This window comes from Bradyrhizobium sp. Bra64, assembly GCF_024519875.1.
In the GTDB taxonomy this organism is placed as follows: Bacteria; Pseudomonadota; Alphaproteobacteria; order Rhizobiales; family Xanthobacteraceae; genus Bradyrhizobium; species Bradyrhizobium japonicum_G.
Map to the genome: position 1 here is coordinate 1 of NZ_JALJRD010000013.1, position 174,337 is coordinate 174,337.

Here is a 174,337-nt window from a genome sequence, read left to right on the forward strand (position 1 = left end):
CACGGCGACGCGAATCTACTGCGAATCAACGATTGCGAACTTGTGACTCAGGACACTAGCGCGCCGTCAGCGCCAGCCTGTGCTTCAGCCGATCCAGGTGCCGCGCGAATTGGGCGTGGCCGGCCTTGGTCTCCTCGACGAACTGCGCGAGCCGCTGTTGCCCCGCCGCGCGCAGCCGCTCGCGGGTGCCGTCGGTGCGGAGACTGACGATCGCATCCGCCAGCGAGCGCGGATCGTCGTAGTCGAACAGCAGCGCGGCGTCGCCCGCCTGCACCTTGAAGGCCTCGGGGTAGATCACGGGGGTGCCGACCGCCCAGGCTTCCATCGGCGGCAGATTGGTCGGGCCGAAATAGCTCGGCATCACCAGCGCGGCGGCGCCGCGGTAGAGCGCGCCGAGTTCGGCGGACTCGACGAAGCCGATGATGGAGATCTGCTCCGACAATTCGTAGGTGCGGATCGCCGCGTCGATCTTGTCGCGGCCACCGCGATCCGAGCCGCATAGCACGAGCCGTTCGGTGATGCCCCGCTCGCGCAACAGCGCGAGCGCCGCGAGCAGCGTCATGTGGTTCTTGTGCGGCCAGAACTGCGCCGGGTAGAACAGATAGCCGGGCTGGAGACGGTATTTTGCCAGGACCGCTGCGTCCGCTGCAGCATCCGGCTCGGACTGGCTGACATAGGCCGAGGGCGAGAACGGGATGCAGACCGCGCGATCCCGCTCCATGGCGTAGCGGCGGGATAGATCGTCGATCAGCGAAGGCGCGTTGACGATCACCACCGCCGCCTTGGTACTGGCGAGACCGAACAGGATCTCGCGGCGCTCGAACTCGCCGAAGCTCCGCACTTCCGGAAACTCCGGGGCGTCGCGATGGCAGCCGTCGAAGATCGTGATGATGAAGGGCAGCTCGTAGAGCAGCAGATGCCGCTTCGAGGTGGAGGTGAAGTGCACGACGTCGATGCCGTCGCGGATCAAGGCGCGCTCGAACGGCGATTTCAGCTTCAGCGCGATCTGGACGAGATCGAACGGCCCGCAATATTTCAGGAAAAGGAAGAGATAGTCGAGCGCGCCGAATTTGCGCAGCCGGCCCGTGACGCCGAACTCCTTCAGGATTTCAAGCGTCTTCGGATAGGGCGAGTAGACCACGATCTCGTTGCCGGACTTGGCTGCCCAGTCGCGCAGCCAGAGCAGGTCATTGAGCGGCTGTTGGAAGCCGCCGCCGACCTCGAGCGCCTGCTCCAGCATCACGGCGAGCCGCAGCGGTCTCACGGCGTGCCGCTCTTTCTGGCGACGGCATAGGCCGCCCAGCTCTTCGAATTCGGCGCGTCCTGCGTCAGCCATGCGGCGTGTGCGGCCGGCTGGAAGCCGCTCGCCGCGAGCGCCGCATCGATCTCGAACGGAAACCAGTAGCGCATGTGGTGCGCTTCGTCGACGCGCCGGATCGTGGCGCGATCCGTGTCCTCGCAGAACAGCGTGTAGTTCACGGTGACGGTCGCGGTGTGTTCGTCATGATCGGATTGCGCGATGCGGGTGAGGCGCAGCGGCTTCTGCTCGATCACCTTGACCCGCGTCTCGACGCCCTGTGCGAGCACGGCGCCGCCATACCAATAGTCGAAGAAGAACGTGCCGCCCGGCTTCAGCGCTGCGTGCGCGGTGCGGAACATCGCCGCCAGCGCATCGCGGCTGGTCTGGTAGCTCGCGACGTGGAACAGCGATACCACCGCATCGAAATCGCGTTCGGGGCCGGTCTCGCAGGCGTTGCCCTGCCGGAACGGTATGGAGAGCCCGGCCTGCTCGGCGCGCGCCCTGGCGCTCGCGATCATCTCGTGGCTGAGATCGATGCCGGCAACGCGCCAGCCGCTGCGCGCGAAGGCCAGCGCATGCAGGCCGGTGCCGCAGCCGAGATCGAGCAGCTTGCCGGAGGAGGTGCCGTGGTCGCGCAGGCGCGCCTCGACGAACGCCGTCTCGGCCGCGTAATCCTTGTCCTGATAGAGGAGGTCGTACCAGGGCGCGTATTCGGCGAACACCGTCACGCCAAAATCTCCTTCAGCGCCTCGGCCGAGCGGGCGATTTCGTCGTCGGTCAAGGCAAGTCCGCTCGGCAAATAAAAACCGCGGCGGGCAACGTATTCCGCGTTCGGATGGGATTCGTCGCGCATCAGGCCCATCCGGCGCAGCACCGGCTGTTCGTGCATGCACCAGAAGAACGGCCGCGTTCCGATGCCCTTTTCGCCGAGGCGGCGCATTGCCTCCTTGGCATCGAACGGGACCTCGTCGTTCAGCACGATGCCGTAGACCCAGTAGATGTTGTCGGCATAGGCGGTGCCGGCGACCGGGCGGCGGATGCGGTTGAGGCCCGAGAGATGTTCGTCGTAGAGCCGGCCGATCCGGCGCTTGAGCTCGACCGTGCGCGGCAGGCGCTCGACCTGGGCGACGCCGAGCGCGGCCTGGAGGTTGGTCATGCGCGCGTTCCAGCCGAGTTCCTCGTGGACGAAGCGCTGCTGCGGCTGAAAGCAGAGATTGCGCAGGCTCTGCAGCCGGTCGGCGAGCGCGTCGTCGTCGGTAAGGATCATGCCGCCTTCACCGGTCGTGACGTGCTTGTTGGGATAAAAGCTGAAGGTCGAGACGTCGCCGAAGCCGCCGCAGGGCGCGCCGCGATAGGTCTGGCCATGCATCTCGGCGGCGTCCTCGATCACCTTCAGGTCGTGCTTGCGTGCGAGCGCCATGATCGGATCGAGATCGACCGGCAGGCCGTAGATGTGAACCAGCATGATCGCGCGCGTGCGCGGCGTGATCGCGGCTTCGACGCCGTCGGCCGTCATGTTCCAGGTTGCGGCATCGCAGTCGACCCCGACGGGGACGAGGCCCGCCCGCACCAGGGCGGCGGCGCAGCTGATGATCGTGAAGGTCGGGATGATGACTTCCGAGCCTTGCTCGAGCCCGAGTGCCTGAACGGCGATGTCGAGTGCGACCGAGCCGTTGGTCACGGCGATGCCATGACGCCGCCCTGCGGTCTCGGCCATCGCCTGCTCGAAGCGCTTGATGAACGGTCCCTCGGAGGAGATCCATCCGGTGCGGATGCATTCGGCGAGGTAGTCGGCCTCGTTGCCGTCGAGCAGCGGCGTGTTGACGGGAATGAACGGTGCGGTCACTGGCCCGGACCCTTGACCCGGATTTCGGATGCCGCGACTTCGGCGAACCGGGTCTTGTCGTTCTCACCGGAATAAGGACCTTGCTTGACCTCGATCATCTCGAGCGGCTCGAGCACGTGGAAGCCGTGGGCACCGCTGCAGAGCAGGATGATGTCGCCGGCACCGAGCACGCGGCTTTCGAGATATTCTTCCTCGACCGTGTAGAAATCGACCTGGAGCTTGCCCTTCTGGATCAGGAGAACCTCCTGGGTGTAGTGCACCTCGCGCGTCACCTTGTTGTGGCGATGCGGCTCGATGCGCTTGCCCTTCGGATGGCTCATATAGGCGAGCTGCTGCGACAGTTCCGGCGTCGAAAAGAAATGGATGCCGGGCTCGCGGAACGAGGCGCGCACGATGATGGCGTAGAGCTGGTCGCCGAATCGAACATGTTCGACGTTTTCCATCCTAAGCCTCGACAAAAACCGCTGTGATTGGAGTAAGTTAGCTATCTCGCCGTGCACTTTGGCCATTTTGGCCGGGACCGTCAAGGGTCGACCGGATATGACATTTGCTGTGCCGCCGACGAAAGATTCAGCTGATGTGAGCGAGTATCTCCTCGACACGCCGGCGGAAGGTGTGGGTGGCAAATGTCCTGGCCTGTCCCGCCTTCGTAATGGACAGGCGCGCAGCGTCGTCGCCGAGATAGCGCTCGATCTGCGCAAGGCAATCCTCGACGGTGCGCCAGGCCGCGACCTCGCGCCCGGGCGCGAACAGCGTGTCCAGATTGTCCTTGAAGTCGGTGAGCAGGAATGCGCCGACGCCGGTCGCTTCGAACAGCCGCGCATTGCCGGCCTCGCGACCGGCCATGTCGATATGCGAATTGAGCGTGACGCGCGAGGCGCGCAGCGCCTGGTACATTTCCACGCCCCACACCTCGCCCTGGTAGCAGCGGTGCAGCGGCGAGGAGGCGGGAAGCGACTGCAAGCCGCTGCCGAACAGTTTGAGATCGTAGCGCCGCGCCACCGCCTCGAGCTGCGCGACGCGGAGCTGGTGATCCGCCGACACCGCGCCGACGAAGGTAACGTCGAAATCCTGCGGCGGTGGTGGAGGCAGGGTGTCGAGGATTCCCGGCTCGAAGGCGAGATGCACCACCTCGGCGCGAGCGCCATGGGCACGGAAGAAATCCACCACGGCCGCCATCTGCGAAATCATGAGGTCGTAGACCGACCAGTCCTCGCCGCGGGAGGGCGAGATGCCGACCTGGCCGACCAGGATCGGTCTGCCGATCTGCTTGATCCGGCGGGCCAGCCGCGTGTCGACGTGAAACAGATCCTGGTTCAGGACGAGATCCGGCTTGAAGTCCTCGATCTGCGCCAGCAGGATCGCTTCCGCTTCCGCGTCGAGGCGCGGGCTGAGGCCGACCTTGCGCGCGAGCGGGCGCAGGACCGGCTTGAACGGCGCGACCGCGCGTTGCAGCCAGCCGGGAACGGCATCGCGCGCAGCAGGTGCGCCGGGCGGCTGCGGCTCGGTGACGGCAAGGCCGTGCTCGCGCGCCCAGGCCGCCCGCATCCAGGGATTGTTGACGTGGATGTCGGCGGCGACGTGCCCGAGGCCGGCGAAATTGCGCGAGTAGAAATCGGCGACGCCGAACAGGCTCGCGTTCCGCGCCGCCATCTGTGCCGCGTAAGGCTCCGTCTCGAGACCCGGCCGGCGCCGGTACAGCCAGGAAAGAAAGCGCGGATAGTCGGCGTTGAGGATCAGGATGCGCACGGCGTCACGTCTTCGGTTCGAACAGGCTGCGAGGCATCACGTACCAGAGCAGGAACAGGATGGCGGTGCCGTGGGTCAGCATGGCGACCGAAAGCGGCACGTTGAGCAGAACGTGCGGCAGCACGCCGGTGGACATCAGGACGAAGCGAGGCGGAAGCCCCGCCGACGTGCGGTTGCCGAGCGCCAGCACGAAGCCGGATGCAAGCGCCGCCAAAGGCGCGAGATAGAGGCCGACGGATGCGATCCCCTCGGTCGCAAACAGCGATGCATTCAGATTGCCGAGGTCGTAGGCCTCTTGCATCACGACCGCCAGCGGCGCCTGGTAGGGACAATGCATCAGCGGCTTGAGGACGGAGATCTGGCAGAACCAGGTCAGCGGGTGGCTCGAGAAGAAATTGTTGTAGATGTCGAGGGCGCTGGATGCGGTCGCCATCATCCGGATGTTGACGAGGTCGAAATATCTACCGGGGATGCTGTTGAGGGGCGCGCCTGTCAGAACGATCAAGACGAGGCCAAGGAGCATCGGAACGAAGATCGATGCGATGGCCGAAGTCCTCGCTTCCAGGAAGCGCGAGAGCACCGCCAGGGCGATCAGCCAGGCAGGTGTGAAGAAAGCGAATTTCGTCAGCGTGATGGGGTAGAATAACAGGAGCAGGCCCAGCACGAGGCCGGCACGCCAGCGATGGCCGAGCAGCCAGTAGCAAGCGAAGGCGAACGGCAACAATGTGCTGGAGACCCAGCCGGTGAGATATCGCACCGCTGGCGGAAATTCGAGCGTGTCGCGATAGTCGTAGATGCGCGCGACCGAGACCAGCCTGAAATTGTAGGTCGAGGCCACGGCGATGGTGACCACCGAGATCACCAGGATCAGCGTCAGCAGATGCTCGAAATGAGCATTCGACAACTTAACGAGTTGCCGCAGCGGCGCCTTGACGAACAGCGCGGGCAACAGGAAGAGCACCAGCGCCAGCGCCGCCGAGATGCCTGCGGGCAATTGCGGGTAGCTGTAATACGAGAACACGTCGATCCACAGGAAGCCGAGGATCATCGTGTAGAAATAGAACCCGACGAAATAACCGAAGCTGAAGCGGGCGATGACGAACAGCAGCGAAACGACGGAGAAGCCGAGTGCAACGATGACCGCGATCCAGACGCGCTCCCCGCTGAAGCTGATATAGTACTGGAAGGTCGCGACCTTGATCAGCGACAGGCAGGTGACGGCGCTGTGCAGCAGCACCAGGCTCGTCAGCACGGCTTTCGAGTCCAGGCGGCTCCGCAGATCGGTGAAAATGCCTGGCGGAGCGCTCATTGCGGAAGCTCGCTGCGGACGACGGGCGTTGCGGGCGCGATCAGGCCAGTTCAAGCGTACGCTTGAAATAGGCGATCGTTTCCTTCAGTCCGTCCTCGAGCGCGACCTTCGGCTCCCAGTCCAGCGCGGCCTTGGCCTTGGCGAGGTCGGGCTGGCGCTGGCGCGGATCGTCCTGCGGCAGCGGCTGGAAGACCAGTCGCGAACGCGAGCCGGTGAGCTCGATCACCTTCTCGGCGAGCTCGCGGATGGTGAACTCGGAATTGTTGCCGATGTTGATCGGTCCGGTGACGTCCTCGCCGGTCGCCATCAGCCGCATGATGGCCTCGACGAGATCGTCGACATAGCAGAACGAGCGGGTCTGCCCGCCGTCGCCGAACACGGTGATCGGCTCGCCCTTGAGCGCCTGGACAATGAAGGACGACACCACGCGGCCGTCATTGGGCTGCATGCGCGGGCCGTAGGTGTTGAAGATGCGCGCGACCTTGATCGGCAGGCCATGCTGGCGCCAATAGTCGAAGAACAGCGTTTCGGCGCAGCGCTTGCCCTCGTCGTAGCAGGAGCGGACCCCGATCGGGTTGACATTGCCCCAATAATCCTCGGTCTGCGGATGGATCAGCGGGTCGCCATAGACCTCGCTGGTCGAGGCCTGGAAGATCCGCGCCTTGAGCCGCTTGGCGAGGCCGAGCATGTTGATGGCGCCATGCACCGAGGTCTTGGTGGTCTGCACGGGATCGCGCTGGTAATGGATCGGCGAGGCCGGACAGGCCAGGTTGAAGATCGCATCGACCTCGATGTAGAGCGGGAAGGTGATGTCGTGCCGGACCGCCTCGAACAGCGGATTTGCGATCAGATGGGCGATGTTGCGCCGGCTGCCGGTGAAGTAGTTGTCGGCGGACACCACCTCGGCTCCTGCGTCGAGCAGGCGCTCGCACAGATGCGATCCGATGAAGCCGGCGCCTCCGGTCACGAGGATGCGGCTGGTCTTGTAGCTTTCAAACGGCATGATCGGTTCCAGACTGTCCGCGGTCGGAGCGGCCGGCTGAGTGGTATCGGCAACGGCCGGGCTCGCCAATAGCCAAATGACCCGATACGGCGAGGTATTTTGATACCCCTACTGTGCATGGGGTTGTTTTCGATATTTTTGTGGAAAGGGCCGGACGGCTAAAATTCCCGCCGCTTCAACCAGGCCCGCGCCCCCCAATGGGCAAAGCACCAGGCCGATCTGATCAGGGAGAGGCGTTCGACATTGCGGTAGATCTGCCAGACCCATTTGGCCGAGCGTAGCGGGCGGCTGGAGACCGACGAGCCCCTGACGCGGTAGCGCGCAAGGTCCTCGTTGAGGCCGTATGCGGTATGGCCGCGCTTGAGGATCGAGAGCCACAGGCAGAAATCGTCATAGCCCTCGTTCTTCATCGCGATGGGGCCGGCGATCTCGCGGTCGACCATGGCGGTCAGCGTCGCGATCGCGGTGTTCTCCAGGAGCTGGCCATAGGTGAGCGAGGCCGGCACCTCGATCAGCCGTCCGGTGACCGTGTTGGCCTCGTTGATGCGGCGGAACGCGGTGTAGCTGAGGGCGGCCTGCTTCTCCCGGGCGAAGGCGAGCTGCCGCTCCAGCTTCTCGGGCAGCCACAGATCGTCGCTGTCCAGGAAGGCGAGATAGCGGCCCTGCGCGGCGTCAATCGACGCCTGGCGGGCGAGCGCCGGGCCGCCATTTTTGGCTTGCCGGATCAGCTTGACGCGGGGATCGCGCTCGCCGATCGCGGCGATGATCGCCGGCGTCCGGTCGGTCGAGCAGTCATCGGCGATCAACAGCTCCCAATCGGCGAATGTCTGGCCCTGCACCGAGCGGACCGTCTCCTCGATCAGGCCTTCGACGTTCCAGGACGGTGTGATGATCGAGACGAGCGGCATGATGGATCCGTTCAGTTCACACGGGCCGGCTCGGCGATTGCGGCGCGCAAGGAGGCCGCAAACGTGTCGAGCAGCTTGGGATCGCTGATATAGAGCTCGCCCGGATAAGACCGGCGCCAGGCCGACTCGAAATAGGGCGCGCCCCTGGCCGGATCGAAAGGTCCGGCGCGCAAGGCCTCGCGCAGCCGCGCCGGCACGTCGGCCAAACGGTCGACCGCATAGACCAGCGGGCAGGAGCGGTAAAACGCATCGCCCATCACCACGACCGGCTTGCCGAGCAGCAGCGCTTCGGCACCCGACTTGCTGTTGACGGAGATGACGGCGTCGGCGCGGCTGAGTACGGTGTAATTGTTGGTCTGCGGCGGCAGCAGCACGAAATTATCGAACCGGCGCGCGAGCTCGAACAGGCGCGAGGCCGCGATCGCGCCGATCTGGGCGGGATGTTCCTTGACCACCAGCACATGCGAATCCGGGATCGTGCGCAGCAGGAAGTCGACGGTCGCGACCTGGTCGAGATAGTCCGGCGAGCGCAGCGTCAGCGCCATGTCGGCCGGAACGTGGAAGGGATAGTAGACGAAGGGCGTTTCGGAGAGCGGACGATAGAGCTTGCGCAGCCGGCTCGCGTTGAGTGCCATCGCGGCGTGCACCTGGGCATGGCGCAGATTGTGTCCGAACTCCTGGTGCTTGCCGAGCGCAAACTGATCCCAGAGTTTTTCTGCGAGACGGTGAGCGTTGCGCACGTTCACGACCTTCTTGAAGGCCGCCGAATAATGATGCTGGTCCTTCCTGGGAATGACGATCGCACGCTGCGTCAGCGTGTCGTCCAGATAGGCGCGCACCTCGGGCGACACTGCGTCCGCCGGCGCCGGCATCACGTCGGGCGCCGCGAGGCTGTCGGGCGTAAAGTACATCCGGCCGCGAAAAAACGACGGCTCGATGAACCAGTTGCGGATGCCTCGGCGCCTGGCGGCGTAGAAGCTCGCGATGACGGACAAAAAGCCGCCGAGCTCCTGCACCAGCTCGGCAGGCCGCTGCTGCGCGTCCAGCCGGTCGAGCAGCCCCTCCATGGCGTTCGCATAGATCATGAAGCGCCGGCGCAGCGCGGCCGTATCCCTGATGCCGAACGTGAAACGCTCGTGGCTGAACAGGAAATTGGTCCCGTCGAGCCCGTAGGCGGCGACGCGCGCGTCGAACGCCTTGCGGTCGTCCGGGGCAGGGCCGGTCTTGAGGCCCTCGCGGTACATGTTCGTGACCGGCACGCCTTCGGCAGCCGACATCTCGGCGCTGCGATCGTCGAAGGCGAGGAGCTCGACGTCATGGCCTGCCGCGCGCAAGCGCTGTGCGACCGGAATCCAGAACCGGGTCTGGTACTCGGCAAGCGTGGTGATGAGAATGGTCTTTGCAGATGTGGTCATGGCTCTAATGGACCTGTTCGATCGCAATGCTCGCGAGCGGCAAGCCCGTCGTCGCGCAATGCGCGCGTCTCGCGGCGAATTGCGACGGGCTGGCGCCATCGTGCGCGGCGATCCGCCCCAGCAGGGTGTTGACGAAGGCCGGCTCGATCCGCTTGTCGCGCCGGGCTGGATTGAACCGGCTACGCAGCCGCTCGGTGACGGCGGAGCCGAGGGCCGCGCTCGCCGCGCCCTTGACGACCTGACCGAGGCTCGGCTTGGCGCGCGTGCCCTTCACGGTCGCAAGCAGCGAGACGTAGGGCCGGCGCGAAACGGCTGTGCCGATCAGGACATCGGCAACCCGTTCGGCAGCCTGTCCGTCGTTGAGATGGAAGAAAGCCTCGATGTCGGCGGCGTGGACGGCGGCGAAATCGAACGTCCCGGTCTCGCGCTCGACGTGGTCGATCGCGCCGAGCAATTCGTCGAATGACGTCACTTGCCGGCTCACGCGCGCGGGCAGCGCGGCGTGGCCCGCTGTGGTCGGTGTGTTCAAATATTCGAGCTGGAGCGGCAGCTTTCCGAGCAGCACCGATTCGACGGCCGTCCCGCAGTTCAGATGAACCACCGCGGCCGCATTGCGGATGCGGTCGAGCACGCTGCCGGTGCCGTCGATCACGACGTTGGCGTGGCGCGCGAGCGCGTTGCGATAGACGTCCTCGCTCTCGAAGGGATGCGGACGGACGAGAATGCGCCGGTCGGGCCGTGCTGCGGCGAGGCGCTCGATCTCGGCGAGATAGTTTGCAAAGACCTGCTTCAGGTCCGCGATGAAGCGATCGACATAGGTGCCGTCCCAGCCCGCCCGCACCATCGCCTCGCGCTCGCCGCCCGGCTTGCCGGTGAAGCGCGAATTGACCAGCGGGAAGTTGGCGTTGACGAGCAGATAGCCGCGCGGTTCGCCGTCGAGCAGCGCGCGCCAGCGAGGGGCTGCGAAATCGAAACGCGGGCACCCGGTGAGGTGAAGCTGCTCCGGCCGCATGGTTCCAGCCGCCAGGAAGGCATCGTGCAGCCGGCTGCCCCAGAAGAAATAGCCCGACAGGATGTCGGCGTAGCCGCTGCCCTTGATGTGCGCGGCCATCGCCGGCGGCGAGTTGCCGCCCTTCTCGGCGAGCACGCCGCCTTCGGTATCGAGCACGTACAACGCGACGCCGGCCCTGGCAAAGCTGCGCATCAGGTCGAGATTGACGGGACGTGCGTAGTTGACGACCAGGGCGTCCAGCCCGAGCCGCGGGACATCGACCGCCTGCTCGTACATCGGCACCAGCACGACGGAGACGCCGCGCCGCGCGAGTTGATAACCGAGCATGACTGCGCCCGGCAGGTCACGCTTGGGGTGATCGACCACCAGGCCTATGCGCAACGATTCAGCTCCCGGCTGGTCCGCGTCAGAGCCGCATCACGGTGCGCTCGAGGTCCGTCAGTGCACCCGCCGCGCGGAAACGCGCCGGCGGTTCGGGATAGATGCGCGGCTGCTGGATGTAGGTTGCCGTATACAGCAGGCGATTGTGATCGGACTGGATCCGGCTCCCCATGTGCAGGCAGCGCGCGGTATTGACGATGAAGGACGACAGGCGGGGTGCGATCATTTCCTTGACCGCGTCGGGACCGGTCTTGGCGAACACCTGCGCGTCGCTCATGTGGCTCTTGAGCGTGTTGCGGAACGGTTTAGACGGGCCGGCCGGAATGAAGGTGAAAGGACCGTCGGCGGTGTCCTGCACATCGGTCAGGTAGATGAAGAGCTTGCAGACGCGCTTGTCGTCGTGATCGAGATGCCACAACTGCGAGTAGCTCAGCGCCTGGTTCGGAGTCGGTTGCGACAACGTCAGCAGCACGTCCGACAATTGCGGCAGGTCGTGCATGAAGTCGCCGATGATGCGCAGCGCGGCCGGCTGCAGGGCGTAGCGCACGAAGGGATGGTCGGTCGCAAAGGCGCCGTTGACGAGATCCTCGTCCAGCAGGCTGACCCAGAAGGATTTGTGCCCTTGCTTCTGCTGGCCGACGAGTTCGTTGAGGCGGTTCACCTTGCCGTCGGCGAACGAAGCGACGGCTTCCGCCAGGCTGCGATCGACGATCGAGGAGACGTCGACATAACCCTGCTCGTCGAGCTTGCGGCTCGCCTCGGCCCATTCGGGCTTCGTTGGAAGCTGTTTCAGCAGCGCGGCGCGCTTGGCGCGGGCCGGCAATTGCAGGCTGGTCAGGGCGGCCTTGAGCACCCATCCGAGATCGGTGCGGTTGACGTGCCACAGCAGGCGGCGGAACTGGCTGATCTTCTGCTTTTTCGGGGCCGGCCGATCAGCGGTCGTGTCGATGGTTGTCATGTGGGCTCCCAGCAATACAAAAAACCATCATTGTGGATCGTCGGCGCGAAGGGCATCCGCTCGCGTGCCAAGATGCGGACGCGGCCCTGTCGCTCGTAGTCGTCGAGTGTCGAGAACAGCTGCGTCTGGTAGTCAACCGAACGGATGTAAAGGAAGCTCACGATGTCGCGCGGGCTCGATAAATTCAGCAGCTCCGTCGTTGGCTCGATGTTGATGACGCGCTTCGGCCTTGCCGCGATGATGTTGTCCACCACCTTGCGTACGTCGTAGGGAATCTGCTCGATGCAGAAGTAAGTGAAGGCGACCTGGTCCCGGATCGCGGCGTAGCTCGGGTCGGCACCGTCGGTCAGATCGATCCTGTCGAGCGAAATCCGGTCGGACAGGCCGAAATGTGCGGCGATCTCGCGGCCCGCGGCGATGCCGTTCGGCGCGATGTCGAAACCGCGCAGCTTCCAGTCGGGATGATTGAGGTGAAGCGACAGCAGATTGATGCCGCAACCCGCGCCGAGCTCGACGATCTCCGTGGCGCTGCCGGCGTGCCGTGCGAGCAGTTCGCCGAGGGCTCCGATCCGATAACGGTAATAGTCGTCGGCCGCGACCCTGCAGATATGATTGTCGACCTTGCGAAGATCCCGCGCGGGATTCTTCGGGATCAGGAATGCGTCGATGCTGGCGGCCGTCTTCCAGCTCTTTTGCGACAGCATTCGCTGCCAATGCGATAGATTGTATTCGGAATCAACCACGTCGGCAGTGCGCTTGACACGGCGCATCGCGAGGCGGCCGATGCTCTTGGCCCCATCGAGCGCATACGTCGCCGCCTTGTCCGACAACGACGCCGGAGCGAAACCTGTGATGACGGCTTTCGTGTCTGTCGCGTGGATGTTCATTCAACTGCTTTTGGATGTCAGTCCCATCAGTTGTCCGACTGCGGGAAATACAGTCCGATGCCGCTTCTCGAGCACCAGAAAGTATTGAAGCGCCCAGGTAATCAGGCAGAAAACCATGGAACCCAGCGCGAGCTTTAGCACGCTGTCGAACTGAATGTAACCTGCAATTATTGCTAGAGAAATGCTTGCCAGGACAAGGATTGCGCACTGGGTTCCGATAGCCTTCGCGAAACGATTCCGGTCAATGTCGAGTGCACTGCGCAACTCCCCAATCTGCCAGGGGAGGACGACGATACAGCCGACGACCTGCCCGAGGATCAGGGCGCGTTCCGCGAACAGATGCAATGATGCGACCGAGACGGCAGCCCAGATCAGAAGCTGGACCGCCATCAGCCGATTGAGCCGGGCCTGCACCTCGGGCCGCGTCAGGAAGATCAGGCTGCCGATCGCCACGTATTGGGCGCAGATCGGAACGAGGAAGCTCAGACCCATCCAGAACGCATAGGGAGCAAGAAGAGGACCGATCCAGATGTTCATGATCTCGGGCGAGAGGATCGCGGTCGCGGCAAGCGGCGGCACCACAAACATCGGCATCATGACGAGGCCGAGGTCGCCGAGGCGCTGGAACGAAGTCGCGCTGCCGCGCTCATCGAGACGGCTGGCAACGGGAAGCAAGGCAGATGTCAGAAGGCTGACAACGATTTTGGAGACCCGCGACAATCGCACCAGTGCATCGTAGGTGCCGACGGCCTTGGGGCCGAACAGCAACCCGATCAGGAACGGCTGGAACGGTCCGGAAATACCGCCCATCAGTTTGCCCTGCAGGAGCAGCAGGCAACGATGCAGAATATCCTGCCGGATGTCCGGGGTCCACGGCAGCAGTCGCACATGCTTGTGCCGCAGGGCGACGAACGCGGCAATCCCGATGACGACGGCGCGTGCCACCAGCGTGGCGAGATAGATGTAAGCGACCACTTCAAAGCCTGCCGCCGCCCAGGAGGCGGCGAATGTCAGGCCGACATAGGCGGCCGTTGACGTGACCTCCGCGAAGCGAAGCAAATTATAGCGCTCGAAGCCCTTGACGATACCTTCCCAAACCAGCGCCGGAACGAAGATCAGGTTCGCGAATGCCGTGTAGTGCATGATCCGGGTGAACGTCTCCAGATGCGCGGCGTCAATCTTCATCACGATGACGAGCAGCGGCGTCGCAAGCCAGATGGCGGCGCTCAGGATCAAGGTGAGCGCGATGGAGACGACTCCCAAAAAAGAGATCTGGCGGCTCGCCTGCGTCCAATTGCGGTGCTCGCGCGCGCGCGCGACGATCTGGGTGGCGACCTCGGACAGACCGAGATCAAGCACCGCCATCATGCCGCTCGGCAACAGCAGTCGCGAGATCACGATGAGGCCGAACTCGGTCACCCCCCAGGTTCGGATGATCAGTGGAATGACCGCCAGGCCCAGCAAAGCGGCCACGCCAAAGGCGATCGCCGAAATCACCGTGTTCTGGACCAGGCGCTTGATCATTGGTGTTTTGCTACCACGCGCTCAGTCCGCCATCGACGGCGATGTTCTGGCCGGTCACGTAGGATGCTGCATCCGATACCAGGAACAGCATCGTCCCCACCATCTCGTCGGCACGGGCCATCCGGCCGAGCGGAATGCGAGCGCCGTAGCGCGCCTTGAAGGTTTCGTTCTGTCCGCTCTCGACGCCGCCCGGAGTAAGCGTGTTGACGCGAACGCCCTTCGCCGCCCAGTAGGTCGCAAGGTGCTTGGTCAGACCGATGACACCGGCCTTGGACGCCGTGTAGACCGCGGGCGTGTTGATGGCGCGTCCGAGATATTCGGAGCCCTCGTAGATGCGCTGGTCGGGTGCCATCAGGCCGTAGATCGATGCGGTCTGCACGATGGCGCCGTAGCCGCGCTCGGCCATTCGGCCGCCGAACACCTGCGCGATGTTGAACATGCCGTCGAGATTGACCGCCATGATCTCCCGCCAGGTATCCAGCGAGAATTTCTCGACGGGCGCAAAGAAGGCGTCGACATCGCGGGTCTTGCTCGCGGCGTTGTTGAGCAGGATCGAGACCGGTCCGAGCTCCGCTTCGATCGCATCGGCCGTATTGCGGACGGAATCGGGCTGGGTGATGTCGCAGCCATAACCCCTGGCGCGGGCGGCATGGCGCGACGTCAGGTCGGCTGCCGCAGCATCGGCCGCGGCCTGGTCGAGATCGACAATCGCGACATTGGCGCCGAACTCGGCGAGGCCCTCTGCGAAGCGGCGTCCGAGGATGCCGCCCCCGCCGGTGACAACGGCCGTGCGGTCGGTGAGATCGAACAGGGCCTTGAAGCTCGTGGTCATCGCTTCAATCTCCTCAGGCCGCTTGTCGCTGGCGAAGCAGAAGTTCCACCAGCGTAAAATCGAGATCGGAATCAATGTCGATCGAGCGCTCTTCCGGCATCTCGAACAGACGCGTATCCGGATAGAACACCGCGGGCTGCTCCAGAAATGGCGCGACGCGCCAGACATAGATCGACGCGTTCATGTCGAAGCAGCGCGGCGCATCCTGCCTGCGGGTGATCGGAGGGTTGGCGGATTTCGAAAGGCCGACGCTGCCGTCGGTGCGCTGCTCGACCAGGTTGAAATAGGGCGAGCGGCGTGCCGGCGCGCCGGTGATGACGTTGCGCGCGCCGCTCTCGCGCAGCATTGCCACCGCGCCGGTGATGTCGGAGGCAAGCCTGAGCGGCGAGGTGACGTCGAGATCGACGAAGATCTCGGGCGTCTTGCCCGTTTGCGCCATGGTTCGTTCGAGACAATGGCGGATCGCCGGCAGCTTCGGCGCGGTGTCGGTCGCCATCTCGTCCGGACGCTTCACCGCGATGTCGGCGCCAGCCTTCAGCGCCGCGTCGAGCAGGGCGTCAGAATCGCTGCTGAAGGCGATCGCGTCGAACAGGCCGGTCTCGCGCGCCTGCTCGATGCTCCACGCGAGCACCGGCTTGCCGAGGAGATCGCGCGCATTTTTGCCCACGACCCCCTTCGAGCCGCCCCGCGCGCAGATCGTGCAGACCAGACTCATGGCGATATCCAGGTCTTGGTGCGCAGAGCGCGCTCGCTGGCGTCGATCAGGTGAACGACGCCGAGCGCCTCGGGCAGCGAGCAGACCGGGCTTGCGCCTCGCATCGCCGCGACATGCATGTCGCGGTAGGTCTGGTCGCGCTCGCTGGGGATTTCGGTCGCCTTGCCGTTGACGGCAAGACGGCTGCCGACGAGATCCGCCTCGATGGTGTCGTCCTCGACGTTGACACGAATGCGACGGATGCCCTGGCGGTCGAGATAGTCCATGTGGACGTGAACCGATGGTGCGCGCTGCATGTCGAGCAGCAGATCGAGATGGTCGTCGACGTCGATATCGCGCGCGCCGGACGCGCCGCCGAGCGCTGCTACGCGATACCACGGCCCGAACAGCCACAACAGATAGTCCAGTTCGTGGCTGAGATCCCGCAACACGCCGCCCCCGGCGTCAGCGGTGGCGGATGCGGTGGCACGATGATCGCGGCCGGGCCGCCAGTCCCTGATGTCCTGGCCGACATAGGCGGCGACCGTGATCACGTCGCGTCCGCGCAGCCTTTCGGCGAGCGCCGTCATCACGGGGTGAAAGCGCAGATTGTATCCGACGCTGACGTGGGCAAACGGATATTTCGGTGGCGGTGCCGGTGTTGCGAATAGCGGTTTTTCGACGAGGACCTTGCCCTGGAAACCGGCCTGCGCGAGCTCCTGCAGATTGTCCGCGTGGCGCGCAGTCTCGGTGGCGATCACCACATAGTCCGGATGCGCGCCCGCCACGGCCTGCGTGATCGACCCATAGTCGCCGCCTTCGCGGCGGCTGACGGTTGCGACTCGAAGGCCGAGTTCGCGCAGGACGCGCACATGTCTTGTGCCGATCGAGCCGAGGCCAACCACGACCGCGCTTGTCGATGTCACGGGAAGACCTCGTGAAACTCCGCATGCGCCTGCTCGAAATCCTCCAGACGGCCGATGTCGAGCCAGTATTCGCGGATCGGATAGACCGCGACGCGCCCCTGGCCGGCGATCACGCGCTCCAGCACGGTCGGCATGTCGATCGGGACGCCGGGTGCGACGTGGCGAAAGACGGAGCTGCCGATCACATAGATGCCGGCACTGACGAACCAGCTCTCGGTCGGCTTCTCGCGGATGGCGTCGAGGAAGCCCTCCGACGTGGAAACCACGCCATACGGTACGTGCACCTTGTGCTCGCGCACGGCCATCGTGGCTTCCGCCGGTGTTCCATTGTGGAAGTCGAGAAGAGCCCCGTAATTGATCGTGGTGAGAATGTCGCCGTTGGTGACGATCATCGGCACAGCCGGGGGCGTCGGGAAGAGTCCGAGCGCGCCAGCGGTCCCCAGACGTTCCGCTTCGTGCACGTACTGGATACTGGCGCCGAAGGCGGCGCCGTCGGCAAAATAGTCCTTGATGGTCTCGGCCTTGTAATTGACCGAGATGAAGATGTTGCCGAAACCCTGCTGCACGACATTGCGGACGATCGTCTCGAGCAGCGGTCGGCCGCCGACATTGAGCATCGGCTTCGGCACCTCGCGCGTCAGCGCGCCCAGGCGTTCGCCGAGGCCGCCCGCCATGATCAGGACCGGGTTGGGATAGTGGCGCGGTTCGAGCAACTCATCGAGCGTCTCGACCAGGATCAGATGGCCGCCCTCGTCGACGAGCGGGAGCTGCTTGATCGACTTCTGCCGCATCAGCTGCAGGCGATCCTCGCGCGGCAACGTCGCAGGAGCCGACACCGGCGCACGGTTCATGATGTCGGTCGCGAGTCCGGCAAGCGGGATGCCGCGCAACAGTCCGCGCCTCACGTCACCGTCGGTGACCACGCCCAGAAGGCGATTCTGGTCGTCGAGCACGAGCGCAATCTGAATGCTTCCGCTCTCGATGGCGGCAATGGCCTCGCCCACGGTCGCCTGCGTTCCAACGACGGCCTTACGCCAGGATTTCATGGCAATCTGCCTCGTATCCGCCGGATGTCGGGGGGCCGCCCACGGCTTGAGTGTGCTATATCGCGGCTGCGAGACGCGGCGTCAACCCCAACGGGGTTTCCTCGGGCCGCCCGTTAACCTCAGCTTTTTGCGGTCCGAATCGACGGTTTGAAGACCCGCCGTTCGGCCGTTAAGGTTGTCCCGCGCAGGGGGAATCGGCATGGATGATCTCATCATCATAGGCGGCGGCGAGCACGCCTTCATGGTCTACGAGGCGGCGCTGTTGTCCGGCCGGTTCAAGGTCGTGGGCTTCCTCGATCGCCAGCCTGCAACACTGGGCGACATCAGCTATCTTGGAACCGACGACGCTGCGCCGACCTATCCGGATGCCGCCTTCGTGTTGGGGATAGGAACGATGCAGGCGGGGCCCGCCCGCCGCCAGATGATTGGCCGCTTGCAGGTCAAGCGCTGGGCGTCCGTGATTCACCCGCGCGCGATCGTCTCGCCGTCGGCAACGGTCGGCGCGGGCAGCGTCGTCATGCCGGGGGCGATCGTCAATGCGCGCAGCATGATCGGCAATCATTGCATCATCAATTCCGGTGCCATCGTCGAGCACGACGTTCGCATTGGTCACTGCACGCATCTGTCGCCTGGAACCGTGGTCGGCGGAGGCGCCGAGATCGGCGACAATTGTTTTGTCGGTCTCGGTAGCCGCGTGCGCGATCACATCTCCATCGGCAACGATACTCTGATCGCGATGGGATCGGTCGTGACCGGCTCATGGCCGCAAGGGTCGGTGCTGCGCGGGGTGCCGGCGAAGCCGCGTCGCTAGACCGGATCGTCCGGCTCGAGCGCGCGCGGCGCTGCCGTTCCGATCAGCGACCAGTAGTCGATCGGCGGCCGGCCCGCGCCAGGACGCTTGGCGGTGATGTCGGTCGGGCCGATCGTCTCGCCGGCCTTCAGCGCACGCGCCGCCACGATGCTCTTGCGCGCGACCGGCACGTTCCTGATCTCGGACTCTTTCGGCGCCTTCACGCCGTCGCCGAGTGCACGCTCAACATTGCGGATGGCCGCAACCATTTGCTTGAAGTCGCCCGGCTCCAGCGAGGCTGCGTGGTCTGGGCCCGGGGCGTTGCGATCGAGCGTCAGGTGCTTTTCGATCGTGGTGGCGCCGAGCGCGACCGCGGCGATTGAAACCTCGAAGCCGTCGGTGTGATCGGAATAACCGACCGGGAGCTGGAATGCGGAGCGCATCGTCGCCATCGCGGCGAGGTTCACATCCGCGATGGGGCAGGGATATTCGGTCGTGCAATGGAGCAGGCTGACGTGCCGCGCCAGCGCGGTGCGTGCCGCCGGATCGCGCCACGCCGCGCGAAAGGAGGCGCTGCCGGGCGGATCGTCGCGCTGGCCGTAGCCATGAGCCAGCACGCCGAGCGCGTCCTCGATCTCGCCGAGCGTCGCCATGCCGGTCGACAGGATCAGCACCGCGCCAGCCTTCGCGGCCGCATGCAGCAGCGGCGCATTGGTGAGATCGCCCGATCCGATCTTGATGCGCGGCAACTTGAGCGACAGCAGGAAAGCGAGCGAAGCGTCGTCGAACGGTGTCGACAGGAATTCGATGCCGCGCTCCCTGGCGCGCGCGATCAGGGTGTGGTGTGCGGCTTGCGGCAGTTCGAGCCGTTCCAGCATGGCAAGCTGGCTCTCGGCGGCGTTCGTGGTGCGCTGCTGATAGTCGGCCTTCTTTGCCGCACCGCCCGCCAATGCCTTCGCATTGAAGGTCTGGAACTTGACGACGTCCGCGCCGGCGTCGGCGGCGGCGTCGACCAGCGCCAGCGCCTTCTCCAGGCTGCCGTCATGATTGACGCCGGCTTCCGCGATGATCAGCGTGTGCGTCATGGCCGCGCTCCACTTGCCGGAAGATCGTAAAAGCCCTTCGCCAGAAGCTGCCTGAAATCGGGGATGGCGGCGACGATGTCGGCAAATCGCCGGCTGGATTCGCCGTCGCCGTAAGGGTTGGCGGTGGCTTGGAGGCCGCGCTGCAGTCCCGCCGACATGGCGGCGGCGATCGCGTTGCGCTCGGGCGCCGCGTGAAATACCGAGGCCGCGCGTTCGCGTCCCTTCTGACGGTCGCCGATATCGACCGTGGGAACGCCGAAGGAGGGTGCTTCGAGCAGGCCGCTCGAGGAATTGCCGATCACCAGGTCTACCTGGCTCATCAGGCTGAGATAGCGGAGCTGCCCAAGCGAGGCGACCGCGATCGTGTTCGGCCGGCCAGCTGCAAAAGCCTCGATCCGGGTGTTCAATGCGCGGCCCTCGGCATCGGCGTTGGCGAGGGTGAACACGAGACGAAAAGCGGGATCGAGCATCGATAGTGCCGCGAACAGCTCATTCAGCTCGGCCACCGAGCGCCCGGCCTCGATCGTGACGGGATGGAACGTGACGAGCGCATTGCGTTCGCCGAGCGGTATCCCGACCGCGCGGCCGATGCCGTCGCGGTCCATCAGGGCGAGATGCTTGATGGCGTCGATGCCGACCGAGCCGATGGTGTGAATGCGCGACGGATGCTCGCCGAGCTGAATCAGCCGCTGGGTCGAGCCCCGATTGCTGGTGAAATGCAGATGCGACATCTTGCTGATGGCGTGACGAATGGACTCGTCGACCGCGCCCTCGGTGACATCGCCGCCGAACAGATGCGCCATCGGCAGCCGCATGAACATCGCCGCCTGCGCGGCCGCGAACATCTCGAAACGGTCGCCGAGCACGACCACGAGATCCGGCCGTAGCCGGGTGAAAGCATCGGCAAAGCCGATCACGCCGAGCCCCACCGATTTCGCGACGCCGGCACCGGTGTCGCTGCTGAGCAGCGTCTCGACCCGCTCGTCGACCTCGAACCCCTCGTCGCGGATAGCGTTGAAGGTATAGCCGAACTCCGGCGCCAGATGCATGCCGGTGGCGACCAGCTGAAGCGTCAAGCCGGGCGTCTCGCGGATTGCGCGCATCGGCCAGACCAGCAGCCCGAAATCGGCGCGGCTACCGGTGACGAAGCAGATTTTTCGCGCGCCGCTATTCATCGCGGACCCTGATGCTGGCGCTGCTGGGCAGGTTGATCAACCGCCGTTCGATGGATTCGGCGGTCGAAAGATCGCCGCGCGGATTTTGCGCGAACATCGGCAATTTGTGCATCAAGGTCCAGGCCGGTCGCGCGCCGAAGCCGGCGTCGTTGAGCGCGGCGAGCAGGTCGTCGCGCCGATCGGCATTATTCTCGTCGAGCAGGATCGCGTTCAGCCAGTAATTGCTCGTGGTGTCCTTTGGCTCGCGCGAGAAGCGGATGCCGGGAATATCCGAGAAGGCACGTTCATAGGCCAAGGCAAGCTTGCGCTTGCTCGCCAGAAAACCGTCGAGCTGCTCGAGCTGGGCGCAGCCGAGCGCGGCATTCAGGTTGGGCAGCCGGTAATTGAAGCCGATTTCGTCATGCACGAAGGCCCATTTGTGCGGCAGCTTCGCGGTGGTGGTGAGATGCTTGGCGCGGCGCCCCAGTTCCTCATCATTGGTGAGGATGGCGCCGCCGCCGCCGGTGGTGACGATCTTGTTGCCGTTGAAGCTCAGCGCCGCGAGCCGCGCCTGCGATCCGACGGCGCGACCCTTGTAGGTCGAGCCCAGCGATTCCGCGGCGTCCTCCACCAGCGCAATGCCCCAGTCGCGGGCGATAGCGCTGATCTCGTCGAGCTCGACCGGATGCCCGAACGTGTGCATCGGCGTGATCGCGGCGATGCGGCGTCCGGTCTCGCGGTTGATCGCCCCCTTGGCGGTCCGCTCGCCGATGGCATCAAGCCGCGCGGCGAGTGCGCGCGCATCCATGCCGAGCGTGACGAGCGAGCTGTCGACGAAATGCGGCGTTGCGCCGCAATAGGCAATCGCATTGGTCGTCGCGATGAAGGTCAGGGCCGGCGAGATGACCTCGTCGCCGGGCTCGACGCCGGCGAGGCGGAAGCAGGCATGCAGCGCGGCGGTACCGTTGACGACGGCCACCGCACGCCTGGCGCCGGTGGTTTCCTCGAGCATGCGCTCGAACCGGTCGACGAACGGCCCGACCGAGGACACAAAGGTGCTCTTGATGCACTCTTCGAGATAGGCGATTTCGTTGCCGGCGAACACCGGCTCGTGCAGGCCGAGGATTCCGTTGGGCGTTCCCACGGCACGCCGTACGGCGTCGACGATCGCCTTTGGCTCGAAATCCGACCTGGTCAGGGGACTGTCCACCATCGCCTCAGACGTTGTAGACGTCAGCCTTGTAGCGGCTGAGATTAGCGGGATTGGTGAACCAGTCGACCGTCTTGACCATGCCGCGGCGCATGCCGTCGACGCCGCCGAATTCAGGGCTCCAGCCGAGTTGCTGGCGTGCCCTGGAATTGTCGGCCCAGAGCCGTTCGACCTCGCTGTTGGCCGGACGCAGGCGCGCCTCGTCGGTCTCGATTTCGATGCTCGCCCCCATGACGTCGGCGATCATCTGCGCGGTCGCGCCGACCGAGATCTCGAAGCCGCTGCCGAGATTGATGGTCTGGCCGACGACTTGCTCGGCAGGCGCCGTAAGGCCCGCGATCAGGCCGCGCGCTGTGTCGGTGACGAACGAGAAATCGCGCGTCGGGGTGACGGCGCCGAGGCGGATGGTCCGCTTGCCGGTGGCGATCTGGCTGATGATTGTCGGGATTACCGCGCGCGCCGATTGTCGCGGGCCAAAGGTGTTGAACGGGCGGATCACCACGACAGGCATGTCGAATGAAGCCTGGAACGACAGCGCCATCTGGTCGGAGGCGATCTTCGAGGCCGAATAGGGAGACTGTCCGACCAGCGGATGGCTCTCCTTGATCGGAACGGTCTGGGCCGTGCCGTAGACCTCGCTGGTCGAGGTCTGCACGAAGCGGCGCGCGCCGGCCATGCGCGCGGCCTGGAGCACGTTCACGGTGCCACGCACATTGGTTTCGACATAGGAGTCGGGCGCGACATAGGAGAAGGGGATCGCGATCAGCGCCGCCAGATGCAGCACGTCGGTGCAGCCGCTCGCAGCCCCGATCATGAAGTGCGGATCGCGGATGTCGCCGGACACGACCTCCACCGACGTCATGATGTCGGCCGCTACGGTGTCGAGCCAGCCCCAGGAGTTGAAGGAGTTGTAGTAGACGACCGCTTTGACGCGGGCCCCGGCTTTCACCAGCTCTTCGACGACATGCGAACCGATGAAGCCGTCGCTGCCGGTAACGAGGACGCGGGCGTCCCTCAGATCTGCCATGCCGGACCCCAAAAGGCGATTAAGCCAGCGTTCGCAACAAGATGGCGCTATAGCACACTGGCGCTCGCGTGCAACAGAACACCGCCGGACATCCGCCAAATGCCGGGGGATGCAGCGCTTTTGGGCGCGCCTCTAGACGTTCCCGGTCGGAGCCAGTCGCTGCTTCACGAACACTTCCAGATTTCCGCCCTCGAACAGATGGCCCGCAAGGCCTGCGGCCCGCGCCGCTTCCATGTCGCTGTCCTTGTCTCCGATCACCATGCTGCGCGTCATGTCCACCGGGAAACGCTGCGCGAGATCGGTGATCATGCCGGGCGCCGGCTTACGCCGGTCGCTGGTGCGGCAATAGTGCGCGACGGTGCCGTCGGGGTGATCGGGGCAATACTCGAACGCGTCGATATGGGCGCCGACCAGCGCCATCTGGTCTGCCATCCAGCGGTGCAGGGCGACGACGTGATGCTCCTCGTAGTAGCCGCGTGCGACGCCGGATTGATTGGTGATGACGAAGGCGAAGTAGCCGGCGTCGTTGACGGCCTTCACGGCCTCGCGTGCGCCCTCGATCCATTCGAGCTTATGGGTCTCGAAGGTGTATCCAGAATCGTGGTTGAGCACCCCGTCGCGATCGAAGAATACGGCGGGGCGCCGTAGCTTCTCGCTCAGCTCGCGGTCGGCGCGCGCGAAATCATCGGGTATGCCGATGTCGATGAAATAGCCACGATAGGCCGTGCCGCGCAACTGGCCGGACTTGACGAGACCGGGGAATACGTCCTGCTCGAGCGAGGCCGGAAGCGTCGCAATGTCGGTGAGAATGGACCTGTCCACGACGTAGATGCCGGCATTGACCGGCCCCGTGGCGCCTGCACCCGGGGCGATGAAGTCACGCACCACGTCGCCGTCGAGAACGACCCGGCCGTACCGATCTCCGACGACGCCGTCGCGCAGTGCCATGTGAATGCGCCCATCCTGCGCGCGCGCGATCAGATCGAGCAGGTTGAAGTCAAACAGCGAGTCGCCATTGAGCAGCAGGAATCGTTGATGCAGCAGGTCGCGTGCATGCACGAGCGCGCCGCCGGTGCCGAGCGGCTCGGTCTCGCGCGACACGATGATTCGCGTCCGTCCCCTGGCGGCCGCGGCGTAGTGCGTCTCGACGATCTCCGACTTGTGGCCTGCAAGCAGGAGAATTTCATCGAACACGCCATAGCGTACGAGCTCGTCGATCAGCGCGTCGAGAAACGGGCGTCCGCCGATCTCGAGCATCGGCTTCGGAACCAGCCTGGTACGTTCGCCCAGCCGTGTGCCCAGCCCGCCGACGAGGATGACGGCCTGCCTCAGCATGGAGGGGTTGTTTTGCGACATCGGTTAAGCCGTCGGACGAGCAAGTTTCATTCCCAACGTCCATACCGTGCCGCCGATCTCGGCGCCAGATGCGCTTTCATCGCGACGGAGAATGCCGAAGGTCAGCGCTCGCACGGAATGCGAACAACCGCGGTCTGCCGGTTGGCGAACAGCGCCTGAAACGGGCCGGCGCGAAGCGACGTGACGAACCCGGAAGCCAGCGGCTCCGTTGGCGGAAAATAGGGGAGGCGCTGGCCGGCATCGAGACGGGTCCATTCGATCGTACGCGGGTTGATCACGGCGACGAGCTGCCAGGTGTCTTGGCCTGTCCCCAGCATGTCCTGGACCGCGCTTCGGTCCGCTTCCTCCGTCTCATTCGGGACCTGCGTATTCGTCGGCCGTGGCGCGGTCGTCGCTGGCGCTTCCGTGGTGCGGACGGGCCGCAAAATTCCGCCCATAGCGTCGGCCCTGCCCATCTGAAAATACGTCTCCTGATTGATATCCTGCAAGAGCGGCCGGATGGTCGTGCAGGCCTCGGCAAGCCGCCGCGCTCCGTCGCCCGGTTCGACGATCGCCGAAACGACGGTGCGCATCCGCTTCGCGACGGCCTCGTTCACGGTATCAAGATTCGAAAACATGTAGGCAGCCGGGGAACCGGTCAGGGATTGGATCACCCCGAGCGTGTAGGGATCGGACAGCAGGATGCCCTTTTTCAAATTGTCGTGCAGCCAGCGCGCCGCGTCCAGGTCGCTGGCATTGTAGTGCGTGATGGCCGTGGCGCCGCTCGGAAGAGCTCCGTAGCTGTAACTCTTCGACATGCCGGCCAGCCCGGCGCGGTCGAGAGCGACGCCCAACCCGACGATGGCCGCAAGCGCGCAGACATGAATCCATCTCGACCGCATGAACGTCGCCGGCACGAGCGCGAGAAGGAGAGCCGCTCCCGCTATCTCGGTCGGCCGGAGGAAATCCTGGTATCGCGAGGACGACAGGTCCGGCCGCCAATTGAAGGTATAGCCGGCCAGCACGAGGCCGACAGCGATCAGAGTAACCGCGATTGCCGCGGAAGCTCGCCGCCGGACGGGAGCGGGAGAGGGGTCGATGAGCAGCTGGCAGAACGCTTCTGTTGCGGTGACCGTGAGCAGGGCCAGCACGATCATGATGATCCGGTACAGAAACGGAAAGCCTGACAGCACGGCGACGGCGAGGCCGCAGCCGATCGTCCAGGACCACAGCAGCTTCGCCGTGCGCGCGGTTTGAGCAGGGCTGGAAGCGGTGTCCAAGCGCGGGTTGAAGCGATCAATCCAGCACCAGGCCATGGCCATCGCGATGCAGACGGCAAACAGCGGGCCGATGGCCCGGCCCAGCTCGATCACCGCGATCTCGGGGCCGGCGCCAAGGAACAGTTCGTCGCCGCTTTGAATTGCTCTTCCCAGCACCAGCCCGGTGATGTGGGAGAACATCACGTTGGCATTTGCCGATGGCAGATAGCCGAGGCGCATCATCACGATGCAGGAGACGATTCCGGCTATGATCAACGGCAGTACGATGGACAGGGCCCGCAAAAGTCCGAGGCTCCGCGCCGGCCGGCGTGAGGTCTCGTGCAGGATCAGCAGGTAGCCCAGCCAGGCGGCAAACACCGCTGGGATAAACAGATAGGAGCCGCGGTGCGCCAGCAGCAGCGTCGCGGGCCATACGCAGCCGACCAGAAGAACGCCTTCGTGTCGATTGGCATTACCCAGAATCCTGAGCAGGAGTAGCGCGCCTGCCACCAGTGCAAGCAGCAGCGCGTTGTTGTTGAGCACGAAGGCAATGAGGAGCGAGGTCGCCGCAGTCAGGATCAGCAACGCGACCGAGCCCGCCCGCAGATCCTCCTTCGCGCCTTGCCTGGTCTTGCCGAGAAGGACGCCGAGAAAGGCCACGCTCCCCGCAAGCGCCAGGCTGCCATTGGTCAGCAGCCCGATGGCGTTTCCGGTCGCGGCGAAGAAAAAAGCGATCCATTTCCGCGGTTGTTCGGAATAGACGCCCTCCGCGAAGGTGTAGATGGCGACGAGGAAAAACAGGATCGAGACGTAGCGATAGGTCCATCCGAAATGCAGGAGATCGAGTCCCAAAACGCCAGCCAATGCGCCCGCCAGCGCAGCACGAAGGTCGACGTAGGATTGCGACGCGTAAGGATTGATGACGCCGCTATCGGCATATTCCTGCGCCGTCTTCATCCAGTGAACGTCGGCGCCGATATCCGAGTAGGGAAACTGGGAATACGCGCCGAACGTCCACCACCACGTCATGAGCGCGATTGGTAGCGACAGCAGACACCACAGGCCGATCGTTCCGGCGTCGCCCCTGCGCGGGCGCCAAACCGGCCAGGTCCACGCCAGTCCGAAGCCGGACAGCGCGATCATGATTGCCAGATGAAGCCGGATGTCGCCGATCAGAACGGAGCAGAACCCAAGAAGAATGCCCACGGCGGATGCGCCGATCGCATATCCGAGTACGACGAACTGGACCTTCGTCAGCCGGCTCGTCTTGATCAGCTCCAGCGGCGCGATCGCCAGGATTGAGAGGCCGGTGCCGAGCTGGATCAGGAAGAATACGAACGTCAAAAGCAATGTATTCATCCACATCGCAGTATCTCTAGAGTTCTTCCGGCTGAGCCAGGAAGATGCATGAGACAGGCCCGCTCGGGCGGGACGAATGGCCGCCGGTTATTTCGGGGCGCTGCGTTGCGCGCGCATCTGCGTAGGCGCGGCGCGGTTCCATTCACAATTGGCTCCACATCGGCTGAGCGGATTCGTCCATGCAGCGTGTTTAGCACGCCGGCGAGAGAATATCCGGCGGCAATCTTCGATCCGTTGGCCGATCCGTCCCGATTGTTGCCTTCTGGCCGCAAATCAGCTCTGCGATTGTGCCGCGGCTACCACACGCTCCGACCGCCATCCATGACGAGATTCTGTCCGGTCATGTAGCTCGAGGCGTCCGAGCAGAGAAACTGCACCGCGGCCCGGTATTCGTCGACATCCGCCATGCGCCCCATCGGGATCAGACGCGTCAGCCGTTCGACGAAGGCGGGATCCTGGTTGTTGAACACGCCGCCGGGTGAGATCGCATTGACGCGGACGCCGTGGTCGGCCCAGTAGGTCGCGAGATATTTTGTCAGCCCGATCAGCCCGTGCTTGATCACGGAATAGGTCACGGGCTTGACCGGTTGCTCCTCCTCGCGCGTGACGCTCGGCTGGCGGTAGAGCCGCTGGTCCGGCGCGATCACACCGAGATCGGAGGCGATGTTGAGGATCGCGCCGCGCCCGCGTTTGGCCATCTCGCCGCCGAACACCTGCGCGCACAGCATCGCGCCGGTGAGGCCCACGGCGATCTCGGTCTGCCATTGCGGCACGGGAAAGGCTTCGAAGCGCGAGGAGTGCATTACGCCGGGCGCGGATGTGACCTTGGGATCGATCGCCGCGTTGTTGACGAGGATGTCGATGGTGACGCCGCGGCCGGCAAGCTGCTCGTTTGCCGCCCGCACCGAATCAAGCGAGGTGACGTTGATCTCGAGCGCGATCAGGTCGGCCGATGGCGCGCTCTGCTTCAGCGTCGTGACGGCGGCTTCGGCCTGCGCCAGTCCGACATCGGTGACGACCACGCGCGCGCCGGCTTCGGTGAGCGCTGCAACGTGCTGCTTGCCGAGCAGGCCGCCCGCACCGGTCACGAGCGCTGTTCGTCCGGTCAGGTCGTAGCGGGAAGAGGGAGTTGCCATCGAAGGCTCCTGTTCAGCTTCTGAGCTGGCCGCCGTCGGCCACCATCACACTGCCGGTAATAAAGGCCGCGCGCGGCGAAACGAGGAAGGCGACGACGTCGGCGATCTCCTCGGGAGTGCCGAGCCGGCGCAGCGCCACCTCACGCTGGAGCATCTCGTCGACCGCGTGCTTGTTTTCGGCGATCTTGCGCGCCCAGGTTCCGTCCGGGCTCAAGATGTTTCCGGGGGCAACGGCATTGATGCGGATGCCTTCCAGCGCCAGCGGCCGTGCCAGGCCGCGGACGGTCGCGTTCAGCGCCGCTTTTGCGGCGTAGTAGGTGACGGGCGCGCCCAGTGCGGCCATGCCTGCGATCGAGGACACGCAGACGATGGCCCGCTCGCCGCTGCCGCGCGCCATCAACGGCCGGGCGGCCTCGATCATGTTGGTCGTGGCGAAGAGATTGAGGTCCATCACCCGCGACCACTCCGGCGCGGTCTCCTTCCCGGGGGGAACGGACGCGCCACTGCCGACGTTGCAGACGAGAATGTCGAGCCGCCCCCACTGCTTCTCGACGTCCTGGATGAGGCTCGCGGCGCTGGCGGGATCGGTGACGTCGGCAACATGAATCGAGCTCCGCCCGCCGACAGCTGCACGCGCGGCGCTCAGCGCGTCGGCGCCGCGCGCCGCGAGCGCGACCTTGGCGCCTTCCGCCGCGAGCGTCGTCGCGATCGCAAGCCCGATCCCGCGGCTGGCGCCGGTGACGAGAGCGACGCGATCGTCCAGCTCGAGCTTCATCGCGCGGCGTCCTCGATCCAGCCGATGGTCATGTCGCGGTATTTCGCCAGCGCGCCGGCGTGGTCGCCGTCGGCAGCGCGCGCGGTTTGCAGGATATACTGGCCCTTGTAGCCGGACCGCTCGATTAGCCGGATCGTTTTGGCAAGGTCTGCATTGCCGGTGCCGAGAGGCACGGTGGTGCCACTGCGAATGCGGTCCTTGACGTGCACGTTGAGGATGCGCGGTGCGTAGGCGCCGATCTCCTCGTCGCTGTCATAACCGAGCGAAGCACTGTTGCCGCTGTCATAGTTGATGCCGAAGACGTCGGCAGGAAAAGCTTCCATGAACCGCGCGAGCTCGCGCGGCGGCAGATCGGATTCGAAGACGATCTTGACGTTCCGCCGCGCAAGCTGTTCGTGGCGGGCGAGCAGTACGCGTTTCAACGTGTCGCTTTCGCTCTGGCGCTCGATCTTGCCATTGTCGACCAGCGGAATCACAACGAATTCGATGCCGATATGGCTGCAGGCGGCGATCAGCAGATCGAGGTCGGCGACGAGCGCGTCGCGCACAACGGCATCGACCTTCCAGAACGGCGCCTGCATGAAGCAGTCGCCGGTCAGGCTCGGGATCCGCACGCCGGTCTCGCGCGACAGCGCCAGAATGTCCTGCTGCCCCGGGTCGGTCGTGAGCGGATTCTCGCGCAGCCGTTCCTGATCGATGGTCCATTCCATCCGCGTCAGGCCGAGGGCCTTCGCACGTGGAAACTCGTCTCGCCACTCATCCCAGGGGAATGCCTGGATCTTGCCGTCGACGAGAGCCGACAGTCGTCCTTGCATGAAGCCGATGCGTTGCAGCGTTGTGGTCACGATTTGCTATCCGAGCTGATGGCGAGGCCCTTGGTGGTCCAGCCGCCGTCGACGAAGAGCTCCTGGCCAGTCACATAGGCGGAGGCTTCCGACGCCAGGAACACGGCGGCTCCCACCATGTCCGCGGGCTGTCCCCAGCGGCCGAGCATGGTGTGGCGGCGCCTCGCCTCGTGCATGGCGGGATCGGCGAAACTCGTCGCGGTCATCTCGGTCGCGACATAGCCCGGCGCGAGCGCGTTGACGCGGATGCCGTCGGGCGCATAGTCGGTGGCCAGCGCTCGCGTCAGTCCGGCAAGGCCGGCCTTCGCCGCCACGTAGCCGGGATTGCCGGGAAAGCCGCGGACCGAATTGATGCTGGTAACGTTGACGATCGCAGCCGAGCCCGCGTTCTTCAGGAGCGGATGGGCGGCAAGGATGGTGGCGTAGATTCCGGTGAGGTCGGTTGCGACCGTGGCTCGGAAGCGCGCGAGCTCGCTCTCGGCGCTTTGGGCGGGCAGGCTGATGCCGGCCGCGTTGACCAGCGCGTCAATGCGTCCGCCTTGTGCTGCCACGGTGTGGAATGCGCTCTCGATGGCCGCATCGTCGGAGAGATCGCAGGCAATCGCACTCACGCCCTGTGGCGCGGTCCCGGAACGGCTGAGGCCGAACACAATGGCCCCCGCATCTTGCAGGCCGGCTGCAATCGCCGCGCCAATGCCGCGCGAGGCGCCGGTGACGACCGCGATCTTGCCGGCGAGAGAGAAGGCGCTGAGGTCAGGCATAACCGTAACTACGCATGATGGCGGCGCAGAGCTTGACGTCCTCGGGACGGTCGATCTGGAACATCTTGTGACGCTCCATCACGTGAAAGCCGATCTTGCCGCCGAGACGATTGCTCTGCTCGCGCAGGAGCGAAGGGATGAAGACGTAGAACGAGCCGTTCTCCAGGTAGCGCTTCTCGATCTGCTGCCGCATGCGGCGGTTGCGATAATCGTAGTTGATAGGCTCCGGTCCGCTCGTGCCGATGTGCCAGTTGAAATAGTCCTCGACCTCGCAGACCGACAGCAGGCTGTCGAGATGATCGCGATCGAAGGTCGCGAGCGCGCTTTCGATGTCGCCGGGCTCGCGGATCGGCGACGTCGCCTGGAGCGCGACGACGCGCTCGAACCGTCCCATCTGCTCGTCGGTCGCATCGAGCGCGTGCAGCCAGGCGGATTCGGAGGAGGCGAGGTCACCTGAAATGCCTTCGGGGCGCCGCACGCCGACGGCGCCGGCAGCTTCGGCCGCGGCGAGGATATTGTCGCTGTCGGAAGAGACCGCCACCACGTCGACACCGCGCGCGGCGCGTGCCTGTTCGACCGTCCACGCAATCAGCGGCTTGCCGCAGAGATCGAGCAGGTTCTTGTGCGGGATGCCCTTGGAGCCGCCGCGCGCGGCGATCACGGCCAGCGTCTTGCGCGCCATCAGATGTGTCCCTCGAGACGCTCGAGCGCGGTCCAGAAGCCTTCGCCCATGTTCTTGTGGCCTTGCCATATTTCGGGAATGAACGATGCCGTCGGAGCATGCTGGCGCAACACCCGTCCGATCTCGTCGAAATCGATCTCGCCTTCGCCGATCTGGAGGCCTTCGCCGTCGAGCCCCCTGGCGTCGCCGAAATGCAGATGCGCGGTGTGCGGACCGAGCTGGGCGAGACCTTGCGCGAAGTCGAAGCCGAAATGGTTGGCGGCGAGCTTGGTGTGGGAGATGTCGACGCACATGCGCAGATCGTGCTTGGCGCAGAACGCAGCCGACTCCTCCGGGAAGATGAAGATGTTCTGGTGACGCTGGCCGCCGAAATGCCAGGGGAAAGGCGCCATGGTCTGGGGCGTGAGCTCGACGCCGTCCATGTCGAGTTCCTTCAGGCTCTGCGCAAAGATGCGGTAGCGCTCGGCCTTCTCCTCCGGCGGCAATGGCTCGTCCATGGTAAAGCCGCCGATATTCGCGACGATGGGCGGGCGCCTGGTCTTGGGAAAGAATTTCTTCAGGCCGCGGGTGATGTCGATCACCGCCTGGGTCTGCTCCAGCGAATAGCGCCGCAGCGCCTCGTCGGGTGTTGCGAGGTCCATCAGCTTGGAGCCGGCAAAGAGCTCCGGCGCATGCACCACGAAGCCGAGCTCATAGGTACCGGAGAGATAGGCCGCGGGATCACGCTCCATGTCGCTGTAGCTGAGATGGAACTCGATGATGTCGGGCTCGCAGATTTCCAGGAAGCGCCCGGTGTCGTGATAGCGTACCGGCACACCCCATGGCCGGTCGAAGCGATAGCGCCGGGCTTTTGCCGTCCCTTCGTCGAGGTCGCTCTGGAAGAAATAGTCGTCGGTCGCCATCGTCCGCGTCAGCCTGCGGCCGAGCAGGGCCGGCATCTTCAGCGGCGACAGGCCCTGTCCCGGGCTCTTCACGGCGATGTCGCTGTCGGAGATCACGGTGCCGGCCGGAAGATCACGTGCGGCCACCAGGCTCTTGGCGAGGCTTTCGCGGTTGATCAGCTCGCCCTGGCTCAGCGCTCGCTCGGCCAGCTTCTCGCCGCGCGCCGCCTCAACCTCGCGGATGCCCGAGACCAGCGCCTTGAATTCCTCCGGCTCCAGGCTCGCGGCATGGTCCGGACCTTCCATCTCGCGGTCGAGCGTGATGTGCCGTTCGATGACGACGGCGCCGAGCGCCACTGCGGCCGTCGAAACGGCAACGCCGCGCTCGTGGCCCGAATAGCCGACGACCGGATGGATCTCGCGCAGCGTTTCCATGAAACGCAGATGGATGTTGTGGAGCGCGGCCGGATAGGTGCTCTGGCAGTGCAGCAGCACGTAGCTCGCATCGCGATCGTCGAGGAATTTCGCCGCGGTCTTGATCTCGTCCGTCGTGCTCATTCCGGTCGAGACGATCAGCGTCTTGCCGGTGGCGGCAAGGCACGCGAGCAGCGGCAGGTTGGTGAGGTCGGCGGAGGCAACCTTGTAGGCTTGCACGCCGAAGCCTTCGAGCGCGGCGACGCTCTTCGCGTCCCAGGGCGTGCAGAGATACTGGATACCCTTTGCGGCGCAGTACTCGGCGATCTTCTTCTGCTGTGGGGTCGGCAGTTCGAAACGGCGCAGCAGATCGAGCGTATATTCGACGGCGAGGTCGTCGTCCTTTCCGGACAGGCTCGAAGCGCGATAGACCTCGTCGAGCTTACGCATCTGGAATTTGGCGCAATCGGCGCCGGCCGCGACCGCGGCATCGACCAGCGCAATGGCGCGATCGAAGTCGCCATTGTGGTTGTTGCCGATTTCGGCGATGACGTAGCAGGGTTCACCATCACCCAGAAGACGGTTGCCGATGCGGATTGGGGCAGGCTGTTTGGGCGATGTCATCAACATTCTCGTCTCATATCGTCAGGCGAATCGCGCGGGAAAGCGCGACTTCCATGTCCGCAGCCCGTTCTCTTCGAACATGATGCGCGAACAACTGTGCCCCTGCTGTTCCAGTGCGGCAATGAGCTGATAGCGCTCGAACGGACGCACGAAGAACATGAAGTAGCCGCCGCCGCCGGCGCCCAGCAGCTTGCCGCCGACGGCGCCGTTCTGCTTGGCGAAATCGTAGATCGCGTCGATCGCGTCCGACGAGATCTTCGAGCTCAGCTTGCGCTTGGCGTGCCAGGCGTCGTCGATCAGCCGGCCGCATTCCAAGAGCTGGCCGCGCAGAAGATGCCGCCGGATGTCGCGCGTCACTTCCTTCTGCTTGGCGGCCGCGGCGACGGCATCGCTGGTCTCGTGCTGTGCCTTCTGGTCGCGGTGGATGGCGCCGGAATCGCGGCCCGAGCCGGTGTAGCAGAGCACCAGACTCTCCTCGAGCTCGGCGATGATGTTGGGATCGAGCCGAAGCGGCACGATGGTGTTCTGGTCCGAGAAGAACTCCATGTGATTGAAGCCGCCGAACACGGTGGCGTACTGATCCTGCCAGCCGCCGGGAATGTTGAGCATCAGCCGCTCGGCCTGGAACGCCATCTCGGCGATCTCGTGACGGTCCCACTGGTCGCCGCGGAATTCGTTGAAGCAGCCGATGATGGCCGATGAGACCACCGCCGAGCCGCCGAGGCCGGAACCGACCGGGAAATCGGCGGACACTTCGAGCTCGAATCCGTAAGTCGGCTTGATCAGGCGCACGACCGACTTGATCAGCGCCAGATCGCCGTCCGTTCCTAGCTCTGCGAGGCTGCCGGCCTCGACCGTGCGGCGAAAATCGTGCGAATAGATCCGGATGCTGGGATCGTTCCTTCGCCGCAGTGTCGCGTGGGCGTACATCTTGATCGTGGCGCTGATGACCGCACCGCCGTCATTCGCCACGAAATAATGCGTGAGGTCGGTGCCACCCCCGGAGAAGCTGATCCGCACCGGCGAGCGGGCGCGCGCGAACACCTCGCTCTCTTCCGACAGGTTGAACAACTCGCGGCTGAACACGTCGACCAGTCGCCCTTCGCCATCGAGGATCGGCACCACGTGCACGCGCTGGTCGAGCAGCTTGAGGATCTGTTCGCGCGGCCCGCCGCTCCGCGCCCAGACGAAGTTGCGATTGACGCAGGTCGCAACCCGGTCCTGGATCGTGGTGCCGGCCAGCATGCGTCTGCGGATGTCGCCGTCTGTCACCGCGCCGACGATTCGTCCGCTCGCGTCCTGAGCGAACAGGATACCGAGCATGTTCGCATTCAGGCGCCGGAAGGCTTCCTCAATGGTCTCGGTCTCGGCGATGGTGACGAGTGTTCGTTCAAGCACGTTTTGGGGTCCAGGAAGGGCCAATTCCAGGCCATTTCGTAGCAGGGTTGGTAATACGGGAGCGACAGGGACGATGCAAGGTTCCTGCGCCCCGGTGCATCGCGCCAAAATGGCTGCCCTCAAGCGCTTCGGCCGGGCGCAGCCGATTTACATTGGCCGCGGTTTCTATAGAAGGCTCCCGAGGGGTCTACGCGACATGTATGTGATCGGAATCAGCTCGGGGATCAAGCACGGGCACCATGACGGCGCGGCGGTGTTGCTGCGCGACGGCGAGTTGGTCGCAGCCGCCGAGGAGGAGCGTTTCACGCTGGCGAAACATGCGCGTGGCGAGCTGCCGCGCGGTGCGATCGGCTTCTGCCTGAAGCAGGCCGGCATCACCATGCGTGACGTCGACTGGATCTGCTCGCCGCTGAAGACCTACACGAACTACACGCAGCGCCTGACCGAATATTTCAAGTATCAGTTCGGCCACAGCCCGAAGATCGAGCTGTACGACCATCATCTTTGTCATGCCGCAAGCTCGTTCTACGGCTCCGGCTTCTCGGAGGCGACGGTGGCCTGTTTCGACTTCTCGGGGGATTCCAGCTCCGGCCTCGTCGCCCATGCGCGCGGCAACGACTTCCGTGTGCTGACGCGGTTCGCGCGCAACAACAGTCTCGGGCTCTATTACGGGATGCTGACCCAGTATCTCGGCTATCAGATGACCAATGACGAGTACAAGGTCATGGGCCTGTCGTCCTATGGCAGCCCGGACTATCTCGACAAATTCGCCAAGCTGCTTCGTCCGAACGGCATCAACTACGAGCTCGATCCCGAGCTCGACAAGCGCCGGCGCGACGCCGACATCTTCACCAGCGATTTCTCCACGCGGCAGGAACGCATCTTCACCGAGAAGATGGAGGAGATTTTGGGACCGCGCCGCCTGCGCGGCCAGCCGCTCGACCAGCGGCTGACCAACATCGCAGCCAGCGGCCAGAAGCAACTCGAGATCGTAGCCACCGAGGTGATCCGTTCCGCGATCGCCGAGACCGGCTGCGGCGATGTCTGCATCGCCGGCGGCGTCGGGCTGAACTGCAAGATGAACATGGAGATCGCGGCCGAGCCGTCCGTGAAGCGTCTCTACGTTCCGCCGGTGCCGCACGATGCCGGCGTGGCGCTGGGGGCCGCGATGATGAAATGCGCGGAGGCGGGCCACGCGATCGCGCCGCTGACCCACGCCTACTGGGGCCCGGAATATTCCAACGACACGATCCGGGAGACGCTGGACAAGATCGGCGCCCGATTCGAGCCGCTCGATGATCCCGTGGCGCGCTGCGTCACCGACCTGACGGATCAGAAGACGGTGGGCTGGTTCCAGGGGCGGATGGAGTACGGTCCGCGTGCGCTCGGCAACCGCTCGATCCTGGCCGATCCGCGCCATGCGGGCATGAAGGACCGCATCAACCTCACCATCAAATATCGCGAGGAATTCCGTCCGTTCTGCCCGTCGGTGCTATACGAGCGCCAGGCCGAGTATTTCGAGGACACGTTCGATGCGCCGTTCATGGTGGTGACGTTCCCGGTCAACGAGAAGGTCGCCGAGACCATGCCCGCCGTGGTTCACGTCGACAACACCGCGCGTATCCAGAGCGTCCATGCGGACAGCAACCCGCTCTACAGCCACCTGATCGGCGAGTTCGCGAAAGCGACCTCGCTGCCGGTCCTGATCAATACCAGCCTCAACATCAACGAGCAGCCGACGGTGAACGCGCCGCTGGAGGCGCTGCACACCTATTTCTGCTCGGGGCTCGATGTGCTGTATCTCGGCAATTACCGGCTGTCGAAGGCGGGCTGAGGCTACCGCTCGTCCGCGATGATCTTGCCGTCGTTCGGCAGTGCGCCGGGGCTGACCAGTTCTACGCTTCCGCCGAGCTTCGTCACCGCGCGCAAGCTGGCCGCGATCTCCTCGCGCAACGTGTCGCTCGCCGCAGCCGTTTCCGCTTTCAGCGTCATTGCATCGCTCTCGCCCTGGCGGCTGACGACGAGGCGCAGTCTTCCGAGCGGGGAATGGCGCTTGCCGATCTCGGCGACCTGCTCGGGCCGGACGAACATGCCCTTGACCTTGGTGGTCTGGTCGGCGCGGCCCATCCAGCCCTTGATGCGCATGTTGGTGCGCCCGCACGGGCTCGGGCCCGGCAGCGCCGCGGTGAGGTCGCCGAGCGCCAGGCGGATCCAGGGATGGTGCGGGTCGAGCGAGGTCACCACGATCTCGCCCACGTCGCCCGGAGTCACGGGATCGCCGGTGCCGGGCTTGACGATCTCCATGACCAGGTCCTCGTTCACGACCATGCCGTCGCGCGCTTCGGTCTCGAAGGCAATGAGGCCGAGATCGGCGGTGCCGAAAGCCTGGTAGGCGTCGATGCCGCGGGCCTTGATCTCGGACTGGAGCGAGGGCGGGAATGCCGCCCCTGAGACCAGCGCACGCTTGATCGAGGAGACGTCGCGGCCCGAGCTTGCGGCAGCATCGAGCAAGATCTTCAGGAAGTCCGGCGTGCCGCTATAGCCAACCGGCCGGTAGGCCTCGATCAGCTCGAATTGCTGCTCGGTGTTGCCGGGCCCGGCCGGGATCACCGCGCAGCCAAGCGCGCGGGCAGAGGAATCGAAGATGAAGCCGCCGGGGGTGAGGTGGTAGCTGAAGGTGTTGAGCACGATGTCGTCAGGGCGGAACCCGGCCGCGAACAGCGCCCGCGCGCCACGCCAGGGATCGGCCTGCCGGCCCTCCGGCTCGAAGATCGGGCCGGGAGAGGTGAACAGGCGGGCGAACGATCCCGGCGCCGCCGCCACGAAGCCGCCGAACGGCGCTGAGGCCTTGTGCAGGGCGGGCAGTTCCGACTTGCGCAGCACCGGCAGGGCCGCCAGCGCCGCCCTGGAGGTCACGGTAGCCGGATCAACGCCTTTCAGCCGCTCGGCATAGGCGGGTGCGGCCAGCGCGCTGCGCAGCACGTCCGGCAGGCGGCCGAACAGCTCAGCCTCGCGCGCGGCCTGTTCGCGCGTCTCGCGGGCGTCGTAATGGGCGGTCATGGCTGGACTTTCAGGGTTGGCATCCGTTGCACGCCGCCGCCAGCATGGGTATCAGACGGCCATTGGCGGGGCTTGAAGAGGACGCGATGGCGGACGAAGGAATCATTGCGGCGGACGGGGCGGCCGACGTCGTCGCGCGCCTGAAGCGCCGCATGATCGACGAAGCGCTGCCGCTGTGGTCGACGGTCGGCTGGGACCGTGGCGCGGGTGGTTTCATCGATCGGCTGCACCGTGACGGCACCGCGGACGTGGCCGCGCCCCGGCGCGTGTTCGTGCAGGCCCGGCAGATCTATTGCTACGCCAAGGCTGCGCAGATGGGCTGGTACCCCGAGGGGCGTGCCATTGCACTCAAGGGGCTGGAGCATCTGCTGGCATGCGCGAAGGCACCCGACGGCCGGCCCGGCTACGTGCACCGGCTGACGCCGGAGGGCACGGTGCTCGATGCGAGGCGCGATGCCTACGATCACGCCTTCATCCTGTTTGCGCTCGCAACCGTGTACGCACTGGACAAGGACGCACAAATTCGCGCCGAGATTGACGCGTTGCTTGCCTTCCTCGACGGTCATCTGCGCTCGCCGCATGGCGGCGTCCACGAAGGGCTGCCGGTCTCGCTGCCGCGCCGGCAGAACCCGCACATGCATCTGTTCGAGGCGATGATCGCTTGCTTCGACGCGACCCACGATCTGTCGTTCCAGAACCGCGCCGGCGAGTTCTTCGCGCTGTTCCTCGCCAATCTCTACGACAAGCAGAAGCGCGCGCTCGGCGAATATTTCGAGGAGGATTGGTCGAAGATCGCGCCGGTCAGCGTCGAGCCTGGCCATCAGGCAGAGTGGGTCTGGCTGCTGAAGGGGTTTGAACGCATCACGGGCTGCCCGACCGGACAGCGGCGCGCCGAGTTGCTCGCTACCGCGCTGCGCTATCGCGACGCGGCCACGGGCTGTCTCGTCGACGAGGGCGATGACACCGGCAATATCCGTCGCAGCACGCGCCGGCTGTGGCCGCAGACCGAGATGGCGAAGGCGTGGATCGCGCAGGCCGAGTCCGGCGAGGCTGGCGCGGCGGACGAAGCGCGCGCGGCGCTGGTGCGGCTCGAACGGCATTATCTCAGCCATCCCGTGAAGGGCGGCTGGTACGATCAGTTCGACCGCGACGGCAAATCGCTGATCGACACCATCCCTGCGTCGTCGTTCTATCATGTTCTCTGCGCAGTCACGGAAGCGGAGCAGGTGCTGGGTTAAAGCCAGCGCTTGCGTCGCTTGAAGCTCTTGAGGTTCTTGAAGCTCTTGCGCTGGTCGCCGGCGCCGCCGAGATAGAACTCCTTGACGTCCTCGTTGTCGCGCAATTCGTCCGCTGTGCCGTCGAGCACGACCTTGCCCTGCTCCATGATGTAGCCGTGGCTCGCCACCGACAGCGCGGCGCGCGCGTTCTGCTCGACCAGGAGGATGGTGACGCCGAGGTCGCGGTTGATCTTCTGGATGATGGAAAACACCTCCTTCACCAGCAGCGGCGACAGGCCCATCGAGGGCTCATCCATCAAAATCATCTTCGGGCGTGCCATCAGCGCACGGCCGATCGCGAGCATCTGCTGCTCGCCGCCGGAGAGATAGCCGGCAAGGCCGGTGCGCTCCTTCAGGCGCGGGAAATAGTTGAAGACCATGTCGAGGTCGGCATCGACCTCGCGATCGCGGCGGGTGAAGGCGCCGAGCTTCAGATTCTCCAGCGAGGTCATGTCGGCGATGATGCGGCGGCCCTCCATCACCTGGAAGATGCCGCGGCGGACGATCTTGTCGGGGTCGATGCCATTAATCCGCTCGCCTTCGAACAAGATTTCGCCGCGCGTGACCTCGCCGTCCTCGGTCTTGAGCAACCCCGAGATCGCCTTCAGCGTCGTCGACTTGCCGGCGCCGTTGGCACCGAGCAGCGCCACGATCGCGCCTTTGGGCACGTCGAGGCTGAGGCCGCGCAGCACCAGGATGACGTCGTCATAGACGACCTCGATGTTGCGCACGGCAAGGAGAGCTGGCGCGGGGACAATACTTGGAGCGGTGCGAGCAGCTTCTGCGATCTGGGTCATGCTTCATGGCTTTCCGCTGTCGCCGCCCGGCCTGTGCGCAATGGCGCACAAGCCGGGGATGACAGTTGCGTGTATGGGAACGGTGAGGGTCACCACCCCAGCAATTCCGGCTTGCGCGGCAACTCGACGGTCTTGACCTTCTCGAGCTTGATCGCGCCCTTGGCCATGAGGTCGTTGAGGTCACCGTCAGTCGCGCCTGATATCTTGGTGCGATAGAGGTCGACCTTCAGCGTGCCGCGGTGGTCCTTGTCGGTCCAGGTCGAGGGATTGCAGACGCCTTCCATGCCCGCCGGCACCCAATCCTTCTTCTGGTAAAAGCCCTTGGCCACGTTATCGCCGGTGGCGCCGCCGTTCTTGGCGGCCCATTCGAGCGCCTCCTTCATGTAGAGCGCCGAGCAGACGGCCGCGATGTAGTGCACCGGGCGATAGACCTTGCCGGTCGGGTCGGACATCTTCGAGATGTCCATTACCGTCTTCATGCCGGGCGCATCGCCGCCCCAGCTCACGGCGGTGCGCAGCGGGAAGATCACGCCGTTGGCTGCATCGCCCGCGGTCTTGGCGGCGTTCTCGTCCATGCCCCAGACATTGCCGAGGAACTGGATCTCGACGCCGGCGGTCTTGCAGGCCTTCATCACCGAGATGTTGGAGGCCGCGGTGTTGCCGAGATAGGCGTAGTTGGCGCCCGAGGATTTCAGGCTCAGGCACTGCGCGCTGTAGTCACCCGGCGCGAGCGCGAACACCAGCGGCGGCAGCACCTCGAAGCCGAGTTCCTGCGCCATGGCTTCGCCCGCGGCCTTCGGCGCGTTCGGATAGGGGTGGTTGGCGCCCATATGCACGAATTTCGGCTTGCCGGACTTGCCCTTGGCCTTCCAGTCCTCGGCTGCCCACATCAGCATCGCCCGCAGCGAGTCCGAATAGCTCGGGCCGTAGAAGAAATTATAGGGCGCGGGCTTGGCCTTGCCGCTGACCCCTTCGGGATCGGTGAGGGCAGCTGCGTAGGAGCCGGACATGTCGGGGATCTTGTCCTGCGCGAGGAAGCCGGTCAGCGCCTCGGTGTCCGCGGTGCCCCAGCCCATGATCGCGGCGACCTTGGAGTCCGGGGCCGACCATTTCTTGTAGAGTGCGATCGCGCGCGGCACCTGGTAGCCGTAATCGTTGGTGTCGACGTTGAGCTGCTTGCCGCCGACGCCGCCGTTCTTGTTGACCCAGGCGAAGGTGTCGGCGACGGCCTGGCCGTAGGGCGTGCCGACGTCGGACGTGCCGCCGGAATAATCGGCGAGATGCCCGATCGCGATCTGCGCCTGCGCGCTCGCCGAAAATGCTGCGATCGCCAGCGCGAGCGATGCGGTGCTCAAAAGGGATTTTGTCTTCATTGGTTGCCTCCTCCTGTTTATTGGTTGGTTAGAGAGTAGCCCGCGCTCAATGCGAGAACGGGTAGAGTTTCCAGTAGGCCTTGATCTGCCGCCAGCGATGCGCGAGCCCGTCCGGCTCGAACATCAGGAACGCGATGATGATCACCCCGATCGCGATTTCGCGCAGGAAGGTGATGTTGTTGTTGAGCGACAACGCCTTGTCGATCGCGCCGCCCTTCAGATAGATGCTGAGGAATTCCATCGTCTCAGGCAGCAGCACCACGAAGGCGGTGCCCATCAGCGTGCCCATGATCGAGCCGGTGCCGCCGATGATGATCATGGCGAGGAACAGGATCGAGCGCTCGATGCCGAAGCCTTCCTGCGACACCACGAGCTGGTAGTGCGCATAGAGCGCGCCGGCGATGCCGGCGAAGAAGGCGGCGAGGCCGAACGACAGCGTGCGGTACTTGGTGAGATTGATGCCCATGATCTCCGCGGAGAGGTAGTGGTCGCGGATCGCCACCAGCGCGCGGCCGTCGCGGGTGCGCATCAGATTGGTGACGAGGACGTAGCTTGCGATCACATAGGCAAGCACGACGTAGAAATATTGCCTGTCGCCTCGCAGGGTAAAGCCGAAGATCGAGAATGGATTGGCGCTGGCCGGCACCGAGCCGCCGGTGAACCACTCAGCGCGGGAGAAGAAATCGAGCAGGATGTATTGCGCCGCCAGCGTCGCGATGACGAGGTAGAGTCCCTTCAGCCGCGCAGCCGGGATGCCGAAGATCAGCCCGACCAGCGCGGTGACGATGCCGGCGAGCGGGATCGCGAAGAACACCGGGATCGGTGCGTTGTTGGAGATGTAGGCCGACGTGAACGCACCGAGCAGGAAGAAGGCCGCGTGCCCGATCGAGATCTGGCCGGTAAAGCCGACCAGGATGTTCAGTCCGAGGGCCGCGATCGAGAAGATGCCGATCTGGATCAGGATGCTGAGCCAGTAGCCGCCAAGGAATTGCGGCACGAGGCACAGCGCCAGCACGCCGGCGATCGCAAAGTTGCGGCTTGTCGTGGTTGGAAAGATCGTGGTGTCCGCCGCGTAGGAAGTGCGGAAATCGCCAGCAGGGATGAGGGCAGGGCCGGCCATGGGTCAAATCCGCTCGATGTCGTGGGTGCCGAACAGGCCGTAGGGCTTGATCATCAGCACGATGATGAGGACGTAGAACGGTGCGATCTCGTAGAGATTGCCCCAGTGCAGATACTCGCTGTCGACATATTGCGCGATGTTCTCGAGCAGCCCGATGATGATGCCGCCGAGCACGGCGCCGCCGACGGAATCGAGTCCGCCGAGGATCGCCGCCGGAAACACCTTGATGCCGTAGGCGGCGAGCCCGGAGGATACGCCGTTCACCACGGCGACCACCACGCCCGCAACCGCCGAGACGGTGGCCGAGATCGCCCAGGCCATCGCGAACACGCTCTTCACGGAAATGCCGAGCGATTGCGCCACCTGCTGGTTGAACGCGGTGGCGCGCATGGCAAGGCCGTACTTCGAGGCGCGGAAGAACCAGGCCATGCCGATCATCATCGCGACCGACACCACGAGGCTCATGATGTAGACTGTCTGGATCTGGAGCCCGAACAGGCTGACCGACTGGCTCTCGAACACGCGCGGGAACGGCTGCGGGTTGACGCCGAACATCCATTTCAGCGTCGCCTGCAGCACGGTGGAGAGGCCGATCGTCACCATGATCACGGAGATGATGGGCTCGCCGATCATCGGCCGCAGGATCAGGACCTGGATGGCGATGCCGAAAACGAACATGAACACCAGCGTCATCGGCATGCCGATCCAGAACGGTACCTGGTACTTCGCGAGCAGCGTCCAGCACACCCAGGCGCCGACCAGCAGCAACTCGCCTTGCGCGAAATTGACCACCTGCGTCGCCTTGTAGATCAGCACGAACGACATCGCGACGACGCCATAGAGCGTGCCGACCACGAGGCCGTTGACCAGGAGCTGGATGAGGAAAGCGGTGTTCATGTGATATGCTGTCCTTCGCCTCTCCCCGCGTGAGGCAGGGCTATCGCATAGGGTGTGCACGATGCGGCGGCATTGGCAGTCGGCTCTCTCTCCTGCTTGCGGGAGAGGGCTGGGGTGGGGGCTGTCTCCGTACTGGGATTGCTGAGAATTGCGGAGGTTGTCCCCGAGTGGTGAGAACCCTCACCCGCCGCGCTCTGCGAGCGCGTCGGCCTCTCCCGCAAGCGGGAGAAGCGGGGCAAGCCCGCGGTCCTCGTGAAATCCATATGCGATGGCACTGCCGCAGACGGGGAGAGGCGAAGGGCAGCAGCGTGCTGAGTGACAGACTTCCTCACTCCGCAGCCTCCGCCAAATGCCCGTGCCCGCCGAGATCCACCACGCGCAACGTCGTACGTACCCGCTGCGTGGTGCCGTCCTGGAAGCGGATCATTGTGTCGACGGGGATGTCGGCATCGCCGCGGTAGATCGCATCGATGATGCCTTCGTATTTCTCGTTGATGACGCTGCGGCGCACTTTCCGGGTGCGGGTGAGCTCGCCGTCGTCGGCGTCGAGCTCCTTGTAGAGCAGCAGGAAGCGCGAGATGCGCTGTGCCGGTGGCAGAGTGGCGTTGACGGTCTCGACTTCCTTGCGCAGCACCGCATAGACCTCGGGCCGCGAGGCGAGATCGCTATAGGTCGTGAACGACAGGCGGTTCTTCTCGGCCCATTTCGAGATGATGGAGTAGCGGATGCAGATCATCGCGGCGAGCGCGTCGCGGCCGGCGCCCAGCACAACGGCTTCAGCGATATAGGGCGAGAATTTCAGCTTGTTCTCGATGAACTGCGGCGAGAAGCGCTCGCCGCGCGAAGTTTCCGCAAGGTCCTTGATGCGGTCGATGACGACGAGCTGCTTGTCGTCGTTGAAATAGCCGGCGTCGCCCGACAGCATCCAGCCGTCCTTGATGTCGGCAACGCTCGCCTCGGGATTCTTGTAATAGCCGAGGAACATGTTGGGATGCCGCACCACGATCTCGCCGACGCCGTGGACGTCGGCGTTGTCGATGCGGATTTCGACGCTGTCGGCCATTGGTACGCCGGTGGTGTCCGGATCGACCTTGCCTTCGGGATGCAGCGTGTAAGCACCCAACAGCTCGGTCTGGCCGTAGAGCGTACGCAGTGGCACGCCCATGGCCTGGAAGAACTTGAAGGTCTCAGGCCCGAGCGCGGCACCGCCGGTCGCGGCCGAGCGCAGGCGGGTGAAGCCGAGGCGGTCGCGCAAGGCGCGGAACAGGATTGTATCCGCAAAACCGGAGCGCTTGTCCTGTTCGAGCGCGGCGAGGCCTGACTTCATGCCGATATCGAACAGGCGTTGCTTGAAGGGTGTGGCGTCCATCACCCTGGCCCGCACGTCGGCCGCGATCGATTCCCAGACGCGCGGGGCAAAGAGCACGAATGTCGGCGCGATCTCGCGCAGATCGTTCATCATCGTCTCGGGCTCTTCGACGAAGTTGATCTTCATGCGGCAGAGCAGGCCTTTGCCGAGCACATAGACCTGCTCCATGATCCAGGGCAGCGGCAGCACCGAGACGTATTCGTCCTCCGGTCCCTTCGGATCGAAGGCGAGATAGGTCGCGCAGTGGCCGAGCACCCGGCCGGCGGCGAGCATCGCGAGTTTTGGATGCGAGGTGGTGCCCGACGTGGTGCAGAGGATCGCGACATCCTCGCCCTTGGTCGCATCCACCAGCCGATCGTAAAGCTCAGGCTCGCGCGCAGCGCGGGCACGGCCGAGCTCGGCGAATTTTTCCGCCGACAGCAGCCGCGGATCGTCATATTTCCGCATGCCGCGCGGATCGGAATAGATGATGTGCTTCAGCTTGGGCACGCGGTCGGCGAGGGTGAGCAGCTTGTCGACCTGCTCCTCGTCTTCGGCGAATACGAGCTGCGCCTCGCCATAGTTGAGGAGATAGGAGGCCTCTTCGTCCAGAACGTCGCGATAGAGCCCGAGGCTGAGGCCACCAATCGCATGCGTCGCCACTTCCGCCGCGACCCAGTCCGGCCGGTTGTCGCCGATGATGCCGATGACGTCGCCGCTCGCCAGGCCGAGTTCGATGAGACCGAGCGCGAAATCGCGCACGCGCGTCTGGTAATCGTTCCAGGTGAACGGGCGCCAGAGGCCGAGATCCTTTTCGCGCAGCGCGATCTCGTTGCCGTGCTCCCTGGCATTGAGCCGGAGCATCTTCGGATAGGTATCGGCCTGCGCGACGCGGCCCGCATAGTCCATCATGCCGCGCTCTCCTGCGCCGGCGGGGCATCGTCGGGGTCGACCAGCACCTCGTCCTCCTCGCCGAGATAGGCGCGCCTGACATGGGGATCGGCGAGCACGGCGGCCGGATCGCCTTCGGCGATCTTGCGGCCGAAATCCAGCACCATGACGCGGTGGGAGATGTCCATCACCACGCCCATGTCGTGCTCGATCATCACCACCGTCATCCCGAACTCCTCGTTGAGGTCGACGATGTAGCGGGCCATGTCCTCCTTCTCCTCGAAGTTCATGCCGGCCATCGGCTCGTCGAGGAGAATGAGGCGGGGCTCCAGCGCCATGGCGCGGGCAAGCTCCACGCGCTTGCGCAGGCCGTAGGAGAGGGTGCCGGCCTGCGCTTTTCGCACCGATTGAAGGTCGAGGAAGTCGATGATCTCCTCGACCTTGCGGCGATGCGCGAGCTCTTCCTTGCGTGCGCCGGTGAGCCAATACAGCGAGCCGGTGAGGAAATTGTTCTTCAACAGGTGATGGCGGCCGACCATGATGTTGTCGAGCACGCTCATGTGGTGGAATAGGGCCAGGTTCTGGAAGGTGCGGCCGATGCCGAGCGAAGCGCGCGCGTTGGGCGTCAGGCCGGTAATGTCGCGGCCCTGGTAGAACAGCTGGCCTTCGGTCGGCTTGTAGCGGCCGGAAATGCAGTTCACGATCGAGGTCTTGCCGGCGCCGTTGGGGCCGATGATCGAGAACAGCTCGCCTTCCCTGATGGCGAAGCCGACGTCGGTCAGCGCACGGACGCCACCGAATCGCAAGGACACGCCGCGCACTTCGAGACTGGTAGCCACCAAACGAATCCCTCCCGGTGATGGCGCATTCAGTGGCGCTCTTCGTCCGTTTCTCTCGGGCGATCCTAGTACGGCGGTGCCGGTGAGGCCATGCAGCAGATGGTCCCGACCGGTGCCTCGCCACTTTCGTTCCCGTTTGGGATCAAAAGCCGCAGCGCCCGAGGTGGTCCTCAATAGGGGAAAGCGCTATTTTGAAATGTCTCCTGACTGACAATTCTGCGACAAAGTTTTTCGGGCGGCAGCGGCCTTCATCTTTCGTTGGATGATGGTCGAGATAGCTATGTTGCAATGCAGCAGAAGAGCGGAGTGACGAGAACAGTGCGGCTGGCTTCGGGATCATGATTTCAGAGGATCAACTGAAGCGCGTCGCCGCCTGGTCGCGCGAGCTCACGGATGCCGAGATCGAGGTCGCTCGCGCCGGGATCACGGAGCGGTCCTACGGCACCGGCGAGAGCGTGTTCATGCGCGGTGACACGTTCGACTATTGGGCCGGCATGGTCTTCGGCCTCGCCCGGATGGGCGGGGTCTCGCGCGACGGCAAGGAGGCGAGTCTGGCCGGGCTGACGGCGGGGGCCTGGTTCGGCGAGGGCAGCGTGCTCAAGAACGAGCCGCGGCGTTATGACGTGGTCGCGCTGCGCAACAGCCGCGTCGCGCTGATGGAGCGCAGCGCCTTCATGTGGCTGTTCGAGAACAGCGTCGGCTTCAACCGCTTCCTGGTGCGCCAGCTCAACGAGCGGCTCGGCCAGTTCATCGGCATGCTCGAGGTCAACCGCACGCTGGATACGACCGCGCGTCTCGCCCGCGGCATCGCCTCACTGTTCAACCCGATCCTCTATCCGGAATCGACCGCGCATCTGGAGATCACCCAGGAGGAGATCGGCGCGCTCTCCGGCATGTCCCGCCAGAATGCCAACCGTGCTCTGAACCGGCTGGAGAAGGAGGGGCTGCTGCGGCTCGAATACGGCGGCGTCACCATCCTCGATGTCGAGAAGTTGCGCGGGTACGGGGACTAGGTCCCCGTCATCGCGCATTGGCCGGCGCATGCACCGGCCAGAGATCCGCGCGCCAGCGCACCGCGATCGCCAGCATCGCGATGAACCCCGCGGCGGCATAGAGCGAGCCCGTCGCGGAATAGCCGATGATGTCGATCAGGCTGCCGGCCGCGAGCAAGCCGAGCGGCAGGCCGTAGATCACCATCATGCGCACGCCCATCACACGGCCCCGGAGATGCGCGCTGGCCGTCCGCATCAGGATCACGGCCGCCGAGATCATCGACATGCTCTGGGCGATGCCGGCGAGAACGAGGCAAGCCATCGCCACCGGCATGGTCCTGATCTCGACGAACACCAGCAGCATGGCGTACCAGGCCAGCGTTGCGCCGATCAGGAGCCGGGCAATGCGCCGTCCGCCGACCAGGCTAAGCGTGATGGAGCCGATCAGCGAGCCGACGGCGAAGCTCGCCGAGAGATAACCGAGACCGGTCTGGTCGGTATGAAAGATTTCGCGCGCGATGTAGGGCAGCAATCCCCCGGTGAAGGGAAATGCGGTGAGATTGGCGAGGAAGGCGACGCACAGCGCTGCCCCCATTCCCGGGCCATTCCAGGCGTAGACGATCCCTTCCTTGAGGTCGCCCAACAAGCGCGAGACGGCGTGGCTGTTCGCCGGAAGATCACTCGTGGCGACGGACCTTTCCGGCCGGGTCAGGCAGAGCATCAGAAGCGCGGCCGTGAAGTAGAGACAGGCGATCATTACATAGACGAGGCCGATGCCGAGGACGGCGAACAGCCCGGCGCCCGTCAATGCTCCGGCGATGCGCGCGCTGTCCTGGGTCGTGCGTGCAGCGCTGATGGCGCCGACCAATTGCTCGGCCGGCATGATCTCGGCCAGCAGCGCGCCCCGGACGCCGAGATCCGAGGGGCGGATCATCCCCATGATCGTCACGATGATCATGACGCTGAACGGCGTCAGGTGACCGGTCAGCGCCAGAACCATGATGGTCGACGAGAGCGTTGTATAGGCAAGGCGCATCGCGACCAGGAGATCGCGATGACCCATGCGGTCGCCGATCATGCCGAACACCGGCGCAACCAGTGTCCCGACGAATTGCAGCGACCCGAGCACGGTGAGCAGCAGTACCGAGCCGGTCTCGACCATGATGTACCAGCCGAGCACCAGCGTCTCGACTTCGAACGCCCAGGAGGTGAGCAGGTCGGACGGCCACTGGAAGCGATAGTTGCGGATGCGGAATGGCGCGAGCGCCGACGGCCGTGCGGCTGCGCTCACAGCGCGATGACTCGTATCACGGCGATTCCCTTGCCCTTGTTGTTTCTTATGTCCGTCGGCAACGTATCGCCGGTGATGGTCGTGTCAATTGGAACTGCCGCAGGCCGCCCTTGCGCTTCGCTCTTACCTCGCCGTGGTTCTCGGCTTCCGCTCCGCCAGCGCCGCTGCCATGGCCGAGATCAGCGGACGCATGAAATAGGCGTCGTCCGCCGGCGAGACGTCGGTGCGAAGGCCGTGTCCGGCGAGTTCGCCCGAGACTGCCGGCCCCACCGAGGCAATCAGCGTCCGTTCGAGGCCGGCACGCAGGCGCGCCTCGCTGCCATGTGTCTTGGCGGCTTCGATCAGGCGGCGGACCTGGCCGAGATTGGTCAGCGCGATGCAATCGATCCGTCCCTCCGCCATGTCGTCGATGGCGGTGATGATGTTGGCATCCGCTGCCTTGGAATCGTAGGTGTAAGGCAGCACGGTATCGAGCTCGGCGCCTTGCGCGGCAAGCGCGCCGGTCAACGCGCTGTGGTCCTTGTCGGGATAAAGCTGGACGCCAAGGCGACGTCCCCTCAGCTCGAGCTTGCCCAACATCTCGATCACGCCTTCGGTGGTCGGTTTCTCCGTAGTCTGCTGAGTCTCGAGCCCATTCTCGCGCAGCGCCTTGCCGGGCTTCGGCCCGCGGCTGAATTTACGCGTTTTGGCAAGCGCCGCCACGAGCGCCTGGTCGAGCCCGCGGGCGACGGCGAGCTTCATGATCCGCCGCAGGCCTTCGCCGGTCATCAGCACGAGGTCGTCAAGGGGCCTGTCGATGGCACGGCGAATCCAGGCCTCGACCGGGGCGGGGTCCGGCGCATCCTGGATGGTGAACATCGGGCATTGCACGACCTCTGCGCCTTGCTCGGCCAGCAGCTTGGAAAATTGCGCCTCCTCGCGCGTTTCCAGGATCAGGATGCGGGTGCCGTTCAAGCGGTCGGCCATGGGCGTGCTCCGGTCGGTAAATCGCAATGGTACGTTCATCCTGACTCTACGGTCGGGATTGGCGCAAGGGCGGGGTCGGTGATAGAGCAGGCCGCAAATCGCGGCTCGTTCCGCGGCCCAGTGCACAAACCTTCATCAAGAGCCATTTCTTCAACAGCCATGCCCGATCATCAATATGTCCTGACCCTGTCCTGTCCGGATCGCCCCGGCATCGTCTCGGCGGTGTCCACCTTCCTGGCCCATAACGGACAGAACATTCTCGACGCGCAGCAGTTCGACGACGTCGAGACCAAAAAGTTCTTCATGCGCGTGGTGTTCACCGCGGCCGATCTCGCCGTGGAGCTGTCGGCGCTCCAGACCGGCTTTGCCGCGATTGCCGAGCGCTTCGGCATGGAGTGGCAGATGCGCGACCGCGCCGCGCATCGCAAGGTGATGCTGCTGGTGTCGAAATCCGACCACTGCCTGGTCGACATCCTCTATCGCTGGCGCACCGGTGAGCTGCCGATGACGCTGGCCGCGATCGTTTCCAACCATCCGCGCGAAGTCTATGCCGGGCTCGATTTCGGCGGGGTCCCGTTCCACCATCTGCCTGTTACCAAGGAAACCAAGCGCGAGCAGGAGACGCAGATCCTCGATCTCGTCGCCAAGACCGGGACCGATCTCGTCGTGCTCGCCCGCTACATGCAGATCCTGTCGGACGATCTGTCGGGGAAACTCTCGGGGCGCTGCATCAACATCCACCACTCGTTCCTGCCGGGCTTCAAGGGCGCAAAGCCCTATCACCAGGCCCATGAGCGCGGCGTCAAGCTGATCGGCGCCACCGCGCATTACGTCACGCGTGACCTCGACGAGGGCCCGATCATCGACCAGGACGTCGAGCGCATCAGCCATCGCGACACGCCTGAGGATCTCGTCCGCAAGGGTCGCGACATCGAGCGCCGCGTGCTGGCCCGAGCGATCCGCTACCATCTCGATGACCGCGTCATTCCCAATGGCCGGAAGACCGTGGTGTTTATGGATTAGCGAATGGCGAGAGGCGAATAGAAGGGCCTTTGTTCGCCACGCCCCATCCGCCTCTTCAGCGCACCGCGCTCCCCGACGTCGACCCAGCCGCGGCCTTCTGCGCCTGCTCTTCCTTCTCGCGATCGGCGGCCGGCAGCAGCCGTTTGCGCTCTCGCTCCTTCATGTAGGCGTCGTATTGCGGCGTGCCGGCGCGCGGCGGGGCGTCGGCCGGCAGACCGCCGGCCCATTGCGGGACGTAGTCGCCCATGCCGGCCGAAAGCTTTTCGTTGACGGTGCCGCAGCCGGATAGCCCCGCGGCGAGCACAGCGAGGGTAAGGACGGAGCGGAAAGGTTTGAGCATTTTGGCGCGCGCGGGTTCGGTCGTTGGACGCCAGCTCAGGCTGGCGCCGGGAGACTAGCCTTCAACAGGTAAAATAGACTTATTCGAGGTGGGTATTTTGTTACCTATAAAGGGGAGGAGATAGCCTCGCCGAGTCCGAATTCTGCAAAAGAAAGACGAAATTCTCCATCCACGCGGCCAGCTGCTTTTCTAGACTGCGGCCTGACCGCTCGCGACAAATTGGCTTGGTCGCGGGAGAGGCTTTCTCGTTGACAGGTCCATTATATTTGTACAATCGTACAAATTGGCGTGCGAGGTCGCGGTGTTCGGGTTACCCGGATGTAACCGCGATAGCGCCGCTGAATGTCTGCAGTCGGAACGCTCGGCTTGCGCCGAATGGTCGCCAAACGTCCGATTGACAAGAAGGGCGCGAAAGACGCCATGTGGCGCGCGATATCACTCGCGCGTGAGCGAAGTTTAAGGCAAGGACCGGGCGCTCGATCCGCCGCACAAAAGGTCAGGAATGAAGGGGAGGGACATCTGATGTTCGAACGCAAACAGCTTTCTTGGGCTGCCGCAGCAGCCGCCATCGCGGGCCTCGCGGCCGTCGCGCCTGCCAAGGCCGAGGACACCGTCAAGGTCGGCCTGATCCTGCCGATGACCGGCGGTCAGGCTTCGACCGGCAAGCAGATCGAGAATGCGATCAAGCTCTACATGCAGCAGAAGGGCGACACCGTCGCCGGCAAGAAGATCGAGATCATCCTCAAGGACGACGCTGCGATTCCCGACAAGACCAAGACCGCCGCGCAGGAGCTGATCGTCAACGACAAGGTCAACTTCATCGCAGGCTTTGGCGTGACGCCGGCGGCGCTCGCCGCCGCACCGCTCGCGACGCAGGCCAAGATTCCGGAAGTCGTGATGGCGGCCGGCACCTCCATCATCACTGAGCGCTCGCCCTATATTGTGCGTACCAGCTTCACGCTGGCGCAGTCCTCGACCATCATTGCCGACTGGGCGGTGAAGAACGGCATCAAGAAGGTGGCGACGCTCACCTCGGACTACGCGCCGGGCAACGACGCGCTCAACTTCTTCAAGCAGAATTTCACCGCTGGCGGCGGTGAGGTGGTCGAGGAGGTCAAGACGCCGCTCGCCAACCCGGACTTCGCTCCGTTCCTCCAGCGCATGAAGGACGCCAAGCCCGACGCGATCTTCGTGTTCGTGCCGGCCGGCCAGGGCGGCAACTTCATGAAGCAGTATGCGGAGCGCGGCCTGGACAAGGCCGGTATCAAGGTGATTGGACCCGGCGACGTCACCGACGACGATCTGCTCAACAATATGGGCGACGCCGTGCTCGGCACGGTCACCGCGCATCTTTATTCTGCGGCGCACCCTTCGCAGATGAACAAGGACTTCGTCGCGGCCTACAAGAAGGCCTACGGCAACCGTCCGGGCTTCATGGCAGTGAGCGGCTATGACGGCATCCACCTCATCTACGAAGCCCTGAAGAAGACCAATGGCGACACCGACGGCACCAAGCTGGTCGAGGCCATGAAGGGTCAGAAGTGGGAAAGCCCGCGCGGCCCGATCTCGATCGATCCGGAGACCCGCGACATCGTGCAGAACATCTACATCCGCAAGGTCGAGAAGGTCGACGGCGAGCTCTACAACGTAGAGTTCCAGACTTTCGAAGCCGTCAAGGACCTCGGCAAGACCAAGAAGTGACGCGCGAAAGCGCGTTATCCCCGAGCGCGCTTAGCGCGCATCAGGGATCTCGCCCCCCGCTCTCGTCATGCCCGGGCTTGACTCGGGCATCCACGCGAGAGCCGAAACAAGAACGTGGATGGCCGGGACAAGCCCGGCCATGACGACAACACCAAGCTGAGACGATGACCTCTATCCTCACCAATTTGTTCGATGGCGTCGCCTACGGCATGCTGCTGTTTGTGCTCGCCTGCGGGCTTGCGGTCACGCTTGGCCTGATGAACTTCGTCAATCTCGCCCACGGCGCCTTCGCGATGGCGGGCGGCTATGTCTGCATGGTGCTGGTCAACCGGATGGGCTGGCCTTTCTTTGCCGCGCTGCCACTCGCCTTCGTCTCCTCTGCGGCGATCGGAATCGCGCTCGAGCGCACGCTTTACCGCCATCTCTATGCGCGCAGCCATCTCGACCAGGTGCTGTTCACGATCGGGCTCACGTTCATGTCGGTCGCGGCCGTCGATTACATCCAGGGCTCATCGCGCGTCTTCATCAACCTGCCGGCTGCGCTCCAGGGCCAGTTCGACGTGTTCGGCGTCGGCATCGGCCGCTACCGGCTGATGATCATCGCGATCTGCGGCCTGCTCACCATCGCTCTCCAGATGGTGCTGGCAAAGACGCGCTTCGGCAGCCGGCTGCGCGCCGCGGTCGATGATCCCCGTGCCGCGAGCGGCCTCGGCATCAACGTGCCGCAAGTGTTTGCCTTCACCTTCGCGTTTGGCTGTGGTCTCGCCGGCCTCGGTGGCGCGCTCAGCGCCGAAATCCTCGGCCTCGACCCGTATTTCCCGCTGAAATTCATGATCTACTTCCTGATCGTGGTCACCGTCGGCGGCTCGTCTTCGATCACCGGGCCGTTCCTGGCCTCGCTGCTGCTCGGCATCGGCGACGTCGCCGGCAAATATTACGTGCCGAAGATGGGCCCCTTCGTGATCTACACCATGATGATCGTGATCCTGATCTGGCGCCCGAACGGCCTGTTCGGCCGCACGGCCGCGCGTTGAGTTCGCCGATGAACGCCGCTTCCGACGTCGGTTTTCACGCCCAGCGCCAGGCGCGCTGGCACTACGGCGAAGTCGCCTTCTGGCTCATCGTGCTGGCCTGCGGCTTCGTATTTCCCACGCGCTATCTGATCATGACCGACATCCTGCGGCTGGCGCTGTTCGCCATGTCGCTCGATCTGATCCTCGGTTATGCCGGCATCGTCTCGCTCGGCCATGCCGCTTTCTTCGGTGTCGGTGCCTATGCCGCGGGGCTGCTTGCCTTGCACGGCATCATCAACGAGCCCGTGCTCGCGCTGATCGTCGCAGGCCTGGCCGCGATGGTGCTGGGCTTTGCCACCAGCTTCCTGGTGATCCGCGGCGTCGACCTGACCCGATTGATGGTGACGCTCGGTATCGCGCTGTTGCTGGAGGCGCTGGCCGAACGCTTTTCCAATATCACCGGCGGCACCGACGGCCTGCAGGGCATCGAGATGCAGCCGATCTTCGGCGAGATATCGTTCGATATGTTCGGCAAGACCGGCTTTTTCTATTCGCTTGCCGTGCTTTTCGTCCTGTTCCTGTTCGCCCGCCGCGTCGTGCACTCGCCGTTCGGGCTGTCATTGCGCGCGATCAAGAACAATCCGCTGCGCGCGGCCGCCATCGGCATTCCCGTCAACCGCCGGCTGATCGCGATCTACACGCTCGCGGCATTCTATGCCGGCATTGCAGGGGCGCTGTTCACCCAGACCACCGCGATCGCCTCTCTCGACGTGTTCGCCTTCGACCGCTCGGCCGATCTGATGCTGGTGCTCGTCATTGGCGGCACCGGCTATCTCTACGGTGGGCTGATCGGCGCGGTGATTTTCCGCATGCTACAGGAAGTGTTCGCCACCATCACGCCGCAATACTGGCAGTTCTGGATCGGCCTCGTGCTGGTCGTGATCGTGCTGGTCGGCCGCCAGCGCCTGCACCGCTGGGTGCTGTATGTGCCGAACCTCGTGATCAAGCAGTTTGCCGGACGCAAGGCCGTCGTCGCCGTGCCGGAGAGCGACGCATGACCATCGCGCTCGAAACCCAGAATCTCGAAAAGCAGTTCGGCGGCCTGCGCGTCACCCGCGATCTGTCCTTGAAGATCGAGCAGGGCGCCCGCCACGCGCTGATCGGCCCGAACGGCGCCGGCAAGACCACGGTCATCAACCAGCTCACCGGCGTGCTCAAGCCGAATTCAGGCCGAATTTTGCTCGAGGGCCAGGACATCACCGACCTTGCCGTGCACAAGCGCGTGCTGCGCGGCCTGTCGCGCACCTTCCAGATCAACCAGCTCTATCCCGACCTGACCCCGCTGGAGACCATCGGCCTTGCCGTCTCCGAGCGCCTCGGTCATGGCGGCGACTGGTGGCGGCGGATGGGCACGCGCAGCGACGTCAACGGCGAGATCGCCGATCTGCTCACGCGATTCCACCTGCTCGACGTCATGAACGAACAGACCGTGACGCTGCCTTACGGAAAGCAGCGCCTGCTCGAGATTGCGGTCGCGATCGCAGCCAAGCCGCGCGTGCTGCTCTTGGACGAGCCCGCCGCCGGCGTGCCCGAGAGCGAGCGCCACGACATTCTCGCGGTCGTAGGCAGCTTGCCGCGCGACGTCACGGTGCTGCTGATCGAGCACGACATGGACCTCGTCTTCTCCTTCGCCGACCGCATCTCGGTGCTGGTCTCCGGCGCGCTGCTCACCGAAGGCCCGCCCGATCAGGTCGCGCGCGACCCGCAGGTCAAGGCGGTCTATCTCGGCGAGGAGGCAGTCAATGTCTGACCTGCTCGCGATCGACTCGCTTCGCGCCGGCTACGGCGAGGCGGTGGTGCTGCCGAACATGTCCCTGCGTCTCGCCGAAGGGCAGGTGCTGGCGCTGCTCGGGCGCAACGGCACCGGCAAGACCACGCTGATCAACTCCATCGTCGGCGTCACCCGCCGTTTCTCCGGCACCGTCGCGCTCGCCGGGACCGACGTCACGGCCTTGCGGCCCGACCAGCGAGCACGGGCCGGCATCGGCTGGGTACCGCAGGAGCGCAACATCTTCCGCTCGCTGACGGTGGAAGAGAACATGACCGCAGTGGCGCAGCCGGGGCCCTGGACCGTCGAGAGGGTCTACGAGATGTTCCCGCGGCTGAAGGAGCGGCGGAGCAATTTCGGCAACCAGCTTTCCGGCGGCGAACAGCAGATGCTGGCGATCGGGCGCGCGCTGACCCTCAACCCGAAGGTTCTGCTGCTGGACGAGCCGACCGAGGGCCTTGCCCCGATCATCGTCGAGGAGCTGCTCAAGGCGATCGGGACCATCACCCGGGCCGGCGGCATCTGCTCGATCATCGTCGAACAGAATGCGCAAAAGATTCTGGGGCTGGCCGACCGTGTTGTGATATTGGAGCGCGGAACGATCGTCCACGACGCTCCGAGCGCCGCGCTGAAGGCCGACCCCTCGGTCCTCGAGCGCCACCTCGGCGTCGCAGGGGCGGCGGCCCACTAAGATATTCCGGGAGTCGACAATGCAGCGAACCAAAGCCCCCTTCCGCGCCGACGAGGTCGGCAGCCTCCTGCGTCCGGCCAAGATCAAGGAAGCCCGCGCCAGGCTGGAGAAGGGTGAGATCTCGGCCGACGATCTGCGCAAGATCGAGGACATGGAGATCGAGAAGGTCGTTCACAAGCAGGCCTCGGTCGGCCTGAAGCTCGCAACCGACGGCGAATTCCGCCGCTCCTGGTGGCATTTCGACTTCCTGGCCAAGCTCACCGGCTGCGAGCTGTTCCATCCCGACTCCGGCATCCAGTTCGCAGGAGTGCAGACCCGTCACGACGCGGTGCGCGTGATCGGCAAGCTCGACTTCCCCGACGACCACCCGATGCTGGATCACTTCCGCTTCCTGAAGAAGTACACTGACCAGGCTCACGTCACCGCCAAGATGACGATCCCCTCGCCGGCGGTGCTGCACTTCCGCGGCGGCCGCAAGGCGATCTCGAAGGACGTGTACCCCGATCTCGACGCTTTTTACGAGGATCTCGGCAAGACCTACCGCAAAGCCGTGAAAGCGTTCTACGACGCCGGCTGCCGCTATCTCCAGTTCGACGACACCGTGTGGGCCTATCTCTGCTCGCCGGACGAGCTGCAGAAGGCGCGGGAGCGCGGCGACAATCCGGACGGCCTCCAGCAAATCTATGCGCGCGTCATCAACTACGCGCTGGCCGAGAAGCCGGCCGACATGGTTGTGACGACGCATGTCTGTCGCGGCAATTTCCGCTCGACCTGGATTTCCTCGGGCGGTTACGAGCCGGTGGCCGAGACCATGCTCGCCGGCACCAATTACGACGGCTATTTCCTCGAATACGACAGCGACCGTGCCGGCGGCTTCGAGCCGCTGCGCTTCCTGCCCAAGGGCAACAAGGTCGTCGTGGTCGGCGTCATCACCTCGAAGTTCGGCGAGCTCGAGAAGAAGGACGACATCAAGCGTCGTCTCGAAGAGGCCTCCAAGTTTGCGCCGCTGGAGCAGCTCGCGCTCTCCCCGCAATGCGGCTTCGCATCGACGGAAGAGGGCAACATCCTCTCCGAAGAGGAGCAGTGGGCCAAGCTGAGCCTGGCGGTCGAGATCGCGAAGGAAGTGTGGGGCAACTAGGCCCGACGCATCCCGTCACGTGAGTGACGGATAGACCTCGCCACACTCCCAGTGTCGTCCCGGCCTTCGCCGGGCCGACGCCGAATTTTGGCGTCGTCAACGCATTGCGTCGCCAGCCTCCTCACTTCTCCGCCAGATAGACCTCGCCCAGCAGCGACGAGTTCGACCACGGCACCTGCTTGCTCTTCGTGGACGAGACCACCTCGGCCCGCACCCGCGTCAGCATCTGCTGCACTTCGAGCCCGGGCGTGCCGAGATGGCGTGACAGCGCGGCGGAGAAGGGCGAGTTGGCGCCTTCGCCGTCGAGCGCGACCTGGCCCGGTGCGGTGGCGAAGGCGATCAGCGTGCCCGCGCCGAGCGTCGCGCCGGCCCCCAGGCTCGTTGGCGCTGCGAGGCCCGAGGCACCCTCGATGGCGCGGTTGTTGCCGGCGGCCGCGACCTGCTGCGCCATCGGATTGTTGCGGCAGGCATCGAAGATCAGAATATTGGTGCGGACCTGGTCGTCGAGGCCGGCCATGATCGTGTCCATGTCGATCATCGCATCCGTCATGCCCGTGCCCGGCTTGAGCTCGACGTCGACGGGTATGAGATAGTTGCGGCCGTCGACCTGAACGCCGTGGCCGGCATAGTAGACCAATGCGACCTGTGCCCGCGCCGCCTCCCGCAGAAAATCGCGCGTCATCTTCTGCATCGTCGCGTGATCGAGATCGACGCCTTCTGATACCGTGAAGCCGATGTCGCGCAGGCTCCTGGCGACGGCGCGCGCGTCGTTCGGCGGATTGGGCAGCGCCTTGACATGCGCATAGGCGCCGTTGCCGATGATCAGCGCCATGCGTGTGCCGCGAGCGGCCGGAGCAGGCGAGGGCATTGGCGCCGCGCCGGTCTGCTGCGGAGCATGGGCCGCGCTCGGCTGCGTCGTCGGTGCCGGCGCATCGCGCGGGATCGGCGCGCCCGCATCCGTCACCAGCGACAGTCGCACCTTTGCGGTGGCCTGGTTGGCCTTGCTGCCGGCATCGGAAGCCACGATCGCCAGCGTCGCCTTGTAATCGTCTTGCGCGTGCGCGTAGTCGCCTTTGGCTTCATAGGCCAGCGCGCGATGGGTGTAGCCCGAGATCAGCACGCTGTTCGGGGGCGTCATGATGTTGACGGGCGGCTTCTCCTTTGCGAGCCGGATCGCCTCGCTGCCGTCGGCGATCGCGCGATCGAAATCGCCTCTGGCACGCCAGATCGCGGTGCGGTTGATCAGCGGTTGCGGCAGCGTCGGGTCGAGCCGGATCGCCTGGTTGATGTCGGCCAGCGCCCCGTCGAGATCGCCGAGGGCCTCCTTGGCGATGCCGCGGTTCTGGAACGAAAACGCCGACCCGGCGTCGGCCTTGATCGACATATCGTAATCGGCGATTGCCTTGGCGTAGTCGCCCTTGCCTCGCCAGGCGTTGCCGCGATTGTGGAAGATGATGCCGCTTGGCGGGCCGAGCTTCAGCGCATCGTCGAAATCGGTGATCGCGATCTCGTGCTCGCCCCTGTCGTAGTAGGCCGATCCCCTGAGATTGTAGGCCGCCTGGCTCGGCTGGAGCCGGATCGCTTCGGTGGCGTCAGTGATAACCTTTGCGTAATCGCCCTTCTTGTTCCAGCCCACCGCGCGCCAGAAGTAGACCGTCGCGAGCTGCTCGCCCTTGAACACCTTCAGCGCGATGATCCTGGTGCAGGCGTCGATCATCTTGTCCGCAGGCGTCGTGTCGGTGGTGCAGAGCGGCCCGAGCTGGCTGCGCGCCTGCGCGAGACAAGGTGCGGCCCACAGAGGCGCGGCGAGCAGGCAGAGCGCGATGAGCAGGCGGCGCATGGCGGAAACCCCGTAACAGGAGAAGCGCTTGTTTGTTGCCCGGCGGCGCGTCGGGGTTCACGCTCCCGTCATTGGACGTGGGGTAAAGCGATTGTGGGTATTCCCCCGGTGGGCAGAACTTGCTAATGGTCTGGTCCCAACCCACCTGCCCACCGTATTCCCACTGATGAAGAACGACGAAATCCTGAGCCAGATCACCGAGTTCTGCCGCAAGGCGGACATGGCTGAATCGACATTTGGCCGGCGTGCGGTGAACGATGGGAAGCTGGTGCACCGGCTGCGCGAGGGAAAGCGCATCACCGTCGATACCCTGGAGCGGATCCAGGCCTATATCGCCGCATCGACGACCGGTGGCCTGCCGCCGCCGCGGGGGCTTCAGGTGCCGCCGGAAAAGCGCGATCCGCGCGGCAATTTCCGCTTTTTCGAGAATCGGCAGAAATACCTGCTGTTCGTCCACACCTGCAGCGAGAAGCGGGTGGTTGCCGAGCGCGTGGCGCTGGAACTCGCCAGCATCCATCCGCGCCCGCCGGCTCTGCGCATATTCGACGCCGGCGTCGGCGACGGCACGGTGCTGGCGCGGGTGCTGCGCGCAACGCACCAGCGCTATCCGCACATGCCGTTCTACGTCGCCGGCAAGGAGCTCAGTCTCGAAGATTTGCGCCTGACGCTGGAGAAGGTGCCGGATCGCATTTTCGAGCATCCGGCGTCGGTGTTCGTCTTCACCAACATGTTCTACTCGGAGGCGCCCTGGCTGACGCCGGCATCGCCGGCGGCGGCGGCGGCCACCGTCTGGCACGAAGTCCCGCTCCGGGGCGCATCGTCAGGCGAGTTCGAGCAGCAGATCGCCGAGCTGAGGCCGTTCCTGGAGCAGAACTGGCGCGCCGCGATCAGCCCACGCACGGCCATGCCGCTCTACGAGCGGCCCGTCGTGCTCGTGCTCTACCGCGAGGATCACAGGTTCCTGCTGGATTCGACCATTCCGAGGCCAGGCCAGACCGAGGCCAATTTCGACCTCGTCATCGCATCCCAGCCCTACCGTGCGCTGTCCTCGGTCAATTTTCGGGCAAAACGGATCATTGCACCGCTGGCGCGGGCGCTTCGGCCCGGGGGGCGGCTGATTGGAATCCACTCCCACGGCCAGGATCCGGGCATGGAAATGATCCAGGCGATCTGGCCGGGAGAAAATCCTTTCTCGGTCAGCCGTCATGAGCTATTGCGCGCCGTGAAGTATGAACTCGGATCGTTGGGCCGCGACCTAAATTTTAATGCTTATGCGGATAACCGCTCGATCTTCAGGTATGATATGGAAGCGCTGCCCAACGAGGTGACGGGTACCATCGGAACCTCGACGGCCTTTGCAGCGTGGAATGCGGCGGTGTATGTCGCTCAGATCGAGGACGATCGATTGACAGAAATGACTCAAAACGGCCGCACTCTGGATGCCGCCAGGGATGTGCTGCGAAAGTACAACGGGCTCTGGTTTCTCGACGAATCCTACGTCATCTCGCGACGTCGTGATTGACATATCCAAGGCTAAACATCGCAAACGCCCGCCGGCTTAGCGGCGGAACAAGGGGTTACTGATGCGCGCGTCCTATCTCTTCACCAGCGAGTCCGTGTCCGAGGGCCATCCCGACAAGGTCTGCGACCGGATCTCCGATGAAATCGTCGACCTGTTCTACCGCGAAGGGCCGAAAGCCGGCATCGATCCCTGGCAGATTCGTGCGGCCTGCGAGACGCTCGCGACCACCAACAAGGTGGTGATCGCCGGTGAAACCCGCGGCCCCGCATCCGTCACCAACGAGCAGATCGAAGGCGTCGTCCGCGACGCGATCAAGGACATCGGCTACGAGCAGGACGGCTTCCATTGGAAGACCTGCGACATCGAGATCCTTCTGCACCCCCAGTCGGCCGACATCGCGCAGGGCGTCGATGCGCTGCAGCCGGGCGAGGTCAAGGAAGAGGGCGCGGGCGACCAGGGCATCATGTTCGGCTACGCCACCAACGAGACGCCCGACCTGATGCCGGCGCCGATCTTCTACGCCCACAAGATCCTGCGCCTCATCTCCGAAGCGCGCCACTCGGGCCGCGAGAAGGTGCTGGGTCCGGACTCCAAGAGCCAGGTCACCGTGCAGTACGAGAACGGCAAGCCGGTCGGCGTGCGCGAGATCGTCGTATCGCACCAGCATCTGGTCGAGGACATCTCGTCCAAGCAGATCCGCGACATCGTCGAGCCCTATGTGCGCGAGGCGCTGCCGAAGGACTGGATCACGCCGAAGACGATCTGGCACATCAACCCGACCGGCAAGTTCTACATCGGCGGTCCCGATGGCGACACCGGTCTGACCGGCCGCAAGATCATCGTCGACACCTACGGCGGCGCGGCTCCGCATGGCGGCGGCGCGTTCTCCGGCAAGGATCCGACCAAGGTCGATCGCTCGGCGGCCTACGCTGCCCGCTACGTCGCCAAGAACATCGTCGCGGCCGGTCTTGCCGACCGCTGCACGCTCCAGCTCGCTTACGCCATCGGCGTGGCGCGTCCGCTGTCGATCTACATCGACACCCACGGCACCGGTAAGGTGTCGGAGGACCAGCTCGAGAAGGCGGCGGCGCAGGCGATGGATCTCACGCCCCGTGGCATCCGCAGCCATCTCGATCTCAACCGCCCGATCTACGCACGTACTTCGGCCTACGGCCATTTCGGCCGCACACCCGATAACGAGGGCGGCTTCTCCTGGGAGAAGACCGATCTCGTCGAAGCCCTCAAGCGCGCAGTCTGATCACCGACGTCATTCCCGGGCGCCGCGACGCGGCGAACCCGGGATCCTTATCCATCATGTCGAGATTCCGGGTTCGCCGCGTCGCGGCACCCGGAATGACCAATTCAACAACAGGACCTCCGCTATGAATGCGAAGCCCGGCTTCTCCGACTACATCGTCAAGGACATTTCGCTCGCCGATTTCGGCCGCAAGGAGCTCTCGCTGGCCGAGACCGAGATGCCCGGCCTGATGGCCACCCGCGAAGAGTATGGCCCGAAGCAGCCGCTGAAGGGCGCGCGCATCGCCGGCTCGCTGCACATGACGATCCAGACCGGCGTGCTGATCGAGACGCTGGCCGCGCTCGGCGCCGACATTCGCTGGGTCTCCTGCAACATCTATTCGACGCAGGACCACGCCGCGGCGGCGATCGCGGCCGCCGGCATTCCCGTCTTTGCCGTCAAGGGCGAGACGCTGGCCGAATACTGGGACTACACCGCCAAGCTGTTCGATTGGCACGGCGGCGGTCACCCGAACATGATCCTCGACGACGGCGGCGATGCCACCATGTACGTCCATCTCGGCCTGCGCGCCGAGAACGGCGACACCGCCTTCCTGGACAAGCCGGGTTCGGAAGAAGAGGAGGTCTTCTTCGCGCTTCTGAAGAAGCAGCTCAAGGAAAAGCCGAAGGGCTACTTCGCCGAGATCGCCAAGAGCATCAAGGGCGTTTCCGAAGAGACCACCACGGGCGTGCATCGTCTCTACGACATGCAGAAGGCCGGCACGCTGCTGTGGCCCGCCATCAACGTCAACGACAGCGTCACCAAGTCGAAGTTCGACAACCTCTATGGCTGCCGTGAATCGCTGGTCGACGGCATCCGCCGCGGCACCGACGTGATGATGTCGGGCAAAGTCGCGATGGTCGCCGGCTTCGGCGACGTCGGCAAGGGTTCGGCCGCCTCGCTGCGCCAGGCCGGCTGCCGCGTCATGGTTTCCGAAATCGATCCGATCTGCGCACTGCAGGCGGCGATGGAAGGCTACGAAGTCGTGACCATGGAAGACGCCGCGCCGCGCGCCGACATTTTCGTCACGGCGACCGGCAACAAGGACATCATCACGATCGAACACATGCGCGCGATGAAGGATCGCGCCATCGTCTGCAACATCGGTCACTTCGACAACGAGATCCAGATCGCGGGTCTGCGTAACCTGAAGTGGACCAATATCAAGCCGCAGGTCGACGAGATCGAATTCCCCGACAAGCACCGCATCATCATGCTGTCGGAAGGCCGCCTCGTGAACCTCGGCAATGCGATGGGCCATCCCTCCTTCGTGATGTCGGCCTCGTTCACCAACCAGACGCTGGCGCAGATCGAGCTTTTCGCCAACAACAAGGACGGCAAGTACAAGAAGGAAGTCTACGTGCTGCCGAAGTCGCTGGACGAGAAGGTGGCCCGGCTGCATCTCGCCAAGATCGGCGTCAAGCTCACCGAGTTGCGCAAGGACCAGGCCGACTACATCGGCGTCAAGCAGGAAGGCCCGTTCAAGTCGGACCATTACCGCTACTGAGACGCAGCGCACCTCAGGAACGGACGAAGCCCCGGAGCAATCCGGGGCTTCGTTGTTTCTGGACCCCAGGGGTGCGCTACGGGCGCCTCAGTCGCCGACATTACGGGGCGACGACCTTGACCGTAGTCCTGAAGACGTCCTTGTTGGGGTTGACGACGACGATGGCGAGATCGCCGACGCTGAGGACGTCTTCGTTGAGCAGGGTGATCTTGCCCTCCGTTGCGCTGGACCTTTTGAAAGCCCTGTCCTTGCCGTTGATGGTCGCCTTGGTGTCCGTCTGGAAGCCGCTGCCGGTGACGGTCAACTCTTCCAGCTTTCCTTGCGTGAGCTTGGCCGGGGCAACCTTGAGATCGGTCTCTCTCGCGTTGAGGGGGTTGTCGCGGTCCACCGGTTTCCTCATAGCAAAGACGGCGTCGAACACGGCGGCAAGCTTGTCGGTTGCCTGCTTGGAAAACATCCCCGCCAACGCTGCGAAAGCGGCCATGCCGTAGGGGTTCAGCTGCAGGGTCGAATTGGTTGGCACCTGCGTTCCCGCGGGCGGAGTCGAAAGAGTCGGGAGCAGAAGGCCTCCCCGGACGATGAAGTAGAACAGCACGGCGAGCGTCATTCCGATCGGCACGCGCAAGATCATGAACCACAGCCAGTTGGTGCTGAGCTGACGGTTGCCGACGTAATCCCCGAACGACGTCATGGTGTGCGTGAGGCCGCCGAGTGCTCCGGCGACAATTACGGTGAACAGCATCTGCTTGTCCGGCTCCCAGGAATGCCGCGAGAAGAAGATGTGGAAGTCCTTGAACGCACCGCCACCCGTTTCAAGGACAGGCCAGGTCGCTATGAGCAGGTAGAAGAACAGCACGGTTATGAACAGGTAGAGCCCACCCATCAGGTTGATCGCGTGGATGGAGGGAGGCGTGATCAGTTCAGTCTCGCCGTCGCCATGGTCGGGCGAGCCATCAGCGCTGTGATCTGTCATCAGAACCCCAATAGGAATGAATTGAAAGAGCAGCCTGAAATAATTCGCGTTATAGTAGATTTTAAGTTCTGATGCAATCGCGGGCCCATTGCAGCGCCCAACGGACGCTCTGGCACTCCGTTGTCGCGCCGCACCCAACGGACGAGTCCGCGGCTTATCGATTGACTGGCTGAGAAGCAGGCCAGACAATCCGCACGGCGGAGGAAACCATGGCCCAGGAACATTTTGACGTGCTGATCGTCGGAGCCGGCTTGTCCGGCATCGGCGCGGGCTATCATCTTCAGACCAAGTGCCCGGGCAAGAGCTACGTCATCCTGGAGGGGCGCGACTGCATCGGCGGCACCTGGGATCTGTTTCGCTATCCCGGCATCCGCTCTGACAGCGACATGTTCACGCTCGGCTATTCCTTCAAGCCGTGGACTGATCCGAAGGCGATCGCGGACGGGCCGCAGATCCTGAACTATGTGCGCGAGACCGCGGCCGAGAACGGCATCGAGACCCACATCCGCTTCCGCCATCGTGTCAAGCGTGCGGCATGGTCGACGGCTGACGCACGCTGGACGGTCGAGGCCGAGCGCATCGCAGGCGAGGGTGCGACCGAACTCGTGCGTTTCACCTGCGATTTCCTGTTCATGTGCTCGGGCTATTACAAATACGAGGCAGGCTACACGCCGGAGTTTTCGGGTGCGGCGGATTTCGCCGGCCGCATCGTGCATCCGCAGAAATGGACCGAAGACATCGACTATGAGGGCAAGCGCGTCGTCGTGATCGGCTCGGGCGCGACCGCGGTGACGCTGGTGCCGGAGCTAGCCAAGAAGGCGGCGCAGGTCACCATGCTGCAGCGCTCGCCGACTTATGTTGTGTCGCGCCCGGCGCAGGATCCCGTCGCCAACAAATTGCGCCGCAATCTTCCGGCGCGGCTCGCCTATCATCTGATCCGCTGGCGCAACGTGATGTGGGGGATGTTCTTCTTCCAGCTCAGCCGGCGCCGCCCCGCCAAGGTGAAGGAGCTGGTCCTCAAGGGCGTGCAGATGGCGCTGGGGCCGGACTACGATGTCGCGACCCATTTTACGCCGCGCTACAATCCCTGGGATCAACGGCTATGCCTCGTTCCAGACGGTGACCTGTTCAAGGCGATCCGTGAGCAGCGCGCCTCCGTGGTCACCAACGAGATCGACACTTTTACGCGCGACGGCATCCGCCTGAAGGACGGCAGCAAGCTTGACGCCGACATCATCGTCACGGCGACAGGGCTGGTGCTCCAGGTCGTCGGTGGCCTCGAGGTCAGCGTCGACGGCCGCGCCGTCGATTTTGCCAACACGCTGACCTACAAGGGCATGATGTATGCCGACGTGCCGAACATGGCGTCGGCGTTCGGCTACACCAACGCGTCCTGGACGCTGAAATGTGATCTCACCTGCGAATATGTCTGCCGGCTGATCAACTACATGGACCGGCACAATTTCCGCCAGTGCATGCCGCACAATGACGATCCGACCATCACCGCGCAGCCCTCGCTCGATTTCACCTCCGGTTACGTGCAGCGCTCGGTCGCAAAGATGCCGAAGCAGGGCTCGAAGCAGCCGTGGCGGCTGTACCAGAATTACGCTCTCGACATCGTCACCTTGCGGTTCGGTCGCATCGACGACGGCGTGATGCGATATTCCTGATCACGCCGCCGTCTGCGGTTATGCCTTGCGCGTCGTGAGCGCCAGCCCGAGATCGATCGCAAGTGCAAGCACAACGGCGCCGCCGCCGAGCCCAAACAGGACCAGATAGTCGCCGCCGGTCTGCGCGTAGATCCAGGAGAAGCCGTAAGCGGCGGCCGCCTGGAACAGCGCAAAGCTCGTGGTGGCGTGGCTCCATGTCGCGCGCTGCTGCTCGGTCGAGTGCGGGACGAGCTCGTGGATGCGTCCGAGCACCAGCGGCACGATGCCGGGCGTGAAGCCGCCGACCACGACGCTCGACACGATCAGCGAGACCGGCGCGGTGCTGACGGTCGGCAGCAGCACGGCCGCCGCCTCGATCAGAAAGGCTGCCCGCAGGGCCGGGCCGAAGCCCGAGCGGTCGCCGAGATGGCCGGTGACGAGCGGGCCCACGACCGCGCCGAGGCCGTACAGCACCCAGTAGCGCGATCCCGCGGCAATACCCTGGCCGAGGCCACGCGCGACGAAATCGACGATGAAGACCATGTGCGGCACCAGCGCCACCGCGTTGAGGCCGTACTGGACCAGCAGCGCGCGGGCCGCCGTCGATGCATGCTGGTGCTTCGCGTGATGCAAAGGCGCAGCATCAGCCTTGGCTTCCGCAGGCCAGTTCCACCAGCTCGCAAGAGTGAGCAGGGCAGACAGGGCGCCGAGACCATACCAGCTCTGCTGCAAGCCTTGTTGCAGGAGCAGCGGCACCAGCGTGCCCGAGGCGGCGACGCCAAGGCCGACGCCCGCAAAGATCACGCCGCCAGCGATGCCGCGTCTCGCGGCCGAAATGTGCGGCAGGATGACGGAGGCCGCCAGCACCATGATGATGCCGCCGGCGAGACCCGACAGGAAGCGCCAGGCGAAGAACCAGGCGAACGACACCGGGGTTGAACTGGCGAAGAAAGAGAGCGTGGCGAGCAGCATCATCGCACGCAACGCGCGCACCGCGCCAATGCGGGCGGCCACAGCGCGTGCCGCGAGTGCGCCGGCAAGGTAACCGGCAAGATTCGCCGCACCGAGATAGACGACATCCGACGCGCTGAACCACTTTGCCGCGATCAGCGCCGGGATCAGCGGCGTGTAGGAGAAGCGGGCAAGGCCCAGTCCGACCAGCGATGCGGACAAGCCAGCCGCGGCGTATCGCCAGCTCATTTGTGAAGTCTGTTGTGAAGCCGGTCCCGGCCGCTGATGCGGCCGGGCCTTAACGTGTTGCTTCGTACCTGTGTTGGTCATTTCATCCTCCTGCGCGCTCGGTCGCGCGCGGATCATCCTGTCCGGGCGGCGCGGCGGCGCCGGAATTCCGGCACGGGCAGGCCGCCCCAGCCCCAATTGTCGGTGTCGACTTCCTCGATCACGACGAAGGTGGAATCGAGCGGCTTGCCGAGCACGTCGAGCAACAGCCGGCTCGACCCCTCGATCAGCGCGGCCTTCTCTTCCGCCGTGAGCGACGCCGCGCCCGGCGTCGTTCCCTCGCGGGTCACTTGAATGGTGACGATCGGCATGGTGTCTCTCCTCTTGCGCTCAGTGGCCGGCGCTCTGGCCGCCGTCGACATGCAGGATCTCGCCGGTGACGAAGCTCGCCTGCTCGAGATAGAGCACGGCATCGACGATGTCGGACATCTCGCCCATGTGGCCGACCGGGTGCAGCGCGCCGAGCTGCGCATGCGTCGTGACGGGGTGCATCGGCGACTTGATGACGCCGGGCGCCACTGCGTTCACGCGGATGCCGCGCCTGGCGTATTCGATCGCGAGCGACTTCGTCGCGGCGTTGAGGCCGCCCTTGCTCAGCGAGGCCAGCACCGAGGGCACGTTCGAGTTGGCCTGATCCACCAGTGTCGTCGTGATCTGTACGACATGACCCGAGCCTTGCTTCTCCATCTCGGCGATGGCGAGCTGCGTGATGTTGAAGAAGCCCGCGACGTTGGTGCCCATCACCGCTGCATAGTCCTCCGCGGTGTACCGGGTGAAAGGCTTTGCGACGAAGATGCCGGCATTGTTGACCAGCGTGTCGACGCGGCCGAAGCGGGCGACGGCTTGCGACACCACGCGCTCGGCGGTGCTCCGGTCGGCTATGTCGCCGGGGACGGCGAGGACATCATCGTCGCCCGACGGCTTGATGGAGCGCGCCGTTGCGACGACGCGATAGTTGCGGTCACGAAAACCCTGGACCAGGGCGGCGCCAATGCCCTGCGATGCACCGGTGATGACGGCAACCTTCTGCTCGATACCCATGACGGGCTCCTGTTGTTGGCTTGAAAACCTGGGCCAGCAGCGGCCGGCTTGGAGGTTGAGCTACGCTCCAGCAGCCCGGCTGCGAATACACGTTGTCCGGCAGACACTGTTACGTGGCGCGAACGAATGCCGGACCGGCCGTTGGCGGCGGTTGTCGCGGCCGGGGCGAACGCTTAGCTTGTCACAGGAATTTGACGGGTGGCGGAAGCGCATGGATCGTCTGGACGCGATGAAGGTGTTCGTCCTTGCGGTGGACGAGGGAAGCTTGGCGGCCGCAGGCCGCAAGCTCGGCCGCTCGCCGGCGGCGGTCAGCCGCGCCATTGCCTTCCTGGAGGAGCGAGTCGGTACCGAACTGCTGCACCGGACGACGCGGTCGATCAAGCTGAGCGAGGAGGGCGAGCGCTATGTCGCGATCTGCCGTCGCGTGTTGATCGAGCTGGAGGAGGCCGACGACATCGCGGCCGGGCCGCGTACGGCGCCGCGCGGCGTGCTCACGATCACCGCTCCGGTGGTGTCGGGCGAGATGGTGCTGCGGCCGATCCTCGATGCGTTTCTGGACGCCTATCCGACCGTATCGGCAAAGCTCCTGCTGTTTGACCGCGCGGTCAACCTGATCGAGGAGGGCGTCGACATCGCGCTTCGCATTGGCCATCTCGCGGATTCGGCGATGGTGGCGATGCGGATCGGCGAGATCAGTCGCGTCGTGGTGGCAGCTCCCCGCTATCTGAAGCAGCATCCGCGCATCACCGAGCCCGGCGATCTCGCCAAGCATCAGATCGTGGCGATGGCGCATCTGCCCAATTCCTGGACCTTTGCTCCACAGGCCGGCTCGTCGGCAGCCCGCACGGTCCAGTTCACCCCGCGCCTCGTCGTCAACAGCACCCATGCGGCCGTGGCGTCCACGGTCGCCGGGCGCGGCGTGGCGCGGATGTATTCGTACCAGGTGGCCGAGCCCGTCGGGCGCGGCGAGCTCGAGATCGTGCTGGCCGCCGACGAGGATCCGGAGATGCCCGCGCATTTGATCTGCCCACAGGGGCGGCTCTCGGTGCCAAAGGTGAGGGCGTTCACCGACTTTGCCGTGCCCAGGCTGAAGAAGCAGTTCGCGCTGCTGAAGAAGAGCATCAATGCGCGTTGAGCGGCCGTGCCCCCGGCAATGCGTTGTTTTGCGTATACGGGCGCCGGGGTGAATCGGCGATGCTGGCCGAACGGTTAACGCCGATTTAACGGATGAGTCCTAGCCTGTCTCGGCCGGGGTTACTCGCAAGGCCGAGGTGAGCCCAATGGAAGCCCAGAAAATCGCGGTCGACGCCGTCGTCGCGCTGACCGATTGCGACCGCGACGCCGTCATCGCCTTCATCCGCCGGCTCTATCTTGCCGGCGTCACCGACCCCAAGCGCCTGACCTTCAAGGGTCTCCAGGCGTTGTCCCGGGTTTGACCGGCACCCACGCAATCGAATTTACTGGACGGTCGGATCGCTGATCCGGATCGAGGTAACGCAGTCCTCCCGCACCTCGAATGAGAAAGGCCAGGGCCCATAGGTCCAGAGTTCGGTCTTCTCGAGTCCGCTCGGCCCGACATGGAACGGGCTTCCGAGCTGCGCCAGGAGTTTTTCCGTGCTGTCGCCGAGATTGATCTGATTGAACCCGTAGGCGGCGACCGGTGCCGGCCCGCTGATTTGAAGTGCGAAGACGCCGTTCGCCTTCACGGCCGCGGCGAGACGCGGATATTCCAAGCAGAAACAGAGTGAGCGTACAGCCCGCCAACGACCGCGGTGTCTCCAAGATGCACCCCGACTTCCCAATCCCTGGAACCAGGATAATAGGTCGGAAACCGCCCGCAACGCCGGGATTGACGGGGAGGCGGCCGCGATTTGTAATCGTGCGCGGTACGGCAGGGGCCGGCCCGATCACGACCTGCGGAACAGCCTCAGGCTGCACCGCCAATATCTTGCCGCTGGGGCCGGCTCAGAGTAGATCACGTCCCCGGCTGGGTTACTCGGGTTTGGGGAAATGCTGAAACAGCTTTTTGCGCCGCAACTTGTCATTCTCTATGTGCTTGCGGCTTCGACGATTTACGTTCACTTCCGTGGCAAGCAGCGGCTGCGCTTTGCGCGCCAGCTCGGCGATCATTCGACCTATCTCGCGCCCTACAACGTGCTGATGTATGCGGGCTCGGCGGTACCGAACAAGCCGGTGATCTCGGTCGAGCAGTTTCCCGAGCTCAAGCCGCTCAGCGAGAACTGGGAGACCATTCGCGACGAAGCGGTGCGCCTGTTCGACGAGGGCTTCATCCGCGCGGCCGCGAAGAACAACGATTGGGGCTTCTACTCATTCTTCAAGAGCGGCTGGAAGCGATTTTATCTGAAATGGTACGACGACTTCCTGCCCTCGGCGCGTACGCTGTGCCCGAAGACGGTGGAGCTGCTCAACTCGATCCCGAGCGTGCACGGGGCGATGTTCGCGATGCTGCCGCCCGGTGGCAAGCTCGGGGCGCACCGCGATCCCTTCGCGGGCTCGCTGCGCTATCACCTCGGCCTCGTCACGCCGAACTCGAACAAGTGCCGTATCCTGGTCGACGGCGTCGAATGCGTCTGGCGCGACGGTGAGGCCTTCATGTTCGACGAGACGTTCATCCACAGCGCGGAGAATGCGACCGACGTCAACCGCATCATCCTGTTCTGCGACGTCGAGCGCCCGATGAGGTTCGGCTTCATGACCGCGATCAACCGTTGGGTCAGCCATCATATCGTCAAGGCTTCGGCGACTCAGAACGTCGACGGCGAGAGCGTCGGCGTGCTCAACAAGGTGTTCGGCAAGCTCTATGAGATCCATCTCGGCAGCCGCAAGGTCAAGGAGTGGAATCGCAACGTGTACTACACGCTGAAATACTCGCTGACGGCGCTGATCCTCGGCCTCATCGTGCTGTCGGCGTTACGGTAAGTGCGTAGGTGGACAAGTCGCTAGTCCGCCCTGCAGTTCTCGGTTTTGATCCGGCGGCGAAGACGACGAGCCGCCAGTCTTGCTGGACAGTTCGGGCCATGGCAACAAGGATTGCCGTGATTGAGTTGCCGAATATGGAGCAGGCAATGGCCTCCTTGCCGACCGCGAATACAGAGACAACGCAGTTCTTCCGTCAGTGGCTGGAAACCTTCGCCGGCTATGTCCGCGAGGTCGACTACGCTTCGGCGAGGCCGCTCTTTCATCCCGAGGTGCTTGCCTTCGGCACGCATAACGACGTCATCCCCGGCCTCGATCAATGGGTCTCAACGCAATGGGACAACGTCTGGCCGAAGACGAGCGACTTCCGTTTTGTGCCCGAGCAGATCTCGATCCTCGCGTCTCCCGACGGCACGATGGCGACCGTGGTCGCGCCGTGGACGAGCACGGGCTATCATCCCGATGGCAGCGCGTTTCCACGTCCGGGCCGAGCGACGATGGTGTTCTCGAGGAGCGCCGATGGCTGGCTGTGCGTGCATTCGCACATGTCGCTCAACCGCGGCGTCCCGCAGGTGAGTCACGCCAATCGAACGGTGAAGGCCTGGTAGAGGCGATCTGAATAGAAAAGGCCCCGGACATGTCCGGGGCCTTTCGATGTCGAGATGTCGTGCAGCCTATTCCGGCTGGCCGATCGAGACCTTCAGCGTGCCGACGCCGTCGACGCCGCATTCGAGCTTGTCGCCCGGCTGGAGCTGCGACACGCCGGCGGGCGTGCCCGTCATGATGATGTCGCCGGCGGCGAGCTTCACCTGCTGCGAGAGCTGCCAGATGATCTCGGGCACGTTCCAGATCAGTTCGGTTAGATCGCCCTTCTGGGCCTCCTTGCCGTTGACCGTGAGCCAGATCTTGCCATTGGCGGGATGGCCGATCTTCGAGGCCGGCTGCACCGCTGAGCACGGAGCGGAGCCGTCGAACGACTTGCCGATCTCCCACGGGCGCTCCTTCTTGCGCGAGGCGATCTGGAGGTCGCGGCGGGTGAGATCGATGCCGACGGCGTAGCCGTAGACATGGTCGAGCGCCTTTTCGGCCGGGATGTTGAGGCCGCCGCTCTTCATCGCGACGATCAGCTCGACCTCGTGATGCAGATCCTTGGTCAGCGGCGGATAGGGGATGGTGGCGCCGTCGGGCACCAGCATGTCGGCGTGCTTGGCGAAGAAGAACGGCGGGGCGCGCTCGTCGTTGCCCATCTCGCGGATGTGTTCGAGATAGTTGCGGCCGACGCACCAGATGCGGCGCACCGGATAGCGGCCGCTTTCCCCGACGACGGGAAGAGACGGCTGGGCTGGAAGCGGGATGACGTAGGAGGCGGCGTTCATGTATCGGTCTCGCTGCTCGTGAGGTGAAACGAACTCTATGCGGTTGCGCTGATCGGCGCCAGAGCGCCGGCGTCGCGATGTTGCAGGCGGAAGAACGAGGCGTAGCGGCCGGAGCGCCGCAGCAATTCGTCATGCCGGCCCTGCTCGACGATCTCGCCGCCCTCGACCACCAGGATCGCGTCGGCGTGCATGATCGTGTGCAGGCGGTGCGCGATCACGATGGTGGTGCGGTTCTGGCAGAGATGCTCGATCGCCTCCTGCACCTGTTTCTCGGACTCCGAATCGAGCGCGGCGGTGGCTTCGTCCAGCAGGATGATCGGGGCGTTCTTGAGCAGCGCGCGCGCGACCGCGATGCGCTGGCGCTGGCCGCCCGACACCTGGGTGCCGTGCTCGCCGACCGGCGTGTCGTAGCCCAGCGGGAAGCCCATGATGAAATCATGAGCGCAGGCCGCCTTGGCGGCATCGATGATGTCGTTCTCGGTTGCGCCCGGCTTGCCGAAGGCGATGTTGTTGCGGATGGTGTCGCGGAACAGATAGACGTCCTGGCCGACATAGGCGGTCTGCGCCCGCAGCGATTTTCGCGAGATCGCGCCGATCGACTGGCCGTCGATCACGATGTCGCCTTGCGTCACCTCGTAGAAGCGCAGCAGCAGCGCCAGCACGGTCGACTTGCCGCCGCCGGACGGGCCGACCAGCGCGGTGACCTTGCCGGGCTCGGCGACAAAACTCATGCGGTTGAGCACGGTCTCGCCAGTCCGGTAACAGAAGCTGACGTCGCGCAGCTCGATCCGCGCGTCGGACAGTTTCAGCGCCGGCTTGTCGTCGTCGGAGTGCTCGGTGGCCGGGCTGTCGACGACTTCGAGCAGCATGCGCGCGCCGACGAGCTGGCTGTTCAGATCGATGTTGAGCCGCGCCAGCCGCTTGGCCGGCTCGGTCGCCATCAGGAACGCAGTCATGAAGGAGAAGAACGCGCCGGGCGTGGCGTTGAGCGCGACCACGCTGTAGCCGCCGTAAAGCAAACAGCCGGCGACCGCGAAGCCGCCGAGCATCTCCATGAGCGGATTGGAGCGGTTGGCGACGCGGGCCATCTTGTTGGCGTTGCGCTCGACGATCGCGATGTTCTCGTCGATGCGCCTCTGCATCGTGTCTTCGAGCGTGAACGCTTTCACCGTGCGGATGCCCTGCAGCGATTCCTGCATGGTCTCCATGATGTCGGCGGTGCCGGTGAATTGGTTGAAAGCGAGGCCCTTGATGCGCTTGACCAGCTTGCGCAGCACCAGCATCGCCGGCGGCACCACGACGAGGCCGATGAACGACATCACCGGGTCCTGCCACACCATCACGCCGATCATGGCGAGCAGCATCATGAGGTCGCGTCCGACCGCGTTGACCAGCATGTTGAGGACGTCGGTGATCGATTTTGCGCCGGCCGTCAGCCGTGCCAGAAATTCAGACGAATGCCGTTCTGAGAAGAAGCCGACGCTCTCGCGCATCAGCTTGGCGAACAGTTGCCGCTGGTTGGTGGCGAGGATGGCGTTGGAGATCTTGGTCAGGATCACCATGTGGCCGTAGGTCGCCACACCCTTGATGAAGAGCAGGATCACCGTGATGCCCGAGAACATCGCGATGCCCGGGATGTTCTTGTCGACATAGGCCTGGTTGATGACCTGGCCGAGCACGTAGGTCGCGCCCGCGGTCGACCCGGCGGCAAGCGCCATCAGCGCGAAGGCGACGAGGTAGCGCCGCCAGTAGATGATCCCCTGTTCCGTGACCAGGCGGCGAATCAGGACCGCTGCCGCATAGGGATCGTCGGTGATTTTCTTTGGAAACTGCGCCATCCGTAGTCCATTGACGGCGCAGGAAAAGCCTGCCTGCGCGTCAGGGGATCGAACGGCCTCTGTGCCCGCTAAAGCGGCGCTTTTCAAGCCCCATTAAGGACTTGCGCCGGGATGGAATCTAGGCCGAGGCGGCCTGGCGGAGCTCGCCGTGGCGCTCGCGGAACAGCTTGTCCTCCCAGGCCAAAGCGTGGGCGGCGATGGTCTCGAGGTCGTCGTATTGCGGCTTCCAGTCGAGCAGGCCACGGATGCGGCTGGTGTCGGCCACCATGGTCATGATGTCGCCGGGCCGGCGCGGGGCGTATTGCACGGCGAAGCTGCGCCCCGAAACCCGGCGCACCGCGTCGATGGTTTCCAGCACCGAATAGCCGCGGCCATAGCCGCAATTGAGCGTCGTCGAGGCGCCGCCATTGCGCAGGTAGGCCAGCGCCGAGCGATGCGCCTGCGACAGGTCCGTGACGTGGATGAAGTCGCGGATGCAGCTGCCGTCCTGGGTCGGATAGTCGGTGCCGAAGACGTCGATCTTGGCACGCTGGCCGGTCGCGGCTTCCACCGCGATCTTGAGCAGATGCGTGGCGCCGACGGTGGCAAGCCCGATGCGGGCCTGCGGATCGGCGCCGGCGACGTTGAAATAGCGCAGGGTCACGTACTGCATGCCGTAGGCGGCGGCGACGTCGTGCAGCATGATCTCGGTCATCAGCTTCGACGAGCCGTAGGGCGATAGCGGCCGCGTCGGCGCGTGCTCGGGCACCGGCACCTGGTCCGGATCGCCATAGACCGCGGCGGTCGAGGAGAAGATGAAGCGGCCAATGCCGCGCTTGACCGCGACGTTGAGCAGATTGCGTGCGGTCGTGAAATTGTTGCGGTAATAGCCGAGCGGATCGCGCATCGATTCCGGCACCACCACCGAGCCGGCGAAATGGATGATGCTCTCGATGTTGTGTTGGGAGATCACGCCTTCGAGCAGGTTCTCGTCGCCGGCATCGCCAATGAACAGCGGCACGCCTTCGGGCAGATATGCGGAGAAGCCGGTGGAGAGATCGTCGATCACGACCACGTCCTCGCCGGCTTCCGCCAGCGCCAGGACCGTATGACTTCCGATATAGCCGGCGCCGCCGGTGACTAGCACAGTCATGATCTCACCCGTCTTCGATCAACGCTGCAAGCTAACGTTTACGTGGTGAAGAGGGGGTATCGGCGCGGCTGAACTGGTCACTATGCTTAATGTTGCGTATAGGGGGCCTGCTAAACGGAGTGTGACGTGGCGAATCCCCCGAGCGATCTGCAAGTGATCGTGCCAAATCTGCACAGGCGCTATTCCGGGGTCACCGCGACCAACCGGATGGTCGCGCCGCGGCTGGCAAAGCTCTATCGCGCGGCATGGTTCGGCTCGGACGCTCCGGAAGGCATTGCGCGGCTGAGCGGTGCCGATTTCCTGAAACTGTGGCGCCGCAAGGCGCCGCTGATCTGGCATGCGCGGCGCAACAACGAGATGATCGCGGGCGTCGCCCTGCGCGCGCTCGGCTGGCCGCTCAAGCTGGTCTTCACCTCGGCGGCGCAGCGGCATCACAGCTGGATCACGCGCTGGCTGATCCGGCAGATGGATGCGATCATCGCGACGTCGGATCTCTCGGCCTCGTTCCTGAAGGTGAAGGCGACGGTGATCCCGCACGGCGTCGACACCGACATCTACGCGCCGCCGGCCGATCGCGCCGCTGCCTTCGCGGAAGCCGCGCTGCCGGGCCGTTATGCGATAGGCTGCTTCGGTCGCGTCCGTGCGCAGAAGGGCACCGATGTGTTCGTCGATGCGATGTGCCGGCTGCTGCCGCGCTATCCCGATTTCACCGCCGTCATCGTTGGCCAAGTCACGCCGGAGCAGGCGCCCTTCGCGAACGACCTGAAGAAACGGATCGAGGCTGCCGGGCTGCAATCGCGCATCGTCATCACCGGCGAACTGCCGATCGAAGAGGTGCAGCGCTGGTATCAGCGGCTGACGATCTACGCCTTCACCTCCCGCAACGAGGGCTTTGGCCTGACGCTGATCGAGGCGATGGCGGCGGGCAGCGCACTCGTCGCCGCGCGTGCGGGTGCGGCTGGGCTCGTGGTCGAGGATGGGGTCACCGGCGTCCTGATCCCGACGGGCGATGCCGAGGCGCTCGCCGCGGCGCTGGAGCCGTTGATGCGTGACGTGCAAGCTGCGACCGCGATGGGCGAGCGCGGTCGGGCGCGGGTGCTTGCGAAGTTCAGCCTCGATGCGGAAGCGGCGCGGATCGGCGAGGTCTATCGGTCGCTGCTCTGAGCAGCGCTTTCAGGCGCCGAAAACAAGAAAACGCGAAAACAACCCCATGCACAGTAGCTGGGGATAACGGAATCAATGGCTTGGCGGCCGGTGCTGTCTCTTGCGGATTTTACGAATTCGATTTGACCCGTCGGGCAAAACAGTGCTAGACAGGTATCGTCCCGAAATGCCCGATCACCCGCGGCTGCGGGCCCGTAGTCCGCGCGCTGTGGCGCATGGACCACTCCCCGTTTGATCAGACCGGCGTCTCGCCGCGCGGCTTCGTCGGAGCGTGCCGCTGAACTGTCCGCTCCTGAAGGCAATCCGGAAATGGCAAGGCAGCCGCCCAATCGACGCTTTTGACCCAAATCGGATATTGGCCTGGACAAAAGACAGGCCTGTGGCAACTGAGTAACAGCAATCCGCCGCTCAGCTGTTAGTTTCGCGGAGTTTCAGGCGCACTTTTATTGGGGACCCAATGAAGAAATTCGCTATAGCGCTGAGCGCGCCGGCGTTGGGGATATCGGCGGCTTCGGCCGCAGACTTGCCAGCCCGCACTCACACCAAGGCTCCGCCGCCTTCCTTAGTTGCTGTTTACGACTGGTCCGGTTTCTACATTGGCGTCAATGGTGGCGGCGGCGGCGGCCAGAATTGCTGGAACTTTGTATCTGCAGGGTTCGACGCTGGCTGTCACAACGTACGCGGCGGCGTAGTGGGCGGCCAGATTGGCTACAATTGGCAAGCAAGCAATTTTGTAGTTGGCGTGGAGCTTTCCGGCGATTGGGCGAACCTGAGGGGGAGCAACGTGCCCGTGTTGGCTACCTCGGGTACCGACAATTCTCACGTCTCAAGTATCTTCATGGCGACAGCGCGCGCTGGCTACGCTTGGGACAGAGCTTTGCTCTACGTCAAAGGCGGCGCCGCTTGGGTGCACCAAGATTACTTCCGTACCTGCAATGGGATCACCGCGACCGGCGCCTGCCTGCCCGTTGGCTTCACACCGACCACCGGAAGTGAAACGCGTGTCGGCGGCGTGGTTGGCACCGGCTTTGAATATGCAGTGACCAACAACGTGATTCTGGGTATCGAGGGAGATTTTTTGCCGTTAGGCACGAGAGACAACACCTTCAATGCTCGCCCGACCTATAGCTGCGGCGCGGGCCCTGGGCAGCCTTGCACCATCGCCGTCAAAGAAAATCTTTGGACGGTGACTGGACGGCTTGGCTGGAAATTTGGCGGCCCGGTGGTCGCGAGGTACTGATCGCTTCCTCCGACTTCCGAAATTGGCCCATCGCGCCATCCAGCTGCGTTTCAGAATTGGGCGCAATCGGTGCATAGCGCACTTTGGCGAGGCGCTTGCTGCCGGATTTAAGAGTTCAACTTTGGCGCTCGTGCGCCCCCGCCTCACCCAGCACCCGCTGCGCGATCGCCACGACCTCCGTAGCGGCGATATCGCGCATGCAGCGGTGGTCGTTCATCTTGCAGATCGTGCTCTGGCAGGGCTGGCAGGCGAGCACGCTCTTGTCCTGGACCACGGTTGCGGCGAGGCCGTTGAGGGGGGCCCAGAGATAGGGGCTGGTCGGGCCGAAGATGCCCATGGTCGGCGTGCCCAGCGCGGCTGCGATGTGCATCAGGCCTGAGTCGTTGGAGATGGCAACGCCCGCCGCGGCCATGGCCAGCACACCGTTGCGCAGATCGTTTCCGGTGAGATCCCGCACCGCCGGGCCGCCCGCTGCGACGATCTGCTGGGCGAGGCCCTTTTCCGCGGGGCCGCCGACCACCCAGACCTCCAGGCCGCGCTCGACCAGCAAGCGGGCGGCTTCCGGATAATAGGTCCAGCGTTTCGAGGCGCCGACCGAGCCGGGGGCGAGCGCCACCGCGGCGCCTGCGCTGAGGCCATTGGCCTGCCGCCAGCGGACGATCTCCTCGGCCGGCACGCGAAGCTGCGGCACCGGCCATTCCGGCGGCAGGGGGGCGCCGTCGGGCTGGGCGAGGACGGCGTTCTTGTCGATGAAACGGGGCAGCTTTTTCTCGCCCCAGCGCCAGCGGTTGAGCAGGCCGAACCGGAACTCGCCGACGAAGCCGACCCGTTCAGGGATGCCCGCCAGCGCCGGCGCGATGGCCGCCTTCCAGGTCCGGGGCAGCACCAGGGCGGTGCCGTAGTTGCGCTCGCGCAGCAGCTTTGCGAGGCCCAGCTGGCGCCGTATGGCCAGCCGGCTGCGAGGCAGGTCCCAGGCGATGCCAGCGCGCACGCCGGGCATGTAGTCCACCAGCGGGGCGCACAGGGAGGTGGTCAGGAGATCTACCGGCCGGTTCGGCCAGCGCTCCTTCAGGACCCGGATCACGGTGTGACCCCGGACGAAATCGCCGATCCACATGTAGGGAACGATCAGGATCGGGCGGGTGTCGCTCCGATCCGTATATCCACTATATTGCGAATCTTGGTTCATTCGTTAAACAAAGCCGGGGGCGATCGGATCCGGTGGTTCGGTTAGCCGCTCCGGGCCGGCAGGTAAAGCCGCCAGAAGCGCCAATCCCAAAACCGCTTACACTTTGGCGGATCATGCGCTACGGCAGGACCGGGCCGCAAAACATCGGGCAGGGATTTCAAAATGTTGCTGGTGACCGGCGGGGCCGGTTTTATCGGATCGAATGTCGTGGCTGCCCTCAATGAATCGGGCCGCGGCGACGTCGCGGTCTGTGACTTCCTTGGCAGTGACGGCAAGTGGCGCAACCTCGCCAAGCGCCAGCTTGTGGATATCGTCCCCCCGGGCGAGTTGCTCGACTGGATGAAGGGCCGCAAGCTGGATGCCGTGATCCATCTCGGGGCGATTTCCGCGACCACAGCGACCGACGGCGATCTCGTGTTCGAGACCAATTTCCGCACGTCGATGCGTCTGCTGGACTGGTGCACGGCGGGCGCCGTGCCGTTCATCTACGCCTCCTCGGCGGCGACCTATGGCGACGGCACGGAGGGCTTCGACGACGACGCCTCGGTCCCTGCGCTGAAGAAGCTGCGGCCGATGAATCTCTACGGCTGGAGCAAGCATCTGTTTGATCTTGCCGTTGCCGAGCGAGTCGCGAACGGCGATCGGCTGCCGCCACAATGGGCGGGCCTGAAATTCTTCAACGTGTTCGGCCCTAACGAATACCACAAGGGCTCGATGATGAGCGTGCTGGCGCGGCGCTTCGACGACGTCAAAGCGGGCCGCGCCGTGCAATTGTTCAAGTCGCATCGCGAGGGCATCGCCGACGGCGATCAGCGCCGCGATTTCATCTATGTCGACGACGTCGTGCGCGTCGTCATGTGGCTGCTGGCGACGCCATCGGTGTCCGGCCTCTTCAACGTCGGAACCGGGAAGGCCCGCAGCTTCAAGGACCTGATGCTCGCGGCCTATGCCGCGCTCGGCGCCAGGCCCAACATCGAATACATCGACATGCCCGAGCAGATTCGCGACAGCTACCAGTACTTCACCCAGAGCGAGGTCGATCGCCTCCAGCGCGCCGGCTACAATGGCGGCTTCAAGACGCTCGAGGATGCGGTGAAGGCCTATGTCGGGGATTATCTCGACCGGCCCGACCGCTTCCGCTGAGGCTCCTTGACCATGGCGACGCCCATTCTCGATTTCGATGCCCTTGCACAAGCCATCTCGGGTCGCACGGTGCTGTGCATCGGCGACATCATGCTGGACGAGTTCGTCTACGGCGAGGTGTCGCGGATCTCGCCGGAAGCGCCGGCGCCGGTCATCGCCGCCCAGCGCAGCGAGATCCATATCGGCGGTGCCGGCAATGTCGCGCGCAATGTCGCGTCCCTCGGCGCGCGCTGCATCTTCGTCGGCCTCGTCGGCGAGGATGCCGCGGGCAAGCAACTCGCCGCGGCGCTTGCGGAGCAGGGTGGGATCGAAAGCGTGCTGGTGTGCGATCGGTCGCGGCCGACAACGCGCAAGGTTCGCTTCGTCTCCGAGCATTTTTCCACGCACATGCTGCGTGCGGATTGGGAGCAGGCGGTTGCTGCATCCGATGACGTCGAGGCCAGTCTGATCGATGCGATCCTGCCCCAGATCGCGCGCGCCGACATCGTATTGCTCTCCGACTACGCCAAGGGCGTGCTGACCGCGCGCGTGATCCGGCACACGATCGACGCCGCGCGAAAACTCGGCAAGCCGGTGATCGTCGATCCCAAGAGCCTGAACTGGGCGATCTATCGCGGCGCGACGCTGCTCACGCCCAATCGCAAGGAGTTTGCGGAGGCCACGAGAAGCCGCGCCGACACGCCGCAGAGCATCGTCGATGCCAGCGAGGACGTGATGCGGCTCGCCGATTGCGAGGCGATTCTCGTCACGCAAGGCGAGCACGGCATGACGCTGGTGCCGCGAAACGGTGAGGCCGTTCACGTTCCGGCCGTTCCGGTGAAGGTGCGCGACGTCTCCGGCGCCGGCGATACCGTCGCCGCCGCGCTCGCGGTGTCGCTCGCCACGGGCGCGGACTGGGATACGGCGCTGCGCATGGCCGCTGCCGCAGCCGCCGTCGCCGTCGGCAAGCAGGGCACCGCCAGCGTGACTGCGGCCGAACTGAAGCGAAAGATCCTGCCGCATGCCTCCCTCGCCGCCGAGGAGAAGATCGTGCTCGAGCCGGGCGCGCTCGAGGCGCAGCTTGCGGAATGGAAGCGGCAGGGCCAGCGCGTCGGCTTCACCAATGGCTGCTTCGACATCCTGCATCCCGGCCACGTCAAGGTGCTGACCGCGGCGCGCGCCGCCTGCGACCGCCTGATCGTGGGCCTCAACAGCGATGCCTCGGTGCGGCGGCTGAAGGGCGCCGATCGCCCCGTTCAGGACGAGCGGGCGCGTGCGGAAGTGCTGGCGGCGCTCGAAGCCGTCGATCTCGTCGTCATCTTCGAGGAGGATACGCCGATCGACCTGATCACCCGGATCAAGCCGAGCGCGCTGGTGAAGGGGGGCGATTACACCCGCGAGCAGGTGGTCGGCCACGAGGTCGTCGAGGCGGCGGGCGGGACGGTCGTGCTGGTCGACGTTCTCCAGGGCTTCAGCACGACGGCGCTGGTTCATCGCGCGCGGGGAGGGGGCAAGTGACGGCGCTGGCCGGGGAGACGACCGGCCGGATGCTGTGGCGGCGCCTGCGCAGTCCGGCGGCCTGGGGCGAGACGGTCGACCTGTTCGCGATCCTGACCGCGGCCTCGCTGCCATGGTCGACCTCGCTTGCGGGGATATTCAACGCCCTGATGCTGCTCTGCATGGTGCCTTTCCTCGACGTTCGCGAGTTCCTGCAATCGCTCAAGCGTCCGATCTGCGCCGCGCCGATCGCGCTGGTCCTGCTCGCGCTGGTGGGGACATTGTGGTCGGACGCGGCCTGGGGGGCGCGTTTCTACGCGGTCAATCCCACCGTCAAGCTGCTGGTGCTGCCGGTTCTGCTCTTTCACTTCGCGCGCTCGCCGCGCGGGCACTGGGTGTTCGTCGCCTTCCTGGTGTCCTGCGCGCTGTTGTCGGTGATGTCGTGGCTGGTCGCCTTCTACCCGAACCTCGCGCTCAAGACCGATCCCGCCGAACGCGGCATCTTCGTCAAGAACTACATCGACCAGAGCCAGGAGTTCACGCTCTGCGCGGTCGCGCTCGCTTATCCGATCGTGCTGCTGCTGCGCGAGAAGCGCTACTGGATCGCCGGCCTGCTCACGGCGCTGGCGTTCAGCTTCTTCGTCAACATGGCTTTCGTGGTGGTATCGCGCACCGCGCTCGTCACCATTCCGATCCTGTTCGGCGTGTTCGCGCTGCTGCACCTGAGATGGCGCAGCATCGCGATCATTGCCATCGCTTTGCTCGCCGGTGCGGTTCTCGCCTGGCAGGCCTCGCCGCAATTGCGCAAGACCGCCGAGACCTTCGCCAGCGACTACACGCGCTATGTGGAAAAAGGCGAGCCGACCTCGCTTGGCCTGCGGCTCGAGTTCTGGCGGAAATCCCTCGGCTTCTTCGCGGAGGCGCCGGTCGTGGGGCACGGCACCGGCTCGACGCGCGGTTTGTTCGAGCGTGTCGCAACACCCAGTGGTCGGTACCAGGCGTCCGCCGAGGTGATCGGCAACCCGCATAACCAGACCTTGAACGTTGCCGTACAATGGGGCGTCATCGGCATCGCCGTGCTCTATTCGATCTGGATCCTGCACCTGCTGTTCTTTCGCGGCGACGGGTTTGCCAACTGGGTCGGCCTCCTCGTTGTGGTCCAGAACGTCTTCACCTCGCTGTTCAACTCCCACCTGTTCGACTTCCACGAGGGCTGGATGTACGTCATCGGCGTCGGCGTCGCCGGCGGCATGGTGCTCCGGGCGCAGCAGGTCGAGGTGAAGATGGGGGAAGCCGGTTCCTGAACGGCCGCGCGGCTGGCAAGCCTTGTACTGGCAGCCTTGTACTGGCAAGTCCGGTCGAGATGGGCTATCAGCGCGGTCAGGTTGCACCCAACGGGATTTTCATCGGTCCGCGGATGACGCGTCTTTCGCATCTCACCTTGCGCAATTTCCTGATCGCGCTCCACGACCTGCTGGCGACCACGGCGGCGCTGTTCGCTGCCTTCTATCTGCGCTTCGAGGGCGGCGACGGCTTCTACGATCGCCTGCCGCTGCTGTTCGAGATCCTGCCCTATTTCCTCGCCTTCAGCGTGGTCGTGTTCTTCATCTTCAACCTGACCACGACGAAATGGCGCTTCATCTCGCTGCCCGACGCGATGAACATCATCCGCGTCGCAACCGTGCTGACGGTTGCCCTGCTCGTGCTCGATTACATCTTCGTCGCCCCCAACGTCCGCGGCACCTTCTTTCTCGGCAAGGTGACGATCGTTCTGTACTGGTTCCTCGAGGTCTCCTTCCTCAGCGCATTGCGCATGGCCTATCGCTATTTCCGATACACGCGGGTGCGGCGTCACGCCCGCACCGATGATGCCGCGCCGACGCTGCTGATCGGCCGCGCCGCGGATGCCGAGGTGCTGCTCCGCGGCATCGAGAGCGGGGCGATCAAACGCATCTGGCCGGTCGGCGTGCTGTCGCCGTCGAGTTCCGATCGCGGCCAGTCCATCCGCAACGTGCCGGTTCTGGGCGGCGTCGAGGACATCGAGGACGTCGTCGCCGACTTCGCCAAGCGCAGCAAGGCGATCGCGCGCATCGTGATGACGCCGACCGCGTTCGATCCGGAGTCTCATCCCGAACAGATACTCATGCGGGCGCGCAAGCTGGGGGTGATCGTGAACCGCATGCCCTCGCTGGAAAGCGGCGATACGCCGCGGCTCACGGCCGTCGCGGTCGAGGATCTGCTGCTGCGGCCGAGCGAGACGATCGACTATGCGCGGCTCGAAGCCCTGATCGAGGGCAAGGCCGTGATCGTCACCGGCGGCGGCGGCTCAATCGGTTCCGAGATCTGCGAGCGCGTCGTCGCGTTCGGCGCCGCGCGCCTCCTGATCGTGGAAAATTCCGAGCCGGCGCTCTACGCGATCACCGAAGCGCTCGCGGCGCAGGGCACGGCTGCTGCGGTCGAAGGGCGGATCGCCGACATTCGCGACCGCGAGCGCATCATGCGCCTGATGGCCGAGTTCAAGCCGGACATCGTGTTCCATGCCGCCGCGCTCAAGCACGTGCCGATCCTCGAGCGGGACTGGAGCGAGGGCGTCAAGACCAACATCTTCGGCTCGATCAACGTCGCCGATGCCGCGCTCAGCGCCGGCGCCGAAGCCATGGTGATGATCTCGACCGACAAGGCGATCGAGCCGGTGTCGATGCTCGGCCTCACCAAGCGCTTCGCCGAGATGTACTGCCAGGCGCTCGACCACGATCTTGCGGCAGGGAGCGGCGGCGCCAGGCGGCCGATGCGGCTGATCTCGGTCCGGTTCGGCAACGTGCTGGCGTCGAACGGCTCGGTGGTGCCGAAGTTCAAGGCCCAGATCGAGGCCGGCGGCCCCGTGACGGTGACGCATCCCGACATGGTCCGCTACTTCATGACCATTCGCGAGGCCTGCGATCTCGTCATCACGGCGGCAACGCATGCGCTCGGCACGCAGCGTTCGGACGTCTCGGTCTACGTGCTCAACATGGGCCAGCCGGTGAAGATCGTCGATCTCGCCGAGCGCATGATCCGTCTGTCGGGCCTGCAACCCGGCTACGACATCGAGATCGTGTTCACGGGCATGCGGCCCGGCGAACGCCTGCACGAGATCCTGTTCGCCTCCGAGGAGCCGACCCGCGAGATCGGCGTCGCCGGCATCATGGCGGCGCAGCCGAACGAGCCGCCGATGCAGACGTTGCGCAAATGGATCGCTGCGCTGGAGCAGGCGATCGCACGCGACGATCGGGCCACCATCAGGACGATCCTGAAGGACGCGGTTCCGGAATTCGGGTCGACCGCGGCCTGACCATGCAATCTGGAGGCAAGATCGTCGTCGCGAGCCAGCATTATCCGCCGGATCCGAGCACGACGGCGGCGATCATGGCGGAGATCGCCTGCCGTCTCGCCGTCGGCCACGAGGTCGTCGTGCTGTCGGGCTCGCCCGGCGCACTGCCGGCGTCGCAGAGCGGTCCGGGCAAGCCGCGCGTTGTCGCTGTCAAGAACCGGATGGCAGGCAAGGCGGCGCTGGTACGGCGCGGCGCCTCCGAGCTGCTGTTCGCGGCGCGCACATTCTTAGCGCTGCTGCGTGAGCTCAGGCGAGGCGATGTCGTGCTCACCGTCACCGCACCGTTCATGCTGCCCTATGCGGTCGCGGCCGCCGCGCGGTTCAAGGGCGCGCGCTCGGCGCTGATCATGCACGATCTCTTCCCCGAGGTGCTGGTGATGGCGGGTCTGCTGAAGCCCGGCTCGCTCGTGACGCAGACGATGCGCTTCGCCAACGGCCTGATGTTCCGCGCGCTCAACGCCGTCATCACCATCGGCCGCGATGCGGAGCGGCCGCTGCTGAGCTATTCCGGCATGAGGAGGAACAAGATCCGCTTCATCCCGAACTGGGCGACGCTCGTGCCCGGGCCGCGACCGCTCGCAACGGACAGTCCTTTCCGCAAGGCAATTTCTGCGCGTTTCATCGTCGGCCTGTCGGGCAATCTCGGCTTCACCCATGATCCGGACATCGTGTTCGAGGCGGCCCGCCTCCTGAAGGACGAGCCGGACATCCACTTCCTGCTGTCCGGCTGGGGCATCGGCTTCGCGCGGTTGCAGCAGTTGCAGGCCGCAGCGAACCTCTCCAACGTCTCCTTCGTGGCGCGGGTCGAGGACGCCGAGCTCGAGGCGTTCCTGGCGGCTGCCAATCTCTGGATCATTCCGTACCGGAAGGACGTAGCGGGCGTGTCGGTGCCGAGCCGGTTCTACAACCTGCTGGCGGTCGGCCGTCCCGTGGTGCTGGTCTCGGAGCCCGAGGCCGAGGCCGCCTTGACGGTGGTCGAGAACGGGCTCGGCTGGGTCGTGACGCCGGGGCGCGCCGATCAGCTCGCCGAGGCGATCCGTACGGCGTCGCGCGCCGACGACGGCGCCATGGCGGAGCGCGCGGTGAAAACGGCTTCGAAGTTCGACCGTACTGTCGCGATGAACGCCTATGCCGCCGTGATCGACGAATTGTTGCGCAACCCGGACCTTTCGGAGCAACGATGAGTGAACACAAGCCAGTCGTGCTGGTGACGGGAGCGAGCGGCTTCGTCGGCCGCCATGTCGCGCCTGCGCTGGCGCGCGAGGGATGGTCCGTCCGCCGCGCGGTGCGCATCCCGGAAGGCGTGGGCGATGAGGTCGTCGTCGAGACGATCGGCCCCGAGACCGATTGGCAGGCGGCGCTCGAAGGCGTCGACGCCGTGGTCCATCTCGCCGCGCGCGTGCATCACAAGCACGAGGAGCATGCGGTCCAGCTCTACCGCAACGTCAACATCGCCGGCACGCTGCACCTGGCGCGCGGTGCGGCGGCAGCCGGCGTACGCCAGTTCATCTTCGTCAGCACCGTTCTCGTGCACGGGCGCAGCAATGAGGGCCGCGCGCCGTTCAGCGAGGACGACATTCTCACGCCGCGCGGGCTCTACGGCATGTCCAAGGCCGCGGCCGAGGCGGGCCTGAAGACGCTGGCGCGCGACACCGACATGAACATCTCGGTGATCAGGCCGCCGCTGGTCTACGGCGCGGGCGCCAAGGGCAATTTCGCGCTGCTGACGCGTGCGGTGAATCTGGGGATGCCGCTGCCCTTTGCCGCGATCCACAATCAGCGCGCGTTTCTCGCCGTGCAGAACCTGTCGTCGTTCATCCTGCGCCGGCTCGCTCATCCCGATCCCGCCAGCAATTTCGAGATATTCCTGGTGGCCGACAGGGAACAGGTCTCGACGCCCGAATTCATCGAGCGGCTGGCGAAGGCTGCGGGCAAGAACTCGCGGCTGTTCGGGATGCCGTCGAGCCTGCTCAGCACGCTGCTCAGCGTGATGGGCCGGCAGGATACGCATGACAGCCTGATCGGCTCGCTGGAGCTCAACCTCTCCAAGGCGATGGCAACCGGCTGGCAACCGGAGATCTCGCTCGACGAGGGCTTGCGGCTGGCGCTGTCGGCTCAGGACGCCTGAGGGCGGGAGAAGCGCCGCAGCACGAATCCGACCGCGATCGCGCCGGCGAGCAGGCATGCGGTCGTGATCGCCATCGAGCCGGCGCGAACGGTGACGATGGCAAGCAGTGCCAGCACGAGGTTGAGCGCGAACACCTCGCCGGTCACGCGGGAGACGGTGAAGCCGTTGTCGGTCGCACGCTGGTAGAAGTGCGTGCGATGCGCCGACCAGAATTGTTCGCGGCGGCCGATGCGGCGAAGCAGCGTGATGGTGGAATCCGAAAGGTAATAGGCCGGCAGCAGCAGCGCCGCGGCGGGCTGCCCGCGCCAGGCAAGCTCGAGCAGGCACCAGCCGAGCAGGAGGCCGATCGGCAGGCTGCCGACATCGCCGAGAAACACCTTCGCGATCGGTTTGTTGAACGGTGCAAAGCCGAGCATGGCGCCGCACAAGGCCGCGGCGATCAGCGCGGCCGGCCAGGAGAGATCACCGAACCATCCGAGCAGCAGCAGCGCCGCGGTGACCGGCACCACTTCCGCCACCGTCATCAGGTCGAGCCCGTCCATGAAATTGACGAGGTTCACGAACCAGACGCCCGCCAGCAGGATGAGGCCGCGCTCGAGCGGAAGCGGCAGCGCCGGAGCGATGCGCGCGGTCTCGGGCGCGGTGAACACGACGGCTCCGACGCAGACTGCCTGCAGCACGAGCCGCGCAAGCACCGGCAGCGACACGATGTCGTCGGCAAATCCGACCAGGGCGATCAAGACGGTCGCACCGATCAGCGCCGGCGCGATCGCGATGTCCGTCCAGGCTGCCCAGGCGGACGCGACCAGCAGCGTCGCCGATATGACCGCGATGCCCGCACCCTGCGGGGTCGGGATGCGATGCGAGGACCGCGCGTTCGGCCGCGCCAGCGCGTAGCGCTGGAGCAGGGGACGGCTGCCCCAGGTGATGACGGCCGACACCAGCGCGGCGATCGCAACGGCCAGCAGCGAAGGTACGGCGAGCGCGTCGGCGGCCGGGTTCACTCCGGCACTCCGATCGGCGCCGATCCTTGCGCGGCTTTCTCCGCGCTGAGAATCCAGACCAGTCCGCCGACGGCGCCGACGATGAAGTAGACGGTGCCGAACAGCAGCGAGATGTTGACGCCCTCGTTGGCGGCAAGTCCCGCAAAGCCGAATGCCAGGCCCATGGTGGCCTCGCGCACGCCCCAGCCGGCGATCGAGATCGGCATCATCGTGATCAGCATCACCGGCGGCACGAGCAGGAAGACGTCGCTGAAGCCGACCGGGGCCGCAATCGACTGCACGACGCACCAGGCGATGACGACGGTCAGCACATGCACCGCGACCGACAGGATCGTGACGATCGGTCCGCGCGAGCGGCTGAAGATCACGCGATTGGCGATCACGGCACAGGCGTGAACGTGATGCGTCACCCACCAGGTCTTCAGCCACCGCCAGTTCAGCGCGCCGAAAATCAGGAAGCCGAGGCCGCCTGCGAGCGCCGCAAGGTCGACGAGCAGCAGCGCCGAGCGGCCGTGCGGATCGGAGATGAGGGAATAGCTCCAGGGCAGGCTCGCGACGATGAGGATCGCCACCGCGATCAATCCGATCGCGCGGTCGACGAAGATCGAGTAGGTCGCGGCGCGCCAGCCTGCGCCGGCGCGCGCGACGAGCCACAGCCGGACCGCATCGCCGCCAATGGCCGATGGCAGGGTCTGGTTGAAGAATGCGCCGATCACGTTGTAGCGCATCGCGCGGGCGAGCCCGAGCGGCGCGCCGCATTCGGCGCTGATCTCGCGCCAGCGCAGCACGCCGACGAAGATTTGCAGGAACGTGATCGCGATCGCCAGGCCGATCCAGAACAGGCTGGACACGGTGAAGCGCGAAAACAGTTCGGACAGATTGACCTTGCGCAGCGCCAGATAGAGCAGCGCCGCGGAAATCAGGATTTTGGCCGTCGACAGCAGGATTCGGCGCATCTCGCCCGCATGAACAGGGGTTTTTGAAGCAACCCGACGCACGGCGCCGAATTCGGCCGCTTTGGTATGGTTTTGGCGCCGATCTTGCAATAGCTGTTCTGAAGTCGTTCTGAAGCTGTGTTCCGGGCCGTTCCGAATGGCCCTCGTGCAGGGGCAGGGCTATTGCGAGCCCCTCGACAGGATGGCTAAAGAAGCGCTGCGGACGCAAGACTGAGCGAAGACCGGACGAACGATTGGCGAAGGATTCCTCGGGAACAGGATGACGGATCAGGCGATTTTGGTCACGGGTGCCGCCGGCTTCATCGGCTTTCACGTCGCCCGCCAGCTTTTGGGCGAAGACCGGCCCGTCGTCGGGCTCGACAATCTCAACAGCTATTACGATCCGGCGCTCAAACAGGCGCGCCTTGCGCTTTTGCGCGGCGATTCCCGCTTCTCCTTCGTCGAGGCCGATCTCGCCGACCGCGAGACGATCGCAGCGCTGTTTGCGCGACATCGATTTGCCAAAGTCGTGCATCTCGCGGCCCAGGCCGGCGTGCGCTATTCGATCGAGCAGCCGCAGGCTTATGTCGATTCCAATCTCCAGGGCTTTCTCAACGTGCTGGAGGGCTGCCGCAACAATGCCTGTCGTCATCTCGTCTACGCCTCGTCATCCTCCGTTTATGGCGCCAACACTAAACTGCCCTTTGCCGTGCAGGACCGCACCGACCATCCCGTGAGCTTCTATGCTGCGACCAAGAAGGCGAACGAATTGATGGCGCAGTCCTACAGCCATCTCTACCGGCTGCCGGTCACGGGCCTGCGCTTCTTCACCATTTACGGGCCGTGGGGGCGGCCCGACATGGCGTTGTTTCTGTTCGTGAACGCCATCATGGCCGGTCGGCCGATCCGGCTCTTTAACCATGGCAAAATGCGCCGCGACTTCACCTATATTGACGACGTCACCCGTGTAGTGTCCAAGCTGATCGATCTTGTGCCCACGGATGACCCGGCCGCCGCAAATGCGCCGTCTAAGGTCTACAATGTCGGCAATCACCACCCGGAAGAGCTGATGCATGTCGTCGGGCTTCTGGAGCGGGAGCTGGGTCGGACGGCGATCAAAGAATTGCTGCCGATGCAGCCCGGAGACGTCTTGGAAACGTTCGCGGATGTCGAGGATCTGATGCGCGATACCGGCTTTGCACCGTCAACGCCGATCGCGCACGGGGTCCGTAATTTTGTCACCTGGTATCGGGACTACTTCAAGGTTTGAATGACGATGGACAAACGCATTATTCCCCTGATCATGTGCGGCGGCGCCGGCACGCGGTTGTGGCCGGCTTCGCGCGAGGTGCGCCCCAAGCAGTTCCTGCCGCTGTTCGGCACGCGCTCGACCTTCCAGGACACGCTGCTGCGCGTCTCGGATGCCTCGCTGTTCGAACGTCCGATCGTCATCACCAATGCGTCCTACCGCTTCATGGTGCTGGAGCAGCTCGCCGAGATCGGCATCGAGGCCGACGTGATCCTCGAGCCGATGCGGCGCGATTCCGGCCCCGCGATCGCCGCCGGCGCGGTGTTCGCGCAGAACCGCGCCAGTGAAGCCATCGTGCTGGCGCTCGCCGCCGACCACGTGGTGCAGGACAAGGCCGCCTTCGTCGCCGCATGCCGCGAAGGGCTCACTGCCGCGAGCACCGGGCGCATCGTCACCTTCGGCGTCAAGCCGGAGCGGCCGGCGACCGAATACGGCTATATCAGCCCGGGCGAGGCGATCTCCGGCACGGTGCACGCGGTTGCGCGCTTCGTCGAGAAGCCCGACGCGGTGAAGGCCGCCGACTACGTCGAGTCCGGCTATCTCTGGAACAGCGGCAACTTCATGTTCCCGGCCAGCGTGCTGCTCGACGAATATCGCAAGGTCGACGCGGCGAGCGTGGAGGCGGTGTCCAACGCGGTCGCCAATGCCGGCCGCGATCTCGGCTTCGTGACGCTGGAGCCGGAGGCGTTCGGCGCCGCCAAGGCGATCTCGATCGACTATGCCGTGATGGAGAAGACCGCGCGCGCGGCCGTTGTGCCGGTGTCCTGCGGCTGGTCCGACGTCGGCTCCTGGCACGCGGTGTGGGAGCTGTCGGCGAAGGACGCGCAAGGCAATGCCGCGCACGGCGCCGCCGTGTTCGAAGACTCGCGCAACTGCAACGTCACCACCGATGCCGCGCTGGTCGCGCTCGAGGGCGTCGACGATCTTGTCGTGGTGGCGACTGCGGATGCCGTGCTGGTGTCGCGCCAGAAGGACGCCAACGGCCTGAAGCGGCTCGTGACCAAGCTCAAGGCGGTCGCTCCGAAGGTCACCGAGGAGCATCTCAAGGTGCACCGGCCCTGGGGCAGCTACCAGTCGGTCGACAATGGCGAGCGCCACCAGGTCAAGCGCATCGTAGTGAAGCCGGGCGGGCGGCTGTCGCTGCAGAAGCACCATCATCGCGCCGAGCACTGGATCGTGGTCCGGGGCGCTGCCCGCGTCACCGTCAACGAGACCGTCAAGACGGTGCACGAGAACGAGTCGATCTACATCCCGATGGGCGCCGTGCACCGGATGGAGAACCCCGGCAAGATCATGCTGGAACTGATCGAGGTCCAGACTGGAAGTTATCTCGGGGAAGACGACATCATCCGGATTGAAGACGACTATCAAAGGTCGTAACCAGCACACTCCGAATCACGTGATCCGGGCCGAAAGAGCGGTATCTTTCAGCCACTTAAGGCCCGGGGAACGTGTAACTTTTTGAATCAAATCGTGTCCGGTCAGTCAGGCCGGCATTCGCCACAAATGTGGCGTCCGTGCTAGAAGCAGCCCGGGGATTTGCGCTGAATCGGGGTTTGCTCACATGAGTTCCAAGGGATCTGCACCGGCAAAGGCCGGTCTGCGCGTCGGCGTCATTGGCGCGGGCGTGATGGGCAGCAACCACGCGCGCGTGCTCAGCGGTCTGCCGGGCGTCAGTCTCGTCGGCGTCGTCGATCCTTCGGCGGCCCATCGCACGCGCGCCATGGAACTTGCCAATTGCGCGAGCTTCGAGACGCTCGACCAGCTCCTGGCCGAAGGCGTCGACGCCGTCACCATCGCGGCGCCCACCCATCTGCATCACGAGGTCGCGCTCGCCTGCATCGCCAAGAACATCCACGTGCTGGTCGAGAAGCCGATCGCCTCCACGGTTGCGGAAGGCCGCGAGATCGTTGCCGCCGCGCAGAAGGCCGGCGTGACGCTGATGGTCGGCCATGTCGAGCGCTTCAATCCGGCGGTCGCCGCCGTCAAGCAGGCGATCGCGGGCGAGGACATCCTCTCGATCGCGATCACGCGCGTCGGTCCGTTCCCGCCGCGCATGTCCAATGTCGGCGTCGTCATCGACCTTGCCGTGCACGACATCGACCTGATCCGCTGGTTCACCGAATCCGACATCGTCGAGGTGCAGCCGCAATTGTCGAGCGCGGTCGCCGAGCGCGAGGACATCGCGCTGCTGCAATTCCGTACCGCCAACGGCGTGCTCGCCCACATCAACACCAACTGGCTGACGCCGTTCAAGGCGCGCAGCGTCACGGTCGCGACCCGCGGCAAATACGTGATGGGCGATCTGCTCACGCGCCAGGTTACCGAATGCTTCGGCTTCAAGCCGGATGGCAGCTACTCGATGCGGCATTTGCCGGTCGGCCATGACGAGCCGCTCCGTGCCGAGCTGATCGCGTTCCTCAAGGCCGTGCGCAACGGCGAGATTCCGGCGGTCACCGGCGACGAAGGCGTCGCCAGTCTCGAGATCGCCACGCAGTGCCTGGAAACGCCGTCGCGGCCCGCAGCCAAGGCACCCGCCCGTACAGGCCCGCGGCGCGTCGCCGGCTGAACCCTTTCCATGTCGACCATTCAAGAAGGCGCCATGAACCAGCATCTTCGTTCCGAACCCATTCCCTTCATCGATGTCGCTTCGCAGCGTCGCCGGCTCGGCGCCTCGCTCGATGCCGCGGTGAAGCGCGTTCTCGACCATTGCCAGTTCGTCAACGGTCCTGAAGTCGCCGAGCTCGAGAAGCAGCTTGCGGCCTATTGCGGTGCCAAGCACGTCATCGGCTGCGCCAGCGGCACCGACGCGCTTCTCATGGTGTTGATGGCGAAGAATGTCGGTCCCGGCGATGCCGTGCTGTGCCCGTCGTTCACCTTCATTGCGACCGCGTCGCCGGCGGCACGGATGGGCGCCACCCCGGTCTATGTCGATGTGGATGAAACGACCTTCAACATGAGCCCGGAGTCGCTGAAGCGGGGCATTGCGGCCGCTCGCAAGGCTGGTCTCAAGCCCGTTGCGGTCATTCCAGTCGACCTGTTCGGCCAGCCTGCAGACCACGATGCCATTGCCGAGATCGCCAGGGCCGAAGGCCTGTTTGTGATCGACGACGCCGCGCAAGGCTTCGGCGCAAGCTATCATGGCCGCAAGCTCGGCACCTTCGGGCTCGCAACCACGACCAGCTTCTTCCCCGCAAAACCGCTCGGCTGCTTCGGCGACGGCGGCGCGATCTTCACCGATGACGACGAGCTCGCAGCCACGCTGCGCAGCATCCGCGTGCACGGGCAGGGCGTCGATAAATACGATAACGTCCGCCTCGGCCTGACCGGCCGGCTCGACACCATGCAGGCCGCGATCCTGATCGAGAAGCTGAAGATCTTCGACGACGAGATCGCTGCCCGCAACAAGGTCGCTGAGCGCTACGCGCGAGGCCTGTCGAATGTCGTCACCGTGCCGCGCCTTGCGCCCGGCAACACCTCGGTCTGGGCGCAGTACACCATCCGCCTCCCCAAAGGCACCGATCGCGATGGCTTTGCTGCCGCGCTGAAGGCTCAGGGCGTGCCGACCGCGATCTATTACGGCAAGTCGATGCACCAGCAGACCGCCTACAAGCAGTATCCGGTCGCCGACGGCGGCCTGCCTGCTTGCGAGAGCCTGTCGCAAGACGTCATCAGCCTGCCGATGCACGCCTATTTGACCGAAGCCGACCAGGAGCGAATCATCGCAGCCGTGCGCGGCGCGGTTTCGGGCTGATCTTCCTGTCACCTCTCCCGCTTGCGGGAGAGGTCGCCGCGAAGCGGCGGGTGAGGACTCTCTCCTCTTGGGGATTCTCGCTTGCGGAAACACCCTCTCCCGCAAGCGGGGGAGGAGGCGGACCTTCCTCGCGGTTTGCACCTAGACCTGATCTCGCCATGCACTAAAACAGACGCATGCTCGGACGCATCTTCACGGTTGGCGGATATACGCTGCTCTCGCGGCTGACGGGATTTGCCCGCGACATCATGCTCGCGGCGATCCTGGGCGCCGGCCCCGTGGCCGACGCCTTTTTCGTGGCGCTGCGGCTGCCCAATCATTTCCGCGCGATCTTCGCCGAGGGTGCCTTCAACGCCGCCTGGGTGCCGGCCTATGCCCATGTCCATGGCGAGAAGGGGGAGGGCGCGGCAAGACTGTTCGCCGACCGCATCTTCACGCTGCTGCTGGCCTCGCAAGTGGTGCTGCTGATCGTCGCCTGGCTGTTCATGCCGCAGGCCATGAGCATCCTGGCGCCGGGCTTCAGTGAAGACGCCGAGCAGCGCAAACTCGCGATCGAGCTGACCCGGATCACCTTTCCTTATCTCTTGCTGATCACGCTGGTGACGCTCTATGGCGGCATGCTCAACGTGATGCAGCGCTTCGCCAGCGCCGCCGCGGCGTCGATCTTCCTCAACATTTCGATGATGATGACGCTGGCGCTGGCCGCCTGGTTTCCCAGTGCGGGCCACGCCGCCGCCTGGGGCGTCCTGATCTCGGGCTTTTTGCAGTATTTCCTGCTCGCAGGCGATCTCGCGCGCCACGGCGGCCTGCCGCGCTTTGCGCCGCTCAAGCTCGATGAAGACGTTCGCGGATTCTTCAAGGCGCTCGGGCCGGCGACGCTGGGCTCGATGGGCACGCAAGTCGCGCTGTTCGCCGACACCATCATCGCGACCTTCCTGCCCGCGGGCGCGCTGTCGGCGCTCTATTACGCCGATCGCCTCAACCAGCTGCCGATCGGCGTGATCGGCATCGCCATCGGCACGGTGCTGCTGCCGGAGATGTCGCGGCGAATCACGGCCAACGACCATGACGGCGCGATGAAGGCGCAGCGCCGCGCCTTCGACTTCACGCTGCTGTTCTCGATTCCGTTCGTGGCCGCCTTCCTCACCGTGCCCGACGAGATCATGCGCGCGCTGTTCGCCCGCGGCGCGTTCTCCAAGGCCGATGCGGCCGCCGCAGGCGCCACGCTAGCGGCCTACGCCATCGGCCTCATTCCCTTCGTGCTGATCCGGAGCGCGGTCGCGACCTTCTATGCGCGCAAGGACACCGCGACACCGGTGCGGGCGTCGCTGACCGGCATCGCCGTCAACGTTGCCCTGAAGGTCGCCCTGATGGGATCGCTCGCCCAGATCGGCCTCGCACTGGCCACCGCCGTCGGTGTCTGGACCAATCTGCTGATGGTGCTGTTCTTTGCGGTGCGGCGAGGCTTTCTCGTGCCGGACCGCGCCTGGCTGTTGTCCCTCGCCAAATTCCTGCTGACCGGGTTGATCCTGGCCGCAAGCTTCTGGCTGATCGCGCGCTTTAGCACGACCGCGCTTGCCGCGCTGCCGGCCTTCCGGGACGAAGCAACGCTGGGGGTGTTGGCGGTGGGTGGAACGATCGTTTACACGCTCGCAATCCTCGTGCTGTTCGGCCGCACTTGGCTGGTCTCGCTGGTGCGCGGCTAGGCGCGTATCGATAGGTTCGTCATATCCGCTCGACCCGCGAGAAGCGGATCGCTGGGCCGCAACTAACATCATGCGGCCCAGAAGTCGCCCTTGATCAGATCGATGTCACGCTGCTTTCACCAGCACGTCAGTCAACCAATCCGGCTCGCCGATCATGACTGAGTGGCCAGATGTCGTGTTTTCGAGGACAGTCCAGGAATTGTCGGACTTGCACTCCGCTGCCGCTTTGTCCAAGGCGGCTAACTGGAATTTGGGTAAACGGATGTAGGTCTTCTTCGCGACCTTTTCGCGTGCGCCGGAGAGCTTCGCCGGTTGCAGCCACGTCCCAATCGGTTGTGGTGTTACTTTTGATAGAACCCAAGCGACGTCTTTGGGATCGCTAAAGGCCGTCGGAGGGAGCGCTTTGGGGGCCGGACGGCTGATCGCGCCCTCCTCGATCGGGAAGGGCACCAGGTCTCGAAATGACTGGCCGTCGGCGGGCTTTATTGCATCAACCCAAACGATAGATGATACGCGGTTTCCGATACGTTCAAGAGCACCCGACGCGGGACATCCGGCATACGAATGGGCAACGAGGCAAATGTCCGTGAGGTCTTCCCATTCGACCAGATTTGCGATGTCACTAATGTGCGTGTCGAGATTTATGTCTTTGCTGAGGAGGTGCGAGCGTTCAGCCAATCCCGAGAGCGTAAACGCATAGACTTTATGGCCCTGTTTTTCGAGCCTCTCGGTGACACGATGCCAACACCACGCGCCGTAAAAGGCGCCACCAATCAGAACAAAAGTCTTTGGCGCGGATTGAGCGCGCGCACTGCCGATGCCTGATGAAGTTACCGAGACTGCACTTATTCCGGCCGCGACGCCGCCGATCAATCTGCGGCGGGTGACATTTTGCAAAGTCATGAAATCCCTCCCGTGCAAGAATATGAGTTCAATATCAGTGCGACTATCTAATCGCCAAAATTGGATAGGGGGAAGACGAGTGCCGCCGGCTTGGAAGGAATTTTTTGTCCCGTCGGAGACTTCCGAATGGGGTATTTGCGGCCGACATGGACAATCCTCTCCATGTCCGATTTATCCACGATAGCGACCGGCAGACGTGCCCGGACTTCGGTAGCTGAGCAGTCCGCTGATGTTCAGATGCCGGGAAATGCCCAAACATTTATGGTAGCGGCACCCTCGCGCAGCTTCTTGATGGGCACATAGTCTGGAGAATTCCAGAAGGCACGGATAGCCTCCATCGCGGGAAACTCGAACATCACGACTGGTCGCGTGTCGTGCTCGCCTTCGAGTACTTCCACCTTTGCGCCTCTCGCGACAAGTTTGCCGCCAAAGGAAGCGATGAATGGAACGACCGCCTCGCGGTACTTCTGATATTTGGGTTCGTCGGCAATGGTCGCTTGAACAACAAGATATGCAGGCATAATCGACCTCCATTTTTCATTTGCGCCGGGAAAATCGAATGGTCCAAGCGTAGTCACTCTCCGGGCCGCCGTCCATGATGCCAATGCGTGCTTGGCAGCAAAATCCGCTGCTGGTGCTGTCCTTCGCCGTGCGGCGAGGCTTCCTCGTGCGGGACCGCGCCTGGCTGTTGTCCCTCGACAAATTCCCGCTCACCGGACTTATCCTGGCCGCCGACTTCTGGCTGATCGCACGCGTCAGTGGTGTCTATTTTGCTTCGATGCCTCTCCGGGATGAATTGACGCTCGCGCTATTGGCCGTCGGCGGCACGATCGTCTATGCCCTCGTGATCCTCGCGCTGTTCGGCCGCCGCTGGTTGGTCTCGCTGGTGCGGGGCGAGGCGAGCTTCAATAGACGGACGCGCGGGAGCGGACGCTCGCGCCCAGAGTGTAAGCAACATCCGCACATCTCTTGATTTTACACGATTGCCGTGGTACTGGCATCTCATGATCAAATCGTCGCGCAAACTCAACTGCAACCACATGACCCGCTTCCGCCGGGCCGTGGGAGGAGTCGTGCGCTAGAATTCGACGACGACATCTTTTCCACCAGGCCCCGCCGGCATCGGACGGGGCCTTTTGTTTGGCCACGCTCCCTGCCGGCACAACAGCAGGAGCGTCCGATGCCACCTCAATTGACGAGCAGCACATCCGCGACGGAGGGCGATGCCGCGAGGCTCCGCCTCGACCTCTCCACCGTCTTGAGCCTGCTCAAGCGATACTGGTTTGCGTTTCAGGCGCGGCGCCGAGGCCAGCGAGTTACCTTGCAGGACCTGAGCGACAGGGAGCTGATGGATATCGGCCTAACGCGTTCCGAGATCGACCACATCACGCCTGAACGGGCTATCGACAGGCTGAGAGATCGCGTCGCGGATCCATGGAGTCGAGGCGTGATGTGAATGATCAAACGGCCGGAAGGGGACATGCGCTTTGCGAACGAGCGGCGGGCAGCACGCTGCCTGTTCTGCATTGCGAGACGAGTTCGGCAACTATCGTGCCATCAACCGGACCGGTCCTCACAGGGAAATGAGCGGGCTGCGACCTTTCCGTCATGACGGGCGTGGGTGCTGGGCGATCCATGCGCCTAAACTCGTTTGCCTTGCCAGTTTTTCCACGGCAATATGCCGGCAAAACAACCATAGGACGGGACAAGAAAATGGCGGCTCCCATCAAGTTCGGCGTTGGCCAAAGCGTGCTGCGCAAGGAGGATGACGCGCTCATCCGCGGCAAGGGCCGCTATACTGATGATTACGCGCCGCAGGCCGCGCTCCGTTGCCTGATGCTGCGCTCGCCGCACGCGCATGCCAAATTCACCATCGATGCGAGCCGCGCCCGCGGCTTGCCGGGCGTTGCCTTGATTCTGACCGCTGCCGACGTCGCCGATCTCGGCGATCTGCCCTGCCTGTTCAATCTCGAGACCGACCCGTTCAAGGGGCCTCCCTATCCGATCCTTGCCAAGGATGAAGTGCGCCATGTCGGCGATTCCGTCGCCTTCGTCGTCGCCGAGACCATCGACCAGGCCCGCGACGCGATCGAGGCGATCGACGTCAAATGGAGCCCGCTGCCGGCGGTGACCGGCGTCGTCAATGCCGTCAAGAAGGGTGCGCCGCAGGTCTGGCCGGACAAGGCCGGCAACGTGCTGTTCGACGTCTCGATCGGTGACAAGAAAGCGACCGAAGCCGCGTTCGCCAAGTCGCATGCGGTCGCCGAGATCTCCATCGTCAATCCGCGCGTGGTCGCAAGCTTCATGGAGGCGCGCGCGGCCGTCTGCGAATACGACGCCAAGCGCGACCATCTGACGCTGACCGTGGGCAGCCAGGGCAGCCACCGCCTGCGCGACATCCTGTGCCAGAACGTGCTCAACATCCCGACCGAGAAGATGCGGGTGATCTGCCCCGATGTCGGCGGTGGGTTCGGCACGAAACTGTTCCCTTATCGCGAATACGCCTTGCTGGCTGTGGCGGCCAAAAAACTGAAGAAGACGGTGAAGTGGGCGGCGGACCGCACTGAGCACTTCATGGGCGATGCGCAGGGCCGCGACAATGTGACCACCGCCAAGATGGCGCTGGCCGAGGACGGCAAGTTCCTCGCGATGGATTGCGACCTGATGGGCGACATGGGCGCCTATCTGTCGACCTTCGGGCCCTACATCCCGCATGGCGGTGCCGGCATGCTGCCGGGCCTCTACGACATCCAGGCGTTCCACTGCCGGGTGCGCACCATCTTCACCAACAGCGTGCCGGTGGATGCCTATCGCGGTGCGGGCCGGCCCGAGGCCGCTTACGTCATCGAGCGCCTCGTGGATGCCTGCGCGCGAAAGCTCGACATGACGGTGGATGCCATCCGCCGCAAGAACTTCATCCAGCCGAAGGCGTTGCCGTACAAGACGGCCACGGGCAAGGTCTATGATTCCGGCGACTTCGCCGCGCATCTCAAGCGCGCAATGGAGATCGCCGAGTGGAAGGAATTTCCCAAGCGCGCCAAGCTGGCCAAAAAGCACGGCCTGATCCGCGGCATCGGGCTTGCGAGCTATGTCGAGGTCTGCGGCACCATGGGCGAGGAGACCGCCAATGTGCGGATGGATCCGAACGGCGATATCACCGTCCTGATCGGTACGCAGTCGAGCGGGCAGGGCCACCAGACCGCCTATGCGCAAATCGTCGCCGAGCAGTTCGGCGTTGCGCCCGAGCGCGTGCACATCCATCAAGGCGACACCGACGAGATCGCGACCGGTCTCGGCACCGGCGGTTCGGCTTCGATCCCGTCGGGCGGCGTCAGCGTCGAACGCGCCACGCGCGAGCTTGGGCAGAAGCTGAAGGAGATCGCGGCGCAGGCGCTGGAAGCCAGTGCCGGCGACCTCGAGATTACCGACGGCGTTGTGCGCATCGCAGGTACCGACCGTTCGATCTCGTTCGCCGATATCGCCAAGCGTCCCGGCGCCGATCCGTCGAAGCTCAATGCGAGCGCGACCTTTGCCAGCGCCGACGGCACCTATCCCAACGGCACCCATGTCGCGGAAGTCGAGATCGACCCTGCCACCGGCATCATCAAGATCGTCAACTACGTGATCGTCGACGATTTCGGCAAGACGCTCAATCCGCTGCTTTTGGCCGGACAGGTGCATGGCGGCGCCATGCAGGGCATCGGCCAGGCGCTGATGGAGCAGGTGGTCTACGGCGCGGGCGACGGCCAGCTGATCACCGCGACCTTCATGGACTACGCGCTGCCGCGCGCGGCGGACGGGCCCGACTTCGTGTTCGAGACCGCCAACGTTCCCTGCACGACCAATCCTCTGGGGGTGAAGGGGGCGGGCGAGGCCGGTGCGATCGGCTCCTGCCCCGCCGTCGTCAACGCCATCGTCGACGGCCTCTGGCGCGAATACAAGATCGACCACATCGACATGCCGGCGACGCCGGAGCGGGTCTGGGTCGCCATCAACGAGCACCATCGCCGTCACAGCCTCTAAGCTGCGACCTTCGGCGGCGGGAATAAACGCCTGCCGCCGGGTTCTATCCATGATGGCCCCCAACCTCTGCGACCCGGAGAAACATTCCGATGAAACGGACCATGATTGTCGTGAGCATCCTCTTGCTGGGTGCGGGCGCCGTGATGGCGCAGCAGGAGATTGCCGTGCAGCAGGACAACCTGATGCGTTCGATCGCCAAGAACCAGTATGGCGTCATCCTGAAGATGACGAAGGGCGATATCCCCTACGACCAGAAGGCCGTCGATCAGGCCATCGCAAGCATCGAGGCCGACGTCGCCAAAATCGCAAAAACCTTCGAGGTCAATCCCAAACAGGACGTGGTGAACGCCACCTACGGTGCATCATCAAAAGTCTGGCAGAACAAGGCCGATTTCGACTCCAAGATTCCGCCGGTGCAGAAGGCGATCACCGAGGTCAAGGGCAAGATCAGCGATGTGGCGAGCCTGAAGGCCGCCTACACTGCGATCAACGACCGCTGCAACGATTGCCATGAGACCTATCGGGTCAAGTTGAAGTAGCGGTTGCAGCTTGTAGCCCGGATGGAGCGGCTTGTCCGCTGTAACTCGGAGAGCGAAGGCGGAAGCGAAATCCGGGCTACCAGGAATTCAGAAAGGGCGGCCTGCGTAAGCAACCGCCCCTTTTTTGTTGTGTGACGTGACCAGCGGCCGCAACGGCGGCGCGCGGCGCAGCAGGAAATTCTGTTCGCAAGGCCTGACGGATCGTCGTCGGAGCAGCTATCTTTGCTCCAGCCGCCGCGACAGTGATGCGAGCCATTGGATGCTGGCGCATCTCGCTCCCTTACCGCTCCACTCGACGGAGTTCCAGCACGCGGCGAACAGCTCAATCAGGAACAGCGAGACAGGCCATGGCAAAACCGTTCCCGTCGAAGACTCACATAGGCAACCATATGCTGCATCCGGAAACGCTGATGCTGACCTATGGCTATGATCCGCAACTGTCGGAAGGCGCCATCAAGCCGCCGGTGTTCCTGACCTCGACCTTCGTGTTCAGGACGGCCGAGGACGGCCAGGACTTTTTCGATTTCGTCGCCGGCCGGCGCGAGCCGCCGGAAGGGATGGGCGCGGGCCTGGTCTATTCGCGCTTCAATCATCCCAACAGCGAAATCGTCGAGGACAGGCTCGCGATCTACGAGCGCACCGAGAGCTGCGCGCTGTTCTCATCCGGCATGGCGGCCATCGCAACCACGATCCTGGCTTTCGTCCGCCCCGGCGATGTCATTCTGCATTCCCAGCCGCTCTACGGCGGGACGGAAACCCTGCTGACGAACACGCTCGCGCGCCTGTCGATCGGCGCCATTGGCTTCGCCGATGGCGTTGATGAAGCCGTGGTCAGCCAGGCCGCGGAGGAGGCCATGGGCAAGGGCCGGGTTTCGATGATCCTGATCGAAACCCCGGCCAACCCGACCAACGGGCTGGTCGACGTTGCGATGATGCGCCGTATCGCCGAGGCGATCGGAAAGCGCCAGGGACACGTTCCGATCATCGCCTGCGACAATACGCTGCTCGGGCCGGTGTTTCAGCGGCCGATCGAGCACGGCGCGGACATCTCACTGTACTCGCTCACGAAATATGTCGGCGGTCATTCCGACCTGATCGCGGGCGCCGCGCTCGGAGCGAGGGCGGTCGTGAAAGGCATCAAGGCGCTGAGAGGCGCCATCGGCACCCAGCTCGATCCGCATTCCTGCTGGATGATCAACCGGTCGCTCGAGACGCTGAGCCTGCGCATGGAGAAGGCCGATACGAATGCGCGTGTCGTGGCGGACTATCTGCGCGATCATCCGAAGGTGGCCAAGGTCCACTACCTCGGTCATCACGACGAAGCTTCGCCGGCCGGACAAGTGTTCGCGCGGCAATGCCTGGGGGCGGGATCCACGTTCTCGTTCGACATCGTCGGCGGCAAGGGGGCGGCGGTGAAATTCCTCAACGCGCTGCAGATACTCAAGCTGGCGGTGAGCCTTGGCGGCACGGAATCGCTGGCGAGCCTGCCGGCTACCATGACCCATTCCGGCGTTCCCGCCGACATCCGCCGGAAGATCGGCATCCTCGATTCCACGATCCGGCTGTCGATCGGCATCGAAAACCCGTCGGACCTGATCGCCGATCTCTCGCAGGCGCTGAACGCGGCTTGAGCGCAATCGGGTCCTGTCGAATCGAAAAGGCCGGACGCCCTCTCCAGCGTCCGGCCTTCGCCGACGAAACAGCCTCGAGAATTACTTCGTCACCTGGCCGCGGATCTCGCCGCCCGGATTGGCCGCGGTGTGGATGTTGACGTAGAGCTTGCCGGCGAGCAGATCGGCGGCCTGCGCGTCGGTCAGCGTTGCGGAGCCCTCGACCGGGCTTTTGGCGGCGCCCGGGATCGGGACCGCAACGCCGGCGTTCTTGCCGGCTTCGGCAGGTCCGTGGAAATGGGCGGCGGTGGCGGGGCCGGACAGGCCCGAATAAGTGAGCTTCCAGGACAGTTTCTTGCTGGCGGCGTCGTAGTCCAGATCGGCCGTTCCAGTGCCGCTGCTGGTCGTTGCGGGCACCTCGGACTTGGCGTCAAGCGTTGCTTTCAGCTTGTCCGCGTTGGCCGAACCGGCAAACGCAACGGCGCCTAGCACTGACATGGCGATAGCGGTCTTGTTCATGACTCTCTCCCTGCTGAACCCGTTTGGGCTGCCAAACTTCCAACAGCCGGCATCTCACTTTATTCCCGTTTCAGGCCGCAGCGAGCTAAATTCTTCGTGGCTGGAGCGGCGAAGACATCGATCATAAGGTTCTCCGCAAGGTTTGAAAGGACTGCATGTTGCGACGAACAATTTCCGTGGTGCTGCTCGCCGCACTCGCCGCCGCCGGCGTCTATTGGTGGCTCAGCGCGCCGGTGGTGGCCGCCGCCGGCACTGCGCCTGCCCATGTCCCCAATCTCGCCAACGGCGAGGTGATGTTCAACGCCGGCGGTTGCGCCTCATGCCATGCCGTTCCCGGCCAGCCCGACCGCACCAGGCTCGGCGGCGGCGTCGCCATCAAGTCGCCGTTCGGAACGTTCTACGCGCCGAACATCTCCTCCGATCGGACCTCCGGCATCGGCAAATGGAGCGACGCCGATTTCCTCAACGCGGTGATGCACGGGGTGTCGCCGGACGGACAGCATTACTTTCCGGCGTTTCCCTATACGTCCTATCAGCATGCAAGGCGCGAGGATTTGCTCGATCTCTTCGCCTATCTGAAAACGCTGCCGCCTGTTGAGGGCAAGGTACGCGACCACGACGTGCGCTTTCCGTTCAGCATAAGGCGCAACATCGGCATCTGGAAATTTCTGTTCATGGACGGCAAGCCGCTGGTCGCCGACGGCACCAGGTCACCGCAATGGAATCGCGGCGCCTATCTGGTCAACGGCTTGGGCCATTGCGCGGAGTGTCACAGTCCGCGCAACGCGCTCGGCGGCATTATCTCCGGCGAACGCTTTGCCGGCGGGCCGAATCCGGAAGGCGAGGGATGGGTGCCCAACATCACCCAGAAGGGCCTCGGCGAGTGGAGCGCGAAGGATATTGCCTATTTCCTCAAGACCGGCGAATTGCCCGACGGCGACAGCGTCGGCGGCGCGATGACGCGCGTGATCAAGAACACCTCGCAATTGTCGGACGAGGATCTTGCGGCGATGGCGGACTATCTCAAGTCGCTGCCGCCGGTGGACGGCCCGCCGCGCCCCAAGCGCAAGGAGGGCGGCGCCTGACGAGGCCCGCCCCTTTCCGGATGGTTAGCTCGCGCCAAACGCCTTGAAGGTGATGATGGTGAGGGTGTCCTGGATGCCCGGGAGCACCTGCACCTTCTCGTTGATGAAGTGACCGATGTCGGTGTCGTTGTCGACGTAGAACTTCACCAGCAAATCGTAGTGGCCGGCCGTGGAGTAGATCTCGGAGGCGATCTCGGCTTCGGCAAGCGCATTGGCGACCGTATAGGACTGGCCGAGCTTGCATTTGATCTGGACGAAAAAGGGAACCATTGCAGTCACTCCGAAGGCATATCTGACGGCTAATAGGCCAAACCCGGCCGGATTTAGCAAGCGGCCGGCCCGGATGCGGGGATAAGCGGCCCGCGGCCATCCTTCGAGACGCCCGCCCTTGGCGGGCCCTCAGGATGAGGGCGGAGTGGGTGGCGGCAGTTTCAAGGGGCAATGATGGCAGTTAGCCTCGCCCTGAGGAGACCGCGCAGCGGTCGTCTCGAAGGGCGAGGCGTGCTGCCAAATATCAAGTGCATTTCTCCGCGATCCCCTATGAGGTCACCGTCGCCGCGGCAAAAGCGTCCCTGAGCCGCTGCGCCAGCTCGGCCTTGCGGTAGGGTTTTGTCAGGACGACCGCCTGCGCCTGCGTACGGCCCTGCTCGACCAGGGTCTCCAGCGCGTAGCCCGATGTGAACAACACCGGTAGACCGGGGCGAATCCGCCGGGCCTGATCGGCGAGATCCCAGCCGCTGAAGCCGCCCGGCATGATGATGTCGGTGAACAGCATGTCGATGCCGGGATCGGTGCGCAGCCGCTGCAAGGCCTCCTTGCCGTTGACAGCGGCGACCACGCGATAGCCGAGCGCTTCCACCCTGAGGATGACCGAGGACCGCACGAACGGATCGTCCTCCGCAATCAGGATGGTCTCGTGGCCCAGCGGCACCGCCTCTTCGCTCTCCTGCACATCTGCGAGGGAATGTGCGGCGCCGGCGCGCGGCAGGTAGATCCGGACCGTCGTTCCCAGGCCCTCTTCGCTGTAGATCGAGACATGGCCGTCGGATTGCTTTGCGAAGCCATAGACCATGCTAAGCCCGAGGCCCGAGCCCTTGCCGACCTCCTTGGTGGTGAAGAACGGCTCGAAGGCGTGTTCGATCACGTCGGACCTCATGCCTTCGCCGTCATCGGTGACGGAGATCAGGGCGTAACTGCCGGACATCACCTCCGGGTGCAGGGCGCGATAGTCCTCGTCGATCGCAGCCAGCTCCGTGCTCAATGTCAAGTGCCCGCCGGCCGGCATGGCGTCCTGCGCGTTCAGCGCCAGGTTCAGCACGGCGGATTCGAGCTGGGCGCGGTCGGCGAAGGCCTGGATCGTGCCGGGACCGAACGCGGTCTTGATCTCGATGTTCTCGCGCAAGGTACGCTTGAACAGTTTCAGCATGGATTCGAGCAGCTCGCGGCAATCGATCGTCTGCGGCTGGAGCAGCTGGCGGCGGCTGAATGCGAGCAGCCGCTGCGTCAGCTCCGCGCCGCGCTCGCCGGACTCGCAGATGTCGTCGGCAAACTGCCGCAGATCGGGCCGGGCCTTGAGCTGCTCGCTCAGATGCTCGGCGTTGCCGATGATGACGGTGAGGAGATTGTTGAAGTCGTGGGCGATGCCGCCGGAGAGCTGGCCGACCGTCTCCATCTTCTGCGCCTGCTGGAGCTGCTGCTCGGTCAGCTTGCGCGCGGTCAGATCGTGGACGATGCCGACGTAGATCAGCTCGCCGTCCTGCCATGCCTGGCCCACCGACAGATTCATCGGAAAGGTCGAGCCGTCCTTGCGCAGGCCGGCGGCTTCCCCGGTTGCAAAACGCCGCGTATGACCCGTGGGTGAGGGTCTCTTCTCGTCGGTCATCAGCATGCCGATGTCATGATTCATGACCTCGTCAACGCGATATCCGAACAACCGTTCGCAGGCGGGATTGAACAGGAGAATGCGGGCTTGCGCATCGAACAGGATGACGCCGTCGACCGCGGTGTCGACGACGGCGGTGAGGCGCGTCATGCTCTCGCGCAGCGCGCGCTGGGCTTCACGGACCTGGCCGAGAAGCTGCGCCGCATCCCGGCTCTTGATCTCCTCCTCCTCGAGCGCGGCCTGGACCTTTTGAAGCTCGAACGGGGAGGGGATGGCCAGGATCTTCGGCAACAGCGGCCAAAGCGCACCGGCAGTGACCACGGACGCAACGGCCGTCGCCGCCTTGACGATGCCTTCGATGCCGTAGATCGGAACCCACAGCGTGTAGATCGACAGCACGTGCGTCAGGCCGCACGCCATGATGAAGATTGCGAAGGCCCAATAGACCCAGCCGAACTGGAGGTCGCGCCGTTTGGTGACGAGGATCGTGAGGGCGAACGGGATCGAGAAGTAGGCGGCCGCGATGAGGGCGTCGGAAACGACGTGCAGCCAGATCAGCTCGGGCTCCCACAGCAGGCAGATGCCGTGCGGTGAAAACATCGAGGAGTCGAGGATGCGTTCGAAGTAGGCCCACATGATTCCACTCCGACCGGCTTGCGGGCCGGGGCGGCCTGCAACATTGGTGTCGCTGGATGATTCCAGCACCAACGTCTCACTCCGCGATACGGACGCCAAGGGTCAAGACGATATAAGGACATATTTTGCAATCTGTGCACGATTGCGGGACGACAGCGCGGCACCGGGCCAAGACCTGCTGATTCGCCGGCCGGCCCGGCTTGCTGGCGTTCCGTGGTCGCGCTAGGACAGATCATGGCGATGCCCCTCTCAAGCGAATGGTTCCGGCAATGACGACGCCTGTCGCTCTCACAATTGCCGGCTCCGATTCGAGCGGCGGCGCCGGCATCCAGGCTGACCTCAAGACCTTTGCCGCGCTCGGCGTCTATGGCGCGTCCGCCATCACGGCGTTGACGGCGCAGAACACGCGCGGCGTCACCGGCATTCACGCGGTGCCCGCCGAGTTCGTCACAGCGCAGATCGACGCGGTGTTCTCCGATCTCGACGTCGGCGCGGTCAAGATCGGCATGGTGGCCCAAGTCGCCAGCATCGATGCGATCGCAGCCGCGCTGTCGCGCTGGGCGCCCCGGCATATCGTGCTCGATCCCGTGATGGTGGCGACGTCGGGTGATCGCCTGCTCGCGTCCGAAGCCATCGACGCCCTGCGTACGAAGCTGATGCCGCTGGCCTCGGTGATCACGCCCAACCTGCCCGAGGCCGCGGCACTGCTCGACGAGGCGGTCGCGGCAAGCGAGACGGAGATCGAGAGCCAGGGGCGCCGGCTGCTGGCGCTGGGCTGCCGCGCGGTCCTGATCAAGGGCGGGCACGGCGAGGGCGCCGAGAGCATCGACTATTTCGTCGATGCCGAGAACACGATCGCGCTCGCCGCGCCGCGCATTGCCACCCGCAACACCCATGGCACCGGCTGCTCGCTGTCCTCGGCGGTCGCCGCGGGGCTGGCGAAAGGCGAGGACCTCGAACACGCCGTGCGTAGCGCCAAGGCCTGGATCAGCGCCGCGATCGCGGCCGCCGACCGCTTCGGCGTCGGCCACGGCCACGGGCCGATCCATCATTTCCACAAGTTTTACTGAGACCGGCTCCGAGCGGCGCGACGGCTGCTGCCGTTAACCAATAGGGCCACGGGGCCCGGGCTTTTTGCGGGCAGCCATTGCCGCTTCATGTCGCCGGATTGTCGCATGCGACTGATATTCGCGGGGAGGGCGAGGCAAGGCGTGATTCGTATCTGAGGGTGCCTCAAAAGTTCAATCGGTCATCCCTCTGTCACGGGATCTTGTTACAGGCATGTCGCATGGGAAGTTACGATGTGAGTGACGAGAGCCCTGAAAGGCGCTTTCGCACCTTGTTCATCTCCGACGTTCATCTCGGAGCCCGCGGTTCTCAAGCCGACCTTCTGCTCGACTTCCTGCGCTACCACGATGCCGATACGATCTATCTCGTCGGCGACATTGTCGACGGCTGGGCGCTGAAATCGAGCTGGCACTGGCCGCAATCGCATAACGACCTGGTGCAGAAGCTGCTGCGCAAGGCACGCAAGGGCGCCAAGGTCATCTACATCCCCGGCAATCACGACGAGTTCCTGCGCAATTACTACGGCACGCATTTCGGCGGCATCGACGTGGTCGAGAACACCGTCCACACCGGCGCCGACGGCAAGCGCTATCTCGTCATCCACGGCGACATCTTCGACCTCGTGGTGCAGAACGCGCGCTGGCTCGCCCATCTCGGCGACAAGGCCTACGACTTCGCGATCCAGATGAATCGCTTCGTCAACTTCTTCCGGCGCATGTTCAAGGTGCCGTACTGGTCGCTGTCGCAATGGGCCAAGCAGAAGGTCAAGAACGCGGTCAACTATATCGGCGCGTTCGAGCAGGCGCTCGCCGCCGAAGCGCGGCGCCACGACGCCGACGGCGTGATCTGCGGCCACATCCACTACGCCGTGATCCGCGACGAGGGCGGCATCCGCTACATGAATTGCGGCGACTGGGTGGAGAGCTGCACGGCGCTGGTCGAGCACGACGACGGTCATTTCGAGATCATCACCTGGGCTGATCAGGTGCAGAAGCCGTCACAAGTTCCGCAGGTCGCAGCAAGGGCAGCCTGAATGCGCATCCTGGTCGCGACCGACGCCTGGCACCCGCAAGTCAACGGGGTGGTTCGGACGCTGACCAAGCTTGCTGACGCCGCCAAGGGCTTCGGCGTCGAGTTCACGTTCCTGACGCCGCAATCGTTCCGCACCTTCGCGATGCCGAGCTACCGCGACGTCCGGCTCGCGATGCCGCGCCCGGCACGGATCGCGAAGCTGATCGAGGAAGCGCGCCCCGACAGCATCCACATCGCGACGGAAGGGCCGATCGGCCTGATGGTTCGCCGCTATTGCCGCCAGCGCAAGCTGCCGTTCACGACCAGCTTCCACACCCGTTTCCCCGAATATGTCCGCGCCCGGGTGCCGGTTCCGGAATCCCTGATCTGGCGGGCGCTGCGCCGTTTCCACGGGGCAAGCCGCGCCGTAATGGCGGCAACGCCTGCGCTCGCCAGCGAGCTGACCGAGCGCGGCTTTGCCAATGTCGTGCTGTGGCCGCGCGGCGTTGACACAAAACTGTTCCATCCCCGCGCGATTGATCTCTGCCTTCCGGCACCGGTGTTCCTCTCGGTCGGGCGCGTTGCGGTGGAGAAGAATCTCGAGGCTTTTCTCGAACTCGATCTGCCCGGCACCAAGGTGATCGTCGGCGACGGTCCGGCGCGTGCCGTGCTGGAAGAAGCCTATCCCGACGCGATCTTCCTTGGGCAGAAGCACGGCGACGAACTGGCCGACATCTATGCCGCCGCCGATGTGTTCGTGTTTCCGAGCAAGACCGACACCTTCGGCCTGGTCCTGCTGGAAGCACTCGCAAGCGGCCTGCCGGTAGCCGCCTTCCCGGTGAAGGGGCCCCGCGACGTGATCGGCGATGCGCCGGTCGGCGCCCTCGATCCCGATTTGCGCAATGCCTGCTTCGCCGCGCTCGACATCTCCCGGCAGGCCTGCGTCGAATTTGCCGCCGACTACACCTGGGAGGCCTCGGCCCGGGCGTTTGTGGACAGCATCAGGGCGGTCGGAGCCATGCTGCCAGGGCGAAACGGCGCGGAACAGCCACGTTTCGTTGCCTAAGAGGTGGAAACCCTCGCGCGGAGGTGTCTTGCCCACGCCTCATCCGCCGGGATAACATCTGCCATGACCGAACAGCTCCTCCCGATCGGCCCTGCCGACATCGATGCCGCAGCGCGCGTGATTGCGCCCTTCGCCGTCCGCACCCCGCTGTTGTCCTTTCCCGTGCTCAATGAGCGCGTCGGTGCCAAGGTGTTCCTGAAGCCGGAGATGCTCCAGCGCACCGGCTCCTTCAAGTTCCGCGGCGCCTTCAACAAGGTCGCATCGATCCCGCAGGACAAGCGCGCCGGTGGCGTCGTCGCGTTCTCCTCCGGCAACCACGCCCAGGGCGTGGCGGCCGCCGCAAAAATCCTCGACATGCAGGCGACCATCGTGATGCCCGCGGATGCGCCGCTGTCCAAGCGCGAGCGCACCAAATCCTACGGCGCCGAGGTCGTGCTGTACGATCGCGACCGCGACGACCGCGAGGCGATCTCGCGCGGCATCGCCGAGAAGCGCGGCGCGACGCTGGTCAGGCCCTATGACGATCCCTTCGTGATCGCGGGGCAGGGCACCGCCGGCCGCGAGATCGCGGAGGACATGGCGGCGCTCGGCCTCAGCCCCGACATCGTGGTGGCTCCGGCCTCCGGCGGCGGCCTGATCGCAGGCGTCGCGACCGCCGTGAAGGCGCGCTATCCGCTGGCCCAGATCGTGGTGGCCGAACCCGAGGCGTTCGACGATCACGGCCTGTCGCTGACGGCAGGTCATCGCGAGCCGCATGCGCCGGCCGGCCGCACCATCTGCGATGCGCTGATGGCCTTGATCCCCGGCGAGATGACGTTCGCCATCAACAGCAAGCTGCTCGCACGCGGCGTCACGGCGTCGGACAAGGAAGTCGGTGCGGCCGTCGCCTTTGCCTATCGCGAGCTGAAGCTCGTGGTCGAGCCGGGCGGCGCGGTGGGCTTGGCCGCGCTGCTCGCGGGCCGCCTCGACGTTGCCGGGAAGAACGTCGTCATCGTGCTCTCCGGCGGCAACGTCGACGCCGATCTGTTCGCCGAGCTGGTGGCCTGAGAACAATTTCGTGTGGCCCATCCATCCTTCGAGACGCCCGCTTCGCGGGCTCCTCAGGATGAGGACGAAATGCGCAGCAGCACTTTCAGCCGGTACCGATGCCTTCGAGCCTCATCCTGAGGAGCCCGCGAAGCGGTCGCCTCGAAGGACGAGGCGCGCGCTCAGGCCGCCCAAAGGCCACCTGGTAAGGACAGGCCGCGATGCAGCTGATCACGTCTATTCCCCGAACATGAAAGGGGCAGAGCGTTTCCGCTCTGCCCCTTTGTCGTTGTGTGGCCGACCGCGATCAGTGCATGAAGCCGCGATGGTTGTTGCCGCCGCCCATGCTCGGCGACTGGTTCATCGACTGGCGGAAGTTGTTGCCGTTGTTGTTGACCATCCGGTTGGTCGTGTTGAACTGCGGCCGGCTGTTGTTCTGGACCTGCACCTTGTTGACCGGGTTGGTGTTGATCTTGACGCCGTTGTTGACGCGGATCGGGTTGTTCTGGGTCTGAACCTTTACGGGCTTGGTCTCGACGGTCGAACCGCCCTTGCCGACATTCACCGGCATGCTCACGATCTTGCCGGGAGTGCCATTGGTCGTGCCGTTGCCAGTGCCGGCATTGTTGCCGCCGTTCTGCGTAATGTTGGTCGCCGGCAGCGTCACGATCTTGCCGATGCCGCCATTGGTGTTGGTCGTGTTGGTCGGCGCAGGCAGGGTGACGATCTTGCCCGGGGTCTGCGACGGCGTGCCGTTCTGCTGGTTGTTGCCCGCCGGCAGGTTGACGATCTGACCGCCGTTGCCGAGCTTGCCGATGCCGTTGTTGTCGCCCGGCTTCTGCATGATCGGCAGGTTGCCGCCCATCTGGCCACCGCCATTACCCTGCTGCATCAGTGGCATGTACTTCGGCTGGCCGAGATTGCCGACCTTGAAGGTCGGGTTGACGTTCTGCGGCGCCAGGAACCTGGTCGCCTGCATCAAGGGGACCAGCTTCGGCTGGGCTTCGAGCTTCAGCGCGACTTGCGCATAGGGGGTGTTGCCGTAGCTGTCGTAGAAGTTCTTGTAGCCGATCGGCGAGTTCGCGAGCACCGCCTTGTGCCAGGCCTGCGTGAGCAGCAGGTTGTTGAGCAGCCAGCGGACGTGGTCGCACAGCGGATCGTGCGGGTACATCTGGATGAACTCCTGATAGTACTCCGGCCGCGCCTCGGACACCACGTAATCATAGGCCTGGCGGGTCGAGCGGCTCGGCAGGTTGGAGGCCATCTGCACGACAGGCGCATTCACCGGCGCGCGGTTGGCGGCAACGGCGGTGTCGCCGAAGAAGGTGAAGTCGGAGGTCAGCGACGAGCTCTCCCACGGGATCTGCGCGCCGCTGGTGCTCTGGTTCACTTCGAGACGCACGCGCTTGAAGAGTTGCTCGATCGGCACGTTGGGCTCGCGCGCGACGTTCAGGAAGGCCTGGGTGTAGGGGCTGTGGCCACCGGTGCCGTCCTGCGCTTCCGCGCCCGGCGCGGTCGAGTAGCCGACGATCGAACCGTTCGGCGCATCGACGATGGCAAGGCCACGGCCGGCGTCGTTGACGTTCGGGAACGGGTTGTTGCGGCAGGCATCGAGGATGACGATGCGCATGCGGCTCGGGATCGTCTCCAGCGTCGACATCACGTCGACCAGGCGAACCGAGTTGTTGACGAGCTCGGTCTGGCTCGAGACCTTGGCGTCGACGGGAACGAGGTAGTTCTCGCCGGCGAGCTGCACGCCGTGACCGGCGTAGTAGACCATCGCCACCGTGTTCGGACCGCGCGCGGACACTTTGGCGGAGAAGTCCTGCACCACGCGGAGCATGTCGTTCTGGCCGAGATCGGTTGCGGCCACCACTTCGAACCCGGCCGAATTCAGGAACTTCGCCATCGACTCCGCGTCATTGTCGGGGTTGGCGAGCTGCGGCGCGTTCTGGTAGTTCGAATTGCCGATCACCAGCGCCACCCGCTGTTCCGGGCCTTGCAACGCGGTGGGGGCCGGCTCGACCGGGGCGACTTGCGCGGAAACGGGGCCGCAGGCGAAGCCGAACAGGCTTCCCAGCAGGCTAGCCGTCATCAGGAAAGGCTTTAGGCGGAACATGGCGTGCTCCTTTGGCACTGATCTCGATGCGAGATTGGTTGCGAGGAAGCTTGGCCGCGTTCGAGCTTGTGGTCCGTGATCGTGATCACCATGATAGGCTGCGTGATCTGAATCACGTTTGGAACCTGGTCAGGTTGGCGCCCGATGGGAGGACAGTCCGTCACATGCTGAAATCGATCGATCCGATCCTGACGCCTGATCTGCTCTGGCTGCTGGCTTCCATGGGCCATGGCGACGACCTCGTTTTCGTCGACGCCAACCACCCGGCCACCCGCATCGCGCAGAGCACCACATCGCAGCGCCTGATCCATCTGCCGGGCATGAGCATGGAGACCGCCATCCGCGCCATCATGTCGGTCTATCCGCTCGACGATTTCGATCCAGATCCGGTCCGCGTGATGATGCCGGTCGACGACCCCGACCGCGTCCCCGACGTGCAGCGCGCGGTGCTGGCCGAGATCGAACGCACCGTCGGCCGCCCAGTCGTTCCCGGAAAGCTCTCACGCCCTGACTTCTATCGCGCGGCAGCGGCGAGCTTTGGCGTGGTCCAGGTCGGCGACTGCAGAGGCTATGGCTGCTTCCTGATCAGGAAGGGCGTGATCAGCTAGGGTCAGTCATCAATTGGGACGGCCAGCCGATGCGCACAAGAAGACCGTCAGGCCGGATATTCCGACCTCGTAGAGCCCCCATTCGCGATGGCGCAGCACGCCGCCGGGCCGGATGATCAAATCGTCCACGCGGGCGGCGACGGCATCCACCTCGGGCGTGCGAATGATCGGCCCCGGTGCTCTATAGTCGTGGCCCGTTTCCCGATCCGCAAGGGCGCCGGCCGCAGAGATCGTCGATGATATTGTGACGCCGGACGAGATCAGCTGTGCCTGAAAGGGCCGACTTCGCGGATCACCTTGCAGATCTGCAGAAAGCCGCTGGCGTAGAACTCGGCATGTCCCCGCTTCATCGTCTCGACGTGTTCGGGGTGGGTGCGCCAGGCTTCGAGCGCGTCCTCCGAGGCAAAACGGAACACGGTGAGTTCCTCGCCGTCATCGGCCTTGAACGACTTGATCGACAGAAAGCCCGGAAGACGGCTGACGATATCGTACATGCGCCCGCCGAGGCGGTCGTGTTCGTCGACAGAGGCGCCGTCCCGCAATTGTAGATCGCCAATGACAATCACTTCGCCAATCATGTGTCCTCAACCTTCGGTGATGGAATTTCCGTCCCCGACCTCTTCGGTTTCGCGGGGGGCTTTGTTACATCGCGCCAGGCGAGATTGTTTTCGTGCACGGGTTGTTTCGGCGTGTGTCAATTCCTCGTCGTCGAAACATCGATCGTCGGATGTCGCCCGAAATTCCCGGTTGCGATGAACTTCGCCCCGAATTTGAATGGCCTGCCGGCATCCGACTGTCTATGATCGGTCCATGTCTCGCCTTATGTGTCTATCTGTCGCTATTGTCCTGTCGCTGCTGCCGGCTGTCGCCCCCGCTGCGTCAATCCAGAAACGCCACAAGCAGGCCTGGCAAGGCTACGGCTTCCTGCCGGGCTATCGTCAGCCGCTGAGCAACAGCATTCCGCTCTACAAGCAGAAGGACGCGATGCGGCGCCTGTCGCGCAACGACCGGCGCCACTGGTACATCGACCCGGTTCCGCAATATTACGGCTGGGATGGTGATTGGCATTATTTCGGCCGGCCCGGCTTCGGCGGCGGCCGCTACAACGGCGGCAGCTTCGGTCCGTGCTGGACTCGAACACCGATCGGCGCGGTCTGGAATTGCGGGTGATGGGGCGAGCAGGCGGCGGCTAGTCCGTTATTGCGAGAGCGCGCGCCTCACTCTCCTTCTGCGCCCCGGACGCAGTGTAGCGCTACTTCAGCGGTGCGCTGCAAAGCTGCAGCCCATCTTGCACAGGAATTCGTTGCTTGCGGGATCCCGGCTCTGCGCAGCGACGCCAAGGGCGTTGCAGCGCGTCCGGGACACGAGACCGAGTATGCTGCGTTCCCTTACGAGAAGAACGCGATCTTCTCGGCCTGGGTCATGCGGCGGATCGGCGCGAGGGGGTCGTTCGCTGCCGCGCGGGGCTTTTGCAAAATGCCGCTGGCGAGGATGGTGGCGCCGAGCGAGGCTTCCGGGACCGGCGAGGGCATCGGAAGCGATGCGGTCGGCGCCGCGGCGAATGTTGCCGTGGCGGCCATCGCAGGGGCCGGCTGCTCCATCACTTCGGCGGCGGCTTCCGCGATGGCGTTGGTGAGGCGCGCCAGCGATTCCATCGCGATCGGCGCTTCCTCGGCGGGCTCTTCCATCACCGGTGCGATCGGTTTCGGCATCTCGGCGGCAATGGGCGCTGCGGCCTCCGCAACCATCGGGTCCGCAACGGCCGCTTCCATCTCGACGGGCTCGATGATCTCGTCGAACTCCGGATCGGGTGCAGCCATCTCCAGCGCGATGGCGTCAAGTATGGCTTCGTCCTCGGCTTCCGCGGCGGCATCCGGCGCAAACGCGTCGGTCACCTCCGTGAAGGCGGCGGGCTCTGCAATAGCGGTGTCGTCAGGCGCGATCTCGCTCTCGGCGGCGATCTCGGGCCCGGCGGCGGCGTTCATTGCCTCCTCGGCGACGACGAACGCTTCGGCGGCGCCGGCCGTCTCCACGGCCGGTTCGGGCTCGGGGGCCTTGGCGATGTCCTGCGGCGGCTCCGTAAAAGCCACGGGCGCTTCGCTTGCCATCGCGGCAGGCGCGACCTCCGCAGGCGATGCGTCCGCCACGGGCGATGCTGCGTTCTGCTCCGCAGCCGGCGAGGGCCGCACCGCAGCTTGCGGCTTCGTGTCGCCGTCGGCCTCCAGCTGCTCGATCCGATCCCTGAGCAGATCGAATGCGGCCTGGAGCTCGACGCGGGGATCGATGGTCGAAACCTGTCCGCAGGCCGCCTCGATGGAGGCGAGCTGCGAATCAATCAGGTCGCAGATTCGCCCGTCGGCGCCGATCTCGCGCCAGCGCCAGGAGATCTCCTTGATGATGCGCACGCCGCGCGGGATCGCAGCGAGGATCGCCTCGATCGCCGCGGGATCGACGGCCGCGATCGCGATAGTCTCGGCTTCGCGAATGGCGCGGCGGATCTCGACCAGCGCTTCGGGCAGGCGGTCCTCGACGACGGGTTGTCGCTGTGCCGCAAGGGTTTCTTCGATTTTCGCGACCGCATTGAGCACCATGGCCGTGTCGGCATTGCGGTTGCGCTTGGCATATTCGCCGAGGAACCAGCGGCCGCGCGCGGTCTCCATGAAGGCTTCGCGGATCGCGTCGTAATCCTGCTCGTTCGGCTCGGCCGCGCGGGCAGACATGGGCGAGAGGGCGAATGCTTCGTTGGCCATGACAATCTCGTCGCGCAAATCACCGCGCGTTACTGTAACGATCACCACGATATCGACCGAATCGCAATTGGTTTGATGGCACCCGAATCACAAATCCCCATCGCAGCGCTCTCGGGGCGGCGATTCGCCCGCTACCTTGCGCTGTTCTACAGCACGTCATTCGCTGTCATGGGCACCCATCTGCCGTTCTTTACGGTGTGGTTGAAGGCCATCGGCATCGAGCCGGCCTGGATCGGGATCATCGGCGCCGTTCCAGCCGTCACGCGCTTCACGACGCTGCCCTTCGTGACGAGCCTTGCCGAACGGCGCCAAGCGTTGCGCGGAGCGATGATCCTGACGGCGTCGGCCACCGCGCTCTGCTTTGCACTCGTCGGCACCCAGCAGCAGCCTTGGCCGGTGCTGCTGCTCTACATTGCGACCTGCTGCTGCTGGACTCCGTTGTTGCCGCTCACCGATGCTTACGCGTTGCGCGGCGTCGCCCGTTACAAGCTCGATTACGGACCCTTGCGGCTCTGGGGATCGGTCGCGTTCATCCTCGGTGCGCTTGCCTGCGGTTTTTTGGTCGACATGATCGCCGCGCGTCAGCTGATCTGGGTCATCGTTGCGATGGCGACAGTCTCGGCCATGGCCACGCTTTCGCTTCGTCCGCTGGAGGATGCGCCGCGATCGACGAGGGGAACGCAGGCCGGCAAGGCCCTGCTGCGCGATGCGGGCTTCCTGGCCATCATCTCTGCGTCCGCGCTGATCCAGTGCAGCCACGTCGCCTTCTACACGTTCGCCTCGATCAACTGGCAGAGCCAGGGTCTCGGCGGGTTGACGATCGCGGGACTGTGGGCGCTCGGCGTGCTTGCCGAGATCGTCGTCTTCGCGCTGTCGCCACGCTTCTCGCTACACCCGTCGCTGCTGGTGGTGATCGGAGGCTTGAGCGCCGTGGTGCGCTGGCTGATCACCGCGCAGGATCCGCCGATCGCCATGCTCGCGCTCGCCCAGCTCGGGCACAGCTTGAGCTTCGGCCTCACCCAGGTCGGCGTGATGAATCTCATGGTGCGTCACGTTCCCTCGCATCAGATGGCACGCGGGCAGGGATATTACGCGGCAACCAACGGTCTCCTGAGTTCGGCGACGTCGATCGTCTCGGGCGTGCTCTACGCGCGCTATGGCGAGGGGTTGTACTACGTCATGGCCGCGATGGCCGCTGCCGGTGCCCTCGTGATGTGGTCGGCGCGGCACCGGCTCAAGGCTCATCCCCACAGCGAAGCGTCCGGCGGATAGACCAGGCTGTCGTCATAGCGCAGGGCGTGATCGCGATCGCGCGCCAGCAGCAGCGGGCCGTCGAGATCGACGAAGCGCGCCTGCGGCGTCACCAGCATCGCCGGGGCCATCGACAGCGAGGTTGCCACCATGCAGCCGATCATGATCTCGAAGCCGAGCGCCTGCGCGGCGTCCGCCATCGCGAGCGCCTCGGTGAGGCCGCCGGTCTTGTCAAGCTTGATGTTGACGGCGTCGTAGCGCTCGCGGAGCGGCGCCAGCGAGCGGCGATCGTGCACGCTCTCGTCGGCGCAGACCACGAGCGGCCGCTTGATCCGCGCCAGCGTGCCGTCCTTGCCGGCCGGCAGCGGCTGCTCGACCAGGGTGACGCCGGCGGCGGCGCAGGCGCTCAGATTGTGCTCCAGATTGGCCTCGGTCCAGGCCTCGTTGGCATCCACGATCAGCTCGGATTCGGGGGCGACCTTGCGCACCGCGGCGATCCGCTCCGGATCGCCGTCGCCGCCGAGCTTGATCTTGAGTAGCGGCCGGTGCGCCGCCCTGGCGGTCGCCGCCGCCATGGCGTCGGGGGGGCCCAGCGAGATCGTGTAGGCCGTGGTGCGCTCGCCCGGCACCGGGCGGTCGAGCAGGCTCCAGGCGCGCAAGCCGGCCGCCTTGGCTTCCAGATCGATCAGGGCGCAATCCAGGGCATTACGGGCCGCGCCGGGCGGCATGGCCGCCTGGAGAGCCTGGCGGGTGAGGCCGCCGGCCACGGCCTCCCGCATGGCCTGGATGGCCGCGAGCGTCGCCTCGGGCGTCTCGCCATAACGGGGATAGGGCACGCATTCGCCGCGGCCGGTCAGGCCGTCCCGGCTGACCTCGGCCATGACGGTCACGGCCTCGGTCTTGGCGCCCCGGCTGATGGTAAAACTGCCGGCGATGGGGAAGCGCTCGATTCGCGCGGCGAGAACCGGAACTTTGCTGGAAGTCATTTTGAACTCTGGCGAAATCTGAACCTGCTAGTTACCTCTAGCAACTAACGTTAACCAGTTGGGGATACCTTCTCCGGGTAAGGGCGCGTGCGCAACCATCTGATGAGTCTATCCGTTTCTTGCGCCCCGGCACGGGAGCGGACATCTTGAACAGCGATCCGAAGCTGGAACGGATTGCGAAGGGCAATGCGCTGGCACTCTGCGCCACCGGAACCTGGACCGCGAGCTTCGCCCCGGTCCTGGAGCGGATGGTGGCGGACGCCGAAAAGCTCGCGGGCGGTTCGCAAAGCGTCTTCATCGACGTCTCCGAGGTCGCCAAGCTCGACACTTTCGGTGCCTGGCTGATCGAGCGGCTGCGCCGCAGCCTCACGCAAGGCGCCGTCGAGGCGCAGATCGCCGGGCTCTCCACCAATTATGCGAGTCTCGTCGACGAGGTGCGGCGGGTACGGGCGACGCCCGTCGTCGACGGCAGCACGATCACCATCACCGGCATGCTGGAGCAGATCGGCCGGACCGTGGCCGGCGTCGGCGGCACCGTGGCGAGCCTGATCGACATGCTCGGCGCGGTGCTCGCGGCGGGTTTTCGCGTGCTGATCCATCCGCGTTCGCTGCGCCTGACCTCGACCGTGCATCATCTGGAACAGGTCTGCTGGCGCGCGGTGCCGATCATCGTGCTGATCACCTTCCTGATCGGCTGCATCATCGCGCAGCAGGGTATCTTTCATTTCCGCCGCTTCGGCGCCGATATCTTCGTCGTCGACATGCTCGGCGTGCTGGTGCTGCGCGAGATCGGCGTCCTCCTGGTCGCGATCATGGTGGCGGGCCGCTCGGGCAGCGCCTACACCGCCGAGCTCGGTTCGATGAAGATGCGCGAGGAGATCGACGCGCTGCGCACCATGGGGTTCGACCCGATCGAGGTCTTGGTGCTGCCGCGCATGCTGGCGCTGGTGCTGGCGCTGCCGATCCTCGCCTTTCTCGGCGCGATGGCCGCGCTCTATGGCGGCGGTCTCGTCGCCTGGCTCTATGGCGGCGTCGATCCCGAAGCCTTCCTGCTGCGCCTGCGCGACGCCATCTCGATCGACCATTTCATCGTCGGCATCGTCAAGGCGCCGGTCATGGCCGCGGTGATCGGCATCGTCGCCTGCGTCGAGGGCCTCGCCGTGCAGGGCAGCGCTGAATCGCTCGGCCAGCACACGACGGCGTCGGTGGTGAAGGGGATCTTCTTCGTCATCGTCATGGACGGCGTGTTCGCGATCTTCTTCGCCTCGATCGGGATGTGACGATGGCGCAGGAGGTTCAAGGCGGGATTCAAAACCCCATCATCCGCGTCCGCGACATCACCGTGCAGTTCGGCGCGACGCGCGTGCTCGACGGCCTCAACCTCGACGTCAAGCGCGGCGAGATTTTGGGCTTCGTCGGCCCCTCCGGCGCCGGCAAGTCGGTGCTGACGCGCACCATCATCGGCCTGGTGCCGAAGGTCGCGGGCTCCATCGAGGTGTTCGGGGTCGACCTCGATTCCTCCAGCACGTCGCAGCGCCGCAACGTGGAGCGCCGTTGGGGCGTGCTGTTCCAGCAGGGCGCGCTGTTCTCCTCGCTGACGGTGCGGCAGAACATCCAGTTTCCGATGCGTGAGTACTTGCGGGTCTCGCAGCGGCTGATGGACGAGATCACCATCGCCAAGCTGACAATGGTCGGCCTCAAGCCCGAAGTCGCCGATCGCTTCCCCTCGGAACTGTCCGGCGGCATGATCAAGCGCGTGGCGCTGGCGCGCGCGCTGTCGCTCGATCCGGATCTCGTCTTCCTCGACGAGCCGACCTCGGGCCTGGACCCGATCGGCGCCGGCGACTTCGACGAGCTGGTGAGGACGCTCCAGCGCACTTTGGGGCTGACCGTTTTCATGGTAACGCACGACCTCGACAGCCTTTACACAGCATGTGACCGCATCGCCGTTTTAGGGAACGGTAAGATCATTGCGGCAGGCTCGATCGCCGACATGCAGGCCTCGCAGCATCCCTGGCTGAGACAATATTTCCATGGCAAGCGCGCTCGCGCGGTAATGAGCTGAGGTGCTGGAGTAGCTGATGGAAACGCGGGCGAATTACGTATTGATCGGATCGTTCACGCTGGCGGTGATCGCCGCGGCGATCGGCTTCGTGCTGTGGTTCCAGTCGCTGCACACCACCAAGCAGCGCAGCCCCTTGCGCGTCGTGTTCGAGGGCCCGGCGGCGGGCCTGCGCAACGGCGGCAGCGTCAACTTCAACGGTATCCGGGTGGGTGAAGTGGTCTCGGTGAAGCTGGACAACCCGCGGCGGGTCGTCGCACTCGCCATGGTCGAGAACAACGCCCCGATCCGCAAGGACACGCTGGTCGGCCTCGAATTCCAGGGCCTGACCGGCGTTGCCGCGATCTCGCTCAAGGGCGGCGAGGAGGCGGCCCCGCCGCCGCCGCTCGACGAGGACGGCATCCCGACGCTGACGGCTGATCCCAACAAGCTCCAGGACGTCACCGAGGCGATCCGCGGCACGCTCCAGAACATCAACAGGATCGTCGCCGACAATCAGGAGTCGGTGAAGAACTCCCTGAAGAACCTCGAGACCTTCACCAACTCGCTGGCGCGCAACTCCGAGAAGATCGACGGCGTGATGGCCAGGGTCGACGGCGTCATGCTCAAGGCCGACAGCCTCATGCTCGGCCTCAACACGCTGGCCGGCGGCAAGGACGGCGGCGAGCTGTTCCAGGCGGTGAAGTCGATCCGCGAACTGGCTGACGATTTCGACAAGCGCTCCGGATTGCTGATCACGGACGGCCGCCGTACCCTCGGCGACATCAGCCGCGCCGTGAACAATTTTGATCGCAACCCGACCCGCGTGCTGTTCGGCGCCAGCAACAGTGCGCCAGCGGCCGCTCCGCCGCCGCCCGAGCCGCCGAAGCCGGCAGCGGCGCCCAAGCGGCAATAGTAGCTGGTTCGCGCGCTTCTCACCGTCGTCATTGCGAGCGAAGCAAAGCAATCCAGACTGCCTCCGCGGGGACAGTCTGGCTTGCTTCGTCGTAAGAGCTCTCGCGATGACGGTGCTTGTAGGGGCCGTAATTCCCCGATGCGCAGTGAGCTGCTCGTGCAATGACAATCCAAAACAAAACGGAGCCCGCGAGGGCTCCGTTTTTCATTCGCTATTCGCTACTCGCCATATCGCAAGTTGCGTCTTACCCCAGCCGGCCTGCCGCGTGCGCCAGCAGCGTGTACACCAGGCCCGTTTCCGAGGTCAGGTGGTTGCGCAGCTCCTGCGGGCCGCGGCCGTCGCGAGCGACTTCGTCCAGCAGGCGTTCGAACTCGGCGACGTAGCGGTCGACCGTGCCCTTGAAGTTGCGGTCGGCGCGGTACTTGCGGGCGACCTCGTCGAAGGCCTTCTGGCCGGCGGGCGTGTAGAGGCGCTTGGTGAAGGCCTTGTTCTCGCCGCGCTGGTAGCGGTCCCACATCTCGGCGGCAAGGTTGCGGTCCATCAGCCGGCCGATGTCGAGCGACAGCGATTCCAGCGGATTGCCGCCACCCTGCGGAGCCTGCGGCTGCGGGGCCGGCGCAGCCTGGCGGCCGCGCGGCGCTTCACGCCCCGCGGGCGCGCCCTGGTTGGCGTCCGTGCGGTTCAGCAGGTCGGACAGCCAGCCGTCGCGGCCCTGATCGTTGCCCGCGGGTGCAACCGGCGGAGCCTCGGTGCGGCGCGCGGCCGGCATGCCGAGGTCGGGCGGCGGCAGCGTCGAGGCGCTGCCGGTGTCGCGCACGCGCGTCTCGGTGCTGCGCGCGCCGACGGTCGCCAGCATCGGCTCTTCCTGGCGTTGCACGCTGGCGCGGCCCGTCGTGGTGACGTCGAGGCCGCGGCCGTGCTGAGCCACAATGCGGTTGAGCTCGGCGAGGGCCTCGATCTGGTCGACGATCACCTTGCGCATCTGCGCGGTGCTCTCGGCGGCCTCCTGCGGCATCTCGAGCACGCCGCGGCGCAGCTCGTTGCGGGTGGCTTCGAGCTCATTGTGCATCTCGAACGCCATCTGCTTCATGCTGGAGACGAGGTTGCCGAACTTCTCAGCCGACTGCTTGAACATCGCATCCGCCTCGTCGGTGGTCTGGCGGTAGATGTCCTGCATGGCCTCGATGGTCTGGCGGTGCTCCTCCTCGGAGGCCGACCGCACCGCCTCGAACTGGCGGGTGATCGCGGCCGAACCTGCGCCGGCGGTCTCCGCGACGACGCGGGCGATGTCGCGGGCACGCTCTTCGGCGGCTGCCAGCGATTCATCGAGCAGGCCGGTGAAGCGCGACAGACGCTGGTCGAGATCGGTCGTGCGCAGGTCGATCGTGGTGACGAGCGATTCCAGCGCCTGCTTGCGTTCGGCCAGCGAGGCGGTGGTGTTCTTGTTGCTCTGCTCGACGACCTTGGCGGCCTCGACGAGCGCCTTGCCGTGCGCGTCGAACTGGGTCGACAACTCGCCGAGATCCTGCAGCGCCCGGGTGGTCTTCGTGTTGAAGACGTTGAGCTGGTCTTCGAGGTTCTGCGTCGCAGCCCCGTTGCGCGAGGTGACGTCGTTCATCGCCGAGACGAAGTCGGCGACGCGCGTCACCAGCGCCCGCTCGAGCGAGTTGAGGTTGTCGTGCGCGCCGGTCAGCACCTCCTGGAGCAGGATGTTGCCTTCGCGCAGGCGTTCGAACAGGGCGACCGTGTCGGTGCGCAGGATCTTGCTGGTCTCCTGCATCTCGGTGACGGCCGCGATCGAGACCTGGCGCGACTGGTCGATCGCCGCGCGCGAGGCCTGCTCGAGGTCCTTGAGCGACTTGTTGACGGCACCCGTCGCCATCTCGCTCGCCGAGTTGATGGTCCGCGCCACCTCGGAGCCGTTGCCCATCATCGTCTGCGAGAACGCGTGGCCGCGCGTCTCGATCGACTTCAGCGCGTCCGACGTGACGCGGTCGATGTCGAGCGTGAGCTGGCTGGTCTTCGAGCCGATCGCGTCCACGAGCGAGCCGCGCTTGGCGTCGATCATGTTCGCGAGACGGTCGGACTGCTGCTGCACATAGGTGACGATCTCGTCGGTCTTGCCGGTCATGGCCTGGCCGAAGCTGCTGCTGGCGGCGAGCACCGAGCGCTCGACGTCGGCCGAGCTCGACTTGACCCGCGAGCTGGCCTCGTTGGAGGCGTTGATCAGCGCGTTCTGGGCGTTGAGCGCACTGGTCTGGATGTCGTTGGTCGCGTTCGCGGTGGCCGCGCTCAGCGTGCGCTCGATCTCGGTCGAGATCGTGCGGATCTGGCTGGCGGCATCCGCCGACGTCGAGGTCAGCGAAGTCTGCGCCTCACGCGCGCTGTTGAGGATGGTCGAGGCGGTGTCGGCGCCGACCGAGGTCAGCGTGCGCTCGATGTCCGTGGTCAGAGACTTGATCTGGCTCGCCGCGTCCGTCGAGGCGGAGATCAGCGTGCCCTGGGCCTCGCGCACGCCGCTGGTGAGTGCCTCGATGGTGGCGCCGCCGGCGGTCGCCAGCGCGCGCTGCATCTCGGCCGCCAGCGAACGGACCTGGCTGGTCTGTTCGGCCGAGACCGACAGCAGGGTGGTCTGGGCGTCGCGGGCGCTGGACGTGATCGTCTCGGCGGTGGACTGGCCGACCTGCGAGAGCGAGCGATGGACCTCGGCCGCGAGCGACTTGACCTGGCTCGCGGCATCCGAGGACGCCGTGACCAGGGTGCTCTGTGCCTCGCGCGCACCGGTCATGATGGACTCGGCCGTCGCGGTGCCCGCCATAGAGAGCGAGCGCTGCACGTCCGAGGACAGCGCCTTGATCTGGTTGGCGGTCTCGCTCGAGGCCGCGATCAGCGCGCTCTGCGCGTCGCGGGCGCCGGCGGTGATCGATTCCGCCGTGGTGGTGCCCGCCATAGAGAGCGAGCGCTGCACGTCGGCGGTGAGGGTCTTGACGTGGTTGGCCGCATCGGAAGAGGCCGTGACGAGCGTGGTCTGCACCTCACGGGCGCCGGCCAGGATCGAGGCTGCGGTCGCCGAGCCTGCCGCCGACAGCGTGCGTTCGACGTCGGCCGACAGCGACTTGATCTGGTTGGACGCATCGCCGGATGCGGCGACCAGGGTCGACTGGGCCTCGCGGGCGCTGCTCAGGATCGAGTTCGCGGCGCCGGTGCCGACCGCGGTCAGCGCGCGCTCGACCTCGGAGGAGGTCAACTTGAGCTGGGCGTTGACGTCGGAGGAGACCGTCATCAGCGACTGCTGCGCGGTGCGCGCACCGGTCTGGATGGTCTCGCTGGTGTTGACCACGAGGTTGGTGAGCGAGCGCTCGGCGTCCTCGACATGCGAGCGGATCGCCGTCGAGATCATCTCGGCGCGGGACATCATGTCCTCGCTGGCCTGGCGGCCGCTGCTCTCGATGCGGCCGGCGACGGCCTCGACACGCGAGCCGAGCAGGTCCTCGAACTGCGCCACGCGCACGTCGATGTCGCTAGCGACCGAGCCGACCTTGGTCTCGATGGCCTGGTGGATGTCCTGGAAGCGTGCCGTGACCGTGTCGGTCAGATGCATGCTGCGGCCGTCGATCAGCTCGGCGACGCTGGTGATGCGGCGGTCGACCGCCTCGATCGCCTGGGCGGTGCCGTCCGTGAGGGTCGAGGTCAGGATCGTGAGGCGCGTGTCGATCGACTGTACGGCCTGCGAAGCGCCGTTCGTCAGCGCGGTGTTGAGGTAGGTGAGGCGGGAGTCGATGGACTCGAGCGCCTGCGAGGCGCCACCGGTGAGGGTGGTCGTCAGATGCGTCAGGCGCGTATCGATCGCCTGGATCGTCTGCGAGGCGCCATCGGTCAGCGTTGTCGTCAGGTTGGTGAGACGGGAGTCGATGGACTCGAGCGCCTGCGACGCGCCGCCGGTGAGCGTCGTCGTGAGGTGCGTCAACCGCGTATCGACCGACTGGATCGCCTGCGCGGCACCGTCGGTCAGCGACGAGGAGAGCGTGTTGAGGCGTACGTCGATGGTCTCGGTGACGGACCTTGCGCGGGTATCGAACGACTGCTCGAGCGCGCTGACGCGGCTGCCGAGCTGTTGGTCGAATGTCTTGATGTGACCTTCGATGGTGCTGTCGAGGCTGGAGATCTTGCCGTTCAGCGAGGCATCCAGATTGGTGACACGTTCGCCGATCGTGGTCTCGAACTGCACCAGGCGCTGATCGAGCTTCGCGGTGATCTCGCCTCCGTTTTCGGTGAAGCGGGTGTCGAAATTGTCGACATAGGTCTTCAGCGACTCATGGATGTCCTGCGTGCGCTGGCCCATGCGATCGACGATTTCGCCGCCGAACGTCTTCACGGTGCGGTCGAACTCGGAGATGTGGCGGGTGATCAGCGCGCCCAGCGTGCCCGAGTCGCGGGCGAACTTCTCGACCAGCTCGGTGCCCTGGTTCTTCACCAGCTCGTCGAAGGCGCTCATCTGCAGCGACAGCGAGTCGTGCGCGGTCTCGGTCTGACTCACGACCTTGGCAACGAGGGTGTTGACGGTGGCGTCGAGCGCCTCGCTCGCCTTGTCGCCGCTCGTCATGATCTGGTTGGCGAGCCGGCTGCCGGCGTCGTCGATCTTGGCCGAGATGTCGTTGGAGCGCAGCTCGAGCTCGAGCAGCAGCGAGTCCGACGAATTCTTCAGGCTGTCGTGCACCTGCTCGGTGCGCTCGGAGATGCCGTCGACGATCGCGGCGGAGCGCTGCTCGAACTCGCCGGTGATGCGGTCGATGCGCTCGTTCAGCATCTCGTGGACGCGGTCGGCGAGGTCGACGAACTCGTCGTGGACGTGGCCGGTCTTGAAGTTGAGGCTGGTGGTCAGCCGCTCGCTGGCGTCGAGCACGGCGCGCGTGGTCTCGTTGCTGGCCTCCTCGAGGCGGTCGAGCAGGTCGCCGCCGCGCTCGCCGAGGGCGAGGATCATGTTGTCGCCGGCATTGCTCAGGGCGCCGGTGATGTGGGCGCCGCGCTCTTCGAGAGCGCCGGTGATGGACTTGGCGACCTCGTCGACACGCGAGGCGATCGCGTCCGAGATCAGCGCGATGTCGTGGCGCAAATCGATCTGCACACCGGAGATGGCGCTGCGGACCTGCTCTGCCTGGCCGACCAGGTTGTCGCGCTGATGCGCGATGTCCTGGAGCAGGGCGCGGATGCGCACTTCGTTGTCCGAATAGGCGCGTTCGAGCGCCGCGACCTCGTTGGCGACCAGCGTCTCGAGTTCGCCGGCGCGCGCGATCGCGCGCTCGATGCCGTCGCCCATCGCCGCGACCTCGCGGCGGATGGCCTGGCCGACGGTGACCATGGAATCGGAGGCCGAGCCTTCTGGCTCGGAGAAGCGAATCGCGACCTGCGCCATCGCCTGCGCGATCATGCGCATTTCCTGGCCGCGCCAGACCAGGCTCGCGAGGAAGTAGAACAGCATGATCGGCGCGAAGAACATCGCGATCAGGCCGGCGATGACGAGCACGCCGCCGCTCTGGCCCATGGCGGCCTGGATCGAGGGCAGGAAGCCGACCGTCAGCGCCGCGCAGGCTGCGAGCCATACGCCGGCGAAAATGGTGGCGAAGGTGTAGACGCTGCGGGCAGGGCGGCCCTTCTGAAGCGCCTGGAGCAACTGGCCGATGGTCTCGCGGTCGTCGTTGGCGGCACGGCGCGAGGAGCGCGGCTCCTCGATCGGATCGAACACCGCCCGTTCGTTCGCGGCAGGACGCGGCTCGAAGCCCGGTTCGTCGAACATCGGGGGAGCCGGCGGGGCTACCGGAGGTGGCGTTTCGCTGCGCATCGAGGCGTTGCGGCTGGTGTCCGCAGCGGTGTCGCTGATGTTCAGGGCTTCCTGGATCGCAGAAAGCGCAACTTCTGTGGGGTCTTTGACCTTTTTCGGAGTGTTCGCCATGTTCAGTCCGAGCCCTCGTTACTTTTACGCGTCCCCCCGCGAGCCCTGCGCGCTACGCAAGCCCACAGACCGGATCATGCCGCTTGCGCGGATCTCCGAGCCATCCCCACCCGGACGGCTTGTCCGCCAATTTCCGCAACATCCTATTGGCAGAGCGTCGCGAATGAAATGCCTGCGATTAAGACAATCTTAATCATCGTTAACAGGATCGCGCCGTAACGCCTTAGCAATAAATGCAATTCTCCACGGGACTCGCCGGATTGCGGCAACTTTTCGTCAATAAACGGGCGGATTTACGTAAAACGGCCCGAACACTTCGTTAACCATTTCCGTGCTTCGGTGAGAGGAACCTGACCGCCGGACCGGCGGACATCGCGCGATGCCGGGGGCCTGCGCCATGACGCCTGAACTGCAACGGATGGACTGGATGCCCTCGCCCCCGCTTGCACCCATCGACAGCCCGCTCGACCTCGATCACCTCTCCCGCATGACGCTCGGCGACCCTGAGCTGGAACACGAAGTGCTGGCGATGTTTGCCGAGCAGGCGGTCCGCCTGATCGCGGCGATGGCAGCGCTGCCGGCCGAGGCCGGCGCACTCGCCCACAAGCTGAAGGGCTCGGCGCGCGGGATCGGCGCCTTTGCAGTGGCGGACGCTGCAGCCAGCCTCGAGACCGCGATCCGGACCGGCCAGAACCGGCCCCACGCCTTCGCCGCGCTGAAAGAAGCGGTGACCGAGGCTCGCACCGCCATCGAGGCGATCCTGAAGCCTTGAGGCCGGCGCGGTCAGAACCGGGCTCTAGCGTCTTGTTTTGACGTATTTTCTTCCCGTAAAGCGGGATTCATTTCGCCTCAAAACGCTATGGCGCCGGGCTAATCGACCCGTTATAGGACAGCCCGGACCCTCCTTCATTCACAGCACCGCGGCAGCACGAGCACACATGGCCAAGATTCACTTTGTCGACCACAAGGGCGAAACCCGTACGGTGGAAGTCGAGAACGGCGCAACCGTGATGGAAGCCGCGATCCGCAACAGCATTCCCGGCATCGAAGCCGAATGCGGCGGCGCGTGTGCCTGCGCAACTTGCCATGTCTATGTCGACGAAGCCTGGCGCGAGAAGGTCGGCAGCCCGACGCCGATGGAAGAGGACATGCTCGACTTCGGCTTCGACGTGCGCCCGAACTCCCGCCTGTCCTGCCAGATCAAGGTTTCCGACGAGCTCGACGGGCTGGTCGTGGCGACACCGGAACGCCAGGCCTGATCTTTCATGTCTTTCTTGCAAGCCTGATTTTTGCAGCAGGCCCGATCCTCACTGATTGAATCATGGGCCCGGCATCGCGACCTCGATGCCGCGCTTGTGCCAGGGCCTCAGCTTCGCGATCACCTCCGCAGTGAGCGGCGTCGGCCGCCGCGACGCTTCGTCGATCGTCACGCCGACCGAAATCGCCGATGCGATGCACTTTCCTTCCGAAAACACGACCTGCTCGAACGTCACCGACGTTCGCCCCAGCTTCACGACGCCGAGGCCGAGCTCGATCGTGTTCGGCCAGTGCAGTTCGGCGCGGAAATGGATGTCGAGCCGCACCATGATCCAGGCGAGCCCTGGCGGCGTCAGCCCGTATTCCGGGCTCTTCATCAGCGTGACACGGCCGGTCTCGAAATAGGTGGCGTAGACCGCGTTGTTGACGTGCTGGTTCGGATCGAGATCGCCGAAACGGACATTGTCGGCGAGGCGATAGGGATAGTCCTCCAGGCGCGGCGTCGTATCGAGGCGGCTTGGTGCGTTCACCGATTGATCTCCGTCATATCCTTGATCGTTACAGCCCAGTTATCCTGACCCGGCAAGTGGGCACGGCTGCGGGGCGCTCCCGCTTTTATGCCTTCCCTGATCCATCCCCGTTGGCTAGACAGGCAGGGTCACCTCTGCCCGCCGGGCGCCGTCCAACCGATAACGACCGATAAAGAGACGACATGAGCGACGTGATCAAAACCGATGTGCTGATTATTGGCGCCGGCCCTTGCGGTCTGTTCGCCGCCTTCGAGCTTGGCCTTCTCGATATGAAGGTGCATTTCGTCGACATCCTCGACAAGGTCGGCGGCCAGTGCGCCGAGCTCTATCCGGAAAAGCCGATCTACGACATTCCCGGCATTCCGCAGGTTTCGGGGCAGGGCCTCACCGACGCGCTGATGGAGCAGATCAAGCCGTTCCATCCGACCTTCCATCTCGGCGAGATGATCGAGACGGTGGAGAAGATCGGCGATCCCGCATTTCGCTGCACCACGGACGCCGGCAAGGTGTTCGAATGCAGGGTGCTGGTGATCGCGGCCGGCGGCGGCTCGTTCCAGCCCAAGCGTCCGCCGGTACCGGGCATCGAAGCCTATGAGGGCACCTCGGTGCACTATGCCGTGCGTAAGATGGAGACGTTCCGCGACAAGAACGTGCTGATCGTCGGCGGCGGCGATTCCGCGCTCGACTGGACGCTCAATCTGCATCCGCTGGCCAAGCGCATCACGCTGCTGCACCGTCGCGACGACTTTCGCGCCGCCCCTCACAGCGTCGAGCAGATGCGCGCGCTGGTCGCAGGCGGCAAGATGGATCTGCGGCTCGGCCAGGTCACCGCGCTCTCGGGCGCCGAGGGCAAGCTCACCGGCGCCACCGTCAAGGGCAACGACAACATCGTGAGCGAGATTTCCTGCGACACCATGCTGCCGTTCTTCGGGCTGACCATGAAGCTCGGTCCGGTCGCGAACTGGGGCATCGCGCTCGAGAACAATCTGGTGCCGGTCGAGACCTCGGCATTCGAGACCAACGTATCAGGCATCTTCGCGATCGGCGACATCAACACCTATCCCGGCAAGATCAAGCTGATCCTGTGCGGCTTCCACGAAGGCGCGTTGATGTCGCAAAAAGCCCATCGTTACGTCTATCCTGACAAGCGGCTGGTGTTTCAGTACACGACCTCGTCCTCCAGCCTGCAAAAGAAGCTTGGCGTCAACTGACACGGCAGGACGGGGCGGCGATGCCCCATGTTTCTGGTGCTAGCGCTTCTGGTGCTGGAACCGTTCGCGAAATCGCCGTAGTCTGCGGCCATTGCGGTGGCGGCTCGGCAAGGCGATTGGCTCAGCAAGGTGATGATGATGCGGATTTTCTTTTCCAGCTTTCGGCTGCTCTCGCTCCTCGCGCTGTTGCTCGGTGCGGCAAGCCCGGCTGCGGCGCAAATGTCGGCTGCAGCGCCGGCCCAGCCGACCGCCGCGGGCCTCTGGCAAAAGGTCGAAGACGGCAAGACGGTGGGATGGTTCCTCTTCATCGACCACAACGGCATCTTCGAAGGCGTGATTGCAAAGACCTTCCCGCGGGCCGGCGATGATCCGAACGAGGCCTGCACGAAATGCACGGACGATCGCAAGAACGCGCCGGTGCTCGGGCTCTCCTTCATCCGCGACATGAAGCGCGACGGGTTGAAGTATGATGGCGGCAACGTGGTCAATCCGCGCGACGGCAACATCTGGAAGGCCAAGATGACCGTCAGCCCGGATGGCCAGACCCTGACCATGCGTGGCTTCCTCGGCATTTCGCTGTTCGGCAAGGACGAGACCTGGACGCGCCTGCCCGACGCCAACATCGCGCAGGTCGATCCAGCCATCGTCGCCAAATATCTTCCTGCCCAGGCGACCGCGGCGACGAAGCCGGTGCCCGCGCCAGCGGCGAAGAAGGGCGGCGCGATGATGGCGCCGGCGCAGAAGCAGTAGGGTTGCTTGCGCATTCTCTTGTAGCCCGCATGAGCGAAGCGACATGCGGGGCAGCCGTTATCGCTGCGCTCACCTGGGCTACAGGACCGTCAGTACGTTCGTGCCTTCCTGCACGGTGCATAGAAGGTGCCGCCGGCGACGACCCGCTCGAGGCATTGCCGGGGATCGGTGATCTCGCCGTCGACCCGGAAGTAATAGGCCTGCGTGCCGAGGCTCAGAACGTAATGTCCCGGCGGAAGTTCGAGCTCTGAATCGCCGGCGTGGAGCTCAAGCATCTCGGGCGCCCCGGGAATCGGTGACACCCGGAACGGATAGGCGAAGTTGCGGATGACGCCGACGTCGTCTCCGCCACTCAGCGCCTTGCCAGCGGCGTCGTTCGAGAACTCTCTGGCGATCCTTGCCACGACCCGAACCTCGACCCGTTCGGGAATCGCGTTTGCGACGTCGCGGCGGAATACGATGAATTTGACGCGCCCGTTCGGCAGATGCGGCCGGCCGGGGTTCTTGAACTCCGGTGAAATCGCGATGCGAATGTCCGGCGCCATGATGCCGGTCGCATTCAACTCCGCCAGCGACTTGTCATCGATCAAGGCGTAGACGCCGTAGTCGGTTGGAAGCACGCGCGCCGGTTTCGCCGGCGGCGCGACGGCGGTCACCATTTCAGGCTTGCTGACCGCGATCGTCGTCTCCGGTTTGGGCGGGACCAGCGCGATCTCCTGGGACTGGGATGAAACCAGCCGGCGCAGCGCGGCGATATGGTCTCGCTGCGAAATGAGAAGAGCGATGGCGACGGCGGCAAGCAGGATGGCCCCTGTACGCTTCATCACCGGCCAGAGCGGGCCCGAGATCGCAGGCCGAGTGGACGCCTCGATCCCCGAGCGCAGCACCGGAGTGTCGGCGGACAAAAGCGGGCCGCTTGTCTGACCCGCCTTCGACGAGGTGAGTTGATGTTGCGGCAACCGCTCCAGCGGCGGCGCTTCACGCGAGAACTTCTCGACCTCCTCGATCGCGACCTCGAGCGCCCGCTTCATCTGGTCGATGTTCTTGGCGTCGGCGTAGGTAAACTGCTCCTGGAGCTTGTAGCGGGCAAGATCGTAGACGAGCTGCCGCCTGAATTCCGGATCGTCCTTCACCGTCTCCAGCATGCGCGAAATCACCAGCGCAAACTGCACCTCGTTTGCAGGCAAATCGGTCGCGTCCTGCTGGCCAGGGAGCAACTCTCTGGAACTCATAGCGCTGACGGTCCGATGCCTGTCACGCCAACATCCGATTTCTCTAATCCAAACAGTCTGTTAAACAATGCGACAAGGTTCGCGGCAACGTTCGTACACGTCCCGGCACGACAAGGAAAGCCTCCAAAAATAGCTGCGGCAGATCGCGAGCGTGCTCAGCCTGAAGCAATGTGCACACAACAGCTTGCGGCAGTAGTTCCCCGGAATGCGTGCTGGCGCCGGATTTGCATAGCTGTTGCAAAGCCGCTGGGGAGCGAGTCGCCGTCTTCACGCCTGCCGCCACCGTGCGGAAGGCGGACGGCGGCGTCTGTCCCTCGCGGCGCCGATTGCGATCCGCAGGAAGACGACATGCGACTTGCCAGACTATGTGCTGCCTCGCTGCTGGGGCTGACGGCGCTGCTTGCGACTTCGGCGCTCGCGCGCGACGACGGCCGCTACGCGAATTCACCGCTAAAACCCTGGTTCGAGAGCCTGCACAGCGAATACGGCCAGTGCTGTTCCGATGCCGACGGCTATGGGGTCGCCGATGTCGATTGGGAATCCGACAAGGGCCGTTATCGCGTGCATCTCGACGACGAATGGGTCGTCGTGCCCGACGGCGCCGTGATCACCGAGCCGAACAAGATCGGCCGCACCATGGTGTGGAAGCACTATATCGACGGCCATCCGCGCGTGCGCTGCTTCATGCCGGGCAGCATGACCTAGCCGTCCGGTCCGTCATCTGGGACGAGGCGCACCTCAATCGGTGATGACGACGATCTTTCCGCCGGCCGCGTTGGCATCCATGCAGCGGTGCGCCTCCGCGATCTCCGTGAGATGAAAGACCCGCCCGACCTGGACGCGAAGGGCGCCTGTTTCGATCTGCCGTACCAGTTCCTGCAGCGGCGTCTGCATGAAGTCGTCAGGGCCTCCGGAGTAAACCGTGAGGCTGACGGCATTGGGGATGACGTCCATCGGGCTGAATTGATCGAACCACCATTTGTCTCCGACCATGCCCGTCATGCAGACGATGCCGTTCGCCCGCACGCATTGCAGGGAGTCGGTCAGCGTCGTCGTGCCGACGAGCTCGAGCACCTTGTCGACGCCGCCTCCGCTTGCAGCCTTGACCTTCTCGGCGATCCGGCCGTCATCGATGATGGCAAGGTCCGCCCCGGCGGAGCGCATCAGGTCCGTGCGCGCGGGATTGCGCGTGGTGGAGATCACCTCGGCGCCGTGCTTGCTGGCGATCGCCGCGGCCGCAAGGCCAACCGAGGTCGTCCCGCCGCGGATCAGAAGCCGCTCGCCGTGCTTGAGCTGCAAGGCGGTGAACAGCGAACCCCAGGCGGTCTGGAGCATCTCCGGCAATGCGCCCAGCCTTTCCCACGACAGCGCGGTCTCGAGCGCCTGGACCTGTGCGGCCGGCACGCACACATATTCCGCGTAGCCGCCGTCGAACTGCCGTCCCATGCCGCCCATGGCCGTCGCGACGATCTGGCCCTTGCGAAACCGGCCGCTCGGCGCCTGCTCAACGAGGCCGACCGCCTCGATGCCGAGCACGCGCGGGAAGCTCACGCCCGGCGATAGCCCGCGCCGGGTGAAGAGCTCGGACCGGTTGAGGCCGAAGGCCTTGACGCGAATGAGAACCTGATCCGGGGCAGGCGTCGGCACGGGCCAGCTCTCGATGCGCAGCATCTCGGGTCCGCCGGCCTCGCGTATCACTGCTGCCTTCATCCGGGTCATATCATGAAAATCCTGCGAGCTTTGGCCAACTGGCTTGCAGGAGAAGGCGCAAAGATTCAAGCGCTGGCTCAGCGCGCGCTGTTGTGCGGCTACCTCATGCGCGGGGGTATGACGTCAACCTCCTTGCTAGAATTTGTAGGTCGCGCTGCCGAGTACCGTGCGACCGATGCCGAGGAAGCAGTCGCCGCGTGCGAGGCAGGTGGTGACGTGACGCTTGTCGAAGAGATTGCTGGCATTGACCTGAAATCGCCAGGGGCCGGTCTCGTAACGGACCATGGCGTCGAACAGGGTGTAATCGGGTGTGCGGATCGTGTCGGTGCCGTCCCATGACGTGCCGATATAGCGCACGCCGCCGCCAAGCGTGACGCCGGGCAGGCCGAGCAGGGAGAGACGGTACTTCGCCCAGAGCGAGGCCTGGTGATCCGGCACGGTCTCGACATGCTTGCCCGTGTTGTCGCCGCTCTCCACGCGGGCATCGAGATAGGTGTAGGCTCCGATCAGGTCGAGCTCCGGCGTGATGCGCGCCAGCACCTCGAGCTCGGCGCCGCGGATGCGGACCTTGCCGGTCTGGATCGAAATCAGCGGATTGTCGGGGTCGCTGGCCAGCCGGTTCCGTTCGGTGGTGTCGAAGATGGCGCCGTTGATCGCGTTGCCAGGCGTAGGATTGTACTTGAAGCCGAGCTCCACCATCTCGCCGCGCTGCGGCGCGCAGACCGTGGCGCAGACGCCGCTGCCGAACACCGGATTGAACGACTGCGCATAGGTCACGTAAGGCGTGACGCCGAACGGCAGCTCGTACATCAGTGCGGCGCGGCCTGTGGTCGCCTGGTAATGCTCGACCGGAGAGCCCTGCGTGGCGCTGGTGACGTCGTCGTGGCGCAGGCCGAGCACTGCGAGCCATGGTCCGAGCCGCAACTGGTCCTGCGCATAGAGGCCGAGCTGGCTCTGGCGGAGATCCGGCTCCGCCGACATGACCGGCGGCGTGACGCCGGTGTAGACCGGCGCGTAGAGATCGAACGGCGTCGCATCGTAGCCTGCGCCGGACGAGGCACGCTCCTTGTAGCCGCGGTAGTCGATGCCGAACAGCGTCTTGTGCAAGAGCGCGCCGGTTGCGAACTTCAGCTCGGCATTGCTGTCCGAGGTGAAATTGTCCTTGACGCTGTCCCGGGCCCAGATGTAGCGCGCCACCGTGCGACGTTCGGCATCCAGGAATGGATTGTCCGGCGTGGAGTACACGTCCGGATACAAGCCGTGATAAATACCCTCGACACGAGTATAGCGCAGGTTCTGCCTGACGGTCAGAGCGTCGTTGAAGCGGTGCTCGAACAGGCTGGAGACCGCGCCGGTCTCGGTCCGGTAGCGATCCCAGCCCGGCTCGCTGGTGAAGCGGTTGATCGGAATGAATCCGTTGTGGCCGGGATAGAGCGTGCCTTCGTGCGGCAGGAAGGCGGTCGACGAGCCCGTCTTGTCCTTTTGATAGGTGCCGAGCACGGTCCAGCTGGTGTTGTTGGTCGGCCGCCACGTCAGCGACGGCGCCAGCACGATCCGGTCGTCCTTGACGTAGTCGGTCTGCATGTTGCTGTCGCGAAAGACGCCGACGAAGCGGTAGAGCCACTCGCCATCCCCGGTCAGCTTTCCGGTGGAGTCGAGCTGCACCTGCTTGCGGTTGAAGCTGCCATATTGCACGCCGATCTCGTTGGCGGCTTCCGCCTGCGGGCGCTTCGAGATCAGGTTCAACAGGCCCGCCGTCGAGGTGTCGCCGTAGAGCACGGAAGAGGGGCCGCGCAAGACCTCGATGCGCTCCAGCGTGTAGGGCTCCGGCCGCCATTCGTTGAAGTTGAAGGTGTTCACCACACGGGTGCCGTCGAGATAGATGTTGGGGTCCTGGCCGCGGATGCGCGGATAATCGCCGCGCGAGTCCGCGCCGTAGGCATCGGCGAACACGCCGGGCACGTAGCGCAGCGCTTCCTGCACGGTGGTTGAGCCCTGGTCGGTGACCCGGTCGGCGGTGACCACGCTGATCGATTGCGGCGTCTCGCGCAACGGCGTGTCGGTCTTGGTGCCGGTGCCGCTGCGGGTCGCGACGTACCCGTGGACCGGGCCTGTTGCGGTCTCCGTCACCGTGCTTGCGCCGGCTGACGGCGCATTGGCATTCGACGGCATCCGTTCGGCCTGACGACGGCGGCTCGCCGCCTGCGCAGCCTGGCGGGAGCGAAGCGGACGCGGACGTGCCGCCGGCCGCGATGATGACTGTTCGACGACGACGGCGGGCAGCTGTTGAGACGATGATTGCGCCTCGGCCGGTGCGGCGTCCACCAAGCCTGCCAGCAGCGGCAGGACGCCGCCGATCAATCCCGCCGTCGTCCGTAGATATGTTGTCATTTGCGACCCCATCATTTGCGGGGCGACGACTAACAAGTGTAGTCGGAAGCTTGAAGTGCAGGAGGGACGCAATAGTCCCGCAATCATCGGATTTGGAATTAGTATTCATATAAATCGAGCGCGCGCCGATTGATGTCGGCGCGCGAATGCGGGAATGAGATAATGAGGTGGTGCGCCTCGCTCAGCGCCGATCAACGCTGCTCGCTGGTGGCGTTGGCGGCCGCAAGCCGCTTGACGCGCGGCGACAGCACGGACATTTGCGTGGGCGAGGCGGGCATGCCGGCGACGACCATCGCGGGCGCAGTCGGCTGCTGCTCGACGCCGGCGCCGCCGAGCACCTGGACTTGCGTCGTCGAGATCGGAAACGAATTCACTTCGTAAGAGGGAAGCTCGCCGGCGAATGCACCGGCCGAACCCGCCATCATCGCACCGGCAGTGGCAATCATCGAGAAAATACGCATTGAAAAATCTCCGTTGAAAAATATCAATCGGAGGTTTGGTCGCGGCGCTGCCGCCACAGGTTCGCTCGTGGACGAACATTCGCTCGCCGCCGCCGGACATATTTGATTGCGTGGTGCGACGGAACGAAGCGAGGCGGAAACGCATCGCTTCTGTGTTTCAGGACGGTTTCGCCGGCGCGGCGATCTTCAGGTCACCGGCGCCGGATTGAACAGCGTCAGATCGTTGTGGATGCCCCAGCGGTCCGACCATGGCTTTGTCCGGCCGCTGGCGACGTCGAGGATCAGGCGGAACAGGTCCCAGCCGGTTTCCTCGATGGTCTTCTCGCCGGTGGCGATGCCGCCGGCGTCGAAATCGATCAGGTCTTTCCAGCGGCGCGCAAGCTCGCTGCGGGTCGCGACCTTGATCACAGGCGCGGCCGCAAGCCCGTAAGGCGTGCCGCGGCCGGTGGTGAACACTTGCAGCGTCATGCCGGAGGCGAGCTGGAGCGTGCCGCAGATGAAGTCGGAGGCAGGAGTGGCCGCGAACAACATGCCTTTCTGCGTTGCCTTCTCGCCGGGCGCGAGCACGCCGGTGATGGCGGACGAGCCGGACTTGACGATCGAGCCCAATGACTTCTCGACGATGTTGGCAAGACCGCCCTTCTTGTTGCCGGGCGTGGTGTTGGCGCTGCGATCGGCGCCGCCGCGCGCCAGATAGGAATCGTACCAGGCCATCTCGCGCACCAGCGCGCGGCCGACGTCCTCGTTGATTGCGCGGCGGGTGAGAAGCTGGATGGCGTCGCGCACTTCGGTGACTTCCGAGAACATCACGGTGGCGCCGGTGCGCACCAGCAGGTCTGCGGCGAAGCCAAGGGCGGGGTTGGCCGTGACGCCGGAAAACGCGTCGCTGCCGCCGCATTGCAGGCCGATCACGAGATCGGCCGCCGGGCAGGTCTCGCGGGTGCGCTTGTTGAGGATCTTCAGGCGCGCTTCGGCCTGCGTCATGATCGCGTCGACGATCGCGCCAAAGCCGTCGAAGGCTTCGTCCTGCATGCGGACAATGGCGTCGCTGACGCCTTCCGGCACCAGCCGCTCGGGCGCGAGCTTCTCGCATCCCAAGCTAATGACCAGGATCTCGCCGCCGAAATTCGGGTTCAGCGCGATGTTTTGCAGCGTGCGGATCGGCACAACCGCGTCCGGCGCGTTGATCGCGACACCGCAGCCATAGGCGTGCGTCAGCGGCACGACGTCGTCGACGTTCGGATATTTCGGCAACAGCTCGGCGCGGATGCGCTTCACCGCGTATTCCATCGTGCCCTTGACGCATTGCACGGAGGAGGAGATGCCGAGGATGTTCTTGGTGCCGACCGAGCCGTCGGTGTTGCGAAAGCCTTCGAAAGTAAAGCCTTCGAGCGGCGGCAGCGGCGCGGGGACGGCGGTGGAGATTTCCAGCTTGTCCAGCGCTGGCGCCTCCGGCATGCGGATGCGCGCCTCGTCCACCCATTCGCCGGCCTGGATCGGCGCGAGCGCGTAGCCGATCACCTCGCCATAGCGGATGATCGGCTGATCTTGTGCGATGTCGACCAGCGCCGTCTTGTGGCCTTGCGGCACGAAGGCGCGCAGCGTCAGGCCGCAGGCAAAGCGCGAGCCGGCAGGAAGCCCGAAATCATTGACCACGATCGCGACATTGTCGCGCTCGTTGAGCTTGATGTAGCGGGGCTGCTCTTTCGCTGCCACTGACTGGTCCATTTGCTTTGCCTCAGAAGCTGAAGTCGTAGGGTGGGGCAAAGGCGCAACGCGCCGTGCCCACCATGCTTCACACCGAACCTAAGCGGTGGGCACGCTTCGCTTTGCCCACCCTACGATATCTTGCCCTCGGTTAGCCCGGATAGGTATAGGCGGTCTTCACCGTGGTGTAGAACTCGCGGGCATAGGAGCCCTGCTCGCGGGCGCCGTAGCTCGAACCCTTCCGGCCGCCGAACGGCACGTGATAATCGACGCCTGCGGTCGGCAGATTGACCATCACCATGCCGGACTCGCTGTTGCGCTTGTAGTGCGAGGCGTATTTCAGGCTGCTGGTGCAGATGCCGGAGGCGAGGCCGAACTCGGTGTCGTTGGAGATTGCCAGCGCCTCCTCGTAGTTCTTGGCGCGGATGACGGCGGCGACGGGGCCGAAGATCTCCTCGCGTGCGATGCGCATGTTGTTGTTGGCCTCGGTGAACAGCGCCGGCTGCAGATAGTGGCCGGGCGTCTCGCGCTTGAGCAGCTCGCCGCCGAAGGCGAGCTTGGCGCCCTCGTCCTGGCCGATCTTGATGTAGCGCAGGTCCTGGTCGAGCTGACTCTGGTCGACCACCGGGCCGATATGGACGCCGGCCTTGAGCGCGTCGTCCACCGACAGGCCTTTCAGACGCTCGGCCACCGCCGCGACGAAGCGGTCATGGATGCCTTCAGTGACGATCAGGCGGGAGGAGGCGGTGCAGCGCTGGCCGGTCGAGAAATAGGCACCGTTGACGGCGACCTCGACGGCGGTCTTGAGGTCGGCGTCGTCGAGCACGACCAGGGGATTCTTGCCGCCCATCTCGAGCTGGAACTTCTTCATCGGGTTCGACAGCACGCAGGCCTGCGCGATCTTGCGGCCGGTCTGCACCGAACCGGTGAAGGAGATCGCGGCGACGTCGGGGTGATCGAGAAGGGTCTGGCCGACGACCGAGCCGGAGCCGACCACGAGGTTGAATACGCCGGCGGGAATGCCGGAACGGGTGATGATCTCGGACAGAGCGTGCGCCGAGCCCGGAACCAGTTCAGCGGGCTTGAACACCACGGTGTTGCCGTAGCAGAGCGCCGGCGCGATCTTCCAGGCGGGGATCGCGATCGGGAAATTCCAGGGCGTGATCATGCCGACGACGCCGACCGGCTCACGGGTGAGCTCGACGTCGAGGCCGGGACGGACGGAGGCGCCCTTCTCGCCGATCAGGCGCAGCGCCTCGCCGGCGAAGAACGCAAAGATCTGGCCGGCACGCGCGACCTCGCCAATGCCTTCCGGCAGGGTCTTGCCTTCCTCACGGGCGAGCAGGCGGCCGAGCTCTTCCTTGCGGGCGATGATCTCGAGGGAAATCTTGTTCAGCGCGTCGTAGCGCGCCTGCGGCGTCGACTGCGCCCAGGCGGGGAAGGCGGCCTTGGCGGCGGCGATCGCTTTTTCGGTCTGCGCCTTGTCGGCCTTGGCGTATTCGCCGACGAGGTCGTTGGTGTTGGAGGGGTTGATGTTCTTGGTGACGCCGGAGCCGTCGACCCACTCGCCGCCGATGAAGTTCTTCAGGATCGCAGTCATGTATTCCTCCAGAGTTTCTTAGCGAACGAGGCAGGGACGCTTGTCGTCGAAGGTCCAGCCGGGGATCAGGTCCTGCATGGCAATAGCGTCATCGCGGGCGCCAAGTCCATGCTGCTTATAGAGGTCATGCGCGGCGTCGATGGCGGCCCTGTCGATTTCGATACCCAGGCCCGGCCGGTCGGGCACGGCGATCTTGCCGCCCTTGATCCGGAGCGGCTCTTTGGTCAGCGCCTGGCCGTCCTGCCAGATCCAGTGCGTGTCGATCGCGGTGACCTTGCCCGGGGCGGCAGCGCCGACATGGGTGAACATGGCGAGCGAGATGTCGAAATGGTTGTTGGAGTGCGAGCCCCAGGTCAGGCCGTTGTCGCGGCAGGTCTGGGCAACGCGCACCGAGCCCTGCATGGTCCAGAAATGGGGATCGGCGAGCGGAATGTCGACCGCTCCCAGACGCAAGGCATGCGAGAGCTGCCGCCAGTCGGTTGCGATCATGTTGGTCGCGGTCGGCAGCCCGGTGGCGCGGCGGAACTCGGCCATGATCTCGCGGCCGGAGAAGCCGGCTTCGGCGCCACAGGGGTCCTCGGCATAGGCGAGGATGCCGTGCATGTCCTTGCAAAGCCGGATAGCCTCGTCGAGTGACCAGGCGCCGTTCGGGTCCAGGGTCACGCGCGCGTTCGGAAAGCGCTTGGCGATGGCGGTGACGGCCTCGATCTCCTGCTCACCGCGAAGCACGCCGCCCTTGAGCTTGAAATCGGCGAAGCCGTAATGATCGTGGGTGGCTTCCGCGAGCCGCACCACGGTCTCCGGCGTCATCGCCTCCTGATGGCGCAAGTTGAACCATTCAGGCTTGCCGGTCTCGCCCGCGACGTAGTCGAGTTTGCTCTTGCGGCGGTCGCCGACGAAGAAGAGATAGCCGAGCGTCTCGACGCTCTTGCGCTGCTGGCCTTCGCCGAGCAGGGCTGCGACCGGCAGGTTGAGATGCTGACCGAGCAAATCGAGCAGCGCGGATTCGATCGCCGTAACCGCGTGGATCATGACGCGCAGGTCGAATGTCTGCTTGCCGCGGCCGCCAGCATCGCGGTCGGCGAAGGCGGTGCGGATGTCGGCGAGGATGTTGTTCATCGCGCCGACGGTCTTGCCGATGACGAGATCGCGGGCATCCTGGAGCGTCTGCCAGATCTTCTGCCCGCCCGGCACCTCGCCGACACCGGTGTGACCGGCATTGTCGGTGAGGATGACGATGTTGCGGGTGAAGAACGGCGCGTGCGCGCCGCTCAGATTGAGGAGCATGCCGTCGCGGCCTGCGACCGGGATCACCTGCATCGCGGTGACGACCGGTGCGCCGGTGATCTCGGTCCTTGCCATCGTCCGCTCCTCCCTGTTGTCGTTTGTTATTCTGCAGCCTGTTGTGACGATCGGATGGCGGGCAGATCCTTGACCAGCGCCGTCACTTCCGCGATCTCCTGCTCGGTGAGATCGGTGAGGGGCGGGCGGACCGGGCCGGAATCGCGGCCGATCACCTTCATGCCGGCCTTGATGATCGAGACCGCATAGCCCTTCTTGCGATTGCGGATCGCGATCAGCGGCAGGATGAAATCCTTCAGCCCGGCATGGATCGTCGCGTGATCGCGCTTGCGCACGGCGTCGTAGAAATTGGTGGCGAATTCCGGAACGAAGTTGAACACGGCCGAGGAGTAGGTCGTCACGCCCATGTCGAGATAGGGCAGCGCGAATGTCTCCGCGGTCGGCAGGCCGCCGATATAGGTCAGGCGGTCGCCGAGCTTGGTGTGGACGCGGGTCATCAATTCGATGTCGCCGATACCGTCCTTGTAGCCGACGAGGTTCGGGCAGCGCTCTGCGAGACGCGCCAGCGTGTCGGGGTGGAGGATGGCGTTGTCGCGGTTGTAGACGATGACGCCGATCTTCACCGAGGCGCAGACCGCCTCGACATGGGCGGCAAGGCCGTCCTGCTCGGCATGGGTGAGATAGGGCGGCAGCAGCAACAGGCCGTCGGCGCCGGCCTTCTCGGCCCCGATCGCGATCTCGCGGGCGATCGCGGTGCCGTAGCCGGTTCCGGCGAGCACGGGCACGCGGCCCTTGGTCTCTTCCACGGCGATCTTGACGACCTGCGGAACTTCGGTCGGCGTCAGCGAGAAGAACTCGCCGGTGCCGCCGGCCGCGAACAGGCCGGCGACGTCATAGCCGCAGAGCCAGTCCATGTTGGCGCGGTAGGTCGTCTCGTCGAAGGAGTAATCCGCCTTGAACGGCGTGACGGGGAAGGACAGGAGGCCGGATCCGATCTTATGGGCCATTTCCTGCGGGGTCATCTTGCTCATGGGCGCTGCTCCCTTATTGCGTGTTGTGGAGGACGCAACCAAGGCCTGCGCGTCCATGCGCCGTTGTTTAGGCAACCGTTCTATGCGCGTCCAAGCCAAAGCCTATATCGACCGATGCGAAATCAGCATCAATCTTCCATCGTCTCCGCGGAGGACAATTCACCTGCGATTTTGACGAGCGCCGACAGCAGCGGATTCTCGTCGTCGCGGCGCCAGACCATGAACAGCTCGACGGGCACGCGCGTGCGCAGCTTGAGCGGCCGCAGCCGCACGTCGGAGATCTTCAGGCTTGCCGCTGCCGCCGGCACGATAGCAAGGCCGAGGCCGGCGCGGACCATGGCGAGGATCGAGTGGATCTGGCTGAGGTGCTGCACATAGCGCGGCAGCACGTCGGCGCGAGTGAACAGCGCCACCAGCAGATCGTGGAAATAGCGACTCTCATAGGGCGAATACATCACGAAGGGCTGGCCGTCGAAATCCTTGATGGTGACGGTTTCGGCGTTCGCCAGCGGATGCTTCTTCGGGATCGCGGCGAGCAGGGGCTCGGCGACGACGCGGCGGCTGGCGATTTCCGGGCGCGCGATCGGCGGCCTGAGCAAACCCGCATCGATCTGGCCGGAGCTCAACGCCTCGAACTGGTCGCCCGACACCATCTCCTTTAGCGAGAAGTCGACTTCGGGCAGCTTGGCGCGGCAGGCTGCGACGAGTTCCGGGAGGAAGCCGTAGGCGGCGGCGGCGGTGAAGCCGATCTTCACCGAGCCGGTCTTGCCGAGCGCGATGCGACGGGCGACCTGCGAGGCACTTTCGGCGAGCTTCAGGATGCGCCGCGCCTCGGGCAGGAAGCTGCGCCCGGCAGGCGTCAGCCGCACCGAGCGGCTGGTACGCTCCAGCAGCGGCGCATCGATGATGTGCTCGAGCACCTGGATCTGCCGGGATAGCGGCGGCTGGGTCATGTTCAGCCGCGCGGCGGCACGGCCGAAATGCAATTCCTCCGCCACCGTGACGAAACAGCGGAGCTGGTTGAGGTCGAACATCGATACATGCCTTAGATGAATAAGGCGTTTCCCCGGCACTTCTAGCATCGATTACCCCCAAAACAAAGACGGCGGCTGTGACGCCGCCGTTGAGTTGCCTGGTCAAGCTCCCGCAGGAGCCCTCAGGAGGAACGTTTGAGCACCACCCGCTCGATCTTGCCGACGATCACGAGATAGGCGAATGCGGCCACCAGCGCGTTGGCGCCGACGAAGACCAGCGCGCCGTTGAACGAGCCGGTCGCGGCCAGGATGTAGCCGATCACGATCGGGGTGCTGATCGAGGAGAGGTTGCCGAACGTGTTGAACAGGCCGCCCGAGACGCCGCCGGCTTCCTTCGGCGAGGTGTCGGAGACGACGGCCCAGCCGAGCGCGCCGATGCCCTTGCCGAAGAAGGCGAGCGCCATGAAGCCGACCACCAGCGCCTGCCCGTCCACATAGTTGCAGGCGATGATCGACATCGACAGCAGCATGCCGCCGACGATGGGGATTTTCCGCGCCAGCGTCAGCGAACCCGTCTTGCGCAGGATGGCGTCGGAGATGACGCCGCCGAGCACGCCGCCGATGAAGCCGCACAGCGCCGGCAGCGTCGCGACGAATCCGGCCTGCAGGATCGACAGGCCGCGCTCCTTGACGAGATAGACCGGGAACCAGGTCAGGAAGAAATAGGTCAGCGTGTTGATGCAGTACTGGCCGAGATAGACGCCGAGCATCATGCGGTTGGAGAGCAATTGGCGGATGTGGTCCCAGCGGGGGCCGGAGTCCGGCGCACGCTCGTGCTTCAGATCGTCCTTCGGCGCGTCGAGATCGACCAGCGCGCCGCCGTCCTTGATGTAGTCGAACTCGGCCTCGTTGATCCCGGGATGCTCCTTCGGGCCATAGATGGTCTTGATCCAGGCGAGACCCATGAGGATTCCGAGCGCGCCCATCACGAAGAACACGTAGCGCCAGCCGTAGTCGTGCGCGATCCAGCCCATCAGCGGCGCGAAGATCACGGTGGCGAAATACTGCCCCGAATTGAAGAAAGCCGATGCGGTGCCGCGCTCGTTACCGGGAAACCAGGCCGCGACGATGCGGGCGTTGGCGGGGAAGGACGGAGCCTCGGCGATGCCGACCAGGAAGCGCAGGCCGAACAGCACGGTGATCGCGGTGCCGGCGCTGAAGAAGCCGACCCAGCCCTGCATCATCGTGAAGATCGACCAGACGATGATGCTGAAGGCATAGACGAGGCGCGAGCCGTAGCGGTCGAGCAGCCAGCCGCCCGGCACCTGCGCGATCACATAGGACCAGCCGAAGGCCGAGAAGATGTAGCCCATGGCGACGGGATCGAGATGGAGCTCCTTGGAGAGCGCGGGGCCCGCGATCGAGAGCGTGGCGCGGTCGGCGTAATTGACGATCGTGACCAGGAACAACATGGTCACGATGAACAACCTGACGCGAGACCTCCTCACGTCCGTTGCGGACACCACTGCGCTCATCACGCGCCTCCTTAGAACTCGAAATGTTTCCTCACTGCGACTCCTAGAGGCGCGCGCGGCAAAGTGTCCAAGTTCAAGGGGGTATCGATTGATGCCGTTTTTGGATTGATGGAACGGCAGGTCGAGGAAACGATGCGTGGAAATCGTGACCGGGATCGAGTGCTCGAGCCACCAACTCGTCATTGCTTCGCTGCGCTCGCGATGACGGCGCGGAGAGAGTTCGCTCTTGCTATTTACTGCTGCGCGCCCGGAAGCAGTTGCGGCAGCAGTCCGCGCGTCACGCCGGGCGGCACGGCATCGAGCCCGAGCACTGCGCTCGCGGCCGGCAGCGCCGCGTCCGCCATCGCGGCGTGACCTTCGGCGCTCGGATGCACGGCGCCGCCATAGATGGCGGAGAGCACGCCCCAGGTCGCGTCGTGGATGTCGGTCGGCTGGCTCGCGGCCGGCAGGCCTTGCGGATAGGTCATGGCCGCGAAGTAGCTGTCATTGGCGTCGCGGATCCAGCGCGCGCGCGGCAGATAGGCGCGGAATTCGGAGGCGCTGCGGCCGCACAGCATCGGCTGGCTCGCCGCGCTCACGATATCGGGATTGAAGCTCTGGCCGTTCTCGGCAAAGCAGGTGCGGTCGAACTCCGGATCGTTGCCCGAATGCGCGCAGAAGCCGTGATCGGCGAACGCGGCCTGGTGCGCGTCGACGAAGGTCATGCGGTCGGCTTCCGGATCGCGGCACAGCGCACCGCGGGTGCAGGTGGCAAGGCCCTTCAGTTGCGGCAGGAATTCCGTGTCGACGAAGGTCGAGACGCGGGCGAGGCGCTGCGGGTCGGCGTTGAAGGACGGGTGGATGTCGAAGCCGGCGCGGCCGCCGCGGCAGGGCACGCCGCCATCGGCGAGCGCCGGGTTGGCGTAGGAGACATAGACCACGTGCGAGAGGTCGCCGCCGACCAGCGGCTTAAGCGCCTCGCGCAACTTGACGAAATTCTGCGGCAGCTCGCGCGCCAGCGCATCGCGGGAATCATCGACGTTCGCCATCACGCCGGAGCGGCGGAACAGGGCGCGCTCGGTCGCGGTGTCGACGATGACGTCGGCGACGAGGCCGGAGAAATAGACGTCGTTGGCGCCGACCGAGAGCAGCACGAGGTCGAGCGTGCGGTCGGGCTGGCGCTTCCTGGCGGCGGTGAGCGCTTCACGCAACTCGGCAACCTGCGCGTTCACGCTGGTGTTGCAGACGCCGGTCTTGCCGGGCGGACATTCGCGGGCGCGCTGCGAGCCGAGCAGTCCGTCGCCGATGCTGGCGCCGGTGCAAGCGAGCGGCAAAAAGGTCACCGCGACGTGGGTGTAGCGCACAGCGAGCGCCAGCGCGGTGCGGGCCTGGTAGCTGTAGAGCGAGCGGTGGCAGGGTGAGTTGAACCAGAGCGCGCCGTAGCGCTGCCAGTTGGCGAGCGAATCCGGCGCCTCGCAGGCGCGGCCGCCTTTGTAGCCGGCGCGGCTCGGTCGGTAGTACTGGCCGCCGGCGGCGGTGCCGAGATAGGAGCGGAAGCAGAAGCCTTCGTCGGACAGCGCCAGCGGCCGGTCCGGATTGCCTTCGCCCGAGGCGATGCTGTCCCCCAAGCCGGCCACGAAGATGTCGCGAACCTGGATCTCGGCCTGGACACGCTGGGTCGGATCGGAGCCGGAGGAGACGTCCACGCTCGCGACCGTCTGCTTGCCATAGCGGACCCGCAGATTGACCGGCTCGGCGCAGTCGAAAGTCGAGGTCTGCGGCCCGTCGCCGTCGTCGAACGACCAGGCGCAGGTAGCGCCGACCGGCACCGCGCCGGTGAGACGCACGGTGACGGGGTGATCGACCGGGGTGAGGTAGTTTTCCTTCACGTTGTCCCGGGTGCAGGGCTGGTTGACCCGGCCCTGGAGGTCGATGCAGAGGCGGTTGACCATGTTGCGGGCCCAGCCGCGACCCTCGCTCTGGAGTTCCAGCGATTGTTCGGCGGCGAGAATGCTGCGGTTGCCCGCATTCTCGACATGGAGCAGGAAATCACGCTCCTCGCGGAACAGCCGGAAGCGGTTGCGCACCTCCCAATTGATCTGCAGGGCGCCGGAGTCCTGCGCGGCGGCGCGCTCGGGCGGCAAGGCGGTCAGGATCCCGGCAAGCAGCAGGGCGCCTGCGGAGAGAGTGCGAAGGGATGCTCGGATCATGGCCCGCGTCTTCAACGGCAAAGTTGAGGCGGAAATAAGAGAGCATTGCTCCCCCGCCTGCAACCTTTGTCTGGACCGTCCGCGTCAGCGCTTGTTGGCCTGCCGCAGCAGCCGCTCGCGCTCCATGGGCGTCACCTGCTTGGGCAGGTTGGCCTGTGCGCAGGCCTCCGCCAGCCGCCGCCGCTCCTGCCAGGGCTCCACCACGTTCATCCAGAGCTCGCGCGCGCCCATGATGGAGATGGCGAGGCCGAACGGGATCACGAAATAGAGAATGCGGAACACCAGCAGCGTCGCCAGCAGCTGCTCGCGGCCGAATTCCGGCAGCGCCACCAGCATGGCGGCGTCGAACACGCCGATCGAGCCGGGGGCATGGCTGGCGAAGCCGAGCAGGGTCGCCAGGATAAACACCACGGCAAGCGACAGAAAATCGATCTGCGGACTGGCCGGCACCAGCAGATACATCGCCAGCGCGCAGAAGCCGAGATCGACCACGCCGATGAGGATCTGCACCAGCGTCAGCGGCGCCGAGGGCAGCACCACCTTCCAGCCCTTTTGGCCGAGCTCGCGCCGCTTCTCGCCCATGCAGAGCCAGACCAGATATGCGGCGATCGAGGCGAGGCCGCCGAGCGCGATCAGCCGATTGATCGATGACGGCAGCTGATCCATGTAGGACGCGGCGTCGGGATGGATCGCCATGCCGATCGAGAGCACGAAGATGTTACCGAGCCAGAAGGTCAGCCCCGACAGGAAGCAGATTTTCGCGACGTCGATCGCGTTCAGCCCGTAATCGGAATAGATCCGGAAGCGGATCGCGCCACCCGTGAACACCGTGGCGCCGATGTTGTGGCCGATCGAATAGGACGTGAAGCTGGAGAGCGCCGCGATGCGATAGGGCACGTGCTTCTTGCTGATCGTTCGCAGTGCAAAAAAATCGTAGAAGGTCAGCGTACAGAACGCGAAAAAGACGCAGATCGCCGCCAGCCCGATATTGCCGCGGGGAATCTCGGTCAACGCGGTCAGGATGACACCGGTATCGATGCCCTTGAGGGTCCGCACCAGCGTGGTGATCGCGAAGGCGATGATGAAGACGCTCGCGGCAATGCCGAGCCGTCGCCAGCCGATCCATCTCTTGAAGCCGCGTTTCAGCGCGGGCAGCAGTCCGTGCATTCGTCCTCCCGGCGGGGGGCAAAACCGACCGGGCCAGAGATTGGCCGGTCGGGTGCGATCACTGCCCGAAATGGGCTTCGATCGCTAGGCATGATGTAGCTCATTTAAGGCAAAAACAGTAACTTGTGCAGCCCTTGACAATGATAGGTTCTGCGCCGGACCGGCCACTTTTGTCATACGCGGTTCACATCGGGCGGGCGTTAAGCATATGAGTCGTGGGACCGGTTCGGCTCTCGCGTCCGTGTCTCGGCATGGTTTCAAATCCTGGCGCGGTCGGCATTGTTCCAGCTCAAGCGATGCGGGCTTTTTTGGAACGCCGATGCCGGGTGCCCGTTAGGCCACCATCAGCAATCGAACATGGCGGAATACGCGGCTTTTCTTGCAGGCCGCTGCGTCCGTGTTCCCGAAACCTCGAGAGGATCGGACCGATGGGACTGTTCACGAAAGACATCAAGACCATGAACGACCTGTTCGTGCACCAGCTTCAGGACATCTATTATGCCGAGCAGCAGCTCGCCAAGGCCCTGCCGAAAATGGCCGACAAGGCCACCGATCCGCAGCTGAAACAGGGCTTTTTGACGCACCTCGAAGAAACCAAGCAGCACGTCAAGCGGCTGGAGGAAGTGTTCAAGATGCACGGTGCTCAGGTGAAGGCGGTCGACTGCCCGGCGATCGACGGCATCATCGAGGAGGCCGACGAGACCGCCGGCGAGGTCGCGGACAAAGCGGTGCTCGACGCCGCCCTGATCAACGCAGCGCAGGCCGCCGAGCATTACGAGATCGCCCGCTATGGCAGCCTGATCGCCTGGGCCAAGCAGCTTGGCCGCAATGACTGCGCCAGCGTGCTCGCCAAGACGCTGGAGGAAGAGAAGGCGACCGACAAGAAGCTGACCACGCTCGCCGAGAGCAAGGTGAATCTCCGCGCGGCCAGCTAAGGTGAGGTAATCAAAAAAAGCGCCGCGCGGCCATCCGCGCGGCGCTTGCATGTGACGCATCCATCATTCGGTCATTGTCGAAACATGACGGCGGGATGGAAGCGTATGTTTCGCATGGGGCTGCAACCGAGTTGGCAGCATGCGAGCAAGCACCATCAAAAATGAATCCTTCGACGACGGAGCCGGCGCGCCGCGTGCCGGCTCGCGTCTTGCAACCTCCCTCACGCTCGCCGCGATGAGCCTCGGCTATGGCGTGGTGCAGCTCGACGTCACCATCGTCAACACCGCGCTCGGTGCGATGGGCAGGACGCTCGGCGGCGGCGTCGCCGAGCTGCAATGGGTGGTCAGCGCCTACACCATTGCATTTGCCGCGTTCATTCTGACGGCCGGCGCGCTCGGCGACCGGATCGGCGCCAAGCGCATCTTCATGGCGGGCTTCGCCATCTTCACCGCGGCCTCGCTCGCCTGCGCACTGGCGCCCAATGCGGCCGTGCTGATCGCAGCGCGGCTGGTCCAGGGCCTGGCGGCGGCGATCCTGGTGCCGAATTCTCTCGCGCTGCTCAGTCATGCCTATCCGGACGACCGCGAGCGCGGCCGTGCCGTGGCGGTCTGGGCCGCCGGAGCGAGCCTTGCCCTCACCGCGGGCCCGTTCGTCGGCGGCGCGCTGATCACGCTGGTCGGCTGGCGCGCGATCTTCCTGGTCAATCTGCCGATCGGGCTTGCCGGCCTGTGGCTGAGCTGGCGTTACGCCAGCGAAACCACGCAGGCGCGCTCGCGCGAGATCGATCTGCCCGGACAGCTTGCCGCGATCGGTGCGTTGGGGGCGCTGGCCGGCGCGATCATCGAAGGCGGTTCGCTCGGCTGGGAACATCCAGCCGTGATCGCGGCCTTCGTCGGAGCCGCCATTGTCGGCGCGCTTTTCGTCTGGCGCGAGAGCCGCGCGGTACAGCCGATGCTGCCGCTGTCGCTGTTCGGCCACCGGCTGTTCGCGCTGACTTCGCTCGTCGGGTTGCTCGTCAACATTGCGATTTATGGCCTGATCTTCGTGCTCAGCCTGTACTTCCAGAGGATCAACGGGCTGTCGGCGTGGTGGACCGGTCTCGCCTTCGTGCCGATGATGGGGGCGGTGCTGCCGTTCAATCTGCTGGCGCCGCGCCTCGCCGAGCATATCGGCCCGTGCCCGACCATCGTCGTCGGCGCCTGCGTCTCGGCGCTTGGCTGCCTCGGCCTGCTCTGGATCGAGGCCGGGACGAGCTATTGGGCGATCCTTGCCCAGATGATTGCGATCAGCGGCGGACTTGGGCTGCTGGTGCCGCCGCTGACCTCGACCTTGTTGGGCAGCGTCGAGAAGGCGCGCTCCGGTATCGCGGCGGGCGTCCTGAACGCGACGCGGCAATCCGGCAGCGTCCTCGGCGTCGCGCTGTTCGGCTCGCTGGTGGCCTCGGAGGGGGCGTTCGTGACCGGCATGCATCTGTCGCTGATTCTGTCGGCGGCGGTGCTGCTGCTCGCCGCCGCCGTGATCGGCCTCGGTGCACCGGCGCGCGGATGAACAATCCGAGCGAATGGACACACCTTCCGTTCACCATCCCCGAAGGGGGCACGTAGCCAGTTACCGACTATCCACCTCTGTCGGTTCAAGTGCGGGTCGATAGGGGCCTGCAATGTACCAAGTATTCTACTGTCTCGCCGAAGAGCACGACTGGCGGCTTGTGGCGCTTGGCGGCGCTGTGTGTCTGCTCGCAAGCGCGGCGGCGATCAGCCTGTTTCACCGGGCTCGGGCGTCGAACGGCCCCGGTCGCCTGGCCTGGATCGCCCTGGACGCCGCCGTCAGCGGATGCGGCATCTGGGCGACGCATTTCATCGCGATGCTCGCCTACGGGCCGGGTGGCGCCGGCGCTTACAACATCCCGGTGACGATCCTTTCCCTGGTCTTCGCGATCTCCGTGACCTTCGTGGGGCTGAGCATCGCGGTATCATCCTCACGCGCGCCGTGGATCGTGCTCGGCGGCGCAATCGTCGGCACAGGCGTCGCGACGATGCACTACACCGGCATGGCCGCGCTGGAGATGCCGGCGCGCGTGGACTGGATCGGAAGCACGGTTGCCGCCTCCGTGCTGTTCGGAGTTGTGTTTGCAGCGCTCGCGCTGTTCGTCGCAGCGCGGCGCGACAACCGCTTCCATGCGCTGGCCGCGACCGCCCTGCTGACGGTCGCCATCGTCGCGCATCATTTCACCGCGATGGGCGCGGTGCTGCTGACGCCGGACCCGACGATCGCGATCAGCGGGCTGTCCGTCTCGCCGGCCTCGCTGTCCTTCCTCACCGCAGGTGCCGCTGTTGCGATCATCGCGATTGCGCTCGTGGCCGCGCTGCTCGACCGCCGCGCCAAGGGCGAGCTGGGCCGCCAGCAGATCGTGCTGGACACGGCGCTCGAGAACATGTCGCAGGGACTGTGCATGTTCGACGCGGACGGCAAGATCATCCTGTTCAACGAACGCTATGCCGCGATGCTCGGCCGCACCGACATCCCGCTCGCCGGCCGCCTGCTGGTCGATGTGCTGCGGGAGGAGCAGGCCAGGGGCCAGTGGCAGGGCGATGCGGGCGAATTCTTCGCCCGCCTCGTCGCCGACGCGCGCGAGAGCCGTACCACGACCGATGTCGTCAGCAGGCTGGGCCGGTCCATCCGGGTCGTCAACCAGCCGATGCAGGGTGGAGGCTGGGTCGCGACCTTCGAGGACATCACCGAATGGCTGGAGGCGCAGGCCAAGATCTCGCACATGGCCCGCCATGACGCGCTGACAAGTCTGCCGAACCGCGTGCTGTTCCACGAGCAGCTCGAGCAGGGATTGCTCCGGACCAGGTCGGGCGACCAGCTCGCGGTGCTTTGTCTCGATCTCGATCATTTCAAGGACATCAACGACTCGCTCGGCCATCCCATCGGCGATGCGCTGCTCAAGGAGGTCGGCCGCAGGCTGAAGGCCACCGTCGGCGAGAGCGACACCGTCGCGCGGCTCGGCGGCGACGAGTTCGCCGTGGTCCAGATCGGACGGTCGGAGGAAACCGCGGCAAGATCCCTTGCCGGCCGCCTCGTCGAGGTGGTCTCGGCGCCTTACGAGATCGACGACCATCAGATCGTCATCGGCGTCTCGATCGGCATCTCGCTGGCGCCGCAGGACGGCAACAATCCGGACGAGCTGTTGAAGAACGCCGACCTCGCGCTGTATCGGGCCAAGGCGGACGGCCGCGGCACCTATCGGTTCTTCGAGACCGGCATGGATGCGCGCGCGCAGGCGCGGCGCCTGCTGGAGATGGATCTGCGCGCGGCGCTGCAACGCGACGAATTCGAGGCGTACTATCAGCCGATCCGCGACGTCGCCAGCGGTCGCGTCGTCGCCTTCGAGGCGCTGCTGCGCTGGAACCATCCGCAGCGCGGCCTTATCGCGCCGATCAGCTTCATTCCGCTGGCCGAGGAGACCGGACTGATCGTTCAGCTCGGCGAGTTCGTGCTGCGCGGCGCCTGCGCCGACGCGGCCACCTGGCCCGACGATGTCGACGTCGCCGTCAACCTGTCGCCGGTGCAGTTCAAGAATCCGAACCTGATCGCATCCGTGACCGAAGCGCTGGCCGCTTCGGGACTCGATGCGCGCCGTCTCGAGCTCGAGATCACCGAATCCGTGCTGCTTCAGAACAGCGAGACGACGCTGACCACCCTGCACGAGCTGCGTGCCATGGGCGTGCGCATCTCGCTCGACGATTTCGGCACCGGCTATTCGTCGCTGAGCTATCTGCGCAGCTTCCCGTTCGACAAGATCAAGATCGACCGCTCCTTCGTGTCGGAGCTGGCGACACGGGAGGATTCCATGGCGATCATCCGCGCCGTGACCGGTCTCGGCCGCAGCCTCGGAATCGTCACCACGGCGGAAGGCGTCGAGAACGACGCGCAGCTCGAGCTGCTCAGGCGCGAGGGCTGCACCCAGGCGCAGGGTTATCTGTTCAGCAAGCCGCGGCCGGCTTCCGATGTCGCGATCATGCTGAACCGGCCGCGGCTGCGCGCGACCGCCTGAGGTCAGCCGCGGCGCAGCGCGAAATGCGCGCCGCAGAACGCCATCACGGCGCCGAGGCATAGCGCCGCAAGCCCGGCCAGCACGCCCGAGACCGTCGGGATCGGGCTGGGCGCCGAGGCAACCTGGCCCGCGCCCGCCAGCAGGAGCACGCCGACCGCGATCAGGAACTGCCGCATCCGTTGCGGGATTTGGCCGTCGGCGGCGCTCTGCATCAATGTCGCGGTGAAATAGCCGCCGGAGAAGCCGACCGAGGCGATCAGCCACCAGGCGATCGCCGCGCCCGCCGGGATGAACTCATGCGTGTCGGAGTGCCAGAGGCCCCCGAGGTCGAGCCCGTAGCGCGCGCCCAGCATGTGCACCGCAAGCGCGAGCAGCACGCCGGAGATCACGGCGGCGCCGAGAATCAGCCGGCGCGGGAAAAAGATCGTCTCAGCCATGCCCCGCTTGTAGGATGGGGGAGGGCGATGATGCAAGCTGATCGCGGATTGGATTGATTGTGAAGATGCAGGGCGCGGGAGCCGACGCGGCGCCGGTCGCGAGCTATGCCTACAAGGCGTCGCTGATCGGCTCGGCGCATCGCTTCGAACTGACGGACGAGGGGCTTTCCTGGCACATCCCCGGCCGTTCCGGCCTGTGGCGTTATGACGAGATCAGTGCAATCCGGCTGTCGTTCCGACCCGTCTCGATGCAGCAGCACCGCTTTCGCGCCGATGTCAGCCACACCAAGGGCGGCCGTATCGCGATCCTGTCGACGAGCTGGCAGACCGCGGCGCTGATGGCGCCGCAGAACAATGGTTTTCGCGATTTCATCATCGAGCTTCATGCGCGGATGGCGAAAGCGGGCAGCCGCGCTGTGCTGACCGCCGGTCTGGGCCGCCAGACCTATGCCGCGGTGCTGGCCTTCCTGGCGGTGCTGACGGTGGCGATGACGGGACTCCTGATCCGCGCGCTCATGATCGGCGAATTGGCAGGAGCGCTGTTCATCATCGGATTTGCCGCGCTGTTCGCCTGGCAGGTCGGCGGCTTCGTGCGGTGCAACCGGCCGCAGAGCTACAGCTTCGATCGCGTGCCGAAGGCCCTGCTGCCCTAGCTGCAATCGTCCGCAATCAAACGTGACTTCGCGCGCCGGCGCCGGTGTCGGATCGTGCAGTCATGTCCATCCTGGACCGCAGCACGCGCCGGCCTACGGCCGATGAGATCGCCGAGATCAACCGCAGGCACCTGATCGACACGCTGCTCGCGCCGGCCGATCTGTTGTTCGTGTTCGGGACCCGGGAGGATGTCGCACTGCGCGCCGACACCGCGGCGCGGCTGTGGCGCGAGGGCTATTTTCGTTGGTCGATTGTCAGCGGCGGCGTGACGCCGGGCTCGGAGCAATCCGAGTGCACGATCATCAAGGCGGCGATGATTGCGGCGGGTATTCCGGCGGAACTTGTCCTCGAGGAGCATCGCGCCATGAATACCGGGGAGAACGTGATTTTCTCGCTGCCGGTCATCGATGCGGCGCTCGGACTGCAGAACATTCGCAGCGTGATCTGTCTCGGCAACACCTGGACCGCGCGGCGCTACCCGATGACGTTGCATCGGCACTGGCCCGAGGTCGAGAAGATGCTGCTCACCGTCGACAGCTTCGCGACGCCCCGCGCGCTCTGGCATACCGATGCCGAATTTTGCCGCCGCATGCTGCATGAATGGGACAAGATCGAGCCGTACAGGGCGGAAGGCTTCATCGCTGAATGGCCGAAGACCTGAGAGCTACTCCGTCGAGTCGAAATCCTCTTCCTTGGTGCCGAGCAGCGACACGAGCGTGCGCAGGCCGGCATCGAGCTGCTCGAACGTGGGCGGGGCGAGCGCGAGGCGCACCGCATTCGGTGCATGGCCATGAGCTATCGCGAAGGTGGAGGACGGTGTCAGCGCGATGCCGCGCCGGGCCGCCGCGGCGACGAAGGTCTGTGAGCGCCAGTGTGACGGCAGCGTCAGCCAGAGATGATAGGAGCGCGGATCGGCCGAGATCTGGTAGCCGGCGAGCAGCCTTGCCGCGGTCTGCTGCCGGCGCGAGGCGTCGATCCGCTTCAGCCGTGTCAGCTCGGCGACGGTGCCGTCGGCCATCAGCCGCTGCCCGGATGCGAGCGCGTGGCCCGAGGCGATCCAGCCGCCGGTCCTGACCGCGCCCATCACGCTTTCGCGCAGATGCGGCGGCGCCACCAGGATACCGAGTGCAAGGCCCGGTGCGACCTTCTTGGACAGGCTGTCGATCACGATGCAGCGCTCCGGCCCGAGCGCGGCCAGCGGGGTGTCGTCGGCGAGAAAGCCGTAGACGCTGTCCTCGATGATGGTGAGGTCGAGCTTCTCGGCGACGCGCATGATGTCGGCGCGCCGCGTCGCGTTCATGGTGACGCCGAGCGGGTTCTGGATGATGGGCTGGAGATACAGCGCCGACAGGTGCGCTTCGCGATGCGCTTTCTGAATTGCATCGGGCCGCGCGCCAAACTCGTCCATCGGAATCGGGACCAGCGTGATGCCGAGCCGCGCCGCGATGCTCTTGACGTAAGGGTAGGTCAGCGCCTCGACGCCGCAGCGGCCGCCGGTGGGAACGAGGGCGGCGAGTGCGGCCGCGAGCGACTGCTTGCCGTTGGCGGTGAAGACGATCTGCTCGGCCTGCGGCGCGAAATCCTTGCGCGCGAGATAGGCGGCGGCGGCATTGCGCGCGCTCTTGGTGCCGGTGCTGGTCGAGACGCGCAGCGCGGATTCGAGCGCGTCGACGCGCTCCAGCCCCGCAAGGCTCTTGGCGATCATCGCCCATTGCTGCGGCAGCAGCGGGTAATTGACCTCGAAGTCGATCCGCGCGTCGCGCGGCTCGCTCAGCGCCTCGACCTCGCGCCTGATGTCGCCGGAGATGAAGGTGCCGCGGCCGACCTCGCCGACGACGAGCCCGCGGCGGAGCAATTCCGTATAAACCCGGCTCGCGGTCGAGACCGCAATGCCACGGTCATAGGCAAAATTGCGCTGCGGCGGCAGCCGGTCGCCGGGCCTTAACGTGCCGTTAGAGATATCCGAGGCAATGGCATCGGCAAGCTTCACGTACTCGAACTTGGACATTATTGCACCGAGAGCAATGTTTCACTTGCTCCGAGCAGTGTACTGGAGCATTTAAGTTCCATCAAGTTCCGCGATTGAGCCGAGGGAGCGAGAGCAATCCAACGGCAAATGAGGTGCAGGCGCTGACAGCGTCCGCGCCAACGGCACCTGCTTCGCCGCACGGAACAGCTGGCCGGAGAAAGAAAAATGACCACGATCTCGCAAACTGCCGGGCGGAGTTTACGCCCATCCTCGTCGGGCGGATTCTTCCGCACGCTCGCCAACGGCGCCTATGCGCTGTTCGACCGCCTGGAGCAACGCTCCGCCGTCAAGACGCTGAACGAACTCGACGACCGCGCCCTGCGCGACATCGGAATCACGCGCAGCCAGATCGAGGACGCGGTCTACGGGCAGTTCAAAGCCGAGCTGACGCGTTATCTGTAAGCTTCTCCGTGTCCCGGACGCGCCGCAGCGTTCTTGCGCTGCTGCGCAGAGCCGGGCCCGGAAGGCCACGCAAAGCGCTGATGCATGGGCCCCGGCTCTGCAGCGCACCGCTGAAGTAGCGCTGCGCTGTGTCCGGGGCACGAGACCTTTGTTCGACGATCGTCATAGCTAGTCATCCTCGCGGCTTGTTCGCCCGAGCTTTGCTTGGTCGCCTTGCCCCCTTGGTGAAAGAGGGCGCAGGGAAGACCGGGTGCCGGCTGGCACCCGCGGTCCACTGTGCGAAGTTGCAGTGAGAAATCTGCACAGCGGCATACAGGTGTAGCCAGGACATCCGGCCTTCCCTGCGCAGTTGTGTTACGGCTTATGTCGCGCTCTCCCCGGGGAGCGATGCACTATTGCCCCCGTCGCCTTGCGGATGGCTGATGCACGCGCCCGGTTGGGCCGCCACATCACCGCAAGACTTGGCGCACAGACCCCGGGCGCCAGGACCACACGATTTTGCCGTACGCGGATCACACCGGTCGTGTGCGCGAGGCCTTCACTCACGGTTGCCCGCCCTGCGAAGCCGTTCGCGCCGGTGTGGCCCACGTCCACCGCCGTCCGGCCCGCGTTCGTGACGATCGCGATACGCCCCTCTTCCTTGGGCCGGAGTGAGACGACAGATACGCCGTTTCCGAATTTCGGTAAAGTGGAATATTTTTGTCGACGCGCGTTGACCTGCCGCTCGCGTGTGTTGCCTGACGGGCAACACGATATCTTGTAGGTCTGATTTCGCCTACGCTCGCACCGGGGCACGAGAGCGGAGTCGCTCCGAGTCAGTGCCTCACCACCAGCACCGAGCATTTCGCGTAGCGCACGACATGCCCGGCATTGGAGCCGAGGAAATAGGTGCGCATCGCCGGCCGGTGCGAGGTCATCACGATCAGGTCGGCCTTCATGTGCACGGCTTCCTCCAGGATCTCGTGGTAGATGCCGCCCTGGCGCACGACGCTGGAGATGCGAGAAGCCTCGATGCCGGATTCGCGCGCGACGATGGCAAGCGCTTCTTCCGAGGTCTGGCGCTGCTGTTCGTCGAAATCGGCCGGAACGTATTCGGCCAGCATGACCGGCGTCATCGGCAGCACGTTGAGCAGGCGGACGGAGCCGCTCCAGGTCTGCGACAGCGTTGCCGCGGTCGCAATCGCCGGCTTGGCCAGGTCGGTGTCGGCGAGGTCGATGGGCACGAGGATGGACTTGAACATCTGCGCCTCCAAATCTTCAGCACCTCTTGATCGGGCTGGATCGACCGGTCGAGACGGCGCCCGCGCGTTTCAACCCGATCGAAGCAGCCTTCGACTATCGAAGCAGCCTTGGCCTATCGAAGCAACCTTGGACTATCGAAGCAGGCTTGAACTATCGAAGCAGCTTTGGGCTGACGAACTGCACCAGTTTGCCGCGGCGGTAGGCCACGTCACCCCAATCCTTGACGTCAAAGTCGAAGATCGCAAGCCCCGCCGTGGGCAGATTGTCGGCGAGCGCCTTGGCGCTGGCCGGATCGCCACCACCCGTCAGCATCAGCGCGGCCTCGTGCATGCCGGGATTGTGGGCAACCAGCAGCAATTGCTTCGGGTCGGCCGGAGCGGTTGCAGTGCGAATGGATTCGAGGATCTGCGCGGGATCGGCGCCGTAGAGTTCCGGCAGGACCTCGACCTGCGGCGCGGCAACGCGGTCCTTCATCGTCTCCCAGGCAATGTCCCAGGTCTGCCGGGCCCGGACGGCATGCGATACCAGCACGGCTTCGGGAAAGGGGGGATGGGCGGCAATCCAGTCGCCGATCTGCGCGGCATCCTTGTGGCCGCGTTCATCCAGGCGGCGGTCCTGGTCACGGCCGCTCGGCGCGTCCGTCTCGGTCTTGGCGTGACGCAGCAGCATCAAACGGCGCATGGCATTCTCGAATCGTTACACGTCCAGAATAAACTAGGGACGCGGGTTGCGGACAAGGTGACAAGCGCCCGATCGGTCCAATATTGTTTGAGCATCATCTATTTGGAAAACCGCTGCACATTTTTCCGGATCATGCTCTAAGAAAACGACATGAGCGAGACTTTCACAAGCGTGTCCCAGGAAGAAGCCGGCTTTCGCGACCGCGCGCGGCTGTCGTTCGATCTCGATGCCGACATCTGCGTGATCGGAGCAGGGCTTGCCGGGCTCTCTATCGCGCTGGAGGCGGCCCGGTCAGGGGCCAGCGTCGCGGTGCTCGAGGGCCGCCATGTGGGCTGGAACGCCTCCGGCAACCAGTTCGGCACCGTGATGCCGGGCTTCGCGCTGCCACTCACCGATCTGGTCGAGCGTATCGGCTTCGAGGACGCGCGCGAATTGTGGACGTTGTCGAAGGAGGGCGCCGAGTTCGTCCGGGCCAACGCCACGGAGGAGAACATGCCGGGAATCGCCCCGAGCAGCGGCGTGCTGGAGGTCTCCAACGTCGATGCCGGCGACCGGCTGATCAGCCGCTTGCAGATGTTGAACGAGGATTTCGACACCGAGGTCGAGGGCTGGCATGTCGATCGCGTCCGCGCGGTGCTCAAGACCGATCATTACTTCCACGGCGTGCATTATCCCAAGGCGTTCCAGGTCGACGGCCGCAAATATGTACACGGCCTCGCGGCGCTGGCGCGGCGCGCAGGCGCCCGCATCTTCGAGGACACGCCGGTCGTCAGCATCGATCATTCCGGCATCCGCAAGCGCATCGTCACGCCCTCGGCGCGACTGCGCGCGACCCACATCGTGCTCGCCGGCAACATCCATCTCGGCGCGCCTTTGAGGCGCTTGTCGGAAACGCTGCTGCCGGTCTGGCGCTATGCCGGCATCACCGCGCCGCTCGGCGAGCGCGTGCACGAGATCATCGCCTTCAAGGGATCGGTGATGGATTCCGATGGCGTGGACCATTTCCGCGTCGTCGATGGCGACAGGCTGATGTGGGAGAGCCCCGAGACCACCTGGGCGGCCCGACCGCAACGCTTTGCGGGCGCGATCAGGCGACGGGTCCGGTCCATCTTCCCCGAGCTGGGCAATGTCGAGATCACCGAAACGTTCGGCGGCGTCACCGGCCAGACCGTGCACGGCATGCCGCAGATCGGCCAGTTGCGCAAAGGCCTGTGGGTCGCGAGCGGCTTCGGCCGCCAGGGCATGAACACCTCGGCCATGGCCGGGCAGATGATCGCGCGCAGCATCCTGTGGGGCGACGAGCGATGGCGGCTGTTCTCGCCGTTCGAGCTGGTCTGGGCAGGCGGCGCCACGGGACGTGTGGCGGGCCAATTGGTCGGGGTCTGGGGCAGGGCGAGTTCCGCCGCCGCAGGCTCGCTTGCCCGCTATCGTGAACGCGGGCGGGTCAAGGACAGGGAACGCGAGGCGCGGCTGGCCGAAGCCAACCGGGCCGCCGGGACCGGTCCGCGCCGTCCGCCGCCCGGGGTTCGGCCGCGGCTGGCCCAGCCGCCGAAACCTGCGGCCGAAGCCGTGGAACCCGTGTCCCAGGATGACGGCGTCTCGCGATAAGGTGAGAAAAACTCCGCCCGGAAGTGTAACGTCGGCCGTTAGAGCCCGTATCTCAGGGCGTGGACTCCTCGCGCACGGAGAATGAGATGTTTGACCGCCGCATCCTGCTAACGACTGTCGCCGGCCTGTTCGGCCTTTCGGCCTTCCGCTGGCTGAGAGGGACGCCTGCCGAGGCTGGCGAGAAGGCCGCCCAGAAATTCGAGATCGAGAAGACCGACGCCGAGTGGCGTGCCCAGCTCACGCCGCAGCAATATGAAATCCTGCGCAAGGAAGGCACCGAGCGGCCGGGCTCCAGCCCGCTGCTCAAGGAACACCGCAAGGGCATCTTTGCCTGCGCCGGCTGCGACCTGCCGCTGTTTGCGTCCGATACCAAATTCGAGAGCGGCACCGGCTGGCCGAGCTTCTACCAGCCGATCGAGGGCAATGTCGGCAAGACCGAGGACCGCACCTTTGGCATGCTCCGCACCGAGGTGCATTGCCGGCGCTGCGGCGGCCATCTCGGCCACGTCTTCGACGACGGTCCGAAGCCGACCGGATTGCGCTACTGCATCGACGGTTTCGGGCTGGTCTTCCACCCGGCGGCGGCGTCGGCGACGTGAGGCCCGGCTGAGGTTTGATCCCGGCAATTGTTGCCGGCCCGGCAATTGTGCCCCGGTCATCGGACCGGGGCCTTCCTATTCAAGTCATTGATTTTCTGAGGATACCCGCATTGGCATAGCCCTTGCGACAGTCTCTCCCGACTGCGGCCATGGTCGACCGGCCGCCGAGATCGGATCTGGAGACAAAGTTATGGGTATCTTCGATGCAATGAACACCTCGGTGGGTGGCCTGCAGGCGCAGTCCTACGCGCTTCAGAACATTTCCGGCAACATCGCGAACTCGTCCACCACCGGTTACAAGGGCATCGGGACCAGCTTCGTCGATCTCATTCCCGACTCCTCGGTGCCGAGCAAGCAGGTCGCCGGCGGCGTGACCGCCAACGCGAAGGCCACCATCACCACGCAGGGCACGATCTCGGGCTCCACCGTCGCCACCAACATGGCGATCACCGGTGACGGCTTCTTCTCGATCCAGAAGGCGACCGGCATCGTGGACAACGTGCCGGTGTTCAGCGGCGTCACCTACTACACGCGGCGCGGCGACTTCCAGCTCAATGCCAACGGCAATCTGGTCAACGGCGCCGGCTACTATCTGATGGGCGTCACGGTCGACCCGAAGACCGGCAACCCGCAAGGTAACGTGGCAACGGTCCTGAAATTCCAGAATAACTTCATCCCGGCGCAGGCGACCACCTCGATCCAGTACGCGGCGAACCTGCCGACCCAGCCGAACACGGCGGCGAGCACGACCGCGTCGACCGGCACGCTGCTGGCAGAAGGCGGCCTCAATCCGTCCGACTTCTCGGCCAACCCGCTGCCGGTGGGCACACCGCCCGCGCCCTACACCAACGCGACGGTGTCCGGCGCAGCCGCCACCGGCAACATCCGCACGGCCTATTCGTCGACGACGGGGACGGGCACGGTTGCGCTTCAGAACAATTCGTCCGCGGTGGCTTCGACCACCACGTCCCTCGACAACACCGTGGGTACGCATCTCGCCTCCAGCATTCTCACCGCGCTGAGCGGCCAGACCCTGACGATCAACGGCAACACGGTCACGTTCGACAACAGCACCACCGTCACGACGGTTGGCAGCAACACCACGATCGGTCTCGGCGCGGGCACGACGGCCACGGTGGCCAGCATCCTGAATGCGATCCAGACCGCCGGCGGCGCCGGCGTCACGGCCTCGCTCTCCGCCAGCGGCAACATCCAGATCTCGACGGGTACCGGCGTCGATGTGGCGGTCAACAGCGGCACGGCAGCCACGGCCCTCGGCATCAGCAGCGTGACGCGCGGCGGCAACGTGCTGTCCTCGCCCGCGATCACCGGCTCTACGGTGCTGAGCGGCAGTGCAAGCGCCGGCGGCGCCGAGGTGCTTTCGTCGGGCTTTGCAGCCGGCGACACCATCACGGTCGACGGCCAGACGCTGACCTTCATGGCCTCGGGCGCCTCGGGCGCGAACCAGATCAACATCACCGACAACATCACGACCCTGCTCGGCAAGATCGACGCGCTCTCCGGCGCGTCGGGATCGTCGGTCAGCAGCGGCGGCGTGATCACGCTGAACACCGGCACCGTCTCCAACCTGTCGGTGTCCAGCTCCAACAGTGCGGCCTTCGCCGCGCTCGGCTTCACCTCCACCATCACCAAGAACCGCGACGGCGGCGGCACCGCCGGTACCGGCGGTGTGGTCGGCAACGACATCTCGACCTTCACCAAGGAATCGATCAGCGGAGGCGCGGTGACCGCCTACAATGCCGCCGGCACGCCGGTGAACCTGCAGCTGCGCTGGGCCAAGACCGACAGCGCGTCGCTGGGGGCGGGGCATTCCGATACCTGGAACCTGTTCTACCAGACCGACCCGAACGCGACCGGCACGACGGTCGGCTGGGTCAATACCGGCCAGGCCTTCACCTTTGCCGCCGATGGCTCGCTGACCTCGCCGAGCGGCTCGGGCATCACCATCAACAACGTCAGCGTCAGCGGCCAGTCGCTCGGCTCGGTCGCCTTCAACATCTCCTCGGGCGGGCTGACGCAATATGCCAGCACCAGCGGCGCGGTGACGATCAACACCATCACCCAGAACGGCTACGCCGCGGGCCAGCTCCGCTCGGTCGCAGTCAACAACAACGGCCTCGTGGTCGGCACCTTCTCCAACGGTCAGAACCTCGACCTCGCACAGGTCTCGTTGTCGCACTTCAACGGCACCAATTACCTCAAGGCGCTCGACGGCGGCGCCTATGCCGCGACCGAACAGTCTGGACCGGCGATCGACGGCGCTTCGGGCACCATCAGCGGCTCGTCGCTGGAAGGCTCGAACACCGACATCGCCGACGAATTCACCAAGCTGATCGTGACCCAGCAGGCCTATTCGGCCAACACCAAGGTGATCACGACCGCGAATTCGATGGTGCAGGACCTCCTGAACGTGTTGCGCTGATCGCGCGTGACGTAACCAAAGGCGGCATGTCAACATGGGTTTGAGTTCAGCCCTCGCCAGTGCGATGAGCGGTCTGCGTGCCAACCAGGCCGCGCTCTCGATCGTCTCCTCGAACGTCGCCAATTCGCAGACGCCGGGTTACGTCGTCCAGACGCCGAACCAGATCGAGGTCACCACCGGCGACTTCGGCTCGACGGCGATGACGACCGGCGTCAGCCGCGAGCTCGATACCTACGTGCTGAACCAGCTGCGTACCGAAACCGGGGGCAGCGGCTACGCCGACCAGATGGCCAACATCCTGAAGCAGCTTCAGAATGTCTACGGCACGCCCGGCAACAGCGGTACGCTCGAAACCGCGCTGAACAATTTCACCACGGCGTTGCAGGCGCTCTCGACCAGCGCGGGCTCGTCGTCGGCGCAAACGGTTGCCCTGGGCGCGGCGCAGACGCTGGCACAGCAGCTCAACCTCACCACCAAGGGCATCCAGTCGCTGCGCTCCAACGTCGAGCAGGATCTCGGCACCTCGGCACAGCAGGCAAACGCCGCGATGCAGCAGGTTGCCGACATCAACACCAGGCTCCAGGGCCTGTCGGCAAACGACCCCTCGGCCGCGACGCTGATGGACCAGCGCGACCAGGCCATCAACACGCTGTCGAAATATGTCGACGTTCGCGTCACCACCGACGGTTCGAACCAGGCCAACATCTACACCACCACCGGCATCCAGCTGGTCGGCGCCGGGCTCGCCTCGCAATTCACCTTTGCGTCCGCCGGTGCGCTGTCGGCAACCTCGCTCTACAACATCAATCCGGCCCAGTCCGGCGTCGGCGCGCTCAATATCAAGCTGCCGAACGGTTCGCAGCTCGACGTCGTCGCCAACAACGTGGTGTCTTCGGGCCAGATCGCGGCCGATCTCAAGCTGCGCGACCAGACGCTGGTGCAGGCGCAGAACCAGATCGACCAGCTCGCCGCGACGATGTCGAGCGCGCTGTCCGACAAGACCACGGCCGGCAGCACGGTCTCCGGTCCGCCGGCCGGGTTCGATCTCGACCTCGCCGGTGCGCAGCCGGGCAACAGCGTCAACATCACCTACACGGACACGACCACCAACACGCAGCGCCAGGTCACGCTGGTCAACGTGACCGATCCGGCGGCGCTGCCGCTTCAGAACGCGACCAACGCCAACCCGATGCAGATCGGGGTGAATTTCTCCGGCGGCATGGGCGCAATCGCCTCGGCGCTCAACACCGCGCTCTCCGGCTCGCATCTGTCGTTCGCTGCAGCTCCGTCGCCGGCGACGGCCACCACGCTGCGGGTGATCGACGACAACACCGGCCTTGCCAAGGTCAATTCGTCCTCGACCACCAAGACGATCACGTCGCTGACCTCGGGCAATCCGCAACTGCCGCTGTTCACCGACGGCGGACAGGCGCTCTACACCGGCGCGATCACGGCGTCGGGTTCGCAGATGACGGGCCTCGCCGGGCGCATCGCCGTGAACACGCAGCTCGTCACCGACCCGACCAGGCTGTCGGTCTACAGCACCTCGCCGGTGACGCCCGCAGGCGACACCACGCGCTCGGACTATCTCTATTCGCAGCTCACCTCGGCGGTGTTCTCCTATTCGCCGCAGAGCGGTCTCGGCTCGGCGAGCCAGCCCTTCACCGGCAGCGTTTCGAACTATCTGCAGCAGTTCCTGAGCATTCAGGGCAATGCCGCGACCCAGGCCACCCAGCTCCAGCAGGGCCAGAGCGTCGTGGTCTCGACGCTGCAGGCCAAGTTCAACTCGACCTCCAGCGTCAATCTGGACTCGGAGATGTCGAACCTGATCCAGCTCCAGAATGCCTATGCCGCCAACGCCCACGTCATGTCGGTGGTGCAGAGCATGATGAACACGTTGCTCCAGGCTCAAGTGTAACAAGTAACAGGGCTCTGAAACATGTCGATCAGCAGCATCAATTACTCCTCGTCGGTTCTCGGCTCGCAGATCCGCAACATCAACCAGCAGCTCACCGACCTTTCGACGCAGCTCTCGACCGGCAAGCTGTCGCAGAACTATTCCGGGATGGGCACCAACGAGGGCTTTGCGATCGCCGGACGCGCGCAGCTGTCCAACATCGCCGCCTATACCGACACGATGACCAACGTCAACGTCAGCATCAACCTCGCCAACACCGCGCTCCAGTCGCTGACCACGATCCGCAACACGGTGCAGACCGGCTCCGCCAACACCGCGCAGGATCTCAACGTCAACGGGCAGACCGTTGCGCAGAACACCGCCGCCGCCCAGTTCGGCTCGATGGTCGGCGTTCTCAACACGCAGTCGGGCAACCGCTATCTGTTTTCCGGAACGGCCTTCAACACGCAGTCGGTCGCGGATGCTGGCGACATCATCAACGGTACGACGACGCAGGCGGGCTTCAAGACCGTCATGGCGGAGCGCCAGGCCGCCGACCTCGGCGCGGGCGGCATGGGCCGACTGGTGCAGACGCAGCCGACGCCGAGCTCGGTGCAGGTGTCGGAGGACGCCGCCGGATCGCCGTTTGGGCTGAAGATCGCCGCGGTCTCCTCGACGCTGACGGGGGCGACGGTCACCGGCCCGAGCGGCTCGCCGGTGTCGTTCTCGGTCGATCTCAACGGTGTCAATCCGAACAACGGCGACAAGCTGAGCGTGCAGTTCACGCTGCCGGACGGGACGACCGAGCAGATCGACCTGACCGCGTCGACGGCGACACCGACGCCGCTCGGCAGTTTCGCCATCGATGCGAGCACCCCCGTCAACCCGACCAACACGGCGACGAACCTCAACACCGCGCTGAACACCGCGATCAAGAAGCTTGCCAACACCTCGCTCGTGGCGGCATCCGCGATCGTTGCCGGCGACAATTTCTTCAACACCGCAAGTTCCGCGATCGGCACGCCCGTCAACAATCAGGCGGCGACGGCGGCGCCCGTGACCGGCGCGACGACGCTGTCCGGCGCGAGCCCTTCGGACTCGATTTCACCGGGCTTCGTCGCCGGCGACACCATCACCGTCAACGGCACCACGCTCACCTTCGTCAACTCCGGCGCGACCGCCAACCAGCTCAACGTCGGCGACAGCATCCAGACCCTGCTCGGCAAGATCGACCAGATCACGGGGACTTCGAAGCCCTCGACGGTTCATGGCGGCGCGATCACGATCAACACCGACGACGCTGCGAGCCTGAACATCACGAGCTCGAATACGGGAGCGCTGGGCTCGCTCGGTTTCGCCTCGACGCCCGTGACCGCCACGCAACCGCCGCTGCGCGTCGGCACCTCGCCCGCGAGCTCGGCGACAACGCTGGTCAACGGCTCGGCCACGACCGTGAAATGGTACCAGGGCAATGACGGGCCCGGCTCGCCGCGCTCCACCGCCGTGGCGCGCGTCGACGATTCCGTCACGGTGCAATATGGCGCGCAGGCCGACGAGGACGCGATCCGCCAGCAGTTGCAGGCGATCGCGGTGTTCGGGACGTTCTCGACCTCGCCGACCGGGCAGTATTCAGGCGGGCAGGTCGCCGCGCTGAGCCTGCGGGTGACGCAGGCCCTGACGAAGCAGCCCGGCCAGCAGCGCATCGAGGACATCCAGACCGACCTTGCGATGGCCCAGAACACGATGAAGGACGCCGGCACGCGCCAGACCCAGGCCAAGGCGCAGCTCCAGACCATCATCGACCAGGCGGAATCGGCCTCGCCGGATCAGGTCGCGAGCGAGATTCTGGCGCTCCAGAACGCGCTCCAGGCGTCCTACCAGGTGACCTCGAACCTGTCGCAGCTCTCGCTCGTCAAGTTCCTGTAAGGATGCGTTAAGGCGCCGTTAACCATGCCTCTTTACCTCTTGGTGAGGATTGGAGCGGGGCGGAGCGGGCGATGTCGGACAAGATGCAACTAGTGGTGGCGACGCCATGCTTCGGTGGGCAGGTGTCGAGCATCTATGCAAGCTCGATCTTCGCGCTCCAGCGCGCCGTGCACGGCATGGCCAATCTCGAGCTCAAGGTGCTCCTGCGCGACGGCGATGCCCTGATCACGCGCGCGCGGGCCAACCTGGCCGCGATGTTCCTGGACGATCCGAAGGCGACGCATTTCCTGTTCATCGATGCCGACATCGGCTTCACGCCGGAGCAGGTGTTCCGGCTGATCGAGTGCGGCGCGGATGTCGTTGCCGGCTGCTATCCGATCAAGCGGGTCAACTGGGACAAGGCGAAGCGGGCGATCGAAGCCGGCCGCCCCGACGTTCCGGCGGCCTCGCTGGACTACGTGCTCGAGATCGAGGACCCCGACCGCATCGTGGTGGTCAACGGCTTCACCCGCGTGCGCTACGCCGGCACCGGCTTCCTGATGATCCGCCGCCACGTGCTGGAGGCGATGTGTCGGCATCCGGACTACGCGGCGCTGCAATTCTTCCGCGAGCATTCGCACGATACGTTGGCGGCGAGCCAGAACCGGTTTGCATTGTTCGAATGCATGATCGATCCTGCGACCGGCACCTATCTCTCCGAGGACTTCGCCTTCTGCAAGCGCTGGACCGACATCGGCGGCGAGATCTGGGCCGACATCCAGAGCTCGCTCGATCACGTCGGGCCGTCGGTGTTCCACGGCGACATCACTTCGCAATTCACAGCGGCGCCCGCGGCGGCGGCCGATGCGGCGTGAGCCTTTCGGGATGAGCGCCGGCGCATCCCGTCTGTCGGCCACCGAGCACGCGTCCGACGGCGGCTCGCGCTACCGCCTGCGGGATCTCTTCACGCCGCTGGACACGCTGCTCGCCTCCGGCGGAGATCCGCGACTGGCGCTCGATCCGAAGGAGCGTGTCAACGCCTATGGCTGCGCGCCGTCGCCGGAGCCGGAGCTCTGGAATTTCGCCTCCTCGACAGCATCGACGATCTCGCAGATGGCCTACGATCGCGCCGCGCTGGCGCGCGAAGAGCTGATGCACAAATGCCTGTTCGACGAGGTCGAGGTCGCCTTCGACGCGCGCTGCGAGGACATGCGCGACGAGCTGCGCGGCCACCTTCAGCTTTCGCCGCGCATCGATGTCGTGTTCTCGCCGTCCGGCACGGATTCGCAGCTTCACGCCCTGTGCGTGGCGCGCGCGGTGCTCGGCGCACCGCCGGTGACGATCGTGGTCGGCGCCGACCAGACCGGAAGCGGAACCACCCATACCGCACGCGGCCACCATTTCAGCACGATGACGGCAAGCGGCATCGCCGTGCGCAAGGACGGCGCGGTGACGGGGCTCGCCGGCGATAGCATCGCGGTGCCGCTGATCGACATGGCGGCCGGCGTCGCGATGCGCCAGGATGCCGATGACGTAGTGCTGCGCGCGATCGAGACCAGCCTCGCGCAAGGTCGAGGCGTTTTGTTGCAGATCATGGATTGCTCAAAACTGGGCTGGCGCGCGCCGACCACAGCCTGCCTCGACGAGATCGCGCGACGCTGGCCCGGCAAGGTTCAGGTCGTCGTCGATGCCTGCCAGGCGCGGCTCGGCCGCCGGCGGCTGCGCTCCTATCTCGACCGCGGCTACATGGTGCTGATCACCGGCTCGAAATTCTTCGGCGGGCCCGCCTTCAGCGGCGCGCTGCTGGTGCCGAAAGGCCGCTCGCGCTCGCTCGACCGGATGGGTGCGATCGCGCCGGGCTTGTTCGACTATGCCGGCCGCAGCGACTGGCCGACGGCCTGGACGGCGCTGCGCTCGCGCTTCGAGCGCCGGCCGAATTTCGGCCAATGGCTGCGCTGGGAGGCGGCTCTGGCCGAGATCGGCAGCTACTACGCCGTGCCCGAAGCCTTCCGCGCCAAGGCACTGTTCGAAATTGCCGCCGGCGTCGACAGCATGATCGCGCTGTCGCCGTCGCTTCGCCCCGTGCCGGCTGCGGTCGAGAACACCGGCGCGGACGACGAGGAATTCGCGCAGGCCACGATCTTTCCGTTCACGCTGCTGCGCGGCGGCAAACCGGTCTCGATCGCCGAGACCGGTGCCGTCCATCGGGCGCTGGCGCGCGACATGAGCGAGGAGATCGGCGGCAGCGCTTCAGACCGGCAGGTCGCCGCGCAGCGCTGCCTGATCGGCCAGCCGGTCCGGCTGGAACGGCAGGACGATGCGCCGCAGGCCGCGTTGCGCCTCTGCGTCGGCGCACGGCTCGTAACCGAGGCTTGGTCGCCGGATCCGGCGCAGGCGCAACGCAATGTGCGGCACGTTCTCGATCGCATCGCCCACGTCCTGGTGAAGATCGAGCTGCTGCTTGACCGCGGCATGGCCGCAACCGCGCTGGACAAGCCCGCGTTCGAGGTGTGAGATGCAACATCCGGTTTCCGCGCCGATCGGCATGACCGTGCCGAACCATGCCGACCGCATCGGCTTTGCGCAGCTGACGCGCCGCGCCTTCGAGGGCGGCGATCTGCATCCGTTGCGCGAACAGCTCCTGGCGCGGATCGCGGAAGGGACGGCAGAGGCGGGCGAAGGCCTGGACCTGTCGTTGATTGCCCAGCTTCTCGGCGAGAAGGAGGCCGGGCTCGTGATCCAGACTGAGGTGCTCTCCTTCCACCAATTGTTTCGCACGCCCTGTGCGGTTTCGAAACCCCGTCTGCGCGTGCTCGCGCTCGCGGCCGATATCGACATGGGCGGCAACACGCCGATCGACTTCCTGCTGGAAGACTCCGACATCGAGCTGTTGACGCTCTACGTGGTCAAGGGCGTCGGTCTGCCGGAGAATCTGCCCGAGCACGACGTCGCGATCGTGATCGCATCCGATTCCGAGGAATGCCGGGATGCGCTCGCGTTGATCGAAAAGGCCGCGCCACGCTGGCCGCGGCCGCTGCTCAATCGTCCCGATCTCATCGGCAATCTCGATCGCGACAAGCTCTATCGATTGCTGGCCGGTGTCCCGGGTCTCGACATTCCCGCGACCATCCACGCGACGCGCGCGCAATTGTCGGATCTTTCGCAGGGACGAAAGGCCTGCAAGGACATCGCGGACGAACTGCACTTCCCGATGATCGCGCGGCCGCGCGGCTCGCATGCCGGCGTCGGCCTAGCGAAGCTCGACAATGCGCCGGCGCTCGCGGCCTATCTTGCCGAGCGGCAAGAGCAGGACTTCTTCGTCGCGCGTTTCGTCGACTATGTGAGTCCCGATGGGCTCTACCGCAAATATCGTCTCGCCATGGTCGACGGCAAGCCCTATGCCTGCCACATGGCGATCGCCGACCGCTGGGACATCTGGTATCTCAACGCCTACATGGCGTTCAGCGAGGAGAAGCGGGCGGAGGAGGCCGTCTTCATGCTCGACTTCGATCATGCTTTCGCTGCGCGCCACAAGGTCGCGCTCGACGAAATGAGCAGGCGCGTCGGCCTCGACTATTTCATCGTCGATTGCGCCGAGAACCAGAACCGCGAACTCCTTGTCTTCGAGGCCGACAACACCGCCGTCGTGCACAACATGGATCCGCCGATCGTGTTTCCGTACAAGCCGCCGCAAATGCGCAAGATATTCGCGGCATTCACGGCGATGCTGTCGCGGCATGCAACAGCGGGCGAGGGGAGTGCAGCATGAACGAGATCGTCCGCAAGACCTATAGCTCGGTCACGCACAGCTCGCTCGATCCTCAGGACTGGAGTGAATTTCGCGCGCTCGCCCATCGCATGCTAGACGAAACTATCGACGGTATTGCCAACATTCGTGCGCGCCCGGTGTGGCAGCCGATCCCCGACGGCGCCCGCGCGGCATTCAAGGCCGACGTGCCGCGCGAGGCAAACGATCTCGCCGAGGTCTATCGCGAATTCGCCGAGCATGTCGCGCCGTATGCGACAGGTAACGTCCATCCGGGTTTCATGGGCTGGGTGCATGGTGGCGGCACCGCGGTCGGCATGCTCGCGGAAATGCTCGCGGCGGGCCTCAACGCAAATCTCGGCGGCCGCGACCACATGCCGATCGAGGTCGAGCGCCAGATCGTCGGCTGGATGCGGCAATTGTTCGCGTTTCCCGACGGCGCGAGCGGCATCTTCGTCACGGGCACGTCGATGGCCAATCTGATGGCCGTGCTGGTGGCGCGTGCCAGCGCGCTCGGCACGCTGGCGCGGCAGCACGGCATCGGCAATGACGGTGCGCTGCTCACCGCCTATACGTCGCAGGCCGCGCATGGCTGCGTCTCGCGGGCGATGGACATTGCCGGGCTCGGCACCGATGCGCTGCGCAAGATCGGCGTCGATGCCGACCATCGCATCGACGTTGCCGCGTTGCGCGCCCAGATCGCTGTCGATCGCGAGGTCGGTTTCAAGCCGTTCCTCGTCGTCGCGTCCGCCGGCACGGTCGACATCGGGGCGGTCGACGATCTCAAGGCGATCGCGGAGCTGTGCCGCGAAGAGGGAATCTGGTTTCACGTCGACGGCGCGTTCGGCGCGCTTGCGATCCTGTCGCCCGAGCTCGCGCCGCTGCTCGGCGGCATCGAGCTCGCGGATTCCATCGCGCTCGACTTCCACAAATGGGGGCAGGTGCCTTACGATGCGGGCTTCCTGCTGGTGCGCGACGGAGAGCAGCATCGGCAAGCCTTTGCGCAGCCGGCGGCCTATCTGCGCCGCGAGGCGAGGGGGCTCGCCGCGGGCGCGGTCTGGCCCTGCGATCTTGGGCCCGAACTGTCACGCGGCTTCCGTGCGCTGAAGACCTGGTTCACGCTGAAGACGTTCGGCACCGACTGGCTGGGTGCGGTGATCGCGCGTAGCTGTGCGCTGGCGAAATATCTGGAGACGCGCGTTCTCGCCGAGCCGCGGCTGGAGTTGCTGGCACCGGTCAATCTCAACATCGTCTGTTTTCGTTACCGCGCCGCCGACGAGGTCAATCGCGAGATCGTTGCAGACATCCAGGAATCCGGCGTTGCGGCGCCGTCGAGCACGACGCTGAACGGCGAGTTCGCGATCCGGGCCGCGATCGTCAATCATCGCACCGAGGAGTCGGACATCGACGCGCTGGTCGCGGCCGTGCTGGAGTTCGGCGCACGACGGATCGGCGACGCAGTGGTCGAGGTCGAGGCGCCACCGCTCGCAGAGCATTAGTATCTAAGCATTCCTGCAACGACAACGGCCCCGGAGGCGATCCGGGGCCGTTATCTTTCGAAAGGCTGGTCTTTCGAAAGGCTGGTCTTTCGAAAGGCTGGTATTTCGAAAGAGTTGGTCGTGCGTGAGGCCTGCTCGTTCGCGCGGCGTGACCGCGCGAGAGCGGATCAGGCGGCGGTGCTGACGTCGTCCTTGACCGCTTCCGTCTTGGGATGCGTGGCCTCGAACTGGCCGCGCAGCTTCTCTTCATAGGCGATCAGCTTGCGGGCGTCCTTCAGCGCCCGGTAGAGGTCGCCGTTCAGGATGTTGTTGTTGATGCCTTCGATGATCGGCCAGGAGCTCGGCACCGCGGTGACGATGTCGCGCACCAGGTTGAAATAGGTGCCGTGCTGGGTCTGCGGATCCGGCGAGATGTACATGAGCTGCACCGCCAGATAGACGAGCTTGGCCGGCGTGTCGGCGGTCTCGGGCGTGAGGATGTCACGCTCGCGCAGGATCGGCACGTTGTCGCCGTCGATCAGAAGGCGGGCGCGCTGGTCGGTGTTGGTTATCACGCAGTTGCCGACGATGATGCGTTCGTGCGGTCTGAGCTCGACCTTGAGGGCCATGCCTGTTCTCCATCAACGCTTTCGTAACCGAGCGTGTGTTGCGGCGGATCAGGGCGCAATACTCCATCAAGATTAGTTAACGACTTGTGAATCCTCGCCACGAGCGCGGAAAAGATCAATCATATCAACGTCGAAATTGCCCGGCGGAGCAGCGTCGCGGATCTGTGGATCGGCCGAATCACGCGCCGACTCGGCAAAACTGCCGGTTTCATTTCATGCTTCGTTAGATTCTCGGAGCCACGGTCCGCCGGTCGCTGGGTCAATCTCGATCCAAGCAGACGCGTAACAGTAGCGTCGTTTACCAGAAAGGTAACAGAGTCATGTCCGGTATCGTTCTCTCGTCCTCGGTTCGCCAGAACCTGCTTTCCCTCCAGTCCACCGCTGATCTGCTCGCCACCACGCAGAACCGTCTGTCGACCGGCAAGAGCGTCAACTCCGCCCTGGACAATCCCACCAACTTCTTCACCGCCCAGTCGCTCGACAACCGCGCCAGCGACATCAACAACCTGCTCGACGGCATCGCCAACGGCGTGCAGGTGCTGCAGGCCGCCAACACCGGCATCACCTCGCTGCAGAAGCTGATCGACAGCGCCAAGTCGATCGCCAACCAGGCGCTGCAGACCACCGTCGGCTATTCCACCAAGTCCAACGTCTCC

General features: G+C 65.0%; 149 protein-coding genes and 1 pseudogene. 70 read left to right on the forward strand and 80 right to left on the reverse strand.

Annotation, left to right across the window (positions count from 1 at the left end):
- Positions 1-55: 55 nt before the first annotated feature.
- From NR187_RS28260 to NR187_RS28340, 17 genes are all read right to left on the reverse strand, one after another.
- On the reverse strand, positions 56-1,264 hold the full coding sequence (locus NR187_RS28260) for a glycosyltransferase (protein WP_256808407.1): 1,209 nt from the start codon (positions 1,262-1,264) through the stop codon (positions 56-58).
- Complete coding sequence (locus NR187_RS28265; protein WP_256808408.1) at positions 1,261-2,028, reverse strand: class I SAM-dependent methyltransferase; 768 nt, start codon at positions 2,026-2,028, stop codon at positions 1,261-1,263. Before NR187_RS28265 ends, NR187_RS28260 begins: the two co-directional genes overlap by 4 nt.
- The gene (locus tag NR187_RS28270) at positions 2,025-3,146 is read right to left on the reverse strand and encodes a DegT/DnrJ/EryC1/StrS family aminotransferase (protein WP_256808409.1); all 1,122 of its coding nucleotides are present in this window, start codon (positions 3,144-3,146) and stop codon (positions 2,025-2,027) included. Before NR187_RS28270 ends, NR187_RS28265 begins: the two co-directional genes overlap by 4 nt.
- Positions 3,143-3,589: a hypothetical protein gene (locus NR187_RS28275; protein ID WP_211384964.1), complete on the reverse strand. Its 447-nt coding sequence runs from the start codon at positions 3,587-3,589 to the stop codon at positions 3,143-3,145. The genes NR187_RS28270 and NR187_RS28275 overlap by 4 nt, the downstream gene beginning before the upstream one ends.
- A 127-nt stretch (positions 3,590-3,716) precedes the next feature.
- The gene (locus NR187_RS28280; RefSeq protein ID WP_211384965.1) at positions 3,717-4,895 is read right to left on the reverse strand and encodes a glycosyltransferase; all 1,179 of its coding nucleotides are present in this window, start codon (positions 4,893-4,895) and stop codon (positions 3,717-3,719) included.
- A 4-nt stretch (positions 4,896-4,899) separates the two neighbouring features.
- Positions 4,900-6,204 (reverse strand): hypothetical protein, encoded by a 1,305-nt coding sequence (locus tag NR187_RS28285; protein WP_256808410.1) that lies wholly within the window; start codon positions 6,202-6,204, stop codon positions 4,900-4,902.
- A gap of 40 nt (positions 6,205-6,244) precedes the next feature.
- A complete protein-coding gene (locus tag NR187_RS28290) occupies positions 6,245-7,207 on the reverse strand; it encodes a UDP-glucuronic acid decarboxylase family protein (RefSeq protein WP_256808411.1) in 963 nt (320 codons plus the stop codon).
- Positions 7,208-7,365: 158 nt separating this feature from the next.
- Complete coding sequence (locus NR187_RS28295; RefSeq protein ID WP_211384968.1) at positions 7,366-8,115, reverse strand: glycosyltransferase family 2 protein; 750 nt, start codon at positions 8,113-8,115, stop codon at positions 7,366-7,368.
- Between the two features lie 11 nt (positions 8,116-8,126).
- Positions 8,127-9,530, reverse strand: a complete 1,404-nt coding sequence (locus NR187_RS28300) for a capsule biosynthesis protein (protein WP_211384969.1) — start codon at positions 9,528-9,530, stop codon at positions 8,127-8,129.
- A gap of 4 nt (positions 9,531-9,534) precedes the next feature.
- Positions 9,535-10,923, reverse strand: a complete 1,389-nt coding sequence (locus NR187_RS28305) for a surface carbohydrate biosynthesis protein (RefSeq protein WP_256808412.1) — start codon at positions 10,921-10,923, stop codon at positions 9,535-9,537.
- Positions 10,924-10,948: 25 nt separating this feature from the next.
- Positions 10,949-11,881 (reverse strand): hypothetical protein, encoded by a 933-nt coding sequence (locus tag NR187_RS28310; RefSeq protein ID WP_211384971.1) that lies wholly within the window; start codon positions 11,879-11,881, stop codon positions 10,949-10,951.
- Positions 11,878-12,768 carry a class I SAM-dependent methyltransferase gene (locus NR187_RS28315; RefSeq protein WP_256808413.1) on the reverse strand — a complete coding sequence of 297 codons (891 nt, stop codon included), beginning with the start codon at positions 12,766-12,768 and terminating at the stop codon, positions 11,878-11,880. Before NR187_RS28315 ends, NR187_RS28310 begins: the two co-directional genes overlap by 4 nt.
- On the reverse strand, positions 12,769-14,292 hold the full coding sequence (locus tag NR187_RS28320; protein ID WP_211384973.1) for a hypothetical protein: 1,524 nt from the start codon (positions 14,290-14,292) through the stop codon (positions 12,769-12,771).
- A gap of 10 nt (positions 14,293-14,302) precedes the next feature.
- Positions 14,303-15,124, reverse strand: coding sequence for an SDR family oxidoreductase (locus NR187_RS28325; RefSeq protein ID WP_256808414.1), 822 nt, complete (start codon positions 15,122-15,124; stop codon positions 14,303-14,305).
- Between the two features lie 13 nt (positions 15,125-15,137).
- The gene (locus NR187_RS28330; RefSeq protein WP_256808415.1) at positions 15,138-15,839 is read right to left on the reverse strand and encodes an acylneuraminate cytidylyltransferase family protein; all 702 of its coding nucleotides are present in this window, start codon (positions 15,837-15,839) and stop codon (positions 15,138-15,140) included.
- Positions 15,836-16,744 (reverse strand): Gfo/Idh/MocA family protein, encoded by a 909-nt coding sequence (locus NR187_RS28335; protein ID WP_256808416.1) that lies wholly within the window; start codon positions 16,742-16,744, stop codon positions 15,836-15,838. Before NR187_RS28335 ends, NR187_RS28330 begins: the two co-directional genes overlap by 4 nt.
- The gene (locus NR187_RS28340) at positions 16,741-17,790 is read right to left on the reverse strand and encodes a nucleotidyltransferase family protein (protein WP_211384977.1); all 1,050 of its coding nucleotides are present in this window, start codon (positions 17,788-17,790) and stop codon (positions 16,741-16,743) included. The genes NR187_RS28335 and NR187_RS28340 overlap by 4 nt, the downstream gene beginning before the upstream one ends.
- 199 nt (positions 17,791-17,989) lie before the next feature.
- Here NR187_RS28340 and NR187_RS28345 point away from each other — a divergent pair, with 199 nt between their 5' ends.
- Positions 17,990-18,601, forward strand: coding sequence for an acetyltransferase (locus tag NR187_RS28345; protein ID WP_256808418.1), 612 nt, complete (start codon positions 17,990-17,992; stop codon positions 18,599-18,601).
- Here NR187_RS28345 and neuB read toward each other — a convergent pair.
- From neuB to NR187_RS28375, 6 genes are all read right to left on the reverse strand, one after another.
- Positions 18,598-19,665 carry an N-acetylneuraminate synthase gene (gene neuB / locus NR187_RS28350; RefSeq protein WP_256808419.1) on the reverse strand — a complete coding sequence of 356 codons (1,068 nt, stop codon included), beginning with the start codon at positions 19,663-19,665 and terminating at the stop codon, positions 18,598-18,600. The two genes, NR187_RS28345 and neuB, sit on opposite strands and share 4 nt — an antisense overlap.
- Positions 19,662-20,840 carry a UDP-N-acetylglucosamine 2-epimerase gene (neuC, locus tag NR187_RS28355; RefSeq protein WP_256808420.1) on the reverse strand — a complete coding sequence of 393 codons (1,179 nt, stop codon included), beginning with the start codon at positions 20,838-20,840 and terminating at the stop codon, positions 19,662-19,664. The genes neuB and neuC overlap by 4 nt, the downstream gene beginning before the upstream one ends.
- The gene (locus NR187_RS28360; RefSeq protein ID WP_372703281.1) at positions 20,833-22,029 is read right to left on the reverse strand and encodes a LegC family aminotransferase; all 1,197 of its coding nucleotides are present in this window, start codon (positions 22,027-22,029) and stop codon (positions 20,833-20,835) included. Before NR187_RS28360 ends, neuC begins: the two co-directional genes overlap by 8 nt.
- A gap of 7 nt (positions 22,030-22,036) precedes the next feature.
- Positions 22,037-23,056: an NAD-dependent 4,6-dehydratase LegB gene (locus NR187_RS28365; RefSeq protein WP_211384982.1), complete on the reverse strand. Its 1,020-nt coding sequence runs from the start codon at positions 23,054-23,056 to the stop codon at positions 22,037-22,039.
- Between the two features lie 132 nt (positions 23,057-23,188).
- Positions 23,189-24,391, reverse strand: coding sequence for an HAD-IIIA family hydrolase (locus NR187_RS28370; protein WP_256808422.1), 1,203 nt, complete (start codon positions 24,389-24,391; stop codon positions 23,189-23,191).
- A 122-nt stretch (positions 24,392-24,513) separates the two neighbouring features.
- Entirely contained in the window at positions 24,514-26,856 is a 2,343-nt protein-coding gene (locus tag NR187_RS28375) for a hypothetical protein (protein ID WP_256808424.1), read from the reverse strand.
- Between NR187_RS28375 and NR187_RS28380 the strand changes: the two genes are divergently transcribed.
- Complete coding sequence (locus NR187_RS28380; protein ID WP_256808425.1) at positions 26,849-27,061, forward strand: hypothetical protein; 213 nt, start codon at positions 26,849-26,851, stop codon at positions 27,059-27,061. The genes NR187_RS28375 and NR187_RS28380 overlap by 8 nt on opposite strands.
- A gap of 244 nt (positions 27,062-27,305) precedes the next feature.
- Here NR187_RS28380 and NR187_RS28385 read toward each other — a convergent pair whose 3' ends face one another.
- From NR187_RS28385 to NR187_RS28415, 7 genes are read right to left on the reverse strand one after another with little or no spacing between them, the layout of a single operon-like run.
- Complete coding sequence (locus NR187_RS28385) at positions 27,306-28,145, reverse strand: SDR family oxidoreductase (protein WP_211384986.1); 840 nt, start codon at positions 28,143-28,145, stop codon at positions 27,306-27,308.
- A gap of 13 nt (positions 28,146-28,158) precedes the next feature.
- Positions 28,159-28,920, reverse strand: a complete 762-nt coding sequence (locus NR187_RS28390; protein WP_256808426.1) for an SDR family NAD(P)-dependent oxidoreductase — start codon at positions 28,918-28,920, stop codon at positions 28,159-28,161.
- Positions 28,917-29,765 carry a sugar phosphate isomerase/epimerase gene (locus tag NR187_RS28395; RefSeq protein ID WP_256808429.1) on the reverse strand — a complete coding sequence of 283 codons (849 nt, stop codon included), beginning with the start codon at positions 29,763-29,765 and terminating at the stop codon, positions 28,917-28,919. Before NR187_RS28395 ends, NR187_RS28390 begins: the two co-directional genes overlap by 4 nt.
- Entirely contained in the window at positions 29,762-30,526 is a 765-nt protein-coding gene (locus tag NR187_RS28400) for an SDR family oxidoreductase (protein ID WP_211384988.1), read from the reverse strand. The genes NR187_RS28395 and NR187_RS28400 overlap by 4 nt, the downstream gene beginning before the upstream one ends.
- Positions 30,519-31,208: an acylneuraminate cytidylyltransferase family protein gene (locus NR187_RS28405; protein WP_211384989.1), complete on the reverse strand. Its 690-nt coding sequence runs from the start codon at positions 31,206-31,208 to the stop codon at positions 30,519-30,521. The genes NR187_RS28400 and NR187_RS28405 overlap by 8 nt, the downstream gene beginning before the upstream one ends.
- Positions 31,208-33,127, reverse strand: a complete 1,920-nt coding sequence (locus NR187_RS28410; protein ID WP_256808430.1) for an N-acetylneuraminate synthase family protein — start codon at positions 33,125-33,127, stop codon at positions 31,208-31,210. Before NR187_RS28410 ends, NR187_RS28405 begins: the two co-directional genes overlap by 1 nt.
- A gap of 21 nt (positions 33,128-33,148) precedes the next feature.
- Positions 33,149-34,525, reverse strand: coding sequence for a CBS domain-containing protein (locus tag NR187_RS28415; protein WP_211384991.1), 1,377 nt, complete (start codon positions 34,523-34,525; stop codon positions 33,149-33,151).
- Positions 34,526-34,721: 196 nt separating this feature from the next.
- Here NR187_RS28415 and NR187_RS28420 point away from each other — a divergent pair, with 196 nt between their 5' ends.
- Positions 34,722-36,359, forward strand: coding sequence for a carbamoyltransferase C-terminal domain-containing protein (locus NR187_RS28420; RefSeq protein ID WP_211384992.1), 1,638 nt, complete (start codon positions 34,722-34,724; stop codon positions 36,357-36,359).
- A gap of 2 nt (positions 36,360-36,361) precedes the next feature.
- On the opposite strand, the gene NR187_RS28425 is transcribed toward NR187_RS28420, so the two are convergent.
- A complete protein-coding gene (locus NR187_RS28425; RefSeq protein ID WP_211384993.1) occupies positions 36,362-37,585 on the reverse strand; it encodes a phenylacetate--CoA ligase family protein in 1,224 nt (407 codons plus the stop codon).
- 86 nt (positions 37,586-37,671) lie between these two features.
- Here NR187_RS28425 and NR187_RS28430 point away from each other — a divergent pair, with 86 nt between their 5' ends.
- The gene (locus NR187_RS28430) at positions 37,672-38,823 is read left to right on the forward strand and encodes an AGE family epimerase/isomerase (protein ID WP_211384994.1); all 1,152 of its coding nucleotides are present in this window, start codon (positions 37,672-37,674) and stop codon (positions 38,821-38,823) included.
- On the opposite strand, the gene NR187_RS28435 is transcribed toward NR187_RS28430, so the two are convergent.
- From NR187_RS28435 to NR187_RS28460, 6 genes are all read right to left on the reverse strand, one after another.
- Complete coding sequence (locus NR187_RS28435) at positions 38,820-39,659, reverse strand: ABC transporter ATP-binding protein (RefSeq protein ID WP_211384995.1); 840 nt, start codon at positions 39,657-39,659, stop codon at positions 38,820-38,822. The genes NR187_RS28430 and NR187_RS28435 overlap by 4 nt on opposite strands.
- An 89-nt stretch (positions 39,660-39,748) precedes the next feature.
- On the reverse strand, positions 39,749-41,032 hold the full coding sequence (locus NR187_RS28440; protein ID WP_211384996.1) for an ABC transporter substrate-binding protein: 1,284 nt from the start codon (positions 41,030-41,032) through the stop codon (positions 39,749-39,751).
- A 46-nt stretch (positions 41,033-41,078) separates the two neighbouring features.
- Positions 41,079-42,152, reverse strand: coding sequence for a branched-chain amino acid ABC transporter permease (locus NR187_RS28445; protein WP_211384997.1), 1,074 nt, complete (start codon positions 42,150-42,152; stop codon positions 41,079-41,081).
- Between the two features lie 3 nt (positions 42,153-42,155).
- Entirely contained in the window at positions 42,156-43,049 is an 894-nt protein-coding gene (locus NR187_RS28450) for a branched-chain amino acid ABC transporter permease (protein ID WP_211384998.1), read from the reverse strand.
- 328 nt (positions 43,050-43,377) lie between these two features.
- Positions 43,378-45,309, reverse strand: a complete 1,932-nt coding sequence (locus NR187_RS28455) for a long-chain fatty acid--CoA ligase (protein ID WP_211384999.1) — start codon at positions 45,307-45,309, stop codon at positions 43,378-43,380.
- On the reverse strand, positions 45,306-46,127 hold the full coding sequence (locus NR187_RS28460; protein ID WP_211385000.1) for an ABC transporter ATP-binding protein: 822 nt from the start codon (positions 46,125-46,127) through the stop codon (positions 45,306-45,308). The genes NR187_RS28455 and NR187_RS28460 overlap by 4 nt, the downstream gene beginning before the upstream one ends.
- Before the next feature lie 338 nt (positions 46,128-46,465).
- Between NR187_RS28460 and NR187_RS28465 the strand changes: the two genes are divergently transcribed.
- Positions 46,466-47,140: a Crp/Fnr family transcriptional regulator gene (locus NR187_RS28465; RefSeq protein WP_211385001.1), complete on the forward strand. Its 675-nt coding sequence runs from the start codon at positions 46,466-46,468 to the stop codon at positions 47,138-47,140.
- Positions 47,141-47,147: 7 nt separating this feature from the next.
- On the opposite strand, the gene NR187_RS28470 is transcribed toward NR187_RS28465, so the two are convergent.
- Positions 47,148-48,410: an MFS transporter gene (locus NR187_RS28470; RefSeq protein WP_256808433.1), complete on the reverse strand. Its 1,263-nt coding sequence runs from the start codon at positions 48,408-48,410 to the stop codon at positions 47,148-47,150.
- 123 nt (positions 48,411-48,533) lie between these two features.
- The gene (locus NR187_RS28475) at positions 48,534-49,376 is read right to left on the reverse strand and encodes a uroporphyrinogen-III synthase (protein WP_211385003.1); all 843 of its coding nucleotides are present in this window, start codon (positions 49,374-49,376) and stop codon (positions 48,534-48,536) included.
- Between the two features lie 159 nt (positions 49,377-49,535).
- On the opposite strand from NR187_RS28475, the gene purU reads away from it, so the two are divergent.
- Positions 49,536-50,399 carry a formyltetrahydrofolate deformylase gene (gene purU / locus NR187_RS28480; protein ID WP_211385004.1) on the forward strand — a complete coding sequence of 288 codons (864 nt, stop codon included), beginning with the start codon at positions 49,536-49,538 and terminating at the stop codon, positions 50,397-50,399.
- A 55-nt stretch (positions 50,400-50,454) separates the two neighbouring features.
- Here the strand turns inward: purU and NR187_RS28485 are convergent, their stop codons facing one another.
- Complete coding sequence (locus tag NR187_RS28485) at positions 50,455-50,739, reverse strand: hypothetical protein (protein ID WP_211385005.1); 285 nt, start codon at positions 50,737-50,739, stop codon at positions 50,455-50,457.
- A 522-nt stretch (positions 50,740-51,261) separates the two neighbouring features.
- Here NR187_RS28485 and NR187_RS28490 point away from each other — a divergent pair.
- The 6 genes from NR187_RS28490 (at position 51,262) to NR187_RS28515 (ending at position 57,110) form a co-directional block, all read left to right on the forward strand.
- Positions 51,262-52,440 (forward strand): ABC transporter substrate-binding protein, encoded by a 1,179-nt coding sequence (locus NR187_RS28490; protein WP_211385006.1) that lies wholly within the window; start codon positions 51,262-51,264, stop codon positions 52,438-52,440.
- A gap of 164 nt (positions 52,441-52,604) precedes the next feature.
- Positions 52,605-53,474 carry a branched-chain amino acid ABC transporter permease gene (locus NR187_RS28495; RefSeq protein WP_211385007.1) on the forward strand — a complete coding sequence of 290 codons (870 nt, stop codon included), beginning with the start codon at positions 52,605-52,607 and terminating at the stop codon, positions 53,472-53,474.
- Between the two features lie 8 nt (positions 53,475-53,482).
- Positions 53,483-54,511 (forward strand): branched-chain amino acid ABC transporter permease, encoded by a 1,029-nt coding sequence (locus NR187_RS28500; protein WP_211385008.1) that lies wholly within the window; start codon positions 53,483-53,485, stop codon positions 54,509-54,511.
- The gene (locus tag NR187_RS28505) at positions 54,508-55,263 is read left to right on the forward strand and encodes an ABC transporter ATP-binding protein (protein WP_211385009.1); all 756 of its coding nucleotides are present in this window, start codon (positions 54,508-54,510) and stop codon (positions 55,261-55,263) included. The genes NR187_RS28500 and NR187_RS28505 overlap by 4 nt, the downstream gene beginning before the upstream one ends.
- Positions 55,256-55,972: an ABC transporter ATP-binding protein gene (locus NR187_RS28510; protein ID WP_211385010.1), complete on the forward strand. Its 717-nt coding sequence runs from the start codon at positions 55,256-55,258 to the stop codon at positions 55,970-55,972. The genes NR187_RS28505 and NR187_RS28510 overlap by 8 nt, the downstream gene beginning before the upstream one ends.
- A gap of 19 nt (positions 55,973-55,991) precedes the next feature.
- A complete protein-coding gene (locus tag NR187_RS28515; protein ID WP_211385011.1) occupies positions 55,992-57,110 on the forward strand; it encodes a cobalamin-independent methionine synthase II family protein in 1,119 nt (372 codons plus the stop codon).
- Positions 57,111-57,231: 121 nt separating this feature from the next.
- Here the strand turns inward: NR187_RS28515 and NR187_RS28520 are convergent, their stop codons facing one another.
- The gene (locus tag NR187_RS28520) at positions 57,232-58,950 is read right to left on the reverse strand and encodes a caspase family protein (protein ID WP_256808437.1); all 1,719 of its coding nucleotides are present in this window, start codon (positions 58,948-58,950) and stop codon (positions 57,232-57,234) included.
- A gap of 166 nt (positions 58,951-59,116) precedes the next feature.
- On the opposite strand from NR187_RS28520, the gene NR187_RS28525 reads away from it, so the two are divergent.
- From NR187_RS28525 to ahcY, 3 genes are all read left to right on the forward strand, one after another.
- Positions 59,117-60,472 (forward strand): hypothetical protein, encoded by a 1,356-nt coding sequence (locus NR187_RS28525; RefSeq protein ID WP_211385013.1) that lies wholly within the window; start codon positions 59,117-59,119, stop codon positions 60,470-60,472.
- 61 nt (positions 60,473-60,533) lie between these two features.
- Complete coding sequence (metK, locus tag NR187_RS28530) at positions 60,534-61,730, forward strand: methionine adenosyltransferase (RefSeq protein ID WP_211385014.1); 1,197 nt, start codon at positions 60,534-60,536, stop codon at positions 61,728-61,730.
- Positions 61,731-61,854: 124 nt separating this feature from the next.
- Positions 61,855-63,276: an adenosylhomocysteinase gene (gene ahcY / locus NR187_RS28535; protein ID WP_211385015.1), complete on the forward strand. Its 1,422-nt coding sequence runs from the start codon at positions 61,855-61,857 to the stop codon at positions 63,274-63,276.
- Between the two features lie 100 nt (positions 63,277-63,376).
- On the opposite strand, the gene NR187_RS28540 is transcribed toward ahcY, so the two are convergent.
- Positions 63,377-64,387: a hypothetical protein gene (locus tag NR187_RS28540; RefSeq protein ID WP_211385016.1), complete on the reverse strand. Its 1,011-nt coding sequence runs from the start codon at positions 64,385-64,387 to the stop codon at positions 63,377-63,379.
- A gap of 71 nt (positions 64,388-64,458) precedes the next feature.
- Between NR187_RS28540 and NR187_RS28545 the strand changes: the two genes are divergently transcribed.
- On the forward strand, positions 64,459-65,919 hold the full coding sequence (locus tag NR187_RS28545) for an NAD(P)/FAD-dependent oxidoreductase (RefSeq protein ID WP_256808438.1): 1,461 nt from the start codon (positions 64,459-64,461) through the stop codon (positions 65,917-65,919).
- Between the two features lie 18 nt (positions 65,920-65,937).
- On the opposite strand, the gene NR187_RS28550 is transcribed toward NR187_RS28545, so the two are convergent.
- The 3 genes from NR187_RS28550 to NR187_RS28560 are packed head-to-tail and all read right to left on the reverse strand — an operon-like array spanning position 65,938 to position 68,178.
- Entirely contained in the window at positions 65,938-67,179 is a 1,242-nt protein-coding gene (locus NR187_RS28550; RefSeq protein WP_256808440.1) for a YbfB/YjiJ family MFS transporter, read from the reverse strand.
- A 32-nt stretch (positions 67,180-67,211) separates the two neighbouring features.
- Positions 67,212-67,448, reverse strand: a complete 237-nt coding sequence (locus NR187_RS28555; RefSeq protein ID WP_211385019.1) for a 4-oxalocrotonate tautomerase family protein — start codon at positions 67,446-67,448, stop codon at positions 67,212-67,214.
- Between the two features lie 19 nt (positions 67,449-67,467).
- Positions 67,468-68,178 carry an SDR family NAD(P)-dependent oxidoreductase gene (locus NR187_RS28560; RefSeq protein WP_211385020.1) on the reverse strand — a complete coding sequence of 237 codons (711 nt, stop codon included), beginning with the start codon at positions 68,176-68,178 and terminating at the stop codon, positions 67,468-67,470.
- Positions 68,179-68,389: 211 nt separating this feature from the next.
- Between NR187_RS28560 and NR187_RS28565 the strand changes: the two genes are divergently transcribed.
- Together NR187_RS28565 and NR187_RS28570 are read left to right on the forward strand one after the other, a co-directional pair.
- Positions 68,390-69,313 (forward strand): LysR family transcriptional regulator, encoded by a 924-nt coding sequence (locus NR187_RS28565; RefSeq protein WP_211385021.1) that lies wholly within the window; start codon positions 68,390-68,392, stop codon positions 69,311-69,313.
- A gap of 145 nt (positions 69,314-69,458) precedes the next feature.
- Positions 69,459-69,614 carry a hypothetical protein gene (locus tag NR187_RS28570; protein ID WP_167768006.1) on the forward strand — a complete coding sequence of 52 codons (156 nt, stop codon included), beginning with the start codon at positions 69,459-69,461 and terminating at the stop codon, positions 69,612-69,614.
- 21 nt (positions 69,615-69,635) lie between these two features.
- On the opposite strand, the gene NR187_RS28575 is transcribed toward NR187_RS28570, so the two are convergent.
- Complete coding sequence (locus NR187_RS28575; protein ID WP_256808441.1) at positions 69,636-69,911, reverse strand: hypothetical protein; 276 nt, start codon at positions 69,909-69,911, stop codon at positions 69,636-69,638.
- A 277-nt stretch (positions 69,912-70,188) separates the two neighbouring features.
- On the opposite strand from NR187_RS28575, the gene NR187_RS28580 reads away from it, so the two are divergent.
- Both NR187_RS28580 and NR187_RS28585 read left to right on the forward strand, forming a co-directional pair.
- Positions 70,189-71,118 (forward strand): aspartyl/asparaginyl beta-hydroxylase domain-containing protein, encoded by a 930-nt coding sequence (locus NR187_RS28580; protein WP_256808442.1) that lies wholly within the window; start codon positions 70,189-70,191, stop codon positions 71,116-71,118.
- A gap of 146 nt (positions 71,119-71,264) precedes the next feature.
- Positions 71,265-71,723, forward strand: coding sequence for a nuclear transport factor 2 family protein (locus NR187_RS28585; RefSeq protein WP_211385023.1), 459 nt, complete (start codon positions 71,265-71,267; stop codon positions 71,721-71,723).
- 66 nt (positions 71,724-71,789) lie between these two features.
- On the opposite strand, the gene NR187_RS28590 is transcribed toward NR187_RS28585, so the two are convergent.
- From NR187_RS28590 to galE, 3 genes are all read right to left on the reverse strand, one after another.
- Positions 71,790-72,491, reverse strand: coding sequence for a fumarylacetoacetate hydrolase family protein (locus NR187_RS28590; RefSeq protein WP_256808443.1), 702 nt, complete (start codon positions 72,489-72,491; stop codon positions 71,790-71,792).
- A gap of 35 nt (positions 72,492-72,526) precedes the next feature.
- Positions 72,527-74,329, reverse strand: coding sequence for an ABC transporter ATP-binding protein (locus NR187_RS28595; RefSeq protein ID WP_211385025.1), 1,803 nt, complete (start codon positions 74,327-74,329; stop codon positions 72,527-72,529).
- 118 nt (positions 74,330-74,447) lie between these two features.
- Positions 74,448-75,461, reverse strand: coding sequence for a UDP-glucose 4-epimerase GalE (galE, locus tag NR187_RS28600; protein ID WP_256808444.1), 1,014 nt, complete (start codon positions 75,459-75,461; stop codon positions 74,448-74,450).
- A gap of 126 nt (positions 75,462-75,587) precedes the next feature.
- On the opposite strand from galE, the gene NR187_RS28605 reads away from it, so the two are divergent.
- Together NR187_RS28605 and NR187_RS28610 are read left to right on the forward strand one after the other, a co-directional pair.
- Positions 75,588-76,625, forward strand: a complete 1,038-nt coding sequence (locus NR187_RS28605) for a glycosyltransferase family 4 protein (RefSeq protein ID WP_256808445.1) — start codon at positions 75,588-75,590, stop codon at positions 76,623-76,625.
- 457 nt (positions 76,626-77,082) lie between these two features.
- Positions 77,083-77,865 (forward strand): outer membrane protein, encoded by a 783-nt coding sequence (locus tag NR187_RS28610; RefSeq protein ID WP_256808448.1) that lies wholly within the window; start codon positions 77,083-77,085, stop codon positions 77,863-77,865.
- 115 nt (positions 77,866-77,980) lie between these two features.
- On the opposite strand, the gene waaF is transcribed toward NR187_RS28610, so the two are convergent.
- Positions 77,981-79,054 carry a lipopolysaccharide heptosyltransferase II gene (waaF, locus tag NR187_RS28615; RefSeq protein ID WP_256808449.1) on the reverse strand — a complete coding sequence of 358 codons (1,074 nt, stop codon included), beginning with the start codon at positions 79,052-79,054 and terminating at the stop codon, positions 77,981-77,983.
- A gap of 162 nt (positions 79,055-79,216) precedes the next feature.
- Between waaF and rfaD the strand changes: the two genes are divergently transcribed.
- From rfaD to NR187_RS28645, 6 genes are all read left to right on the forward strand, one after another.
- Positions 79,217-80,197, forward strand: coding sequence for an ADP-glyceromanno-heptose 6-epimerase (gene rfaD, locus NR187_RS28620; RefSeq protein ID WP_256808450.1), 981 nt, complete (start codon positions 79,217-79,219; stop codon positions 80,195-80,197).
- A 12-nt stretch (positions 80,198-80,209) separates the two neighbouring features.
- Positions 80,210-81,694, forward strand: a complete 1,485-nt coding sequence (rfaE1, locus tag NR187_RS28625; RefSeq protein ID WP_211385031.1) for a D-glycero-beta-D-manno-heptose-7-phosphate kinase — start codon at positions 80,210-80,212, stop codon at positions 81,692-81,694.
- Complete coding sequence (locus NR187_RS28630) at positions 81,691-82,977, forward strand: O-antigen ligase family protein (RefSeq protein WP_256808451.1); 1,287 nt, start codon at positions 81,691-81,693, stop codon at positions 82,975-82,977. Before rfaE1 ends, NR187_RS28630 begins: the two co-directional genes overlap by 4 nt.
- A gap of 113 nt (positions 82,978-83,090) precedes the next feature.
- Complete coding sequence (locus NR187_RS28635; RefSeq protein ID WP_256808452.1) at positions 83,091-85,004, forward strand: nucleoside-diphosphate sugar epimerase/dehydratase; 1,914 nt, start codon at positions 83,091-83,093, stop codon at positions 85,002-85,004.
- A 2-nt stretch (positions 85,005-85,006) separates the two neighbouring features.
- On the forward strand, positions 85,007-86,227 hold the full coding sequence (locus NR187_RS28640; RefSeq protein WP_256808453.1) for a glycosyltransferase family 4 protein: 1,221 nt from the start codon (positions 85,007-85,009) through the stop codon (positions 86,225-86,227).
- Positions 86,224-87,171, forward strand: coding sequence for an NAD-dependent epimerase/dehydratase family protein (locus NR187_RS28645; protein ID WP_256808454.1), 948 nt, complete (start codon positions 86,224-86,226; stop codon positions 87,169-87,171). The genes NR187_RS28640 and NR187_RS28645 overlap by 4 nt, the downstream gene beginning before the upstream one ends.
- On the opposite strand, the gene NR187_RS28650 is transcribed toward NR187_RS28645, so the two are convergent.
- Entirely contained in the window at positions 87,159-88,175 is a 1,017-nt protein-coding gene (locus NR187_RS28650) for a glycosyltransferase family 4 protein (protein ID WP_256808456.1), read from the reverse strand. The two genes, NR187_RS28645 and NR187_RS28650, sit on opposite strands and share 13 nt — an antisense overlap.
- Complete coding sequence (locus NR187_RS28655; RefSeq protein WP_211385037.1) at positions 88,172-89,131, reverse strand: lysylphosphatidylglycerol synthase transmembrane domain-containing protein; 960 nt, start codon at positions 89,129-89,131, stop codon at positions 88,172-88,174. The genes NR187_RS28650 and NR187_RS28655 overlap by 4 nt, the downstream gene beginning before the upstream one ends.
- A gap of 259 nt (positions 89,132-89,390) precedes the next feature.
- Between NR187_RS28655 and NR187_RS28660 the strand changes: the two genes are divergently transcribed.
- The 5 genes from NR187_RS28660 to murJ all read left to right on the forward strand — a co-directional run bounded on the left by NR187_RS28660 (position 89,391) and on the right by murJ (position 95,879).
- Positions 89,391-90,380, forward strand: a complete 990-nt coding sequence (locus tag NR187_RS28660) for an NAD-dependent epimerase (RefSeq protein ID WP_211385038.1) — start codon at positions 89,391-89,393, stop codon at positions 90,378-90,380.
- Between the two features lie 6 nt (positions 90,381-90,386).
- Complete coding sequence (locus NR187_RS28665) at positions 90,387-91,799, forward strand: mannose-1-phosphate guanylyltransferase/mannose-6-phosphate isomerase (RefSeq protein ID WP_211385039.1); 1,413 nt, start codon at positions 90,387-90,389, stop codon at positions 91,797-91,799.
- 184 nt (positions 91,800-91,983) lie between these two features.
- Positions 91,984-92,988, forward strand: a complete 1,005-nt coding sequence (locus NR187_RS28670) for a Gfo/Idh/MocA family protein (protein WP_256808457.1) — start codon at positions 91,984-91,986, stop codon at positions 92,986-92,988.
- Positions 92,989-93,021: 33 nt separating this feature from the next.
- Positions 93,022-94,173 carry a DegT/DnrJ/EryC1/StrS aminotransferase family protein gene (locus NR187_RS28675; protein ID WP_211385041.1) on the forward strand — a complete coding sequence of 384 codons (1,152 nt, stop codon included), beginning with the start codon at positions 93,022-93,024 and terminating at the stop codon, positions 94,171-94,173.
- Between the two features lie 176 nt (positions 94,174-94,349).
- Complete coding sequence (gene murJ / locus NR187_RS28680; RefSeq protein ID WP_256808459.1) at positions 94,350-95,879, forward strand: murein biosynthesis integral membrane protein MurJ; 1,530 nt, start codon at positions 94,350-94,352, stop codon at positions 95,877-95,879.
- A 105-nt stretch (positions 95,880-95,984) separates the two neighbouring features.
- Here murJ and NR187_RS28685 read toward each other — a convergent pair whose 3' ends face one another.
- Together NR187_RS28685 and NR187_RS28690 are read right to left on the reverse strand one after the other, a co-directional pair.
- Positions 95,985-96,782, reverse strand: a complete 798-nt coding sequence (locus tag NR187_RS28685) for an alpha/beta fold hydrolase (RefSeq protein WP_256808461.1) — start codon at positions 96,780-96,782, stop codon at positions 95,985-95,987.
- 233 nt (positions 96,783-97,015) lie between these two features.
- Positions 97,016-97,303, reverse strand: a complete 288-nt coding sequence (locus NR187_RS28690) for a DUF1330 domain-containing protein (protein ID WP_211385043.1) — start codon at positions 97,301-97,303, stop codon at positions 97,016-97,018.
- An 83-nt stretch (positions 97,304-97,386) separates the two neighbouring features.
- On the opposite strand from NR187_RS28690, the gene NR187_RS28695 reads away from it, so the two are divergent.
- The 5 genes from NR187_RS28695 (at position 97,387) to NR187_RS28715 (ending at position 102,975) form a co-directional block, all read left to right on the forward strand.
- Positions 97,387-97,755, forward strand: coding sequence for a hypothetical protein (locus NR187_RS28695; protein WP_256808463.1), 369 nt, complete (start codon positions 97,387-97,389; stop codon positions 97,753-97,755).
- A gap of 207 nt (positions 97,756-97,962) precedes the next feature.
- Positions 97,963-98,238: a DUF1127 domain-containing protein gene (locus NR187_RS28700; protein ID WP_211385044.1), complete on the forward strand. Its 276-nt coding sequence runs from the start codon at positions 97,963-97,965 to the stop codon at positions 98,236-98,238.
- A 257-nt stretch (positions 98,239-98,495) separates the two neighbouring features.
- Positions 98,496-100,805 carry a xanthine dehydrogenase family protein molybdopterin-binding subunit gene (locus tag NR187_RS28705; protein ID WP_256808464.1) on the forward strand — a complete coding sequence of 770 codons (2,310 nt, stop codon included), beginning with the start codon at positions 98,496-98,498 and terminating at the stop codon, positions 100,803-100,805.
- 89 nt (positions 100,806-100,894) lie between these two features.
- Entirely contained in the window at positions 100,895-101,344 is a 450-nt protein-coding gene (locus NR187_RS28710; RefSeq protein ID WP_211385046.1) for a cytochrome c, read from the forward strand.
- Between the two features lie 347 nt (positions 101,345-101,691).
- Positions 101,692-102,975, forward strand: a complete 1,284-nt coding sequence (locus tag NR187_RS28715; protein ID WP_256808465.1) for a cystathionine gamma-synthase family protein — start codon at positions 101,692-101,694, stop codon at positions 102,973-102,975.
- 81 nt (positions 102,976-103,056) lie between these two features.
- Here the strand turns inward: NR187_RS28715 and NR187_RS28720 are convergent, their stop codons facing one another.
- A complete protein-coding gene (locus NR187_RS28720) occupies positions 103,057-103,473 on the reverse strand; it encodes a CHRD domain-containing protein (RefSeq protein WP_211385048.1) in 417 nt (138 codons plus the stop codon).
- A 155-nt stretch (positions 103,474-103,628) separates the two neighbouring features.
- Between NR187_RS28720 and NR187_RS28725 the strand changes: the two genes are divergently transcribed.
- The gene (locus tag NR187_RS28725) at positions 103,629-104,558 is read left to right on the forward strand and encodes a cytochrome c (protein WP_211385049.1); all 930 of its coding nucleotides are present in this window, start codon (positions 103,629-103,631) and stop codon (positions 104,556-104,558) included.
- Between the two features lie 24 nt (positions 104,559-104,582).
- On the opposite strand, the gene NR187_RS28730 is transcribed toward NR187_RS28725, so the two are convergent.
- Together NR187_RS28730 and NR187_RS28735 are read right to left on the reverse strand one after the other, a co-directional pair.
- Complete coding sequence (locus NR187_RS28730; RefSeq protein ID WP_045008738.1) at positions 104,583-104,828, reverse strand: Lrp/AsnC ligand binding domain-containing protein; 246 nt, start codon at positions 104,826-104,828, stop codon at positions 104,583-104,585.
- Positions 104,829-105,096: 268 nt separating this feature from the next.
- Positions 105,097-107,076 carry a PAS domain-containing sensor histidine kinase gene (locus NR187_RS28735; protein ID WP_256808471.1) on the reverse strand — a complete coding sequence of 660 codons (1,980 nt, stop codon included), beginning with the start codon at positions 107,074-107,076 and terminating at the stop codon, positions 105,097-105,099.
- Positions 107,077-107,345: 269 nt separating this feature from the next.
- Here NR187_RS28735 and thiD point away from each other — a divergent pair, with 269 nt between their 5' ends.
- The 4 genes from thiD to NR187_RS28755 all read left to right on the forward strand — a co-directional run bounded on the left by thiD (position 107,346) and on the right by NR187_RS28755 (position 111,268).
- On the forward strand, positions 107,346-108,146 hold the full coding sequence (thiD, locus tag NR187_RS28740) for a bifunctional hydroxymethylpyrimidine kinase/phosphomethylpyrimidine kinase (RefSeq protein ID WP_256808472.1): 801 nt from the start codon (positions 107,346-107,348) through the stop codon (positions 108,144-108,146).
- A 218-nt stretch (positions 108,147-108,364) separates the two neighbouring features.
- Positions 108,365-109,177 (forward strand): UDP-2,3-diacylglucosamine diphosphatase, encoded by an 813-nt coding sequence (locus NR187_RS28745; protein ID WP_211385052.1) that lies wholly within the window; start codon positions 108,365-108,367, stop codon positions 109,175-109,177.
- A complete protein-coding gene (locus tag NR187_RS28750) occupies positions 109,178-110,221 on the forward strand; it encodes a glycosyltransferase family 1 protein (RefSeq protein ID WP_211385053.1) in 1,044 nt (347 codons plus the stop codon).
- Positions 110,222-110,284: 63 nt separating this feature from the next.
- Entirely contained in the window at positions 110,285-111,268 is a 984-nt protein-coding gene (locus tag NR187_RS28755; RefSeq protein WP_211385054.1) for a threonine/serine dehydratase, read from the forward strand.
- A 286-nt stretch (positions 111,269-111,554) separates the two neighbouring features.
- Here the strand turns inward: NR187_RS28755 and NR187_RS28760 are convergent, their stop codons facing one another.
- The gene (locus NR187_RS28760; RefSeq protein WP_256808475.1) at positions 111,555-113,366 is read right to left on the reverse strand and encodes a caspase family protein; all 1,812 of its coding nucleotides are present in this window, start codon (positions 113,364-113,366) and stop codon (positions 111,555-111,557) included.
- A gap of 164 nt (positions 113,367-113,530) precedes the next feature.
- Here NR187_RS28760 and NR187_RS28765 point away from each other — a divergent pair, with 164 nt between their 5' ends.
- Complete coding sequence (locus NR187_RS28765) at positions 113,531-113,974, forward strand: RbsD/FucU family protein (RefSeq protein WP_256808477.1); 444 nt, start codon at positions 113,531-113,533, stop codon at positions 113,972-113,974.
- 260 nt (positions 113,975-114,234) lie between these two features.
- On the opposite strand, the gene NR187_RS28770 is transcribed toward NR187_RS28765, so the two are convergent.
- Positions 114,235-114,552 carry an antibiotic biosynthesis monooxygenase gene (locus tag NR187_RS28770; RefSeq protein ID WP_256808478.1) on the reverse strand — a complete coding sequence of 106 codons (318 nt, stop codon included), beginning with the start codon at positions 114,550-114,552 and terminating at the stop codon, positions 114,235-114,237.
- Positions 114,553-114,784: 232 nt separating this feature from the next.
- Between NR187_RS28770 and NR187_RS28775 the strand changes: the two genes are divergently transcribed.
- A complete protein-coding gene (locus NR187_RS28775) occupies positions 114,785-115,144 on the forward strand; it encodes a hypothetical protein (protein WP_211385058.1) in 360 nt (119 codons plus the stop codon).
- Positions 115,145-115,362: 218 nt separating this feature from the next.
- On the opposite strand, the gene NR187_RS28780 is transcribed toward NR187_RS28775, so the two are convergent.
- Complete coding sequence (locus tag NR187_RS28780) at positions 115,363-116,724, reverse strand: hypothetical protein (RefSeq protein ID WP_256808480.1); 1,362 nt, start codon at positions 116,722-116,724, stop codon at positions 115,363-115,365.
- A 75-nt stretch (positions 116,725-116,799) separates the two neighbouring features.
- Here NR187_RS28780 and NR187_RS28785 point away from each other — a divergent pair, with 75 nt between their 5' ends.
- Complete coding sequence (locus NR187_RS28785; RefSeq protein ID WP_256808481.1) at positions 116,800-117,996, forward strand: MFS transporter; 1,197 nt, start codon at positions 116,800-116,802, stop codon at positions 117,994-117,996.
- On the opposite strand, the gene dgcA is transcribed toward NR187_RS28785, so the two are convergent.
- Complete coding sequence (dgcA, locus tag NR187_RS28790; protein WP_256808483.1) at positions 117,966-118,961, reverse strand: N-acetyl-D-Glu racemase DgcA; 996 nt, start codon at positions 118,959-118,961, stop codon at positions 117,966-117,968. The two genes, NR187_RS28785 and dgcA, sit on opposite strands and share 31 nt — an antisense overlap.
- A gap of 146 nt (positions 118,962-119,107) precedes the next feature.
- Here dgcA and NR187_RS28795 point away from each other — a divergent pair, with 146 nt between their 5' ends.
- Genes NR187_RS28795 through NR187_RS28805 form a run of 3 tightly spaced genes read left to right on the forward strand, consistent with a single transcriptional unit; the run spans position 119,108 to position 121,918 of the window.
- Positions 119,108-120,241: an ABC transporter permease gene (locus NR187_RS28795; RefSeq protein ID WP_256808486.1), complete on the forward strand. Its 1,134-nt coding sequence runs from the start codon at positions 119,108-119,110 to the stop codon at positions 120,239-120,241.
- Between the two features lie 2 nt (positions 120,242-120,243).
- Positions 120,244-121,026 carry an ABC transporter ATP-binding protein gene (locus NR187_RS28800; protein WP_211385063.1) on the forward strand — a complete coding sequence of 261 codons (783 nt, stop codon included), beginning with the start codon at positions 120,244-120,246 and terminating at the stop codon, positions 121,024-121,026.
- Between the two features lie 16 nt (positions 121,027-121,042).
- Positions 121,043-121,918: an MlaD family protein gene (locus NR187_RS28805; RefSeq protein ID WP_211385064.1), complete on the forward strand. Its 876-nt coding sequence runs from the start codon at positions 121,043-121,045 to the stop codon at positions 121,916-121,918.
- Positions 121,919-122,162: 244 nt separating this feature from the next.
- Here NR187_RS28805 and NR187_RS28810 read toward each other — a convergent pair whose 3' ends face one another.
- Positions 122,163-127,868 (reverse strand): negative regulator of septation ring formation, encoded by a 5,706-nt coding sequence (locus tag NR187_RS28810; RefSeq protein ID WP_256808489.1) that lies wholly within the window; start codon positions 127,866-127,868, stop codon positions 122,163-122,165.
- A 397-nt stretch (positions 127,869-128,265) separates the two neighbouring features.
- Between NR187_RS28810 and NR187_RS28815 the strand changes: the two genes are divergently transcribed.
- Entirely contained in the window at positions 128,266-128,640 is a 375-nt protein-coding gene (locus tag NR187_RS28815) for an Hpt domain-containing protein (RefSeq protein WP_211385066.1), read from the forward strand.
- A gap of 166 nt (positions 128,641-128,806) precedes the next feature.
- Positions 128,807-129,127 (forward strand): 2Fe-2S iron-sulfur cluster-binding protein, encoded by a 321-nt coding sequence (locus NR187_RS28820; RefSeq protein ID WP_027560383.1) that lies wholly within the window; start codon positions 128,807-128,809, stop codon positions 129,125-129,127.
- A gap of 60 nt (positions 129,128-129,187) precedes the next feature.
- Here NR187_RS28820 and NR187_RS28825 read toward each other — a convergent pair whose 3' ends face one another.
- Positions 129,188-129,655, reverse strand: a complete 468-nt coding sequence (locus NR187_RS28825) for a thioesterase family protein (protein WP_211385067.1) — start codon at positions 129,653-129,655, stop codon at positions 129,188-129,190.
- A 182-nt stretch (positions 129,656-129,837) separates the two neighbouring features.
- On the opposite strand from NR187_RS28825, the gene NR187_RS28830 reads away from it, so the two are divergent.
- On the forward strand, positions 129,838-130,866 hold the full coding sequence (locus tag NR187_RS28830; protein WP_211385068.1) for an NAD(P)/FAD-dependent oxidoreductase: 1,029 nt from the start codon (positions 129,838-129,840) through the stop codon (positions 130,864-130,866).
- Positions 130,867-131,004: 138 nt separating this feature from the next.
- Positions 131,005-131,616 (forward strand): DUF2147 domain-containing protein, encoded by a 612-nt coding sequence (locus NR187_RS28835; protein ID WP_211385069.1) that lies wholly within the window; start codon positions 131,005-131,007, stop codon positions 131,614-131,616.
- A gap of 89 nt (positions 131,617-131,705) precedes the next feature.
- On the opposite strand, the gene NR187_RS28840 is transcribed toward NR187_RS28835, so the two are convergent.
- Complete coding sequence (locus tag NR187_RS28840) at positions 131,706-132,848, reverse strand: hypothetical protein (RefSeq protein ID WP_256808492.1); 1,143 nt, start codon at positions 132,846-132,848, stop codon at positions 131,706-131,708.
- A gap of 348 nt (positions 132,849-133,196) precedes the next feature.
- Between NR187_RS28840 and NR187_RS28845 the strand changes: the two genes are divergently transcribed.
- Positions 133,197-133,553: a hypothetical protein gene (locus NR187_RS28845; protein ID WP_256808493.1), complete on the forward strand. Its 357-nt coding sequence runs from the start codon at positions 133,197-133,199 to the stop codon at positions 133,551-133,553.
- Between the two features lie 33 nt (positions 133,554-133,586).
- Here NR187_RS28845 and NR187_RS28850 read toward each other — a convergent pair whose 3' ends face one another.
- The 11 genes from NR187_RS28850 to NR187_RS28900 all read right to left on the reverse strand — a co-directional run bounded on the left by NR187_RS28850 (position 133,587) and on the right by NR187_RS28900 (position 148,915).
- Positions 133,587-134,567: a zinc-binding alcohol dehydrogenase family protein gene (locus NR187_RS28850; protein ID WP_256808495.1), complete on the reverse strand. Its 981-nt coding sequence runs from the start codon at positions 134,565-134,567 to the stop codon at positions 133,587-133,589.
- A gap of 126 nt (positions 134,568-134,693) precedes the next feature.
- The gene (locus tag NR187_RS28855) at positions 134,694-136,949 is read right to left on the reverse strand and encodes a TonB-dependent siderophore receptor (protein WP_256808496.1); all 2,256 of its coding nucleotides are present in this window, start codon (positions 136,947-136,949) and stop codon (positions 134,694-134,696) included.
- A 191-nt stretch (positions 136,950-137,140) separates the two neighbouring features.
- A complete protein-coding gene (locus NR187_RS28860) occupies positions 137,141-137,410 on the reverse strand; it encodes a hypothetical protein (protein WP_256808498.1) in 270 nt (89 codons plus the stop codon).
- 186 nt (positions 137,411-137,596) lie between these two features.
- Positions 137,597-139,138: a galactarate dehydratase gene (gene garD / locus NR187_RS28865; RefSeq protein WP_256808500.1), complete on the reverse strand. Its 1,542-nt coding sequence runs from the start codon at positions 139,136-139,138 to the stop codon at positions 137,597-137,599.
- A gap of 130 nt (positions 139,139-139,268) precedes the next feature.
- Positions 139,269-140,717, reverse strand: a complete 1,449-nt coding sequence (locus NR187_RS28870) for an aldehyde dehydrogenase family protein (RefSeq protein ID WP_211385076.1) — start codon at positions 140,715-140,717, stop codon at positions 139,269-139,271.
- Positions 140,718-140,735: 18 nt separating this feature from the next.
- A complete protein-coding gene (gene gudD, locus NR187_RS28875) occupies positions 140,736-142,079 on the reverse strand; it encodes a glucarate dehydratase (protein WP_256808502.1) in 1,344 nt (447 codons plus the stop codon).
- A 26-nt stretch (positions 142,080-142,105) separates the two neighbouring features.
- Positions 142,106-143,050 (reverse strand): 5-dehydro-4-deoxyglucarate dehydratase, encoded by a 945-nt coding sequence (kdgD, locus tag NR187_RS28880; RefSeq protein WP_256808505.1) that lies wholly within the window; start codon positions 143,048-143,050, stop codon positions 142,106-142,108.
- A 128-nt stretch (positions 143,051-143,178) separates the two neighbouring features.
- The gene (locus NR187_RS28885) at positions 143,179-144,084 is read right to left on the reverse strand and encodes a LysR substrate-binding domain-containing protein (RefSeq protein ID WP_211385079.1); all 906 of its coding nucleotides are present in this window, start codon (positions 144,082-144,084) and stop codon (positions 143,179-143,181) included.
- Positions 144,085-144,206: 122 nt separating this feature from the next.
- Positions 144,207-145,559 carry an MFS transporter gene (locus tag NR187_RS28890; protein ID WP_256808508.1) on the reverse strand — a complete coding sequence of 451 codons (1,353 nt, stop codon included), beginning with the start codon at positions 145,557-145,559 and terminating at the stop codon, positions 144,207-144,209.
- A gap of 233 nt (positions 145,560-145,792) precedes the next feature.
- Entirely contained in the window at positions 145,793-147,748 is a 1,956-nt protein-coding gene (locus NR187_RS28895) for a hypothetical protein (protein ID WP_211385081.1), read from the reverse strand.
- A gap of 84 nt (positions 147,749-147,832) precedes the next feature.
- Positions 147,833-148,915, reverse strand: a complete 1,083-nt coding sequence (locus NR187_RS28900) for a YbhN family protein (RefSeq protein ID WP_256808510.1) — start codon at positions 148,913-148,915, stop codon at positions 147,833-147,835.
- Between the two features lie 428 nt (positions 148,916-149,343).
- Here NR187_RS28900 and NR187_RS28905 point away from each other — a divergent pair, with 428 nt between their 5' ends.
- From NR187_RS28905 to NR187_RS28915, 3 genes are all read left to right on the forward strand, one after another.
- Positions 149,344-149,850, forward strand: a complete 507-nt coding sequence (locus NR187_RS28905) for a ferritin-like domain-containing protein (RefSeq protein ID WP_211385083.1) — start codon at positions 149,344-149,346, stop codon at positions 149,848-149,850.
- A 139-nt stretch (positions 149,851-149,989) separates the two neighbouring features.
- A complete protein-coding gene (locus tag NR187_RS28910) occupies positions 149,990-151,399 on the forward strand; it encodes an MFS transporter (RefSeq protein ID WP_256808513.1) in 1,410 nt (469 codons plus the stop codon).
- A 112-nt stretch (positions 151,400-151,511) separates the two neighbouring features.
- Positions 151,512-153,911: an EAL domain-containing protein gene (locus NR187_RS28915; RefSeq protein ID WP_211385085.1), complete on the forward strand. Its 2,400-nt coding sequence runs from the start codon at positions 151,512-151,514 to the stop codon at positions 153,909-153,911.
- A gap of 2 nt (positions 153,912-153,913) precedes the next feature.
- Here the strand turns inward: NR187_RS28915 and NR187_RS28920 are convergent, their stop codons facing one another.
- Positions 153,914-154,348 (reverse strand): hypothetical protein, encoded by a 435-nt coding sequence (locus NR187_RS28920; RefSeq protein WP_211385086.1) that lies wholly within the window; start codon positions 154,346-154,348, stop codon positions 153,914-153,916.
- A 65-nt stretch (positions 154,349-154,413) separates the two neighbouring features.
- Here NR187_RS28920 and NR187_RS28925 point away from each other — a divergent pair, with 65 nt between their 5' ends.
- Positions 154,414-155,001 (forward strand): hypothetical protein, encoded by a 588-nt coding sequence (locus NR187_RS28925; protein WP_256808516.1) that lies wholly within the window; start codon positions 154,414-154,416, stop codon positions 154,999-155,001.
- A 62-nt stretch (positions 155,002-155,063) separates the two neighbouring features.
- The gene (locus tag NR187_RS28930) at positions 155,064-155,663 is read left to right on the forward strand and encodes a YdcF family protein (protein ID WP_256808517.1); all 600 of its coding nucleotides are present in this window, start codon (positions 155,064-155,066) and stop codon (positions 155,661-155,663) included.
- A 3-nt stretch (positions 155,664-155,666) separates the two neighbouring features.
- Here the strand turns inward: NR187_RS28930 and NR187_RS28935 are convergent, their stop codons facing one another.
- Positions 155,667-157,010: a PLP-dependent aminotransferase family protein gene (locus NR187_RS28935; RefSeq protein ID WP_211385089.1), complete on the reverse strand. Its 1,344-nt coding sequence runs from the start codon at positions 157,008-157,010 to the stop codon at positions 155,667-155,669.
- A gap of 186 nt (positions 157,011-157,196) precedes the next feature.
- Here NR187_RS28935 and NR187_RS28940 point away from each other — a divergent pair, with 186 nt between their 5' ends.
- Positions 157,197-157,433: a DUF1127 domain-containing protein gene (locus NR187_RS28940; RefSeq protein WP_211385090.1), complete on the forward strand. Its 237-nt coding sequence runs from the start codon at positions 157,197-157,199 to the stop codon at positions 157,431-157,433.
- An 815-nt stretch (positions 157,434-158,248) separates the two neighbouring features.
- Here NR187_RS28940 and NR187_RS28945 read toward each other — a convergent pair.
- Positions 158,249-158,674 (reverse strand): universal stress protein, encoded by a 426-nt coding sequence (locus NR187_RS28945; RefSeq protein ID WP_211385363.1) that lies wholly within the window; start codon positions 158,672-158,674, stop codon positions 158,249-158,251.
- A 151-nt stretch (positions 158,675-158,825) separates the two neighbouring features.
- Positions 158,826-159,356, reverse strand: coding sequence for a histidine phosphatase family protein (locus NR187_RS28950; RefSeq protein WP_211385362.1), 531 nt, complete (start codon positions 159,354-159,356; stop codon positions 158,826-158,828).
- A gap of 150 nt (positions 159,357-159,506) precedes the next feature.
- Between NR187_RS28950 and NR187_RS28955 the strand changes: the two genes are divergently transcribed.
- From NR187_RS28955 to NR187_RS28995, 9 genes are all read left to right on the forward strand, one after another.
- Positions 159,507-160,964, forward strand: coding sequence for an FAD-binding oxidoreductase (locus NR187_RS28955; RefSeq protein WP_256808519.1), 1,458 nt, complete (start codon positions 159,507-159,509; stop codon positions 160,962-160,964).
- Between the two features lie 86 nt (positions 160,965-161,050).
- Positions 161,051-161,563 (forward strand): peptide-methionine (R)-S-oxide reductase MsrB, encoded by a 513-nt coding sequence (gene msrB / locus NR187_RS28960; RefSeq protein WP_211385360.1) that lies wholly within the window; start codon positions 161,051-161,053, stop codon positions 161,561-161,563.
- Between the two features lie 190 nt (positions 161,564-161,753).
- Positions 161,754-164,006, forward strand: a complete 2,253-nt coding sequence (locus NR187_RS28965) for a flagellar hook-basal body complex protein (protein ID WP_211385359.1) — start codon at positions 161,754-161,756, stop codon at positions 164,004-164,006.
- Positions 164,007-164,040: 34 nt separating this feature from the next.
- Positions 164,041-165,924 (forward strand): flagellar hook-associated protein FlgK, encoded by a 1,884-nt coding sequence (gene flgK / locus NR187_RS28970; protein ID WP_211385358.1) that lies wholly within the window; start codon positions 164,041-164,043, stop codon positions 165,922-165,924.
- A 21-nt stretch (positions 165,925-165,945) separates the two neighbouring features.
- The gene (locus tag NR187_RS28975; protein WP_211385357.1) at positions 165,946-167,829 is read left to right on the forward strand and encodes a flagellar protein; all 1,884 of its coding nucleotides are present in this window, start codon (positions 165,946-165,948) and stop codon (positions 167,827-167,829) included.
- Between the two features lie 71 nt (positions 167,830-167,900).
- Positions 167,901-168,683 carry a hypothetical protein gene (locus NR187_RS28980; RefSeq protein ID WP_211385356.1) on the forward strand — a complete coding sequence of 261 codons (783 nt, stop codon included), beginning with the start codon at positions 167,901-167,903 and terminating at the stop codon, positions 168,681-168,683.
- Positions 168,673-170,322, forward strand: a complete 1,650-nt coding sequence (locus NR187_RS28985) for a hypothetical protein (RefSeq protein WP_256808520.1) — start codon at positions 168,673-168,675, stop codon at positions 170,320-170,322. The genes NR187_RS28980 and NR187_RS28985 overlap by 11 nt, the downstream gene beginning before the upstream one ends.
- A gap of 1 nt (position 170,323) precedes the next feature.
- A complete protein-coding gene (locus tag NR187_RS28990) occupies positions 170,324-171,577 on the forward strand; it encodes a RimK family alpha-L-glutamate ligase (RefSeq protein ID WP_211385354.1) in 1,254 nt (417 codons plus the stop codon).
- The gene (locus tag NR187_RS28995; RefSeq protein ID WP_256808530.1) at positions 171,574-173,073 is read left to right on the forward strand and encodes an aspartate aminotransferase family protein; all 1,500 of its coding nucleotides are present in this window, start codon (positions 171,574-171,576) and stop codon (positions 173,071-173,073) included. The genes NR187_RS28990 and NR187_RS28995 overlap by 4 nt, the downstream gene beginning before the upstream one ends.
- 167 nt (positions 173,074-173,240) lie before the next feature.
- Here NR187_RS28995 and flbT read toward each other — a convergent pair whose 3' ends face one another.
- Complete coding sequence (flbT, locus tag NR187_RS29000; RefSeq protein ID WP_211385352.1) at positions 173,241-173,681, reverse strand: flagellar biosynthesis repressor FlbT; 441 nt, start codon at positions 173,679-173,681, stop codon at positions 173,241-173,243.
- A 320-nt stretch (positions 173,682-174,001) separates the two neighbouring features.
- Between flbT and NR187_RS29005 the strand changes: the two are divergent.
- Positions 174,002-174,337 (forward strand): annotated as a pseudogene (locus NR187_RS29005) (flagellin); the annotation flags it as partial.

What these genes read in the sequence shown, in the direction of transcription:
- NR187_RS28780 (WP_256808480.1), bottom strand. Translation starts at nt 116,724, where the DNA reads ATGGCCAACGAAGCATTCGCCCTCTCGCCCATGTCTGCCCGCGCGGCC.
- rfaE1 (WP_211385031.1), top strand. Translation starts at nt 80,210, where the DNA reads ATGGCGACGCCCATTCTCGATTTCGATGCCCTTGCACAAGCCATCTCG.
- ahcY (WP_211385015.1), top strand. Translation starts at nt 61,855, where the DNA reads ATGAATGCGAAGCCCGGCTTCTCCGACTACATCGTCAAGGACATTTCG.
- NR187_RS28990 (WP_211385354.1), top strand. Translation starts at nt 170,324, where the DNA reads ATGCAACATCCGGTTTCCGCGCCGATCGGCATGACCGTGCCGAACCAT.
- NR187_RS28370 (WP_256808422.1), bottom strand. Translation starts at nt 24,391, where the DNA reads ATGCTGAGGCAGGCCGTCATCCTCGTCGGCGGGCTGGGCACACGGCTG.
- NR187_RS28725 (WP_211385049.1), top strand. Translation starts at nt 103,629, where the DNA reads ATGTTGCGACGAACAATTTCCGTGGTGCTGCTCGCCGCACTCGCCGCC.
- NR187_RS28760 (WP_256808475.1), bottom strand. Translation starts at nt 113,366, where the DNA reads ATGTTCCGCCTAAAGCCTTTCCTGATGACGGCTAGCCTGCTGGGAAGC.
- NR187_RS28895 (WP_211385081.1), bottom strand. Translation starts at nt 147,748, where the DNA reads ATGATCCGAGCATCCCTTCGCACTCTCTCCGCAGGCGCCCTGCTGCTT.
- waaF (WP_256808449.1), bottom strand. Translation starts at nt 79,054, where the DNA reads ATGAACCAAGATTCGCAATATAGTGGATATACGGATCGGAGCGACACC.
- NR187_RS28555 (WP_211385019.1), bottom strand. Translation starts at nt 67,448, where the DNA reads ATGCCGATCGTCACCATTCAAGTGACCCGCGAGGGAACGACGCCGGGC.
- NR187_RS28450 (WP_211384998.1), bottom strand. Translation starts at nt 43,049, where the DNA reads ATGAACACCGCTTTCCTCATCCAGCTCCTGGTCAACGGCCTCGTGGTC.
- NR187_RS28890 (WP_256808508.1), bottom strand. Translation starts at nt 145,559, where the DNA reads ATGAGCGCAGTGGTGTCCGCAACGGACGTGAGGAGGTCTCGCGTCAGG.
- rfaD (WP_256808450.1), top strand. Translation starts at nt 79,217, where the DNA reads ATGTTGCTGGTGACCGGCGGGGCCGGTTTTATCGGATCGAATGTCGTG.
- NR187_RS28595 (WP_211385025.1), bottom strand. Translation starts at nt 74,329, where the DNA reads ATGGCGCAGTTTCCAAAGAAAATCACCGACGATCCCTATGCGGCAGCG.
- NR187_RS28515 (WP_211385011.1), top strand. Translation starts at nt 55,992, where the DNA reads ATGCAGCGAACCAAAGCCCCCTTCCGCGCCGACGAGGTCGGCAGCCTC.
- NR187_RS28815 (WP_211385066.1), top strand. Translation starts at nt 128,266, where the DNA reads ATGACGCCTGAACTGCAACGGATGGACTGGATGCCCTCGCCCCCGCTT.
- NR187_RS28980 (WP_211385356.1), top strand. Translation starts at nt 167,901, where the DNA reads ATGTCGGACAAGATGCAACTAGTGGTGGCGACGCCATGCTTCGGTGGG.
- NR187_RS28425 (WP_211384993.1), bottom strand. Translation starts at nt 37,585, where the DNA reads ATGACCGCCCATTACGACGCCCGCGAGACGCGCGAACAGGCCGCGCGC.
- NR187_RS28915 (WP_211385085.1), top strand. Translation starts at nt 151,512, where the DNA reads ATGTACCAAGTATTCTACTGTCTCGCCGAAGAGCACGACTGGCGGCTT.
- NR187_RS28500 (WP_211385008.1), top strand. Translation starts at nt 53,483, where the DNA reads ATGAACGCCGCTTCCGACGTCGGTTTTCACGCCCAGCGCCAGGCGCGC.
- NR187_RS28775 (WP_211385058.1), top strand. Translation starts at nt 114,785, where the DNA reads ATGTCTCGCCTTATGTGTCTATCTGTCGCTATTGTCCTGTCGCTGCTG.
- NR187_RS28950 (WP_211385362.1), bottom strand. Translation starts at nt 159,356, where the DNA reads ATGCGCCGTTTGATGCTGCTGCGTCACGCCAAGACCGAGACGGACGCG.
- NR187_RS28690 (WP_211385043.1), bottom strand. Translation starts at nt 97,303, where the DNA reads ATGCCTGCATATCTTGTTGTTCAAGCGACCATTGCCGACGAACCCAAA.
- NR187_RS28660 (WP_211385038.1), top strand. Translation starts at nt 89,391, where the DNA reads ATGACGGATCAGGCGATTTTGGTCACGGGTGCCGCCGGCTTCATCGGC.
- NR187_RS28300 (WP_211384969.1), bottom strand. Translation starts at nt 9,530, where the DNA reads ATGACCACATCTGCAAAGACCATTCTCATCACCACGCTTGCCGAGTAC.
- NR187_RS28935 (WP_211385089.1), bottom strand. Translation starts at nt 157,010, where the DNA reads ATGTCCAAGTTCGAGTACGTGAAGCTTGCCGATGCCATTGCCTCGGAT.
- NR187_RS28330 (WP_256808415.1), bottom strand. Translation starts at nt 15,839, where the DNA reads ATGAGTCTGGTCTGCACGATCTGCGCGCGGGGCGGCTCGAAGGGGGTC.
- NR187_RS28520 (WP_256808437.1), bottom strand. Translation starts at nt 58,950, where the DNA reads ATGCGCCGCCTGCTCATCGCGCTCTGCCTGCTCGCCGCGCCTCTGTGG.
- NR187_RS28955 (WP_256808519.1), top strand. Translation starts at nt 159,507, where the DNA reads ATGAGCGAGACTTTCACAAGCGTGTCCCAGGAAGAAGCCGGCTTTCGC.
- NR187_RS28435 (WP_211384995.1), bottom strand. Translation starts at nt 39,659, where the DNA reads ATGACCCAGATCGCAGAAGCTGCTCGCACCGCTCCAAGTATTGTCCCC.
- NR187_RS28560 (WP_211385020.1), bottom strand. Translation starts at nt 68,178, where the DNA reads ATGGGTATCGAGCAGAAGGTTGCCGTCATCACCGGTGCATCGCAGGGC.
- NR187_RS28390 (WP_256808426.1), bottom strand. Translation starts at nt 28,920, where the DNA reads ATGAAGCTCGAGCTGGACGATCGCGTCGCTCTCGTCACCGGCGCCAGC.
- garD (WP_256808500.1), bottom strand. Translation starts at nt 139,138, where the DNA reads ATGGACCAGTCAGTGGCAGCGAAAGAGCAGCCCCGCTACATCAAGCTC.
- NR187_RS28645 (WP_256808454.1), top strand. Translation starts at nt 86,224, where the DNA reads ATGAGTGAACACAAGCCAGTCGTGCTGGTGACGGGAGCGAGCGGCTTC.
- NR187_RS28860 (WP_256808498.1), bottom strand. Translation starts at nt 137,410, where the DNA reads ATGCGTATTTTCTCGATGATTGCCACTGCCGGTGCGATGATGGCGGGT.
- NR187_RS28700 (WP_211385044.1), top strand. Translation starts at nt 97,963, where the DNA reads ATGCCACCTCAATTGACGAGCAGCACATCCGCGACGGAGGGCGATGCC.
- NR187_RS28765 (WP_256808477.1), top strand. Translation starts at nt 113,531, where the DNA reads ATGCTGAAATCGATCGATCCGATCCTGACGCCTGATCTGCTCTGGCTG.
- galE (WP_256808444.1), bottom strand. Translation starts at nt 75,461, where the DNA reads ATGACTGTGCTAGTCACCGGCGGCGCCGGCTATATCGGAAGTCATACG.
- NR187_RS28315 (WP_256808413.1), bottom strand. Translation starts at nt 12,768, where the DNA reads ATGAACATCCACGCGACAGACACGAAAGCCGTCATCACAGGTTTCGCT.
- NR187_RS28580 (WP_256808442.1), top strand. Translation starts at nt 70,189, where the DNA reads ATGCTGAAACAGCTTTTTGCGCCGCAACTTGTCATTCTCTATGTGCTT.
- NR187_RS28675 (WP_211385041.1), top strand. Translation starts at nt 93,022, where the DNA reads ATGAACCAGCATCTTCGTTCCGAACCCATTCCCTTCATCGATGTCGCT.
- NR187_RS28900 (WP_256808510.1), bottom strand. Translation starts at nt 148,915, where the DNA reads ATGCACGGACTGCTGCCCGCGCTGAAACGCGGCTTCAAGAGATGGATC.
- NR187_RS28855 (WP_256808496.1), bottom strand. Translation starts at nt 136,949, where the DNA reads ATGACAACATATCTACGGACGACGGCGGGATTGATCGGCGGCGTCCTG.
- NR187_RS28995 (WP_256808530.1), top strand. Translation starts at nt 171,574, where the DNA reads ATGAACGAGATCGTCCGCAAGACCTATAGCTCGGTCACGCACAGCTCG.
- msrB (WP_211385360.1), top strand. Translation starts at nt 161,051, where the DNA reads ATGTTTGACCGCCGCATCCTGCTAACGACTGTCGCCGGCCTGTTCGGC.
- NR187_RS28405 (WP_211384989.1), bottom strand. Translation starts at nt 31,208, where the DNA reads ATGGCGCGCAAGACGCTGGCCGTGATCGCCGCGCGCGGCGGCTCCAAG.
- purU (WP_211385004.1), top strand. Translation starts at nt 49,536, where the DNA reads ATGCCCGATCATCAATATGTCCTGACCCTGTCCTGTCCGGATCGCCCC.
- NR187_RS28870 (WP_211385076.1), bottom strand. Translation starts at nt 140,717, where the DNA reads ATGACTGCGATCCTGAAGAACTTCATCGGCGGCGAGTGGGTCGACGGC.
- NR187_RS28570 (WP_167768006.1), top strand. Translation starts at nt 69,459, where the DNA reads ATGGAAGCCCAGAAAATCGCGGTCGACGCCGTCGTCGCGCTGACCGAT.
- flgK (WP_211385358.1), top strand. Translation starts at nt 164,041, where the DNA reads ATGGGTTTGAGTTCAGCCCTCGCCAGTGCGATGAGCGGTCTGCGTGCC.
- NR187_RS28750 (WP_211385053.1), top strand. Translation starts at nt 109,178, where the DNA reads ATGCGCATCCTGGTCGCGACCGACGCCTGGCACCCGCAAGTCAACGGG.
- NR187_RS28975 (WP_211385357.1), top strand. Translation starts at nt 165,946, where the DNA reads ATGTCGATCAGCAGCATCAATTACTCCTCGTCGGTTCTCGGCTCGCAG.
- neuB (WP_256808419.1), bottom strand. Translation starts at nt 19,665, where the DNA reads ATGACGCACACGCTGATCATCGCGGAAGCCGGCGTCAATCATGACGGC.
- NR187_RS28495 (WP_211385007.1), top strand. Translation starts at nt 52,605, where the DNA reads ATGACCTCTATCCTCACCAATTTGTTCGATGGCGTCGCCTACGGCATG.
- NR187_RS28505 (WP_211385009.1), top strand. Translation starts at nt 54,508, where the DNA reads ATGACCATCGCGCTCGAAACCCAGAATCTCGAAAAGCAGTTCGGCGGC.
- NR187_RS28695 (WP_256808463.1), top strand. Translation starts at nt 97,387, where the DNA reads ATGCGTGCTTGGCAGCAAAATCCGCTGCTGGTGCTGTCCTTCGCCGTG.
- NR187_RS28365 (WP_211384982.1), bottom strand. Translation starts at nt 23,056, where the DNA reads ATGGCAGATCTGAGGGACGCCCGCGTCCTCGTTACCGGCAGCGACGGC.
- kdgD (WP_256808505.1), bottom strand. Translation starts at nt 143,050, where the DNA reads ATGAGCAAGATGACCCCGCAGGAAATGGCCCATAAGATCGGATCCGGC.
- NR187_RS28985 (WP_256808520.1), top strand. Translation starts at nt 168,673, where the DNA reads ATGCGGCGTGAGCCTTTCGGGATGAGCGCCGGCGCATCCCGTCTGTCG.
- metK (WP_211385014.1), top strand. Translation starts at nt 60,534, where the DNA reads ATGCGCGCGTCCTATCTCTTCACCAGCGAGTCCGTGTCCGAGGGCCAT.
- NR187_RS28455 (WP_211384999.1), bottom strand. Translation starts at nt 45,309, where the DNA reads ATGATGGACTATGCGGGCCGCGTCGCGCAGGCCGATACCTATCCGAAG.
- NR187_RS28685 (WP_256808461.1), bottom strand. Translation starts at nt 96,782, where the DNA reads ATGACTTTGCAAAATGTCACCCGCCGCAGATTGATCGGCGGCGTCGCG.
- NR187_RS28525 (WP_211385013.1), top strand. Translation starts at nt 59,117, where the DNA reads ATGAAGAACGACGAAATCCTGAGCCAGATCACCGAGTTCTGCCGCAAG.
- dgcA (WP_256808483.1), bottom strand. Translation starts at nt 118,961, where the DNA reads ATGACTTCCAGCAAAGTTCCGGTTCTCGCCGCGCGAATCGAGCGCTTC.
- NR187_RS28655 (WP_211385037.1), bottom strand. Translation starts at nt 89,131, where the DNA reads ATGCGCCGAATCCTGCTGTCGACGGCCAAAATCCTGATTTCCGCGGCG.
- NR187_RS28735 (WP_256808471.1), bottom strand. Translation starts at nt 107,076, where the DNA reads ATGTGGGCCTACTTCGAACGCATCCTCGACTCCTCGATGTTTTCACCG.
- NR187_RS28770 (WP_256808478.1), bottom strand. Translation starts at nt 114,552, where the DNA reads ATGATTGGCGAAGTGATTGTCATTGGCGATCTACAATTGCGGGACGGC.
- NR187_RS28840 (WP_256808492.1), bottom strand. Translation starts at nt 132,848, where the DNA reads ATGAGTTCCAGAGAGTTGCTCCCTGGCCAGCAGGACGCGACCGATTTG.
- NR187_RS28920 (WP_211385086.1), bottom strand. Translation starts at nt 154,348, where the DNA reads ATGGCTGAGACGATCTTTTTCCCGCGCCGGCTGATTCTCGGCGCCGCC.
- NR187_RS28590 (WP_256808443.1), bottom strand. Translation starts at nt 72,491, where the DNA reads ATGAACGCCGCCTCCTACGTCATCCCGCTTCCAGCCCAGCCGTCTCTT.
- NR187_RS28850 (WP_256808495.1), bottom strand. Translation starts at nt 134,567, where the DNA reads ATGACCCGGATGAAGGCAGCAGTGATACGCGAGGCCGGCGGACCCGAG.
- NR187_RS28800 (WP_211385063.1), top strand. Translation starts at nt 120,244, where the DNA reads ATGGCGCAGGAGGTTCAAGGCGGGATTCAAAACCCCATCATCCGCGTC.
- NR187_RS28345 (WP_256808418.1), top strand. Translation starts at nt 17,990, where the DNA reads ATGGATGATCTCATCATCATAGGCGGCGGCGAGCACGCCTTCATGGTC.
- NR187_RS28805 (WP_211385064.1), top strand. Translation starts at nt 121,043, where the DNA reads ATGGAAACGCGGGCGAATTACGTATTGATCGGATCGTTCACGCTGGCG.
- NR187_RS28550 (WP_256808440.1), bottom strand. Translation starts at nt 67,179, where the DNA reads ATGACCAACACAGGTACGAAGCAACACGTTAAGGCCCGGCCGCATCAG.
- NR187_RS28320 (WP_211384973.1), bottom strand. Translation starts at nt 14,292, where the DNA reads ATGATCAAGCGCCTGGTCCAGAACACGGTGATTTCGGCGATCGCCTTT.
- NR187_RS28510 (WP_211385010.1), top strand. Translation starts at nt 55,256, where the DNA reads ATGTCTGACCTGCTCGCGATCGACTCGCTTCGCGCCGGCTACGGCGAG.
- NR187_RS28430 (WP_211384994.1), top strand. Translation starts at nt 37,672, where the DNA reads ATGGCGGACGAAGGAATCATTGCGGCGGACGGGGCGGCCGACGTCGTC.
- NR187_RS28835 (WP_211385069.1), top strand. Translation starts at nt 131,005, where the DNA reads ATGCGGATTTTCTTTTCCAGCTTTCGGCTGCTCTCGCTCCTCGCGCTG.
- NR187_RS28810 (WP_256808489.1), bottom strand. Translation starts at nt 127,868, where the DNA reads ATGGCGAACACTCCGAAAAAGGTCAAAGACCCCACAGAAGTTGCGCTT.
- NR187_RS28705 (WP_256808464.1), top strand. Translation starts at nt 98,496, where the DNA reads ATGGCGGCTCCCATCAAGTTCGGCGTTGGCCAAAGCGTGCTGCGCAAG.
- murJ (WP_256808459.1), top strand. Translation starts at nt 94,350, where the DNA reads ATGCTCGGACGCATCTTCACGGTTGGCGGATATACGCTGCTCTCGCGG.
- NR187_RS28585 (WP_211385023.1), top strand. Translation starts at nt 71,265, where the DNA reads ATGGCCTCCTTGCCGACCGCGAATACAGAGACAACGCAGTTCTTCCGT.
- NR187_RS28310 (WP_211384971.1), bottom strand. Translation starts at nt 11,881, where the DNA reads ATGACAACCATCGACACGACCGCTGATCGGCCGGCCCCGAAAAAGCAG.
- NR187_RS28465 (WP_211385001.1), top strand. Translation starts at nt 46,466, where the DNA reads ATGATTTCAGAGGATCAACTGAAGCGCGTCGCCGCCTGGTCGCGCGAG.
- NR187_RS28440 (WP_211384996.1), bottom strand. Translation starts at nt 41,032, where the DNA reads ATGAAGACAAAATCCCTTTTGAGCACCGCATCGCTCGCGCTGGCGATC.
- NR187_RS28665 (WP_211385039.1), top strand. Translation starts at nt 90,387, where the DNA reads ATGGACAAACGCATTATTCCCCTGATCATGTGCGGCGGCGCCGGCACG.
- NR187_RS28635 (WP_256808452.1), top strand. Translation starts at nt 83,091, where the DNA reads ATGACGCGTCTTTCGCATCTCACCTTGCGCAATTTCCTGATCGCGCTC.
- neuC (WP_256808420.1), bottom strand. Translation starts at nt 20,840, where the DNA reads ATGAATAGCGGCGCGCGAAAAATCTGCTTCGTCACCGGTAGCCGCGCC.
- NR187_RS28410 (WP_256808430.1), bottom strand. Translation starts at nt 33,127, where the DNA reads ATGACATCGCCCAAACAGCCTGCCCCAATCCGCATCGGCAACCGTCTT.
- NR187_RS28275 (WP_211384964.1), bottom strand. Translation starts at nt 3,589, where the DNA reads ATGGAAAACGTCGAACATGTTCGATTCGGCGACCAGCTCTACGCCATC.
- NR187_RS28285 (WP_256808410.1), bottom strand. Translation starts at nt 6,204, where the DNA reads ATGAGCGCTCCGCCAGGCATTTTCACCGATCTGCGGAGCCGCCTGGAC.
- NR187_RS28295 (WP_211384968.1), bottom strand. Translation starts at nt 8,115, where the DNA reads ATGCCGCTCGTCTCGATCATCACACCGTCCTGGAACGTCGAAGGCCTG.
- NR187_RS28905 (WP_211385083.1), top strand. Translation starts at nt 149,344, where the DNA reads ATGGGACTGTTCACGAAAGACATCAAGACCATGAACGACCTGTTCGTG.
- NR187_RS28400 (WP_211384988.1), bottom strand. Translation starts at nt 30,526, where the DNA reads ATGCCTGACCTCAGCGCCTTCTCTCTCGCCGGCAAGATCGCGGTCGTC.
- NR187_RS28485 (WP_211385005.1), bottom strand. Translation starts at nt 50,739, where the DNA reads ATGCTCAAACCTTTCCGCTCCGTCCTTACCCTCGCTGTGCTCGCCGCG.
- NR187_RS28670 (WP_256808457.1), top strand. Translation starts at nt 91,984, where the DNA reads ATGAGTTCCAAGGGATCTGCACCGGCAAAGGCCGGTCTGCGCGTCGGC.
- NR187_RS28325 (WP_256808414.1), bottom strand. Translation starts at nt 15,124, where the DNA reads ATGACCACGAGCTTCAAGGCCCTGTTCGATCTCACCGACCGCACGGCC.
- thiD (WP_256808472.1), top strand. Translation starts at nt 107,346, where the DNA reads ATGACGACGCCTGTCGCTCTCACAATTGCCGGCTCCGATTCGAGCGGC.
- NR187_RS28340 (WP_211384977.1), bottom strand. Translation starts at nt 17,790, where the DNA reads ATGAAATCCTGGCGTAAGGCCGTCGTTGGAACGCAGGCGACCGTGGGC.
- NR187_RS28610 (WP_256808448.1), top strand. Translation starts at nt 77,083, where the DNA reads ATGAAGAAATTCGCTATAGCGCTGAGCGCGCCGGCGTTGGGGATATCG.
- NR187_RS28820 (WP_027560383.1), top strand. Translation starts at nt 128,807, where the DNA reads ATGGCCAAGATTCACTTTGTCGACCACAAGGGCGAAACCCGTACGGTG.
- NR187_RS28885 (WP_211385079.1), bottom strand. Translation starts at nt 144,084, where the DNA reads ATGTTCGACCTCAACCAGCTCCGCTGTTTCGTCACGGTGGCGGAGGAA.
- NR187_RS28290 (WP_256808411.1), bottom strand. Translation starts at nt 7,207, where the DNA reads ATGCCGTTTGAAAGCTACAAGACCAGCCGCATCCTCGTGACCGGAGGC.
- NR187_RS28925 (WP_256808516.1), top strand. Translation starts at nt 154,414, where the DNA reads ATGCAGGGCGCGGGAGCCGACGCGGCGCCGGTCGCGAGCTATGCCTAC.
- NR187_RS28490 (WP_211385006.1), top strand. Translation starts at nt 51,262, where the DNA reads ATGTTCGAACGCAAACAGCTTTCTTGGGCTGCCGCAGCAGCCGCCATC.
- gudD (WP_256808502.1), bottom strand. Translation starts at nt 142,079, where the DNA reads ATGGCAAGGACCGAGATCACCGGCGCACCGGTCGTCACCGCGATGCAG.
- NR187_RS28945 (WP_211385363.1), bottom strand. Translation starts at nt 158,674, where the DNA reads ATGTTCAAGTCCATCCTCGTGCCCATCGACCTCGCCGACACCGACCTG.
- NR187_RS28785 (WP_256808481.1), top strand. Translation starts at nt 116,800, where the DNA reads ATGGCACCCGAATCACAAATCCCCATCGCAGCGCTCTCGGGGCGGCGA.
- NR187_RS28565 (WP_211385021.1), top strand. Translation starts at nt 68,390, where the DNA reads ATGGATCGTCTGGACGCGATGAAGGTGTTCGTCCTTGCGGTGGACGAG.
- flbT (WP_211385352.1), bottom strand. Translation starts at nt 173,681, where the DNA reads ATGGCCCTCAAGGTCGAGCTCAGACCGCACGAACGCATCATCGTCGGC.
- NR187_RS28420 (WP_211384992.1), top strand. Translation starts at nt 34,722, where the DNA reads ATGTATGTGATCGGAATCAGCTCGGGGATCAAGCACGGGCACCATGAC.
- NR187_RS28755 (WP_211385054.1), top strand. Translation starts at nt 110,285, where the DNA reads ATGACCGAACAGCTCCTCCCGATCGGCCCTGCCGACATCGATGCCGCA.
- NR187_RS28730 (WP_045008738.1), bottom strand. Translation starts at nt 104,828, where the DNA reads ATGGTTCCCTTTTTCGTCCAGATCAAATGCAAGCTCGGCCAGTCCTAT.
- NR187_RS28545 (WP_256808438.1), top strand. Translation starts at nt 64,459, where the DNA reads ATGGCCCAGGAACATTTTGACGTGCTGATCGTCGGAGCCGGCTTGTCC.
- NR187_RS28845 (WP_256808493.1), top strand. Translation starts at nt 133,197, where the DNA reads ATGCGACTTGCCAGACTATGTGCTGCCTCGCTGCTGGGGCTGACGGCG.
- NR187_RS28710 (WP_211385046.1), top strand. Translation starts at nt 100,895, where the DNA reads ATGAAACGGACCATGATTGTCGTGAGCATCCTCTTGCTGGGTGCGGGC.
- NR187_RS28385 (WP_211384986.1), bottom strand. Translation starts at nt 28,145, where the DNA reads ATGGCAACTCCCTCTTCCCGCTACGACCTGACCGGACGAACAGCGCTC.
- NR187_RS28715 (WP_256808465.1), top strand. Translation starts at nt 101,692, where the DNA reads ATGGCAAAACCGTTCCCGTCGAAGACTCACATAGGCAACCATATGCTG.
- NR187_RS28930 (WP_256808517.1), top strand. Translation starts at nt 155,064, where the DNA reads ATGTCCATCCTGGACCGCAGCACGCGCCGGCCTACGGCCGATGAGATC.
- NR187_RS28940 (WP_211385090.1), top strand. Translation starts at nt 157,197, where the DNA reads ATGACCACGATCTCGCAAACTGCCGGGCGGAGTTTACGCCCATCCTCG.
- NR187_RS28745 (WP_211385052.1), top strand. Translation starts at nt 108,365, where the DNA reads ATGGGAAGTTACGATGTGAGTGACGAGAGCCCTGAAAGGCGCTTTCGC.
- NR187_RS28830 (WP_211385068.1), top strand. Translation starts at nt 129,838, where the DNA reads ATGAGCGACGTGATCAAAACCGATGTGCTGATTATTGGCGCCGGCCCT.
- NR187_RS28380 (WP_256808425.1), top strand. Translation starts at nt 26,849, where the DNA reads ATGCCCACGGCGGATGCGCCGATCGCATATCCGAGTACGACGAACTGG.
- NR187_RS28445 (WP_211384997.1), bottom strand. Translation starts at nt 42,152, where the DNA reads ATGGCCGGCCCTGCCCTCATCCCTGCTGGCGATTTCCGCACTTCCTAC.
- NR187_RS28475 (WP_211385003.1), bottom strand. Translation starts at nt 49,376, where the DNA reads ATGGCCGACCGCTTGAACGGCACCCGCATCCTGATCCTGGAAACGCGC.
- NR187_RS28640 (WP_256808453.1), top strand. Translation starts at nt 85,007, where the DNA reads ATGCAATCTGGAGGCAAGATCGTCGTCGCGAGCCAGCATTATCCGCCG.
- NR187_RS28965 (WP_211385359.1), top strand. Translation starts at nt 161,754, where the DNA reads ATGGGTATCTTCGATGCAATGAACACCTCGGTGGGTGGCCTGCAGGCG.
- NR187_RS28910 (WP_256808513.1), top strand. Translation starts at nt 149,990, where the DNA reads ATGCGAGCAAGCACCATCAAAAATGAATCCTTCGACGACGGAGCCGGC.
- NR187_RS28720 (WP_211385048.1), bottom strand. Translation starts at nt 103,473, where the DNA reads ATGAACAAGACCGCTATCGCCATGTCAGTGCTAGGCGCCGTTGCGTTT.